The following is a 162,698-nucleotide window of genomic DNA, read 5'->3' as shown; positions in this document are numbered from 1 at the left end:
AATACTAAAAGACTACAAAAAAAATTAAAAGGTATGGCTCCAATTGAATATAGGAGCCACACCTTAATAGCATGATTTTTTATTATTTACCCTGTCTACTTGACAGGGGGCAGTTCATTTTAAACAACGGTTCTTTAAATTCAAACTATTTTTTTCTATTTCTTAAGAATGTAGGAATGTTAATCTCATCCTCATCCTCTTCAACCTTATGTTGAGCTACTGTTTCTTCTTCTGCTTTTTCTGAAACTATAGTACTAGCTACTTCTTTTTTAGCTTCCTCTTTTGATATACTTCTTACTTCTTCTTCAAAGCCAGTAGCGATTACTGTTATTCTAATTTCATCTTTTAATGTTTCGTCAATTACAGCTCCAAATATTATATTAGCATCTGGATCTGCAGCATCTTGAACAATTTCTGCAGCCTCATTAATTTCTAATAATCCTAAATCAGCACCACCAGTAACATTAAGTAAAACTCCAGTTGCTCCAACTATTGATGTCTCAAGTAAAGGTGAAGAAATAGCCTGTTTAGCAGCTTCTTGTGCTCTATTATCTCCACTTCCCTTACCTACACCCATGTGTGCAAGTCCTTTATCTAACATTACCGCCCTAACGTCAGCAAAGTCTAAGTTTACAAGACCTGGAATTGTAATTAAGTCAGATATACCTTGTACACCTTGTCTTAATACATCATCTGCAAGTTTGAAAGAATCTAATAAGGTTGTCTTCTTATCAACCATAGTTAACAATCTTTCATTAGGAATGATAACTAATGTATCAACCTTTTCTTTAAGGTTCTCAATTCCCATTTCAGCATGCTTCATTCTTCTTCTTCCTTCAAAAGGAAAAGGTTTTGTTACAACTCCTACAGTTAAAATTCCTAGAGATTTTGCAATTTCAGCAACAACTGGTGCAGCTCCTGTACCTGTTCCACCACCCATACCAGCAGTAATGAATACCATATCAGCGCCTTTTATTGCCTCTTCTATTTCTTCTCTACTTTCTTCAGCTGCCTTTTTACCGATTTCAGGATTAGCTCCAGCTCCAAGGCCTTTAGTTAATTTTTCACCAACTTGGATTTTTTGATTTGCATGAGAAAGCATAAGTGCTTGTTTATCTGTATTTATAGCTAAAAATTCAACATTTTTTAATCCTTCAACAATCATTCTATTAACAGCGTTACTACCGCCACCGCCGCAACCTATAACCTTAATATTTGTGAAATCTTGTATATCTACTTCAAAGTCTAACAAAATTTATTCCTCCTTTAGAAAATTCCCTTTAGCATATTTTTAAGTTTGTTCAATTTCTTATTCTTATAATTCTTATTTGCTTCAATTTCATTTTGTTTAAAATCTAATGTATTAAAGTTCTCACATAATAATTCTATATCATCATATGCGCCCTTTACAATAGATAAGGATAAAATAGTTGAAGAATTTTGTAAATTATGACTATTTCTTGTTGTAATTGTAATTTTTTTACCGATAATTGTTTTAGCTAAACCTTTAATGCCCTCAAAATTAACAATTCCTTCACCGAAGATTATTACATTACTTATTTTATCATAGTATGAAGCTTTTTTTAACTGTAAAATTACAATTTTAAGTATTTCTTCAATTCTAGCTTCTATAATTTCCTTTAGTAAAACCTTATCAATTTCTATTGTTCCAATTTTACTATTAATATTATCGTCCAAGTTTGTTAAAGTTTTATAACTAAAGGCATAAATTTCTTTAATTCTTTGGCTTTCCCCTTTTGGCAACCCCAATCCAATTGAAATATCATTGGTAATTTGTTTACCACCAATAGGAATTGAAAACAATTCTTTTGGAATGTCATTATTATATATAGCAATATCAGATACTTCGTCTCCTATATCAATAAGAGCTGTATCATTATAATTATTCTCTAAGAAAAACTTTCTAGAATAAATTATATCAGGTGATATTTTATTTACTTTATAACCTATCAAATTAAATACTTCAATATAACTATCTACAATATTTTTTTTGCAGATTATATGACAAAGATTAGCCTTCAGTCTTCTACTTTTCCACCCAATAACATTTTCCTTAATACTTCTATTATCAATTATATAATCAAGAATTATTGTATCAGCTACTATTTCATTTCGTCCTAATACTAAATTTTCTCTTGCTTTTTCAATAATTTTATTAATATCTGATGCTTTTACTTCACCAGTTTTAATATGACTTTCGTAATTATTATAAGATATTCTGCTTTCTCTTGAAGTTATTCCTACTTGAATAATATAGTCTTTGAGATTTGTATCATTAATTGCTTTATCTAACAATGATTTTAAAACTTTAGCTAAGCTTTCTTTATCTTCAATTATTCCTGCAACTACACCTTGTGAAACTTGACTATAACTATTTAATATTTCTAATTCTCCTAATGAATTTATTATTCCTGATGAAATACTAATATTGTATGAACCTATGTCTACTCCTATTAATGCTATATTTCTCAACTGTCGATTCCTCCTTAAGCTTCATCACATATTCATATTCAACACTCATCACTAAATTCCTTCATGTAATTATTGACAATTCCCATTTAATCAAAATAAAAAAAACTTGGATTTCCCAAGTTTTTTTACAATATATTCTTAGTTCACTTTTTCCAACTCTGTAATATCAATATTTCTAGTATGCTCAGTATGTGACCATTCTTTATCGTTCTTTGCTATTATACCTTGTATTGAAATAGGAACCCAAGTTAAAGAATATATTGGGTTAAGTATAAAGTATAACATAATCTTAAAACTAATTTTCTTTTCAATTGCAAGAATAAAGGGACTATATAATATTTGTAATATAAGTAGAATCAATCCACCGTATATTGTTATATTAGCATTTGCCGAATTTAAAAATGAAATAATTCCTATTACCATATTAGGTACCATCATAAATTGATTATATAAGTTCAATGCTAAAGCTATTCCTAGTAAAATAAGTAGTATTGGTTGTATACTATATAACGCACAATCCAGAGCTACTACGTTTAATTCTGTAATTCCCTTTTTTACTAATTTAAAGAAATATCTGCTTGAAACATCAGCAAATCCTTGCATCCATCTTTTTCGTTGTGACCATGACTGAGCTAAAGTTAGTGGTTTTTCATCATATACTACAGCTTCATGTGCCCAACCTACCTTATGTCCATTAAGAACTAATTTACATGAAAACTCTAAATCTTCTGTAAGACAAGTTGCTCCCCAGCCTAACTCCTTTAAAGTATCTGTCTTGATGCAGAAACCGGTTCCCCCAAGTTGGCTAGATAATCCTACATTGCTTCTTGCTAACTGGAACATTCTATTTGAAAGCCAAAAAGAAATTGAATAGTTTGCTGTAATCCATGTATCGTTAGGATTCTTTGAATCCAAATATCCTTGTACTACCTTATATCCATCAATGAATTTATTATTTATCTCTAATAAAAAATTCTTGCTAACTAAATTATCAGCATCAAAAACTCCCACTGAATCATATTGTTTTTTCATCTTGAATATCTTGTCAAACATCCATTCAAGTGCATAACCTTTTCCTTTTTTAGTTTCATCAAAACGTTCATATACTTTTGCACCAGCTTCCCTTGCTATTGCGGCAGTTCTGTCAGAACAATTATCTGCTATAACAAAGATATCAAATAGTTCTTTGGGATAATCCAGTCTTTTAAAGCTTTCAATTATTCCTTTGATTACTTTTTCTTCATTATGTGCTGCGACAATTAAGGCAAAGCTAGTTTTTGGAGGTTTATGTCCTTTTGATTTCTTTTTAAATAATCCAAAAAGTGAAAGAAACAAAAAATATAGGGAAATGATGAATACTAAATTTGAAAATATTACAGAAATAAAATTAAAGATACCTTTAATATAATACATTTAATGCTCCCCCCTAGTTCATACATATTTTAGCACAAAAAAATGATTATTACCACTTAATGTTATATATTTAAACTAATATTAATATTGTTTTCCTATTTCCTATATTTATCCCCAAAAAATAAAACACCTTGTAAATCTTATCTTAAATTCTTATGATTTACAAGGATAATTTTAGTTTTACCAAAAGATTCTTTATAGTAGCATAATTCGCTTTATAGTCTCACTATCTACTGCGTAGCTTAGTGCTGTTTCTGACGTAATAATTCCTTTTCTATACAATTCAGATAAAGCCATATCCATGGTCTTCATTCCATATTTACTTCCAGTTTGAATAGAAGATTCAATTTGATGAGTTTTTCCCTCTCTTATTAAGTTTTGAATACCAGGTGTAGTAACCATTACTTCAAGAGCTGCAACTCTTCCTTTCTTATCCGCTGTTGGAACTAATTGTTGAGAAATAATTCCTTGTAATACAGCTGAAAGCTGAATTCTTATTTGCTGCTGTTGATGTGGTGGAAAAACATCTACAATTCTATCGATTGTCTTAGCTGCACCTATTGTATGTAAGGTTGAAAATACAAGATGACCAGTCTCAGCAGCAGTTATTGCTATTGCAATAGTTTCTAAATCTCTCATCTCACCTACTAAAATAACATCTGGATCTTCTCTAAGAACTGCCCTTAATGCATTTTCATAACTTTTAGAATCTTTACCTATTTCTCTTTGATTTATTATACATTGTTTGTGTTTATGTAAATACTCAATCGGATCTTCTAAAGTAATTACATGTTCTTCTCTTGTATTATTTATTTGGTTAATCATAGCCGCTAATGTAGTAGATTTACCACTTCCTGTAGGTCCTGTTACTAGAACTAACCCTCTCTTTTTCTCGGTTAATGTTTTTACAATCTCAGGATGTTTTAATTCTTCTAATGTAGGTATTTTTAATGCTATAACTCTTAATGCTAAGGCATCTGAATTTCTTTGCTTAAAGGCATTTACTCTAAATCTACCATAACCTGAAATTGAATATGAGGTATCATATTCTCCCGCCTCGCTATATATAGAATATTTATCCTCTAGAATTTCCATTGTAAATCTATTTGTATCTGCAGGTGTTAATGGCTCTTTGCCAATTTTAATTAACTCTCCATTAACTCTTATTATTGGTGGTATTCCTACAGTTAAATGTAAATCTGATGCTCCCCTTTCTAAAGTATCCTTTAATAAATTCAATAAATCATACATAAATATCCTCCAATCTAATTTGCATAGTATCCCTAAGTATATTATAACATTTTTTTCATATAAAAAAATCTCCATTTCAACATAAAAGGCTAAAATCTGTTTTTTTATATAATTAAAGTTCTTTTACACTTTGTCCATAAGTCGAAAGTGAAAATTCTAACTATATATCACAAGATTTTAGCCTTATACTAGTACCTTCCATTCATTTCCTTATATAATTTTTTCAGAGCTTTTTTTTCTATTCTAGATACATATGATCTCGAAATACCTAAGAGAGCAGCTATTTCTCTTTGTGTTTTTATCTTACCATCTAGAAGTCCATATCTCATTTCAATTATTTCTTTTTCTCTTAAAGTTAGAAATTTGCTCATTTTGTTGTACAAACTCTTAACTTGAAGATTATTTTCAACAATCTCTACTACTGAATCACTATCACTACTTAGTACATCCATTAAACAAATTTCATTGCCTTCTTTATCAATACCAATGGGATCCTGTAAATATACTTCTCCCTTGTTTTTTTTATTATTTCTAAAAAGCATAAGAATTTCATTTTCTATACACCTAGCAGCGTAGGTAGCAAGTCTAGTTCCTTTGGTTGAATCAAAAGACTCTATAGCCTTAATTAATCCCACTGTACCAATTGAGATTAAATCATCAACCTCCTTGTTTTGTACAGAATACTTCTTTACTATATGTGCCACAAGTCTCAAGTTTCTTTCAATAAGTATTGACTTTGCTGAGGTTTCACCTTCACGTAATTTTCTTAAATATAGTTCTTCCTCTTCCTCGGAAAGAGGTTTTGGAAAAGTATTATTGTTTACATATCCTGTTAGAAAAGGTAAATTGCATATTAGCTCAAATAAATTTGCAACAATAATCAAAGCCTTGCCTCCTAGTAATGCTTATTAATATATTATGAGGTAAGCCTGTACTTATTTACTAATATTTTTTTATTTTTTTCCTATAATTATGCATATTTATTTTTAGAAAATACTATTCAGCTTGTATAAATATTATATAGGTAAACATATACATTTTATGAGGTGATATCATGAGAATAATTAATGACTCTGTTAGGTTTTCCGAAAAAACTTCTGGTGGAAGAGTATTAAATAAAACTTATAAAACATATCCATTCTATGTATCCCAAGCAACCGTTGCTCTACAGGGAATCGATTATGGATTTTCTGATGAAGAAGGTCCATTTTTCAGAAGTACAGTTGATTGTAAGTTACAAGTTATAAGCCCCTATGAGGTTCAAGTAACAGTTGTTTTCGGGTTTAGAGGCAGTAAATTTGAGAAAAGAACTGATGCCATAATAAATTACACCCTGCTTCTATTTTCATAAAGTTAAAAAATCGCCAAGGCGATTATGAGCCGTTGATTTTTTTCTCGCATCTGCATTTCCAAACGCATGTGAGGATAATTTGGCAGGCGACTGATTTCTTTTTTACTCTTTAGTGGTATCCATTAAATCTTTAGATTATAATTCAAACTTATAATCGTATCCTAAATCTTAAAATATTATAAATTCCTAAAGAGTAAAAAATAGAAGTAGCTTTAATGGCTACTTCTATTTATTCTATAGGTTGATAAATATCAAGTTCACAATAATTATCTTTTGTTAATGATGAATCTATATATTCAAGTCTAAAGGAATCTGCAAATTTAAACTCTGATTTATATATCCATTTTCTATATAAATGAGCTAGAACTCTTCCTATATGTCTTCCCCTAATTTCATCAGGATTAAAAAATCCAACAAATCTAAATACAACATATTTATTTGCAGGTATCGTTACACCTTTCATTCCATTTGGTATATGTTCTAAATCTGCTACCTGTATAGATGGCATGTAGTATATATATCCGTTATCATTTTGACTCCAATCTGTATATCCAATATAGATGTGTGAATTTATTGGATTCTCAATTTCATTTTTTCGATTATAAAAGAACTCACGTCCATAAGTATTAGCTGCATTGTCTCCAGATTTGCTCATTATCTTATATTCAGTACCTACAATATTAAATTTTTGTTTAAATATAAAAGAAGGTTTATAGGTTATAGAATTGTCCACAGAAAGTATATCATTTATATTTATTTTTTCTGTAAGTACCATTGAAACATCATCTGTACGAACTTTTAATGGTGTGTGTCCAAATTTTTTCTTAAAAGCTCTAATATAAGATTGCTCATAATTAAAGCCATAATCCATTGCAATATCTATAATTCTCTTATTAGTATGTACCAATTCATTTATACTTGAAGTAAGTTTCCTTGATTGCACATATTCTATGATAGACTCGCCTGTTAGGGATTTAAATACTCTATGAAGATAATATTTTGATATTCCAGTCTCTTTAGAAATTTCATCTAAAGATATTTTATTGTAGATATTATCCTCAATATATTCTATGCATTCTTCTATTGTATCCTTTAAATCAATCATAATAACCTCAATCGATGCTTAAAAAAGCAATTGTTGTTCATTTTTAATAAATTATATATGATATTTTATTTAGTGTAAATATATGTGAATATTAATACTTTATATAAGATGGAGGTTTATAAAATGAAAAAACGTGTAGTAATCACTGGAACAGGTGTAGTTTCATCTGTTGGTATGGGAACTGAAGAATTCTGGAATAACATAAAAGAAGGAAAAAGTGGAATAAGTAAAATAGAAAGAGTTGATGTTTCAGATATGCCTACAAAAGTTGCAGCTGAAATTAAAGATTTTAATCCTGAAAATTATATTGAAAAAAAAGAAATAAGGAGAATGGATAGATTCTCACAGTACGCTGTTGCTGCAGCGCAAATGGCCATAGAGAATTCTAAGCTTGACTTAGAAAATGTCAACAAAGAACGTCTAGGCGTAATTGTAGGTTCAGGAATTGGTGGAATCGAAACTTTAGAAAATCAATATAACACTCTAATTGAAAAAGGTCCAGGAAGAGTTAGTCCATTTTTAGTACCTATGATGATATCCAATATGGCATCTGGTCTTATTGCTATAAGATTTGGTGCAAAAGGTTTTGTTGAATGTACAGTAACAGCCTGCGCAACTTCTACAAATACATTAGGAGATGCATTTAAGGTTATCCAAAGAGGTGACGCTGACGCAATAATCGCTGGTGGTACTGAAGCCTCAATTACTAGATTATGTTTAGCTGGCTTCTGTTCAAGCAAAGCCATGACTAGAAATGAGGATCCAACTACTGCTTCAAGACCTTTTGATAAAGAGAGAGATGGGTTTATCATGGGTGAAGGTGCTGGAATGCTAATTCTTGAAGAATACGAACATGCAATTAAAAGAGGTGCCAATATTATTGCTGAGGTTGTTGGATATGGTTGCACTAATGATGCTTATCACATTACTTCACCAGCAGAGGGTGGCGAAGGTGCAGCAAGATCAATGAAAACAGCAATTGATGATGCAGGAATAAACCCATCAGAGATAGGCTATATAAATGCTCATGGTACTTCTACTTCAGCTAATGATAAGAATGAAACAGCTGCTATTAAAACTGTTTTTGGTGAATATGCTTATAAATTACCTATTAGTTCTACAAAATCAATGACTGGACATATGTTAGGGGCTACTGGTGCAGTTGAAGCAATTATAACTGCTCTAGCACTTAAAGATGGATTTATACCTCCTACAATAAACTATAATACTCCGGATCCTGAATGCGATTTAAATTACACTCCAAATAAAGGCATATCTACTGATATAACTTATGCTCTATCAAACTCTCTAGGTTTTGGTGGACATAATGCTACTATAGTTTTGAAAGCATTTAAATAAAAATCTTGTTTGAATTTCTAAAAAACTGCCTAAGTTAGGCAGTTTTTTAATTAAGATTTACTTAAGGTTATTCTTTCCATATACATCTTCTTTTTTTAAGTATCCACTATTTATAAGTATTTGAACTAAGTTATCTTTAGTTACCAATGTAGGTGAAATAAATATAGATTGCACATCTGTTTTACCATTATTAATAGTATCAGTCGAATCTATTGCTTCACCAAGTGCTAGTTTTTTTGCAGATTCAATGGCTACTTTTCCCAACTCCCTTGTGTCCTTAAAAACTGTCATAGATTGTGTACCTTCTATAATTCTACGAATAGCTTGAAAATCTGCATCCTGACCAGTTACAGCAACTTTTCCTGCTAACCCTTGTTCTTTTAAAGCATCTATTGCCCCACCTGCAATATCATCATTTGGTGCTAACACTGCATTTACAGAATTCTTATTAGCAATCAATGCCTCTTTTACAAAACCATATGCAATTTTAGGATCCCAATTATCTACTGCTTTATCTGTAACAATTTTTATATCTCTCAATGTTACAAGCGGATTTATAAATGCCATTGCCCCTTCTTTAACTAGCTTGGCATTATTATCCTCAGGATCTCCTGATAAGATAATATAGTTACCTTTTGGAACCTTTTCGATTAAATATCTTCCCTGTAGTTCTCCAACTCTTTCATTATTAAAGGTAATATATAAATCTAAATCACTATTTTTTATTAATCTATCATATGCAATCACTTTAATATTTGACTTATGTGCTTTATCTACTAAGCTCTCAAAAGCCAAAGGATTAATAGCAGCTATGATTAAAACTCCAATACTGCCTTTCATAATCAGTTCATCGACTTGTGCTTTTTGCTCATTTTCATCTCTAGCTAGTCTGACATCTAATGAAACACCAATTTCTTTAGCCCGTTGCTTCATTGCTTCTAAATCTTTAATCCACCTTTCCTCCTGCTGTAAGGGTAGGGATACCCCTATTGGTGCTTGTCTGAAATTAAAGAATACTTCATTAAATTCTAAAATGTCTTTATTTATAAACCTAATAGGTACATGAAATTCATTTGGTAAACTTAGGAACATGATTACCTCTATAAACTAATTATTTATTTATAAATTTATTCAAATAATCATTTATCTATGAATGTTTTCATATATTAAAAACTAAGAATCATTTTTATAATCTTTTTATGTCAATAAAATAAAAAACTACCCAAATTATTAGGTAGTAAAAACATCAGATTTTTTAATAAATCCACTATTTATTAGGATGGCCTCTAAATTATCTTTTGTCACAGCTACAGAATCCAATAAAATAGATGGTACTTCAATTTTACCATTATTGGTTGTACCACTTAGATCTAATGCTTTTCCTTCTGAAAGTTTTATTGCTGCATCTATTGCTGTTGCTCCTAAAGCTCTTGTATCTTTGAAAACAGTCATTGCTTGAGTTCCTTGTACTATCCTTTTTGCTGCTTCAACATCAGCATCTTGACCCGTAACTATAACTTTTCCTGCTAATCCTTGTTCTTTTAATGCATCTATTGCCGCTCCGGCAATTGCATCATTTGGTGCTAATATTGCATTTATGTTATTTTTATTAGCCTTTAGTGAATCAGCTACTATTTTATATGCATTTTTAGGATCCCAATTTAATACTGGCATATTTGTAACTATTTTAATTTCTCTTTGCGTAACTAGAGGTTGAATAAATTCCATTGCTCCTTTTAACAAAAGTGCCGAATTATTATCTTCAGGATCTCCTGTTAAAATAATATAATTACCTTTTGGAACAGTTTTTGTAAGATATTGTCCTTGAATTTCTCCAACTCGTTGGCTATCAAAGGTTACGTATAAATCAACATCACTATTTTTTATTATTCTATCATAGGCAATTACTTTAACATTTACTTTATGTGCTTTGTCAACTATTGAAGCTGCAGCAACTGAATCTGTTGGAGCTATTACTAATATACTTATACCCTCTGATAACAATTTATCCACTTTTGCATCTTGATTAGCAAACACGTTATTTGAAACTTCTGATTTTAAAAATGCACCTTTATCTTTTGCTTCCTTCTCCATTGCTGCAAGATCTCTAATCCATCTCTTTTCTACTCCATCTGGTAAGGATACTCCTATAGTTCCTTGTCTTGTACCACTGTCCACAATTTCTTCTTCTCTCATTAAAATTAGCTTATCTATTTCTAAGAAATCCCTACTCACATAATTAAATAGCTTAGATAAAGGTTTTGGTATTAATTGGTACATAATGCCTCTTTAATACTATTATTCTTATAACTAGAATATTCAAGCTAAATAAAAGCTATGTATATAATTCTAATTAAATTTAATATTTATTCACCATTTATCTTTTACATTTTCTTCTCCCTTATAATAATCTACTTTTGCACTACTTTCGTATATCTCTTCATATGGCAAAATATTGATTTTCCCTGAATCTGGATATTCACATACATCTAGCCCAAATACTGTCCTGATATCTAAAAACTTGCATGGTTCAGTGGTGTGATTGTATAATTGATGTGCTCCGCTTGGCCCCATTTCAAAAAATACAATATCACCTTCATTTAAAATTAAGAATTCTTTAGGAGTCCTCAGTGTAACTTCTCCTGAAATTATTATAAATAACTCTTCCGAATTTCTATGAAAATGATATGGATATGAATATTTTCCCGGATCAAGTAGTCTTTCATTAAATTGCATATGTTTCGATTTAGCTAGTTCTGATAAACTTTCACTGGTATGCCAAGAGAACTCAGTTACTGGTGACTGTCTTAATTTAAACTTCATAGTATCATTTCTAAAAACTTGTGTCACTTTACATTCCTCCTTTTAATTAACAAAAAAAATAGGTTTATAACTACTATTATAAACCTATCTTAAAACACATTTTAATTTTAAGTAGTTAATTATTTCTATTATATACAATAAACTAATATCTCTTTATATTCTATGCCATGGCATTAGATTTTTTTCCACTCTTACTTTCATTTCTAATATTAAAAGGCACTACAAACAATCCAAATAATGCAATTATGCCAGTTATCAAGTAACACTTATTATAAACTTTATTACTTTCATCTTCTTTAATTTTGTTTATATCTTGTAACACTTTATTTATTTCAATCTCTTGCGCTTGAAATTTCTTTAATACCGCCTCTTGCATATTTTGTGGAACTGTAGGTAAAATCGTTTTTTCCTTCATAGATATTATATTGTGTACCATTTCTTTTGAAAAGCCTTCTCCTTTGCTAGCTGATGAATCATTAATCTTATCATTGATTGTGTCCTTAACTTCTTGTTCTAGAACTACATTTTCATTTACTTTTTCTATTATTTTATTTTTTGTATTATCAATTGCTATATTTGTATAATGTGTACTTAAAGTAGAAACTAATGCAATTGCAATACATGCTGTTAATTGTCTTAAGCTATTTAGTATACCAGATGCCATTCCATTTTTATCAAGAGAAATCTCTTCAAATGCACTTTGATACAGTGGCGTTGTAGAAGCCATACCTAATCCAAGTATAATAAATGCTATATAAATAATTTTAGTATTGTTGCTACTATTCATAAATATAAACATTAAATCTCCTAAGGAAATAAATACAATTGCGAAGAGTGAAACAACTCTTGAAGAAGTTTTTTTAGAAATTAGTGCGAATATTGGTGACATTATAAATGAAGTTGCGCTTGTTATTCCAATAATTAACCCTGATTTTAGAACCGAATACCCAAGTTGATTTTCAAGATAAAAATTCATAAGGTATGAAATAGGCATATATGCAAAAAAGATTATTGAAATTAAAATAATTGATGCTGTATAGCTTTTTGTCTTAAATAAACTAAAATCTATCATTGCGTTAGGAATTTTTCTTTCATATAATAAAAAAATTATTATAGATACTAGTGATGTTATCATTAAAAAAATAATTTTATTACTACTCCATCCATATTCATTTCCTTTAACTAACAAGAATGTAAGTGCGCCTAAGCCATATGCTAGAAGAATCGAACCTACAATATCAACTTTTTTCTCAATTGTTCTATCATAACATTCAACTACATATTTTTCACCTAAAAATAATGCTATTAAGATGAAAGGTATATTCACATAAAAAATAGCTTTAAAATTAAAAGCTTCATTCAAGACCCCACCTAATACTGGACCAGATGCAGCTGAAATAGATATAATCATTCCAATAATAATTGCTAATTTTCCCATAGCATCTTTTCCAAAAAGTTCAATGCCTAAAGGTATTGCTAATGGAGTTAAAATAGCTGCCCCTACACCTTGAATTATTCTAAAAAATATAATCATTGGTAATGAAGTTGAAAGACCACAACATACAGAAGAAATTCCAAAGATAAATAATCCAATTAAAAATAATTTCTTTCTTCCGTAAATATCTGCAATTTTAGAAAAATTAATAAGTAATGCTGAAAAAGGGATTAAATATGATGTGCTAACCCAAGAAATTCCTGTAATGTTTGTATTGAAATAATTAGCCATAGAAGGTAACGATACATTTACTATTGTTCCATCCAAAACGGTTAAAAAACATGCGATTGCTAATGAAATAAATGCTAAAATTTTTTCTTTTCTATTCATGGTAACACTCCTTAGATTGTAATGTGAAATTAATTTCATATTCATATATTATCAATAGAATTTTCTCCTGTCAATAACATGAAATAAATTTCATATTATTGACTTTTCATTTTAGCTATTTTAATATTATATTAGGTGATAATATGGAAAGAAGAATACGAAAACCAACACAAAAAAGAGCTTTAGAAAAGATGGATAAAATTATTCAGGCTTCATTTAAGCTATTCAACGAAATAGGTTACTATAACACTACTACTGCAGATATCGCTAAAGAAGCTGGCGTTGCTACCGGTTCTGTATACGCATATTTTGAAGATAAAAAAGACATTTACTTACATGTTCAAAAAATGGTATCTGACAGATTTATTTATCCTACGAAAGATTTTTGGATGGAAAATAAGATAATTGATTTAGAAAACGAAAATGCTGTAAAAGAAATATTTAGAGTATTTGTGAAATTAATGATTCAGTATCACAATTTTTCTAAACTCTATCATGATGAATTAGATGCCTTAACTTTATTAGATAAGGACGTTAGAAATTTAAAAGAAGCTCAAGAAATAGAAAGAACAAAGAAAATTTACGAAGTTTTTGAAATCATGTCTATTCCTTTTAAAAGTGAAGAAGATTCCGCTATCTTTCTTCATTATTGCAATCTAATCATAGATGATATATGCCATAAAATTCTTTATGACGAAAGTATAAAAGATATAAATTCATATATTGAAAAAGGCGTTGATATGATTTATTCTCTATTTAAATCTACAACACTCACTAGTTAATTTAATAAAAAAAGAGCTAAAAAACTAGCTCTTTTTCTACTTACTCTTTAAACTTTCAAAATATTTTTTATTATAAAGTACTGCTTGATCATTTGGTTTACATTCTGCTGCTTTGTTATTATATCTCATAGCTTCATTTATATTTCCTAGCCTATCATAACATACGCACAGTTGCATAAGTGGAATGTAGTCCCAGTAATCATTATAAATAAATCCCCATCCACTTTCTGGTTTCTCAATGCTTGTAGCTAACTTATACCAAAAAATTGCTCTTTTATAATCATTTTTTTCAAAATAATAATAGCCAATATTACAACATGCCTCAGCTCTTGGTGTATCATATTCAAAGCTTCTTAATAAAATTCTTAAACAATTCTTTTTATCATTTAAATTACTATAGCATTTAGCCAAGTCTAAACAAGCATTTATATTGTCTTCTTGCCATCCTTTATTTGAATCTAGAAATTTATTAAAGCTTTCTATTGCCTCACTATAATATTCATTATAATAAAGCTCTCGTGCATAATAAAATAACCCTCTTATAGTAAGTTTTTTCCCTTCAGATAGATACTTTCTATAAATTATTAGATTTCTTCCTTTTTCATTTTCATGTTCTTTTTTATGTGTTATGCAAATATCAGAATTAATTATTTTCCCGTTAATTTCAAGGTATTCATGAACTGGTTCGTGCCACTTATATCCTTTACTTCTTTTAGAAAGTCTTTCTCTATAATAGGATAAAGTCACTTCCCCTCTTTGATTTAGTCCCACATTATACTTCATCATTACTTCATCAATATCAGATGCCATTGTTTCTTTTAGTTTTAAAAATTTTTTTCTATCTTCCTCTAACATTACATCATCAGCATCTAACCACAGTATATAATCCATAGTTGCTTTCTCAAAAGAAAAATTTCTTGCAGCCGAAAAATCATCAATCCACTTAAAATCATATATTTTATCAGTATAAGCTCTTACTACTTCTTTAGTTTTATCTGATGAACCAGTATCTACTATTATTATTTCATCTACAATATCTTTGATGGAATTAAGACATCTACATATAACATTTTCTTCATTTTTTACAATCATACATAAACTTATAGTAATCATTAATACCTCCATATAAGTTAACATTATAAAATATGTTTAACTACATGAAGGTATAACTTAAATATTGCTCTATTTTTAATTAAGGATCAACCTAAGTGTTATAATCATCTACATCAAATTTGTTCTGTTTATAGTAATACTTACGATCATCTTCAGTTATTTCACGAATAACCTTACATGGATTTCCTGCTGCTATAACATTATCTTGAATATCCTTTGTTACAACGCTTCCAGAGCCAATAACTACATTATTTCCGATATGAACTCCTGGGTTTACTACAACATTTCCTCCAAGCCAAACATTATTTCCTATTGTTATACCTATTCCATATTCATATCCAGAATTTCTTGAGTCAGGATGTATTGGATGTCCTGCAGTATATAGAGAGACATTTGGTGCAAATTGCACATTATCCCCTATAATTACTTTCCCAACATCTAAAATTGTACAGTTATAGTTTGCAAAAAAATTATCTCCAACCTCTATATTCTTTCCATAGTCACAATGAAACGGCGCTTCGATATTTATACATACACCTGTTTTCCCAAGAATTTCTCTTATTAATTTATCAATTTTCTCTTTTTCTTCTGGGTGACAGTGATTATACTCATATATCTTCTTTTTATTTTCCATTCGTTCTTCAGGTAATCCATCTAACCATGCTTTATAGGGCAATCCTGCTAACATTCTGTCTTTTTGATTCATAGTTATTCCCACCTCTCATCACAACCTAAAATTTTATAAATTTTCTTAACCCTTCAATTATCTCTTCTTCAGAATTTTCACATTCTGTACTTCCTAACTTGATACTTGGTTTTGTTTTTCCGTGAAAATCACTTCCGCAGGTTGATATTAAATTATTTTTTAATACACTTTCTTTATAGTACTCTGTCTGCTCTTTATTATGATAGCTACTATAAACTTCCATACCCTTTATTCCGCTTTCTATGATCTCCTTAAGTAATTCTTCTCTTTCTTTAACATTATTACTTGGATGTGCAAGTACAGGTACCCCTCCTGATTCTAAAATTATGTTTATTGCTTCTTTAAGACTTATAAACTTAACTTCTGCATAGGCTGGCTTGCCTTGAGAGCAATAATCCCAATAAAAATTAACATAAGGATTATCACTTCTTTCCCCATTTTCATAATAAGGTTTTAATAATGGATTTTTCTTATATTTGTCAAATTCCATTGCTGCTTCAGCTATCATCTCTCCATTTACAACGCCATTTCTTGAAATAGAGTTAATATAGTCATCTGAAAATTCTATTCCCTGTTCTCTAACAAGCTTCATTCTTTTTTTTGATGCAAATTGCTCTTGAGATATTATATTTTCCTCAATTTCATTAAATATAGGATTATTATAGTCAACTCCATATCCTAATAAATGAAGATTAACACCATTAATAGTGCAGTCTAATTCTATGCCAGGTATTATTGTTATATTTTTATCCTGACAATATTTTTTTGCTTCACTTATTGCTTTTACAGAATTATGATCTGCAATTGAAAAATATTTTAGTTTCTTCTCTAAACATAAATCCACTATAGTTTTAGGTGAAAATTCACCATCATCACTGTAATTTGAATGCATATGCAAGTCTATATAACTCATTTTTAACCCTCCACCTTATATTTTTCTTTCAATTAATTTAATATTATAATTTAAACTTTCTAACGTAATTGAAACAATTCCATTCATATAATCTTCATGTATATCCTCTTTTATAAAAATATTAGCCATGTGTTCTTTTGGAATGATCTTTGTACATTCTTTGTAAATCTCATCTAGTTCATTACCTTTAAATAAATCACCACTTAATACTATAGTTTCAGGATTAATTATAGCAATGATTGAAGTAATTGATTTTACTACAATCTTTAAAAAATCTCTATTATTATTTAACTTTATAAGTTGTTCTTCTCTTTTCATATCAAAAGGCAGAAAGGATAATTCACCCGCAAACTTGGTATTACCTTTAAACATATGTCCATCGATTATGATACCTGCTCCAGGCAAGTTATCTTTAGGGAAAAGAGCATAAACTAAGGTTTTATCTTCATCATATTCCTGTTTTTCATAGAAACCAAAAGCAGTAAAATTCATATCATTTTCAATAATAACTTCCACTTGATATTTTTCTTTCAACTTTTCTCCAAGTGGGAAATTAACTAAATCACTGATATCACAAACCCCAATATGGCCATCATGTACTACTCCAGGGACTCCGATTCCTAAAGCCATTATGTTTTCATATCTCATAATCAATTCTTCAATTGTAGTATCTATAAGTTCAAAATTTATTGATTTTACAATAATCTTTCCCTCTTCAATGTTCTCCCCAAGCAAATTTGTTATTACATAACTTATCGAATTTTCTTTGCCTTCAGTTCTAAGATACATACATGCAATATATGCGTAATCGGCATTATATATAAAACGTCTTGCAGGGCGACCCCCATTAGATTCCTCTAAGTCTATTTCAAGCACTTCACCTTTTTCTAAAAGTTCATTTAAAATATTTCCGCAGGTTGCAATACTAAGTCCTGTGGCCTTAGCTATAGTAGTTTTTGTTCCATAACTTGAGGCTTTTAATGCATTTTTTATTAGCTGAATATTTATTTGCTTTACTTTAATTGTATTATTAGAGACTTGTAACATCTTTCCTCCTTAGACTTTCAACAATACTTAACAAAAGTCTTTTCTTAAGTATTATTATAGTTTTAAATTCTATCCTTGTAAACTTAAATTATATATTTTTATTTATAGCTAAAAGGTTATGAAACAAAATATTCCATAACCTTTTATCATAGATATAATTTATCTTTTTTTCAATAACTAAGGTTGAGCTCCAAACGTTACATCACCTACGAAACACAAGTTAACTACTGCACTGACAGTATTATTAGTTAGACCTAAAAGTGCAACTCCTGCTCCAGTGTCGATAACTGTACCATTAGTAATTCTATTATTAGAATGTGTATCTATATCTGTTGCAACATAACCTATATGGGCTTCAAAAATAAGTCTTAATTGGTTCTTACAACTATTTACACATGCTGCTGGAATTTCTCTAATTGAAGCATCCAATAACTCTTTTAACTGATCAGGAATTCTATCTGCACTATTATCAATTAAGCTATCACTTTGAATTGTTTCAATATTACAAATTGAAACAATTACTCCGTTTAAGAATTCAACTAATGTGGCAGTAGATGAATCAGCTGCATCAGGATAAAATCTTGTTATACTAACATCTGCATTAAATAAAGGTCCCGGAGCACTATCTCCCTTGCAATTTACTTTATATATTCTATGAGGTACTTATCGAAAAAAGAGACATTTTTATACAAAATTGAAGTAATATGTAATAAAATTGTTTTAATAGTATTAATTGTAAACTAGCTGTGAAATCATTAATAATTTATCAAGTTCTTCTTTATTAACTGGTTTACTAAATAAATAACCTTGCCCATAATTGCATTTTTTATCTTTTAGAAATTCTAGTTGCTCCTTTGTTTCTATCCCTTCTGCAACTACCTTTAATTTTAAGTCATGCGTAAGCTTTATAATATTCTCTAAGATTATATTATCTTCTTTTGATTGAGAAACTCCATCTATAAAACTTTTATCAATTTTAACTACATCAATTGGCAATTTTTGCAGGTATGTTATTGAAGAATATCCTGTTCCAAAGTCATCTAGTGCTATTTTAATCCCTTTAGCTTTTAAAACATTTAATACTTCTATTGCAGCATCAACATCTTTCATTACCTCTGTTTCGGTTATCTCTAGTTGAATTTCGTCAAATTTTAATCCTACTTCATTTATAATATTTATAATATCTTCAGTTAAACTCTTTCTAGTAATTCTACTTCCCGAAATATTTACTGACATTTGTATATTGTGGTGTCCCATTTCCTCCCATTCTTTTTTTTGTAACATTGCAGCTTTAAATACCCAGCTGCCAATATAAAATATTAGCCCTGTTTCCTCTGCTAACGGAATAAATTCCATTGGAGATATAATTCCCTTTACAGGATGATTCCATCTAATTAATGCTTCTACCCCTATTAATTCAAATGTATTTAAATTTATTATAGGTTGATACACTAATTTAAATTCTTCCTTTTCAATTGCACTTCTAAGATCATTTACTAACTCAACATATTTTAGTTCTTTCTCCTGCATTGCTTCGGTATAAAAACATAAGTTGTCTTTTGAATTTTTCTTAACATTATACATTGCTATATCTGCATTTTTTAACAGGGTAGATAAAGTACAGCCATTTTCAGGGTACTGTGCTATTCCAATACTATATGAGTTGAAGAACTTATGTTTATTACAAACCCAAGGCTCTTTTAGCTTAACTAATATATTGTTTAATTTAATCCTAACTTCTCTTTTATTCTCAGGATTCTTAAATAAGATTGCAAATTCATCTCCACCAAGTCTTCCTGCAAAATTTGGTTCTTTGATTTCTTCAATTAATATGCTTGATATATATTTTAACAACATGTCGCCCGTTTCATGTCCTAATGTATCATTAATATTTTTAAAATTATCCACATCCATATAAACTAGCGAAAATCTACTATTTTCACTGCAGTTATAAATGATCTCATTAACTTTTTCTTCAAAGTAAAGTCTATTAGGTAATTTTGTAAGCGAATCATACCTAGCAAGAAAATTCAATCTATCATCAGCAATTTTATGTTCTGTGATATCAGCATGTGAACCAGCAACTCTTACCGGCCTGCCTTCCTTTGTCCAAATTCCTTTTCCTTTACTCAATATCCATCTATATTCTCCATTTTTACTTTTCATTCTATAGATGCTTTCATAAGGCCCTTCCCTAGAAGATAAATACTCATTGATTTTTTCTATCACATCTTCTCTTTCATCTGGATGTATTAGATATACCCATGCATCAAAGTTATTACTTATTTCATTTTTTTCATACCCTAAATAATTTTTCCACTTTTCTGAAAAGAAGTAAACTCCATTTTCTATATCCCAATCCCAAATTCCACAATCAGCTCCTTCAACTGCCAATTCATATCTTTGTTCACTAATTGCTAAAGAATCTTGACTTTTCTTAAGTTGATCATTTTGTTCTCTTAATTCTTCCTCCAATACAATAAGTTCTTCATTAACTTCATTTATCTCCTCCATATTGCTATAAATTTTTTCTATAGCTTTTTTAAATAACGTTAATCTTCTTTCTATTAAAACAAGAATTAAAAGTGTTGTAATTATTACATAAACCCACCCCTTATACATTGCAACAATTTTATAATCTGAAATATTTGAAACAATAACACTTGTTGCCTGATCAGATAGGACTATCCACAATACTCCTGCTACTCCATAAATAATAGATATTCTTAGTGATTCTGTTAATGGGTTTATTTTATAATTTTGATTTAGATAATAATTTATATCATTTTTCTCTTTAGAATTACTTCTTACATATCCCCTGATTTTATTAAATACTGTCATAAATATCATCACCACTTTATAATTAATTGTTAGCATGAAGCATATTTATTTAGAATTTACTTAATTATAATTTATGATTTCCTAGATTACTTTAAATATGTAATATGCAAATTAGTAAAAAAATAACCATTGAAAGTTCTCAATGGTTTTAATAATCATCTATGGAATTTACTATATATGCCAATTACAATATTGGTAGGAAATTGACGACTCTCAAATAAAACTGCTATAGATAAAACTGCTTGTACAACTCCAATTGAAAAAAATAATACATGTAGAAAAACAATATCATTTAACATTATACATTGAACTATTATCCAAATTACTAATGCAAAACTTATAACCCCACTTATATAGCCTTGTAGTTTAGTTTTAAAAATAAAAACTAATGCACTTATTATATTTCCTAAGCCAATTACCACAAATAAAATTATTCCTGGAATTAAAAAATCTGTGAATGGTGAATTTTTCAATGTCGTTGTTGGCATTCCCATAGGTGATTGTGGATTAAGAATTGCTGCCAATCCTCCCGCCATTGCTCCAATCCCAACAATAAGATGTAAAATAAGTAATAACCTATATACTATCTTCATATTAAATCCTCCCTACAACTTTCTATAACCTTTTTATCTTTATATTCTTTTGCAAATAAAAATGGTACAAAAACTATAATATATAAAAGACTGTTAAATAATAAATCTTTTAATGTAATTACGGTTCCATAAGTGCTATCTGCGTCAAAAATCATAGAATTATTGATCATATGTATTAAAATTACGGACCATAAGTTATTAGTCCTCATATAAACAAATCCTATAAAAATACCAATTGTTGTGCAAAAAACAACATAATATATTATACATTTTATTGGAGTTGACGGACTATAAAGCATTATACAAAGTGGTAAATGCCATACTCCCCATATTATTCCCAAGATAATTACCCCAACTTTTTTACCAAATACATTTTGTAGTCGAGGTTGTAAATATCCTCTCCAGCCAAATTCCTCGCCAAAAAACAATAAGTAAGTAAATCCCAAATAGAATGGTGTTAGTAACACTATTAGTGGTGTAGTTAGTAGAGCTTTTATTAACTCTCTTAAATCTCCATTTACCACTTGACTAATCATTATTAAAAATAATTTTAATAATATAAATATACAAGCAAACTTAATTACACTCTTCAAATTCTTATTGAAAACTAAATTAGTTTTTTCAAAGCTTCCATCTTTGTTCATAAATATCATAGTTATAGTTATTATGCTAAAGATAGCTAAACTTATATTAAGTATAATTGATAGCTTACTTTGGAAGAAAAATACTCCTAATATTAAAATTAGAATAGATATTAAACTTAGGGCTATATATAACCTATAGAACACATGTAATTTTTTATTAATATTATCTCTTTCATAATATATTGATAGCAAAATAGAACTTAATGCTGGATAAAACATTTGAACTTGAGCAAAACTTGAATTTGAATCCGAATCTACTTTTTTAAAAACAAAAAACATTAACGTACCCATTGCATATGTAATCAAAAAAACTGCTATTAAAAAAGTTATTATTTCTTTTTTATTTTTTTCTATCTCTTTATTCATAACTTCACCTAATACTTATTTCTCCCATGGTATAATATTTAAATCTGGCCATTTTAATATCCATTTCTCTACTTTATCTTCATAAATTTCTTTAGTTATCTGTGCTTTATTAGCACGTACTATTTTCCCAAATAAATCATTAAGTCCATAGGGTGCATAAATCTTTAATTCATTATTTTTATCTTTCCTTACACCAATTGCTGTTGCAGTAGTTGGCCAAGTATTTATTGCTTCTTCAAGATTGTTATATGGTGTAATATCATACCCGAAATGATCTTTATACCAAAGGTGTACTCTTGCTTGGTTTTTAATATCAATTTCTATATTCATATCAGAATATAAGCTTCTAATCTTATTAATTATTTTATTTTCAGATTCAATATTTAAGTTTTCATTATCAAAGTATACAAAATCAATATCTTTTATTCCATAACTTAAAGTCTTATTAGAAATATAATTCCAAACTGTTTGTGCAATACTCCCTGCCCCAATATAATAATTTTCTATTTCTAACTTTTCAGCTCTTTCTAGAGCAGTTTTTATCATTTCACTTGAATAAAGTATTTTTTCTAAGGCTTCTATTTGTAATCTTAAGTCTATGTTATATGCTTTAATTATATTATCCTCCACTTTAAGCTTCACCTCTGTATTTTTTTATTATTTATACCTTATTATACCATAACATACTAAGTTTTTTTTATTCATAAGTAAACTAAAAAGTCTTACCAAACTTGTAAGACTTTCTAATTATTATTTTATTTAATTATTCATGCGCTCTTTCCATATATGATGAATACCACTTGCTAAATAAGATTTTCATTGAAGCTGCAACAGGAACTGCTATTAACATTCCTATTAGTCCTCCGACATTACCCCCAATAAGAATTGCAAGCATAGTGAACACTGGATGTAATCCAACACTATCTCCAACGATTTTGGGAGCCAATAAATTATTGTCTAATTGTTGAACCACAAGCATTCCAATTACAGCATACAAAGCTGTTATTGGCTCACCACTAAGTAATGCCATTACAACTGCAAGAACAGTTCCTACAAGTGGTCCAATATATGGAATCATATTACAAATACCTGCAATTATACCTATTACAATTGCATAATCGATTCCTATAAAATATAAGACTATTGTGGATAAAATTCCTACCATGCATGCCTCTAAAAGTTGTCCTCTAATGTAATTATTAAATGTATTATCAATTATACTGAATATTTCTTTGAGCTTATATCCTGCATTACTTTTCTTAAATATAAGATTAAATATCTTATTCCACAAATCTCTAAAATATTCAGAATCCTTAATTAAATAGATACTCAATACTAAGGCAATAAAAAATGTAGCTATATTACCACCTAAATTAACTATAAAATTTGTTATACTTCCTATACTTGTTGAAACGTATGATTGAACAGAACTTATACCTTGAGCTATTTTACTATTTAAATCTTCTGGAATTGAAATATTTAGACTTTTTAATTTTTCAGTTATAGAGTTAACTGATAATGTTGAATTATTCAAATGCTCAGTTAAATAAATAGTCATATTGGCTATAGTTGTATTATTTGAAAGCTTGCCTCCAACCATAACATATATACCAGAAATTATACCAACGAAAACTGCTAATACTAAAGTATACATAAGCAAAATACCAATTGTTCTTCTTGAAGAAGCTTTTTTCAAGATTTTTCTACTCTCTAAAAATCCTTCAATAGCATGGACCCCTGGCTTCAATAAGTATGTAATTACTAAAGCTATAATTAATGGTTTTACTAAGTTAACTACTTTTACAAGTGTATCGGAAACTACTAAAATAATACTCCCTAAGTTGTTAAAAATTGATATACACATATAAATCAGAAGTACAGTTCCTGCTGCATATAAACAATATTGTACTAATCTCTTATCTAATTTCATTTTAACCTGCCTTCCTAATTAGTTATAAATATTTAAAATCAAATTTATCTTATAATTAATATTATAATAAAAGTATACTAAATGGTAAAGAAAAACTCATTTTATCATGATACTATAAATATAGCTACTATTACACTTTATTTTGTAATAGTAGCTTTCTTAATTTAGCGAAATGCTTGTCCCATGATTATGCCAAATTTACATTTAATACTCTCAATACATTTTTTATTGGATTATAGACTGTAAACTCTGAACTTCCTGCAAATAGTAGCCCTACAGCATTGTTTTCTTTGTCCAATAAAAGACTTCCGGAATCTCCACCCTTTGACATATTATTAGTAATAATCTGATTTACAAATAATGCATCGCCTGTATCGTAACCTACTATAACAGTTGCATTAGTATATAATATATTACCAATAGTAAATCCAGTTGTTCTCCCTGTTTTCTTAACAGCTAGTCCTACAACAGGGTTTGTTATTCCATTAATATATCCTTGCCACATAATTTCGGAAGATATATTTTCATTTGGACATAAAGCTATCGCACAATCTACAATATTTATTGGTATTCTAGTTGTAGAAATAAACCTGATAGGTTCAAAATCTACTAAATTCCCTATAATATCTCCTGGAATTACTCCACCATCTATTGGTCCTGGTTGAACGATTGGAGAACCTAAAGGTGCTCTATTTTCATCTGCTAAAACGTGGTTATTACTCAAGATATAATGCTGAGTTTCAAGTCCATATCCATTAAAAGCTGCACAACCAATGGTACCTGCTGTAATACCTACTACTCCAACACTGTATCCACCCATGGCAGGTCTTATTCTTTGGGTTAAGCCCAAGGCCTTTATCTCACCAACTTGAACTACATCAGTTGGTATCCCATTAATTGTTTTTGGAATTATTTTTGATGGATCTAGTGAACTAGTAGGTAACTTTTCTTTAACAAAAATTGCAATACACTTTTCGCCTGTGTTCTTTCCACCAACTACTTTTACACCGTTTGCTAATCCAACAATATTATCATAGTCAATGATTTTTGAATACTCCTCATTACAGATTCTAACTATTTCATCATTCTGACTCATTCTCATCTTCCCCTTGTATTGTTAATTATTTTTTTATCATTAGTTGCTTAATATATAATATGTTTTAAGGGAAGATTTGTGTCACATTATTAGAGAAGTAGCATATACTGATATGCTAATTTTCCCATTTATGACTATTTTATGTTTCTATAACATTTAAATTTCTAAACTCCAAACATTTTTTTATTCTCATGCTAGAAGAATAAATTCCAGCTAATAATGTTGCATAAAGTAAATATTTAATTAAGCTTTGTCCATAAAAAGGTACTATACAACTTACCAAGCACGTAATTCCCGGAATTATATAAAAGCTAGCTGCAGTTATTCTTCCTAACTTATCAAAAACAAATGGATTTTCTGACTTTCTATTATAATTTCTCATAAAATTCGATGTCACTGTAAATTCTAAGAATTTAATAAATATAAAACCTAAAAACCATAAGTAAATCTTTCCTGCCACTATTAACGCTGAATAAGAAATTGTCATATAAAATAAATCGGCAAAAACATCGAACTTAGCTCCAAATACTGTAGTATTTCCAGTCTTTCGTGCTATTTTACCATCTATAAAATCAGAAAAACATATACATAAAAATATTAAGGTAATTGCCTCAAAATTTTCATTTGAATATGTATCTTGTTTTAAAATTAAATATGCAAAAGCAATTGATAAGAATATCCGTAAACTAGTTATGATGTTAGGTAATTTTGATAGTGATTTTTTCATTTTTTCCATCTCCAATTAATTTATTTTAATTTAGTACTACATTTTAGCTTTACTTAATGCATCTTCTACTGCCGCTTTAATACCGTTACTACTTCTTGTTGCTCCTGATACTCCATCTACATTAGTAGATTGAGCATTAACAATTTCACTAGGTAAATTTTCAAATGCTCTTTCTGCAAATCTTGGAGTTTCATTATTGTCTCCTATTTCAACTGCTGATATTTTACCATTTTGTACTGTTACAGATACTTGAAGGTTTGGTCTATACCCTCTTCCTGTTCCTTCATATACTCCATCCTTATATTGTGATTGACTATTTTGAGTAGAGTTACTTCCGCTTGTTTGAGCGTTTGAGTTATTGTTGTTATTATTAGTAATTGTATTTGCATCATTTGTTGAACTATTATTTGTAGCTTCGTTATTACTTTTTGTATTTGTTGAATTTGATGTTTGTGTATTAGTATCTGCTGTAGCTGATGTATCTTCTGCCTGACTTAATGCATCTTCTACTGCTTCCTTAATTCCATTACTGCTTCTTGTTGCCCCTGATACTCCATCAATATCTGTAGATTGAGCTGTAATAATTTCACTAGGTAAATTTTCAAATGCTCTTTCTGCAAATCTAGGAGTTTCATTATTAGAGCCTATTTCAATGTTGGATATTTTACCTTCTTTAATAGTAACTGCAACTTGAAGTCCAGATCTATACCCATTTCCTGTTCCTATATATGTTCCATCCTTGTATTTTTTAGATTGATTATTTGTTTGTAAGCTACCAGCTATATTATTTTTCTGACTTTGTGTTATTGATGAATTTTCTATAGTTTTACTTAATACATTTCCACCAGTATATAGTACTGTCAATCCTCCTATGGCTACACAAGCAGCTAGTGCTGGGCTTACATTTTCACCACATATTTCAGCTTTTGTATTTTTCCTTGGACAAACATCTAAACATTTAAAGCAGTTAATACATTCACCGCTTCTTATTTTGTCACTTTCATACATTGGTATTCCCATTGAACAGTTATTTGTACATATCCTACACTTTCCACATTTATCTCTTTTCTTTGAAATGTCGAATATTCTTAATTTAGATGTAAGTGAAAAAATTGCTCCTAACGGGCATAAATATCTACAAAAAAACCTTTCAATAAATAATGAGCCAATAATTATTAAAATAAGAATTATTGAACCTATTGTATACTGAGATATTGCATCACCAAACTGAGGCAATTGAGCAAATGCATCCCAAGGACTAGATGATTCAAATAAAGTGCTTTTTTCAGTCCAAATGAAATAGATAATAAAAAGTAGGATCAAGTATTTTAAGCTTTTTAATAAAGAATCTAAGGTTTCATCTACTCTAAACTTTAACTTAAATATCTTACTTGATATTAGATATAGAAAATCATTTAAAGTTCCAAAAGCGCATAGCCACCCACAAAAAAATCTACCCAAAAATATTGTTATTGGAATTACTGTAATTACTTCTGCAGACTTTCCAATCATTTGTATAAAGGTGAAGTTTCCATTTATTATTCCTTGATATATGTCCCTTATCTCACTAAAAGTTAAGATAAATACTCCCGGAAAAAGTATTAACCCGATGACTTGTACAATCTTTCTTGCTATTTGAATTTTAGATATCTTTTTACTTAAATTAGCCATTTTGTGCCTCCCTATTTGTTATGAATAATGTAATAAATTCTATTTCTTCGTAAATAAATTTAATTAAGCTACTATATACTCCTCATTTACTAATTTAAAGTTGTTTTTGATACCATCTGTAATATAAATTTTCTTATTCTCAGTTATAAATATCCCATCAACATTTGGTATAGATTGAATTAATTTATACCCTTTCTCTAATCCCATAACATATGCACAGGTTGATAGTGCATCGCCATCAATAGAATTATCTGATATGATAGTTACGCTTATTACTCCATTTTCAGAAGGAAATCCTGTTTTTGAGTCTAAAATATGATGATATCTTTTCCCTCTAGATATAAAAAATCTTTCATAATTTCCTGAAGTAACTATGGATTTATTTTTAACAGAAAGTACTCCCATATATGTTCCTGTTGGTTTTACTGGATCTTGTATTCCTATCCTCCATGGGTCTCCTTTTAAGTTGCCACCAAGTGCAAAAATATTCCCTCCCAAATCTATAACTGCACTCTTTACATTATTTTTTAATAAAATATCTCTTGTTTCATCAGCAGCAAACCCCTTTGCAACTGCTCCTAGATCTATTGATTGGTCTTTATTATTAAGTCCAATAGATTGTTCATATTTATTAATCCTAATATCCTTATAATTAACAAGCTTCAGCACTTTTTCTATTTTCTCCTTATCAGGGACTTCCTGTATGCCTCTCCCAAACCCCCAAACATCAATCAAAGGCCTAATAGTTGGATCAAAGGCTCCCTTTGACATTTCTGAATACTTTAATGAAGTTTCAAGAACATAGTAAGTATCCATACTTACACTTTGTAAACATACTCCTGCATTTTTATTTATTTTTGAAACTTCACTATCTTCTTTAAAGACGGACATCTTATCATCTATCTCTTGTAATCTTTTTAAGCTTTTATCTATACCTTTTGTGGCATTTTTCCCATATACTTTTAAATTAATTATTGTACCAAGCACATATGAACATTTAATAATAGGAATACTACCTTCATTTTTCTTGAACCATAACAAATCTAAAACCTCCTTCCTATCATCTATATAAATTATAAATATGCTAGCTTAATCTAAACTGAGAGAAACCTTAGAATAAGCTGAGAATCCTGTTAATATTTTTAGAATTCCAAAGAAATTATTAAAAATCTATTGAAATTTTTTAATTTTTATTTAAAACTTAATTTAATAACAAACCAAAGGAGAAAAAATTATGCCTTCACTTTTTAATAAACAAATAAATATTCTAATTGTTGATGATGAAGAAAGTATTGTTGAGTTTATAAAGATGGGATTAGAAGCTGAAGGATTTACAGTTCACACTGCCTTCGATGGAAATGAAGCAATTAAATTAGCTAAAGAAGTGAGTCCACATATTATTATTTTAGATATAATGCTTCCTGGAATTAATGGATACGAAGTTTGCTTAGAAATCAAGAAATTTATAAAAACATCTATAATAATGTTAACCGCAAGAGATGACGTAGATGATAGAGTGAAAGGATTGGATTTAGGAGCTGATGATTATATGGTTAAGCCATTTAGCTTTAAAGAACTTCTAGCTAGGATAAATGTTAGGCTTAGAAACAGTTTCCCTGAATTAGCAGACCTTTTATCCATTGGCGACTTTTCTATTGACAATGGTGCTCATGAAATTTGCTATAAAGATAAACTACTTGAGTTATCACCCACAGAATATAATTTACTTAAATACTTGCTAATAAATAATGGTTTAGTACTTAGTAAATCAACTATCCTTGAAAATGTCTGGGGATTTGATTTTAATGGAGAAATGAATATTGTAGAAGTATATATTAGATACCTAAGAGATAAAATCGGAGACAAGGATCATAATATAATTCGCACAGTTCGTGGAGCTGGTTATAAGGTGGCTATACAATGAAAATAAATTTTAAGTTTCCTAACACTAAAAGTTTACGCTTTAAGCTTTTATCTCGCTTTTTACTAATTCTATTATTTTTACTATTAGTTATCGGAGCATATCAATATTTTACTATGAAGCAATATCTCTATAAAAGTAAAGAGCAAGTATTAGAGGCAAGAATTCATAATGTTGACCCTAAGAAACTAAGTGAGATACAATCTTCAGATTCTTTAAAAGCATATAGCTCAGAAATAATAGATAAAATTTTAGATAACTATACAACTGTCGCTATTATTGATTCAAAAGGTAATATTGTAGCTGGTGACAGTAAAACTAAGGATGAAAATGGGCATAATAGCTCAGATATTCTACAAGATGTAGGTGATATAAAAGAACATGACCATGCTCCAATATCTATTCCTAATCTTTCAAGCAATTATTATTTAAATTTATTTCAAATGAGTGGAAATCTTGAAGGTTATAGTTTAGTTAAAGATCAAGATAACAATCTACAAATTGTTATTTGGCGTAAAGTAGGAAGTCTTGATTCACCAGCTGGATTGATTCAACTAAGTACTTCAGCAAAGCAAGTACAGGACATACTGCTTCAACAGATATACATTTATGTGGTCGCTTCAATACTTGTTTTATTTATAGGTTCGCTGCTTGGAGTTACTATTTTTAAACTAACTTTAAAACCTTTATATAATGTTACCGATACTGTAGGTAAAATTAACGCTAAACAATTATATATGAGATTACCTATAAATACTGGGCAAACTGAAATTGATACCCTCTCAAACTCTTTTAATAATATGCTTGAAAGAATTGAAATTTCATTTGAGCAAGAACAAATTATACGTGAAAAAATGAGACAGTTTGTTTCAGACGCTTCACATGAATTAAGGACTCCTCTTACATCTATTCATGGGTTTGTAGAAGTTTTATTAAGAGGAGCTGCAAAAAATGAAAAACAGTTAGATTTAGCCTTAAATAGTATTTTAATTGAAAGTGATAGACTTACAAAATTAGTAAATGACTTATTATTACTAACTAAACTTGATCAAAAAGTTAATGTTGAAATAAAAAGAGAAAATATAAATGAAATAATTGAGGAAGTCTTCCCTCAGCTTCAAATATTATCTGGAAAGAGAGCAATTGAACTACAATTAGATAAAGATTTATTTGTTGACACTAATAAAAATCAAATTAAACAAGTTATATTTAATTTGGTACAAAATGCTGTACAACATACAGATGAAATAAATGGAGTTATTACTATAAATACAAGTTCTGTTAATGGTGCTACTGGAGAATACTTAAAACTTCAAATTTCAGATAATGGTACTGGAATACCAAAAGAGCACCTAACTGAAATATTCGATAGATTTTTTAGAAGTGAATTACATAGATCACGTAAACATGGTGGCTATGGTTTAGGACTATCTATTGTTAAATCTATAATTGATTCAAATAACGGAAATATTAAAGTTGACAGTGAATTAAATAAAGGAACTACTTTTACTATTTATTTAAAAGTTAGTTCTTCATAAATTTTTTTAAGATTATAAACTAATATTAAAAATACCTTACTGTCAGCTAATTTAAATGATTGAAGGTGTTAAAAATGAAAAAACAAAAAGGATTAATAATTATAATGATAAGCATTATAATAACATATATTTCATGGGTTTTTATTAGACCTACTAGAGATATCCCTGCAATAACTCAATATTCTCAATTAATCGCTGCAATAGTTATGGTATTTTTCTGCTTAATTAATTTTATTTCTACTCGCCATAAATTTGCTGACTACATGTTTAATGGGTTAGATAAATCATACTTGTATCATAAATATTTAAGTATTTTTTCACTAATACTTATATTAATTCACAATCAGACAATTGATATAGGGAAAAAGTTACAAAGAACATCGGGAATTAGAATCCCCAAAGATCCCTATGCAATGTACGGAAGCTTTAGTTTATACTTATTTGTAGCACTTATACTAATTGCTCTTTTAGCTAAAAAGTTAAATTATGAACGTTGGAAAGTAATTCATAAGTTTATGATTATTCCTTATTCTATGGGTATTTATCACTATTATGGTAGTTCAAACTACCCTACTTTCTCCTTAGATTTCTTTAGTATTTGGATGAATCTTATAAACTTAATTGGAATAATATCAGCAGTTTATAGTATCTTTATTTATGAGAAAAAGTCTTTTAAATATAATTATAAGGTCAAAAGCCTAAGAACTGTTGCAATAGGAACCTTAGAAATAACAGGAAGTGCTCTAAGTAATGATTTAGAATATAAACCAGGACAGTTTGCATTCCTAAAAGTAATAAATGAAGATTCTAATTTTACTTCTCATCCTTTTACTTTAAGTGAGGCTCATAAAAAAGGGGAAATTCAATTTACAATTAAAGCCTTAGGTGATCATACTAAAAAATTGATTGAAACTCTTAAAGTAGGTGATGAATTTAACGTTTCAGGTCCATATGGCAAATTTGATTTTAAGCGTGGAGCTAATAATCAAATTTGGATAGCAGGTGGTATAGGAATAACTCCTTTTAGAAGTTTTGCTCAAGCAGACGTACCTAAGGATTTTTCAATAGACTTCTTTTACGCTTACAATAGCGAAGATGATGCACCCTATGTAGAAGAATTAAAAGAATTAACTTCAAATTTAAATAATGTAAGGTTACATCTATTTAATTCAAAAGAAAAAGGTTTTTTAAGTGTTAAAGAGATTAGTGAACTTATAACAATAAATGCTCCAATTGATGTTTATTTTTGCGGTCCTAAGCCAATGAGAGAAGGTTTAATGAAACAATTTAAAAATAGCAATATTAATGTATCAAACTTTCATTATGAACATTTTCAATTTAAATAATAAAGATAAAAAGACCAGAGACAATGTTTCTGATCTTTTTATCTTTATTACCATTTTTCAAAATGCACTTTACTTTCATTATATCTATCTACGAATTTAGGTTCTTCAAGAGGATAACCTAATGCAACTACTGAATATGGAAGAATGCTTTTAGGTAAATAGAACATCTCCTTAACGTAATTCATTCTCTCTTCTACTGGTGCACATGCTAACCATAATCCACCTAGTCCAAGTTCTACAGCTTCTAGTAAAATATTTTGTGTTACTGCTCCTAAATCTTGTTCCCAGCATTCAGCTGACTTCATACTGTCTTTATTTGCACATACTATAATTGCAAGAGGTGCATCTCCAACTGGCTTTGAATAGGAACTCATACCTTCTAGTTTTTTTAAAGTATCTTTATTTTCAACTACAAGGAACTCCCACTCTTGCTGATTATATGATGATGGTGCCTGCATAGCTGCTCTTAATAGTCTTTCAATTTTTTCTTTTTGTACTTTTGCATCTTTATATGCTCTTATACTTCTTCTTTTATTTATAACTTCCATTTTATCACCTCAAATTTTATTTATCTAAAATATTATTTGCACTTTAATAGTTTTTTATTTTGAAATTTATTTTATAATAACTTATCCAATATTAACTAAGGATATATCTATAATTATTGGACATCCTATTATTGAGGTAATTTTTATTATTTACTACAGGAGGTAATTATAATGAGCAAATTTTTAGACGACTTATTTGGAACTAAAGAAAATATAGATGAGGAAAAAAGAGATGGAAAGCTTGAACTTAGACAAGAAGAATTAGATGTTACTAAAAATAAAGTAAAGACAGGTGAAGTAACTTTAAGTAAAGAGGTTATTGAAGAAGAAAAACATGTTGATGTGCCAGTTATGCATGAAGAAGTTGTTATAGAAAGAAAAGCTCTTAACCATGAGCCATCAGATGCTCCTATATCTTCTGGAGAAACTATACATATACCAGTGAGTGAAGAAAAAGTGGATGTTGGAAAACATACAGTTATAACTGGAGAAGTTACTGCTCATAAACGTGAAATAGAAGATACAAAAACTATAAATGAAACACTAAAAAAGGAAGAAGCTCGTATTGATAAAGATGGTGATGCTAATCTAGCTTCTGCTGACCCACAACAAGATGAAGAAACAAGAGGATTTTATTAAGATATAATGGATAAGTGCAAAGAAGAGAAAATGCAGCTACATGAAGAGCAACTTGATATAGTGAAAAAGTGGGTAAAAAATGGCGAAGTGAAAATTTATAGTGAAATAATTATCGAAGAGAAAAATATTACAGTTCCTTTAAAAAAAGAAGTGTTAGTAATAGAAAAAATTAAAAACGATAAAAGTACTAATACTTCCGACGTTATTAGAATTCCAATAAGGCAAGAAGACTTAGAAATTGTAAAACATCCAGTTGCTTTAGAAGAGGTTTCTGTTTATGTAAAAGAAATTAAAGACATTGTGAATATTGATGAAACAATAAAAAAAGAAGACATTAAAATAGATTCAAACGTTGATGAAAAAATAATTTATAGTAAATAACTTTATATAAAGTAAAAAAGATAATGTATTTGAACTACATTATCTTTTTTTAAAATTTTCTATTCTAAACTAATATCTTCACCATTGGTTGAAATAACTTTCTTGTACCAATAGAATGATTTTTTTCTACTTCTATTTAGAGAACCTTTTCCTTTATCATCCATATCTACATATACAAATCCATAACGTTTTTTCATTTCACCAGTTCCAGCTGAAACAAGATCAATACAACCCCATGGAGTATATCCTATTAAATCAACCCCATCTAATTCGATTGCCTTTTTCATCTCAGCTATATGATCTCTTAAATATTCTATTCTATAATCATCATTTATTGAACCGTCAGATTCTACAGTATCGCTTGCACCTAGACCATTCTCTACAATAAATAGTGGTAATTCATATCTCTCATATAAGTAATTTAATGAAGTACGTATTCCTAGTGGGTCAATTGGCCATCCCCAATCTGATTCCTTAAGATATTTATTTTTCATTACTCTAATTACATTTCCTTCTGTTGTCTCAGTATCCTTTCTAGCACTAGAAACTGAAGAATTGTAATAGCTAAATCCAATATAATCAACTACACCTTCTTTAAGAATTTCATCATCACCTTGTTCTTTTTTGATTATAATACCTCTTCTTTCAAACTCTTTCAATTTGTAAGCTGGATAATATCCTCTGCATTGAACATCACAGAAGAAATATTTTAAATCACGTGATGCGAATAAATCTTCTTGAACATCTTCAGGTTTACAAGTTTCAGGATATGAAAGTATATATGCAACCATCATTCCAATCTTAAAATCAGGATTGATTTCATGACCTAATTTAACTGCTTTTGCACTTGCAACAAATAGGTGATGTATTGCTTGATAACGAGTTTGGTGATCTGTTTTTCTTGTGCCTAAAGTAGCATACCCATTTAGTAAATTTATTTCATTAAAGGTCATCCAGTATTTAACCTTATTTTTATAACGTTTAAATATTGCTTCGCAATAATTAGTAAAATAATCTACTACTCTTCTATCTAACCATCCATCCATTTCATCAGCTAAATATTTAGGTATGTCAAAATGACATATTGTAACAACTGGTTCAATTCCATACTTTAAACACTCATCAAATACATCATCATAGAATTTTAAGCCTTCTTCATTCGGAGTTGTTTCATCCCCCTTAGGAAAAATTCTTGACCAACTTAATGACATTCTAAAACACTTAAAACCCATTTCAGCTAATAGTGCTATGTCCTCTTTATAATGATGATAAAAATCTGTAGCCACATGGCTTGGGTAATAGTAATTGTCATCAATACACCCACTTGCCCCATTAGGTATTTGCTCATGACGGCCAACTGAAGTCACTGTTCCATCTAAAAGTCTAATAGTAGCCTTTCTAGGTGTATTCAAGCTTCCTTCAGTTATAATATCTGAAGTTGCAAGACCTCTTCCACCTAAATTGTACCCTCCTTCATATTGATTTGCAGCTGTTGCGCCACCCCATAAAAAGTTTTTTGGAAATCCCATATATTTCTCTCCTCCCTAAACCTTATGTTTTTAAAGCACTTCTTTTGTTCAACCTTTAATCCAAGGTTATTATGACATTAGATTTAAAAGTCTATATCTTTATTCTATCATATTAGAAATTATTTTACTTCAATAATGTAGTTTAAATTATCAATTTTAGTATAGTTTAGTTTTCTATTATATTTTATAAATTCTTTTTCTAAAAAATCTATATGAGAGTAATATTCATCTTTTATGATTGTTATTTCTCTAGAATCTAAGTTTTTTAACACTTCATGCTCTTCTTTGTCATCTCTAAACATCAAATCTCCAATAACAATCTTTCCATTGTCTTTTAGCACTCTAAGCATTTCTACTATGGCTATACATTTTTCTTGATTATTTAGATGATGAAATGCATAAGTAGAAACTATTACATCAAAATACTTATCACTATAAGGTATTTTTAAGAACTCTCCTAATCTAACTTTTAATCCGGGAAACTTTTCTTTAGCTACTGCTAACATTTCTCTTGATTGATCAATACCAATAATATTAATCTCATTATTTAAGAATTTACTAGCTAAATTCCCTGTTCCTACGCCTATTTCCAATACATTCTTAATGATATGCTCTGTATTAATCGCTTTATTATATACATCTTCAAGTATAAATTCGTAATTCTTGTATATTTTTAGATTTCCTTTATCTTCTTTTATAAAGTCATCATATCTTTTAGCCCATTCATTAAAATCCCATTTATCATTCCAATTATTCTTAATATTATTTATCTTATTTCCTTTTTCAACTATTTCTAAGAATTCTGTAGTTATTTCATTTGTCTTACTATCATAAATATTGTCTAATACTTCTTCAAGTGATTCTCTTATAACACTTAATCTTTGTATTTCATTATTTACTACTTGCCATTGATTGTTAAAATGATTTAAAAAATTTATCTTATTGTTATTACTTAACAGCTCCTTAATTTCGTCAATTGGTATTCCCATAGATCTATATAATAATATAGCCTGCAACTTTATTATGTCTTGGTCGTTGAATTTTCTATATTCATTTTCCAGATTTCTTTTAGGATTTAATAATCCTTTATCTTCGTAAAATCTTATTTTATTTGTTGAAATATTAAATAGCTTAGCTACCTTTTTTATACTATATTCAGTACTCAAAGCTGACATCTCCCCTTTCAATTTCAATTTTAAACCTTAGCCTAAGGCTAAAGTCAACTTTATTTTGAACTTAAATGTATATTGACCTTTGAATTTTAGATTGCTATAACATTTATTATAATTACATATTTTGTAAATCAAACTAATTTCATACAATTAGCTTCTTGCTTATAATTTTTACTTAATATAAAAATTTTTCTTTAAGAAAGGAGGGATTTACAGTTACTAAAAAAATAACTTCAATCATTGCTTTATGCGTTCTTTGTATACTGACATTAATTGGCTTTCGTTGTTTTTCTCAAAGCAATTCTAGGAATCCATCATCAGAAAATGAAAGTTTAGAAAGCGAACTTTCTTTAATCCAAGCATATAATTTAGGATTAAAACGTGCTAATAAATGGAATAAAGATGCTAAGCTAGTTGTAATTACTAGCACGGATGATGATGAGAAAGAATTAGCAGGAGATACAGGAAGACGCAAAAAATGGAACTTACTTTTTTCGAACATCTCTACAGAAGAAACACTTCAAATTTCAATTTCTAATGGTACAGTTACAAATTCATCTTCAAACAAAGATAAAACTATGGAAAACATTCTGATAAATCCAGTTGACATTAAAATTGATTCTACAAATTTAATTGAAAAAGCAAAAAAAGATTTTAATCTAAAACCAGGAATTAGTTGGGCGAATGGATATCATTTTTCACTTATGAATAATGGTATACAAACTTTTTTAACTATAACTGGTTTAACTGGAAATAATCAATTTACTCAAATATTTTACGACTCTAAAACAGGTGCTTTGATTAGTTCAAAAGTACAACCTAAACAATAAAATTTATAAGGATGTGTTTATATATGAGTAAAAAGTTACTTTCAAGAAAAGTTTTATCTGCTGCAATAATTTCATTAGTATCCTTAGGCATAGTACGTCCAATACATGCTTCAGCAGCTAGCATAGTTTCTGGACAAACCTATAAGCTTATAAATGTAAATAGTGGTAAAGCCTTAGATGTTTATAATGCTGGTACTTCTGATTATTCTAACGTTGATATTTATACTGATAACAATACCGCTGCTCAAAAGTGGAATATTATTCAAAACAGTGATGGTACCTATAAGTTAATTAACACTAATAGCAATAAAGCTCTAGATGTTTATGCTGCTGGTACCTCTGATTACACTAACGTTGATATTTATACTGATAACAATACAGGTGCTCAAAAATGGAATATCATTCAGAACAGTGATGGTACCTATAAATTAATTAATGCTAAAAGCAGTAAAGCTTTAGACGTTTATGCTGCTGGTACTTCTGATTATACTAATGTTGATATTTATACTGATAATAACACAGGAGCTCAGAAGTGGAACATTGTACCTGTTCAAGGTTCAAACAACGGTCAAACCTATACAAACCAAGATATTACAGCGTACACTTCACCTGTAGGGGGAATAACTTCATCTGGGGTTTCACCTACGCCTTATACAACTTGTGCAGTTCATCCTTCAGATAGAGCTAATGCTTACTCTGCTCCAGTTTTTCCTTTTGGTTCGATTGTTACTACTACTAGTCCTCTATATCTACCTGGTTATGGGAATAAGAGTACTTTCATAGTACAAGATAAGGGAGACTTAGCATTTCAAAAGTCACAGTACTGGGTTGACATATTCTTCGATTATGAAAACAATCCAAATGCTGTTCCTAATGCTATAAGCTTTGGAAACCAAAAGATTAGCTATACAGTAAGCAAATAAAGAAATTTGTGCATAAACTACCTAAAAAGTCACTAAAATAGTATTCTTTGTAATCTACTTTAGTGACTTTTTATTTTTACTCTATTTTTCCATTTAATTCTTTCTCTATATATTTATCTATATAAGCGCTTGGATTATCTTTGAAACTATCATACTCTTTTGTGAGATCTTTAATACTTTTATTTATGTCTTTTAAGTCTTTTTCAACTTCTACTTTTTCTTTTTCAAGGTCTTTCATTGTTTCAGTATGTTGCTTTGTTAAATCTTCTTCTGGATCATCTTTTTCTGTTACTTGTTTCAATGAAGCTTGCATTTTATACATTTCAAAAATATCATGCTTTAATTTTTCTAATGCCTTTTTATATTGTTCTTCCATTTTTTCTTTTGCTTCTTTTATATTTTTAAGCATTTCTTCATACTTAGTTTTCAATTTATTTAGTTCTTTTAGCTGCTTTTCAAACACATCATTTAGCTTGTTATATATATCGATTCTAGCATTACTACCTTTATTTTGTTTTATAGCTTTTTCAAATGTATCTATTAAAATTGAAGAAGCTCCATCCTTTTTCAAACCTGCTAAAGCTGCATTTGCGGCTTCCTCTTTTTTCTTTTTATATTCCTCTCTAGATAATTTACGTGGATCTAAGTTGCTATTATTAATTGTATTCATGGCTTTATCTAATGCTTTAATGTCACTGTAACTTAAACTTTCTACCCTACTGGTATGAGCATATTTTTCTCCTAAAAATTTTTCTAAATCATCTTTAGTAGCATTTGCATTATTTTTATAAAAGTTTCTTGCAGAAAGAATCACATCTTTAAGATTTTTTTGAAATTCTTCTCCATTTATTAACTTATCTCCCTTGATTCCGATATCTTTACCATTTTCTAAATAAGATAACACTTGATAATATGCTTTATTAAAAAGGCCTGAAACCTCACCTGTAAATTGTGCTACTTGTCTATTAGTATAAAAATCAAAAGAATTATCTAATATTTTTGTTAATTGAGTTTTAGTATTATCATCAAACTTTGTATTATTATTTATACTCTTAAGTATGTCTCCATACTTATCCATAGAGTCAAACATAGTTAAATTTGTTCCCAAAATATCTTCGCTATCATACACATTGCTAATATTCTTTAATACTGAAGCTACATCATCATCGGAATAATTAATACTAAAATCTACATAATCACTATTTTTGGGTGTATTTATTTCATTTATCATTTCTGTTTTATTATCAGATTTATCATTAGTTTTCTCATAACTTGTTATAAATGAATTTATTGAATCTATATTGGTAATATTCATAAATCTCTCTCCTTTATACCAAAATATAACTATTATGGAAATACTCATGAATATTATCGTATTAAATTTGCTAATCTTTAAGATTTTTGTAAAAGTAATACATTCTCTCACTTTCCAACTACTTCAATTCCAGCCAAAGTCCCAAAGTCAATGTAATTTCTGTTATTCTTTTTATCAAAAAGTTGTAATTTTAATTTGCCTAATATCTCCTCATTGATATTTTTATCCATCTTTCCCTTCTGTGGTGCTATCAAACCACCAGTTAAGCTTAAGCTTGCTTCAACCTTTAATAAGGCCTTATTATTTTCTATTGATATATTAATTTTACTTTTTGTAATACTTTCTATAATAACCTTGCTATTATTATAAGTTGCAAATCTATACTCTACTCCATTTATACATATGTTACATATAAGCCCACTAAATGATGTATGTAAAAAAGGAATATTCGCGATAGAACATATAAAGCTTGTAGTCTGATTTTTAAAATTATTACATTGAATCCAGATATACTCTTTTGGGAAAGAAGTTCCCCAATCTTTTTCAATATATCCTTTACCTCTAGTGAAATCAATTATTTTTCTATTTACAGCTAATATTCCATTTAATCTATGATTCATACTAATTATTCCATGATAACATTCCATCTTTGGTATATAAGCAAAGTAACCCATTATATTAGGGCTTAAAATTGATTTCTCTATTTCAGTTAATGCTCCAAATTTTAAGGTGCCTTGAATCTTTATTTTTTTATCTTTCATATTTAATGAAATAATTGATTCAGTAAAAACATTATCTCCAATTTGAATCATAAATGGCGCATCTCTATATTTAAAAGCATTTAGTGGATATCGTATATATCCAGATTTTATTATTCTATTTTTATCTAGTCTTATAAATATATATTGAATAAAACTATGATAATCATTATGAAATAAACTAACTCCCGGAATAATACATATTACAAACTTCCCATCTCTAGAAATCTGTTTAAAATACCACCCCTCGAAATAATGCTTTTTTTTGCAACTTCCTTGAAAAATTATTGGATTATTTATCTTTCTAAACATTATAAGAATCTCCTTTTAATTGAGTATAATGTTTATTATTTGATTAAATAAATCCTTTATGCTTTGATATAACTTATTTTAAGTATATGAATTACTTTAGTGTAAGATTTTTCAAGTTAATTGCATAATTATGGTATAATGTTCTGATAAGGCAAATTGTATTTTAGAAAGGAATCATAGCATATGAGTCAATTATTTTTAATAACTAAAAAAGCAAAACTCCCTCGGTTTCTATTTACTATATCATTACTAATTATGGGTTCCTTAGGAATTATATATGTAATTGAAAGTATTTACTTTGGAAAAGTTTTAGATGCTGCTGGTACAAGCTTAAATTCAGTTAAATCAGCAATATTTATTATTTTTCTAATAACTCTTATTGAATATGTATTAGGAATAGTTAGCAAATATACTGTAGCTAGATTCTCTGAAATTGGAATGTTCAATCTAAGAAATTCATTAAGTCAAAAAATTTCTCACTTAAAATACAAAGTGTATGATGAAACTTCAACTGGTGATATACTTTCTAGGACAATGAGTGACTTAAACGGAATTGGTGCATTTTGGAGTGATACTTTTATTAATTTGTTCCAAGACTTCTTTGTTTTTACTACTGGTCTATTTGTATGTTTATATATTAGTTTAAAGCTTACATTAGTTGGCTTCATTTTTATACCTATCGTATCATTTATCATCTTCAAAACTAGCTCTATTGTTGAAAAAGCGTCATATGACTCAAGAAAATTTTCAGGTAAAATGAATTCCTTAGCACATAATATTTTAATGGGTATGATGACATTAAAATCTTTTACCCTAGAAGATATAATGAGTAGAAAATTTAATGAGGCTTCCCAAAATTTTATAAAAGCTGAAAAGAAAGTTGGAATTGCAAGTGCTAAAGTTTATGCTATTGGATCATTAATAGATTATGGTCCCAATATTGCAGTTATTATATTAGCAGGTATTATGAGTATAAATAATATGCTTACTTCTGGAGAATATCTAACATTCACCTTCACTTTTGGATTTGTATCAAATGTTCTTTATGATCTTCAAAGATATATTATCTCTTATAGAAATAGTGAAGCCATGGCAAGAAGATTAATGGGTATTTATGCTTATGAAGATGAAAAACTTTTTGAGATTAAAACAAAAGAATCGTTAGATAACCCAATTATAAATATAACTAACTTATCTTTTTCATATAGCGAAAATCATAAAATCTTAGACAGTATTAACTTAAATATTAACAAGAATGAAGTTGTTGCTTTTGTAGGTGCTAGTGGATCTGGTAAAAGTACTTTAGTTAAAGTAATCTCAGGTATGTATGATATAGACTATGGTAATGCCGAAGTTGCCGGTTTTAAAATAAAAGAAGAAAATATACCTTCAATTAGGAATCAAGTAGCTATTGTTTCTCAAGAATCTTATTTATTCCCAGGTTCAATAATTGAGAATGTACGCTACGGTAAGCCAGATGCTTCAGATGATGAAGTAATTGAAGCTTGCAAAAAAGCAGATATACATGACTTTATAATGGAACAGCCTAATAAATATGAAACCTTAGTTGGTGAAAAAGGTATTTATATGTCTGGTGGTCAACGTCAGAGAATTTCAATTGCTAGAGCTTTCCTTAAAAATGCAAATATTTTAATTCTAGATGAACCTACATCTGCATTAGACTCAGAATCTGAGAAAAACATTCAATACACCATTGATAAGCTTATGAATGGTAAAACAGTTATAATAGTAGCTCATAGACTTTCAACTATTATAAATTCTGATTCGATATATGTATTTGACAAAGGTAACATTAAGGAAAAAGGTTCACACGAAGATTTAGTCCTTAAGCAAGGTTATTATTATAGCCTTTATAAAAAACAATTTGAAAATAATCAAGAGGAGGAAACTGCATGAAAAACAATATAATATTATTAAAATGGATGTTTTCCTTCACTAAAGAATTTCGCTTAAGATGGATTTTCAGTAGGATTGCCCCTCTAATTTTTAATTTTAGTGAAAAACTATTTGAAGCTTTATCTTTTAAACAGTTATTTCAATGCTTCATAAGCAAGGACATAAAAGATCTTTACCTAACAGTTGTTTTTTATATAATTGCTATGCTTATAGATACTATGGGTAAAAGTTTGACCTCCTATTGCAATACCTACTCTAATGCTCTACTTAAAGCTACAGTTAAAGGTGAATTTATTCAAAAATCTTGTTACTTAAAAATTGAAGAAGATGATGAACATAGTGGAAGAAAATTATCTCGATTAAATCAAGATGTAGATACAGCTTGTGATGTATTAAACAGTTCCGTTGATAATGTATTAATTCCACTAATACAAGGACTTTCTTATTTAATTCTTGTATTTACGGTAAGTCCTCAAATAGGACTGTTTTATGTTGTTACATTAATCCCTATTTGTTTTCTAAACTTTATTTTCACAGAAAGATTTCATAAAGTTGGTCAAAAAATACAAAGTAGACTTGCCGTTCTTAATGAAAAATTTCAAGATACCCTCGTTGGTGCAATGGTTGTTAAATTATTCATGCTTGAAAATATAATGGAAAAACAAATAGAAAACTTGTCTTCACAAGTTTTAGAAGCAAAAAAGGAAGAACAAGTTTTAAGATTTAAATATATGTCGATTGTTAATGTCTTTTCACATGCATTTTCAACCTTCCCTATAATACTAGGATGTTATTTAGTTACATTAGGAATAATAGCTTTACCAAATGTTATGTTTGTAAGTAGATACACTTATGCAATAAGATTCTTAGCAAATAGTTTAATAACCTCTGCTACAGATGTTCCAAAACAAATATCTGGTATTGAGCGTATATACGAAGTATTTAGTAAAAAAGACCATAGAAATGATTTTGGAACTTTAAATCCTGTTAATGAAAATGATATAATGATTTCTTTTAAAAATCTTTCTGTAAATTATAGAGAAAAAAATGTTGTAGATGATTTTAGTTATAACATTGAAAAAGGTAAGACAGTTGCATTAGTTGGACAAAGTGGTTCCGGCAAATCAACTGTTATTAAAACAGTGATGCAGTTCGTTAACTATTCTGGAAATATGGAAGTATTAGGGAGACCAGTTAATGAATATGATTTAATCTCACTTAGAAAATTAATTTCCTATGTACCTCAAGAAAGTATGCTTTTTGATTGTTCTATATATGAAAATATTTTGTATGGAAATATGGTAGCTACAAAAGATGAGATAATTGATGCTGCGAAAAGAGCTTATGCTCATGATTTTATAATGTCACTTCCTAATGGGTATGATACGATTGTTGGAGAAGACGGTTCTAGGCTTTCAGGGGGACAGAAACAAAGAATTTCAATAGCAAGAGCATTCCTCAAAAATTCGCCGATACTTCTTTTAGATGAAGCTACTTCTGCTCTTGATCTTAAATCCGAAGGTGAAATCCAGAAGGCCCTTAATGAATTAATGAAAGGGAAAACAATTTTAGTAGTTGCTCACAGACTATCAACCATTATTAACGCTGACGAAATCCTTGTTATGGAAAATGGAAAGATAATTGAAAAAGGATGTCATGCAGAGTTACTAAATATTGATGGTACTTATAAAAAATTATATGAGCTCCAAAATGTTGCTAGCTAAATCTATTTAAAAATGAAAAGAGAATTTATTCTTAGTCTAAGATAAATTCTCTTTTACATAAAATCATATTAAAAAATTATTGATTTGATTTATAAATACTTTACCAATTATACATATCATGAAACGGAGAATTATACTGGCGTGGTTCTGGTATGGGAATATAAATACCATTATTAGGTTTCTTTGAGCTAGAGCCTCCACTTGTTTTATTCTGCGCTTTAGATTTTTTTGCAAGTTCAGCTTTTTTCTTATCCTCTTCGGCTTGTTGAATCTTAGCTATCTCATTATTATAACTAACTTTAAGCTCGGAAGCTTCTTTTTGTTTATCATCAAATTTTAAAACTAAATCTAAATAACTTATAGCTGAATCATAATTTTTATTATCTGCTTCTGATTTAGCCTTTGCAATATTTTCATTAATGTATTCATTTCCGCAAGTAGTGATGTTTTCTTTAGCCTGATTATAATACTTGTTATCCCCTTCAGGAATTTTCTTATATATATCTATTGATTCTAAGTATTTCTTGTCATTTTGTAGTGATGATGCTTGTTCAAAAGTTATTTTTGATTCTTTTATCAAATTTGCATTATCAATTAATTTATCAACTTCGACTTGTCTCTTTTTGTTGTAATTTAAGCTTTTCTTAAAATCACTTATAGATGCATCAAATTGTTCTTTATTTAGTTCATCATTTGCTAAGTTAAAGTATTTATTATAGTTTATGTTGTTATAAGCATATACAGATGTCGGAATCGCAATTATTAATAAAATTGCAATAGCAACAACTACTATAAAAGTCTTTCTTTTCGTAACTTTATTCATTACTATTTACCCCTAATATCTCTTTTTAAATATTTTTAGAAAATGTAGCTATATCATTCCTTTTTGTCCATCCGACTTCACTCCAGAATTTTTTCCCCAATTCATTATCGCCTAATGCAAAGAGATGACACTTATTTATCCCTTGTTTCTTAAGTTCATCAAGTGCCTTATTAACCAAGATCTTCCCAATACCATTCCCTTGATGTTCAGGCAATACACAGGCATGATGAATATATCCCCTTCTACCATCATGACCACAAAGTATAGTTCCAACTATTTTGCCATCAATAAAATATACAAATGATAAATTAGGATTTCTCTCAAGATAACTGGAAATAGCTTCTTTAGAATCTGCATCACTTAGTCCAATTCCAGGAATTCTATTCCATATTTCATATATTTCTTCATAATCCTTTATATCAAGTTCTTTAATTAAACTGCCCCTCTCCTCCATAAATAATCCCCCTTTATTTAATATAAGTTATAATTCGATTTAGTATTCAAATCCTCTACTGCTAAACTTATTTTTTCTCAATTTCTACAATCCAAGTGAAGTTCACTTTATGCTCACACTTAAATTTATATCCTAAATCTTGAATATATTTTTTAAATTCTTCAACATTTGTATAGTATTTATAATCTATAACTTCCCATAGGTCCTTCCTTTTCTTACCTAATAATTCTTTCTTACTCTCCTCTTTTTCCAAATCATTTTTAAACATAAAATCAACAATAATAATTTTTCCATTATCTTTTAGGAATCCTAACATATTATTAATTGCTTCTTTCTTCTCTTCATCATTTAGACTATGAAAGGCATATGTAGTTACAACAATTTCAAAATCATGTTCTACAAATGGCTTGTCTAGAAAACTTCCTATTTTAAAGTCCATGTTTGCATATTTCTTTTTTGCAAGTGAAATCATTTCTAAGCTCTGATCAAGCCCTAATATATAAATGTCATCACTTAAGTCCCCACATAAGTTTCCCGTTCCACAACCTATATCTAATACCTTTTTTGCTTTAAAATTAGTGATTTTATTTCTTATTTCAGATAGAATTTCATCATATTTCTCAAATAAGCCAAGTTCATCATCTTCGCGTTCTCTTACCATCTTATCAAACTTAATTGCTTTATTTTCTACTTTCATTTAATCACCTCCATATAGTATAAATTCAACTCTTTAGGCAGAGTCGCTATAAAACTTTATCTTATAATTATATCTCAAATATGCCAATGTCTGTAAATTAATTATACTAAATATATAACTAATTTGTTTTTAAGCAAAGTATCAAGCATATAAACTTAATAAGTAAGGAAGTAATTAAAGAAAAAATAGTAGTTTCCAACTTTTTTAGGAAACTACTAAAATAACTTATATTGCGTGCTTATTAATTTTTACATCAGATGTTCTATCTACTTCTGTCATAGTAAATGGATTTAATACTTCTTTTAGCTGTTCAGGTGTCAAAATCCTTTTAGATGTTATTATTTCTTTAATAGGCATTCCTGTACTTAAGGCTTCCTTTGCAAGTTCGGATGCTTTTTTATATCCAATATGTGGGCATAGTGCAGTTACTAATCCTATACTATTATTAACCAATTCTTCGCATCTTTCTTTATTTGCAGTAATTCCGCTAATACAGTTGTCTATAAAAGTCATTGTTGCATTTTGCAAAGTTTCAATAGATTCAAATAGGTTGTAAAATAGCACAGGTTCAAATGCATTTAATTCTAGTTGGCCTGCCTCTGCTGCCATTGTAATAGTAAAATCATTTCCTATTATATTATAAGCTACCTGTGAAACCACTTCTGGAATTACTGGATTTATCTTACCTGGCATTATTGATGAACCATTTTGTTTAGCTGGCAAATTAATTTCACCTAAGCCAGTTTTGGGACCACTTGAAAGTAGCCTTAGGTCATTAGCCATCTTAGATAAATTAACCGCACAACTTTTTAATGTTCCAGATATAGTTACAAATCCATCTAAATTCTGTGTTGCATCAATTAAATCCTCAGATTGAACTACATTTACTCCTGTAACTTTCTGTAGATTCTTAAATATATTATTTAGGTATTCAGAGCTTGCATTAACTGAAGTTCCAATTGCTGTGGCTCCCATATTTAATGTTAACATTTCATCTTTTACTTTATTTAACCTATCAATATCTCGTTTAATCATTGATGCATAAGCATTAAAGCATTGTCCTAATCTTATTGGCACGGCATCTTGAAGCTGAGTTCTACCCATCTTTATTACACTATCAAATTCTATAGCTTTTAATTTAGTAGCTTGATACAAACGTTGAAGCTCTAATATAGCCTTAGGCAACATCTTCAATACTGTAAGCTTTCCTGCAGATGGAAATACATCATTAGTAGACTGAGCCATATTAACATGATCATTTGGATGCACAATGCTATAATTTCCTTTAACTCCACCAAGTATCTCAATAGCTCTATTTGCAATAACTTCATTTGCATTCATATTTGCAGAAGTTCCTGCCCCTCCTTGTATAGGATCTACAATAAATTGATTATGAAATTTTCCCGCGATAATTTCATCGCATGCATATATAATAGCGTTTGCTATATTTTCCTCTAAGGTATATGAATCTCTATTAGTAATAGCAGCTGCTTTTTTAATTTGGGCTAAACTAACTATAAATAACGGATGAATTGTTTTATTTGTAATTTTAAAATTATTATTTGCTCTAAGTGTCTGGATTCCATAATAAGCATCAACTGGTACTTTCATATTTCCTATGGAATCATATTCTATTCTTGTCTTCATATAAAAAACTCCTCTAATCTCTTATTATTCCTACCAATTGGAGATTAACACTCTTTTTTATCAATGTAAATCCATATGATGAATTTGCTAAGAAAAGATAAAAAAAGACATGCTTTACTTAATTAAAATTAATTTTTATATAGTATTAGTTAATTTTATTAAGAAGATTTTTTATCATTTTAGTGTATTAAGCTTAATATTCTAAACCAAAGGTAAGTAATAATTGTTTGCTAACTAATGCAAAACTTAATTATATTAAGTATAATATATAGATGTAAGTTAGTTTATTTTTAGAAAGGGGATTAATTTAAGTTGACTTGAATTTAAAATTCAACTCTCTTAAGTAATGTTTATGGATGATATAGATTTAAAACTAATTGAACTTTTACAAGAAAATGCACGATATTCACTTAAACATTTAGCAAAAGAAGTGTTTTTATCTACGCCAGCAGTATCAGCACGTATTTTAAAATTAGAGGAGGCAGGAATAATAACTGGTTACTCTGCTCAACTAGATCCATTAAAGTTAGGATATAATATTAAAGCCTTTATTAATCTAGAAATGTCTCCAAAACAAAAACCTGAATTCTACCCATTTATTGCTTCGTGTCCTAATGTACTTGAATGCAATTGCGTAACAGGGAAGTATTCTATGCTTATTAAGGTAGCTTACCATACAACCTTAGAGTTAGATTCTTTTATAGGTGAACTACAAAAGTATGGAAATACAGAAACACAAATTGTTTTCTCTACACCTGTTGAACATAGAGGTATAGATATTTCTAATAATAGATAAAATTCAAAGCAGAAATCTTGATTATACCCTATCTAGACTTCTGCTTTTGTTATTAATTACTTCTTTTATCTAATTCATCATTAAAGAAAAATATTCCTACACCACCTATACCAAGATGGCTTCCTAATACACTACCTATTTTATTAATTATAAATTGTTTATATCCTAATCTTATTTTTATCATATTTACAAGTTCTTCTGCTGTTTCTATATCATCTGCATGACTCACGCCTATAATTTGTTCTTTATAGTTACCTGCTCGTTCCTCCAAAATATCCACCATTCTATGTAATGATTTCTTTTTACCTCTAACTTTTTGGATTATCTCCATTTCTCCATTACTTACGTCCAAAATAGGTTTTATATCTAAAATATTACCTATAACCCCTTGAGTTTTACCAATACGACCGCCTTTAATTAGCCAATTTAGATCTGCAATTGTAAAAACATGTTCTATATGAGTAACTAGATTCCTTATTTTCCCAACTATTTCATAAAAACCATGTCCACTTTCTTGATTAAATTTTATTGCTTCAAGAACGATTAATCCAGTTGCTGTAGAACCACTTTTAGAATCAATAACTTCCATGTTTATTTCGGGGTATCTCTCCTTTAATTCTAGAACTATAGTTTTAGCTAATCTATATGTTCCAGAAAGTGCTGAGGAAAATGACAAAAATATAAAATCCTCTCCTTTGCGGCAGCATTCCTCAAAAATATCATACATGTCTTTTGGATTAGGTTGAGATGTTTTAGGTAAAATTCCTCTTCTCATAGCGGAATACACCTCATCGACATTTATTGTCTTTTTATCTAAATAGTCTTTATCGTCAATAAGTACTTTTAAGGGTATCAAGCTAATATTGCTTTTTATAATCAAATCTTCTGGTAAGTCACAGGTGCTGTCCACAATAAATTTAACCACTGAAATCATCACCTTTTTATAAATTAATATACTACACTTTATATATTATAATTATAGTTATCATTTAATTCCTTGTCCAATTACTACGCATATTATTATATTCTGGTTTTTCTAGAAAATATAATAAATAGGCACTAAAATAGTACCTATTTATTTATTGAAAATCTATATATTCTTGATTTTCCATTATTTGAATTGATATAAAATAAATTATTTCCTTCATTGGTCCATAGAATTTCATTTCCATATTGCGCATTCCTATAAATCATAGTATCTAATTCTATTTTATCTTTATCAAATAATGCTACATGCACCTCATTGTTATTAGATGAAATATCGCTAGAAATATATGAAATTTTATCCTCATCTTTTGTTAGTTTTACTTCGTAAATATTTCCAGACTTTAAAATCTTGTATGTGCTATTTGACATATTATAAATAAAAATTCCGCTATTACCTTCAACACTTCCACTAAAAATAAAGTTTCCATCATTTAATGGAATAACATTATAAACAGAACCTTTTATTTTTAAATCTGTTATCTTTTTATTATCGATATTTATTGCCTTTATGCTTAAATAAGTTTCATTCTCTTTTCGTAATCCTTGTTCTATAGCATATAAAATTTTTCTATCCTTAGACATAAATAAGTTGTAAGTGTTTTTATAATTCTTATATAGCATATTAGTTGTACTATCATCAAAATTCATTAGTTTCTCTACTTTACCTGTATTTAATTCCTTAATAATTATAATAGAATTATCTGCAATTCCAACTATTCTATTATCATCTATGAACAAAACTGAAGTTAATGCACCTTCATAAATTTCATCTATTCTATTTGTATAAATATCCTGTAGATAAGTTCTAGTTTCTCCATTGCTCTCGCTCTTTTCAATATATACCACTTTATTTGTATCATTTGTTTCATATAAATTATTTATATTGCTTTCATACTTTGCTAGTATTGTATTATTTTTTTTACTTTCCATATCAAATATACTAATTCCCATATAACTATTTCCGCTTAAGGTTTTAAAAACAATTTTATTATTTTCAGCTATTTTAGGTTCCATAATTATATAATCTGCATCATATGAAGATACATTTCCCACTTGTAATTTTTTATTTATTTCATCACCATCTGTTCCTACAAATGATTTCTTATCTAATACTATTGTTCTTGAATTTCTACTTCCTAATGTATATATATAGTTTAAAAAATAGAAGGATGAAGTAAATATCAACAATATAAATATTCTTATAATATATTTTTTGAGCTTTCTTTCAGTTCTTATCTCATTCATTTATTTCACCCTTTAATATAATTATAACTTCAGTACCTATTCCTACCTCACTATTAATCTTTATACTTCCTCCATGATTTTCAACTATATTTTTCACAATAGATAGTCCTAAACCTGCACTACCTTTTTCTCTTGATTTTTTCTTGGAAATTCTATAAAAAGGTTCAAATAAATTATTAATATGTTCTTCTGATATTCCTTCTCCCCTATCCCTTAGGCTTATGTAAATATCATTTTCTTTTTGTTTAGCTTCAACTACAATTATTGAATTTACATTACCATATTTTATAGAATTATCGATTAAATTTACAAAAATTTCTTTAAGTTTAGAACCGTCCCCATTTAGGATTAAATTCTCTTCAACATATGCAACAACATTAATATTGTATTTTCTTGCTTTAATGTTCATTTCTTCGCAGGTATTTTTAATAATTTTTGATAAGTCTACTCTTTCAAAATCATAACTCAATTCCTTTGAAGTTGCAGTTGAAAGTTCTAGTATTTCTACTACCATATCATTTAGCCTTTTACTTTCATTTATTATATAGGATGTTCCCTTATCAAAAAATTCCTTATCAGTAAATTCATTTTCTTTAATAATCTGAGCATATCCTAATATAGTTGTTAAAGGTGTTTTTAACTCATGCGTAACATTATCAAAAAAGGTTTTGTTTTGTCTTTGAGCTTCTTTTAAATTATCCCTTTCCTTCTTTATAATGTTAATTTGTTCTTTAATCCTATCTATCATTATTTTAAATCTTTCAGATAACTCACCTATTTCATCTCTTGAATTTGTATTTATATTTATATCAAAGTTTCCTTTAGACACCTCTTCTGAGCTTTTAGTTAATTCAATTATAGGCTTTGCAATTTGCTTTGATATTATAATTGAAGCTATAAATACTATAATGAATATAATACCTGCAAAAATATTAATTATATTCTTAAACCTGCTATTATATGCATAAAGTTCAGAATAATCTTTAGTGTATCTTATAATTCCAATCGCCTTATTATCTTTTTCAATTGGATAGGATAAACTAACTATGACTTTACCTCCACTATAGTTAATTGAATATGCTATTTCACCCTTAGTTGCTTTTGAAACATCATCACTTTTTAACTTATCTTGGGTTAAAAAATTTGATATTTTCTCTCCTGAAGTATTATAAATGTCCACGTTGCTTCCTACTTCCGAACTCAGTTCTTTTGAAACGTCATCTGCAATATCTAAAAATTTGGTCTCATTATATTCAATATTTCTGATTAAAGAATATTGTTTCAAATATAGATCTAAATTTTTCTTAACTGTAATCATATCATTTTGTATTATACGCTCAGTATTTTGCTCAGTAATTTTATAAGAAGCAAAGATAATAGAAGATAGACCTATAAAAATTATAATAGAGAACCACAACAGTATTTTGTTTTGAATTGAATATTTCATATTATCACCTTAGTTAAACCAGCTTATAGCCTACACCAAAAACTGTTTCTATTATTGATATACCTTTATTTTTATCAAGTTTCTTTCTTAATCTTTGAACATGAATATCCACTGTTCTTGTATCCCCTACAAATTCAAACCCCCATACTCTATCTAGTAAGTCTGCTCTCGAAAAAACCCTACCTCTGTTCTCGGCTAAAAACAATAATAAATCAAACTCTTTATTAGTAAGTTCAACTCTATAATTATCTTTTATAACTTCTCTTTTATCTTTGTATATTTCAGTATCAGATGATAACTTAATCACTTCAAATTTATTTGTAGTTGTTGATTCTGAAATTTGTCCTATTCTTCTAAAAATGGCCTTTATTCTAACAACAACTTCTCTAATATCAAAGGGTTTTGTAATATAGTCATCAGCACCTAGCTCAATTCCTAATATTTTATCAATAGTATCTGATTTTGCAGTTAGCATTACTACAGGTATTGTATATTCCTTTGATACCCTCTTACATATTTCAAATCCGCTTATGTCTGGAAGCATTAAATCTAAAATTAATAGGTCCGGTTTATATTCAACTATTAATTTCATGCCTTTTTCTCCATTTTCAGCTATCTCTGTTATAAATCCTTCTTTTTTCAAGGAGTATGACAATAAATCTGATATGTAGTCTTCATCTTCTATAATTAGTATTTTTTTCTGTACCATAATTCACCCTCCTTCTTTTATAATAACTTATTTTATATGATTTAATAATAAGATTATTAAATTTTACATCCTTGATACAACTGCCAAAAAAAGGTGAACTGAAGGGCTCATATTTAATTTTCTATAACTACATCAGAACCTTGTGGAATAGTCTCATAAAACCAGTAAGCATCATTAACAGACATTCTTATACAACCATGAGAAGCTTTTTCCCCAATTTTCTCCGCTTCCGAAGTAATAATCTGACCATTTGCTCCTGTTGGAACAGAATGAAATAAATATTGTGAACCAATAAAGCCTACCCAATACCTTGCCCCTTCATTAAATTTATTGCTAAAGAATGTTTGACCAAAATAACTATTTATTTTATAGTGACCTAAAGGTGTATCGTAATCTCCTTCCTCTAGCCCTGTAGAACATGACATTGCTCGTATAAGAGTCGTTCCATTATACACATATATTTTTTGTTCATTTATTTTTACTTTTACAGTATAATGCACATTATTTGGAGTTGCTCTTATTGGGTCATCAGTTGGAAAATTATTTTTTTCCCCTTGAGAACTTATATTTGATATATCTTTTTGACTTGCTCCTAATATGTTGCTTTTATTTGTGGATTGATTATTAAGCGATTCATTTTTAATTTCTTTATTGACCTGAGCTGTTTCTTTTGTATTTTCTTCTTTTGATGAGCTAAATGCTTCATTAACGTCCTTATTAGTATTTATATTACCATTCTCTGTTAATTCTTTTAAATATTCTACAGTATCCTTACTTTTTTTACTATTTATTTCATCCTTGTTGATACCTATATACCCTAATCTAAATGCACATGCAACTATAAGAAACATAACGACTTTCTTTTTCATAAATATAAACCTCCTAATGAAAAATATCTTTTCTATAGGAGTAATTATATTTGCTGCATGTTTCTAATCTTCTTTTGATTGTTTCGAGATTGTATCAATGTTGTTAAATGACATTTTTAAGATATTAATTATGATAATTTACAAGATAGATACAAATGACATAAAGTATGAAACATTTAATCTTTATAATAAGTAACTGGGATTAGAAATACTAGCTAATCTTACATATTAAAAAAGGAGAGAAAGTATTATGAAAAAAGTTATAATTACAGCTACATTAGCCGCAACACTTTTAGGAACTTCTGTAAGTGCATATGCATTTTCAAACAAAAATGTTAATCCTCAAGTTAAGCCTTCAATAGAAACTAAAGTTTCTGCATATTCTGATATCACAAAGGATCCAGATAATAAAGCTGGCAAAATAGAATATACTAAAACTGCTTCCTTAAGAGAGGATGGTTCAGAAGGTTTAATTTTCGAGTCATGGAATGATCCAAAGACCTTAGACTCAAGAATGGATAATATATCTAGAAATGACGGGAATGTTAATTTTTACACAAGTTCTTATACTAAGGATAAAGGAAGAAGTATAATTACCCTTCAAAGAGATTCTAATGGAAATGCTACAAGTGGAGATTATATACCAGTGGATGAGAAAGGTGCAGAATATAATAATTCCTTATATTTAAAAAACAATACTTTTACAGCAATTAGAGCTCAATATGAGTCATCTGAATGGACTTCTGAAGGAAACTTAACTCAAGATGGAATAACCTTAAAAAAGGTATCTAAATCTTATATGGGGTTAGAGAAAAAACCAGCTTTAGATAAATCACAAGCTTATTCTAAAGTTCAAATGAAACAAGTGGCATACCTAGATGAAAATACTGGTCTTCCTACAAAAATCGAAACATATATATTAAAAAATGATAAATTTGAGCTTCAAGATACTACCCTATATGAATTTAAATATATTGAATCTGCAGGAAATCTATTTGACACTTCAGGAGTAAAACTAAATCAGCTACCTGAATATAAGTATGATGCAAATGCAGTAGGATAAATAAAAAAGGCTTTTATAAGCCTTTTTTTATTTATCCTTTTAAATTATTATTCTTTTAAAGAATCTCCTATATAGAATTTCTCCATAAATTCTATTCAAATTCAGAAAACATTTTATTTCTATTTATACCTTCCAATACTACTCCAAACATAATAACAAATAATAACGTAATAAACACTATAAAAATTACTCCTAAAAGATGCAACTTTCCTTCTTCAAGCATTACTTTCCCTATCAAAAGAGAAAAAAACAAAAATATAATACCATATGCAAAATAGAGCTTAGTGTAAATTGAATTTTGCTTTTTCTTTTTTATTAGATAGATATTCCAATCTAATGGGTTTTTGTTTTTGCTATTACATTTACTTATATATTTCTTATAATCTTTACTTAAGAATTCTATAAATTGCTCTTTTTTACTATCTAAATTTTTATTATTAATCATTCTTGTAATTGACCATACAACAAAATTTAATAGTGTTAAGTATATGAGTATCAATACTGAATTATTAAAAGTTATTGTTACTCCATAGACATCAAAAGTTTCATTAGTAAATGTATATATAGTAATAGGTATAAGTATCATAAAAAATGACACACAATTACCAATTCTTTTACAAAGTTTAGGATTTTCAAAATACTTTTTTGTTATTAAATCAGTAATTATTGGTGAACTTATTATTCCTAGCATTAATATTATTTCACCTATTCCAAAATGCATTTCAGAAAAGACATTTGTATTTTCACCATTGAATATTCTATTGCAAAAGCTTATAAATAAATGAACAAAAGCAACAAAGTAAACTGAACTAAGAAATGTTGAACATATTCTTGACATCTTATAAACATATATGGATTCTCCATAAATCATATTGTCACAATAACTTTTTAAGTTATTGCCTGTTATTTCAAATACATTCTTTCCTTCTTCTTGTGCTGATAAGAAACTATCCAATACTTGTAGTAAACAACTATTCTTCTCTTGATAATTTAATTTTGAAGATATATTTATATATGACTCAACTTTAAAGAATTGAGTTTTATACTCCATTTCTAATTGATTTATATAGTCTTTATAATTATCAATAATGCTATTTTTATCACTTTTCACAATATCTTCCCCTTATAAACTCTCTGCATTAATAATTTCATTTGTTTTTGATGTTATATCATTGAATACCTTTTTAAAATCTTCATAATACTTTTCTCCTAAGGTAGTAATTGTATAATACTTTCTCTTTGGCCCTAAAGGTGATTTACGAATACTACAGCTAATGATGCCTTTTTTCTCCATCCTTGTTAATATAGGATATAATGTACCTTCATATATATCCTTAAATCCATATTTATTTAGAATTAGTAATATCTCATATCCATAGGTTTCTCCTCTAGATATAATACTAAGAACATTACCTTCTAATATTCCTTTTAGTAATTGTGATTCATCCATTTCTTATCCCTCCCTACTATGCAAACAATAGTAGTAACTATATTTTACCATTCTACTAAGCATTGTCAAGTAGTATCCCAAAAAAATAGAATCTCAAATTAAAATGAGATTCTAACTTAAAGAATTTTTATTTTACATAATCGCTTGTACAACTTTTTTTAATTTAAAGCTTTAATAATACCACTAGATAATCCTGATGCTATTTTGTCCTGATATTCATTACTACAAAGCAATCTATCTTCATTGGGATTTGACATAAATCCAGTTTCAACTAAAATAACTGGTACCTTTGACCAATTAAATCCTGTAAGGTCACTTCTTTCTGATATACCTCTATTTTTCATTCCTGCAGATTTTATTAGTTCACTTAGTATTATCCCGCCATCTTTTTTACTCACATCTTTAATGTTTTTTGCATATCCCACTGCCGCAGGTACAAGCATAGTAGCTCCACTTGCACTAGAATCTTCTGCTGAATCGCAATGTATTCTTATTACTAAATCTGCATTATTATTATTCCCAACTTCTGCTCTATCTATATTTCCTGGATCTTGGTTATTGTCAGTTTTAGTCATAATAACTTCTATTCCATTATTCTCTAGTTTCGTCTTTAGCTTTGATGCGATCTGCATCGCAACTACATATTCTGGTGTTTTAGTATTTATACCTTGAGCTCCTCCTGGATCTTTTATTTTCATAACATTTGAATCAGGAGATATTTTCTCCGTTCCCTTATTTCCCCCAACACCATGACCAGGATCGATAACTACTTTCTTCTTATTAGTTAAATTTTTATTACTTGCTATTTCAGCATTATTATTTTTAATTTCTTCAGTGTCTTTTTTCTCACTACCCTCTTTACTACTTTCAACTTTAGGTGCATTTTCTACCTTTTCTTCAGTTGTATTATTTTGAGTAGCTTGTACTGTATCTTCTTGTTTTTTAGGAGTCTCCTCCTTTGCCTTACTACAACCTAAAAAAGTTAATGTCATCGCTATAATAATTAAATAAGCTATAGGTTTTTTCATTAATATCTTTCTCCTATTATTAAATAGTCTATATGATTATTTGATAAATTAATTATAATTGAGTTTGTCAAATAATCATATAGATTTTACTATATCTAAACTAAATTTTACTGATTGCGGAATATATCCTGGCTATTACTTAGTCTTGTCTCTCAATATTTATTATTTCAGCATCTGTGTTTTCTTCGATGAAGGTTATAATATTTTCCATTGTTGAATCCATTTGAGATGCACTACTACATATCCCTGCAATTCCTATAACTATAGTTTGATGTATATCCTGTTCATCTATTTCTGCAACTGAAATATTAAACTTATTTTTAAGTCTTTGAGTTATACTCTTTACAATCATTCTTTTTTCCTTTAAGGAATGTACCCATGATGCTCTTAGGGTAACTCGAAGTAATAATACTCTCATAATCTCTCCCTCTTTCCTTATTACAAATATAATTTCATTGATATTTTTCTATCAAACTCTGACCAATTACCAGGCTCAGTTTTCTCCTTTAATTGTGATATTTTATTCATAGTAGCGTCTATCGTATCTGCAAAATTAAGTATATACGACTCTTCCATTTTCATTTCTCTCGGCGAGCCAAATTCTAACTTTCCATGATGTTGTACAACACACCCTTTTATTCTATTTACGAAGTCTTCTGTGTATATTGAAGAATTTTCACTAATAGCTTTATCTATTAATTCTACTCCAATTACAATATGTCCTTCTAATTCCCCTCTTAAAGTATATTTAAATGGCCCATCATAATATAATTCGTATATTTTCCCAATATCATGAAGTTTCGCTGCAAGTACTGCTGTTTCAGTTCTTCTACATTCATATTTTTCACATAGCATAGCAGTTAATTGCATTACACCTAAGGTATGTTCAGCTAGCCCACCTATATAGTTATGGTGCATTGAAACTCCACCTATTCCTCTTTTAAACTTATCTACAAATGCTTCATCCTTAAAGAAATAATCATTTAAGGCTTTAGCTTCAGGAGATATTATATATTCATCTGTATAGAGTTCAATCTCATCCATTATTTCCTCAATAGATCTTTTTACAGTTGGTAGGAAATCTGAATAGTCAAATTCTGAAATGAATTCATATTTCTTAACTTCTAAGGTTCCATCTTTAATTCCTTCAATCTCTAATACCTTTCCTTCTTTAATATCATCTCTTCTATTTGGGATTGTTGCCTTAATATCACCTGTTTTATCAGACATAATACATATAACCCTTGATGCTTCCCTAGAAATAATTCTATTCACCATAAGATCTATTTTCATGTTACTTCCTGTTTTTATTTCACTTAAATATTTCTTTTTTGTAGTCATTTTTTCCTCCTAGATATAACAGTTTCTAAAGGTAGTATGTGTAGAATTATTTTTACTATAGCTTTTTTACAAACTAAAATACCTATGCTAATTATTCTTAGCATAGGTATTTTTATGAGTTAAATTTTTGCCACTGGATGTCTAATAACTGTCTTCAATTTCTCAGCTGGTGTTTTAAGATAATTTGATATATATATTTCATGATGTTTTCTATTTGAGCTAAAATCATTTTTGAGTGAATTGTTATAAATAAATTCATCAAATTTTTTAATAGATTCCCCCTCATTATCAAAAGATCCAATATGCATAATCTGCACACATAAACCTTCTTTAAAAGAACTAAATCTTGCTTTTTCAACTAAAATGTGGGGCTTCTTTCTCTTTACTTCATTACAAGCCCAATTAAAAACTTCTTCTGTTACAAATTCAGGTTGTCTAATCATAGATGTCCAATGAAACTTATCTTTTTCAGTAAAATCCATCTCTGAGTCTTCTCTCCACCATAACCCTTCAAGCGGCGGAACTACATACTCAAAATATCCTTCAGGTTTAAAACTGCCCATTTTGCTCATTTTAATTGTATAAGAAATGGCATATATTATTTCTACAGCTTTTTGATATTCTCCATCTTTATCATTAGGATTTCCTTTTCCGTCAACCATTATAAATTTCATCTCTGGAACATCTATTAAACCTGGTACAGTCTTTGGTGAATACAAGTCTTTGAATTCCTTTTTATAATCTAATTTATTCTCTGCCATTAATTACTCCTCCTCTTCTATAGGAATGATTATTTCAGTTATATACTTATTAGGATTACCTTTAAATATCATTCCTGGTCCCTTTACATATATTTCTCTTGATGGTGTTAAGCATTTTAATCTATTTTCTTTGGCATAATCAAGCAGAGCCTTATAAGCCATATTCAAGTTTTCATAATCACCAATATGTGTTGTGCATAAAGCTTTTACCTTAGGTAATTGTCTTGAATTTATATCATTATTACTTACTACTTTAGAAGTTGGAAGGCATAATTCAATATCAGCTTCTTCTTTGTATTCGCTATCGTAATAACAATTAAATGGAGCACCATTTACATTACCCTTAACTATCTTATATAGTTTTCCTATATATTTCCCTACATCCTTATACTTCCCCTTATATCTAATGGATGCGACTAGTATTGGTTCAATATCTTTAGTTTTTATAGTATAGTTCATAAATACCTCCCTATTTTCAGGCTTAATATAGAGGTCAATTTTTTTTAATAGGTTTTTTTCTTCTTCTATTCTTTTCTCTATCATCTTCTTTTTCTCTTCTAGAAAATATGAAAGATCAGATATATTTTCGTAATTTATTAGTAAATCTTTTATTTCTGAAATGGAAAATTCAAATTTACGAAGAAGCATAATTAACTCTGCTTTCTTAAAATCCTCTTCACTATAAAATCTATAATCATTTTCTTCATTCCTATAGGATGGTTTTAAGATATTTTGTTCATCATAATATCTTAGTGTTTTCACAGTAAGGCTTGTAATCTTAGAAAATTCACCTATTTTGTACATTTATTCACCTCTTATAATAGGTAGCCTGCTACTTTAAGTTGGCTACCTTGATGTAAGTATAAACTATCCTCCACACTGGAGAGTCAATATTATTTTAAATATATTTCTATCTTACCTTAAAACGCATAATTTTTCCAAAATAAAAAATCTTCATGTTAATTCTATAAAGTAAAAAAGCACCCACAATTGTGAGTGCCTTTACAAAGGAGATTCGTAAAAAAGAAAACTTATTATGTATCTATTATAAATAATAAATATGTCATTATTATGACAAACTGATTTCAATTTATTTTTATTTAAAATATTCATCTCTATAGATATTATAGAACAATTCATTTTCTACTCTATTTTCAAATAAAGCTAATTTAACATCACGATTAAATCTATAATTGAATCCGCACTTTTCAATTACTCGTTTAGATTTCATATTAAAATCATAATGTCCACACCATATTAAATCTAAATTTAATTCTTCAAATCCATATTTAAGGAGTGCTTTTACTGCTTCAGGAACATATTCATGTCCCCAATATTTAGGGTTTAGCACATATCCAATTTCCCTTTGTTTTAAATCTTCAAGTGTTTTATCAGGGGTTTTATTATGCAGTCCTGTGCCACCAATTACTTTATTCTCCGCTTTTAATTCTATTGCATAAGATTCATTATCATTAATAAATCTCTTAATTATTGTCTTACTTTCTTCTATATTTTTATGAACAGGCCATCCTGCTACAGGCCCTACCCTGTCATCACAGGCGTATTCGTATAAATCTATAAAATCTTCTTCTTTCCAGTCCCTTAATATAAGTCTCTCTGTCTCTAATGTCTTCATTTTATTTCCTCCTTGATATAATTCTATTGAAAATGTTCTAAAACAAATACTTCTTTCTTATCTCTATCGAATATAAAATATATCTTAGAGTTATCATCTTTTATCTTCCAATAATATTTATAGCTATTTTTAAAATCTGGATAATACTCTTTAGGAACTTTTAAATTCTTAAGTATTTCTTCTGAACTTGCCTCAATTGATTCATTTTTTTCACTTTTCCACTCTAAAGATGAATCGATTTGTTTAATATCATTATATTGAAATATATGATATCTATCTCCATCACCAAGAAAGCTTGGACCTTCATCTTTTTCATAAATTTCATCATACTCTTTAGGTAAAGTTATTTTCCAATTTGCTTTAATTATATTTGAATATATATTTCGCTCTTTAACATAGTCATATATAACATATGCTGAAATTAATCCTATCAAGGTTAATACCGAAAAAATACCAATAATAACTTTTTTCATCATATTAATTTACACCCTTTATATAATAAAATAAACTTCATAAGAAGTTTATTTTATTATATATGAAATGATTCTTTCTTTCAAATATTTCCTTTTAAATCAAATATTAGATATTACAGTTCCCTGATGAAAAATCATCTTCCACTCACCATTTATACTTTTCCAAATAGAACTTCTAAGTGAGTATTTCTTCTCAGCAGTCTCATCATGCTTAATTAATTTATATGTTGCTAATACACAATCCTCACCAAGAAAAGAAATATCAAAATTTATAATTTCCCACTTTAATTCTTTTGGACTTGTATTATCTCCTATTGCCTCCCCTTTCTTGTATTTATAAATATAACCAGAGCTACAAAATTCAATAAAATCCTCTGATAATAACATGCTAATTTTCTCAGGAGATTGTCTTATATAAGGCTTAAGTAATTCTTTTTCCAATTCTAAAATATGATTTTTTAACCTCTCCATTAATAAAAACCTCCTAACACATCTTATTTATCTGACAAAATTACAAAATATTTCCCCCATGCAAAAAACATTCATATACCTTTTTATCATTATAATAAATTTCTTCATACCCTTGAAACCAATTGAATTCTCCATTTATTATTGCATGATACTTATATTCTCCATTTTCATATACTAGTGGACCTCTATAAGGATATTTATTATCTACCAAAGACAAAACTTCTTTTAGAAACGAACCTGAAAATTTTTCAGATAGAACTCTACCAATATAATTCATTGACCATATTGGAGTATCATTTTGCCATACTGCTTCCTCACCTGCAAAACTTCTTCCTCCTAAATAAGTATCAATATATTTTAAATTTCCTTCTATATAACGTAAGTCATGTGAGTTTGGTCTAGAAGGCTCTACTTCTGCTCCTCCACCTGCATAAGTCTTCTTTTTTGCTCTACATAGAAATTCTATAATTTCTTCATTTTTGTTAATTTCTTTTGAGCCATCTTCACTTAAACTACATGTATCCTCACTACTTTTAACTAGTTTATCAATACTTACTTTAAATATATCACTTATAGAAATTAAATTCTCAATATCAGGATATGATTGTCCTAGTTCCCACTTTGCAACTGCTTGTCTAGAAACACCGATATATTCAGATAATAATTCTTGGGAAAAACCTTTCTCTTTTCTAAGTTCTTGTAACTTTGCTCCAAAACTCATTTTATCACCTCAAGATAAGTATACAAAGATCGTAAATATATGCCTATCACCTAACATTAACATTCATGACAACTAATAGTTGCTATTTAAATATATTATATCATTATAAAATAAAAGAGCCTTTCAGCTCTAATAATTTTATGTCTATTTTCTTTTTGCAACTAATACCCCTACAAGTGGATGCAGCTTATGCAATTCTACTGTAAAATCATAATTTTTAAAACAATTCTTTAATTCTTCAACAGTGGATGGAGAATCTACCTCTGGACCATACCCAACCATTGAAAACTCTTCTACATAAATGTTTGGCTCTTCAAAAAACATTAGATCTCCAATAATTATACTTTCTAAACTTTCTCCTCCTAAGGAAATCATCTTCTCTATGGCTTTTTCTTTGAACTTAGTTGTTAAATGATGTAATGCATAGTTTGATATTATCTTTGTTATTGTTTTTTCTTTTAAATTTATATTTAATTCTGGCTCTTCGAAAGTTCCAATATAAAGCTCAACATTATTTACCTCTTCAATTGTTTTTCTTTCAATTGCTTTTTTGATCATTCCCTCACTAATATCTATACCAATTGCTAAATTTACATCTTTTGATAATTCAATAATCTGTTTACCATTACCACATCCTAAATCTAAAATTACATCTTTAGTATTTGGTATAAGAAACTTATTAATTAGTTCTTGAGTTTTTGCTCTCCAATAATAGCTATCTGTCTTATATTCCTTACTAGCATTATCAAATCTATCTCTTGCAGTTACTTCCATATTTGTTATCTTGATTATATCAATAAGCTCTTCAATATCTTCAAAAGCATTATTTTGTATTTGCCTTTGAGCCTTAATCAATGAAGAAATGACAGTATCTATATGTTTCTTTTTTTCTTCGAGTATATATATTTGTGAATTTATTACATTCTTCAGCGATTTATTATTTTTATCAACTATACTTTTTATTTCATCAAGTGATAATCCTATAGACTTAAGTGTAGTAATTTGCTGTAATTTTATAAAATCATTATCTGAATAAATCCTATACCCAGCTTCTGTTCTTGATGATGGCATAAGTAGTCCTTTTTTATCATAGTGTAATAAGGTTTTAACTGTAACTCCTGTCCTTTTTGCGAACTCACTAATTTTCAAGACTATCCCTCCCCTTTAGATAATTATAAATTTTACCCTAAGGTTAGAGTCAATGTTTTATTAAAAAAATATTGACTCTAACGTTGCGTTATAGATTAATATAATATTAGAGCTAGAATAAATTGTCAAAAACTCATTGCCGGCAAAGCGTTAGATAATTACTAACTCTCAAATCAAAATTGGAGGTATTTTATGCGAACAGTAAAGGAAGTATCAAACCTAACAGGAGTAAGTGTACGTGCACTACACTATTATGATGAAATAGGATTATTAAAACCTAGTGAAGTTACAGATTCAGGTTATAGACTTTATGATGATGAAGCTCTTGAAACCTTACATCAAATCTTATTCTTCAAAGAACTTGACGTTCCATTAAAAGAAATTAAAACAATTATGTCAAACCCCAATTTTGATAAAAAACAAGCTCTAAATAATCAGAAAAGGCTGCTTATTTTAAAAAGAGATAGATTAAATGATTTAATAGAGCTCATAAATAAGAGAATAAAAGGAGATAAAGCAATGAGTTTTAAAGAATTTGATATGAGTGAATATTTTAGTGTATTAGAAAAGTTTAAAAATGAACATGGAGATGAAATAGTTAAATATAATGGCAGTAAAGAAGAGTTTAGTAAATTTATAGAGCTATGTAAAACTAATGAAGAAAACATTGCAAAGATGGCTATAAAACAGTTTGGAAGTATAGAAAAATATACAGAAGCTATGAAAAATAATCTTGATAACTTTTCAAGTATAATGGAGAAGATTGATACTTTTAAAAAAGATTATTCAGAAGAAAATAAGGATCAAGCTACAGATCTATTCAATAGACTTACTGCCGATTTAAACAAAGATCCTAACTCAATGGAAATTCAGCAAATTGTAGAAGAAATAAATCAAATGAATATAGAGCAATATAAATTCTTAAATATGGATATGGGAGAGAGCTACTGGGGGTTGATGGCTGATCTTTATTCATCAAATCCTATATATGTAGAAATTTTTGAAAAGAAATATGGTGCTGGCACGTCAAAGTTTGTTGGAGAAGCTTTTAAATTCTATTCTGAAAATAATTAATCAACTTTATTTATTAAAATAGCCTCATTAAGCTAATTAGAATATTTTTCAGCTTAATGAGGCATAAATTTATATATCTAAACTTTGATTAAATCTAATTACTCTCCATGAATTTAGTTTTTTATCGAATTCAAATTCCATTATCCCACACATCTCAACCTTAAATAGGTTCCTTTTATATACTGGAATTTGTAATAAATTACACATTAATAGCCTTATATACCCTTCATGACCAACTAATAAAACATTTTTATTATCCTTTTTAAGTTCTTCTAAAAGCTCATCTTGCCTTTTCTTTACCTCGTCTCCTGTTTCCCCCTCAGGAAACCTCACATCTTTTGAGTATGTAAAAAAGTCATTCCAGAAATCTGGGTATTTTTCTATTATCTCTTCATCACTCATAGCTTCAATAATTCCATTATCAATTTCATTTAATCTTTTATCCCTAATTATTTCTAATCCTTTACTTTCTGCAACATATTTAGCTGTTTGAAAAGCTCTTAAATATTCGCTAGCTATAATTTTATCAACTTTCTCATATTTAAAATAATCTACTAATCTTTTAGCTTTTTCTACTCCTTCATCACTTAAAGGTGAATCCTGATGTTTAAGTTTATCATTATAATAATCTCCAAACTCCTTATTAGCATGTCTAACTATAAAAATCCTCATTTTAATCCCCCACAACCAATTTATTTTGTAATCTATTACATATTATTTAAATTAAATAAAAATATTCTCATTACATTATTTTTATAAAAAAAATAAGTCCTTTTTCCTAGGACTTATTTTCAAGACTGTAGTTGTTTTGTTTTATGTCTACTATTTCACTTAACATTTCACCGGTTGCATCTAAAACCCTAACATTTTCCTGCAACACTTTTAAATCTTGCTCTAAATCTTTTTTATTCTGATTACCCTGAATACTCAATTCGTTAAATGATATTTCATCCATTTAAATCACTCCAAACTATATTAATATATATTTTTAATAGTTTGATTATTTTAATATTTTATATTCATGGATCGGAATAAACATTTAAATTTAAATTAACTTTTATTTTTAAGATGATGCATTCTAAGATTAATTATCGATGATAAAATCATTGAGATCCATCCTATTATCCAATACTCATCAAAACCACCACTAAACATTGCAATTAAAATACATATCACTGCCACAAATAAAGTTGCTATTCTTAGAATATTTAAAAACTTATTTGTTTTCAAGCTAATCCACCTCATAATCTACATTTCTTTTTGTTTTCTATATAAAAGTTCAGCTTTTACTGCACATATAGCGTAGATAATTATTACAAAAGGTATCAATAACCAAATAAAGCCTCTTGAAATTGCAAATGGTGTTTCAAATAAGAAATGTCTCCAAAAGGTAAAACCATTCATTTCCCAAAGTCCAGGAGTTAGGTATAATAGCTTAGGATTCATCATTGCATTAACATTAATATATCTCATTGAAATTAAAACTGATAGAAAAGGCAAGTATGCTATAGCTAAAGATGCCCACATATTTGATAGTCTTTTATATTTTCCTGCCTTAGACATAGTATCAGAGAAAATATCTTCTTGGCTATTTTCACTAATTTTTTTAAAATACTGAACTCCAGAATTCTTACTTCCAACTAGGTGTTTCCAACCACTGTCTTCAAACAAAGTGCAATAATCTATAAAATCTTCTTGATTTTTAAACTTTCTAAAATCAATTTTTATTGTTGCATCCTCTGGATCAGCCTTTCGAAATTTATACGTAAAAAGTACATCAACTAATTCATAACCTTTTTTAGCCATATCATTTAGCCATTTTTCTTCTTTATCATGATCAATAAAACACTTTAACTTGTTCACATTAATACCCCCTTGATTAGAATTTCATCAATTCTTTAGTCACACTAAGCATTCTACTCATTCTTTCATAGTCAAGCTTTAATATTTCTCTGCCCTTTTCAGTTATCACATAAACCTTTCGTCTGCTATCATCACTTTTAACTGATTCGATAAGCTTTTGCTTTTGTAAATTTTCTATAGCACCGTAAAGTGTACCTGCTGCTATCTTTACTTGGTCATTACTTAATTCTTCAATCTTTTGCATAATAAGATATCCATGTGAAGGTTCTAATAATGCTAAAAGAATGTAATAAGTTGTTTCTGTTAATGGTAAGTTTTTATCTCTATTCATAGTTCCTCCAAATAGTAAGTTAAACTATACAGTTTAACTGTATAGTTATATTATATACAGTCTAACTGTATATTGTCAACATATGGATATATTGATTTATTTTAGCATAAAAAAGCAGAGACTACCGTCTCTGCCTAAATCTACTATACTTCAACTTTCATTCCATCATATGCAAATAGTATTCCATCATATTGTTCTTGCAAATTTAAATAGTCATCATATGACTTTCCCCAATCTTCTTCAAGATGTGTTATAATAACTTTCTTAATATTATATTGATTTTTTAAATCTTGGATTTCATTCATTCTGAAAAGTTCACCAAATATATTGCTGTCATTATTCAATATGTAGCCATCCTTAAGCTCATCTCCAACAATTGTATTCCCAATTATCATAACATCAGCATTCATAAATATACTATTTATAGGAAATGGCTTAACATCACATGGAGCATATATAACTTTTTTATTCTTCTCTTCAAAGACAAAAACTGTTGCAACCCCTGCTTTAATAAATGTCAATTTAATATGATCTAAGTATATGTACTCTTCTACAACTTCTCTTTTAATTAAGTTTCTGGTTTTTTCATAGTAATCTAAATATGAACCATACTTAGATCTTATAGAATTTATATCTTCCAAAACATGTTTCATAGCAAGTACTGTTATAGAATTTAAGCATTCCTTCTTCTCTTCTACTTCAAACCAATTAAGTCTTAAATGCTCAAACACTCTCATTCCAAGTACATGATCAGGATCCATATGGCTAAATAATACTTTATTTACCTCTTTAATATTAGAATAATTAAGGGCATGGACTATATCCTCAGGCGTATCAACTAATAGCTCTATATCCTCAAGATATAGACTACAGCCATATCTTGAATATGGGTTTCCCTTTATTCTTGCTTCTTGACACACCCTACACTGACATAAAGGTTTAGGCAATGCTACACATCCTCCACTACCTAAAATTATAAAATTCATTAGTACTCCTCCTATAATATACTGTCTTCTGTATTTATTGTTCTTAACTTTAAAAATGTATCTTTACCATCTGCCCAATTTTTTAAATTTATTAATCTTTCACCATTATCACCATGTTCTTCATCGTTATACGCATCTATCAATTTTTCACATGGTACACTTGTACAGTGACCACAATGATTAAAGCCTTTTTCTATTGAACAACTTGCAATTGAACATTTTCCCCAAAAAGGTTGTCCTTTACACTTTTGACAACCAGGACAATTTGCCTTTTCCTTCCACTCGCATACTCCACAATACGTACCACACATTCCTATCAATTCTTTTTCCATAACCTTATCCCTACCTTATATTATTTATGTTCTTCCCATAAACATTCACTTATATTAATTTCAGAAAATATAGCTTCAAAGCTTGAATCTGAAGGGCTGCAAGCATATATTCCAATGTTAATTTTCTCATTTCCTTCAAACAAGTGAAAAATTCTCATTTGTGTAAATACTTTACCGTCGTATGAATTTTCAATACAAAAATCACTTTCTCTACGGCTTAATCTATAATACATTGTTTTTATCGTTCCATCTATATCAGTGGTTGCCCAATCAGAATATCCTTTATTTGTAACTACACTACCAAGCCTTTGATATTCCTCATTCTCATATTCTATTGAAGCTTTAAACCAATTGTCTGAGTTTTGATAAATAATTACTCCACATTGATCAAACAATTTCTTACTATTAAAATCTGTCCTTATAGTAAGTGAAAAGTATTTTTCTTCTGTTTTAATTAATAATGCTGGAGCATTGTCATTCCTAAAGCCATAATAAGTTCTTTGCCAAAAATCTGTATTAGGATCTGTTGTAATGATAATCTTATCCTTATTTGCTTCATGATTTTTCGGTTTATTAATCCAGAAACAATTATTTAAATCAAATTTAAACATACTTCACCTCATATAATTATTTATAATATCTAGAGACCTTTTTGCTTCATTTCTTATAGTTTCATTACTATCACTTTCCATAATATCTTTTAGTATTTTTAGTGTTTTTTCGGTTTGAAAGCTTTCTAAGGCTCTAACTATTTTCCACCTTATAATTTCATCTTCACTGTATTTCTCTAAAACCATTATTAGTTCTTCTAAACCACTGTTATCTGATACATTATTATAAAAACATATAAATCCAATAGCATCTATAGCTTCACTAATACGTAAAACATAATTAGATTTTAAAACATTTATAAGTTCAGGTAATACCTCTAGTCCCATATGCGATAAAGTCCTTGCAATAATATCTCTAGGAAGTGGATAGCTCTTTTTATTAAATTTCTTAGTAGGTAATTCTCTATATTGGTTATTCCCTATACGCCCTAGGTAATTCACCATAATTTTAGCTGCTTCAATAGAACCCTGTGATAAGGCTTCACATATTTCAAGCTTTGTATAAAGTTTTTTTTCATCTTTTAACATTTCACAAAACAAATAAATAGTGTCTTTTTCTAAACCATATTTACTCCTATATACATTTATTGCAATGGTTCTTTTATATGCTTCTTTAGATTTTAATAGTTCTAATAGTTTATCTTTATTTAAGCTTAAGTAATTCTCTATATCTTTTGATGTTATATATCCACGATTTTTCAATTGTTCATCTGAACTTCTCATTTACTTCTCCTATGTTACATAATTATTGTAATTCTTTTAATAGAACCTCAAAATCCCATTTGTTCATTCTACCTTCAAATATACAGTTCATATATTTAGTAGATTCTTTTTCAAATGGTAACCATTCAAATCTGTCGTGTTCATCTGATAAAGTTACTGTACCTTCTTTTATTGTACATAAACAAATAATTCCAGCTATCTGAAAATTATCAGCAATATATGTCCAAGTATCGAGAATCCTTAATGGATTTACCTTTAAATTAAGCTCTTCCTTTAATTCTCTATCTAATGTTTCTTCAGGTGTTTCGCCATATTCTAACCTACCACCAGGTAATTCAAATAAATTATGATCAACAGATGATTTGTGAACAGCTAGAAATTTATTGTCCTTAATAATTAATGCCTTAGTTGCAAAGTATATTATTTTAATATTCATACTCTACTCCTTTATATATTCCATTGGAGTAAATCTAATTCCATCTACTAATTGTTCCATACCCTTATCTTTAAACCCAAGTGAATGGTAGAATCCAACTGCATAAGGTGAAGAATTTACAGTAACCTTTTTTTCCTGTATTGATTCTTTAACCTTTTCAAATAGTTTTTTCCCAATTCCTTGTTTATGATATTCCCTATCTACAAAAAGCAAACATATATGATTTACCTTCCTTGTTCCTATAACACCAATTATTTTGTTATCATCAAAGCATCCAAAGAACCTTAAGGATCCCTCTTCAAATTCATCCTTTAATGAATCTGATTCAATAAATTTTATAAATGTTTCTACTCCTTCTTCCGGGAAGTCAGGTGCTTCAAAAATCATAAAAACTTTTTTGATAAGCTCTGTGGCATCACTTAATTCAATTATTTTCAACTCTCGATATTTATATCTAAAATCACTCATATTTACTCCTTTTAAAAAGCAAGTTTCTTTATTAAATCATAACAAAATATTCCTTTAATTACAAATTCATGATGCATGAATATTTGATAAGCTTATTTCATTATTAATTTACAAACTTAATTATTTTTGATAATTTTTTTTCATTCTTTGTTCACCCTATTTATTTCTAAAAAAAGAATTTATATAATCAAATAAAACGATAGGGGGAATACATATGAGTAATATAAAAGTAATTATTATGGATGTAGATGGTACATTAACAAATAGTAAAAAAGAAATAACTAAAAAGACAAAAGAAGCTTTAATTAAAGCTCAAGAATCTGGTGTTATATTAGTTTTAGCATCAGGAAGACCAACATCAGGATTGATGGATTTTGCCAAAGAATTAAAAATGAATGAAAATCATGGACTTTTAGTCTCTTTTAATGGATCTAAGGTTGTAGATTGTGAGACAAACGAAGTTTTATTCAATGAAACCATGAGTGTTGAACAAGGACAAGCAGTGCTTGAGCATATGAAAAAATTTGATGTTAGGCCTATGATTGACAAAGGCGATTATATGTATGTTAATGATGTTTTTAACAATCAAATAAATAACAATGGTACTTCTATTAACATAATTCAATATGAATCTCGTGGCGGGAAATTCAAATTATGCGAGAAAGATGACTTAGCAGCTTTTGCTGACTATCCTTTAAATAAAATTTTAACTGCTGGAGACCCAGATTATCTTAAAGAGCATTATAAAGAAATGATGGAACCTTTTAAAGACTCTTTATGCTGTGTGTTTACAGCACCTTTTTACTTTGAATTTACTGCAGAAGGAATTGATAAGGCAAAGGCTTTAGATACTGTGTTAACTCCTATGGGATATAAAAAAGAAGAGATGATAGCCTTTGGTGATGGTCATAATGATGCTTCAATGGTTAAATATGCTGGTATAGGTGTAGCTATGGCTAATGCAGTTGATGATTTAAAAGCTATAGCTGATGAAGTAACTTTATCTAATGAGGAAGATGGTATTGCTTATACGTTAAGCAAGTACTTTAAGGATTTAGATCTAGAGCCAGCAATTTAAATTTTCATATTCAAAAACTAAAACTGTTCATGAAATAATCTTCATGAACAGTTTTTTACTAACAAAATCTTATTTTAGACAATGCATATAATCTTTTGCTTCACTTCCATCTACTAAAAATGCTTGACCTTTTGAACAAAATACTGAAGTTGAAGTATATTCAATATCTGCATTTCTATCATACGATATTTTTTCAAGTACTTCATTCTCATTATGGCAAATATCGTATCCATCAAATGTGAAGTTTAATTTTCCTTTACCTTTGGTTACAGCCACAAAATCGGTTCCATAATTCATAAAAGTGGCTACTGGTCCTCTCCCTATAATAACTATTTTTTCGTTATTAATTTCAGGTGTCTCAAAACTTCCATTTAACTTTTCTATATCTGATAGTAGCCGTCCCAAATAATCTATATGTGCATCCATTTTAAATCTATAGAATGGCTCTAATAATACATTTTTACAATTCTCTAGTCCTTGCCTTAATGCTCTAAATGTAGCTTCTCTAAAGTCTCCTCCAGATGTATGCTTATTATGAGTTCTACCAGTTAATAATGTAACTTTTATATCTGTTAATGGTGAACCTGTTAGTATGCCATGGTGTTCCCTTTCAAATATATGAGTTCTTACTAAGTTTTGGTGACCTATTGTCATGTCATCAGCATGACATTGATTTTCAAAAATTATTCCACTATTTCTTTCAGCTGGTTCAAGCTTTAAATGAACTTCTGCATAATGTTTTAAGGGTTCAAAATGCCCGTATCCTATTCCTTCAGTTAATAGGGTCTCCTTATATAAAATCTCACATGGACCAAATTCTACATTAAGTTTAAATCGCTCTTCTAATAACTGTTTTAAAACCTCTAATTGAATTACCCCCATTATATTAACTTGTATTTCTTGCAATTTCTCGTTCCACTCAACATTTAATGAAGGATCTTCCGCCTCTAAAATTTTAAATTTATTTAAAACCTCTTTTATATTTAAAGCCTTATCAAAAATCACTTTCGATTTTAATGTTGGTATCATTTCATAATTTACTTTCTCAAAATAATTTCCTATTCCATCACCAACCTTAGCTTCATTTAGTCCAATAACTCCAAAAACTTCACCTGCTGAAATATCATCAACTGCTTTAAATTTACTGCCATTATAGAGTCTAATTTGAGTAATTTTTTCAGTAAATCTTTCCGTAGCTGAATTTACTTTCACGTCATCCCTAATCTTTAATTTACCTGTTAATGCTTTAATATAAGTAACTTTATTTCCTTGTTCGTCATATCTAATTTTATATACTTGTCCACCAAATTCTTCATTTTCATTATATTGAGTATAGGTAAGCTTATCTAATGCAAATATAAACTCTTCAACTCCTACATCTTGTAAAGCTGAACCACAAAAACACGGGAAAATTTTATTATTCTTAATCATTTTTTTAAGAGAATCTATCCATAAAGCTTCCTCAAAGTCTCCATTTAAATATTGTTCAAGTAGCTTTTCATCACGCTCAGCTATAAATTCTATAAATTCTTCATTTAAAGGCTTATTAACAAATTCTTTTGGAATGAAAAGAACATCTTTCGTTAAGTCTGTCTTAATTTCCTCTATAACTTTTTCAATATTTGCTGAGTTTCTATCTATTTTATTTATGAAGAAAAGGGTTGGCTTGTTATACTTTCTTAGTAATTGCCATACTGTTTCTGTATGCCCTTGCACTCCGTCAACTCCACTTAATATAATGATTCCATAATCCATTGCATTAATAGCTCTCTCCATTTCAGGTGAAAAATCAATATGCCCTGGAGTATCTATTAAAAAATATGTTGAATCATTATAATTAAATATCGCCTGATCAGAAAATACAGTAATTCCTCTATCCTTTTCTATACTATGACTATCTAGCAAAGTATTTTTATGATCTACCCTTCCTCTGCTTCTAATACTTTTTGTATGATAAAGTATTTGTTCCGCCAAGGTTGTTTTTCCAGCATCAACATGGGCTAATATACCTATTGTCTTATTCATTATGTCCTCCATCACATGGTTGAATATAATTTTCTATCGATATAATTAATTTTACAATTATATTCAAGATAATCAATAATAAGTTTAAATAAAAATACCGTATCTCCACGTTAAGAATATACGGCATTCTAAAAATTTAATATTATTTTTTAACAAACTTAGGCTGCGGTTTATTTGCTGTATGCGAAGTATTTGTTTGAACTTCATCTGTAGGTATATCATATTCAACCCTTTCAAATTGCGATCTACTTTTATCTGGTTTACGATTTTTATTTACTGCCATAATATCACTCCTTTAGTTGTTATAGAGTTATTATGCACATGTAAATTGATATTTATAATTTCAAGTTATTCTTCGAATTCTAGTTTTTTGTTATAATTTGATTTTATTATATAGGTTATTACAATAGTTAATATACATAAATCTATTATAAATCCTGAACCTGAATTAGTTAATTGACCATTTAATAAAAACTTACTTTTTCCACTTATTAATTCAAATACTGTTAAAACAAAGCCTACTGTTCCACTTAAACCCATTAATCCGATAATAATTTTACTATTATTTCTTTTTCCCAAGTATACATCCTGAATAATCATCTCTACAGATCCTACCATAGTTGCGAATATTAATATTATGATATTTGAGTACATTTCATCAGCCCAGTAAATATCTGAACTTTTTAAAAATGCATCTAACAAAAGTAATACTCCCATTATTATTACAATATGTTTAAACACATTTCCCCTTAACCATAATTGTCTCTCATCAAATTCACAATTATCTCTCATAAACTATTCCTCCCAAAATAAATCATCTAATTTCTTTCCTAAGACTTTGCAAATAGCAATGCATAATTTAATTGTTGGATTATAATCACCTTTTTCAATTGCATTCATAGTTTGTCTTGTGATGCCAATTGCTTCAGCCAAGTCCTTTTGTGTCATATCTATTGCTGCCCTTGCAGCTTTTATTCTCAAGTTTTTTGCCATCTGCTCACCGTCCTTTCTATATATAATATTATAATATATATTAATTTGTGTCAAATATATATTACATTTATTAATATATATTTTAATATTGAAACAAAAATAAAGTAGTATGAAATAAATTCATACTACTTAAATATTCTTAATCAAATATTGTTATAAAGTCTTTATTTTTGTGGGCCTCAAAGCACATTTCTATTTGCTTTTTAGTATTTCTACCTAGAGATAACTCCGGCAAATTAGTTACATCAAAAAAGTCACTAGCTACTGTTTCAATATTCTTTTTAAATTCACCATCTACAAGTTCACATAGTACGAAAGCTTTATATACACCATATGGGAATGGCTCTTCATAGTGTTTGCTTCTTTCTAGAACCGCAATTAATTTTTGTGGTATAACTTTAACACCAGCTTCCTCCATAGCTTCTTTTGCTACATTTTCTTTAATGGATAAATTTACTTCTGCCCAACCTCCAGGCAAAGACCAACATCCATCAATACTTTCCTTAACTAATAAAATTTTATCATCCTTAAATATCGCACCTCTTATCTCTACTTTCGGTGTTTGATAACCAACTTCATTGCAAAATAAATCTTTTATCTTTTCATTACTAATCTCGGTATATTCGCTTAGTATCTCAATTGATAAATCTCTTATTTGCTGAAATCTTTCAAGATCAAACTTATCAGTTGAATATGTTAAACCTGCTTGTGCAATTAACTGTAGTTCTTTAGCCCAGGTCAGCCACTTAGGTTCCATTTCAATTCCTCCTTTAAAGCTCTATTAAACAAATTTACTCATTTAATAAATTTACTAAATCATTTAAATTTCTTATTACTTTATGTTTACTTCTAATAATTACTTTATTTCTTAATAATAATAATTTTCCTCTATTAAGTAAAACTGTTTTAATCCCTAACTTACTTGCTCCATCACAGTTTTTAGGATTGTCATCAATAAATACTGCCTCTTCTGGTTTAACACCTAGTTCTTCAAGGGCATATTTGTACATCAATTCATTTGGCTTGGTTACTCCTTTTTTAGAAGAGATAATAAATGAAGAAAAATAATTACGCAAATTAGCTTGTCTAAATACATTTTCTAACGATGGCCATGCATCAGATATTACTGCTAATTTATAATACTTGCTTAAATCTGGTATTATCTCAAATACATCGTCATAGAATTTATATTTATCATAGTTATAAACAAAATCTTTAGCCAGTAATTCAACTTTTTCTTTGGTCAATTCAAGCTCTGGTAATTCACTTGAAAGTATTTCAAAAAAATTTATGAAATGCTTATACTCTTGTTCTTCAGTTGCAATTAAAGTTTGTGAATTTATATATCTCCAAGCTTTTTTCATAGCATTATTTTTATTTTTTAAAAAAAGTGAGTTAAACATTTTCTTATTAATATACTTATAAAAATTGGGTGAAATAGACCAACTTCCTGTAACCGGTCCATTTAACACTCTCCCTGAATCAAATAAAATAGCTTTTATATTATTATTCATATAAAAACCCTCCTACATTGAAGTTATCCATCTCATTAAGAAATATACACCGCCTGAGTACACTCCTATTATTGTTGATAATACAGGAAAAATAGTAAATTTATTTTCTCTATACTTATAAAAATGTAAACTCAATGCCAATATAAATAACCCAAATACCACTAACCAATATCTAAAAAGTAGGAATGGAAATGCTATTAAACCTGCAATTGCTATTATTGACGCTGTATTTATTGGTATTTTACTTTCCTTATTTACCCTAAAGTATAAAATCCCAAAAAGTGTTCCAAGTACTGCTGAACCTATCCAAATTGTATTTATAATATTTTCCTGATAACTTGCTAGTTTATCACTAAAAAACATATATAAAACTATTCCTTGTATAATAATCAAGAGTATTATCATAAATGATATAACTTTCTTCATAACTTCATCCCTTAATTCTTAAATTTTTATTCTATACATTGATTAAATAGCTACTTCTCTCAGTCAATTTTTTAAACTCTTCAAAAGAAATTAGCCCTATTCCTCCTTGTTTAAATTTCTCTAGTATCTTAGGCATATTCCCCATATTAGATGTTACAATTGCATCAACTATAACAAAAACCTTATATCCTCTAGATTTAGCACCTTTGGATGTTTTATATACGCAATCAGCTGCATCTAATCCTATTATAAATAGTTCCTTAATTCCTTTCTCATTGATAAAACCATTTAAATATGGATTAGTAAATGCATCTCCTTTTTCCTTTGTAAAAATATTATTACCAATAATATTTATTCTTGAATCTATTTCACTTCCTGGGGTTCCTTTGATAAATCTATTTTTAGTAATTAGTCTATAAAAGATATTATTCTTAAAATAATGCTTTATATATATAATAGTTATGCCTTTTTTATTGCTTTCATTTATGATTAGATTCGCATTATCAATAAGCTTTTTTGCATCTTTATAGGGATTTTTCGATTTTGTTCCAGTTGCATCCTCTTGTATATCTATAACAAGTAACGCTCTTTTATTATTTTCATTATTCATTAATATATATCCTTCCAAAATCGTTAATATAAACCTTCTAATATATTATAATATAAATATAACTTTATATCACTTTAAATCAATTTATATGATTATACATAAAATCCTTATTATTCACCTTTTTTTTTATTTTCTCATATATCATTTAGTGTAATAAAAATTTTAATGGAGTATAAAATGCAAGCTGAAAAATTAATTGAAAGTAATGAAAATGTGTATGACCTTGATTCTGAAAATATCTATTTTCCGAGAACTATAAATCAGTTTCCTGATTTTACTCAAATGCCATTCATACCTAATCCATATTTTATGGCAAGGACCCACTATGATGAAGAGTTTTTTCAAGACCCAGATGCCGCAATAGAGGAAGATAATACTGAATCAGAAGATTTTAGACATAAAAAATCCAAAGGACATCATTGTGAAGAGCATGAAAAAGAGCATCATAAAGAGGAACATCACCCGCAAAAATTTAATTACGAAATTTATGCTTTTGAATATGAATCTCACCCTTATCAAAAGTCTTTAGAAAATCAAAACCTTAACCCAATATATAATTATAATCCATATACTAGCCAAAATTATATGCCATATGCTACTCAAAATAATATGCCATGTAACACTCAAAATAATATACCATATAACTATCAATACCCAATGTACAAATTTGATCCATTTTTTAGATTCTTTATTTATTAATACTTTGAAAAATCGTTCAAACTATCATTTACCTAGTATTAAATAAATGTCATAAAAAGTACCGTAAAAAAATTTACGGTACTTTTTCTTATCATTTATTATTTTTAAGCTCATCAATCAATTGTTCATTTCTTTTCATTGACATCATTCTTAAATAAGGAAGGAGTTCTATATAACTGAATAACTCTTTTTCAGTGCACATTACCTGCTTTATCTTGTTATTTCTGCTTTTTTTGATTATTACCTTACGGCCTTTTTTTATGGCTTCTAAGGCCTTAACAAATACTTTCTTTATATATTGGTATAAATGATCATTCTCCTTTGTTCTTCTCTCCAGTTCTTCATCTTTAAGATAATCTAATGCACCATCTTTATTATAGAGTTTATAAATACAACTTTCTAAATCATCATAAATGATGAACTCATTATCCTCATTTTTTATATTTCCAAATACTTTTTCCATTGCAGAATAGGTAGTAATCCATACATCACCCGCCTGCTTTATTTCATCCTGTTCAAATTTGCCTCTTTCTATAGCTTTTCTAATGGTAGATCCATCAGATAATCCCCACTTTTTAGCTGCTTCTGATAGAGTCATTACTTCATTAATCTTTCTTATATTTTCTTCATCATTTATTATAAATATCGCTTTTATATCCGACTTTTCTAAATGTCCGTTAAAATTCTCTAATTTTATTCCCATTTGATCATACTGATTAGCTAAAACCAATATACTTTCTCTTTTGTATAATAAATTATAAATTGCATCAATACTTACAAGTGGTACTTCTAATTGGTTATCTTTAGTTTCATAAACCTGTGCTGGATAGAGCCTTCTATTTTCCATTGTTATAATGCAGATATTACTCATAATTTATTCACCTCTTATTATCTATTCACTATCTAGTGACAATTTAATTATATATTTTCACCTAAAAACTTGCAATCATTAAATACGTTCCCTGTGGTTCAAATATTCTCTAATACTAAAAGCAACTCTATAATTCACTATTTTACTATTATTATCGCAGTTTTTTCACTACATAGTGAACTAGTGATTATATTTATTGTATAATAAAAAAAGCTCTATGGACATACCAAAGAACTTTTAATATTTTCTATATTCCAAATATATTCATTAATGCATGGGCTGATATTCGTTCATAGGCATTTTTGCCTTTAACATTATAAAACCAGTAACTACCTCACCCCAAATCTTTTACTTATAGCTTTATGCTTTGTTTCAATTGCCCCTCTTGGGCAAAGTTCCTGACAACAAAAACATCTAATGCAGCTGCTATAATTCCATTTAGGTCTTAATTTCTTATCTTTTTCAACAAAGGATATTACCTTTGGTCTTTCTGGACATACCTCGTCACATTTTTTGCATCCTACACATTTATCTTCTATTAAGACTGGATTTGGAGCAGTTAGCGAGGAAACCAAATTGTTTAAGGTTGGAGTCAAAAAGTTAACCACTTTAGCATTACGAGATAGCTTAAAATTCTTGCATCTCATTTTTTCAATTTTTTCACCTAATACCTCAATTTCTTCTGGAAGTACTGCTCCCCATTTAGTTTCATGAGCTACATTTAAAAATGGTACTTCTAATACCATATCATAACCAATAAGTCTTACGGCTGTAGAATCTACTGCACTAAGGCATTTTCCCATGATTATAGTATCCATTTTTTTAGGAGTACCGTTTCTAGGGCCATTCCCTTCCATAGCTATTATTCCGTCGAGTATTGCAAAACTTGTTTTAACAACAGAGTTTAAATCCAATAACATCTTACTGAATTTAATTGGTTCTGGAAGTTTTGTATGCCACTCAGCTTTTTTTCTACCTGGTATACACCCAAATTGGTTCTTAACTGCTCCAGTATAGTACATCATGGCATGAGTTTTTAATTTTGGAAGAGTTATAACTACATCAGCTTCATATGGTGCCTTTGCTATATTCCAATATTTATACATAATTGGATTCTCAAGTTCAACATGAACTTCCTCATTAAAATCCACAAACTTTACTCCATATTTATTAGCTACTTCCATTAACCCAGAATTTTCTGCGGCTTTTCTTGTATCTTCAGAGCCCGGTGAATCTCCAAAAACTATATTATTACTATATTCCTTAACAATTCTAATAACTGCTTCAAAAAAAGCATAATGGGTTATAACTGGTGACCCCTTTTCAATAACACTTAATAAATTAGGTTTTAGAAGCACTTTACTATCTTTAGGTATAAGTGTTTTTAAAAATGTCGTTCCACCCAAAAGCTCAAAACCCTCTCTAAGTTTTTTTTCAATAATATCTACATCATATTCAGTACACTTTAAAAGCGCCACTCTTTCCATTTTATACCACTCCCCTCGATATAGATTATACCATTTTTTTCTATAATAAAAGAAGTTTTATTGTTAATTATATTTCTAAACAAAATAATATGATAGCTTGTTGAACATATAGCAATGCTTTTTTAAATTCATAACCAACAAAATATTTCGACTCAATCACCTCTGCTGAAACCTCTTCCCCTCTAAAAAATGGAGGACAAGGATTTAATAAAGCATTATCATTTGCTTTTAACATAAGTTCTGTTGTAACTTGGAAAGATTCAAACTGCTCATTCTTTTCAGGTAATGGATCAGTTAAAACTATATCAGTATTTCTTAACCCTTCTTCCATAGAATTCAATACTTTAAATTCTCCTAAATCTCCACTCATTTCATAACCTTGTGGACAAACTTGTGTTAATCTTAACTTAAGTACTTTTGATGCTTCTGCCCATGACCTACCTATATTTCCATCTGCTCCAACAAACGTATATTTTAATTCTAAATAATTTTCTCTTAACTTTTTTATGGAATATAAATCTGAAAGGATCTCACAAGGGTGATTTTCACTTGTCATTGCATTAATAATTGGAATCTTTGTATATTTACACATTTTTTCAATCAAACTAATATCCGGATGTCTTACTATAATTCCATCCGCCCAATTTTCTAAGTATGAAACTACATCTTTTATATCTTCTTTTTTATCTAGTGTTTCACTTGGAAATAATATAACTTGTCCACCTAAAGATGTTATTCCTTTTTCAAAAGTTACTCTAGTTCTAATACTTGAATTAGGAAAGAAAAGTATAAAAATCTTATTTTTTAGATATTCACTATTACTATTAGTTTCTAATTCCTTTGCTTTTATGAATATTTTTTCAATATCATGTTTTGATAAATCTGTTATTCTTAATAAATTTCTCATATTTAGCCCCACCCCAATAATTTATTTAAATAATATTATATCCAAATTTTTCAATTCTATCAATTTTGTTATTTCTTCTCAATATTAAAAGCTGCAACCTTCAGTTGCAGCTATAATCTTTTAATACCAATTAATTTTACTTATCTAATCCTTTTTTCTTATATACATATGCAAAAATTAATGCTCCAATTATTATCCAAGCTATCATTATTGCTATGCCTTTAATGTCACCTGCTCCTAATCCTTCCCCTTTAAATGACTTTTCTAACATTGTATTCATATGCGTATTAGGTATAATTGCTGCAATGTTTTCAATAGTTTCATTGAATCTTGAGAATATTGGCAGCATAAGAAATGCAAAAAGTATAGGCATTCCAATTACTCCAGTAGACATTTGATTTGGTGAAAGGATTCCTATTACTGCTCCTAGTTCAATCATTGTGAATATCACTGGAGTTGTAAGAAGTACATATATTCCTAAATATTTAACTTCAATCCCAATTAGGTAGAAGATTATAATATCAATTATTTCTGTTAATAGAAGTGTTATAAGTGCTTTTCCAGCAATAAATTCTCCTGCAGATACCCCTGAAAGCATAAGTGTTCTAAGCGTATTTTTTTCTTTTTCCTCAGCAATAAGCATTGCCATACAAAAACCTGTTACTAGTGTAAGGCTCATACCTAAACACATGATTAATATGTCAGATTTTCCTATACCTTCCTCTGCGGAGCTTGCCCCAAGCATCTTCGAATATACAAAACTAAAGAAAATAGGCAGAAGATACATAATAGATACATTCTTATTTTTGCCTAAGTCTTTTATTTCCTTTTTAAATAGTGCATTTATTTTTCTCATTGACAGTTCCATTATAGCTCCCTCCCAGTAAGATTTAAGAATATTTTCTCTAAGCTTGGCTCCATTGAATGAATTGTCAGAAGTCTTCCTTCTTCAATCCATGATTTAATTGCTTTTGCACCTTCAAGATTATTCTTAATCATTATTTCTTTATTTTCATCTTTTAATATTACTTTGATATTATCGTTTGTATATTTAAGCTTCAATTCTTCAGGATTTCCTATATCTACTATTTCTCCATCATTTAAAAATGCAACTCTATGACAAAGCTTGTCAGCTTCCTCCATATTATGAGTGGTTAAAAATATTGTAGTGCCTTCTTTATTAAGCTTTTTAAGCATCTTATGAATTTCTAAGGTTGTTCCTGGATCTAATGATGATGTCGGCTCATCTAGGAATAATAATTTAGGTTTATGAATTACTGCCCTTGCTAACATCAATCTTTGTCTCATTCCTTTTGAAAGCTTTTTGCCTTCTTTTTTTGAATACTCACTCATGCCCATTTGCTCTAATACTTCTTTAACATTTCCCTTAGGAGTTCCAGTAATATCAGCATATAGCATAAGATTATCTTGTACTGAGAGTCTCTCATAAACACCACTAGTATCTGAAAGAATTCCTGTATTTTCAAATATCTCTTTTCTATTTGATATAACATTTTTGCCAAATACTTTTATTTCTCCGCTTGTTGGACTTAATTGAGAAGTTAGCAGCTTAATTGTTGTTGTTTTTCCTGCTCCACTTGGACCTAAAAATCCAAAGATTTCTCCTTCTTTAATATTAAAGCTTACATTCTTTAAAGCTGAGTTTTTATTGAAATCCTTTCTTACATTTTTCATAAAAATAATGTTCTCCATGTAATTTCCCTCCCTTTGTTTCCATGGCCTAATTATTGCAGTGTTTTAATATCCTGACCATAAATTTACCTTAAATGGAGTATTTTACGTGTTCAATGGATGAATTTAAGGACTTAATGATTATATAAAAAAGCTCAATGGAGTATATTAAAATCTGAGTGGATCATTTATTACTTGAAATTATAGTTTTAAAATTGCTTTTAATTCTTCTAACCTACCTTTAGATAACGGAATAGAACTTTTTATTTTATCATCTAAATTTAAACTATAACTATTTCTTGTCCATGTAATTACTTCCCTCACCCTTTGAAGATTTACTAAATATGACCTATGACATCTAAAAAATCCAAAATACTTTAATCTATCTTCTAATTCCGTAAGAGATAAACTACAGGGGAACTTGTCTCCTCTTATGTTTAATGTACTTATCCCTTGGTCACTTTCCACATAATCTATTTCTGTTGGATCAAAAAGAAGAATGCGTTCATCTACCTTCGCTGGAATCTTTTCTATTTTATATACAGGTCTTTTATCTATTTCTTCTCCTCTATCATTCTCGTCACTGTTGTTTTCAATTTCAATAAGTCCTTCTTCATTTAGTCTATATGCCTTATCTCCAAGCATTAGGGTATCTTTAAAGAGAAGTGACGTAGTTAATACAGCCGTTCCATTTGAGCGCATTTCTTCAATATTTTCTATTATTATCTTTGCCCCATCCCTATCCATATTAAGAATTGGTTCTTGAAAAATTAAAAGATTAGGTTCTTTTAGCCTCTCTCTAGCTAGACTTAATCTTCTTCTTTGAGAATAATTTAATTTCTTTATTTCAGTGTCTTCAATATCTAATAATGCAACCTTTAGTAAAATTTCTTTATAATTAATCTTTGTACCTAAAATCTCTCCAAAAAGCTTCATGTAGTTTTTAATAGTCATTCTTTCATAAAAACTATCTTCTCTAAGGATAACCCCTATTTCACTAATACCTTTTTTTAAGTAAGTAATATTTAATTTATCTTCTAAATAGATTTTTCCTTTTGCTGGTATTTCTTTCCCTAAAATTATATCTAAAAGTAGATCACTTACCTCATTACAACACTCTAAGCTTATAGAATTGCCTGCTTGTAAATCAATATTTATATTTTTAATTACATTGTTATCTTTTTCTTTATATAAATCCTCTATTTTAAGCATCTTATTTACCCCCAAATTATATATCCTTATATTAACATAATTGATACCAACTGTCTTATCTTGTTTTAATTTCAAAACAAAAAATAAGTTTAAGAATTTACTCTTAAACTTATTACTACTCTTATAATACAAATATTTTAAGATTTTGCTTCAAGCTTTTTCATTGCCTTCATAACATTTTCTTCACTTAAGTGAGTTTCTTCAATGATTTCTGTAATTCCCATACCTTTATCTAGCATATCTTTTGCTCTAACCATAGCTTTCTCATGTTCACCTTTTTTTAAAATCTTATCATCACTCATTAAAGCTTCCTCCTTTAGTTCATAGGAATGCTTAGCTGCATCAAATATTTAGTTACTATTTATATAAAGGGTTTTAAGTTTAACTAATAACTTATTCATGCCTGAAAATGTCCAGAAACCGACATTTTCAAACAAGAATAAGTTAAGTTTCCTATAAAAAACCCTTTAAGCTACAGACATAAGACAAATTAAACGTAACTTGCTAAATACAACTAAGTATCAATTCAAGATTTAGTATTACCTTACGGTTATTTTTTATTCAATTTGAGTCTTTAACATATTCTAGGAAGCTGTATTCCTGAGGGCATATCTATAATTCTCGTGCCTCCAATTATAGTTTTTAGATATACTTTTCCTTTCTTTCCTTCAGTTATATTACCAATGATTGCTGCATCTTTTCCTAAAGGATTTTTTTTCATAACTTCTAACACAATTTCACTATATTCCTCTGGCAAAATAGCACATAACTTTCCCTCATTTGCCAAATATAGTGGATCCAATCCTAATAAATAACAAACTCCTTTTACACCGTCACTTATTGGAATATCTTTTTCGTAAATAGTAATTTCAGCATTACTCATTTCAGCTATTTCATTTAAAACTGCTGCAAGTCCTCCTCTTGTTGCATCCCTCATCATATGAATTTTAGGACACACATTAAGCATCTCTTCTACTAGAGAATTTAATGCTGCACAATCACTCATTATATCTCCCTTTATTCCAAAGTTATTCCTTTCACAGGAAATTGCTGTGCCGTGATCTCCTAATGTTCCGCTTAGAATGATTACATCACCTGTTGCTACATTTTTTGCATTTATATTTATGTTATCTTCTATTATTCCAATACCCGATGTATTTATATAAATTCCATCAGCTAGACCTTTTTCCACGACCTTTGTATCTCCAGCAACGATTTGAACACCTGCTTTTTTAGCCTCTGTCCCCATAGAACTTACTATTTCTTCTAAATCTTTATATGGAAAGCCATCTTCTATTATAAAACCAGCTGTAATGTATACTGGTTTGGCTCCACTTACTGCAAGATCATTTATTGTTCCACATAGAGCAAGTTTCCCAATGTTTCCACCACTAAAAAATATTGGGTTTACTACATAAGAGTCAGTAGTGAACGCTATTTTTTTAGAACTTAGGGTTAAACATGCTGCATCGCCCATTTCTTTTAATGTCTTATTATTAAAATGCTTTATGAATAATTCCTTAATTAAGTTGTTTGACTGTTTGCCACCTTCACCATGAATTAAAGTAATTTTCTCCACTTTTACATCTCTCCTAACTGTACTTATAATATGCAGAGCATGTCCCTTCCGTAGAAACCATACAGGCACCTACTGGATTTTCTGGTGTGCAAACCTTTCTGAATAGCGGACACATCTTTGGAGTTATTTTACCTGTTAATATTTCACCACATCTGCACATAGATATTTCCCTATTTCTTTCTACTTCTATATTGAAATACCTAATTGCATCATATGCTTCATATTCATCTTTTAGAACAAATTCACTTTCTATCACTCTTCCTATGCCTCTCCACTCACCATCAGAACTTTTAAATACTTTATTTATATATTTTTGTGCATTTTCATTTCCTTTTTCTCTAACTACTCGTTTATATTCATTTATTACCCTAGCTTCGTTTTTATTTACAATTTCAACTAAATTTTTAATACCTTGTAGAATATCAATAGGTTCAAACCCGGTAACTACACCCGGTATTTTATATCTGCTGCTTAAATCTTCAAATTCTTTTATACCAGCAATGGCACACACATGACCTGGAAGTAAGTAGCCATCAGTTTTAAGTTCTGGGTCTTTTGATAACTTTTCAATTATTGGAGGCATTTTTCTGTGAGACGTTAGGAAGAGAAAATTATTTATTTTTCTATTTTTAACCTCAATGGCTGTTAATGCAGCCATGGGTGTAGTTGCTTCAAAGCCTAATGATAAAAATACTACTTTTTTATAAGGATTATTTATGGCAATATTTATTGCATCCATTGATGAATATACAATTCTTATATTATTATCTATGGATTTTCTATTTAATAATGTTCCTTCTTTCCCTGGAACTCTTATCATATCTCCGAAGGTTGCAATGATTACATCCTCTCTTTTAGATAGATTTATTGCTATATCTATATAGCTTTCAGGAGTAACACATACAGGACACCCAGGTCCTGAAATTATTTTTATATTTTTAGGTAAAATGTTTTTTATACCATACTTAAATATTGACATGGTATGAGTTCCACATACCTCCATAATGGTAATTTCTTTATTACTTAGTTTCTCAATTTCTTTAACCAATACACCTGCATATTGTTGATTTCTATATTCATCTATGAATTTCATTTTTCAGATAACTCCTTCAGTAAACATAGTGTACTCTCTGCTTCTCCTTCATCTATTATTGCAAGTGCACAACCTGCATGAACTAGTACATATTCACCTAACTTGACTTCTGGCACTAATTGCAAGAAAACCTCTCTTTGAATTCCTCCTATTAAAGCCATTCCTCTAGTATCATTTATAGATATTATTTTACCTGGAACACCAAGACACATTAGCTTTCCCCCTATGAATATTGATGGACACCATTATTTTAGGCCTTATATATATCATAAAAATGTTTTTTATCCTCTATTCTCTCTTTTACCCATTTACATACTTCTTCTAAACCTTCATTCCTCATGCAGGATGTTTCAAACACTTTTGCATTTGCATTTATGGAATTTATATCACCATAAAACTCCTCTTTATTGAAGTTAGTAAAATCTAATAAATCCATTTTGTTTAGTATAATTGCACTGCTTTTTTCGAACATCAGTGGATACTTTGACGGTTTATCACTTCCTTCTGGAATACTTAACACCGAAATCTTAACATCTTCTCCAACTTCAAACTCTGCTGGGCATACTAAATTGCCTACATTTTCAATTATCAATAAATCTACAGACTCTAAATCCAATTCTTCCACTGCCTCTTTAATCATTGAGGAGTCTAAGTGACAAGCACCTTGAGTATTTATTTGAATGGTTTGTACCCCCAAGGCATCAATTCTTTCTGCATCCTTTGCTGTATATATATCTCCTTCTATAACCGCTATATTAAAATCATCTTTCATTTTCTTAATAATGTTTTCAAGAATTGAAGTTTTGCCTGAACCAGGAGAACTCATTAAATTTATTGCAAATATACCTTTTTCTCTAAACTTTTCCCTATTTGCTGATCCAAGCTCTTCATTTGCTTTAAATATTTTAGTTAAAACTTTTATCTTACTCATATGATTATTCTCCTTCAATAGAAATTATATTAAGTTCATAACCTGTTAATATTGAAGTGCAAAATTTTTTACACTCAGGGCAAAGCTTATTTAAATGATCTATATCAAAAACCTTATTACACTTATCACATTTTGCTTTAGCTTGAGTATAGTAAATTTCTAACCCAGCTTCTTTTGCAACAGTATCTTGTTTTAAACAACTAAAAGCAAAATTTAAAGCCTCTTCCATAACTCCTGTTAAAGTGCCTATTTCAAGTTTTATATTCAAAACTCTTATTAAGTTATTTTCTTTTGCTATACTTTTAACTATTTCTAAAGTACTTTCCATTATAGAAACTTCATGCATTATCTTCGCCTTGCCTCTGCATATTAATAATTGAATTTGCTATTATAATCTCTCCAAATGATATTCCTTCATCATTTATTGGAATAAGTTTATTTGAATAAACTTCAAAATCATATGTTTTCAATTTCTTTATTATATTTAATAGGATATATCCATTTTGAAATACCCCACCACTTAGCATAACTCTATTTAATCTATATTCACTTCTTAACAACACACACATATCTACAGTAATTTTTACAACTGTATTATGAAATTTTTGTGATATTACATTTGCACTAACTCCTTTACCTTTATCATGTACTATACCCAATATTGCTTCATTTATATCTATAATATAGTTTTCATTTTTCACTATTTTAAAACTATAACTTTCACTATGTGTATATTCAATTAACGCCTCTAATTCGCAAGCTGCCTGTCCATCATATGTTGATATATGATTAATTTCTATAATACTTGCTATTGCATCAAATAATCGTCCAATACTTGATGTTTGGGGACAATTAATGTCAGCATTTATTAAGTCTACAATAAACTCTCCTTTATCTCCGTACAGGCCTCTAATTATTCTAAGACCTTCCTCCTCTTTATTTAACTCTTTGTAAGCACCATATATATATGAAACTCCCATTCGCCACGGTTCCTTTACTGCCATTTCTCCACCTGGCATAGCTCTATATTTCATATGAGCAACTCTGGTAAACTTTTCTAAGTTACATATCATAAATTCTCCACCCCAAAGGTTTCCGTCCAATCCATATCCTGTACCATCAAAAGCTATTCCTATTACTTTACCTTCAATTTTATTTTCCCCCATACAGCTAGCTATATGAGCATGATGGTGCTGAACCTTTATTTTGGGTATGTCATAAGGATCTGCATGTTTATTTATCATAAAATCTGGATGAGAATCATAAGCCAAAAACTTTGGATTAAAGGAGAAGATATTTTTGAAGTGTTCTAAATTCTTTTCATAGTTATAATAAGATTCTAAGTTTTCTATATCTCCGTTATGCTGACTTAAATATAAATAACCTTCTTTTGAAATGCAGAATGTATTTTTCATATTTGATCCTAAAGCTAAAATTTCTCTATTACTTACTCTTTTATATGGAATAGGAACATATCCTCGTCCACTTCTTAATAACATTATTTGATTTTCTAATATTTTAACTATAGAATCATCAATTGATATAAATATATCTCTATTATTTAATAAAAAATAATCTACAATATCCTTTAGATTATCTATTGCATTTTCATTCTTATATTCTATAGGCATTCCACTTATATTTCCGCTAGTCATAACTAACGCTTCAATGTCTTCATCAAATAGCAATTCATGTACTGGTGTATATGGGAGCATAACTCCAAGTGTTTTTTGATTTGGAGCTATTTCTTCTGGAATATTCTTGCCAATGATTTTGTTGAGTATTACTATTGGCTTTTTATCACCAGTTAAAATTTCTTCCTCTGTTTTATTAATATTACAATACTTCTTAGCTATATAAATTTCTCTAAACATGATAGCAAAAGGCTTATTAGGTCTTTTCTTTCTTTCTCTTAAATTTTTAATAGCACTTTTATCTTTTGCATCACATACTAAATGAAAGCCTCCTATCCCTTTAATAGCAAAAATTTTTCCTTCTTTTAATTTCTTTTTTGTAAATTCAATTGGATCTACATTATTTACAACTTTTCCATCACTATCTGTAACCCATAATTTAGGCCCACACTCCCTGCATCCATTAGGCTCAGCGTGAAATCTTCTATCTATTGGATTCTTATATTCTATTTCGCAACTCCTGCACATTTTGAATTTTTTCATTGTAGTTGAATTTCTATCATATGGAATTTTCTTTATAATTGAAAATCTAGGTCCACAATTGGTGCAGTTAGTAAAAGGATATTTATATCTCCTACTTCTTGGGTTCTTAATATCTTCTATACACTTATTACAAATAGCTATATCAGGGGGAATAAATGTAACCTTGCTTCCTTCTTCGATACTTTCTTTTATTTCAAAGGTGTGATAATTATTAGGTAGTCTTTCTTCTAAAATTATCTCTTCGATACTTGAAATTTGTGGCTTTTCCTTCTCAAGATTTTCAAGAAATGCGTTAATTAGATTCTTATCTCCCTGTATATCTATTAGTACACCTTGTGAACTATTCTTAACCCAACCTTTTAAGTTAAACTCATTAGCTAATCTATATATATATGGCCTAAAACCTACTCCTTGAACCCGACCTTTTACAACTATATAAAGTCTTTGCATATCCATAAAACCTTCTTACATATATCCTGAAATCTATTTTCTAATTCATTAGATAGCTCTAATGAAAAACTAAAGCTACTTCCTTCTATTCCAATGAATTCTCCCTTAATCCTTTTTAAATAATTCATTAATGCATCTATAAAACTATACCCATGTTGAGTCAATGAGTTTTTCTTACTTTTTAAATGTTTTAAATCATAGACTGTAATTTCCCCAACTTTAAGCCCTAGTTTAGTTGCATCTAAAACTATAATAATATCTTCTTCGTTAATCTTAGCTAGACAAAATTCAAAATCTGTTTCTCCTATTATGACCTCTACACCTAATTCATTTAGATTTTCATATATAGCTTCCGCAACCTTAATAGCTACAGAATCATCCTCCATTAGTCTATTACCTATTGCTATTAATTTAGTACTCATATTATTATTTCTAAAGGACTCATCCTATCGCTTATTACATGAGTTGCACAAGAAATACATGGATCAAATGACCTTACTATCCTTCCTATCTCAGCTGGTTCCTTAGGATTTTGAATTTCTGTGCCTATAAGTGCCATTTCAACTACACCCTTTACTCCTTTTGAGTCTGTTGGAGAGCAATTCCATGCACTAGGAGTTATTATGTTATAATGACTTATTTGCTTGTTATCTATAGATAACCAATGTCCTAATGCTCCTCTTGTAGTATCTGTTAATCCTCTTCCTTTAGAGCTGTCTGGCACAATGTACTTTCTTTGAGAAACATCATTATAATTAACTCTCTCTAAAAGCTTTTCTATTGTCTCTATCATCTTTTTTGCTTCTAATACTCTAGCGATAGTTCTATCCATAGTAGATATTCTATTCTCATAATTCCCACTTAATATCATTCTTGCAAGGGGACCTACTTCCATAGGCTTTTCTTCATACCTTGGAGATTTTACAAAGCTATAAGCATTTTCTTTATTCATATCATCTTCTGTTTTCTCTAAAAACATATCATTTTGAATACTTTCTCCTCTGTACCAAGAATTATATATATTCTCAGTTATTTTAGCTTCTTGAAATCCCCCTATATTTCCACTTATAAGTACTGAAGGTTTTACATAAGCTAATTCTTTTTCATTGTATTTATCATAAAGTCCATAAGTCATTAAATTTTTATATCCATAACCTAATGAGTAATAGTCCTTATAATAATCTCCTATTATATAAACATCTGGAATCATTTTATTAATTATAAAATTTTTGATTTCACTAATTAGCTCTTTTAGTCTTATGTATCTTGTTGCATCCATTCCTTCAGTTACTCCACCTAAAAATATCCCGTGAGTATGTGGTGCTTTCCCACCTAAGGTTGCGCATCCTTTATGGGCTAAACGGCTAATCCTTATGGCTTCTAAGTAGTGTTCTGATATTTCTTTGTTTAATTCTTCTGGTAATCTTAAATCATAATTAGTTTTTGAGCTTATTGGCTGAATATCTGGAGTTACAACAAAATCTGGAAGTGTATAAAGATAGAAATGTCTTATATGATTTTGCATAAATTCCATACCATGAATTATATCTCTAAGCATACTGTCATTTTCATTTACAGATACATTAAATGCATCTTCTAAGGCCAAACTTGACGCTACTGCATGTGCAGTAGAACAAATTCCACATATTCTTTCCGTAAAATATATTGCATCAAAAGGTGATTTGCCTATCATCATCTTTTCAAAGCCTCTAAATAAAAGGCCACTGCTTTTGGCATCTACTACTTTGTTATTTTCAAGCTTTACTTCTATCTCCATAAAACCACTTATTCGTGTTATAGGATTAATTGATATGGTGGTACTCATTTATACTTATACTCCTTTTAAATTAATATCTAATAAAGGGTTCCATTCCATCTGGGAAGGTATTGTGTGCACAACCAATACAAGGGGTATTGTCTCCAACAGGCCAGTTTATGTGTCCATTCCATTTTTCTATTGGGCAAGTAGTTTTAGTTACTGGACCTCTGCAGCCTAATTTGAACATACAAGTTTCATCTCCTGGCTTTTCAGCAAATATTTGCTTATCAAAATATCCCCTTCTTGTACAAGTATCATGAATTGTCATTCCGTAAAATAGCTTTGGTCTATTAAATTCGTCTAACTCTGGTACTCCTTTAGTTATTAAATGAGCAATAGTTCCAACAACCCAAGCAGGATTGCATGGACATCCTGGTAAGTTAATGACATTTCTTCCTAAGGCCTTTGAAAGACTTACACTTTCAGAAGGATTAGGGCTTGCACCAGATATACCTCCGTGGGATGCACAAGTTCCAACAGCTAGTACATATTTAGCTTTTGCACCTGCCATCTTTACTGCTTCATATGCCGTTATTTCACTACCATTATACTTAGCTAAAATAGTATACTTCCCATTATTTTTTAAAGAAATTGCTCCATCTACAAGCAAAATAAATTCCGTATCAAGAGTTTTTAGAAATTCATCAAATGCGTTACTCCCTTCCTCTGCCATAATGCTATTATTGTATGTTAAATTAATTATTTGACTTAAAAGATACTCTACATCAGGATCTGAAGCATTCAAAAAAGAGATTATATTACCAGAACACCCAGTAGCCTCAAACCAAATAGCATTCATTTTTTCTTTTCTTGCTTCTTTAATATCATTTATTGCATTAGAAACTATTCTATATGAGTCATTCTCTTTATTCTTAAGTAGCGAATAAAAACCAGCACACTCCAATTTATTTCCTCCATTTTAATAGGTAACGTCTTATTATATTTATGTTTTACCAGTTACACATATTCTTTTTTAATGTATGTATTTGCAACAAAAAAACTCAGCAATAATTGCTGAGCCTTTACTCTCCTTATATGGAAATTTAAATTAATTATTATTTTTTATTTCGAATTTCTTTTTATTACGTAATTTAGTAACAATGCTCTGCACCACAACTACAGCTAAAAATATAAAGCTCCAATTTAAAAAAGCATCTCTGTAAGCTGTCTTAGAAAGTTCTCCTAAAAAACCGATCCCCCATACAATTAAAAATATAAATAGAATAGAAATTGCATATTGCACAGTTATTTTTATGAACGAATTCTTAATATTTATATAACTAAACATACCATAAAAACCTACTCCAACAAAGGTGAATAATGCCCTTATTAATATATGGGCATTAGTATCAGTTGCTTGTCCACTAAATAATTGATAAATGGAACTAATTAATGTTACCAATGTGAAGATTACTGTAAACAATATAGATAAATTAAGTATTTTTTTCATAGCACCCCTCCTCATAATAATTACATTTTTTGTAACTAAGCTATTATTATCTTACCACAAACTACATTATTTTCCAAAACTTTCAGAAAATAAGTAATGGTCGCACTGTTAAGATCAATATAATTATCTTTGTAATAGTGATCTATTCGAAATAATATATTTATAATACGTTTTGACTTATTAAGCAGCACTAAGATATACACAACATTTATTTATATCTAATTATTAAATAAGCAATTAAATATGGGAGGATTTAATGAATTATTTTGTTCCCTTTGGGAATCCCTTTAATCATTCTAGTTTTGACGAAATAGGAAAATCCTATAGATCTGTTGAGGAAGTTCTTGTAATAATTGAAAAATCTTTTGATAATCAACAAGAAGATGAAATAGCTTATAATTACTTAATGGCGCTTTCTCAAACTGAAGAAGAAAAATCTATCCTTATATCCATAAGAGATGATAATTTAAAACATGATGGATTCTTACGAGAAATATATGCTTTCTATAAAAAACAATGTGCTCCTATGTTAAGAAGCTCAGACTGTACCTATTCAGAAGCATATATTCCTCAAATAAAAAAAGCTAGACTTAGTGAGATGGAAAACGTATATAGATACCGAAACATAATGACTGGTTTAACTGATAAGTATTATAGAGATATGATGCTTGAAGCTTTAACTGATTGCATTATTCACCTTTCTAAATATGATTATATTCTTTACCTTAACTTAGAAAGGAATTTATCTAGCAGAAAAAAGTTGAGACAGATTAAAGAATTTACCTTAGAAGAGCTCTCAAGATATGATGGTTCTAATGGGAATCCTGCATATGCAGCTGTTAATGGAATAGTATATGACTTAAGTAATGAAGCCTCCTGGGGTGGAGGCACTCATTTTGGTTTAACTGCAGGTATGGATTTAACTTTACATTTTGAAAAGTGTCATAGTACCCCTCCAATTTTATCAAAGCTTCCTAAGGTTGGGATACTTAAATCTTAGTTATTTATGCCTTTATGGTAACCATCTTAGTAATAAGCTTTCCACTTATAATTAGTGTTGCAATGGTTCCCCAACTTATAAAATGAGAAATAACAAGATAAATACTGGTTGGTAATATAATGGCTAAAGCAATGTGAATTATAGCACCAGCCAGAAAAATTCCACCAAAAGCTCCAGTCAGAAGGCTAAATTTTTTACGAGCAGTTTTACTGTTTATATGTTCATCCCTACCCTTATTTATAAATTTAAGTATAAACACTATTAACGGCTTTTCTATTAAAACTGAAATAATAAATGCTATACCTATTATACTGAAAATTATTGGATGAACTAACTTAAGCGGTAAAGAAGCTCCTCCAAAAATTGTTGAGGCTATTACGGCTACTATAAATCCAATGGCAACAAATATTCCTATCCAATCTATTTTTCCCTTCCAAAGAAATAAAATTATAGTTCTTATTGTTGGAAATGCTGATGCTATTGTAAGTGGTATAGTCTCAGTAGTAAATACCTTGCTTAATACCATATATAGAACAAATGGAACTATCATATTAATACCTAAACTCTTAATTAATCTTTTCTTTGCTTCCATACTTAACACATCCTTTGTTTTATTTTCTGAGTTAAGTATATTATCTTCACTTCCCTCTTCATAGTCACTTAAGTAATCAAAAGCTATGTTACTAAAGTAATATATTAATTTTCCCCTAGAGTGATATAATACAATTATTATATTCTAGCTTAAACTAAGGAGAAAATTAATGTTTATGTATAGCAAAAAATATCTAGTCATTATAAAAATTTTTCTCATTATATTACTTTTATCAAATACTTTTCGAAGATATGATACTCTGAATATCTCAATAATTACATTTCTTTCTGTATGCACTATTCTACTAATTAATGACATTATTAGAAACCTTATTAAGATAAATTCACTTTGGTATTTAATTTCACTAATGTTATCAATATTATTAGTCTCAGTATTAAAATCCTTTTTAAATAGCTTTCAAACTAATATCTTTATGTTTATTTATGTAATTGAAATATTATATACTCCATTTAAGCGAAAAGTCCCACTTTTAATATTTCATGCTGTTTCGTTTTTAACTTCCTCTATTTTAGCTAATAATAACCTAAGTACAAATAATTTTTTAAAATCTTTAGGTTCTGGTTTCTTAACTTATCTTGGAATTATTTGTACACTATATTTATCTCATAGTGTTAGAGGCGAAAGGGAAGCGACAAAAAAGTTAAATGGAGAATTAATTGAATCTAATAATAAACTTAAAGAATATTCCTTAAAGGTAGAAGAATTATCTATAGCAAAAGAACGAGAGAGAATGGCTCAAGAATTGCATGATTCACTTGGTCACTCTCTTATGGCACTTACAATGCATCTTGAGTTTGCTGAAAAAATATTTGATTCTGAGCCTGAAAAATCTAAAGATATACTATTAAAGGCAAAAAATCTTGCAAAAAAAAGTACTGTCACCCTAAGAACCGTTGTTGATACCATGAAAGAAGAAAGAAATATTGAGGATTTAAAAAATTCAATTAATGAACTTATTGATAGTTTCAAATTACTTGAAGATATAAAAATTGACTTTACTATAAATCCTCTTTTAGAGGCTTTGAAGCCAGATATTAAATTATGTATTTATAAAACTATCAGAGAAAGCCTAACTAATGGCATAAAGCATGGAAAAGCAAGCTTCTTTAGCATAGAAATAGCTTTGCATGATGAACATGTTAATCTAACCATTTTAGATAATGGTTTAGGTAGTGATAATATTATAAAATCAAATGGCTTAAAAGGAATTGAAAATAGAATATTTGCCTTGGGTGGTTCAATTAGTTTTAGTAGTCACAAAAGGTCAGGTTTTTTTACAAAAGCAGAAATTCCTGTGTTTAAGGAGGATAGTAATGATTAATGTGATAATTACTGATGATCAACAAATAGTAAGAGAAGGAATTAAAATGATACTTAGTCTTGATAAAGATATATTTATAATTGGAGAAGCTTCTAACGGACAAAATTTACTTAATATATTATCAGATAAAGTACCTGATGTTATATTAATGGATATTAGAATGCCTCTTATGGATGGCGTTGAAGCTACACGATATATTAAGGAAAAGTATCCAAGAATTAAAGTAATTATCCTAACTACCTTTAATGAGGATGAATACATATTTCAAGGTTTAAAAAATGGTGCTGATGGGTATATATTAAAGGATTCTGGCTCTGATGATATAATTAGTGCTATAAAAACAGTTTTTAATGGAAACATACTTTTAAACCATGAAGTTGCTAATAAAGTGGTTACTGCATTAACTACTAATCCTCCTTCTACTAATACTGAATATATTAAAATAGATAATAAACTTGATAGCTTAACCCCAAGGGAGTTAGAGGTTGCTAAATTAGTTTCTGATGGAAAAAGCAATAAGTCCATTTGTGAAATACTCTTTTTAACTGAAGGAACCGTAAAAAATTATGTGACAAGAATCCTTGAAAAACTTGAGCTAAGTAGTAGAACAGAATTAGCTCTTTATATAAAGCAATATAACTAAAAGCAGAGACTAACTATTCCGTAGTCTCTGCTTCTTTTTTCTTTATTCTAATCTTGACTTTAAAATCTCATCCATAGCAATTTTATTAAGTTTTCTCTTACTTAAGGTTTTTGAAATTTCATATGTCGCATAAATAATTATAAAACCTATTAATAGATATACATAGTTTATTGTTATTGGAAGTGATATACTCATCTCTTGAGTAAGTGATTTAAACATAGCATTTAGTGAAACTATAAGTAACGGTATTCCTAAAATATAACCTATGATTACTAAAAATACAGAACTATTTAAAATCATTGAATATACTTCTTTTTTCCTGTATCCTAGAATCTTCATAAGAGATATATTTTCCTTATTTTCTTCTATGATCATAGAGGTTACAACATAAATAACTATTAAACCAATTATAAAGGATATAAACGCCATAGTTCCAACCACCCCTTGAATAGGTGCTGTCATTGCATCAAAGGCATTTTTTATATCATCCTTTGTTACTGTAGTTAATAATTTATTCTGCGGAATGTCAAGTTTTTCTGTACTCCATAGGCCCATGTAACTCTTCTCTGGAAGATTTAACATTGTATTAAATTCACTCAATGGCATATATACATAGTTCCCAACATATGATTCTGCAATGCTATCTACAGTTATCTCATATTCCTTAGAATCTAATTTGCTAATTACTTTAATGTTATCATTCTCTTTTGCATTTAACTTATCTGCTAATCCTCTTGTAATAATTACTTTATCCGTACTTAGCCTACTTCCTGACTTATCATTAAAAGTAACATATTGTGAGTTATTACTTACACCATATACTGTTATATCAACTTTGCTGTTTGATTTTAAAGAGAAAGGTATCTCTGAGAATGCTTCTCCAGCTTTAGGTGTATCCTTCTGTAATGAATTAAACACATAACTATAATTATATTTAAAGGTATCCTCTATTCCTTCGTTTACTAACTTACCTAGAGAACTCTTGGCTGCAAACCCAAATAAAAGTAACATAGTTGCAAGTGTAACTCCAAGTAATAAAAATCCACTTCTTGCTATACTTCTAAGCTGTTCTCTTATTTTAAATTTTGTAGAGAATTTAAATCTATCAAGTTTTAAATTCTTTTCTAAGAAACTAACCTTTTTCTTTTCACTTCCCCCTCTCATTAGTTCTAGTGGTGAACTTTTTAGAGATTTATTAACTACTAAATATCCTGAAACTACTAAGAATATTATTGGTAATAAAACACTTATAACTAAGTATTTATTATCATAGTTAATGGTTCCTACTGGCATATTAAAATATGAAAGCATAAAATTTAACATAGGCCTTAATAAAACTGCTCCAAGTATTGTTCCAACGATTCCCCCAATTAATGAAATTATTAATGGATATCTTAAATAATGATTTTGAATTTGTTTCTTCTTATAACCTAGCGCATAGAGAGTTCCAATTATAGATGCTTCTCTCTTTACTAATCTCCACATTACAATACCAGTTAACACGCAAGTTAGAGTTAAAATAACTATAGGCATAGAGGAACTCATTTGATTTATTCCTTGTAATTTTGCAGTCACATAAGTTACTCTTGGATTTGTTGAAGTATTTGTCCAACTTAATACGGTAGTATTTTGACCTTTCAAGTAATCCTTAAACTCCGATATTCTATTATCTAGATTACTTGTATCTCCATTAAACTTTATTGAATAAAAAATATTACCTCTATCTAAAGCACTAAACTCATCCTTATTTATTACACCAACTCCAAAATTATTTGCATCTGTTAAAATATCTGTTTCTGATTTTAATGGATATATATAGTTTGGCAAAGACATAAATCCTGATATTTTATATTCTTTATCATATATCTTTATGCTATCTCCAACCTTAAGCTTATTTGCTTTTGCATAAGCAGGATCTAGCAAAATATCATTACCACTTAAAGATTTCCCTACAATAATTGCTGGTATATTTACCTTTGTATTCTCTGAAAAAAGCCTTAACACCTTATCTTTTGATACTGAGTAATCAAAGGTTTTTCCCTCTTCTATCTTCATATTAAATTTAGCTTCTATTTCTGAAATATTATTTATTTTTTTATCAACCATGAAGTTTGAATCTTCTTGCACATAATCTTTTCCAAAAGATGATAAGGTAGTTTCCATATTAGCTGAAAGCAAATTAAACATGGTAAAGAAAAGACAACTTATAATAATGAGTGCCAAGGATCCAAAATACTGTGATTTACTTTCAAGAATGGTTTTCTTAATTTTCTTGTTTATAATCATTACCACTCAATCCTTTCTGCTGGCATAATTGTTTCATTTACTTTATCTTCTACGATTTCACCACTTCTAACCTTAAATACTCTATTTGCCATTGCACTAATGGCTGTATTGTGAGTAATCATAAGTATAGTTGTTCCAAATTCTTTATTAACCTTTTGAAGAAGCTTTAGTATTTCTCTTGAAGTTGTAAAATCAAGAGCTCCTGTAGGTTCATCGCATAATAAAAGCTTTGGATTTTTAACTACAGCTCTTGCAATAGAAACTCTTTGCTGTTCTCCACCACTTAATTCTTTTGGAAATCTATATTTTTTATCTAACATTCCAACAGCTTTTAATACCTCATCAACCTCAAGGGGCGAATCACTTATATTAGAAACTACTTCTATATTTTCTCCAACTGTAAGATTAGGAATAAGATTGTAAAATTGAAATATAAATCCTACTTTGTCTCTTCTATAGTCTGTAAGTTTGTTATCAGATAAGGATGTTACTTCAGTATTTTCAATTTTAACAACTCCAGAATCACCTCTATCTATTCCACCAATTATATTAAGTAGCGTTGACTTACCTGAACCTGATGGTCCAAGAATGACTCCTATCTCACCTTTATTAAGCTCAAGTCCTACACCTTTTAATACTTGGGTTGTTACATCTCCACTCTTGTAGCTCTTTTTTAAGTTCTCAACTTTAATAAACATATAAATTCCCCCTGTGTACTTTATCTTATTTTTTACTTCCCATTCCATTTTTTAAAAGTTCTATCATTGCCTTTATGTCTCTTTCATTTTTAGAAAAATCTTCATCTACAATATCTTCTCCAAGACTTCTTGCCTTACTCATCATGTGTTCCTTAATCTTAAAGGATACTCCTGTTATAAAAAGAGTAAGAATATTATCGTCTATATCAGTTCTTATAGAGCCATTATTTTGTCCATCTTTGATTAATTTTAAGAGATATTCATTTGAAAGCTTCATCATATATTCCATTGATTCATCAGTTAACCCGCTATATTTTCCTAAAAATACGTCTTGAATAAATATAACTAATTCTCTTTCTTCTCTCATTTGAACCCATACGTCTTTAGCATTTGCATAAAGGAATTCAAATAAATCAATTTCTTTATTTCCAAGTGTCATATAGCTGCTGTATTTCTTTACTAGAAATTCTAATGACCACTTCACTGAAAACATAAACAATTCTCGTTTATTTTCAAAATACTGATACATGCTACCTTTTGCAACGCCAGCATTTTTTGCAATGGTTCCTATGTTCCCTTTTTCAAATCCATTACTTATAAATTCATTTATTGCTGCCCTCATTATCTTTTCTTGTTTCTCAAAAGGTAAATTTAAAAAAGTATCCTTTGGCATATTAACACCACCTTATAGTTATTTTCTCTATTTACTTATTATCTTAAGCAATCAATTTATTTTTTTATTGATTACTATCATTCCTCCTTATGACTTTCGGGTCATGTGACTCTTTAGTCATATAATATGACTTTTAAGTCACATTGTCAATATAAATATTTATAATAAAAAAATAGACAAATAAAAAGAGTTTATTCTTTCTACTGTCTACTTTCTAGACATTGTTTAATTTGTATAGCTTATCTCTATAGGTGTAAATTGATTTAAATTATAAATACCTAATTCTTTTTCAATGTTTGCAACTTCATTAACTATATGTTTAAATCCATCCTCCCCAAATTTCTGCTCTTCTATTTTCTCAAAGAGATCGCCAAGTTCTTTAAATTCTTCTGGATTTACTACCTCATGAAAAGCGGGAAAAATAACTGTATCTTCACGAGCAGAATGAGGGTCATACATGTTTATATAGATTGATAACAATCGAATCAATTGAAGTTTATTTTCAAAATAACAGGTATTTTTTGTTGAAGAATAAATTATATTATTTGTTAATTTACGTGCTGCGTTATGTTGATTTAGAAGTGTATTTATAAGTTCACTATACTTAGGATTGCTTGAAAGTTTCGGAAAAACATATTGTTCCTCAAGTCTTTGATGATAATCTTCTATGAATTGTTGTGCTATCATAGCAGTATTATAAATAATAGAGTAAATAATAACTCCGCTATTCATTTTTTGTCCACTTAAATATTTCAATGCATCATTATATATTAATAGCATACGATGCATGACACCATGCTCACGCATTAAGTCTTCTGTAGGATAAATCTCTATTTCTTTGTTTTCCTTGATATTTAAACTCGTTTCAATCACTTCCCTTTATTAATAAATACTCATTGGTTTAATATATGTTTTAAAATTTATATTTGATAACAAAAGGAGTACTAATTTATATCAATAAAAAACAATCCAATAAATTTAATTAATGGATTGTTCTTTATATTTGGTATTTAGTTATAAGTAGCTTATGCTTTCTTCCAACGTTTAAGTGTTGGTAGTAAAGCAGTCATTTCTTTTCTTGCCTCTTCTTCTCCTATTGCTTTTCCTAAAACAGGCACAATTAGCTCAATCATATCTTCCTTAGTCATATTGGGATCAATAAACTTTCCATCTTTATAGCAATTTGTGCAATAAATACTTCTACTTCCGTCTGGTTCTTTTGCTATGAAATGTTTATGCTCTTCATTAAAAGGTAAACCACAACTTTGACACATTTTTACTTCTGTCAATTTCATCATTCCTTTCGTTAAAGCTTAATATTATTATACTGATTTTATTATAAATTAACCCTTAAGTCCATTAGCTTGTCTTTCCATATTTTCTATAACAACATCATGAATGTCTCCTAATGAAGCGCAATATTCAAGCACCTTCCATGGAGCATTGGTATGAAAATGTATCTTTACTAACTCCTCATCTCCAACTGCAAGTAAACAATCTCCTTCAATGTTTTTTGTTATATATTCATTTATTTCATCTTCTGAAAGATTTTCTCCTTCGATTAATAACTGTGTATCAAACTTATATTCAATCATAACTAATCTCCTTTTCATTTCTTATATATTTATTTCTAAACTCACTAGGAGTTTCTTTACGGCATTTTTTAAAAAATCTACTAAAATAATTTCCATCATTAAACCCTGTATCCATTGCTATTTCAACAATGCTTTTATCTGTTTTAAGTAAAAGCTGAACTGCTTTCTGAATACGGACTCTATTCAAAAACTCCATAGGGGAAAATCCTGTGACGGTTTTAAATACTCTTGAAAAATGAATTGTGCTTAAATGAATAACTGCAGATAGCTCATCTAAAGTTATTTTTTCTGAGTAATGCTCTTCAATGTATGTAATAACTGGTTTAATTTGTCTTACTCTTCTGTACTGCATATCATACTCTGCTTGATCTGGTATTGTCTTAGCATATCTGCGTAAAAGTGCAGTCAATATCTGATAACTTAATCCCCTTATAGCAAGTGTATATCCCTGTTTTTTCTCCAGAAATTCATTAATTATAAATTTCATACTTTCTACTAGAAAGTTATCATTTGTGATTTTATTTTTAAATAATATTCTATTTTTCAAAAGCTGATCCATACACATTATTTGCCTTAAATCAGGTTGATTTCCTAAAAGCAATGATATATCTAATTTTAACAAATAATACTCTACAACGGAATTTGGATTTTCTATAGAATGTATTTCATATGGGTTTACAATAATAATTTCTCCCTGATTCGCTATAACCTTTTGTTCTCCGCACGTTAATTCTAATGTTCCCTTTTCAATGTACATAAGTAACAACTGCTCATGCCAGTGAGGTGGAATAATACTTTCATTTTCCATAAAAATGCAATATTCTATGTCAACTACTCTAGACTGATCCTTATCCTTCGCATATCCATACATATTCTCATTGATTAACAAATCATTCCCCATTGCTTCCCCCTAACGCTAACATTGTGCTATTATTTGATGAAATTATCCATGCTGTTTTCTTTGCTTTGCAATATACTAATTATAGCATATGATTATTCAAAATCCTATATATCATGTTAAGCTTCATGAAATGCATGGATTCTTTCGAAACATATATAACAATACTTATGCTAATAATGTGCTAGGAGATGTTTATATTCATGAAAAAAATCGTTATTTTAAATGGAAGTCCACATAAGTCCGGAAAAACAATGACTCTAGTGAATGAAGTGTCAATGGAAATTAAGGATAAAGCTCTTGAAATAAAGACTTATGACTTAAATACAATGCAAATAAGTGGCTGCCAAGGATGTTATGGCTGTAAAAAAACAGGTAAGTGTGTAATTAAAGATGATATGCAATCAATATATGAAGACATTGATACTGCGGATGGTGTTATTTTCGCAACCCCAGTATTTTTTTGGCAAATGACTGCACAATTAAAGCTTGCTATCGATAGACTCTTCGCTTATTTTAAACAAGATTATTCCAGCTTTCTTTCACCTAATAAAAAAGCATTGTTATTAGCAACCTTTGGGGGTGGTGATATGTCTCAGTATCAAAACTATTTTGACACTGTTGGCAAAAGCCTTGTATTCATGGGTTTTGGCGAATATAAGGTTCTTATTACTGGCGGCTTAAAGGATTCAAAAGATTTATTACAGCGTTCAGAAGTATTATCAGATGCAAAAGAAATGGGCAAATGGTTATTAGCTTAAGTTTCACATTTTTATATAAAAAAGGTCGCAAATCATGCGACCTTTTACATATAAGAAAGATTTAATAGAGATTGTTCTACATTTTATTCAAATTCTTAGCTACTTTTTCTACTAATTTATTCCCTCAATCTCGTTATTTAAAATTTTATTTTTTAAATCTTCAACTTTATCTTTGATTGTTGTGGCTATCTTTATGAATTCTTCATCACTTTTGCCTGTTGGATCATCTAATCCCCAATCCTCTATATGCTTTGCTGGTAAGAATGGGCAAACTACGTTACATCCCATTTTCACTACGATATCTACTTCAGGAATGTCAGTTAATAATTTTGATCTGTGATTTTCATTCATGTCTACACCGTATAGATCTTTTATTATTCTCACTGCATCTTGATTAATATGATCCTTTAATTCTGTTCCAGCTGAGTATGATTCAAATACATCACCTGCAAATAATTTTCCTAATGCTTCTGCCATCTGTGATCTACAAGAATTGTGGACACATATAAAGGCAACCTTTGGTTTATTCATAAAAATAACACACCTTCCTAATTAAATTACTTTACATCTAGTTGTTTTTGTTTAGATTTTGAGAATCTTTTTTAAATACAATTGAATTATCATTGAGCTTAGATGGTTTTCCTAGTGAAGTAATTGGTTTTTGTATAATTCCTACAAGCTCCCAACCTTCTTCACCATATTTATTTAACTCTTCTTCTAATGATAAATCACTATCCATACTAATAAATTTATCTACTGTAAATACTTTATATTTCCATTCAGCACTCATAAGTTCACCTCTTTATTAATTATTTATGAGATTAAGGTCACCAAGAACTATTCTTAACTCTATTAAACAATTAATATTTTGTGCTTATCTATTACTTATTATTTTTAATCTAGTATATTTAAAAGTTCTTTTCCTTTTACTTCTTCTGATTTCCATTCAATTACAGCAAAGTTACCACTAGAAATTTCATTAACTTTATTTATCCACTGAATTTCATTACTTGCCTTTGCCTTTAGAATTTTGTTTGTGGTATTTGTAGCATATAAGCTCGAGTTAATAATCCACCACTTACTATTAATGCCTGCACGTTTTAAGTCTTCATCTAATCTTAAAGCCTCATAAACAGGTGTTGTTTCAGCTAATGTTACTATAACAACTTCTGTTTCATATGAATTTTTAAGCTTTGGTAATAGCTTAATAACAGATTCTGGTACATCACCTTGGGAACGCTGTATTTCTTTATTATAGCTTTGAGTTGAATCTAATAAAAGTAGTGTATGCCCTGTAGGTGCTGTATCTATAACAACAATTTCATTTTCTGATTTCTCAACAATTTCTGCAAAAGCTCTAAATACAGCAATTTCCTGAGTACAAGGAGATCTTAAATCCTCTTCTACATATTCTAAATCTTCTTCACTCATAGTTTCCCTAGCTTTACTTAATACTTCTTCTCTATATTTTTCTAATTCTTTTTTCTCATCTATATTACTTATAGAAATACCGTAGCTTTCATCTAAAACAAATTTTAAGTGTGCTGCTGGATCAGTTGTTGTAAGATGTACTTTCTCACCTTTTTCTGCTAAACCTAATGCAATAGCAGCTGCTATTGTAGTTTTACCAACTCCGCCTTTTCCCATTGTAAATATAACTTTTTTATTAGAATTATATAAATCATCAATTACAGCTTTTAGTCTAGGAATATCATCAACACTTAAATTTTCTTCACTTTGACTTACATTATCTTCAGTTAAAAAAGCCCTTACATTTTCAAGTCCTGTTATATTATAAGGTCTTAATGGTATTTCAAAAGTCTTGAGATTAGTTAAATATTTAGGCATTTCATTTAATGCCTTTTGCTGTTTTTCATATAATGCAGTTGATAGCTTATCATCATGGCTTTGAAGTACACCATTTATAATTAGAATTTGATTATTAACACCTATTTCTTGTAACTCTTTAGATGCTCTTTCTGCTTCTTTAAGTGGAGAAGTTTCTGGTCTTGACACTAAAATCAATGTTGTTAAATCTTTATTTGCTAATGCCTTTACTGCATTTTTATAAATCTCTTTTCTATCTTCTAATCCAGCTAACTGTCCAAGACATGAGGCTCCATGTTTACTTTCATTTATAAAGTTACTCCAGGCTGATGGTAGTTGCAGCATTCTAAGGGTATGACCTGTTGGTGCAGTGTCAAATATCACGTAATCATACTCTTTTTGAATCTTTTCATCTGTTATAAAATTTGAAAACTCATTGAATGCTGCTATCTCAACTGTACAAGAGCCTGAAAGTTGCTCCTCCATGTTCTTTATAACTACATCTGGAAGCTTCCCTCTATAGGGTCCAACTACACTCTCCCTATATTCTTTAGCTGCATCTTCAGGATTAAAGTTTGCTACAACAAGATTAGGCACTTCTTTTATTTGAGTTCCCTTATTATTAAGCTCAGTGTTAAAAACATCCTGTAAATTAGATGCTGGATCTGTGCTTATAAGCATTATTTTCTTTCCTCTATCTGCTAATGTCATTGCTGTTGCACAAGCAGTTGAAGTTTTTCCAACCCCACCTTTTCCGGTAAAGAATAAATATTTAGTTAATTCTAACTCATTTAGGTTAAATGGCGTAGCCATATTTACACATCCCTTCACTAATTAGCAGCATCCACCCTTGCAGCCGCAACTTTTAGGTTTAGCATTAAGTGTAGCTTTCTTTATTGCAACTTTAAGGTAATCTTCTGGTATATCTAAAAGTGAACAAAATTCATCATTAGTTGGATATCCTTTTGTTTTAACTACTTTATCTTCTACAACGATTACTGGAAGAATATCTACTCCATGGCTATTTAATAATTCATTTATAACTTTATTGTCTACAAAAGCTTGAGGATTGCTTGTTAAATTATATCTTTCAACGATGATTCCATTACTCTTTAAGTTATTTAATACAGTTGACACTCTTAAAAGTTCTGGATCTACTCCTGGACCACAAACTCCAGTTGAGCAACACATTGCTGGATCAAAAATAATCATTTTTTTCATAAGACACAACTCCTTTAATCTTTAAATTCTAATTTTCACAACTCTCTTTTTTCGTGACATTTTTGCATATACAATCATCTGTTTCAGTTATAATGTTCATTAAATATAATATAAGCTTATTTGCCTTTGTATTATCAAGTGCATAATGACTCCATAATCCTTCTTTTCTACATTTGACAAGGCCGCAATCAATTAAAACCTTCATATGATGTGACAATGTAGGTTGAGTAAATTCAAAATTTTCTAATATGTCACAGGCACACTTTTCCCCGCAAGAAAGAATATCTAAAATTTCCAACCTATTAGGGTCAGATAATGCTTTAAATATTTTTGCATTTATCTCATAATTTTTATCCATTAAATCACCTCTTATATAGATAACTATCTATATATCAATCATAGACATTCATCTATATAGTGTCAATAAGACTTATATATATTTAACATTTATTAACACAATATATATATGCACATCAATATTATATTCAGCTCTTCTTTATTTGTTTCTGCATATATAACAATAAAATCTCTAGAACTTATAAAATGTATATAAGAAGGACTCCTTATATACTTTCATAATCATCTATATATTATTTAATTATATTTCTCTAATGGACTTCGTCTTTCCATCATAATTGTGTTTCTCCACTTTCCATTTCTATCTTTTCCTACTTTTTCTCTATATCCAATCTCTCTAAATCCACATTTCTTATGTAGATTTATACTTGCCTCATTTTCCTCCATAATACCTGATTGAATTGTCCAATATTCATGATCTTCTGACTCAGTTATTAGACATGAAAGCAATTTTGAACCTACTCCTTTTCCTTTGTAATTATTATCTATATATATGCTTAATTCTCCTACCCCTGCATATACGCATCTACTTGAAACTGCAGATAAAGCAGCCCAACCAATAACTTTTTCTCCTTCTAAGGCAACCAAACGACAACTCTTAACGTGTCCTTTATCCCATTCCTCATAAGATGGACACTCAGTTTGAAAGGTTGAAATATTTGTATCCATACCTTGCTGATATATCCTTGCTACACCTTCCCAATCCTGCTTTACCATGCTTCTAATATTTACTTCCATAATACTTCCTCCCCAATTTAACCTTTAAACTTTTTTGCTATTTCTTTATTCCTAAAATATCGTCCAGTACATCTAAATCCGATAATAAAGAATTTTCCCTAATTGTCCCTAAAAAAGAACCTGTGTTTTTTACTTGGATAAGATTTTTAGTCATTGAACCTATTGAATTAAGAATCATAAATGTCGGTAAACTTACTCTAGCTATTCCTAAATCTATACAATTATTTATGGAAAACTCTTGTATGTTATAAGGAAGACCTGCTGCTATACTAATAGGCCCGTCTATTTCTTTCGCAAGAAGCTTTATTTCATCAAGAGTTTTTACATATGCTACGAAACAAATATCTGCGCCAGCTTCTAAATATTTATTAGCTCTTTCTATTGCAACTTTAAGTGCTTCTTCTCTGTTATCATAAGCCTTTAAGGCATCAGTTCTAGCATTTAATATAAAATCATTTTTATTAAGTTCTTTTTTTATCTTCTTAACCGTGTCTATCTTCTCTAGCATTACACTTTCATTATAAATTTTTAAAGTGTCACCATTAATTTGATGATTTAAATCTTCTATGTTTATTCCTGAAACACCAATGTTTATAAATTCTTTTATTACATTACTAAAGTATTCGCCTTCACCGTAACCATCTTCCCCATCTGCTATAACAGGAATATTTACTGCCTCAACAATTTCCTTTGTAACTTTTAAATTAGTCTTTAAATCAATATCCTCTTCACTCATATAACCTTTTGCGATAGAAAAACTATATCCTGAACATTGAACTGCTTGAAATCCCGCATACTCAATAACTTTTGCTGAAATGCCATCATAGGCATCCGGCATTATAATTGTCTTTCCTGAATTTAATAGTTCTTTTATAACTCTATCTCTTTCCATTTTACACCTCATTCTAGACTAAAATATTCGTATACAAGTTCTTTAAATTGTATCAGTTTTTATATCTATAATTTTAACATAAATCCATGATATGGAAACAGTTTAAATATAAAGACACACTCTCTAAATTTTGAGAATGTGTCTTTCTGCTTTTAATATTAATTATGCTTCCTTCTCAGAATTGAAATATCTTTTTCTCCATGCTAATGCTACATTTACCAATCCAATCATTACTGGAACTTCCACAAGTGGTCCTATTACAGCTGTGAAAGCTTCTTTTGATTCTATTCCAAAAACTGCAACTGCTACAGCTATAGCAAGTTCAAAGTTATTACTAGCTGCAGTAAATGATAACGTTGTTGTTCTTTTATAGTCTACGCCTGATTTATAACTAATAAAGAAAGAAACTGAAAACATTATTGCAAAATAAATCATAAGTGGTATTGCGATTCTTACAACATCTAAAGGTAATTCTACAATATATTTCCCTTTGTATGTGAACATTACTATGATTGTAAATAATAATGCAATTAAAGCTAATGGGCTTATTTTAGGCACAAACTTTTTAGTGTACCATTCCTTACCCATTTTAGGCTCTAAGAAAAGTCTTGTTAACATACCAAGTGCAAAAGGTATTCCAAGATAAACCGCTACTGAAGATGCTACTTCTCCCATTGAAATATCTACCTTATAACCAGTTAAGCCTATCCATGTTGGTAAAACTGTTATAAATATATAGGAATATATAGAATAAAATATTACTTGAAATATTGAATTAAATGCTACAAGTGCAGCTGCATATTCTGTATCTCCATCTGCTAAGCTATTCCAAACAATAACCATGGCAATACATCTTGCTAGTCCTATTAATATTAATCCTGTCATATATGCAGGATATCCCTTTAAAAAGACTACTGCTAGAACAAACATTAGTATCGGTCCTATAATCCAGTTCTGTACTATTGATAATCCTAGAACTTTAGGATTTCTAAACACTTTTCCTAGTTCTTTGTAGTTTACTTTTGCTAGTGGTGGATACATCATAACAATTAATCCTATTGCTATTGGAATAGATGTGGTACCAACTGATAACTTAGATAACCCTTCTGATAAACTAGGCACACCCCAACCTAAAAGTATTCCTATTGCCATAGCAAGAAATATCCATAACGTTAAATAACGATCTAACCACGATAATTTTGATTTTTTATTAATCATATGAATCACTCCTATTTTGTATAATTATTAAAGTCAACTTTGCCTTCTTTTAAGTCATCACAACTTAAACCGCTCTCTTTATATTTATTAAGTCTTTTATAATCTTCATTACACTTATTCATCTTAGTTACATGTGTTCTAATGATTTCATTTATAAAAGGATATTCCTTTACTGTTTCTTCATTTATTTTATAGTACACATACTTAGTAACTTTATAGTAATCTAATATTTTAGCATTAGTTAGCTTATTTAAGTGTCTTGAAGCATTTGATTGGTTGATATTTAGTATAACTTCAATCTCACAAACACAGAGTTCTTCGTCCTTAAGAATATTTAATATTCTTATACGTGTCTCATCCGATAATGCTTTCATCACTTGTACTAAATCCATAATTTCACCTCTCATATGATTATATTCGTTTTTAATCATATGATAATCATGCTTAATTTGCAACCTCTATTTTTATTATTTAGCATAGATTTAACAATTCTATTTAAACTACAATAATATTGAATTTATTTTTAATATTTGGTAACATTACATAATACTACTATACTTTTTCTGGAGGATTAAAATATGAAAAGCAAAGGTTTAATAAAAAAGATTTTACTTCTTTCCTGTGCAGCTTTAGTTATTACACTAAGTGGCTGTACAAAAGCACCAAGTAACACTGCTAACACTTCAAAATCAAATAGTGATTATAAAAGTAAGTACAGTGGTAAAAAACCTATTGTAACTATTGAAATGGAAGATGGTTCTAAGATTAAAGCAGAACTTTATCCTGATGTTGCACCTAAAACTGTAGATAATTTTGTAGACTTAATTCAAAAGAACTTCTATGACGGAATAATTTTTCATAGAGTAATTCCTGACTTTATGATTCAAGGGGGAGATCCAACTGGTACTGGTACTGGAGGATCAGATAAAACTATTCCTGGAGAATTTAGTGAAAATGGCTTCAAGAACGACTTAAAACATACAAGAGGGGTTCTTTCAATGGCAAGAACTAATGATCCTGACTCTGCAAGTTCTCAATTTTTTATTATGGTAAAGGACGCTCCAAGTCTTGATGGGAAGTATGCTGCTTTTGGTAAAGTAACTGAAGGTATGGAAGTTGCAGATAAAATCGTTAGTGTAAAAAGAAATTCTCAAGATAAGCCACTTACTGACCAAAAAATGAAGAAAGTTACTGTTGAAATACAATAAATTTAAAAGAGCTGCCATAAAGCAGCTCTTAACTTTTTAACAAAACTATATGGACTTCTAATGTTTCATTTTCTTCATCGCATTCAACAAAGACTTTTCCCCCGTGAAGATTTACTATGCTTTTTACTATAGGCAATCCTAAACCTGAACCTTCAACCTTTAAGTTCCTAGAAGTATCTCCTCTATAAAACCTCTCAAATATTTTATTTACCTTATCTTTTTCTAATTCTCTATATTCATTTCTTACTATAAATTCTACCTCGTTAAAAGATTCTTTAATTTCTATATTTACTTCACTACCCTTTTTACTGTACTTTATTGCATTAGTAAATATATTTTGAAATACTCTAGCTATCTTATCTCCATCAATGTTTAGCATTATTTCTTCCTCTGAAAAATCTCTTATAAAATCTATATAAGCATTTTTACTTTCTAGCTCTAATTCTCCTAAGCATTGACCTATTATTTCTATAATATTTATTCTACTTTTATTAAGTTTAATGTCCTTACTTTCTAGCTTCGAATATTCAAATAAATCGTCTATCAAGCTTTTTAGTCTCTTTGCATTATCTAAAGATATATTTGAATATTTATTTACATCTTCTTCTTGAGTACTTTTTTTATTTATAAGCTCTAAATAGCCAATTAAGGATGTAAGTGGAGTTCTTAAATCATGAGATATATTTGTTATCAATTCATATTTTTGCTTTTCTTCTTCTTGCTCCTTCTCTCTCATTTGCTTAAGATTTTTTGACATATTATTTATTTCTTTAGCTAATACATTTAATTCATCTCTTCCTTTTTCATTAATGGTATAATCTAAATCTCCAGATGATAATATTTCTACCCCTTTTGCTATTTTCCCTATATATCTTGCTTTCCTATTTATTAGTAAATATATTATAGCTATCATTAAAATAATTGGTGCTACAAGAAGCCATATATAATACTCACTAGATTTTATAGTTGTATTTTTCCATACATATAAATAACATTTTTCATTATCAACTTTTACTTCATATACTCTGTAAAAAACTGATTTCTCATCTTTAAATGGATGGCTTAAATCTATATATGAAAAAGGTATATAATTTTTATTTCCTGTTTTACTTATGTTACTAGACTTTAAAAGGATTTGTCCATCATTGTCTGTTATAGCCATATTAAAGTTGTTAAGCTTAGCTACTTCGTCTAAATATTCTTCACATGAATCACTCTTTCTAGTAACAAATCTACTACTTTCAACATAAGCCTCATTTGCCTTGTTTACTAATGTTTCTGGATATTCACCCTTATTATTTTCTATAAAAATTACTGTTAATACTACTGTAACTAAAAGTGCTAGGATATTTATAATCAAAAGACTTCTACTTAAGCTTCCAAATAATATTTTCTTTATTCTATTTATCAAATTTATACCCAACTCCCCATACTAATTTTATAAATTCAGGATTCTTAGAGTTAATCTCTATTTTCTCTCTTATATTTTTAATATGTGAAGCTACGATATTGCTGGCATTAAAATAAGGTTCATCCCAAACATTTTCATATATTTGTCTATTGCTTAATACTCGTCCCCTATTTTCTATTAGTAAATCTAATATATTAAACTCTATTGGTGTTAACCTTACAAATTCTCCATCTACATAAACTTCTCTTGAATCCTTATTTATTTCTAGATTATCTACAATTAAATTCTTAGAATCACTTTTACCTGAAAATTCTATATATCTTCTTAGCTGTGATTTTACCCTTGCCATAAGTTCTATAGGATTAAATGGCTTAGTTACATAGTCATCAGCTCCCACGTTTAAACCTAATATCTTGTCACAGTCCTCTGATTTTGCTGACAGTAAAATTATTGGCAGCTTTTTCTTCTCTCTTATTTTTAAGCAAGCTTTTATTCCATCAAGTTTAGGCATCATTATGTCAAGTATAATTAAGTCTATATCATTGTCATTAAGTTTATTTATAGCATCTATTCCATCCTCAGCTAAAATAACCTTATATCCTTCATTTATAAGATAAATTTCTATTAATTCTCTTATTTCGCTATTATCATCAACTACTAAAATAGTACTACTCAATACTTATCACCCTTCTAAAAGTTTATTTTTTCCTTTACTACATATAAAGGTCTATCCTTACTTTCTTCATATATTCTAGATATATATAATCCTATAACACCTAAGGAAATTACTTGAATTCCTATAAAAAAGGCTACCATAGAAAATAAGATTAGCGTATGATCAGAATTATTTATTAATCCATATATTAAAAGCACACTTGAGATAAACTCTATAATAATTCCCAATTTTATTATAAACTTTATAGGTTTAGTTGAAAATGATATTATTCCATCTTCTGCTAATTTAATCATTTTTTTGAGAGAATACTTGGTATATCCATTTAGTCTCTTATCCCTTTCAAATTCCACATAAGTTTGCTTAAATCCAATCCAGGACACCATTCCCCGTATAAATCTGTTTTTCTCTGGCATATTCTTTAAATATTCTACTACTGCCCTATCCATGAGCCTAAAATCTCCTGTGTTTCTTGGTATATTTATATCTGACATATAGCCTAGAAACTTATAAAAATATTTTGCTGTAGTTAGTTTAAAGAAACTTTCTCCTTTTCTTTCAGTTCTTTTTCCATAGACCACATCATATCCTTGTTCCCATTTTTCTATCATGTTAATTATAAGTTCTGGTGGATCTTGAAGATCTCCATCAATTACAACAACTGCATCCCCTTTTGCATTATTTATACCTGCAGTAATAGCTATTTGATGACCGAAGTTTCTTGAAAAATCTATCACCTTGCAATTTTTATCTATATTACACACTTCTTTTAACTTTTCTAAGGTTTTATCTTTGGAGCCATCATTAATAAATATCATTTCATAATTTAGCTTATTATTTTCTACCACCTGCTTCACTCTTCTATAGCATTCATGAATTAAATTTTCTTCTGAATACATAGGTATTACTATTGATATTAATTTATCTTTCATATATTTTCTCCTTCTATACTTTTTTCTTTAAAGGCCGTTAATGGCAATATAATAAATAACCAACTTACTATAAAGGAATATCTATCTTGTGATTCTGTTATCATATACAAAAGCCCATAGCCACAATAAATTATATAAAGTAGATTTATAATTGGATTCTTTAAGTATTGCTGCCTATTATATAAACCCTTATAAGTAAGTACCATCATTATCAAATAAAATAATTGTCTATATGCTTGCCCATAATTGTTCAAATCTATAGTTATATCTTTAGGTTCTATATCCCTCTCACTCCAATAAATCCCCCCAAAATCTCCTTCACTCCACTGAACAGTAAATTTTCTTCCTAAAAAATATAGTAACTTTCCAGGTGAGGTCTCTGTATATCTTTCTTTTACTAGTTCCTTAGCAGCATGTTCTGTTTCATAATAGTTGCCATTGAAAGCTGCTGCTACTTCTGCATCTTCTTCATTCCACCTTCCAAAGGTAGTCATATTAGTTCCCTTTAATATTGATGTCCAAGGAGTTTCACTCCCATGCCATAAATTATATTCTGTGATTCCTAGCTCCTTTAAAGTAGCATTAACAGTTACTAATGGAATAATAAAAGCTATCAAAATATATGCTATTGCTACTGTCTTATATTTAAAGGATTTCTTAATATAAACTAAGGTATATAATATAAATGCAATAACTATAACTGAAGCTACCATTCTAAAGAAATTGCCTATTGATAAGATTAGTCCAGCTAATAATAAATACTCCTTAGGCTTTTTGTCTTTTATAACTAAAATAAATAGATATACACTTCCTAAGTAAAAAGATATTGCTATATTCTCTGTACAATAGGCTGCTGTGTAAATTATTGTTGCAGGATATATTGCTGCTAAATACATCCCCCATATTGTTTTCTTCTCTTCCTTAAATATTTCTTTTGAAATCTTATAGCATATAAATACCCCAATAGTTGAACTTATAACATTAATTAGTTTAAGAGTTAATAATGGAATGGAAGAAATAAATCTTATTAGTGCAAAATAAAGTACTGGTATAGTTAAGTGTGGAAATCTTGCATAATAATTAAATCCTTTAAATATAGAATATTCTCCATTTAATACAAGCTCACTCCTTTCATACATGCCAGCAAAGTCTGATACAGGTACACTATTTATTGAAAGTATCCAAGCAAGTCTTATTAAGAAGGCAAAAATCATTATGCCCATTAATATTCTCCTGGTGCTAAATCCTTTTTTTATTGCAATAAGTAATGCTATTGTAGTTAGGCTAAATAAGGCTATAACTTCCATGTTTAGTGATTTATAATACTCAACATAACGTATATATAATCCATAAGTTACAAAAACCACTAAAAGCAATAATATTTTTAGACACTTATTTATAAAGATTGAGAATCCTTTCTTCACTTCATCACCCCTTATTTCCATGATAGCTAGTAAATTTCAAGAAACTATTTGAAAAATAATGAAGATTCTATGAAGAAATATTACGAGTACATCCTTTAATCAATTGAATATATACCTAAAACAGTGAGCTTAATACGTTTACTTCTTATTTATTTCTGTATATATAAGATGTACTCCACTCTCATTAATTGATAATACATATCCATAGTCCTATAATAAGAAAGGTCTTTTATTATAAAATATGGAGTTGAATACAGATGACAAATAGAAATAAACATACTATACACCATGTTCTATCTCATTGGCATAATGTTAAATTAAAGCTAATGCTAGAAGGAATCATTGTTGGTATTTTTACTGGGTTATTAATTGTTTTTTATAGACTTACCCTTGAAAAAGCAGAAGAATTAAGAAATAAATTTTTAGAATTACAATCTCATAACCACTTAATGATTATTGTGGGATTTTTAGTTTTAATTGTAGCTGCACTTATTGTTGGTAAGTTAGTTGTTAGTGAGCCACTAATAAGCGGAAGTGGAATCCCTCAAGTTGAAGCTATATTAAAAGGAAAACTTAAAATGAATTGGCTTCCTGTAATTATTAAAAAATTTATTGGTGGAGTTATATCTATTGGAGCTGGTTTGTCTTTAGGAAGAGAAGGTCCATCAATTCAATTAGGTGCTGCCGTTGGACAAGGTATCGGCAAGATATTTAAAAGAATGAAAATAGAAGAAAAGTATCTTATTACAAGTGGAGCAAGTGCTGGTCTTGCAGCAGCTTTTAATGCGCCTCTCGCTGGAGTAATGTTTGCTCTTGAAGAAGTTCATAAGCATTTTTCTCCTCTAGTATTACTTTCTGCAATGTCAGCATCATTAACTGCTGATGTTGTTTCTAAGCATTTCTTTGGACTAAACCCAGTATTTAATTTTAATCATATAAATCCTCTACCTATTGATGCTTATGGGTATATTATTGTTTTAGGAATTGTAGTTGGATTATTTGGTGTTTTCTATAATTATGTACTTTTAAAAACCTTAAAAGTATATGATAATCAAAAATGGCTACCAAATAAGTTCAAACTTTTAGTACCTTTCATCATTTCTGGCATATTAGGATTATTTTTACCTGAAGTACTTGGCAGTGGTCATTCAATTATAAATTCATTAATTTCTGGGAGCTTTACTTTTAAAGTAATCCTAATCCTTTTAGTAGTAAAATTTATATATTCCATGATAAGTTTTGGTTCTGGTGCTCCAGGTGGAATATTTTTTCCTCTTTTAGTTTTAGGGGCTATAACTGGAAGTATATATGTACACATATTAATTCAATTTTTCAACTTGAATCCAGAATATATGAATAACTTCATTATCTTAGCAATGGCTGGATATTTTGCTGCAATTGTAAGAGCTCCTATCACAGGAAGCATATTAATAACTGAAATGACAGGCTCTCTAACCCATTTATTATCTTTAAGCATAGTTTCATTAGTTGCTTATATTATTGCTGATTTATTGAGATCTGAACCAGTATACGAATCTCTTTTAGATAGAATATTAAAAAGTAATAACTTAACTGCTTCATCAGAAAATTCTAAAGATAAACTTATTCTTGAAATACCGGTATTTGTAGATTCTGAAATGGATGGTAAACCTATAAGAGAATTAAGCTTACCTGATAACTGTCTATTAGTTGCAATTAAGCGAGGGGAAAAAGAAATAATCCCAAGAGGTGATACTATTATTTACTCTGGAGATTATCTAAATGTTTTAGTTGATGAAAACATGGCTTCTTTAGTAAATGATAATTTAATGGATAAGTGTGGACAATATTAACCAATTCTTATATACTATAAAAATCGTAATAGTCATATAATTAATCACTATAATACAAGGAGGAAAAATGGAGCTAGAAACAAATGAACATTTATCTAATACAAAAACCCAGAAATATCTAGGTGAGAAAGGCTTTGTTGTTTTCATAACCCTACTAAGTGCCTTTATTCCACTTTCTACGGATATATATTTACCTGCACTCCCTAAAATGGTAGATAGCTTTAATACCAGTGCTAGTGTTATAAATCTTACACTAATATTTTTCTTTATCTTTTATGCTTTAGGAACTATTTTATGGGGACCTCTTAGCGACAAGTATGGTAGAAGAAAAATCTTAATTGTCGGACTTTCTATTTATACTATTGCAAGCTTATTATGTGTTTTTTCTCAGAATGTCTATGAACTTATTTTATTTAGAATACTTCAATCAATAGGATGTGGAGCGGCAACTGCAGTATCTACTGCTATAGTTAAAGATTCTTATAGTGGAAGAAAACGTCTGACTATACTGGCATTAGTTCAATCTATGGGAATGCTCTCTCCTATAATTTCACCTGTTATTGGTGCAATTATATTAAGTTTACTTTCTTGGAGAGGTGTTTTTGTGGTATTAACTCTTTTAGGAGTATTAACTTTAGCTGGAAGCATAGCTATGGAAGAAACCATAGAAGAACGCTATATGGGAAGCATATTTAGATCTATTGGAAATCTTGGAGTTGTTTCAAAGAACATAAAATTTATGTCTTTAGTTTTTACCTTCTCCATTATGTCAATTGCATCTATGTCATTTATATCTTCTTCATCATATATTTTCGTTGATAATTTTGGTTTAAGTGAAAAGGTATATAGTTATTACTTTGCAGCAAATTCAATTTTCTTTCTTATAGGCCCTTTATGCTTTGTTAAATTGTCCAAGCACTTTCCTAAAGTACCCTATATAACTATTGCTTATGATGTTATGTGTGCTAGCGGATTATTTATGTTTATGATTGGTAAGATAAGTCCTGTATCCTTTATGCTTTCACTAATACCAGCATCCTTCTTTGGCAGCTTAATACGTCCTCAAACCACTCATATTATGTTAGAACAAGTTAAGGGTGACACTGGTGCTGCCTCTTCAATTATGAGTTGCGCCTTCACATTTTTTGGGTGCATTGGAATGCTTATAATTTCCTCTGGGATTTTAAATAGAATAACTCTTATGGGACTTCTATATATTATAACTTCAATTATAAGCTTAACAATTTGGCTAAGCTTTTCGAAAAAGCACGTATAATCAAGATCTATATATACAAAAATAGTGGTTAAAATTTAACCACTATTTTTTGTTTATCTATTATTTTTAAAAGGAACTATAAAATAAAACTCAGCTCCTTTACCATCTTTGCTTATAACCCCATATTCAAAATTATGAAGTTTCAATATCTCACTGCATATAGCTAGTCCTAGTCCCATTCCTCCGCTCTTTTTGCTTTTATAATATCTTTCCCATATGCCTTCAACATACTTTTCATCGATTCCTTCACCATTGTCTTTTACTGATATTCTTATACCCTGCTCTTCATCTATTGCACTCAGCTCTATAAACTCACCATCATTGCTAAACTTTATTGCATTATCAATAAAATTATAAATTACCCTATATAAATAATTACTGTCTGCAAAAATATCTTCATCTTTATTTAACAGATTAATTTTTAATGTAAGATTTTTATTTTCCAACTGAATCCTAAGTGAATTTTGAAAATCAAGTAAAAATTCATTTAGATTGAAGTTTTCCTTTTTTAATATATCTGTTCCTCCCTGTAACTTTGAAAGCTGCAATATAGCTATTACAAGAAGGTTTAATCTATCTACTTCTTTAATTATGTCTTCTAAATACTTCTTTTTATCCTCTTCTTCTAATATATCATCGTATATAGCTTCACTATAATTTCTTATTACACTTAAAGGTGTTTTGAAATCATGAGATACATTTGCAATAAAATCTCGTTGCATAACATTTTTCGTTTCTATTGAATCTGCCATTATTTTCAGGCTATTAGATAACTCTTGTATTTCATCATTGGTATCAACATCAACATCAATATCAAAATTACCTTGAGTTATGTCTAATGATGCTTTTTGAAGTTTAATAATTGGTCTGGTAATTCTTTTCCCTATCATAGATACAAGAGGTATTGAAATAATTAGAGCAACTAAAAATATAATAGATAGGATTATATATGTAGATCTCATATACTCAGCTGAAAATTTATTGTTTTGTAGAATAATTATATCTCCCAAATCAGTATTGTTCTTATAATATAAGAACTCTTGATTCATTTGATTCTTATATTTCCCCTTTTCCTTTAATGCTTCAATACTAGTATTTTTTATGACAGACATCATTCCCATTTTTGATGCGGAAAGTGTAGTTATTTCTCCATCTTTAACAAGGATTGCGCTAGATACTTGATACTCTGATATTATATCTGAGTACTGAGTTCCAGACTTCAGTGCTTCATATATTTTATCTGAAGCAGTTTTAAGCTCTGAATACTGCATATTAACATAAAAATATGATAAGAAAATACTGCTAGATAAAAAACAAAATATAATTACCAAAACTATCATTCCAATGAAGTACTTTATGAGCCTTAATGTTAATTTCCCCATAATTTCACCTCCAATTTTTCTACGGTTTATTCTTCAATCTTAATCTGTAATTTATATCCCACACCCCATACTGTTTTTATGTGTTTATTACAGTATTTAATCTTTTCTCTCAAGTTTTTTATATGAGTGTCCACAGTTCTGGTATCTCCCATAAAATCATAAGACCAAACTTTTTGTAAAAGCTGCTCTCTTTTAAACACCTGCTCTGGATTTTTACATAGAAATATTAAAAGGTCAAATTCCTTTGGAGTAAGAGTTAGCTCATTTCCGTTTTCAGTCACTATTCTTTTTTCCTCTGAAATACACATATTTTCAAATTTAAATTCCTCTTGTACTTCAGTAGTGTTTTTTTTGATTCTAAGACCTACTCTAAGTATTAGCTCTTTCATACTGATCGGCTTGACCATATAGTCAATGGCTCCAAGCTCTAATCCAAATATCCTATCTTCTTCTTCTCCTCTAGCAGTAGTTATAATTACTGGAGTGTCCCCTTTATTTTTAATTTTTCTTAAGAGTGACCAGCCATCTTTTTCTGGCATCATAATATCTAAAATTATAATATCGTATTCATTGTCATCTATAGCTTCTTCACCTTTTGCCCCATCATTCATAACCACTACATCATACCCTTCATTTTTCAAATAAAGCATCATGACTTCAGCTAGTTTTTTTTCATCCTCAATTATAAGAATTTTCCCCTTCATCTTAAGATACCCCCTTTGTAAGTTTGTTTCTAGTACTATTCTATAACTTTCACAATTCTATCACAATTATCTCATAATTTAATCAATATATAAAATTATTATATAAATATAGACAGTAGTAATTGTGAAAATTAAATTTAATTAAAAGGAGTGTTTTTTATGAAAATCAAAAATATCGTATTATCTCTAGCAATTGTATCTGTAATGGGAGTTGGTACAACGGCGTATGCTGCTACATCTAGTTCAGCATCTGAAAGTAATCTAACCAATCAAACCTGTTCTGGGGTTGGCTTAGGTAGGGTTACAAATATGCGTGGATATGATATCCTAACCAATCTTTTGAAAAGCAAAGGTGCAACAGATGAGGAAATTTCTTCATCATTAAATTCAGGCGAATCTCTCTATGATCTTGTAAAAGAAAAGGGCGTAACTGATGAACAAATCAAAGAGTACATGGTAAATGAAAAAACAAAAGGCATAGATGAAGCTGTGGCTAGCGGTAAATTTACTAAAATGCAAGGAGAGGAATTAAAAGAAGATATCAAAGAAAATTCTGCAAACTGCACTACTCCTGGTCAAGGAAATGGCAATATGAGAGGCATGGGGAATAGAGGAAATAGTACCGGAGGAAGAATGGGAATGCATCGTTCATAAATTAAAAGGGACTGTAACATGATTTGTGTATATACAAATCTGTTGCAGTCCCTATGATGCACTCTATACTATTCAAGTATGAGAGTTTTTTTATTCGTCTTCTTATCATAGGTTTTAATGATGATTATGTTCCCCATGATGATTACATACTACATCTTTATCCTCTAAAGTTCCGTTAATGTATTTTTCAACCACCTTCAGATACTCTCCAGAAGCACCCTTTACTACCTGAAGACCATTCTGCTGTAGACCAGCAATTGCTCCTGGGCCGATTCCTCCTGTAATAACTACATTTGTACCATGACTTACAAGTAAATCTGCTAATCCTTGATGCTGATGTGTAAGTTCTGCAGAAGAAATTTCTTGAACTTGTATAACTTTGTTATCTTCTACTGTTATAATTACAAAGCTCTTACTCATTCCAAAGTGTTGATTCACCACATCTCCATTATTAGGTATTGCTATTTTCATATTATATTACCTCCACTTTATTATTGTCATATGCTATTTATATTATATGATAGCAATAAGTTACTGTCAAATGCCAATAACAAAAAAAATATTAGTCAATCTCAATCTTTATATACATTTTTTATTCTTTTAACTTTTCCTTAGCTACTTCAACTTCAAATCCATCTACAAAGTTTTTTACATCTTTTAATTTAGTATCTTCTCGAATTGAATTAGGAATTTCTAGTTTTTTGTATACTTCTTTTAATTCAATTTTAGTTCCAATTGATACTTCTTTTATAGTCATATATCCCTTAATATCATCAATATTTAATTTAGACTCTTCAGTTATTTTCTGTGGTAAAACTTGAAAAATGCCAGTACTTTTACTTATAAATACCCCTGTAAAAAACAATCCTATTACAAGTATAATTACAGTTAATGTTTTTAATTTCTTCTTTCCAGTCTTATATTCTAATGCATCCTTTTTAGGACATGAGATCACGCACCTTTGACAACTAATACATTCTGCTGAGGTTACTTCTTTAACATTTGCTACCTTTATATTCATTGGACAGCTTTTACTACATAATCCACAATTTACACAAGCATCTTCGTTTCTAACAATTTTTGATGGGCTAATTTTCGAAATAATTCCATACACTGCTCCCATGGGGCAAAGGTATTTACAAAAGAATCTGTCATATAGCATAGATCCTACTAAAACAATAACTAACATTATAGTCCCTACTAAGTATTCAGTGGTTAAACTTGTGATTCCAGCACTAATATGTCCATATGCTGCCCATGGGTCATAAGGATCTACCCATAACCCTGTAGTTTGCCATGCGAAGTATAGAGTTCCCAGTAATACAATATACTTTAAATATCTTAAAGGTTTATCTATTTTTGAATGCATAATAAATCTTTTGCGAAAGATTTTCTTACCAATTATTCCAACGAACTCTTGAAGAGTTCCAAAAGGACAAATTAGACCACAGAAGCTTCTTCTAAATATTAAGGCTAAAATTAATGTTATCCCTAAAAGTATCATAGTTCCTGAAAATATCTTTTGTAAGAATGTCCCTGTAAACACCAAAATATATAGAGATTCTAGTGCACCATATGGACATAATGCATGTATTGAAGGTGCTACCCCTCCACCTTGAACTTGATGTAAATAAGCCTCTCTTGTCACCATTATTAAAAAAAATCCTAAGAGCACCCATCTTAAATATTTTGTAAACTTCTTGTTCATGATATCTCCCCCTATTCGACTATATTTATATGGTTTCTTTACTGAAACTTACCTTATACCTGTTAAAAATAGCTCCTCCTTGTATTTTTTAGACATGTATAAGTTTATAATTGAAGTTAGAACCATATATCAATTCTATAGTGATAAATTGATATAACTTTGGGGGAATTGTGAACGATTTGTGAAAAGTTGTTTTAATAGTAAATAAATAGTCTATAGAATTTTTTCTACAGACTATCTATTCTAATTCATATTCAACTTAATCTATTTATAAAGAAATTATGGAGAGTTTAATTCTTAACTGCAGTTATTCCATAAAAATTATCACCAATATCTATATTGGAGATATCCGAAAATCCACTCTTGGCTAACATATTTATCAATTCTAACTTATCTAGTCTGTGATCAACTGGAGGTCCAAATTCACTTTTGATTTTTTGCCAGTCTACAATTGCAATTTTCCCTTTAATGCTTATAATTTTTTTAACTTCTCCTAAAAATCTCTCAAGTTCCTCGGTCTCATGCAAAACATTAGCTATAAACGCAAATGTTATTTTACCTTCTTCTAATTTAAGATTGTTTTCTTCTGTCAAAATTGTTTCTATATTAAAAATATTATTTTCCTTTATCTTTATTTCAACCTCCTGAAGCATTTCAGACAAAATATCTAACGCAAATACTTTTCCATTCTTACCAACAATTTCAGCTGCAGGAATGCTAAAATATCCGATTCCACAACCTATATCCGCCACGATATCTCCTTCATGTAGTCCAAGACTCGTAAGAGTTTTTTCTGGTGGCAACATTTTTCTTCTTTCTTCATTATCTAGTTTATGCTTATTTTTCACATCAAATTTATGTGCCATTTTTTACTCCTTCTTTCTTTTAGTGAATGCTTATAAATTAACTTGCCCTTTTTCATAATACTCAATAAATGCAAAAATTCTAACTGGATTCATTAATGTTAATTATGGAATTATCATTTTTGACCATTCTGGAAACAAGTTATTTATACATACAAATAAGCTATGATACCAATTAGGAATAAGTTTACCTTAATAATCTTTAACCTATATCCTATGTTAATAGCATAGCTTATGACTCCACATAATTTACTTAGAAAAATACTCTAATTTGTCCTTTAGAACATTTTTGGGTTGAAATCCTACCATTTTTTCAGCAACTTCTCCATTTTTGAAGATGATTACTGTAGGTACAGCCATTACTTGATATTTTTGAGCTATATCACCACTTTTATCTACGTCAAGCTTAAATACTTTAACCTTTCCCTCCATTTCCTTCCCTAATTCTTCTACTATTGGTGCAAGCATTTTGCATGGTCCACACCATGTTGCAGAAAAATCTACTAATACTATATCTTTACTATTTAAAACCTCATTTTGAAATTCGTTACTATTTAATTCTCTAGCCATAATTTTACTCTCCTCCACTTTATTTTTTATTTATCTTTCTAAAGGTTTGATATAAGATCCTGTTCCACCTGAAACATTAATAACTTTAAACCCTTGCGATGCTAATTCTGTACAGGTTCTTGCACTTCTAGCACCTGATTGACATATTATGTGATACTCTTTTGTCTTATCAAGATATTTATCAGCATCTGATATAATGTTCCCCATTGGTATATTTTTAGCTGTCGGTACATGACCATTATTGTATTCATAGCCTTCTCTTACATCTATTAAATTAATCTTTCCTAATTTACTATCTAAATCATGAACACTGATTGTATTAAAATTTGAAAACATATTTCCTCCTCCTAAAATTCTTATTATTAGTTTATCTATAAAAATTTTAACCTATAGATCTTTTTACTATTCAGTATATTTCTGTCTAGTTTTTTATCTTTTTAACCTTCCTTTATATCCTCCAGTACCACCAGCAACATTTATAACTTTATATCCCTTTGAGGCTAATGATCCACATGTTCTTGAACTTCTAGTTCCTGATTGACAAATTATATGGTATTCCTTTTCCTTGTCTAAATACTTTTCAGTATTCTCTATGATCTTATTCATAGGAATATTTCTAGCATTAGGAACATGACCATTTTTATATTCATATGGCTCTCTAACATCAATTATATTTATCTTTCCTAATCCATCAATTTCACTAACCTTTACAGAACTAAATTTTTTCTTAAAAAGAAATCCAAACATAATAATCCTCCTAATTCTTCAATTAAATTTCACAATAATTTTTTTTAAGTACTTCAATTAACTCTCCAATTTTTTCGTCTCTAATTGAATAAGTTATTGTTTGACCATTTTTATTTGAATCTAATATTCTATGTGCTTTTAATACTGAAAGATGTTGTGATAACGCAGACTGAGTCAAACTACTAATCCTTTGATGAAGTTCACTTACATTCATTGGTCTCTCAATTAAATGACAGACGATCATCAATCTGTTTTCATTAGCTAAGACCTTTAAAAGCTCTGCTATTTCTTTTGCATGCTCAATCATCTAAATTTCCCCTTTTTCTCACTTTTATCATTAATAAATTACTTTGTATTAGTATATTAGTAAATCCTAATATACTAATATGATATGCAATTAAATATTTTTTGTCAAGACTCTTTGAAAAAATATTTATATAAATATGAAATTTAGAATTAAGTATACCATACTAAACTTTCACAAATCCCTTACATTTCTATCGAACTTCCATTAATATATAAAAAACTGGGTAAGAAGTCATTATGACATCTTACCCAGTATATAAATTCATATCCTTAATTATTATTATCTTCCCTCTTTCAAGTCTTATAAAACCTTTCTTTTCAATATTCTTCAAATTTCTGCTTACTACTTCCCTTGCTGAATTTAATTCAAAAGCTAGTTGACTATGGGTTGCATATATTATTTTGCTGTTTTTACTTTTTAAAAGCTTTATAAGTCTTGTTTCTAATGATTCATGAATCATTTTTTCTTTATTTTTAATCACTTTACTTAATTTCTTATGTAAATCCTCATAAATATACAAAAGAAAATCCGAATCCTTCATTATATATTCTTTTACTATATCAATTGGTATAATGCATATTTCTGAATATTGAATACTCTTACCTGAAATATTTAATGATTCAAAATTAGATATACAGCTTAGAGCTTCATGGCAGAATTCCCCCTCCTCTATATTATATAGGTTAGTGTGCCCTCCATTTTTATTTATTCTATTTATATTAATCATCCCTTTAAGAACAAATAAAATTCCATTACAGGTTCCCTCTTCAGCTCCTATATATTCATCTGCATATAGATTTTTAAAATACGCATGTTCACTTATTATTCCTTTATTATTTTTATCAATTTTCTCTAATACCGGGTATATTTTATATAAGAGATTTACGTTTTTTAATTTTGCATTTAATATTTCTCCATCATAACTCATCATACACCCTCCTCAGCTTTATTATTTAATCATTTAAAAAATAATATAATTCAGCTTTTAATTTATAATTACGCAGCTACTTTTTCATATCCTATTGATTTTTTAGGACATACAGCAACACACTTTCCACACTGTATACAATCAGGATGGCTTAATATATCACCTTTATAATCATAAGGAACTAAGCCAATTGGACATTTCTTCTCACATATCTTACAAGAAACACATGATGAAGATACCTGAAGTACTTTTTTATTTTTTTTGAATTTTGATGTTATTGAAGCAAGAGTTCCCATTGGGCAAAAATTACACCATGTTCTGTGATTATATATTAATGACAGTGCCACTCCTATTATAGTAGTTATCACTATTAATCTATAAAATACCATTCCTATACCATAAAGATTACCCCAATTTTTAATTATTCCTGCAATAAATTGCATCATCATAATTGTCAATATTAAAGCTCTGAAGTAATACGATTTAAAAATTTTCGGTGGTTTTCGTATATTACTAAATTTAGAAACTACATTATCATAAAAATTTCCTCTAGGGCATAAATTTCCACACCAGAATCTCCCTTTAAAAACAGATACTATTACAGGTGCTATCATGCAGATACCTGCTAAAACCCCAATTCTCAAATCAAGCATACCAATCAATATAAATGCTACCAGCAACGTAAATGAATACTTTTTCCACAGTTTAAAGATTTTTCTCATTATGATTCCTCCAAGTTATTAAAATACTATTAAATAAATGCACTTGTTAAACAGTGCTTTTTTATTTTAATGAATATCTTTAATATTTTCTGTGACTTTGTCACATATGTGAAATCACTTTTCCTCTTTTTAGTTTTTTTCTTTGCTACTTCAATTCCTAACAATATATATCTATAAATAATTTAAAATCATTGTTAAAAATCAAACAAAAGAATATTGACTTATTAATCACTATATCGTAATATATGAATATAATAATTTATATAGTATACTTTAGAAAGTAGGAAACACTATGGATAAAGATTTTGATAAGTATAATGATGTTTCAGAAATGCTTAAAGTACTGGCTCATCCAGTAAGACTTTGCATTGTACGTGGGTTATTAGAACACGGTGCCTGTAATGTTACTTATATGCAAGATTGCTTGGACACACCTCAATCTACTATATCTCAACATCTACAAAAATTAAGAACTGCAGGTATTATAGAAGGCAGGAGAAACGGTCTTGAGATATTCTACAAAGTTTGTAATGAGCAAGTTGAAAATTTAATTAAACTATTTTTTGGTGAAAATAATTAATTTTGGAGGTATTAATATGAGTAAAAAAGTTTTAATAGTTGGTGGTGTTGCTGGTGGAGCTTCTGCTGCTGCTAGACTTAGAAGATTAGATGAAACTGCTGAGATAATTATGTTTGAAAGGGACGAATATATCTCTTTTGCTAATTGTGGATTACCTTACTATATTGGGGAAACAATAAAGGAAAGAAGTAAACTTTTAGTTCAAACACCTGACGCAATGAAGGCAAGATTTAATATAGATGTTAGAAATAACAGTGAAGTTATGAGCATAGATGCAAAAAATAAAAAGGTTAAAGTTAATAGTAAAGATAAAGGAACTTATGAAGAAAATTTTGATTACTTAATACTTTCTCCTGGAGCAAAAGCCTTAAGACCTAATATACCTGGAATAAATAGTAAAAATATTTACACATTAAGAAACATTCCTGATACTGATGCCATAAAAGCATATGTTGATAAGAAAGGTGTTAATAGTGCTGTAGTTATAGGCGGTGGCTACGTAGGTGTTGAAATGGCTGAAAACCTAAAAGAAAGAGGTTTAGATGTTACTCTTGTTGAAGCAGCGCCTCATATTCTTGCACCATTTGATTCTGATATGGTTGTTCTTGCAGAAAAAGAATTAGTAGAAAACGGCGTTAAACTAATACTAAACGATGGGGTTAAATCCTTTAATGATGTAGAAAATCAAGTTGAAGTTACTTTAAATAGCGATACAAAAGTTACTGCTGATTTAGTTATATTAGCTATAGGGGTAGCTCCAGATACTACTTTTATAAAAGATAGTGGCTTAGAATTTGGACCAAGGGGCCATATCATTGTTAATGAAAAAATGGAAACAAATATGGACGGTATTTATGCTGTTGGAGATGCTGTAGAAGTTGTTGATTTTATAACTAAACAAAAAACTGCTATTCCTTTAGCTGGTCCAGCCAATAAACAAGGTAGAATTGCTGCTGACAATATAGCTGGTTTAAATTCAACCTATAAAGGAACTCAAGGAACTTCAATAATTAAGATATTTGGATTAACTGCTGCTGGTACTGGAGCAAATGAAAGAACTCTTCAAAGAGCAAATATGCCTTACAAGGTTATATATGTACACCCAGTATCTCATGCATCTTATTATCCAGGCGCAATCCCTATGTCTCTTAAATTGATATTCAACGATGAAGGAAGAATATTAGGTGCTCAAGGAATTGGCTTTGATGGTGTTGACAAAAGAATTGATGTTATAGCTACTACTATAAGACTTAATGGTACTGTAGAAGATTTAGCTGAACTTGAACTTTCTTATGCTCCACCTTTCTCTTCTGCTAAAGATCCAGTTAACATGGCTGGTTTTGTAGCTCAAAATGTTTTAGCTGGAAGAAGTAATGTAATTGCTTGGAAGGATATTGAAGAATTTAAAAATGATGACTATATGCTTGTGGACGTTCGTTCTGAGGTAGAATTCAATAATGGACACTTAGAAGGTGCAGTAAATATACCTGTAGATGACTTAAGAGAAAGACTTAATGAGTTAGATAAGAATAAAACTATTGTTGAATACTGCCAAGTAGGTTTAAGAGGATATATTGCTGATAGAATTTTAAGTCAAAATGGCTTTAAGGTTTTAAATGTTACTGGAGGGTATAAAACTACATCAATGTTAGACTTTTCTCCAAAACAAACTGAGTCAAATGACAATGATGATAGCAATGATACTCACTCTGCCCTAACTATTGATCCTGACACTCAGGTAGTAAAAACAGATGAAAACTCTAAAGGTAAGTATGATAAAGAGTTGGATGCTTGCGGACTTTGTTGTCCTGGTCCACTAATGCAGGTTAAAGCTTCTATTGATGATTTAAAGGATGGGCAAATCCTTAAGGTTTCTGCCTCTGACCCTGGATTTTATGAAGATATTAAGGCTTGGTGTAAAAGAACAAACAACGAATTAATAGATATATCAAAAAAGGGTGGTAATATAATTGCCTATATAAAAAAAAATGTTAAAAATAGAATAGTTAATGAAAACATGCCTACAATGCCTATAAAAGACAATAAGACAATGGTTGTATTTAGTGGTGATTTAGATAAGGCAATTGCATCTTTTATAATAGCTAATGGCGCAGCTTCAATGGGTAAAAAGGTTACCATGTTCTTTACCTTCTGGGGACTTAATATTCTTAGAAAACATGAAGCAGTTAGTGTACAAAAAGGCTTTATGGATAAGATGTTTGGGTTAATGATGCCAAGAGGAAGTAAGCGACTTAAACTATCTAATATGAACATGATGGGTATGGGTGGAAAAATGATCCGTAAAGTTATGAAGGATAAGAATGTTTCATCTCTTGAGGATCTAATACAATCAGCTATAGATAGTGGAATCGAAATTGTTGCCTGCCAAATGTCTATGGATGTTATGGGACTTCATAAAGAAGAATTGATTGATGGAGTTAAAATAGGTGGTGTTGGTTATTATTTAGGTGAAGCTGAAGATTCTAACGTTAATTTATTTATATAAAACAAAAAAGTAAGATGGCTTAAAGCTATCTTACTTTTTTCTATACTTACTATAACAACGCTTTTGCTCATTTCAAAGTGTTGATTTACTAAATTTCCATTATAGAGTACCTATTCTTAAATAAGACCACTACTCCTCATTTTTTGCTTTACACCAATTTGTACAAAATTTAGTTTTTTTATTACACAATACCTTTTTGGAACCACACTTAGGACAGACTCTTTTATCCTGTTCATAGTTAATATCATAATCTGCATCACAATCTAAACATTTAAATTTACAAAAGTTTGTTGTGTAATTTCCTCCACTTATATTTATAGCTTTGCCCTCAGTTAGTGCTATAGCTACCTTTTTTCTTGCGCTATCTATTATATTTTGGAAGGTTTGTCTAGATACTTGCATTTTTTCAGCACATTCCTCTTGTTTTAATTCTTCAATATCTTTAAGTCTCATAGCTTCTAATTCTTCAACCTTTAGTACCACTTCTTCTATCTGACATTTAGGTTTTCCAATTGGAATAAAATACGTATCTTTAGGAAAAAATTCTACATTTCTAAATTTAGTCGGTCTAGCCATACTTAACCTCCTTTATATCTCTGCTATTTTATAAAACACTATTCTATGTTATCTTCTTCAATCTTAATAGTTGTTGTATAACCAGAACTGAAGCTCCAACTGCAATTGATTTGTTTTTAAAATATCCACCCCTATTAAAGATAACTTCATTATTCTTAATATGGCATTTTTCTAATGCTACTTTTATAGATGTATCATAAAATAATTGAGAATTTTGAATTAAAGGTCCACTTAATATAATCAATTGTGGATTAAATAACTTTATATAATTTGCAAGACCTATTCCGAAATGCATAGCAGAGTCTAACAATATATTAACAGCAATATAATTTTTACTTTCTGCTAGAATTAATATATCTTTATAGCTTATTTCTTCTAGATCTTTATTGATTAATACTTTTTCTTGGCTTTTCACTTCTGCTATAAATTTTTGCTTTATTTTTAATATTGAAGCATAGCTTTCAATGCATCCGTTATTTCCACATGAACATAGTTCTCCTCTTGTATCAACAATCATATGCCCAAATGCATCTTCTGCATTATTTATTGTTCTAATTAAAATACCAGATGAGATTGCTCCAGTTCTTATTCCCACACCACAATTAATATAAGCTATATTTTTCTTGCCTTTACCACTACCAAAAAAATATTCTCCTACAACTGCTGTATTGGCGCCATTATCTATATATACTGGTACTTGAAATTCTTTTATTAGTTTATCATGTAAATATTCAGTGTTAAAATCCCCAACTGTTCCTATTCCAATTCCTATCACCATTTTCCTGTCGATACTTAACTCTATTAGTAAGTCTTTTATATTCTCAGGTAAAAATTTAGTTATATTCTCGATATCATATGGATTATTTATTATCTTATCTGCTACTATTTCTATTTTTAAGTTTGTTATAGTTATCTCAATATATGTTCTAGATATATCAATACCTATAATATAAAACTTCTGTGGATTGACATCATATAAAATAGGTTTCCTTCCTCCAGTTGATTCAGCAATAGCTGATTCAATTATTAATTCATTATCAATCAGAACCTGAATATCTCTATTTAATGTTGTTAATTTAATTTTTGTTTTATTTATTAATTCATTTTTTGTTATTGGACCACATTTTTGTACAATATCAAAAATATATTTACATCTATCATTTAGATATTCTAGTATTTTATAAGCATTCATTTTCATATGCTCCTTTATAATATTAATAATATATTAATATCTTTTATAACTTTTGGCAAATAAAATAGTCCGTAGAATCATCTCTACAGACTATTTTTTAAGTATTTGCTTATTTTAGCAATTGTTCTTTTCTAGCTCTATATTCTTCTTCACTTATTTCACCTTTTGCAAATCTCTCATTTAATATATCAATTGCATTTGATGAAGTTCTATTGGCTACTGAACTTATATCTTTTTTATTTATAGCCTTATATACAAAATATATTACTAATAAAAGAATTATAATCATTGGTATCATCATAAAAAATCCTGCACCTCCATATCCATACCCACCAAATCTTCCATAACCTAACCCATTACAGAACATATAAAATTCCTCCTTTATTCATATGTTTTTATTAAGTTCTATCTTTGATTTTATTATATTATTTAATTGTGAAGGAATTATGGAGAATTCTATTTCCTTGTTATTATTAATATCAATTTTATATTTTAAATTTTTTAAATATATTATACTTTAGAAAATCAATAACAATCATAAAACACATAGTAATCACTAATAAAATAAAGATTTGGTTTATTAAAATATTAGGAATAAATGAACCAATTGTACCAATTAATATAAACCCAATTATTGTGGTTATATTTACTATCAATAAATTTTTATTAGGGATTGATGACCAAAAATGTTTTCTTTCTCTTACAATTAACATTCTAAATTGTGTATTAAATACGAGACTTAACATTACTAACGTACGAAGCTTTTCAAACTCCAAATGAAAGTAATTTATACCAATAAAAATTATAAATAAGTCTTCAAGTGCAAAAAAGACACCAAGAATCAATGAAGAAATAGTAATATTTTTAATATCCCATTCATTAGGTTCATCTGTAGCCTTTACATTGTCAGTTGCAATGGACATTGTAACAAAATCATTGGCAAAAACTAATAATGACATACCTAATAATGAAATAGCTATATCATGTAACCAAAAAAATCCTACAGTAAATAGCACAACTACTTCTACAACTTTAGTAATCTTATTTATAACCCAAGTTAACATTCTTTGATATGTTTTTCTACTAACTTTAACAGCATCAATTATTTCACTTAATCCTGGTTTAGTTAAAACTATACTTGCAGATGCTTTTGCCACATCAGTAGCTGAACTTACAGCTGTTCCCAGTTCTGCCTGTTTCAATGCAGGTGAATCATTAACTCCATCCCCGGTCATTCCAACAACATGTCCATTCTCTTGAAGTAATTTTACTATTTTATATTTATCTTCTGGATATACCTCTGCAAAGCCATCACTACTTCTAATTAATTTTAACTGTTCCTCATGATTTAAGTTATTTAAATCACCCGCTTTCTTAATTCTATTACCTATTCCAACTTGTTCTGCTATTTCTCTAGCTATTGCCTCACTATCTCCTGTTAGCATTATACTTTTTATTCCTAATTTCTTTATTTCCTCTATCATTATTTTTGAATCTTCTCTTGGAGGATCTGCTATTCCGAGCAATCCTACAATTTTAATCATATTTATATCTTCTATATCTGATATTGCAACTGCTATTGTTCTTAATCCTCTTTGAGAAAATTTATTTATAGCTGATTCAATTTTCTCCAAGGTTATTTCATCTATTTTGTTACAAATACCTATAATAGTTTGCGCTGCTCCCTTAATAATTCTATAGTTATTTCCATTAACTTTAACAATTGCCTCTGTTCTCTTTATCGACGGATTGAATGGAGTATATTCAAGCTGCTCATATTTATCAAAGTTAAAATTATTAGCTCTTGCATAATTAATAATAGATATATCTATTGCATCCATACCTTCTTCTTTAGATGCTGCCGCAGCTATTTCAGTTACATCTTCTTTTGTATATTCTTTAAAAGGAACGCTATCTACAACTGTTAGCCTATTTTGAGTTATTGTACCTGTTTTATCAAAACAAAATATATCTATGGAGGCCGCATCCTCTATTGAATCAAGTTTTGTTACTAAAACACCCTTTCTAGATAGCTCTGTAGCTCCTACAGCTTGTACTATTGTTAAGACTGCAGGTAATGCTACAGGTATTGCCCCTATTAGAAAAACTACAATAAAAGATAATATCAACAAAATATCTTTATGAAGATATATTGCATATGCAGAAACTATAATTGATGCTATTATACCTAAATACATCATATACTTTACAATACTTAACATTAATTCTTCTTGTTTTGACTTAGGTTTAGCTATTTTAACTAGTTCCACTGTTTTTCCAAAGTATGTGTTAATGCCAGTGTTTATAACTACACATCTAGCTTCTCCTGCTTTAACCACTGAACTTGAATAAATTACATCTTCGCTTTTTAAATTTTTAGGTAAAGACTCACCAGTTAATGCTGATTCATCAATAGATATCTCCCCACTAATTATACTAACATCTGCGGGAATTAAATCTCCTAATTTAACTATAATTATATCCCCTGGAACAACTTCCCTTGCATCTTTTAATACCCAATTTCCATCCCTTAATACTTTAGCTTTTATTTCTAACTTCTTTTTAAGAAGTTCTACTGCTTTTTTTGAATTTCTTGATTGTAAGAATCCTATAAGCGCATTTACAGTAAGCAATATAAAAATTATTATACTTTCAGTATAATGTTTCAATATGACTGTAAGAACTATTGCTAATTCTAATAACCAAGGCATAGGCCCCCAGTATCTTTTAAAAAACTCAATAAGTGGATTTTTTTTAATTTCTTCAACCTGATTATATCCAAACTTTTTCACACGATTATTTGCTTCCTCTGTAGAGATTCCATCTTCAGATGTTTCCAAAAATTTCATTATCTCATTAGAAGACATTTCCTTATATTCAAAAGTACTTTTAGTTTCTAAAATCATTCTTTTAACACCTGCTCTTTGCTTTCCTTATACTTTGATAATATCAAAAACAATATCCAAATAATTACTCCACCTAGGCTTACTAATTGCGCTATTCTAAATGATCCTAGCATTAAGCTATCAGTTCTTAAGCCTTCAATAAAAAATCTACCTATAGAATACAATCCTAAATAACTAAAGAATACTACACCTTGTTTTCTATTTTTTCTTAGAATTATCATCAATATTATAAATACTACTAGATTCCATAGTGATTCATATAAAAAAGTAGGCTGATAATATTCTCCATTGATATACATCCCTTTTTGAATAAACTCAGGAAAATGTTTTATATATTCATAAGATACTACCCCTCCATGGGCTTCTCCATTGAAAAGTTTCCCCATCTTCCAAGTGCTTGAGCAATAATAATTGATGGAGCTACCACATCTACAATCCTAAAAAAATTAACTTTTTTATATTTTGCAATAGCAAATGCTGAAATACCGCCAAATAGAATACCTCCATGAATTGCAAGTCCACCTTGCCTTAGATTAAATATTTGTATTAAATCATGCTTGTAGTATTCAAATTCAAAGGCTACATAATAAAGTCTTGCTCCTATAATTCCTATTATTAATGAGACCATTAACACATCTATAATAGAATCAAAATCTACTTCCCTATATTTGCAATTAAACTTAGCCAATATAACGCCCAATACAATCCCTAGACTTATAAATACACCATACCATCTAATATCCATTCCAAAAATATAAAATGCGACTGGATTCATTATTTATTCCTCCTTTTATTCTTATTGCTATCTATAGTATATATACTTTTGACCATTTTGGCAATAAGTTTTGTTTAAATAAAGCTAGTATACTAATGCACCTAGATTTATTTAAAACCGCATTAATATACTAGCTTATATAAATTTTAGTTATACTTATCTTTCTAATGGACGAATATAAGATCCTGTTCCCCCTGAAATATTAACAACCTTAAACCCTTTCATTGATAATTCTGTACAAGTTCTTGCACTTCTTGCTCCTGATTGACAAATTATATGATACTCTTTTGCTTTATCAAGATATTTATCTGGTTCTGAAATAATTCTTCCCATAGGTATATTTTTAGCTGTTGGTACGTGACCTCCGCTATACTCATAGTCTTCTCTTACATCTATTAACTCTATCTTACCTATCTTGTCATCTAAATCATGAACACTTATTGTACTATAATCACTTTTATTAAAACCTGAAAACATATCTTTTCCTCCTATTATTTAAATCTTATTTTTTTATTATTTCATTTAAAGTCTCGTAAGTATGCTCTATTATTTCAGCACAACCTATTTTATCTTTTTTTAAATCCTTACACAATTCTGATCCATATTTTTCTCTTATACTTGACATTAATTCTCTTGTATGTTGTCTAGCATTATTAGTCTCTTCGTTACTTTCTCTTCCTTTTAAATATCCAATTATGGCAGTTGCAGCTCCGGCTGCCCCGCATATACTTCCCACAGTGAAACCTGTTCCCATACCACTTCCTAATGCTATTGGAATATCTGTATTGTTTTCTTCATTAAATCTCTTAATTATTGCTTCTCCACATGTATATCCTTGTTTATGGTATTCTGATGCTTTTGTCATTTGAATTCCTCCTAAATTATTATCTTTTTAATGTGCCTCTGTATCCACCTGTACCACCACTTACATTTATTACTTTATATCCTTTTGATGCCAATATTCCACAGGCTCTTGTGCTTCTTCCTCCTGATTGGCAAATTATATGATATTCTTTTTCTTTATCCAAATACTTCTCTGTATTATCTAAAACTTTATTCATTGGAATATTTTTAGCATTAGGAACATGACCATTCTTATATTCATATGGTTCTCTAATATCAATAAGATTTATTTTCCCTAACCCATCAATTTCATTTACCTTTATTGAATTATATTTTTTATTCATCAAAAATCCAAACATAATAATCCTCCTAAAATTAATTTTATTAATATAAGTAATTTAGATATTTCTAATATACTAATATAATATGAAGTTCTATTACTTTTGTCAATACTTTTTAAATCCAACTCAGTAAAATATAGTCAAAAAAGCTAAATCTAAAATGGTTAACTTTTTAGATTTAGCTCCTTAATTTTAAATTTCGCAATAATTTGCTTTTAATACTTCAATTAACTTTACAACCCTCTCATCTCTAATAGAATAGGTTATTGTAAGTCCACTTTTATTTGACTCTAATATTTTATGTGCTTTTAACATTGAAAGATGCTGAGATAATGCTGATTGGGTAAGGTTATCTAAACGTCCATGAAGTTCACTTACATTTAGTGGTCCTTCAATCAAGTGACATACAATCATTAATCTATTTTCATTTGCCAAAACCTTTAATAGTTCTGCTATTTCCTTTGCATATTCTTTCATTTTTTGTCTTTAGTGAGAGTGTATTACAAGTACCCATCTCTCACTAACTCCTCCTTTCTTACTATTCCCTTTTTAATGTCTAATAAATTATTATTGTAGACTCAAAAAATCTTTCTTGAAATTCTACTAATGCCTTTATTTGCTCTTTGTTATATCTGTTTAATTTTTTACAAACTACTAGTTTATCCTCAATATCATCGGCTCTTTTTATTATTGCTACAACGTATCCTTCATATGTTTCTAAAGGCTCAAATTCGCCAATAATATATACATCGATCTCTTCTCCATCTCCTGATGTAGTATTGGGAATAAATCCATAATTTAATGAATATATAAAGTTATGTTCAGGGTGTTTAGATCCCAATGGCCTATCTATTTTCACTTTAACATTTTCGCCTAAGTAAGATTCCATGTAACTACCTCTCTACTTTATGTTTATAATACTTCTTCTATTCTGTTATCCTTGTATATCTCCATGCCATATATAAGTATATTACATATTTCTAATACACTTATATAGTATTGGGTTAAATTCTTTTTGTCAACTCCAAACTTATTTTATGAAATTCGCTCCTCTTTTATTTTATAAAATAAATTTATCTTAGGAAATTTATCCATTTTATGTATATAACATGAAATCACTTTCTTTTTTTACTGTATAATAGAATTGTAATATTTTTATTTATTGGGGGATTGAATTATGAGAGACCAGATTCTATCAACAATATTTCAATGTATTATACTAATTGGAATACCGTGGATAGGGTATATGCTTTTTACTAAAGAGAAGCTCGGTTTTTGTAAATGGATTGGATTATACAAACCTAATAACAGTAAGTGGATAATGAAAGCTCTTTTAATACTCATTATATCAGTTATAATTATGGGTGGTCCTATTTTTATTTTTGAGACATTTAATGTTATTCCAAAAGGAATGGTATATTCTTTAGATGCTAGTGGTAAGGGCTTTACTGCTGAAATAATCGCCATTGTTCTAATAAAAGCTATTTTTCAAAATGCACTATCTGAGGAAGTATTCTTTAGAGGTTTTATAGGGAAAAGGCTTGCAAATAAATTTGGTTATTTATCAGGTAATTTGATTCAGTCAATACTTTTTGGACTTCCACATGGTTTAGCATTCATAATTGCTTATAAAGCTTATGTTTTTGGTATTATTCTTTTTCTCGCTGCTGCAACAGTAGGTTTTTTACAATTCTATATTAACGAAAAGAAGGCTAATGGAAGTATATTCCCTAGTCTAATTATACACAGCATTATGAACATAATATCTAATATTTAATTAAAAGAACATTTGAAGGAGCGTGATATTCCAATGAAATTTATAGATATGGATAACTGGAAAAGAAAAGACCATTATAAGTTCTTTAAAGAATTTGAATATCCACATTTTAATATTGGTGGAAATGTTGATATTACACAATTTTATAAATATATTAAAGAAAATGAACTTCCTTTTTTTATATCAACCTTATATGCTGTATCGAAAGCAGCAAATAACATAAGGGAATTCAGACTTAGGATTAGGGAAGATAGGGTTATTGAACATGAAGCTGTACACCCTTCTTTTACAGTCCTTGCAGATGAAGAATTATTTAGTTTTTGTACATCAAACTTTATTGATGATTTTAATGATTTTAAAACTAATACATTAAATGATATAAATGATGTAAAAAATAATGTTATTATCAAAAATGAACCTGGTCGAGATGATCTATTATATACTACCTGCATTCCATGGATTTCCTTTACTAATATAATTCACCCTCTTCATATGAATCCAGTAGATAGCATACCTAGAATAGCCTGGGGCAAGTACTTTGAAGAAGGTGGTAAAATAAAGATGCCAATATCTGTACAGCTTCATCATGCATTAGCTGATGGAATACATATTGGTAAGTATTTTAATCTACTTCAAGAAATATTAGATAATCCTTCTAAGTATCTATAAAACATAACTCAAAAGACTATTAGGGATAAACAACTATCCTAATAGTCTTTTTTCTACATCTTATATATCAACCACTTACATGTATTCATTTCATATTTAAGTTCATAAACTCTACTAGCTTCATTAATTACGCTTTGACATCTAAAAAGTATCATTGGATTCCCTGCTATTTTTTCTTTTTCCTTATACAGTACTCTATCAACCTTTATAACAGTTGTTGATTCATCCTCATTCTTCACTTTAAATCTTATGGGCCTTGGGGTACCATCCTCTGTAAACCAAGCTATCATCTCAATTGTCTTGAAAATTACTTTCATAAGTCTCAACTCCTCATAATAAACTTGACATAATCTTATAGTCTTCTTCCCCCACTCCCCCACTCATATTTCTTATACCTGAATGTAAAAATGAAGATCTTAATATGGACTTTGAACCATACTTAAGACGTATTTTATCAATAGTTTTATCTAAAGCTCTTATTTTGTCTATATCCTTATGGTCAAATAATCCATATTGATAAAATTCATTTGTACAAAAATCGGTAACCTGTACTCCCATATGTCTTATTGGTTCTCCTTTCCATTTCTCATCAAACAAATTACAAGCTACCTCTGAAATTATCTGAGTAGAATCTGTTGGACAATATAGTTTTCTTTGATGAGAATAATTAAAAAAGTCTTTACTTCTGATACTCATTGAAATAACTCTACAACAATTTTCAGAATTTCTAAGTCTTGTTCCTACCATTTCTGAAAGAGAAAGTAGTATAAGATGTGCTGTTTTTCTATCCTCCACATCAAAAGGAATTGTTGTAGAATTGCCTATTCCTTTCATGTCAATGTGCTTATCACTTCTTACCTCAGAACTATCGATTCCATTTGCATAATTCCATATTAAAGTGGCATGGCTTTTTAAATAATACCTTAAAATATCTAAATCATAATTAGCTAGATCCCCAATTGTAAATATATTAAGCTTATTTAATTTAGGTAAAGTAGCTCTTCCTACCATAAATAAATCTTCTACTGGTAGTTTCCACATTTTTTCCTTTATTTCCCAGGAAAACAACGTGTGTATATTATCCGGTTTTTTAAAATCTGAAGCTACCTTTGCCAAAAGTTTATTTGTAGATATTCCTATGTTTACTGTAAAACCTAACTCTCTTTTAATCCTATTTTTAATTTCCTCCGCTAGCTTCATATAATCTGGATATATATGCTCCATATTTGAAAAATCAAGAAAGCTTTCATCTACTGAAAATCTTTGTATCTTAGGGGTATATTCTTCCAATATCACATTTAAAGCATTGCTGCATTGCATATAAAGCCAGTATCTAGGAGGTACAACCACTAGATCTGGACATTTTTGTCTAGCTGTAAATAAGGTTTCCCCTGTGTTAATTTTATATTTTTTTGCTGGAATAGACTTTGCAAGAACTATTCCATGTCTACTCTCTTCACTTCCGCCTACTACAGAAGGAATATCACGTAAATCTACATTTTCGCCTTGTTGCTTTCTATAGCTTGCTTCCCAGGATAAGTAAGCTGAATTAACATCAATATGAAATATTAGCCTATTTTGTTTATTCATAATATACATCCCTTTTTATTGATTGAAGTTAAAGCTCTTTCTTTTCTAGCTCTATTATATGCGAACATCTGTTCTGTGTAAAGTATTTTTTAGCTTTATATGAAAAAATAGCCACTAGTTAAACGCCCTTCTCAAGAACTTTAATTTTTTATTAATTTAATTTCCTAAACTAGAATATAGAATGAAAATTTACAAAAACTAAATGTAATATTAATTCTACATTTATTTAAAGGAGGAATTATTTTAATGCCTACTATTAATATGCTTTCTTCAGCTGATAAAGTAAAAGGGCAAGGAGTTTTGTCAGCTTATCTTGAACAAGTTAACTTAGTTAAAAATGGACTTAATGATGATTATAAGATTAAAATAAACAACTTTAACTTTTGTGATATTATGCACTACCATACTATTGACTTTAAGTTTTTCTTAAGCATTCCTCTATCAAAGCTTCTTGGCACAAGCGTAGCTTATGTACACTTTGTACCAGAAACAATCGAGGAAAGTCTAAAACTTCCTAGTGTAATAAAAAAGGTGTTTTATAAATATATGATTTATTTTTATAAAAGTGTTGATCATTTAGTTGTGGTTAACCCTTATTTCATTGATGTTCTTAAAAAATATAAAATAGATGAAAATAAGGTAACTTATATACCAAACTTCGTATCTGAGGATAATTTCTATAGATATGATGAGGAAGAAATAAATTCAATTAAAGAAAAGTATGGAATTCCACTAGAAAAGTTTGTTGTTTTAGGGGTAGGGCAAGTTCAAACTAGAAAAGGCGTTATGGACTTTATTAAGGTTGCTGAAAATCTTCCTGATATTCAATTTATATGGGCAGGTGGTTTTTCTTTTGGTTCTATAACTGATGGATATAAAGAACTTAAAAAAGTTACAGAAAACCCTCCTCCAAACGTCAAATTCTTAGGAATTATTAATAGAGAAGAAATGAATGATGTCTATAATATTTGCGATTTAATGTTTTTACCTTCTTATAATGAATTATTTCCAATGTCAATTCTTGAAGCAATGGCATTAAAGGTTCCTGTTCTTTTAAGAGATTTAGATATATATAGTAATATATTATTTAACTATTATTTAAAAGGAGATAACATATCAGACTTTACTGAAATAATAAAAGCCCTACAAGCTAAAAATGGAGAATATAAAAATTGGTGCAATAGCTCTTGGAAATGTCATGAATTTTATTCTAAGGATTATGTCTTAAAAATGTGGAAAAAGTTCTACGACGAAATATACTCTAACCGTAGTACACCTTTTAGGAGAAATACGAATGAAAAATAAGGTGTTTAACATAATTATAGTAATTGTTTGTGCGGTAATATTTTTATCATTTTTCCTTTTTACTAAAGGGTTAAATACTTTAATAGAAGAACTAAAAAGCTTAAATACAGCTTGGATACTTTTATCTGTTTTAATGATACTTTTATTTTGGTTTCTTGAAATGCTAGCATTTTATGTCATTGCCAAAGCATTTACTAAAACTAAAAACTTATTAATTAAATCTTTTAATATTGAAATGGTTGGTTTATTTTTTGCTGCTGTTACCCCTTTTTCTGCTGGAAGTCATCCTGCTCAGCTATATGCAATGACAGAAAGTGAAATTCCTGCTGGAACAGCTGGTTCCATTTTAATGATAAAATTTATAATACACCAAGCTATAAATATAGTTATATTGCTCTTAGCTTTTGTATTCAAATTTAATTACTTTAATACAAAGGTTAAATACTTCTTATACCTATGTATCTCAGGTATTATTGTGCACATATTAATTATGATTCTTGCAATATTATTTTCAGTTAATAAAAACCTAACAAAAAAAATATTCTTATTTGTTTTTAATTTTCTAAAGAGATTCAAGTTTATGAGAAAAAGCGGTTACACATTTGAAAAGCTTGAAGTTGAACTAGAGAAATTTCATGAGAATGCTGCTCTAATGACTAAGAATGTAAAGATGTGTATTTATGCTTCTATATACACATTTTTTCAATGGTTAGCCTTTTTTACTATACCATACTGTATTTATAGAAGCTTTGGATTTAATTCAGCAGATATATTCACAATGATTTCTGCCCAAATCTTTTTAATAAACTTTATGGCAATTATTCCTCTTCCTGGTGCTGAGGGTGGTGCTGAAGGTGGATTTTATTTGATTTATAGCTTATTTTTTAAATCAGGTACAATTATTACTGCAATATTTTTATGGAGAATACTAACTTATTACTTAACTGTAGCTGTGAGTGGTATTTTCACATTAATAATTCCACATATAAAATTTAAAAAAGAAAAACTATTATAGTTAAGTTTTACTATAATAGTTTTTCTTTTCTCTTATTAGCTTCTGGAGTTAGTTAGTTTTATTAAATCAGCACTTACTTCTTCATTTGCATGTGTAATACGATAATATTTATCTAGCATTTCATCTCCAAAAATATTACTTGAGTATCTATTGGCCTTGATAATGGCTTTTTTCCTCATATGAGCTCTTAGATATCCATCTCTAAGTATTTTACATATATAATATTCAAACTGAGCTTTATCCTTATATGAAAATCCATTTTCTCCTTGTTCTATTACACCATCTATACAAGGATCATATTTGCAAACCACAGGACATCCACTGCTTAAAGCTTCTATATAGGTTAATCCTTGTGTTTCGCTAGTGGACGCTGTGACAAATATTTCAGCTATTCTATAATATTTATGAACTTCTTTTGAATCTATCATTCCTGTAAATATAACATTATCTTTTATATTCATTTCTTTGACTTTTTCTTTTAGCTTATTTAAGTATGGGCCTCCACCCACTATTAGAAATTTTATATTTTTAAATTCCCTTATTAAATTAGGGAAAAGTTCTAAAATTTCACTTATATTTTTCTCTTCCCCAATTCTCCCGATATAAGCTATAACCCTATCATTCATACTAATTCCTAATTTTAATTTAATATTATACATTTCTTCATAAGATATTTTTTGTTTAAATCTACTTAAATCTATTCCGGTTGGAACTACATAAATAGGCTTATTTACTCCATAGCTTAATAGTGTTTTTTTAGTTTTTTCAGTAGGGGCAATAACGCTATCTAAGCTATTTAAGAGAAGTTTAGTTATTCTTGCTGAGGTCTTTTTCCTAATTATCTTTCCCCCTAATAAATAATCCAAATAATTTTCATACATGGTGTGATATGTATGTATATGTGGAATATCTAGTTTGCTTGCGATATATTTAGACACGAACATCATAGAAAATTCTGTTTGAGAATGAATAACATCTGGTTTCCATTTTATAATTTCATTTATTAATCTATTATGTAAAGGAAACTTAATTCTAGCATCAGGATACACCCCTATTCCAATGGATTTTAAGAAATATATATCACCTTCAACTTTTTCGACCCCATTACTAGACAGAGTTAAAATCTTAACAGAATGTCCTCTATATTTTAATTCCTTATATAAATTATTAACTGAAGTAGATACTCCATTTATTACAGGAAAATATGTATCTGATGTTATTAATATTTTCATTAACTTTGCCTCCTAGCAAATATTATTACCCTTATATAGTTATTGTTTCCACTTATAGAAAAAGAAATCCTATAAAAAAATAAAATACCTAAATTATTATATTTAGATATTTTATATATTTAATATTCAACTTTTTTAATTTCTAATATTCTCATCCTATAGGCATTCATTGCAGTCTTGCCAAGCTTATCTAAAAGTTTTGAATTTGCATAAGCACCTACAAATGCACCTATAAAGGGTACTAACTGCAGAAGCTTCGCTAAATCTATATAATCCCTATATTCTTGTTGAAATTCACGCCAATCAAATTCATTAATATTTCTTGGTAAGGTTGCTACATTTTTTTCCCACTGATCCATCACTTCAAAAATTTCATTAGTCTTTGCTTGACTTGAAAAAGCTAATTGAAATATATAAAGAATATATAGTCTCTCTCTATAATCTTTTACATCGAAGCCGTAAATAGCAGCCATTTCATACAAGAATTTAATTTTTATACTAAGTAATAGTGGAAAATCTGCAAGCCCTAATAGAAAACCTCCTGCACCTGTACCAGCACCTTCTATAATGGCAGTATTTTTATAGAAATTAATTTTTTCTTTTGCAAGTTCATCTCTAAGTTCTAATGATTTTCCTTCAATTGGCTTCTTAGCTATATATTCTGAACCAAGCAAAACTCCTTTTGTCATATTTTTTATTGCAGCAGTCATTATATCATGATATTTTTCAGGTAGAATTCCATTAAACTTATTTTGAACTCCTTTTGAAGCTCTATTAAAAATAGAAGGTTTCATTCTCATTTCACGTTTCCATCTATTTAATTCAGAAATTACTACTCTATTATGATCATACATGTTAATTCTCCTTGATAATATTACTTATTTATCATATATTATATCATTTTTATTAATTTCTTATTAAAATTTAGATAAACATTAGAATATTCATAAAATTTAGCAAATACTATAGTAAATTACTGAAAATGAGATTTATCATCAATATTGTTTTGTTTTCAGACTTTGATATAATTAGCCAATATGATACCATATTAATTGTTATGTAAAAACGACAAATTTAAATTTCTACTGGAGGTGGGACAACCTTCCTTTATTGAAGTTACATGGGAAGATGGAATTGATAATAGCTACATATATATTAATATTAAAAAGATTAATTAGGAAAAGACTCTATAAATATTTTCAAAAATTTCATCAAGGTAGGTGCATATAATTATGGATAAAATCAAAAACGTTTCAATACGTACTCGTATCATGGGATTAGTATTTTTAGCTATGCTATTATCAAATATAGGTATAATGACTAGCTTATCATATAATACATACGGTAACTTCTTTCAAATAGTTACTCCTTCAGTTATTAGTAAATCAGTAATCTTTATTATTATATTTCAGGCAATAGCATTTTTTCTATCTGAAGGTCTTCTAATAAAGCCTTTAAAGAAAAGTGTTTTATTAGCTGATTCAATCTCAAATAATGATTTAACTGCTAGTATTGATACTTTACAACACGGAGAAATTGGACAACTTATTGACTCACTTTTAACAGCTCAAGAAAACTTAAAAACGCTAATATCTACAATACAAAATTCTTCTGGAAAGGTTACTCTATCCGCTGAAGATTTGAATCAAATAATTACACAAGCTAATGAAAAAGTTACAGAAATAGATGAAGGTGTTAATAAACTTATATCTCATTCTTATGAGAATGCTGAAAGCATTAAACAAACTTCTATTGCTCTATCTGGAATAACAGATAACTCCCAAAGAACTGCAGAGCTTGCTTCAAAAATTGAAGAACATGCAAAAGGTGTTCACTCTGCTGCTGAGGAAGGTAAAACTTCAGTTGATTCCATTGTAGTTGCTATAAAAGATCTTGTTACTAACACAAAAGAAGTAAATACTGAAGTACTTGGACTTGAAGCTCAAAGTAATAAAATATCTGAAATAATTAGTATTATTTCTCAAATTTCAGAGCAAACAAACCTATTAGCTTTAAATGCTGCTATTGAAGCTGCTAGAGCTGGTGAAGCAGGTAAAGGCTTCTCTGTAGTTGCTGAGGAAATAAGAAAACTTGCTGAGGATACAAATACTTCTTTACAAGATATCGGAAATCTTATTAAAGATATGAATATAAAGACAAAGAACGTAGTTTCAGCAGTTAATGCAGCTGGAGAAAAGGTTGCAGTTGGTGTATCTAAATCAGATGAAGTAAAATTAAGTATAGATAAAATTATTGATAGTATTCAAAGTACTTTCTCTATGTTATCAGATATAACTGATGGAGTAACTACCCAAGCTGCTTCTCTTGAAGAAATGACAGCAACAATCGAAGATATAAGTATGACTATAGATAGTGGACTTAATGTTTCAAATGATATTCAAGAAAAGCTTAATACACAAGAAAATTTATTTACTAAGATTGATAAAACTTCAGGTGAACTTGTAACTCTATCTGAGGATATGAATAAGCTTACAAAGATATTTAAAGTATAATATAGATAATGGCTTACTTATTTAAGTAAGCCATTTTTTATTAGTTTAAAACCCCCATTATTTTATCTACAAGATCAGTAAGAGAATGTCCCTTATCCTTCAATATATTAATATTTGCTTTAGGTCGTAATTCACTCAACCTTTTCGCGGTCTTTAAAGAATGTAGCATTATATCATTTTCTCCTACAAATAGTGCTATTGGCATATCTAATCTTTTTAATTCATTATCTGAAAATATAGGAATTGTCTCTCTTCTATAGATAAAATTCTTAGTGATTAATCTTTGATATTTTAAGATAGTCTCAGGAATTTCTTTATTCCCATTAATTTTATAGGCTAGCTTTTTTACGCCAGTCTCTCCTAAGCATGAATAATACAAAGCTTTAAAGATAAAAGACCTTTTTTGTGGCCCTATTCCAGAGGGTGAAATAAGCACAAGTTTATCTACTTTCTCAGGGTGATTCACGGCAAATTTTAATGCCATCCAAGCACCTAAAGAAATACCTACAAAACTTGATTTTTCTATTGATAATTCATTTAAAATATCATTAACCCAAGAAACATAATCCATTCCATTTAAAGAAGCTTGATATTCATTGCTTTTACCTGGCTCTCCTGGTATGTCTATAGCATACACTCTATAGTTAAGAGAATACTCTTTTATATCTTTTAACCACATAAAAGAATTCATTCCACTCCCATGAAACAATATAACAGGCGGAGCTTCCTTTTTCCCACTGGCTATAATAAATGTATTTCCTAAACATGAATTTATATTAATTATCTCATGTGAGAAATCAATCTTTTCAATAAAGCAATCATAATATTTTAATATTTCATTTTTTCCTTGTACCGATTTAAACACGGTTTTTGCATTCAACTATCTCTCCCCCATTTTATTTTAATTTTAATAACCAATTCTCAGCTTCAGTTATATTCTTAAAGGTTCTAAAATCATTTCCCTTATTTGATTCTAATATCATTTCTCTAAACCTGTCATTTAGTCTATCTTCATTTTCTATAATAACTCCAACCCTGATTTTATAATTCATAAACTTTTGTAGTACCATTCCTGCTAGTCTTGTTTTCAAATTAAAGAAATCATCAGAAAGTGATTTATCATAAAAAACTAAATAATTTGTGTCATTTTCCCAGCATTTAGATATATAATCTGTTGCTTCTTCTTCTCTCTTTAATTGTTCTTCATTAGAATCGAAAACTATATATACTAAGTCTTCTTTTTTTATTACTTTATAATTCATTTTACTTTCCTCCCCCTACAAGCATTGTAATAAAGCTAAGCATATCTTCGGTGAATTTTATATCTCCCCAAAGTAGTACCTTTAACTTATTTTCTTTTTCATAATACTTTACGTTAATAGTTGAATTTCCCATGCTAGGGTCCTTGCTATTAAGTAGAGCTATTAATGTATTTGATATTCTCATATATTGCTCCGAATTTACTTCATTAATATCTACTACAGTAGATACATTTATTTTTCCACTTGATTTTCTTATATTCTCTCCTTTAGTTGAAAACTCAATAGCTTGTTCTTTGTCTTCATTCTCCTTGCTAATATTTAAGTTATTGCTCTCCATAAATAAGCTTAAATCGTGTCCTGTAATTCTCCACTGCTTTCCAACTTTATTTGCCCTAAGCTTACCCTCTGTTATAAACTTTCTTATAGTTTTATGATGCATATCTAAAATCTCTGCGATTTGATCAATCGAATAAAATTTATCTTCCATTGTAATCTTTCCTTTCCTTGCTATCCTATAGTGAAATTATATTGAGTTTTATTGCCATTGTCAATACTTTATTGTATTTTATTGCACTTTGTTTAATTTTATTGCTATTTGTTCCAACAAAAAAGTAGCTACAATTTCATTTGCAGCTACTCATATCTATATTTCTATTTTAATTTAAGCAACATCCTCATGTTCAATAAACAATTGAATTTTCAAATCTTGCTTTCCTTCTATAACTAACTTTCCATTAATTCTATCTTCTATATCCTTATATCTATTAACGATGTCCTCAACATGCTCATCACAATTATAATCTAGCTGATTTATTATCTTTATATTAACTTTATTATTCTTCTTTTTTATCCATATAAATAAATCTCCAATTTTTTTATCATAAGTATTCCCCTTAAAACAATCAAAAACTGTTTTAAGCTTAAATCTAATTAAATCTATTTCGTTATCGCTAAAATCTGCAGGAAAGAAATAAATGTGTTTCTTTCTCCAAATTACTTGACTATTAAACATTTTAAGAGCCTTATCTCCTCTTGTGTCATGCTTTGCTCTAAATAACATAACTGTAGAAACAATAATTATTGCCAAACATCCTGATTTTATTCTATCCTCATTAATATTATTAGATATTAACAAAAAAAGAAGTGCTGAAAAAACTATAATATTTATTAAAAGCATTTTCCTTAGGTACCCTATTCTATTTCTCTTTATCCAATCATAAGCTCCGTAAATTATAACTACTATTAAGAAAGTAACTATATAATACATGTTAATACCTAAAATTTGAACCTCTTTAAAATTATTCATTGGAAAATATCCTTTCACTTATATTAATCAGTTAATCTAATCTTTAAGACTCTTAATTATTCTATCAGATGCTTTACTATACTTCTCTATCCTTTTATAATCCTCTTCTGTAGGATTTTTAATTCTCGCTAGATTCATATTATCATTTAAATCTGCAAGCTTTACATAACAAGCTAATTTATTATTTATAACTCTTTCTATAAAACCATCGTAGCTCTCATTAGCTTTTCTTGTTAACGCATCTAAAGCTTCTAATATTTCTTCTGAAAACCCTTCTTTTCTTAAATATTCTAAAGTAATCTCTGTGTCTTCTATTACATCATGCAATACCCCGCATATTCTCTCAAGCTCCGTTTTCCCCGAAATCATGACTCTAAGTGGATGAAGAATATATGTTTCTCCAGCTTTGTCAACTTGCCCCCTATGAGCTTTTGTTGCTATAATAATGGCTTTTTCAAGCATTTAAACACATCCTTCTATCTATTATTTAAGAAAACTAATTACTTGATCTTTTATATTAAAAATCACTGTTCCTATAAGAATTGCAAATAGAATAATATAAAGTACCCATGAAATTATGCTTGCTTTGGGTTGCCTAAATTCATCTATCTTAATACCTTTGCTTTCATTTAAATACTTAATTGCTTCCATAAAAATTCTTCTATTATCCTCACCATATGCTCTTGCTGATATAGCAAACTCATCATTAAACTCAAAAGTAATGGTGTCGCACTTTTCCCATAGATCTATTAAATGTTTTAGATTCTTTATTTCATTACAATATTCCTCTAACACTTCATATAACTTACTCATTTTATATGCAAATATTCTCTTATTCGTAATGAATAGAGCAATATATACTCTAGGTATTCCCCAATCTGATGCAGCATATATTCTAAATATCTCTTTTTCATAATTACTTTGAAGCATAATCATTTTGTATTCTATTTTTTCATCCTCTAGAAGGCTTTCCTTAACTTTCCCCTCTAGTCTCATAAAAGCTACTTTTCTTAATATCTTATCATTTTTTACATTATATAAATCTTCGCCTACACAATTAGGTGCTTCTAATGCACTTTCTTCAATTGCATTTATTTCTTCCTCTGAATACTCTATGGTGTTTAATAACTTTAATAATTCTCTATCATCCATTATAATCACCTACTATTCTTTTAATTTTTTTCTTAGCTCTAGAAATTCTTGTGTATATATATTCCTCTGAATATCCAAGTTCTTTACCTATTTCTTTAATAGGAACCCCTTCTAAATATCTTTTAAGAAATATAGTCTTGTCCTTTTCTTCTAAATTATCAAGAAGTTCATTTATTAGTTCTTGATTTTCAATTCTCTCTAAATCATCATTATATATTGAAGTAATCTCATCCATATATTCTAAAACATTATTTTCTCTTAAACTTTTTCTTTTAATATTTAATGCCTTGTATTTAGTTATAGATATTAACCATGCTTTAAAGTTTCCTTTATTATAATCAAAGCAATCAATATTAGACCAGATGGTCATAAACACATCATTATAACACTCTTCAATGCTTTCTTTTTCATAAGGTTCATTTAGTATTTTACTGGCCACGTAATAAACTAATTTTCCATAGTGAGTCATGAGTTTTTGGAAGCTGTCCATGTTCATATCTTTAATGCCTTGTATAATTTCACTTTCATTAAACTCTCTCATGTCTTTCCCCTCCTTCTATCTATTATTAACTTATAACTATAAGTTTCTGTCAAATATTTATAAAATTTACCTATTTAATTTTATAATTCCATGTATTTAAATTAATGTTATAATTAAGTAACGTAATGACCATTTATATAATATGAAGATAAAAATGACTTTATGGAGGTAACAATGAGTAAAATATTAGTAGTGTTTTATTCTTTTTCTAATACAACTAAAAGATTAGCAGAAGAAATAGCAGAACAAACTAAAGGCGATATTAGAGAGTTAATTCCTGAAAAATCCTATGCATTTAATTATAATACAGCAACAAAGGAAGTAAGAAATGAAATTGAGAGAGGGTATTGCCCTAAATTATTATCTGGAGTTGAATCAGTTGAGTCCTATGATTATATTTTTTTAGGAACACCTAATTGGTTTAAATCATTTGCCCCACCCATATTAAGTTTTTTAAGAAACGTAGATTTGCAAGGAAAAACAATTATTCCTTTTTGTACTCATGGTGGTGGAGGATTAGGACAAATTCAAGTTAATATTGAGAAGGAATGTCCAAAGTCAACAGTTCTTCCTGGCTTTGAAACCATGAGTAATTTTGATAAAGAACAAATTAAAAATTGGCTTAAAAAAATTAGTCTATAATATAAAATCCACTAGTTAAACTAGTGGATTTATGTTTTTAATAGATATTTCATTTATGGATTTGTCTTTATACTATCTATGTGCCAAACTCTATCTTTATCTCTTTTCATATTAAAGAATATTACTTCATTAATACTAGTTATTTTATCGTAATTATAAACGTCAATTTCGTATCCAAATTTTTTAGAGTATTTTAGAGTAGGAACTATTTTAACTTTATCTGCTACTTCTCTTCCACTTCTAGCTTTTATATATTCATACACTACGCTTTTAGATATTTGCACCTCTGAGTACATAAATATTCCACCAGCTAACAGAACTATAATTACACCTAGTATTATATACTTTCTTCTTTTCACAAATATCCTCACCTATACCTCTATAAGCTCATACTCTTTACTTCCGAGTCCTATACTTTCTGCGTAGTCAAGGGTATATCTCCCTCTTCTAAATACAGTTTTATTATTGTCCTTATCAATCATATCCAAACATGCCTTATCAATAGCTACTGGATCTAGAGATGCAAAAACTCCTACATCATCAACTATTGGTTTCATATTATGTCCTTCACAGTCACAGTTTTTAGTAATGTTAAATGCAAAGGTTATATAAACATTATTTTTATCCTTTGCTGCAGCATAAGCATATTCAGATAGTCTTTCATTAAAGGATTTAGAAATGGATGCAAACCAGCTATTAGTTATAGCCCCATGTGGACATATTGCCATACAAGAAGCACAACCAACACATTTGTCTTTATCTATCTTTGCCTTTTTATTTAGTGTTATTGCATTTTCTGGGCATCTTTTTGCACAAGCACTACAAGCCTTACATTTTAGTGCACTAATCTTAGGTATTGAATTTGCATGTTGAGCAAGCTTACCGCCTCTTGCTGCACAACCCATACCAAGTTGTTTTATAGCTCCTCCAAAGCCTGCCAATGCATGTCCTTTAAAGTGACTTATAACAATTAATTGGTTTTTATCTGCTATTTCTTTACCTATCTTGCACTTATTAAAATTCTTTTTATTTATCTCGACTTCTTCGTAAGCTTCACCATGTTCTCCATCTGCAATTATTACAGGAAGCTCTGTAAAACCATGCTCCTTTGCAAGCTTTATATGTCTCTCTCTTGTTGTTCTCTCTCCCTTATATAAAACATTAGTTTCTATAAATGCACTTTCTATTTTTCTATCTTTTAAATAATTTATTATTCCTCCAAAATTTTTGGACTCAATAAACGTTTTATTTCCACTTTCACCAAAATGAACTTTAAGTGGTATAAAGTTTTCAAGCTTTATATTTTCCTCTTTTACTAATTTCTCTAAAAGTTCACCTGCTGCTGCACTTATTTCTTCAGTTTTAGAATAAGAATCAATCCCTTTAAAATATACCTTTCTCACCATATATCCTCCACTACGCGTTAGTTAAAATCTTAAATATAATAATTCTAATTAATTTTATTATAAATCAAATACTTCCAGATTTCTCTACTAGAATTAAAAATTTAATAGAGATAATACTATTACTGTGGTATTATTAACTAGCACTAACAGGAAAAAATTAAGTTAATAACGAAAGGTAGAACATATGAATTTTAAAGAATTAGGTATTAGTGAAGATATAATGAGGGTATTAAAAAATCAAGGGATTAAAGAGCCAACTCCAATACAATCTCAAAGCTTTAACCTTATAAAGGATGGAAAAGATGTTATAGCTGAAGCTCAAACTGGAACTGGTAAAACTCTTGCATTTTTACTCCCAATTTTTGAAAATATAAATCCAGACTCAAATGTAGTTCAGGCTCTAATTTTAACACCTACTAGAGAGCTTGCTCTTCAAATAACTGAAGAAGCTAAAAAGCTAAAAAAGGGCAAAAACATAAACATATTAGCTGCTTATGGTGGAAAAGATATAGGGTCTCAACTAAAGAAGCTTAGAGGAAACATACATCTTGTTATTGCAACTCCTGGAAGACTTCTTGATCATATTGAAAGAAAAACCATAAACTTAAGCAAGTTAAAAACCTTTGTATTAGATGAAGCTGACCAAATGCTTTTAATGGGTTTTAAAAATGAAGTTGAAACTATCATTAAAGAAACCAATAAAAACCGTCAGACACTATGCTTCTCTGCAACATTAAATTCTGATGTAAAGAAATTAGCCTACAGATATATGAAGGATCCTTTCTCAATATCTATAAAAAAGGAAGAAGTTACTCTAGATACAATTAAGCAAGATGTAGTAGAAACTACAGATAGATGGAAGCAAGATTCCTTATGCAAAGTATTAGATGAAGATAATCCATTTATGGCCATAATATTCTGCAGAACCAAAAGAAGAGCTGATGATCTTGAGGTTGCACTTCACAAACGTGGATATGCCTGTAAAAAACTACATAGTGATGTACTTCAAGCAAAGCGTGAAAAAATTATGAAAGCTTTTAGAAATGGTGATTTCCAATACCTAATTGCCACAGATGTTGCTTCTAGAGGGTTAGATATAAGTGGTGTTAGTCATATATATAACTATGATATTCCAGAAACTGTTGAAAGCTATATTCACCGTATTGGTAGAACAGGAAGAGCTGGAGAGGAAGGCTATACTTGCCTATTTATTGATCCTAAAGATAAGAAAATGTTAGATGAAATAGAAAGAACAATAAAGCTTAAAATTTCAAGAAGAGTATTAGATGGAGGAAGCAATGGCTAGAAATCAAAGTGTTAAAGGAAACTTCAATTATAATAATATTGAGAAAAAAGATAAAAACTTTATGTATAAAAACCTATCAAGAAGCAATTGCTATAATTGTGATTTTGAAGGTTCAAATTTTGATTATGTAAGCTTTAGAGGGGCACATTTTAAGTCTACTAACTTTTTTAGTTGTAGTTTTAAATGGGCTGAGTTTATAGGCACTAATTTAAAAGATAGTGATTTTAATGATGCAATTTTTGAAAATACCATCTTTGATTCTGTAAAATTAGAAGGTGTTAATTTCAAGGATGCAAAGTTTATTAATACTATATTCTTATCAACTGATTTAACTAATGCTAAAAATTTAAATACCCAAAATCCAGAAATAAGAATTTTTAGTGAAATGCCTGATATAGAAATAAGCGAAGGTTTGCAAACTGCTGCATTTAATGCTTTAAGTAATAAACATATAAAAGCTTCAAGAGTTTTAGATACAAAAGATGGAAGCCTTAATAACTTAAATATCATGCTTCTTTTAGAAAACTTTGAAGAAGATGCATTAATAAAAGGTTTAAATTTCATTAGTACTAATTTAGATAGAGATTTTTACACTTTAAGTTATATAATAAAGTTTTTGAAAAATGCTGAGATAAATTAATATCAATAAAAAAGGTCTAATTTTATTAAATTAGACCTTTTAATTTTATATATGTTTTTCTAAACTTTTTTATCCAATTTATCTAAATAAGATACTGCAGATAATGCTGCTATATTTCCTTCACCAGCTGCTTTTATGTATTGATATGGTGCTCCAACTATATCTCCTGCTGCAAAGCATCCATTTAAATTTGTTCTCATATTTCTATCAACTTGAACATGATTATTTTCAATCATTAAACCTGGAACTAATTGTCCTGGTGAAATACTATCTCTTAAAATGAATAATCCATCTGTTTCAATTTCACTATTTTTAAGAACAAGTTTTGTTACTGATGTTTCTCCAACTATTTCTACTGGGGCATCATTTACTATTTCTATAGAAGAATCTACTTCTACCTCTTCCTTATACATAGGTATATAGTATACTTTTGATGCTATAGTTGCTATGAAGTTAGCTTCAGCTTCTTCATGCTTATTATATGCAATTATTGTAACAGTTTTATTTTTATATAAAGGTGCATCACAAGTTGCACAATAGCCTACACCCTTACCTAAAAATTCTTCTTCTCCTTTAAAAGGCTTACCAAAGCTAACCCCGGTTGCTAAAATGATAGATTTTGCCTCATACATTTTTTCATTGACCATTAAAGTAAAAAATTCACCCATGGCATAAATGTTATTTATTTTTTCTTCTGCAATTTCTATATTCATTTCTTTTAAATGATTATTAAACTCATCTCTAAGTTCTTCCCCGCTCTTACCATAGAATCCAAGGTAATTATTTATTCTATGTGCTTTTGCTAGTTTAGGACTTAACTCCTTACTTCCAAAAACAATAAAATTTTTATTTCTTATTTTTGCATTTAATGCAGCAGAAATACCTGCTGGACCGCTACCTATTATGGCAATATCATATCTCTCATTCATTTTATGTCTCCCCTTAATAAATATTATTTTAATAAAGCTTTAATATCTTCTTCTATTTTTGATGGTTTTATTGTTGGTGCATATCTCTTAACTACATTACCTTCTGAATCAATTAAAAACTTTGTGAAATTCCATTTAATTTCATTACTTAATACACCTTTTTTCTCACTTTTTAAAAATTTATATAATGGGTGAGCATTTTCTCCATTTACATCAATTTTTTCAAACATTGTAAAAGTAACTCCAAAGTTTATGGAACATACTGCTTGTATCTCATCATTACTTCCTTTTTCTTGATTTGCAAATTGATTGCAAGGAAATCCCAAAATCTCTAAGCCTTGTTCTTTGTATTGTTTATTTAACTCCTCAAGTTCTGTTAATTGAGGTGCAAGTCCACACTTAGTTGCTGTATTAACTACTAATACTACCTTGCCCTTATATTCATCCATCTTCACTTCTTGTCCATTCATTCTTTTAGCTGAAAAATCATAAAATTTCATAATTATCTCTCCTCTTAATTTAATTTATTAAAATCTAATTTTGCACAACTGATTTATTTATAATATACTACAGCTGTTTAATTTAATAAGTACTCAAAAGATTATTATTTCTTTATTGATCCCTATCAAATTAAACATACTATTAAGTAAATTCTTATTTAAGTTCTATTAGTAAATTATCTAACAATCTTTTTAAAGTTATAGCATCTTCAATATTAGTTTCAAACATACAAGAAACTTTCATTGGAATATCAACTACCTCTTCTTTTAAGGCTCTACCCTTTTCACTTAGCTCAACTATAACTACTCTATCATCATTCTTATCTCTATACTTAATGATTAATTCCATTGCTTCTAACTTCTTTACTACAGGGGTAAGTGTTCCTGAATCGAGGTGTAATTTTTCTCCCATATCTTTAATTGTTATTTTCTCGTATTCCCAAACCACTAGCATAGAAACATACTGTGTATATGTAAGACCATATTTATCAAGAAATGGTTTATAGAGCTTTATTACTTCCCTAGATGCAGCATATAAGGAAAAGCATATTTGGTTATCTAGTTTTATTGCTTCAAATTTATCCATAGCTACCTCCTTTTAACTTAATTTAATAAAATTAAATTGTGTGCAATTAATTGTGTTTTAATTATATACTCGCAATTTATTATTGTCAACGTAAAATCTAAAAAATAAAAAATGTTAACTTTACAGAAATAAACTAATCTACCCACTCTCAATTATTAACTTCAGAAAGTCTGTCAGAAAAACAATTAGGCTAGCACATGAATGTGCTAGCCTAATTGTTTTTAATTGTTGCTTTACTTCTCTCTTCTAATAATTTATTTTTGGCTTGCTAATCTGTATAACTAACTATTTACGAAGTCAATAATCAACTTATTAACCATCTCTGGATTATCCTGATTCGAGTTATGTCCTGCATGGTCAATAAAATGAAGTGTACAATTACTATCACTTTTTGCCCATAGATTAGCAATTTTTTTAATATTGCCTGTTTTATCATCTGAACCACAAAGTAATAGCACAGGTTTTTCAAACTTAAATTCCGGATCATAATGAAGACATTTTGTTAAATCTGTTATAATATCAATAAACGTTTCTTTATCTATCCTTTCAAAGCAATCCCTAACATATTTCTTTACACTAGCTTTGTTTCCACAAGCATTAGAACTCTGCTTTATAAGTAATTTCCATGGATAACAGTTCAATATAAATTTAGTATATTTCAAAGAACACTTTTCTATAAATGTTAGCTTACCAACGTTTTGGGTACAATCAATCAGCACTAATTTCTCTACTAACTCTGGATAATAATAAGCTATTTCCTGCGCTAGATTGCCACCCATTGATTGTCCTATAAGTACTGCTTTATCTATGTTATAAATTTCATATAGTTTTTTACAGTCGCTAATCATATCTTTAAATTGAAATTTTTTCCCTTGCTCCAATTTAGATAAACCGTGTCCTCGAGAATCCCATACAATTAAATTGTAGGTATCATCAAATGCCTTAAATTGCTCATTAAACATTTCATGATCAACACCTGCACCATGAAAAAACATCACCCATTTATTGGTTTTCCCCTTTCTATACCAATAATGAATCTCACAATTCATATTTTGAAATACCAACTGTCTAGCTTTATCCTCCATAATAAACTTCTCCTCATAAATTAATCAAATATTCTTCCTTGTAATAATATTTTTTCAAAGAATTCATCATACCCTTAAACTCATTTACCTTCTTCTCAATTTTCGAAATATCCAAATCTTCCAGACCACGCATACATCCTTCAGCAACAGAAAGAACTATCTCAAACAATACTTTTACATCCCTTGGATTTTTAAATTTATCATAATCGATAATATTAAGTATCTCCTCTTCCCTTGTCTGTAACATTATTCTTTTCTTTTTATCCAGCTCAATCTTTATCTCTTCAAATGTTTCATAATACGCTCTTGTGATAAACTTATACAAATATGGATAGTCATTAATGATTTTAATTCTACGCTCCACAGTTTTATTGATTAGTTGAAAAAAATCTTTCATTTTCTTATCAATATATTTTTCCTCATGTTCATCAAGAAAGTCAACCGCAGTATCAAATAAAAATAAGTAGTATTCTTTTTTGTTTTTAAAGTAATAAAATAATAATGACTTGGAGATATCTGCTTCATTAGCAATTGCAATCATCGAAGCTTTCTTATAAGGATATGATGCAAAGAGTTTGTATCCTGAATTGAGCATTTTTTTTTGTTTATCTGATGGTAACTGAAAATATGCTTTATTCATAGTATTCTCCTTAATAGACCAAAATGGTCAGTAGATTAATATTATTTTAAATCTACTGACCGTTTTTTAGAAGACCTTAAATTTACAAACTCGTCAAAATAAAATTCAAGAAAGATTACTCTAATAGACATATTAAACTCTTTTGAATGTTTCCATCATTAACATATGATACGGTTCACCGTGACGGGTATAACGTAGACTTTTATTGTTATAAGATTTAAGAAATACAGGCACTAATTTATTACTTATAATAAGTTATTCTCATGTTTTTCATCCTAAATCAGTCTTCTTTCTTCACTAATAATTTTGATGGCGTTAACAGATCTGCCTATTCTTATTTCATTAGTAGTTTAGTTAGTGAAGAATATTTGAAGAATATGAATGACAAAGATACGCCGTATTATCATGGCGTATCTTTAATTTATTATAAAGTAGCATCTATTGCGTTATATAAAAAAGTGGTTACACGCTCTGTAGAAACAATCATAAAAGTACAAACATTCTTCGCTGTAATCTTGCCATTTTGATATAAAACTGTAAAAAGTGCAGTTTCCTCTGTAGTAACAAGACTTACTCCCTTATGCCCTAAAAACGTGATATCTGCCACATTTCTTGTGTTATAAACAATAGCTTTGTCAGCAACCCATATTTCATTTACATGCATTGGTGCATTTTCTGGGTCTTGAGGTGGTAAGGATAAGAAATTAAATCTGGCAGCAATAAAATCCTTTAATGGCATTACTACTTTTGATACAATCTTAGTATCTATTACATTTAAATTCATGTCATAGGTCCTTGCAAGTAAATGTCCTGCCTTTAGGACTATGGTTCCAGATTCATAATTGATATAGAGAGAGAATTCATCAGTTGTTCTATAAGTTTGAAGTAAATCTCCACTTACAGAAGCTAAGGAAATTGTTGCTGGAACTCCATTAGAGGTACCAAGATCAGCTCCTTTTTGTTGCTTCTCAATCTTTTTAATCTCTGAATAATCTACAGGTACATCTTCCGGAAGAACAATCACTACTTCTCCCTTTGGCAAACTCATTTCCACCTTGTTTATTTTTTCTTCTAAATCAGGCATCACACTAAGCCTCCTAAATCTTTGGTATAGTATATTATATGATTTATTTCATTCAAATGTGACATAACTTTATATATTAATAGACTCTAATGTTGTTTATAATTCATTTATTTTTCTACTTTTACTACTATTTTTTTGATGGATTACCAACGTAACCAGTATGTTCAAAACTAAGATGAACATTCCACAACTTAGGTTATTTTCGAGCATTATATACTACATCCCGAGGATTTAAAGAAAATAATATATACCTGTTAAAAACTGATAATACATAAGCTTGTGAAAAAAAGTTTGTAAAAAACCACATTTACTTATGATACGGTTCCCCGTAACGGACATAAAGGAGACTTTTCTATATAGCATATGTGAATGACTTACATTTTAGTGCTTGAGCTCATCAACCAGTTTTCGACTCTTGCAAGCAGTGCTTCTCTTACCTCTGGTCTATCATCTCCTGCAAGATCTTGATCTATTTCATATCCCTCACTGCCAATCACTTTAGCTAAATTTGCATAACTGTCACGAGAGTTAGGATTAGGTTTCATATCTTCAGGTGAAGCAGGTATTAGGCAGTCTTTCTCATAGATTGCTTCCATTGAAGCAATCTTCCAACATGAGTCTTCTTTAACTGCTGTATATATAAGCCTAACATATGAAGTAAGGTCCATTTGAACGCCATTTATTTCTTTCCTTGTCTGTATACAGGCCATGGATACTGCTACAGCCTTGCCATCATTTAACCACACTAAAGTATTATTAAGTTTGTGAGGAGCTACAGTCTTCATCTTACTAGATGCATTAACAAAACCACGTCCATCTCCTTTATACCACGAAACAGTGACGGTGGAATTCTCAGTATAACATTCATGCATATGATCCCAAAGAGCATTGTCACGGCAGAACCTTTCAAACTCTACTAATTCCCTTACTGCAAATTTGTCTAACATTACATTTACCGTAGTAGTTTCTAACTTTTGAAACAACATGCCAGTTCCCCCATTTCTTCTTATAATTATCAGGCATTAAACATTATTTAATAATCTTCTTTCCACCAATCCAAACTTGTTTAATATTTTTTATGTCATTAATATTTACAGTCGGATCACCTTCTATCAAAATAAGATCTGCTCTATAGCCTATCTTAATAATTCCTCTGTCATTCATGCCAAAATACTTTGCCGGCATACTTGTTGCACTTTGTAATGCTTGAA

The 162,698-nt window shown here is 29.0% G+C and carries 185 protein-coding genes and 1 pseudogene (1 of these 186 only partly in view); 36 read left to right on the top strand and 150 right to left on the bottom strand.

Annotated elements, in window-relative coordinates; all coding sequences use genetic code 11:
• Positions 1-75: IS3 family transposase (locus L1S47_RS20720; RefSeq protein ID WP_373689018.1), on the top strand; the 75-nt coding region annotated here is incomplete at its 5' end.
• 70 nt (positions 76-145) lie between these two features.
• On the opposite strand, the gene ftsZ is transcribed toward L1S47_RS20720, so the two are convergent.
• The 5 genes from ftsZ to sigK form a co-directional block, all read right to left on the bottom strand.
• Positions 146-1,252, bottom strand: coding sequence for a cell division protein FtsZ (gene ftsZ, locus L1S47_RS02730; protein ID WP_202766167.1), 1,107 nt, complete (start codon positions 1,250-1,252; stop codon positions 146-148).
• 14 nt (positions 1,253-1,266) lie between these two features.
• Positions 1,267-2,493, bottom strand: a complete 1,227-nt coding sequence (locus L1S47_RS02725; protein ID WP_238881951.1) for a cell division FtsA domain-containing protein — start codon at positions 2,491-2,493, stop codon at positions 1,267-1,269.
• 138 nt (positions 2,494-2,631) lie between these two features.
• Complete coding sequence (locus L1S47_RS02720) at positions 2,632-3,906, bottom strand: glycosyltransferase family 2 protein (RefSeq protein ID WP_238881949.1); 1,275 nt, start codon at positions 3,904-3,906, stop codon at positions 2,632-2,634.
• A gap of 195 nt (positions 3,907-4,101) precedes the next feature.
• Positions 4,102-5,157 carry a type IV pilus twitching motility protein PilT gene (locus L1S47_RS02715; RefSeq protein WP_238881947.1) on the bottom strand — a complete coding sequence of 352 codons (1,056 nt, stop codon included), beginning with the start codon at positions 5,155-5,157 and terminating at the stop codon, positions 4,102-4,104.
• 188 nt (positions 5,158-5,345) lie between these two features.
• Complete coding sequence (gene sigK / locus L1S47_RS02710) at positions 5,346-6,041, bottom strand: RNA polymerase sporulation sigma factor SigK (protein WP_202766163.1); 696 nt, start codon at positions 6,039-6,041, stop codon at positions 5,346-5,348.
• Positions 6,042-6,211: 170 nt separating this feature from the next.
• On the opposite strand from sigK, the gene L1S47_RS02705 reads away from it, so the two are divergent.
• The gene (locus L1S47_RS02705) at positions 6,212-6,508 is read left to right on the top strand and encodes a hypothetical protein (protein ID WP_238881945.1); all 297 of its coding nucleotides are present in this window, start codon (positions 6,212-6,214) and stop codon (positions 6,506-6,508) included.
• Between the two features lie 229 nt (positions 6,509-6,737).
• On the opposite strand, the gene L1S47_RS02700 is transcribed toward L1S47_RS02705, so the two are convergent.
• Positions 6,738-7,613 (bottom strand): AraC family transcriptional regulator, encoded by an 876-nt coding sequence (locus L1S47_RS02700; protein WP_238881944.1) that lies wholly within the window; start codon positions 7,611-7,613, stop codon positions 6,738-6,740.
• 123 nt (positions 7,614-7,736) lie between these two features.
• On the opposite strand from L1S47_RS02700, the gene fabF reads away from it, so the two are divergent.
• The gene (gene fabF, locus L1S47_RS02695) at positions 7,737-8,972 is read left to right on the top strand and encodes a beta-ketoacyl-ACP synthase II (protein ID WP_238881943.1); all 1,236 of its coding nucleotides are present in this window, start codon (positions 7,737-7,739) and stop codon (positions 8,970-8,972) included.
• Positions 8,973-9,029: 57 nt separating this feature from the next.
• Here the strand turns inward: fabF and L1S47_RS02690 are convergent, their stop codons facing one another.
• The 4 genes from L1S47_RS02690 to L1S47_RS02675 form a co-directional block, all read right to left on the bottom strand.
• A complete protein-coding gene (locus L1S47_RS02690; RefSeq protein ID WP_238881942.1) occupies positions 9,030-10,064 on the bottom strand; it encodes a sugar ABC transporter substrate-binding protein in 1,035 nt (344 codons plus the stop codon).
• 138 nt (positions 10,065-10,202) lie between these two features.
• Positions 10,203-11,252, bottom strand: a complete 1,050-nt coding sequence (locus tag L1S47_RS02685; protein WP_238881940.1) for a sugar ABC transporter substrate-binding protein — start codon at positions 11,250-11,252, stop codon at positions 10,203-10,205.
• Positions 11,253-11,342: 90 nt separating this feature from the next.
• The gene (locus L1S47_RS02680; protein ID WP_238881939.1) at positions 11,343-11,822 is read right to left on the bottom strand and encodes a cupin domain-containing protein; all 480 of its coding nucleotides are present in this window, start codon (positions 11,820-11,822) and stop codon (positions 11,343-11,345) included.
• A gap of 133 nt (positions 11,823-11,955) precedes the next feature.
• The gene (locus L1S47_RS02675; protein WP_238881938.1) at positions 11,956-13,620 is read right to left on the bottom strand and encodes an MFS transporter; all 1,665 of its coding nucleotides are present in this window, start codon (positions 13,618-13,620) and stop codon (positions 11,956-11,958) included.
• Between the two features lie 143 nt (positions 13,621-13,763).
• Between L1S47_RS02675 and L1S47_RS02670 the strand changes: the two genes are divergently transcribed.
• Positions 13,764-14,402, top strand: a complete 639-nt coding sequence (locus L1S47_RS02670; RefSeq protein ID WP_238881937.1) for a TetR/AcrR family transcriptional regulator — start codon at positions 13,764-13,766, stop codon at positions 14,400-14,402.
• Between the two features lie 36 nt (positions 14,403-14,438).
• On the opposite strand, the gene L1S47_RS02665 is transcribed toward L1S47_RS02670, so the two are convergent.
• From L1S47_RS02665 to L1S47_RS02600, 14 genes are all read right to left on the bottom strand, one after another.
• Positions 14,439-15,515, bottom strand: a complete 1,077-nt coding sequence (locus tag L1S47_RS02665; RefSeq protein WP_238881936.1) for a glycosyltransferase — start codon at positions 15,513-15,515, stop codon at positions 14,439-14,441.
• 91 nt (positions 15,516-15,606) lie between these two features.
• Complete coding sequence (locus tag L1S47_RS02660; protein WP_238881935.1) at positions 15,607-16,221, bottom strand: sugar O-acetyltransferase; 615 nt, start codon at positions 16,219-16,221, stop codon at positions 15,607-15,609.
• Positions 16,222-16,246: 25 nt separating this feature from the next.
• A complete protein-coding gene (locus tag L1S47_RS02655; RefSeq protein WP_238881934.1) occupies positions 16,247-17,134 on the bottom strand; it encodes a PHP domain-containing protein in 888 nt (295 codons plus the stop codon).
• 15 nt (positions 17,135-17,149) lie between these two features.
• Positions 17,150-18,181, bottom strand: coding sequence for an ROK family protein (locus L1S47_RS02650; protein WP_238881933.1), 1,032 nt, complete (start codon positions 18,179-18,181; stop codon positions 17,150-17,152).
• Between the two features lie 177 nt (positions 18,182-18,358).
• Entirely contained in the window at positions 18,359-18,610 is a 252-nt protein-coding gene (locus L1S47_RS02645; protein WP_238881932.1) for a hypothetical protein, read from the bottom strand.
• A gap of 300 nt (positions 18,611-18,910) precedes the next feature.
• On the bottom strand, positions 18,911-21,022 hold the full coding sequence (locus L1S47_RS02640; protein WP_238881931.1) for a GGDEF domain-containing phosphodiesterase: 2,112 nt from the start codon (positions 21,020-21,022) through the stop codon (positions 18,911-18,913).
• 155 nt (positions 21,023-21,177) lie between these two features.
• The gene (locus L1S47_RS02635; RefSeq protein ID WP_238881930.1) at positions 21,178-21,615 is read right to left on the bottom strand and encodes a hypothetical protein; all 438 of its coding nucleotides are present in this window, start codon (positions 21,613-21,615) and stop codon (positions 21,178-21,180) included.
• Entirely contained in the window at positions 21,612-22,625 is a 1,014-nt protein-coding gene (locus L1S47_RS02630; protein ID WP_238881929.1) for a CPBP family intramembrane glutamic endopeptidase, read from the bottom strand. Before L1S47_RS02630 ends, L1S47_RS02635 begins: the two co-directional genes overlap by 4 nt.
• A gap of 15 nt (positions 22,626-22,640) precedes the next feature.
• Entirely contained in the window at positions 22,641-23,255 is a 615-nt protein-coding gene (locus L1S47_RS02625) for a nucleotidyltransferase family protein (RefSeq protein WP_238881928.1), read from the bottom strand.
• A 133-nt stretch (positions 23,256-23,388) separates the two neighbouring features.
• On the bottom strand, positions 23,389-24,555 hold the full coding sequence (locus tag L1S47_RS02620; RefSeq protein ID WP_238881927.1) for an AI-2E family transporter: 1,167 nt from the start codon (positions 24,553-24,555) through the stop codon (positions 23,389-23,391).
• Positions 24,556-24,742: 187 nt separating this feature from the next.
• On the bottom strand, positions 24,743-25,651 hold the full coding sequence (locus L1S47_RS02615; RefSeq protein WP_238881926.1) for a S1 family peptidase: 909 nt from the start codon (positions 25,649-25,651) through the stop codon (positions 24,743-24,745).
• 139 nt (positions 25,652-25,790) lie between these two features.
• Positions 25,791-26,378, bottom strand: coding sequence for a CDP-alcohol phosphatidyltransferase family protein (locus tag L1S47_RS02610; RefSeq protein ID WP_238881925.1), 588 nt, complete (start codon positions 26,376-26,378; stop codon positions 25,791-25,793).
• Positions 26,379-26,414: 36 nt separating this feature from the next.
• Positions 26,415-28,049 (bottom strand): FMN-binding protein, encoded by a 1,635-nt coding sequence (locus tag L1S47_RS02605; RefSeq protein WP_238881924.1) that lies wholly within the window; start codon positions 28,047-28,049, stop codon positions 26,415-26,417.
• 63 nt (positions 28,050-28,112) lie between these two features.
• Positions 28,113-29,090, bottom strand: coding sequence for an FAD:protein FMN transferase (locus L1S47_RS02600; protein ID WP_238881923.1), 978 nt, complete (start codon positions 29,088-29,090; stop codon positions 28,113-28,115).
• Between the two features lie 193 nt (positions 29,091-29,283).
• Here L1S47_RS02600 and L1S47_RS02595 point away from each other — a divergent pair, with 193 nt between their 5' ends.
• The 3 genes from L1S47_RS02595 to L1S47_RS02585 all read left to right on the top strand — a co-directional run bounded on the left by L1S47_RS02595 (position 29,284) and on the right by L1S47_RS02585 (position 32,854).
• Positions 29,284-29,973: a response regulator transcription factor gene (locus L1S47_RS02595; protein ID WP_238881922.1), complete on the top strand. Its 690-nt coding sequence runs from the start codon at positions 29,284-29,286 to the stop codon at positions 29,971-29,973.
• Entirely contained in the window at positions 29,970-31,508 is a 1,539-nt protein-coding gene (locus tag L1S47_RS02590; RefSeq protein ID WP_238881921.1) for a cell wall metabolism sensor histidine kinase WalK, read from the top strand. Before L1S47_RS02595 ends, L1S47_RS02590 begins: the two co-directional genes overlap by 4 nt.
• Positions 31,509-31,582: 74 nt before the next feature.
• Positions 31,583-32,854, top strand: coding sequence for a ferric reductase-like transmembrane domain-containing protein (locus L1S47_RS02585; RefSeq protein WP_238881920.1), 1,272 nt, complete (start codon positions 31,583-31,585; stop codon positions 32,852-32,854).
• 47 nt (positions 32,855-32,901) lie between these two features.
• Here the strand turns inward: L1S47_RS02585 and L1S47_RS02580 are convergent, their stop codons facing one another.
• Positions 32,902-33,402 carry a nitroreductase family protein gene (locus tag L1S47_RS02580; RefSeq protein ID WP_238881919.1) on the bottom strand — a complete coding sequence of 167 codons (501 nt, stop codon included), beginning with the start codon at positions 33,400-33,402 and terminating at the stop codon, positions 32,902-32,904.
• A 171-nt stretch (positions 33,403-33,573) separates the two neighbouring features.
• On the opposite strand from L1S47_RS02580, the gene L1S47_RS02575 reads away from it, so the two are divergent.
• Entirely contained in the window at positions 33,574-34,041 is a 468-nt protein-coding gene (locus L1S47_RS02575; RefSeq protein ID WP_238881918.1) for a YsnF/AvaK domain-containing protein, read from the top strand.
• A 6-nt stretch (positions 34,042-34,047) separates the two neighbouring features.
• Positions 34,048-34,422, top strand: coding sequence for a YsnF/AvaK domain-containing protein (locus tag L1S47_RS02570; RefSeq protein WP_238881917.1), 375 nt, complete (start codon positions 34,048-34,050; stop codon positions 34,420-34,422).
• A 59-nt stretch (positions 34,423-34,481) separates the two neighbouring features.
• Here the strand turns inward: L1S47_RS02570 and L1S47_RS02565 are convergent, their stop codons facing one another.
• The 3 genes from L1S47_RS02565 to L1S47_RS02555 all read right to left on the bottom strand — a co-directional run bounded on the left by L1S47_RS02565 (position 34,482) and on the right by L1S47_RS02555 (position 37,625).
• Positions 34,482-35,951, bottom strand: a complete 1,470-nt coding sequence (locus L1S47_RS02565; protein WP_238881916.1) for a family 1 glycosylhydrolase — start codon at positions 35,949-35,951, stop codon at positions 34,482-34,484.
• Positions 35,952-36,070: 119 nt separating this feature from the next.
• Positions 36,071-37,126, bottom strand: coding sequence for a methyltransferase domain-containing protein (locus tag L1S47_RS02560; protein ID WP_238881915.1), 1,056 nt, complete (start codon positions 37,124-37,126; stop codon positions 36,071-36,073).
• Between the two features lie 289 nt (positions 37,127-37,415).
• Positions 37,416-37,625 (bottom strand): hypothetical protein, encoded by a 210-nt coding sequence (locus tag L1S47_RS02555; RefSeq protein ID WP_238881914.1) that lies wholly within the window; start codon positions 37,623-37,625, stop codon positions 37,416-37,418.
• A 76-nt stretch (positions 37,626-37,701) separates the two neighbouring features.
• On the opposite strand from L1S47_RS02555, the gene L1S47_RS02550 reads away from it, so the two are divergent.
• Positions 37,702-37,953, top strand: a complete 252-nt coding sequence (locus L1S47_RS02550; RefSeq protein WP_238881913.1) for a hypothetical protein — start codon at positions 37,702-37,704, stop codon at positions 37,951-37,953.
• A gap of 23 nt (positions 37,954-37,976) precedes the next feature.
• Complete coding sequence (locus tag L1S47_RS02545; RefSeq protein ID WP_238881912.1) at positions 37,977-38,876, top strand: RICIN domain-containing protein; 900 nt, start codon at positions 37,977-37,979, stop codon at positions 38,874-38,876.
• A 76-nt stretch (positions 38,877-38,952) separates the two neighbouring features.
• Here the strand turns inward: L1S47_RS02545 and L1S47_RS02540 are convergent, their stop codons facing one another.
• Both L1S47_RS02540 and L1S47_RS02535 read right to left on the bottom strand, forming a co-directional pair.
• Positions 38,953-40,191 carry a hypothetical protein gene (locus L1S47_RS02540; protein ID WP_238881911.1) on the bottom strand — a complete coding sequence of 413 codons (1,239 nt, stop codon included), beginning with the start codon at positions 40,189-40,191 and terminating at the stop codon, positions 38,953-38,955.
• Positions 40,192-40,298: 107 nt separating this feature from the next.
• Entirely contained in the window at positions 40,299-41,261 is a 963-nt protein-coding gene (locus L1S47_RS02535; RefSeq protein ID WP_238881910.1) for a tocopherol cyclase family protein, read from the bottom strand.
• Positions 41,262-41,444: 183 nt separating this feature from the next.
• On the opposite strand from L1S47_RS02535, the gene L1S47_RS02530 reads away from it, so the two are divergent.
• Together L1S47_RS02530 and L1S47_RS02525 are read left to right on the top strand one after the other, a co-directional pair.
• Complete coding sequence (locus L1S47_RS02530; RefSeq protein WP_238881909.1) at positions 41,445-43,178, top strand: ABC transporter ATP-binding protein; 1,734 nt, start codon at positions 41,445-41,447, stop codon at positions 43,176-43,178.
• Positions 43,175-44,902: an ABC transporter ATP-binding protein gene (locus tag L1S47_RS02525; protein WP_238881908.1), complete on the top strand. Its 1,728-nt coding sequence runs from the start codon at positions 43,175-43,177 to the stop codon at positions 44,900-44,902. The genes L1S47_RS02530 and L1S47_RS02525 overlap by 4 nt, the downstream gene beginning before the upstream one ends.
• Before the next feature lie 100 nt (positions 44,903-45,002).
• Here L1S47_RS02525 and L1S47_RS02520 read toward each other — a convergent pair whose 3' ends face one another.
• From L1S47_RS02520 to L1S47_RS02505, 4 genes are all read right to left on the bottom strand, one after another.
• The gene (locus L1S47_RS02520; RefSeq protein WP_238881907.1) at positions 45,003-45,725 is read right to left on the bottom strand and encodes a hypothetical protein; all 723 of its coding nucleotides are present in this window, start codon (positions 45,723-45,725) and stop codon (positions 45,003-45,005) included.
• Between the two features lie 25 nt (positions 45,726-45,750).
• Entirely contained in the window at positions 45,751-46,179 is a 429-nt protein-coding gene (locus tag L1S47_RS02515; RefSeq protein ID WP_238881906.1) for a GNAT family N-acetyltransferase, read from the bottom strand.
• Between the two features lie 67 nt (positions 46,180-46,246).
• A complete protein-coding gene (locus tag L1S47_RS02510; protein WP_238881905.1) occupies positions 46,247-46,876 on the bottom strand; it encodes a class I SAM-dependent methyltransferase in 630 nt (209 codons plus the stop codon).
• A gap of 225 nt (positions 46,877-47,101) precedes the next feature.
• Positions 47,102-48,523, bottom strand: a complete 1,422-nt coding sequence (locus L1S47_RS02505; protein ID WP_238881904.1) for an aspartate ammonia-lyase — start codon at positions 48,521-48,523, stop codon at positions 47,102-47,104.
• A gap of 352 nt (positions 48,524-48,875) precedes the next feature.
• On the opposite strand from L1S47_RS02505, the gene L1S47_RS02500 reads away from it, so the two are divergent.
• The gene (locus L1S47_RS02500; protein ID WP_202767068.1) at positions 48,876-49,319 is read left to right on the top strand and encodes an Lrp/AsnC family transcriptional regulator; all 444 of its coding nucleotides are present in this window, start codon (positions 48,876-48,878) and stop codon (positions 49,317-49,319) included.
• A gap of 52 nt (positions 49,320-49,371) precedes the next feature.
• Here L1S47_RS02500 and L1S47_RS02495 read toward each other — a convergent pair whose 3' ends face one another.
• The 5 genes from L1S47_RS02495 to L1S47_RS02475 all read right to left on the bottom strand — a co-directional run bounded on the left by L1S47_RS02495 (position 49,372) and on the right by L1S47_RS02475 (position 54,576).
• Entirely contained in the window at positions 49,372-50,244 is an 873-nt protein-coding gene (locus L1S47_RS02495) for a DegV family protein (protein WP_238881903.1), read from the bottom strand.
• Between the two features lie 146 nt (positions 50,245-50,390).
• Positions 50,391-51,551, bottom strand: a complete 1,161-nt coding sequence (locus tag L1S47_RS02490) for a hypothetical protein (protein WP_238881902.1) — start codon at positions 51,549-51,551, stop codon at positions 50,391-50,393.
• Positions 51,544-52,998: a HAMP domain-containing sensor histidine kinase gene (locus L1S47_RS02485; RefSeq protein ID WP_238881901.1), complete on the bottom strand. Its 1,455-nt coding sequence runs from the start codon at positions 52,996-52,998 to the stop codon at positions 51,544-51,546. Before L1S47_RS02485 ends, L1S47_RS02490 begins: the two co-directional genes overlap by 8 nt.
• A gap of 13 nt (positions 52,999-53,011) precedes the next feature.
• Entirely contained in the window at positions 53,012-53,707 is a 696-nt protein-coding gene (locus L1S47_RS02480) for a response regulator transcription factor (RefSeq protein WP_238881900.1), read from the bottom strand.
• A gap of 113 nt (positions 53,708-53,820) precedes the next feature.
• The gene (locus L1S47_RS02475; RefSeq protein ID WP_238881899.1) at positions 53,821-54,576 is read right to left on the bottom strand and encodes a L,D-transpeptidase; all 756 of its coding nucleotides are present in this window, start codon (positions 54,574-54,576) and stop codon (positions 53,821-53,823) included.
• A gap of 250 nt (positions 54,577-54,826) precedes the next feature.
• Here L1S47_RS02475 and L1S47_RS02470 point away from each other — a divergent pair, with 250 nt between their 5' ends.
• Complete coding sequence (locus L1S47_RS02470; RefSeq protein WP_238881898.1) at positions 54,827-55,639, top strand: hypothetical protein; 813 nt, start codon at positions 54,827-54,829, stop codon at positions 55,637-55,639.
• A gap of 91 nt (positions 55,640-55,730) precedes the next feature.
• On the opposite strand, the gene L1S47_RS02465 is transcribed toward L1S47_RS02470, so the two are convergent.
• From L1S47_RS02465 to L1S47_RS02410, 12 genes are all read right to left on the bottom strand, one after another.
• Positions 55,731-56,750, bottom strand: coding sequence for a DUF1048 domain-containing protein (locus tag L1S47_RS02465; protein WP_238881897.1), 1,020 nt, complete (start codon positions 56,748-56,750; stop codon positions 55,731-55,733).
• Positions 56,751-56,762: 12 nt separating this feature from the next.
• Entirely contained in the window at positions 56,763-57,089 is a 327-nt protein-coding gene (locus L1S47_RS02460; RefSeq protein ID WP_238881896.1) for a PadR family transcriptional regulator, read from the bottom strand.
• A 158-nt stretch (positions 57,090-57,247) separates the two neighbouring features.
• Complete coding sequence (locus tag L1S47_RS02455; protein WP_238881895.1) at positions 57,248-58,117, bottom strand: N-acetylmuramoyl-L-alanine amidase; 870 nt, start codon at positions 58,115-58,117, stop codon at positions 57,248-57,250.
• Positions 58,118-58,256: 139 nt separating this feature from the next.
• Positions 58,257-58,535 carry a DUF503 domain-containing protein gene (locus L1S47_RS02450; protein WP_238881894.1) on the bottom strand — a complete coding sequence of 93 codons (279 nt, stop codon included), beginning with the start codon at positions 58,533-58,535 and terminating at the stop codon, positions 58,257-58,259.
• 20 nt (positions 58,536-58,555) lie between these two features.
• Entirely contained in the window at positions 58,556-59,458 is a 903-nt protein-coding gene (locus tag L1S47_RS02445; protein WP_238881893.1) for a 3'-5' exoribonuclease YhaM family protein, read from the bottom strand.
• A gap of 119 nt (positions 59,459-59,577) precedes the next feature.
• Positions 59,578-60,219, bottom strand: a complete 642-nt coding sequence (locus tag L1S47_RS02440; RefSeq protein WP_238881892.1) for a GyrI-like domain-containing protein — start codon at positions 60,217-60,219, stop codon at positions 59,578-59,580.
• A 3-nt stretch (positions 60,220-60,222) separates the two neighbouring features.
• Entirely contained in the window at positions 60,223-61,023 is an 801-nt protein-coding gene (locus tag L1S47_RS02435) for a MerR family transcriptional regulator (protein ID WP_238881891.1), read from the bottom strand.
• A 292-nt stretch (positions 61,024-61,315) separates the two neighbouring features.
• Entirely contained in the window at positions 61,316-61,855 is a 540-nt protein-coding gene (locus tag L1S47_RS02430; protein WP_238881890.1) for a GNAT family N-acetyltransferase, read from the bottom strand.
• Positions 61,856-61,878: 23 nt separating this feature from the next.
• Positions 61,879-62,331 carry a hypothetical protein gene (locus L1S47_RS02425; RefSeq protein ID WP_238881889.1) on the bottom strand — a complete coding sequence of 151 codons (453 nt, stop codon included), beginning with the start codon at positions 62,329-62,331 and terminating at the stop codon, positions 61,879-61,881.
• A 96-nt stretch (positions 62,332-62,427) separates the two neighbouring features.
• Entirely contained in the window at positions 62,428-62,799 is a 372-nt protein-coding gene (locus tag L1S47_RS02420) for a DUF4440 domain-containing protein (RefSeq protein WP_238881888.1), read from the bottom strand.
• A gap of 40 nt (positions 62,800-62,839) precedes the next feature.
• Positions 62,840-63,520: a DUF5680 domain-containing protein gene (locus L1S47_RS02415; protein ID WP_238881887.1), complete on the bottom strand. Its 681-nt coding sequence runs from the start codon at positions 63,518-63,520 to the stop codon at positions 62,840-62,842.
• Between the two features lie 144 nt (positions 63,521-63,664).
• Positions 63,665-64,669, bottom strand: a complete 1,005-nt coding sequence (locus L1S47_RS02410) for a MerR family transcriptional regulator (protein WP_238881886.1) — start codon at positions 64,667-64,669, stop codon at positions 63,665-63,667.
• A gap of 192 nt (positions 64,670-64,861) precedes the next feature.
• Between L1S47_RS02410 and L1S47_RS02405 the strand changes: the two genes are divergently transcribed.
• Complete coding sequence (locus L1S47_RS02405) at positions 64,862-65,743, top strand: MerR family transcriptional regulator (RefSeq protein ID WP_238881885.1); 882 nt, start codon at positions 64,862-64,864, stop codon at positions 65,741-65,743.
• 69 nt (positions 65,744-65,812) lie between these two features.
• Here the strand turns inward: L1S47_RS02405 and L1S47_RS02400 are convergent, their stop codons facing one another.
• From L1S47_RS02400 to L1S47_RS02350, 11 genes are all read right to left on the bottom strand, one after another.
• Positions 65,813-66,415: a histidine phosphatase family protein gene (locus L1S47_RS02400; RefSeq protein ID WP_238881884.1), complete on the bottom strand. Its 603-nt coding sequence runs from the start codon at positions 66,413-66,415 to the stop codon at positions 65,813-65,815.
• A 106-nt stretch (positions 66,416-66,521) separates the two neighbouring features.
• Positions 66,522-66,698, bottom strand: a complete 177-nt coding sequence (locus L1S47_RS02395) for a hypothetical protein (protein ID WP_238881883.1) — start codon at positions 66,696-66,698, stop codon at positions 66,522-66,524.
• A 95-nt stretch (positions 66,699-66,793) separates the two neighbouring features.
• Positions 66,794-66,973 carry a hypothetical protein gene (locus L1S47_RS02390; protein WP_238881882.1) on the bottom strand — a complete coding sequence of 60 codons (180 nt, stop codon included), beginning with the start codon at positions 66,971-66,973 and terminating at the stop codon, positions 66,794-66,796.
• Positions 66,974-66,991: 18 nt separating this feature from the next.
• Entirely contained in the window at positions 66,992-67,606 is a 615-nt protein-coding gene (locus L1S47_RS02385) for a DUF2812 domain-containing protein (protein WP_373689013.1), read from the bottom strand.
• A 16-nt stretch (positions 67,607-67,622) separates the two neighbouring features.
• A complete protein-coding gene (locus L1S47_RS02380) occupies positions 67,623-67,937 on the bottom strand; it encodes a PadR family transcriptional regulator (RefSeq protein ID WP_238881881.1) in 315 nt (104 codons plus the stop codon).
• 143 nt (positions 67,938-68,080) lie between these two features.
• On the bottom strand, positions 68,081-68,923 hold the full coding sequence (locus tag L1S47_RS02375; protein ID WP_238881880.1) for an MBL fold metallo-hydrolase: 843 nt from the start codon (positions 68,921-68,923) through the stop codon (positions 68,081-68,083).
• 11 nt (positions 68,924-68,934) lie between these two features.
• Positions 68,935-69,255 (bottom strand): DUF3795 domain-containing protein, encoded by a 321-nt coding sequence (locus L1S47_RS02370; protein WP_238881879.1) that lies wholly within the window; start codon positions 69,253-69,255, stop codon positions 68,935-68,937.
• Positions 69,256-69,275: 20 nt separating this feature from the next.
• Entirely contained in the window at positions 69,276-69,866 is a 591-nt protein-coding gene (locus tag L1S47_RS02365) for a DUF1349 domain-containing protein (protein WP_238881878.1), read from the bottom strand.
• A 3-nt stretch (positions 69,867-69,869) separates the two neighbouring features.
• Entirely contained in the window at positions 69,870-70,589 is a 720-nt protein-coding gene (locus L1S47_RS02360) for a HEAT repeat domain-containing protein (protein WP_238881877.1), read from the bottom strand.
• Positions 70,590-70,611: 22 nt separating this feature from the next.
• Complete coding sequence (locus L1S47_RS02355; RefSeq protein ID WP_238881876.1) at positions 70,612-71,025, bottom strand: NUDIX domain-containing protein; 414 nt, start codon at positions 71,023-71,025, stop codon at positions 70,612-70,614.
• A gap of 3 nt (positions 71,026-71,028) precedes the next feature.
• Positions 71,029-71,493 carry a GNAT family N-acetyltransferase gene (locus tag L1S47_RS02350; RefSeq protein WP_238881875.1) on the bottom strand — a complete coding sequence of 155 codons (465 nt, stop codon included), beginning with the start codon at positions 71,491-71,493 and terminating at the stop codon, positions 71,029-71,031.
• 214 nt (positions 71,494-71,707) lie between these two features.
• Between L1S47_RS02350 and L1S47_RS02345 the strand changes: the two genes are divergently transcribed.
• Positions 71,708-72,571 carry a Cof-type HAD-IIB family hydrolase gene (locus tag L1S47_RS02345; protein ID WP_238881874.1) on the top strand — a complete coding sequence of 288 codons (864 nt, stop codon included), beginning with the start codon at positions 71,708-71,710 and terminating at the stop codon, positions 72,569-72,571.
• 69 nt (positions 72,572-72,640) lie between these two features.
• Here L1S47_RS02345 and L1S47_RS02340 read toward each other — a convergent pair whose 3' ends face one another.
• The 8 genes from L1S47_RS02340 to L1S47_RS02305 form a co-directional block, all read right to left on the bottom strand.
• Positions 72,641-74,596: a translation factor GTPase family protein gene (locus L1S47_RS02340; RefSeq protein ID WP_238881873.1), complete on the bottom strand. Its 1,956-nt coding sequence runs from the start codon at positions 74,594-74,596 to the stop codon at positions 72,641-72,643.
• Positions 74,597-74,738: 142 nt separating this feature from the next.
• Entirely contained in the window at positions 74,739-74,879 is a 141-nt protein-coding gene (locus tag L1S47_RS02335) for a hypothetical protein (protein ID WP_202767099.1), read from the bottom strand.
• A 65-nt stretch (positions 74,880-74,944) separates the two neighbouring features.
• Entirely contained in the window at positions 74,945-75,388 is a 444-nt protein-coding gene (locus tag L1S47_RS02330) for a hypothetical protein (protein ID WP_238881872.1), read from the bottom strand.
• Positions 75,389-75,391: 3 nt separating this feature from the next.
• Complete coding sequence (locus L1S47_RS02325; RefSeq protein ID WP_238881871.1) at positions 75,392-75,589, bottom strand: helix-turn-helix transcriptional regulator; 198 nt, start codon at positions 75,587-75,589, stop codon at positions 75,392-75,394.
• 139 nt (positions 75,590-75,728) lie between these two features.
• Positions 75,729-76,346 (bottom strand): NUDIX hydrolase, encoded by a 618-nt coding sequence (locus L1S47_RS02320; protein ID WP_238881870.1) that lies wholly within the window; start codon positions 76,344-76,346, stop codon positions 75,729-75,731.
• Positions 76,347-76,380: 34 nt separating this feature from the next.
• Positions 76,381-77,103 carry an HAD family hydrolase gene (locus L1S47_RS02315; RefSeq protein ID WP_238881869.1) on the bottom strand — a complete coding sequence of 241 codons (723 nt, stop codon included), beginning with the start codon at positions 77,101-77,103 and terminating at the stop codon, positions 76,381-76,383.
• Positions 77,104-77,115: 12 nt separating this feature from the next.
• On the bottom strand, positions 77,116-77,529 hold the full coding sequence (locus L1S47_RS02310; protein ID WP_238881868.1) for a hypothetical protein: 414 nt from the start codon (positions 77,527-77,529) through the stop codon (positions 77,116-77,118).
• A 31-nt stretch (positions 77,530-77,560) separates the two neighbouring features.
• Positions 77,561-78,139 (bottom strand): isochorismatase family cysteine hydrolase, encoded by a 579-nt coding sequence (locus L1S47_RS02305; RefSeq protein WP_238881867.1) that lies wholly within the window; start codon positions 78,137-78,139, stop codon positions 77,561-77,563.
• Positions 78,140-78,316: 177 nt separating this feature from the next.
• On the opposite strand from L1S47_RS02305, the gene L1S47_RS02300 reads away from it, so the two are divergent.
• On the top strand, positions 78,317-78,838 hold the full coding sequence (locus L1S47_RS02300; protein ID WP_238881866.1) for a hypothetical protein: 522 nt from the start codon (positions 78,317-78,319) through the stop codon (positions 78,836-78,838).
• Positions 78,839-78,929: 91 nt separating this feature from the next.
• On the opposite strand, the gene L1S47_RS02295 is transcribed toward L1S47_RS02300, so the two are convergent.
• The 17 genes from L1S47_RS02295 to L1S47_RS02215 all read right to left on the bottom strand — a co-directional run bounded on the left by L1S47_RS02295 (position 78,930) and on the right by L1S47_RS02215 (position 94,506).
• Positions 78,930-79,709: a helix-turn-helix domain-containing protein gene (locus L1S47_RS02295; protein WP_238881865.1), complete on the bottom strand. Its 780-nt coding sequence runs from the start codon at positions 79,707-79,709 to the stop codon at positions 78,930-78,932.
• A 329-nt stretch (positions 79,710-80,038) separates the two neighbouring features.
• Positions 80,039-81,196, bottom strand: a complete 1,158-nt coding sequence (locus L1S47_RS02290) for a DUF362 domain-containing protein (protein WP_238881864.1) — start codon at positions 81,194-81,196, stop codon at positions 80,039-80,041.
• 67 nt (positions 81,197-81,263) lie between these two features.
• A complete protein-coding gene (locus L1S47_RS02285; protein WP_238881863.1) occupies positions 81,264-82,103 on the bottom strand; it encodes an ornithine carbamoyltransferase in 840 nt (279 codons plus the stop codon).
• Between the two features lie 136 nt (positions 82,104-82,239).
• A complete protein-coding gene (locus L1S47_RS02280; RefSeq protein ID WP_238881862.1) occupies positions 82,240-82,971 on the bottom strand; it encodes an ABC transporter permease in 732 nt (243 codons plus the stop codon).
• Positions 82,971-83,816, bottom strand: coding sequence for an ABC transporter ATP-binding protein (locus L1S47_RS02275; protein WP_238881861.1), 846 nt, complete (start codon positions 83,814-83,816; stop codon positions 82,971-82,973). The genes L1S47_RS02280 and L1S47_RS02275 overlap by 1 nt, the downstream gene beginning before the upstream one ends.
• A gap of 180 nt (positions 83,817-83,996) precedes the next feature.
• The gene (locus tag L1S47_RS02270) at positions 83,997-85,007 is read right to left on the bottom strand and encodes a LytTR family transcriptional regulator DNA-binding domain-containing protein (protein ID WP_238881860.1); all 1,011 of its coding nucleotides are present in this window, start codon (positions 85,005-85,007) and stop codon (positions 83,997-83,999) included.
• Positions 85,008-85,144: 137 nt separating this feature from the next.
• Complete coding sequence (locus L1S47_RS02265) at positions 85,145-85,309, bottom strand: hypothetical protein (RefSeq protein WP_238881859.1); 165 nt, start codon at positions 85,307-85,309, stop codon at positions 85,145-85,147.
• Positions 85,310-85,581: 272 nt separating this feature from the next.
• Positions 85,582-86,586: a hydrogenase expression/formation protein HypE gene (hypE, locus tag L1S47_RS02260; protein WP_238881858.1), complete on the bottom strand. Its 1,005-nt coding sequence runs from the start codon at positions 86,584-86,586 to the stop codon at positions 85,582-85,584.
• Positions 86,587-86,599: 13 nt separating this feature from the next.
• The gene (gene hypD / locus L1S47_RS02255; RefSeq protein WP_238881857.1) at positions 86,600-87,679 is read right to left on the bottom strand and encodes a hydrogenase formation protein HypD; all 1,080 of its coding nucleotides are present in this window, start codon (positions 87,677-87,679) and stop codon (positions 86,600-86,602) included.
• Complete coding sequence (locus L1S47_RS02250; RefSeq protein ID WP_238881856.1) at positions 87,676-87,891, bottom strand: HypC/HybG/HupF family hydrogenase formation chaperone; 216 nt, start codon at positions 87,889-87,891, stop codon at positions 87,676-87,678. Before L1S47_RS02250 ends, hypD begins: the two co-directional genes overlap by 4 nt.
• A gap of 38 nt (positions 87,892-87,929) precedes the next feature.
• Complete coding sequence (hypB, locus tag L1S47_RS02245; RefSeq protein ID WP_238881855.1) at positions 87,930-88,610, bottom strand: hydrogenase nickel incorporation protein HypB; 681 nt, start codon at positions 88,608-88,610, stop codon at positions 87,930-87,932.
• Between the two features lie 4 nt (positions 88,611-88,614).
• Positions 88,615-88,938 carry a hydrogenase maturation nickel metallochaperone HypA gene (locus tag L1S47_RS02240; RefSeq protein ID WP_238881854.1) on the bottom strand — a complete coding sequence of 108 codons (324 nt, stop codon included), beginning with the start codon at positions 88,936-88,938 and terminating at the stop codon, positions 88,615-88,617.
• Positions 88,939-88,948: 10 nt separating this feature from the next.
• Complete coding sequence (gene hypF, locus L1S47_RS02235) at positions 88,949-91,243, bottom strand: carbamoyltransferase HypF (protein WP_238881853.1); 2,295 nt, start codon at positions 91,241-91,243, stop codon at positions 88,949-88,951.
• Positions 91,219-91,659, bottom strand: coding sequence for a hydrogenase maturation protease (locus L1S47_RS02230; RefSeq protein ID WP_238881852.1), 441 nt, complete (start codon positions 91,657-91,659; stop codon positions 91,219-91,221). The genes hypF and L1S47_RS02230 overlap by 25 nt, the downstream gene beginning before the upstream one ends.
• Complete coding sequence (locus L1S47_RS02225; protein ID WP_238881851.1) at positions 91,656-93,062, bottom strand: nickel-dependent hydrogenase large subunit; 1,407 nt, start codon at positions 93,060-93,062, stop codon at positions 91,656-91,658. Before L1S47_RS02225 ends, L1S47_RS02230 begins: the two co-directional genes overlap by 4 nt.
• 22 nt (positions 93,063-93,084) lie before the next feature.
• A complete protein-coding gene (locus L1S47_RS02220; protein WP_238881972.1) occupies positions 93,085-93,903 on the bottom strand; it encodes a hydrogenase small subunit in 819 nt (272 codons plus the stop codon).
• Positions 93,904-94,104: 201 nt separating this feature from the next.
• The gene (locus L1S47_RS02215; RefSeq protein WP_202767122.1) at positions 94,105-94,506 is read right to left on the bottom strand and encodes a DUF6608 family protein; all 402 of its coding nucleotides are present in this window, start codon (positions 94,504-94,506) and stop codon (positions 94,105-94,107) included.
• Between the two features lie 256 nt (positions 94,507-94,762).
• Here L1S47_RS02215 and L1S47_RS02210 point away from each other — a divergent pair, with 256 nt between their 5' ends.
• Positions 94,763-95,506 carry a cytochrome b5 domain-containing protein gene (locus L1S47_RS02210; RefSeq protein ID WP_238881850.1) on the top strand — a complete coding sequence of 248 codons (744 nt, stop codon included), beginning with the start codon at positions 94,763-94,765 and terminating at the stop codon, positions 95,504-95,506.
• Between the two features lie 4 nt (positions 95,507-95,510).
• Here L1S47_RS02210 and L1S47_RS02205 read toward each other — a convergent pair whose 3' ends face one another.
• Entirely contained in the window at positions 95,511-96,098 is a 588-nt protein-coding gene (locus L1S47_RS02205; protein WP_238881849.1) for a VC0807 family protein, read from the bottom strand.
• Between the two features lie 367 nt (positions 96,099-96,465).
• Between L1S47_RS02205 and L1S47_RS02200 the strand changes: the two genes are divergently transcribed.
• On the top strand, positions 96,466-97,440 hold the full coding sequence (locus L1S47_RS02200) for a sensor histidine kinase (protein ID WP_238881848.1): 975 nt from the start codon (positions 96,466-96,468) through the stop codon (positions 97,438-97,440).
• Positions 97,433-98,083 carry a response regulator transcription factor gene (locus tag L1S47_RS02195; protein WP_238881847.1) on the top strand — a complete coding sequence of 217 codons (651 nt, stop codon included), beginning with the start codon at positions 97,433-97,435 and terminating at the stop codon, positions 98,081-98,083. Before L1S47_RS02200 ends, L1S47_RS02195 begins: the two co-directional genes overlap by 8 nt.
• 42 nt (positions 98,084-98,125) lie before the next feature.
• Here L1S47_RS02195 and L1S47_RS02190 read toward each other — a convergent pair whose 3' ends face one another.
• From L1S47_RS02190 to L1S47_RS02160, 7 genes are all read right to left on the bottom strand, one after another.
• Positions 98,126-100,369 (bottom strand): ABC transporter permease, encoded by a 2,244-nt coding sequence (locus tag L1S47_RS02190; protein ID WP_238881846.1) that lies wholly within the window; start codon positions 100,367-100,369, stop codon positions 98,126-98,128.
• On the bottom strand, positions 100,369-101,067 hold the full coding sequence (locus L1S47_RS02185) for an ABC transporter ATP-binding protein (RefSeq protein ID WP_238881845.1): 699 nt from the start codon (positions 101,065-101,067) through the stop codon (positions 100,369-100,371). Before L1S47_RS02185 ends, L1S47_RS02190 begins: the two co-directional genes overlap by 1 nt.
• 25 nt (positions 101,068-101,092) lie before the next feature.
• Positions 101,093-101,740, bottom strand: a complete 648-nt coding sequence (locus L1S47_RS02180; RefSeq protein WP_238881844.1) for a TetR/AcrR family transcriptional regulator — start codon at positions 101,738-101,740, stop codon at positions 101,093-101,095.
• A gap of 225 nt (positions 101,741-101,965) precedes the next feature.
• Positions 101,966-102,613, bottom strand: coding sequence for a hemerythrin domain-containing protein (locus tag L1S47_RS02175; protein WP_238881843.1), 648 nt, complete (start codon positions 102,611-102,613; stop codon positions 101,966-101,968).
• A 152-nt stretch (positions 102,614-102,765) separates the two neighbouring features.
• Positions 102,766-103,038, bottom strand: coding sequence for a zinc ribbon domain-containing protein (locus L1S47_RS02170; RefSeq protein WP_238881842.1), 273 nt, complete (start codon positions 103,036-103,038; stop codon positions 102,766-102,768).
• 45 nt (positions 103,039-103,083) lie between these two features.
• Positions 103,084-103,335: a kinase to dihydroxyacetone kinase gene (locus tag L1S47_RS02165; protein ID WP_238881841.1), complete on the bottom strand. Its 252-nt coding sequence runs from the start codon at positions 103,333-103,335 to the stop codon at positions 103,084-103,086.
• Positions 103,328-104,236 carry an AraC family transcriptional regulator gene (locus tag L1S47_RS02160; RefSeq protein ID WP_238881840.1) on the bottom strand — a complete coding sequence of 303 codons (909 nt, stop codon included), beginning with the start codon at positions 104,234-104,236 and terminating at the stop codon, positions 103,328-103,330. Before L1S47_RS02160 ends, L1S47_RS02165 begins: the two co-directional genes overlap by 8 nt.
• 200 nt (positions 104,237-104,436) lie before the next feature.
• Between L1S47_RS02160 and L1S47_RS02155 the strand changes: the two genes are divergently transcribed.
• Positions 104,437-104,994, top strand: coding sequence for a flavodoxin family protein (locus L1S47_RS02155; RefSeq protein WP_238881839.1), 558 nt, complete (start codon positions 104,437-104,439; stop codon positions 104,992-104,994).
• A gap of 111 nt (positions 104,995-105,105) precedes the next feature.
• Here L1S47_RS02155 and L1S47_RS02150 read toward each other — a convergent pair whose 3' ends face one another.
• From L1S47_RS02150 to L1S47_RS02110, 9 genes are all read right to left on the bottom strand, one after another.
• Positions 105,106-105,525: an arsenate reductase ArsC gene (locus tag L1S47_RS02150; RefSeq protein ID WP_238881838.1), complete on the bottom strand. Its 420-nt coding sequence runs from the start codon at positions 105,523-105,525 to the stop codon at positions 105,106-105,108.
• 37 nt (positions 105,526-105,562) lie between these two features.
• On the bottom strand, positions 105,563-105,784 hold the full coding sequence (locus L1S47_RS02145) for a DUF4177 domain-containing protein (protein ID WP_238881837.1): 222 nt from the start codon (positions 105,782-105,784) through the stop codon (positions 105,563-105,565).
• A gap of 104 nt (positions 105,785-105,888) precedes the next feature.
• Complete coding sequence (arsA, locus tag L1S47_RS02140) at positions 105,889-107,634, bottom strand: arsenical pump-driving ATPase (RefSeq protein ID WP_238881836.1); 1,746 nt, start codon at positions 107,632-107,634, stop codon at positions 105,889-105,891.
• A 21-nt stretch (positions 107,635-107,655) separates the two neighbouring features.
• Positions 107,656-108,042 carry an arsenite efflux transporter metallochaperone ArsD gene (gene arsD / locus L1S47_RS02135; RefSeq protein ID WP_238881835.1) on the bottom strand — a complete coding sequence of 129 codons (387 nt, stop codon included), beginning with the start codon at positions 108,040-108,042 and terminating at the stop codon, positions 107,656-107,658.
• Between the two features lie 28 nt (positions 108,043-108,070).
• Positions 108,071-108,400, bottom strand: coding sequence for a metalloregulator ArsR/SmtB family transcription factor (locus L1S47_RS02130; protein WP_238881834.1), 330 nt, complete (start codon positions 108,398-108,400; stop codon positions 108,071-108,073).
• 236 nt (positions 108,401-108,636) lie between these two features.
• Positions 108,637-109,137, bottom strand: coding sequence for a GNAT family N-acetyltransferase (locus tag L1S47_RS02125; RefSeq protein WP_238881833.1), 501 nt, complete (start codon positions 109,135-109,137; stop codon positions 108,637-108,639).
• Between the two features lie 37 nt (positions 109,138-109,174).
• Positions 109,175-110,029, bottom strand: coding sequence for an isocitrate lyase/phosphoenolpyruvate mutase family protein (locus tag L1S47_RS02120; RefSeq protein WP_238881832.1), 855 nt, complete (start codon positions 110,027-110,029; stop codon positions 109,175-109,177).
• Positions 110,030-110,191: 162 nt separating this feature from the next.
• Positions 110,192-111,247: an ACR3 family arsenite efflux transporter gene (gene arsB / locus L1S47_RS02115; RefSeq protein ID WP_238881831.1), complete on the bottom strand. Its 1,056-nt coding sequence runs from the start codon at positions 111,245-111,247 to the stop codon at positions 110,192-110,194.
• A gap of 11 nt (positions 111,248-111,258) precedes the next feature.
• Complete coding sequence (locus L1S47_RS02110) at positions 111,259-111,639, bottom strand: metalloregulator ArsR/SmtB family transcription factor (protein ID WP_238881830.1); 381 nt, start codon at positions 111,637-111,639, stop codon at positions 111,259-111,261.
• 354 nt (positions 111,640-111,993) lie between these two features.
• Between L1S47_RS02110 and L1S47_RS02105 the strand changes: the two genes are divergently transcribed.
• The gene (locus tag L1S47_RS02105) at positions 111,994-112,455 is read left to right on the top strand and encodes a peptidylprolyl isomerase (RefSeq protein WP_238881971.1); all 462 of its coding nucleotides are present in this window, start codon (positions 111,994-111,996) and stop codon (positions 112,453-112,455) included.
• A gap of 28 nt (positions 112,456-112,483) precedes the next feature.
• Here the strand turns inward: L1S47_RS02105 and L1S47_RS02100 are convergent, their stop codons facing one another.
• The 4 genes from L1S47_RS02100 to L1S47_RS02085 are packed head-to-tail and all read right to left on the bottom strand — an operon-like array spanning position 112,484 to position 116,895.
• Entirely contained in the window at positions 112,484-113,866 is a 1,383-nt protein-coding gene (locus L1S47_RS02100; RefSeq protein WP_238881829.1) for a HAMP domain-containing sensor histidine kinase, read from the bottom strand.
• Positions 113,856-114,542, bottom strand: coding sequence for a response regulator transcription factor (locus tag L1S47_RS02095; protein ID WP_238881828.1), 687 nt, complete (start codon positions 114,540-114,542; stop codon positions 113,856-113,858). Before L1S47_RS02095 ends, L1S47_RS02100 begins: the two co-directional genes overlap by 11 nt.
• Positions 114,543-114,556: 14 nt before the next feature.
• Complete coding sequence (locus tag L1S47_RS02090; RefSeq protein ID WP_238881827.1) at positions 114,557-115,471, bottom strand: glycosyltransferase family 2 protein; 915 nt, start codon at positions 115,469-115,471, stop codon at positions 114,557-114,559.
• A complete protein-coding gene (locus tag L1S47_RS02085) occupies positions 115,468-116,895 on the bottom strand; it encodes a glycosyltransferase family 39 protein (RefSeq protein ID WP_238881826.1) in 1,428 nt (475 codons plus the stop codon). The genes L1S47_RS02090 and L1S47_RS02085 overlap by 4 nt, the downstream gene beginning before the upstream one ends.
• Before the next feature lie 257 nt (positions 116,896-117,152).
• Between L1S47_RS02085 and L1S47_RS02080 the strand changes: the two genes are divergently transcribed.
• Complete coding sequence (locus L1S47_RS02080; protein WP_238881825.1) at positions 117,153-118,727, top strand: ClC family H(+)/Cl(-) exchange transporter; 1,575 nt, start codon at positions 117,153-117,155, stop codon at positions 118,725-118,727.
• 67 nt (positions 118,728-118,794) lie between these two features.
• The gene (locus L1S47_RS02075; RefSeq protein WP_238881824.1) at positions 118,795-120,003 is read left to right on the top strand and encodes a Bcr/CflA family efflux MFS transporter; all 1,209 of its coding nucleotides are present in this window, start codon (positions 118,795-118,797) and stop codon (positions 120,001-120,003) included.
• Positions 120,004-120,056: 53 nt separating this feature from the next.
• Here L1S47_RS02075 and L1S47_RS02070 read toward each other — a convergent pair whose 3' ends face one another.
• Together L1S47_RS02070 and L1S47_RS02065 are read right to left on the bottom strand one after the other, a co-directional pair.
• Positions 120,057-121,385 carry a HAMP domain-containing sensor histidine kinase gene (locus L1S47_RS02070; RefSeq protein ID WP_238881823.1) on the bottom strand — a complete coding sequence of 443 codons (1,329 nt, stop codon included), beginning with the start codon at positions 121,383-121,385 and terminating at the stop codon, positions 120,057-120,059.
• Between the two features lie 26 nt (positions 121,386-121,411).
• Positions 121,412-122,089, bottom strand: a complete 678-nt coding sequence (locus tag L1S47_RS02065; protein ID WP_238881822.1) for a response regulator transcription factor — start codon at positions 122,087-122,089, stop codon at positions 121,412-121,414.
• Positions 122,090-122,248: 159 nt separating this feature from the next.
• Between L1S47_RS02065 and L1S47_RS02060 the strand changes: the two genes are divergently transcribed.
• Entirely contained in the window at positions 122,249-122,743 is a 495-nt protein-coding gene (locus L1S47_RS02060; protein WP_238881821.1) for a hypothetical protein, read from the top strand.
• Between the two features lie 114 nt (positions 122,744-122,857).
• On the opposite strand, the gene L1S47_RS02055 is transcribed toward L1S47_RS02060, so the two are convergent.
• The 9 genes from L1S47_RS02055 to L1S47_RS02015 form a co-directional block, all read right to left on the bottom strand.
• On the bottom strand, positions 122,858-123,214 hold the full coding sequence (locus tag L1S47_RS02055) for a NifB/NifX family molybdenum-iron cluster-binding protein (protein ID WP_238881820.1): 357 nt from the start codon (positions 123,212-123,214) through the stop codon (positions 122,858-122,860).
• A gap of 121 nt (positions 123,215-123,335) precedes the next feature.
• Positions 123,336-124,454 carry a 4Fe-4S binding protein gene (locus tag L1S47_RS02050; RefSeq protein ID WP_373689017.1) on the bottom strand — a complete coding sequence of 373 codons (1,119 nt, stop codon included), beginning with the start codon at positions 124,452-124,454 and terminating at the stop codon, positions 123,336-123,338.
• A 287-nt stretch (positions 124,455-124,741) separates the two neighbouring features.
• A complete protein-coding gene (locus L1S47_RS02045; RefSeq protein WP_238881818.1) occupies positions 124,742-125,317 on the bottom strand; it encodes a class I SAM-dependent methyltransferase in 576 nt (191 codons plus the stop codon).
• Positions 125,318-125,563: 246 nt separating this feature from the next.
• Positions 125,564-125,884, bottom strand: coding sequence for a thioredoxin (gene trxA, locus L1S47_RS02040; RefSeq protein WP_202767154.1), 321 nt, complete (start codon positions 125,882-125,884; stop codon positions 125,564-125,566).
• A gap of 30 nt (positions 125,885-125,914) precedes the next feature.
• On the bottom strand, positions 125,915-126,220 hold the full coding sequence (locus L1S47_RS02035; RefSeq protein ID WP_238881817.1) for a rhodanese-like domain-containing protein: 306 nt from the start codon (positions 126,218-126,220) through the stop codon (positions 125,915-125,917).
• Positions 126,221-126,313: 93 nt separating this feature from the next.
• A complete protein-coding gene (locus L1S47_RS02030) occupies positions 126,314-126,631 on the bottom strand; it encodes a rhodanese-like domain-containing protein (RefSeq protein ID WP_202767156.1) in 318 nt (105 codons plus the stop codon).
• A 22-nt stretch (positions 126,632-126,653) separates the two neighbouring features.
• Complete coding sequence (locus L1S47_RS02025) at positions 126,654-126,938, bottom strand: helix-turn-helix transcriptional regulator (protein WP_202767157.1); 285 nt, start codon at positions 126,936-126,938, stop codon at positions 126,654-126,656.
• A 244-nt stretch (positions 126,939-127,182) separates the two neighbouring features.
• Positions 127,183-127,869, bottom strand: a complete 687-nt coding sequence (locus tag L1S47_RS02020) for a Crp/Fnr family transcriptional regulator (protein WP_373689011.1) — start codon at positions 127,867-127,869, stop codon at positions 127,183-127,185.
• A 65-nt stretch (positions 127,870-127,934) separates the two neighbouring features.
• Positions 127,935-128,588: a 4Fe-4S binding protein gene (locus L1S47_RS02015; RefSeq protein ID WP_238881815.1), complete on the bottom strand. Its 654-nt coding sequence runs from the start codon at positions 128,586-128,588 to the stop codon at positions 127,935-127,937.
• Positions 128,589-128,880: 292 nt separating this feature from the next.
• Here L1S47_RS02015 and L1S47_RS02010 point away from each other — a divergent pair, with 292 nt between their 5' ends.
• Together L1S47_RS02010 and L1S47_RS02005 are read left to right on the top strand one after the other, a co-directional pair.
• Positions 128,881-129,168: a helix-turn-helix transcriptional regulator gene (locus L1S47_RS02010; RefSeq protein ID WP_238881814.1), complete on the top strand. Its 288-nt coding sequence runs from the start codon at positions 128,881-128,883 to the stop codon at positions 129,166-129,168.
• A 16-nt stretch (positions 129,169-129,184) separates the two neighbouring features.
• On the top strand, positions 129,185-131,674 hold the full coding sequence (locus L1S47_RS02005) for a DsrE/DsrF/DrsH-like family protein (protein ID WP_238881813.1): 2,490 nt from the start codon (positions 129,185-129,187) through the stop codon (positions 131,672-131,674).
• Positions 131,675-131,803: 129 nt separating this feature from the next.
• On the opposite strand, the gene L1S47_RS02000 is transcribed toward L1S47_RS02005, so the two are convergent.
• From L1S47_RS02000 to L1S47_RS01955, 10 genes and pseudogenes are all read right to left on the bottom strand, one after another.
• Positions 131,804-132,250 carry a DUF134 domain-containing protein gene (locus L1S47_RS02000; RefSeq protein ID WP_238881812.1) on the bottom strand — a complete coding sequence of 149 codons (447 nt, stop codon included), beginning with the start codon at positions 132,248-132,250 and terminating at the stop codon, positions 131,804-131,806.
• Positions 132,251-132,293: 43 nt separating this feature from the next.
• Entirely contained in the window at positions 132,294-133,442 is a 1,149-nt protein-coding gene (locus L1S47_RS01995; protein WP_238881811.1) for an ROK family protein, read from the bottom strand.
• A 109-nt stretch (positions 133,443-133,551) separates the two neighbouring features.
• Complete coding sequence (locus tag L1S47_RS01990; protein WP_238881810.1) at positions 133,552-133,809, bottom strand: SHOCT domain-containing protein; 258 nt, start codon at positions 133,807-133,809, stop codon at positions 133,552-133,554.
• A gap of 118 nt (positions 133,810-133,927) precedes the next feature.
• Entirely contained in the window at positions 133,928-136,348 is a 2,421-nt protein-coding gene (locus L1S47_RS01985; RefSeq protein WP_238881809.1) for a plasma-membrane proton-efflux P-type ATPase, read from the bottom strand.
• Positions 136,345-137,123: pseudogene (lgt, locus tag L1S47_RS01980) on the bottom strand (prolipoprotein diacylglyceryl transferase). The gene L1S47_RS01985 and the pseudogene lgt overlap by 4 nt, the downstream one beginning before the upstream one ends.
• Positions 137,124-137,279: 156 nt before the next feature.
• A complete protein-coding gene (locus tag L1S47_RS01975; protein WP_238881808.1) occupies positions 137,280-137,600 on the bottom strand; it encodes a rhodanese-like domain-containing protein in 321 nt (106 codons plus the stop codon).
• A 25-nt stretch (positions 137,601-137,625) separates the two neighbouring features.
• Positions 137,626-137,988 (bottom strand): C-GCAxxG-C-C family (seleno)protein, encoded by a 363-nt coding sequence (locus tag L1S47_RS01970; RefSeq protein WP_238881807.1) that lies wholly within the window; start codon positions 137,986-137,988, stop codon positions 137,626-137,628.
• Positions 137,989-138,007: 19 nt separating this feature from the next.
• A complete protein-coding gene (locus L1S47_RS01965) occupies positions 138,008-138,325 on the bottom strand; it encodes a rhodanese-like domain-containing protein (RefSeq protein WP_238881806.1) in 318 nt (105 codons plus the stop codon).
• 174 nt (positions 138,326-138,499) lie between these two features.
• Positions 138,500-138,784 carry a helix-turn-helix transcriptional regulator gene (locus L1S47_RS01960; protein WP_202767170.1) on the bottom strand — a complete coding sequence of 95 codons (285 nt, stop codon included), beginning with the start codon at positions 138,782-138,784 and terminating at the stop codon, positions 138,500-138,502.
• A 79-nt stretch (positions 138,785-138,863) separates the two neighbouring features.
• Positions 138,864-139,196 (bottom strand): inorganic diphosphatase, encoded by a 333-nt coding sequence (locus tag L1S47_RS01955; protein WP_238881805.1) that lies wholly within the window; start codon positions 139,194-139,196, stop codon positions 138,864-138,866.
• A gap of 288 nt (positions 139,197-139,484) precedes the next feature.
• Here L1S47_RS01955 and L1S47_RS01950 point away from each other — a divergent pair, with 288 nt between their 5' ends.
• Positions 139,485-140,084, top strand: coding sequence for a CPBP family intramembrane glutamic endopeptidase (locus L1S47_RS01950; protein WP_238881804.1), 600 nt, complete (start codon positions 139,485-139,487; stop codon positions 140,082-140,084).
• 33 nt (positions 140,085-140,117) lie between these two features.
• The gene (locus L1S47_RS01945; protein WP_238881803.1) at positions 140,118-140,753 is read left to right on the top strand and encodes a chloramphenicol acetyltransferase; all 636 of its coding nucleotides are present in this window, start codon (positions 140,118-140,120) and stop codon (positions 140,751-140,753) included.
• Between the two features lie 53 nt (positions 140,754-140,806).
• Here the strand turns inward: L1S47_RS01945 and L1S47_RS01940 are convergent, their stop codons facing one another.
• Both L1S47_RS01940 and L1S47_RS01935 read right to left on the bottom strand, forming a co-directional pair.
• On the bottom strand, positions 140,807-141,070 hold the full coding sequence (locus tag L1S47_RS01940) for a hypothetical protein (RefSeq protein ID WP_202767174.1): 264 nt from the start codon (positions 141,068-141,070) through the stop codon (positions 140,807-140,809).
• A 13-nt stretch (positions 141,071-141,083) separates the two neighbouring features.
• Complete coding sequence (locus L1S47_RS01935) at positions 141,084-142,343, bottom strand: DNA polymerase IV (protein ID WP_238881802.1); 1,260 nt, start codon at positions 142,341-142,343, stop codon at positions 141,084-141,086.
• Positions 142,344-142,589: 246 nt separating this feature from the next.
• Here L1S47_RS01935 and L1S47_RS01930 point away from each other — a divergent pair, with 246 nt between their 5' ends.
• Entirely contained in the window at positions 142,590-143,648 is a 1,059-nt protein-coding gene (locus tag L1S47_RS01930) for a glycosyltransferase family 4 protein (RefSeq protein WP_238881801.1), read from the top strand.
• The gene (locus L1S47_RS01925) at positions 143,638-144,663 is read left to right on the top strand and encodes a lysylphosphatidylglycerol synthase transmembrane domain-containing protein (RefSeq protein ID WP_238881800.1); all 1,026 of its coding nucleotides are present in this window, start codon (positions 143,638-143,640) and stop codon (positions 144,661-144,663) included. The genes L1S47_RS01930 and L1S47_RS01925 overlap by 11 nt, the downstream gene beginning before the upstream one ends.
• Before the next feature lie 35 nt (positions 144,664-144,698).
• On the opposite strand, the gene L1S47_RS01920 is transcribed toward L1S47_RS01925, so the two are convergent.
• Both L1S47_RS01920 and L1S47_RS01915 read right to left on the bottom strand, forming a co-directional pair.
• Positions 144,699-145,895, bottom strand: coding sequence for a glycosyltransferase family 4 protein (locus L1S47_RS01920; protein WP_238881799.1), 1,197 nt, complete (start codon positions 145,893-145,895; stop codon positions 144,699-144,701).
• Between the two features lie 119 nt (positions 145,896-146,014).
• The gene (locus tag L1S47_RS01915) at positions 146,015-146,749 is read right to left on the bottom strand and encodes an EcsC family protein (RefSeq protein WP_202767185.1); all 735 of its coding nucleotides are present in this window, start codon (positions 146,747-146,749) and stop codon (positions 146,015-146,017) included.
• Between the two features lie 378 nt (positions 146,750-147,127).
• On the opposite strand from L1S47_RS01915, the gene L1S47_RS01910 reads away from it, so the two are divergent.
• Positions 147,128-148,408, top strand: a complete 1,281-nt coding sequence (locus L1S47_RS01910; RefSeq protein ID WP_238881798.1) for a methyl-accepting chemotaxis protein — start codon at positions 147,128-147,130, stop codon at positions 148,406-148,408.
• Positions 148,409-148,448: 40 nt separating this feature from the next.
• Here L1S47_RS01910 and L1S47_RS01905 read toward each other — a convergent pair whose 3' ends face one another.
• From L1S47_RS01905 to L1S47_RS01875, 7 genes are all read right to left on the bottom strand, one after another.
• Positions 148,449-149,288 carry an alpha/beta fold hydrolase gene (locus L1S47_RS01905; protein ID WP_238881797.1) on the bottom strand — a complete coding sequence of 280 codons (840 nt, stop codon included), beginning with the start codon at positions 149,286-149,288 and terminating at the stop codon, positions 148,449-148,451.
• 16 nt (positions 149,289-149,304) lie between these two features.
• On the bottom strand, positions 149,305-149,670 hold the full coding sequence (locus tag L1S47_RS01900; protein ID WP_238881796.1) for a DUF4180 domain-containing protein: 366 nt from the start codon (positions 149,668-149,670) through the stop codon (positions 149,305-149,307).
• 1 nt (position 149,671) lies between these two features.
• Positions 149,672-150,157, bottom strand: a complete 486-nt coding sequence (locus tag L1S47_RS01895; protein WP_238881795.1) for a helix-turn-helix domain-containing protein — start codon at positions 150,155-150,157, stop codon at positions 149,672-149,674.
• 174 nt (positions 150,158-150,331) lie between these two features.
• Positions 150,332-150,976 (bottom strand): hypothetical protein, encoded by a 645-nt coding sequence (locus L1S47_RS01890; RefSeq protein ID WP_238881794.1) that lies wholly within the window; start codon positions 150,974-150,976, stop codon positions 150,332-150,334.
• Between the two features lie 36 nt (positions 150,977-151,012).
• Positions 151,013-151,438: a GTP pyrophosphokinase gene (locus tag L1S47_RS01885; protein ID WP_238881793.1), complete on the bottom strand. Its 426-nt coding sequence runs from the start codon at positions 151,436-151,438 to the stop codon at positions 151,013-151,015.
• A 21-nt stretch (positions 151,439-151,459) separates the two neighbouring features.
• Positions 151,460-152,128 carry a hypothetical protein gene (locus L1S47_RS01880; RefSeq protein WP_238881792.1) on the bottom strand — a complete coding sequence of 223 codons (669 nt, stop codon included), beginning with the start codon at positions 152,126-152,128 and terminating at the stop codon, positions 151,460-151,462.
• On the bottom strand, positions 152,121-152,669 hold the full coding sequence (locus tag L1S47_RS01875; RefSeq protein ID WP_238881791.1) for a sigma-70 family RNA polymerase sigma factor: 549 nt from the start codon (positions 152,667-152,669) through the stop codon (positions 152,121-152,123). The genes L1S47_RS01880 and L1S47_RS01875 overlap by 8 nt, the downstream gene beginning before the upstream one ends.
• Before the next feature lie 174 nt (positions 152,670-152,843).
• Between L1S47_RS01875 and L1S47_RS01870 the strand changes: the two genes are divergently transcribed.
• A complete protein-coding gene (locus L1S47_RS01870; protein ID WP_238881790.1) occupies positions 152,844-153,311 on the top strand; it encodes a flavodoxin in 468 nt (155 codons plus the stop codon).
• 53 nt (positions 153,312-153,364) lie between these two features.
• On the opposite strand, the gene L1S47_RS01865 is transcribed toward L1S47_RS01870, so the two are convergent.
• Together L1S47_RS01865 and L1S47_RS01860 are read right to left on the bottom strand one after the other, a co-directional pair.
• Positions 153,365-153,670 (bottom strand): hypothetical protein, encoded by a 306-nt coding sequence (locus L1S47_RS01865; RefSeq protein WP_238881789.1) that lies wholly within the window; start codon positions 153,668-153,670, stop codon positions 153,365-153,367.
• A 12-nt stretch (positions 153,671-153,682) separates the two neighbouring features.
• Positions 153,683-154,717, bottom strand: a complete 1,035-nt coding sequence (locus L1S47_RS01860; RefSeq protein WP_275297761.1) for a DUF362 domain-containing protein — start codon at positions 154,715-154,717, stop codon at positions 153,683-153,685.
• Between the two features lie 184 nt (positions 154,718-154,901).
• On the opposite strand from L1S47_RS01860, the gene L1S47_RS01855 reads away from it, so the two are divergent.
• On the top strand, positions 154,902-156,023 hold the full coding sequence (locus tag L1S47_RS01855) for a DEAD/DEAH box helicase (RefSeq protein ID WP_238881788.1): 1,122 nt from the start codon (positions 154,902-154,904) through the stop codon (positions 156,021-156,023).
• Complete coding sequence (locus tag L1S47_RS01850) at positions 156,016-156,663, top strand: pentapeptide repeat-containing protein (RefSeq protein WP_238881787.1); 648 nt, start codon at positions 156,016-156,018, stop codon at positions 156,661-156,663. Before L1S47_RS01855 ends, L1S47_RS01850 begins: the two co-directional genes overlap by 8 nt.
• A gap of 59 nt (positions 156,664-156,722) precedes the next feature.
• Here L1S47_RS01850 and L1S47_RS01845 read toward each other — a convergent pair whose 3' ends face one another.
• From L1S47_RS01845 to L1S47_RS01810, 8 genes are all read right to left on the bottom strand, one after another.
• Positions 156,723-157,592 (bottom strand): NAD(P)/FAD-dependent oxidoreductase, encoded by an 870-nt coding sequence (locus L1S47_RS01845; protein WP_238881786.1) that lies wholly within the window; start codon positions 157,590-157,592, stop codon positions 156,723-156,725.
• A gap of 23 nt (positions 157,593-157,615) precedes the next feature.
• Positions 157,616-158,092 carry a glutathione peroxidase gene (locus L1S47_RS01840; protein WP_238881785.1) on the bottom strand — a complete coding sequence of 159 codons (477 nt, stop codon included), beginning with the start codon at positions 158,090-158,092 and terminating at the stop codon, positions 157,616-157,618.
• Between the two features lie 154 nt (positions 158,093-158,246).
• On the bottom strand, positions 158,247-158,678 hold the full coding sequence (locus L1S47_RS01835; RefSeq protein ID WP_238881784.1) for a MarR family winged helix-turn-helix transcriptional regulator: 432 nt from the start codon (positions 158,676-158,678) through the stop codon (positions 158,247-158,249).
• A gap of 281 nt (positions 158,679-158,959) precedes the next feature.
• Positions 158,960-159,763 carry an alpha/beta fold hydrolase gene (locus L1S47_RS01830; RefSeq protein WP_238881783.1) on the bottom strand — a complete coding sequence of 268 codons (804 nt, stop codon included), beginning with the start codon at positions 159,761-159,763 and terminating at the stop codon, positions 158,960-158,962.
• Positions 159,764-159,776: 13 nt separating this feature from the next.
• Positions 159,777-160,403: a TetR/AcrR family transcriptional regulator gene (locus tag L1S47_RS01825; RefSeq protein ID WP_238881782.1), complete on the bottom strand. Its 627-nt coding sequence runs from the start codon at positions 160,401-160,403 to the stop codon at positions 159,777-159,779.
• Positions 160,404-160,827: 424 nt separating this feature from the next.
• Positions 160,828-161,487 (bottom strand): hypothetical protein, encoded by a 660-nt coding sequence (locus L1S47_RS01820; RefSeq protein WP_238881781.1) that lies wholly within the window; start codon positions 161,485-161,487, stop codon positions 160,828-160,830.
• A 374-nt stretch (positions 161,488-161,861) separates the two neighbouring features.
• Positions 161,862-162,473: a nuclear transport factor 2 family protein gene (locus L1S47_RS01815; protein WP_238881780.1), complete on the bottom strand. Its 612-nt coding sequence runs from the start codon at positions 162,471-162,473 to the stop codon at positions 161,862-161,864.
• 43 nt (positions 162,474-162,516) lie between these two features.
• Positions 162,517-162,698, bottom strand: the 3' portion of a protein-coding gene (locus L1S47_RS01810) for an amidohydrolase family protein (RefSeq protein WP_238881779.1). It continues 913 nt past the right edge of the window; 182 of the gene's 1,095 nt are visible here — the last part of the coding sequence; its start codon lies beyond the right edge, outside the window — the gene reads right to left on this strand; its stop codon occupies positions 162,517-162,519.

Source organism: Clostridium sp. YIM B02551, assembly GCF_022324735.1.
GTDB classification, from domain to species: Bacteria; Bacillota; Clostridia; order Clostridiales; family Clostridiaceae; genus Clostridium_T; species Clostridium_T paridis.
Note: the sequence above shows the minus strand (reverse complement) of the source record. Positions and strands in the feature narration are given on the sequence as shown.

Bases quoted from the DNA above. Each gene is read 5' to 3' on its own strand.
- L1S47_RS02720 (WP_238881949.1), bottom strand. From the start codon at position 3,906: ATGTATTATATTAAAGGTATCTTTAATTTTATTTCTGTAATATTTTCA.
- L1S47_RS02715 (WP_238881947.1), bottom strand. From the start codon at position 5,157: ATGTATGATTTATTGAATTTATTAAAGGATACTTTAGAAAGGGGAGCA.
- L1S47_RS02705 (WP_238881945.1), top strand. From the start codon at position 6,212: ATGAGAATAATTAATGACTCTGTTAGGTTTTCCGAAAAAACTTCTGGT.
- L1S47_RS02700 (WP_238881944.1), bottom strand. From the start codon at position 7,613: ATGATTGATTTAAAGGATACAATAGAAGAATGCATAGAATATATTGAG.
- fabF (WP_238881943.1), top strand. From the start codon at position 7,737: ATGAAAAAACGTGTAGTAATCACTGGAACAGGTGTAGTTTCATCTGTT.
- L1S47_RS02690 (WP_238881942.1), bottom strand. From the start codon at position 10,064: ATGTTCCTAAGTTTACCAAATGAATTTCATGTACCTATTAGGTTTATA.
- L1S47_RS02685 (WP_238881940.1), bottom strand. From the start codon at position 11,252: ATGTACCAATTAATACCAAAACCTTTATCTAAGCTATTTAATTATGTG.
- L1S47_RS02675 (WP_238881938.1), bottom strand. From the start codon at position 13,620: ATGAATAGAAAAGAAAAAATTTTAGCATTTATTTCATTAGCAATCGCA.
- L1S47_RS02670 (WP_238881937.1), top strand. From the start codon at position 13,764: ATGGAAAGAAGAATACGAAAACCAACACAAAAAAGAGCTTTAGAAAAG.
- L1S47_RS02665 (WP_238881936.1), bottom strand. From the start codon at position 15,515: ATGATTACTATAAGTTTATGTATGATTGTAAAAAATGAAGAAAATGTT.
- L1S47_RS02660 (WP_238881935.1), bottom strand. From the start codon at position 16,221: ATGAATCAAAAAGACAGAATGTTAGCAGGATTGCCCTATAAAGCATGG.
- L1S47_RS02655 (WP_238881934.1), bottom strand. From the start codon at position 17,134: ATGAGTTATATAGACTTGCATATGCATTCAAATTACAGTGATGATGGT.
- L1S47_RS02650 (WP_238881933.1), bottom strand. From the start codon at position 18,181: ATGTTACAAGTCTCTAATAATACAATTAAAGTAAAGCAAATAAATATT.
- L1S47_RS02640 (WP_238881931.1), bottom strand. From the start codon at position 21,022: ATGACAGTATTTAATAAAATCAGGGGATATGTAAGAAGTAATTCTAAA.
- L1S47_RS02635 (WP_238881930.1), bottom strand. From the start codon at position 21,615: ATGAAGATAGTATATAGGTTATTACTTATTTTACATCTTATTGTTGGG.
- L1S47_RS02630 (WP_238881929.1), bottom strand. From the start codon at position 22,625: ATGAATAAAGAGATAGAAAAAAATAAAAAAGAAATAATAACTTTTTTA.
- L1S47_RS02620 (WP_238881927.1), bottom strand. From the start codon at position 24,555: ATGAAATTAGATAAGAGATTAGTACAATATTGTTTATATGCAGCAGGA.
- L1S47_RS02615 (WP_238881926.1), bottom strand. From the start codon at position 25,651: ATGAGTCAGAATGATGAAATAGTTAGAATCTGTAATGAGGAGTATTCA.
- L1S47_RS02610 (WP_238881925.1), bottom strand. From the start codon at position 26,378: ATGAAAAAATCACTATCAAAATTACCTAACATCATAACTAGTTTACGG.
- L1S47_RS02605 (WP_238881924.1), bottom strand. From the start codon at position 28,049: ATGGCTAATTTAAGTAAAAAGATATCTAAAATTCAAATAGCAAGAAAG.
- L1S47_RS02595 (WP_238881922.1), top strand. From the start codon at position 29,284: ATGCCTTCACTTTTTAATAAACAAATAAATATTCTAATTGTTGATGAT.
- L1S47_RS02590 (WP_238881921.1), top strand. From the start codon at position 29,970: ATGAAAATAAATTTTAAGTTTCCTAACACTAAAAGTTTACGCTTTAAG.
- L1S47_RS02585 (WP_238881920.1), top strand. From the start codon at position 31,583: ATGAAAAAACAAAAAGGATTAATAATTATAATGATAAGCATTATAATA.
- L1S47_RS02580 (WP_238881919.1), bottom strand. From the start codon at position 33,402: ATGGAAGTTATAAATAAAAGAAGAAGTATAAGAGCATATAAAGATGCA.
- L1S47_RS02575 (WP_238881918.1), top strand. From the start codon at position 33,574: ATGAGCAAATTTTTAGACGACTTATTTGGAACTAAAGAAAATATAGAT.
- L1S47_RS02570 (WP_238881917.1), top strand. From the start codon at position 34,048: ATGGATAAGTGCAAAGAAGAGAAAATGCAGCTACATGAAGAGCAACTT.
- L1S47_RS02565 (WP_238881916.1), bottom strand. From the start codon at position 35,951: ATGGGATTTCCAAAAAACTTTTTATGGGGTGGCGCAACAGCTGCAAAT.
- L1S47_RS02560 (WP_238881915.1), bottom strand. From the start codon at position 37,126: ATGTCAGCTTTGAGTACTGAATATAGTATAAAAAAGGTAGCTAAGCTA.
- L1S47_RS02555 (WP_238881914.1), bottom strand. From the start codon at position 37,625: ATGTTCGAAAAAAGTAAGTTCCATTTTTTGCGTCTTCCTGTATCTCCT.
- L1S47_RS02550 (WP_238881913.1), top strand. From the start codon at position 37,702: ATGGAAAACATTCTGATAAATCCAGTTGACATTAAAATTGATTCTACA.
- L1S47_RS02545 (WP_238881912.1), top strand. From the start codon at position 37,977: ATGAGTAAAAAGTTACTTTCAAGAAAAGTTTTATCTGCTGCAATAATT.
- L1S47_RS02540 (WP_238881911.1), bottom strand. From the start codon at position 40,191: ATGAATATTACCAATATAGATTCAATAAATTCATTTATAACAAGTTAT.
- L1S47_RS02535 (WP_238881910.1), bottom strand. From the start codon at position 41,261: ATGTTTAGAAAGATAAATAATCCAATAATTTTTCAAGGAAGTTGCAAA.
- L1S47_RS02530 (WP_238881909.1), top strand. From the start codon at position 41,445: ATGAGTCAATTATTTTTAATAACTAAAAAAGCAAAACTCCCTCGGTTT.
- L1S47_RS02525 (WP_238881908.1), top strand. From the start codon at position 43,175: ATGAAAAACAATATAATATTATTAAAATGGATGTTTTCCTTCACTAAA.
- L1S47_RS02520 (WP_238881907.1), bottom strand. From the start codon at position 45,725: ATGAATAAAGTTACGAAAAGAAAGACTTTTATAGTAGTTGTTGCTATT.
- L1S47_RS02515 (WP_238881906.1), bottom strand. From the start codon at position 46,179: ATGGAGGAGAGGGGCAGTTTAATTAAAGAACTTGATATAAAGGATTAT.
- L1S47_RS02510 (WP_238881905.1), bottom strand. From the start codon at position 46,876: ATGAAAGTAGAAAATAAAGCAATTAAGTTTGATAAGATGGTAAGAGAA.
- L1S47_RS02505 (WP_238881904.1), bottom strand. From the start codon at position 48,523: ATGAAGACAAGAATAGAATATGATTCCATAGGAAATATGAAAGTACCA.
- L1S47_RS02500 (WP_202767068.1), top strand. From the start codon at position 48,876: ATGGATGATATAGATTTAAAACTAATTGAACTTTTACAAGAAAATGCA.
- L1S47_RS02490 (WP_238881902.1), bottom strand. From the start codon at position 51,551: ATGAATGAGATAAGAACTGAAAGAAAGCTCAAAAAATATATTATAAGA.
- L1S47_RS02485 (WP_238881901.1), bottom strand. From the start codon at position 52,998: ATGAAATATTCAATTCAAAACAAAATACTGTTGTGGTTCTCTATTATA.
- L1S47_RS02480 (WP_238881900.1), bottom strand. From the start codon at position 53,707: ATGGTACAGAAAAAAATACTAATTATAGAAGATGAAGACTACATATCA.
- L1S47_RS02475 (WP_238881899.1), bottom strand. From the start codon at position 54,576: ATGAAAAAGAAAGTCGTTATGTTTCTTATAGTTGCATGTGCATTTAGA.
- L1S47_RS02470 (WP_238881898.1), top strand. From the start codon at position 54,827: ATGAAAAAAGTTATAATTACAGCTACATTAGCCGCAACACTTTTAGGA.
- L1S47_RS02460 (WP_238881896.1), bottom strand. From the start codon at position 57,089: ATGGATGAATCACAATTACTAAAAGGAATATTAGAAGGTAATGTTCTT.
- L1S47_RS02455 (WP_238881895.1), bottom strand. From the start codon at position 58,117: ATGAAAAAACCTATAGCTTATTTAATTATTATAGCGATGACATTAACT.
- L1S47_RS02450 (WP_238881894.1), bottom strand. From the start codon at position 58,535: ATGAGAGTATTATTACTTCGAGTTACCCTAAGAGCATCATGGGTACAT.
- L1S47_RS02445 (WP_238881893.1), bottom strand. From the start codon at position 59,458: ATGACTACAAAAAAGAAATATTTAAGTGAAATAAAAACAGGAAGTAAC.
- L1S47_RS02440 (WP_238881892.1), bottom strand. From the start codon at position 60,219: ATGGCAGAGAATAAATTAGATTATAAAAAGGAATTCAAAGACTTGTAT.
- L1S47_RS02435 (WP_238881891.1), bottom strand. From the start codon at position 61,023: ATGTACAAAATAGGTGAATTTTCTAAGATTACAAGCCTTACTGTGAAA.
- L1S47_RS02430 (WP_238881890.1), bottom strand. From the start codon at position 61,855: ATGAAGACATTAGAGACAGAGAGACTTATATTAAGGGACTGGAAAGAA.
- L1S47_RS02425 (WP_238881889.1), bottom strand. From the start codon at position 62,331: ATGATGAAAAAAGTTATTATTGGTATTTTTTCGGTATTAACCTTGATA.
- L1S47_RS02420 (WP_238881888.1), bottom strand. From the start codon at position 62,799: ATGGAGAGGTTAAAAAATCATATTTTAGAATTGGAAAAAGAATTACTT.
- L1S47_RS02415 (WP_238881887.1), bottom strand. From the start codon at position 63,520: ATGAGTTTTGGAGCAAAGTTACAAGAACTTAGAAAAGAGAAAGGTTTT.
- L1S47_RS02405 (WP_238881885.1), top strand. From the start codon at position 64,862: ATGCGAACAGTAAAGGAAGTATCAAACCTAACAGGAGTAAGTGTACGT.
- L1S47_RS02400 (WP_238881884.1), bottom strand. From the start codon at position 66,415: ATGAGGATTTTTATAGTTAGACATGCTAATAAGGAGTTTGGAGATTAT.
- L1S47_RS02395 (WP_238881883.1), bottom strand. From the start codon at position 66,698: ATGGATGAAATATCATTTAACGAATTGAGTATTCAGGGTAATCAGAAT.
- L1S47_RS02380 (WP_238881881.1), bottom strand. From the start codon at position 67,937: ATGAATAGAGATAAAAACTTACCATTAACAGAAACAACTTATTACATT.
- L1S47_RS02375 (WP_238881880.1), bottom strand. From the start codon at position 68,923: ATGAATTTTATAATTTTAGGTAGTGGAGGATGTGTAGCATTGCCTAAA.
- L1S47_RS02370 (WP_238881879.1), bottom strand. From the start codon at position 69,255: ATGGAAAAAGAATTGATAGGAATGTGTGGTACGTATTGTGGAGTATGC.
- L1S47_RS02365 (WP_238881878.1), bottom strand. From the start codon at position 69,866: ATGTTTAAATTTGATTTAAATAATTGTTTCTGGATTAATAAACCGAAA.
- L1S47_RS02360 (WP_238881877.1), bottom strand. From the start codon at position 70,589: ATGAGAAGTTCAGATGAACAATTGAAAAATCGTGGATATATAACATCA.
- L1S47_RS02355 (WP_238881876.1), bottom strand. From the start codon at position 71,025: ATGAATATTAAAATAATATACTTTGCAACTAAGGCATTAATTATTAAG.
- L1S47_RS02350 (WP_238881875.1), bottom strand. From the start codon at position 71,493: ATGAGTGATTTTAGATATAAATATCGAGAGTTGAAAATAATTGAATTA.
- L1S47_RS02345 (WP_238881874.1), top strand. From the start codon at position 71,708: ATGAGTAATATAAAAGTAATTATTATGGATGTAGATGGTACATTAACA.
- L1S47_RS02340 (WP_238881873.1), bottom strand. From the start codon at position 74,596: ATGAATAAGACAATAGGTATATTAGCCCATGTTGATGCTGGAAAAACA.
- L1S47_RS02335 (WP_202767099.1), bottom strand. From the start codon at position 74,879: ATGGCAGTAAATAAAAATCGTAAACCAGATAAAAGTAGATCGCAATTT.
- L1S47_RS02330 (WP_238881872.1), bottom strand. From the start codon at position 75,388: ATGAGAGATAATTGTGAATTTGATGAGAGACAATTATGGTTAAGGGGA.
- L1S47_RS02325 (WP_238881871.1), bottom strand. From the start codon at position 75,589: ATGGCAAAAAACTTGAGAATAAAAGCTGCAAGGGCAGCAATAGATATG.
- L1S47_RS02320 (WP_238881870.1), bottom strand. From the start codon at position 76,346: ATGGAACCTAAGTGGCTGACCTGGGCTAAAGAACTACAGTTAATTGCA.
- L1S47_RS02315 (WP_238881869.1), bottom strand. From the start codon at position 77,103: ATGAATAATAATATAAAAGCTATTTTATTTGATTCAGGGAGAGTGTTA.
- L1S47_RS02310 (WP_238881868.1), bottom strand. From the start codon at position 77,529: ATGAAGAAAGTTATATCATTTATGATAATACTCTTGATTATTATACAA.
- L1S47_RS02305 (WP_238881867.1), bottom strand. From the start codon at position 78,139: ATGAATAATGAAAATAATAAAAGAGCGTTACTTGTTATAGATATACAA.
- L1S47_RS02300 (WP_238881866.1), top strand. From the start codon at position 78,317: ATGCAAGCTGAAAAATTAATTGAAAGTAATGAAAATGTGTATGACCTT.
- L1S47_RS02295 (WP_238881865.1), bottom strand. From the start codon at position 79,709: ATGAGTAATATCTGCATTATAACAATGGAAAATAGAAGGCTCTATCCA.
- L1S47_RS02290 (WP_238881864.1), bottom strand. From the start codon at position 81,196: ATGGAAAGAGTGGCGCTTTTAAAGTGTACTGAATATGATGTAGATATT.
- L1S47_RS02285 (WP_238881863.1), bottom strand. From the start codon at position 82,103: ATGAGAAATTTATTAAGAATAACAGATTTATCAAAACATGATATTGAA.
- L1S47_RS02280 (WP_238881862.1), bottom strand. From the start codon at position 82,971: ATGGAACTGTCAATGAGAAAAATAAATGCACTATTTAAAAAGGAAATA.
- L1S47_RS02275 (WP_238881861.1), bottom strand. From the start codon at position 83,816: ATGGAGAACATTATTTTTATGAAAAATGTAAGAAAGGATTTCAATAAA.
- L1S47_RS02270 (WP_238881860.1), bottom strand. From the start codon at position 85,007: ATGCTTAAAATAGAGGATTTATATAAAGAAAAAGATAACAATGTAATT.
- L1S47_RS02265 (WP_238881859.1), bottom strand. From the start codon at position 85,309: ATGAGTGATGATAAGATTTTAAAAAAAGGTGAACATGAGAAAGCTATG.
- hypD (WP_238881857.1), bottom strand. From the start codon at position 87,679: ATGAAATTCATAGATGAATATAGAAATCAACAATATGCAGGTGTATTG.
- L1S47_RS02250 (WP_238881856.1), bottom strand. From the start codon at position 87,891: ATGTGTCTTGGTGTTCCAGGTAAAATAATATCTATAAATGATACTAGA.
- hypB (WP_238881855.1), bottom strand. From the start codon at position 88,610: ATGAGTAAGATAAAAGTTTTAACTAAAATATTTAAAGCAAATGAAGAG.
- L1S47_RS02240 (WP_238881854.1), bottom strand. From the start codon at position 88,938: ATGGAAAGTACTTTAGAAATAGTTAAAAGTATAGCAAAAGAAAATAAC.
- hypF (WP_238881853.1), bottom strand. From the start codon at position 91,243: ATGGATATGCAAAGACTTTATATAGTTGTAAAAGGTCGGGTTCAAGGA.
- L1S47_RS02230 (WP_238881852.1), bottom strand. From the start codon at position 91,659: ATGAGTACTAAATTAATAGCAATAGGTAATAGACTAATGGAGGATGAT.
- L1S47_RS02225 (WP_238881851.1), bottom strand. From the start codon at position 93,062: ATGAGTACCACCATATCAATTAATCCTATAACACGAATAAGTGGTTTT.
- L1S47_RS02215 (WP_202767122.1), bottom strand. From the start codon at position 94,506: ATGAAAAAAATACTTAATTTATCTATATTGTTTACAGTAATCTTCACA.
- L1S47_RS02210 (WP_238881850.1), top strand. From the start codon at position 94,763: ATGAATTATTTTGTTCCCTTTGGGAATCCCTTTAATCATTCTAGTTTT.
- L1S47_RS02205 (WP_238881849.1), bottom strand. From the start codon at position 96,098: ATGGAAGCAAAGAAAAGATTAATTAAGAGTTTAGGTATTAATATGATA.
- L1S47_RS02200 (WP_238881848.1), top strand. From the start codon at position 96,466: ATGTTATCAATATTATTAGTCTCAGTATTAAAATCCTTTTTAAATAGC.
- L1S47_RS02195 (WP_238881847.1), top strand. From the start codon at position 97,433: ATGATTAATGTGATAATTACTGATGATCAACAAATAGTAAGAGAAGGA.
- L1S47_RS02190 (WP_238881846.1), bottom strand. From the start codon at position 100,369: ATGATTATAAACAAGAAAATTAAGAAAACCATTCTTGAAAGTAAATCA.
- L1S47_RS02185 (WP_238881845.1), bottom strand. From the start codon at position 101,067: ATGTTTATTAAAGTTGAGAACTTAAAAAAGAGCTACAAGAGTGGAGAT.
- L1S47_RS02180 (WP_238881844.1), bottom strand. From the start codon at position 101,740: ATGCCAAAGGATACTTTTTTAAATTTACCTTTTGAGAAACAAGAAAAG.
- L1S47_RS02170 (WP_238881842.1), bottom strand. From the start codon at position 103,038: ATGATGAAATTGACAGAAGTAAAAATGTGTCAAAGTTGTGGTTTACCT.
- L1S47_RS02165 (WP_238881841.1), bottom strand. From the start codon at position 103,335: ATGATTGAATATAAGTTTGATACACAGTTATTAATCGAAGGAGAAAAT.
- L1S47_RS02160 (WP_238881840.1), bottom strand. From the start codon at position 104,236: ATGGGGAATGATTTGTTAATCAATGAGAATATGTATGGATATGCGAAG.
- L1S47_RS02155 (WP_238881839.1), top strand. From the start codon at position 104,437: ATGAAAAAAATCGTTATTTTAAATGGAAGTCCACATAAGTCCGGAAAA.
- L1S47_RS02150 (WP_238881838.1), bottom strand. From the start codon at position 105,525: ATGAATAAACCAAAGGTTGCCTTTATATGTGTCCACAATTCTTGTAGA.
- L1S47_RS02145 (WP_238881837.1), bottom strand. From the start codon at position 105,784: ATGAGTGCTGAATGGAAATATAAAGTATTTACAGTAGATAAATTTATT.
- arsA (WP_238881836.1), bottom strand. From the start codon at position 107,634: ATGGCTACGCCATTTAACCTAAATGAGTTAGAATTAACTAAATATTTA.
- arsD (WP_238881835.1), bottom strand. From the start codon at position 108,042: ATGAAAAAAATGATTATTTTTGATCCAGCAATGTGTTGCTCAACTGGA.
- L1S47_RS02130 (WP_238881834.1), bottom strand. From the start codon at position 108,400: ATGGATAAAAATTATGAGATAAATGCAAAAATATTTAAAGCATTATCT.
- L1S47_RS02125 (WP_238881833.1), bottom strand. From the start codon at position 109,137: ATGGAAGTAAATATTAGAAGCATGGTAAAGCAGGATTGGGAAGGTGTA.
- L1S47_RS02120 (WP_238881832.1), bottom strand. From the start codon at position 110,029: ATGGAAAGAGATAGAGTTATAAAAGAACTATTAAATTCAGGAAAGACA.
- arsB (WP_238881831.1), bottom strand. From the start codon at position 111,247: ATGATTAATAAAAAATCAAAATTATCGTGGTTAGATCGTTATTTAACG.
- L1S47_RS02110 (WP_238881830.1), bottom strand. From the start codon at position 111,639: ATGGATTTAGTACAAGTGATGAAAGCATTATCGGATGAGACACGTATA.
- L1S47_RS02105 (WP_238881971.1), top strand. From the start codon at position 111,994: ATGGAAGATGGTTCTAAGATTAAAGCAGAACTTTATCCTGATGTTGCA.
- L1S47_RS02090 (WP_238881827.1), bottom strand. From the start codon at position 115,471: ATGAAAGATAAATTAATATCAATAGTAATACCTATGTATTCAGAAGAA.
- L1S47_RS02080 (WP_238881825.1), top strand. From the start codon at position 117,153: ATGACAAATAGAAATAAACATACTATACACCATGTTCTATCTCATTGG.
- L1S47_RS02075 (WP_238881824.1), top strand. From the start codon at position 118,795: ATGGAGCTAGAAACAAATGAACATTTATCTAATACAAAAACCCAGAAA.
- L1S47_RS02070 (WP_238881823.1), bottom strand. From the start codon at position 121,385: ATGGGGAAATTAACATTAAGGCTCATAAAGTACTTCATTGGAATGATA.
- L1S47_RS02065 (WP_238881822.1), bottom strand. From the start codon at position 122,089: ATGAAGGGGAAAATTCTTATAATTGAGGATGAAAAAAAACTAGCTGAA.
- L1S47_RS02060 (WP_238881821.1), top strand. From the start codon at position 122,249: ATGAAAATCAAAAATATCGTATTATCTCTAGCAATTGTATCTGTAATG.
- L1S47_RS02055 (WP_238881820.1), bottom strand. From the start codon at position 123,214: ATGAAAATAGCAATACCTAATAATGGAGATGTGGTGAATCAACACTTT.
- L1S47_RS02045 (WP_238881818.1), bottom strand. From the start codon at position 125,317: ATGGCACATAAATTTGATGTGAAAAATAAGCATAAACTAGATAATGAA.
- trxA (WP_202767154.1), bottom strand. From the start codon at position 125,884: ATGGCTAGAGAATTAAATAGTAACGAATTTCAAAATGAGGTTTTAAAT.
- L1S47_RS02035 (WP_238881817.1), bottom strand. From the start codon at position 126,220: ATGTTTTCAAATTTTAATACAATCAGTGTTCATGATTTAGATAGTAAA.
- L1S47_RS02030 (WP_202767156.1), bottom strand. From the start codon at position 126,631: ATGTTTGGATTTCTTTTTAAGAAAAAATTTAGTTCTGTAAAGGTTAGT.
- L1S47_RS02025 (WP_202767157.1), bottom strand. From the start codon at position 126,938: ATGATTGAGCATGCAAAAGAAATAGCAGAGCTTTTAAAGGTCTTAGCT.
- L1S47_RS02020 (WP_373689011.1), bottom strand. From the start codon at position 127,869: ATGATGAGTTATGATGGAGAAATATTAAATGCAAAATTAAAAAACGTA.
- L1S47_RS02015 (WP_238881815.1), bottom strand. From the start codon at position 128,588: ATGAGAAAAATCTTTAAACTGTGGAAAAAGTATTCATTTACGTTGCTG.
- L1S47_RS02010 (WP_238881814.1), top strand. From the start codon at position 128,881: ATGGATAAAGATTTTGATAAGTATAATGATGTTTCAGAAATGCTTAAA.
- L1S47_RS02005 (WP_238881813.1), top strand. From the start codon at position 129,185: ATGAGTAAAAAAGTTTTAATAGTTGGTGGTGTTGCTGGTGGAGCTTCT.
- L1S47_RS02000 (WP_238881812.1), bottom strand. From the start codon at position 132,250: ATGGCTAGACCGACTAAATTTAGAAATGTAGAATTTTTTCCTAAAGAT.
- L1S47_RS01995 (WP_238881811.1), bottom strand. From the start codon at position 133,442: ATGAATGCTTATAAAATACTAGAATATCTAAATGATAGATGTAAATAT.
- L1S47_RS01990 (WP_238881810.1), bottom strand. From the start codon at position 133,809: ATGTTCTGTAATGGGTTAGGTTATGGAAGATTTGGTGGGTATGGATAT.
- L1S47_RS01985 (WP_238881809.1), bottom strand. From the start codon at position 136,348: ATGATTTTAGAAACTAAAAGTACTTTTGAATATAAGGAAATGTCTTCT.
- L1S47_RS01975 (WP_238881808.1), bottom strand. From the start codon at position 137,600: ATGTTTTCAGGTTTTAATAAAAGTGATTATAGTACAATAAGTGTTCAT.
- L1S47_RS01970 (WP_238881807.1), bottom strand. From the start codon at position 137,988: ATGACAAAAGCATCAGAATACCATAAACAAGGATATACATGTGGAGAA.
- L1S47_RS01965 (WP_238881806.1), bottom strand. From the start codon at position 138,325: ATGTTTGGATTTTTGATGAATAAAAAATATAATTCAATAAAGGTAAAT.
- L1S47_RS01960 (WP_202767170.1), bottom strand. From the start codon at position 138,784: ATGAAAGAATATGCAAAGGAAATAGCAGAACTATTAAAGGTTTTGGCA.
- L1S47_RS01955 (WP_238881805.1), bottom strand. From the start codon at position 139,196: ATGGAATCTTACTTAGGCGAAAATGTTAAAGTGAAAATAGATAGGCCA.
- L1S47_RS01950 (WP_238881804.1), top strand. From the start codon at position 139,485: ATGAGAGACCAGATTCTATCAACAATATTTCAATGTATTATACTAATT.
- L1S47_RS01945 (WP_238881803.1), top strand. From the start codon at position 140,118: ATGAAATTTATAGATATGGATAACTGGAAAAGAAAAGACCATTATAAG.
- L1S47_RS01940 (WP_202767174.1), bottom strand. From the start codon at position 141,070: ATGAAAGTAATTTTCAAGACAATTGAGATGATAGCTTGGTTTACAGAG.
- L1S47_RS01935 (WP_238881802.1), bottom strand. From the start codon at position 142,343: ATGAATAAACAAAATAGGCTAATATTTCATATTGATGTTAATTCAGCT.
- L1S47_RS01930 (WP_238881801.1), top strand. From the start codon at position 142,590: ATGCCTACTATTAATATGCTTTCTTCAGCTGATAAAGTAAAAGGGCAA.
- L1S47_RS01925 (WP_238881800.1), top strand. From the start codon at position 143,638: ATGAAAAATAAGGTGTTTAACATAATTATAGTAATTGTTTGTGCGGTA.
- L1S47_RS01920 (WP_238881799.1), bottom strand. From the start codon at position 145,895: ATGAAAATATTAATAACATCAGATACATATTTTCCTGTAATAAATGGA.
- L1S47_RS01915 (WP_202767185.1), bottom strand. From the start codon at position 146,749: ATGTATGATCATAATAGAGTAGTAATTTCTGAATTAAATAGATGGAAA.
- L1S47_RS01910 (WP_238881798.1), top strand. From the start codon at position 147,128: ATGGATAAAATCAAAAACGTTTCAATACGTACTCGTATCATGGGATTA.
- L1S47_RS01900 (WP_238881796.1), bottom strand. From the start codon at position 149,670: ATGAATTATAAAGTAATAAAAAAAGAAGACTTAGTATATATAGTTTTC.
- L1S47_RS01895 (WP_238881795.1), bottom strand. From the start codon at position 150,157: ATGGAAGATAAATTTTATTCGATTGATCAAATCGCAGAGATTTTAGAT.
- L1S47_RS01890 (WP_238881794.1), bottom strand. From the start codon at position 150,976: ATGAATAATTTTAAAGAGGTTCAAATTTTAGGTATTAACATGTATTAT.
- L1S47_RS01885 (WP_238881793.1), bottom strand. From the start codon at position 151,438: ATGCTTGAAAAAGCCATTATTATAGCAACAAAAGCTCATAGGGGGCAA.
- L1S47_RS01880 (WP_238881792.1), bottom strand. From the start codon at position 152,128: ATGGATGATAGAGAATTATTAAAGTTATTAAACACCATAGAGTATTCA.
- L1S47_RS01875 (WP_238881791.1), bottom strand. From the start codon at position 152,669: ATGAGAGAGTTTAATGAAAGTGAAATTATACAAGGCATTAAAGATATG.
- L1S47_RS01870 (WP_238881790.1), top strand. From the start codon at position 152,844: ATGAGTAAAATATTAGTAGTGTTTTATTCTTTTTCTAATACAACTAAA.
- L1S47_RS01860 (WP_275297761.1), bottom strand. From the start codon at position 154,717: ATGGTGAGAAAGGTATATTTTAAAGGGATTGATTCTTATTCTAAAACT.
- L1S47_RS01855 (WP_238881788.1), top strand. From the start codon at position 154,902: ATGAATTTTAAAGAATTAGGTATTAGTGAAGATATAATGAGGGTATTA.
- L1S47_RS01850 (WP_238881787.1), top strand. From the start codon at position 156,016: ATGGCTAGAAATCAAAGTGTTAAAGGAAACTTCAATTATAATAATATT.
- L1S47_RS01845 (WP_238881786.1), bottom strand. From the start codon at position 157,592: ATGAATGAGAGATATGATATTGCCATAATAGGTAGCGGTCCAGCAGGT.
- L1S47_RS01840 (WP_238881785.1), bottom strand. From the start codon at position 158,092: ATGAAATTTTATGATTTTTCAGCTAAAAGAATGAATGGACAAGAAGTG.
- L1S47_RS01835 (WP_238881784.1), bottom strand. From the start codon at position 158,678: ATGGATAAATTTGAAGCAATAAAACTAGATAACCAAATATGCTTTTCC.
- L1S47_RS01830 (WP_238881783.1), bottom strand. From the start codon at position 159,763: ATGGAGGATAAAGCTAGACAGTTGGTATTTCAAAATATGAATTGTGAG.
- L1S47_RS01825 (WP_238881782.1), bottom strand. From the start codon at position 160,403: ATGAATAAAGCATATTTTCAGTTACCATCAGATAAACAAAAAAAAATG.
- L1S47_RS01820 (WP_238881781.1), bottom strand. From the start codon at position 161,487: ATGCCTGATTTAGAAGAAAAAATAAACAAGGTGGAAATGAGTTTGCCA.
- L1S47_RS01815 (WP_238881780.1), bottom strand. From the start codon at position 162,473: ATGTTGTTTCAAAAGTTAGAAACTACTACGGTAAATGTAATGTTAGAC.